168 protein-coding genes, 2 tRNA genes and 2 pseudogenes (1 of these 172 cut by a window edge) are annotated in these 230,686 nt (G+C 63.7%); 66 read left to right on the top strand and 106 right to left on the bottom strand.

The window, feature by feature from the left end:
- From AC3EC3_RS12890 to AC3EC3_RS12855, 8 genes are all read left to right on the top strand, one after another.
- Positions 1 to 559 carry the 3' portion of a nitrate/nitrite transporter gene (locus AC3EC3_RS12890; protein WP_488490016.1) on the top strand. It extends 698 nt beyond the left edge of the window, so 559 of the gene's 1,257 nt are visible here — the last part of the coding sequence; the start codon falls outside the window, past its left edge; the stop codon is at positions 557 to 559.
- Between the two features lie 264 nt (positions 560 to 823).
- Complete coding sequence (gene nirB / locus AC3EC3_RS12885) at positions 824 to 3,349, top strand: nitrite reductase large subunit NirB (protein WP_488490015.1); 2,526 nt, start codon at positions 824 to 826, stop codon at positions 3,347 to 3,349.
- Between the two features lie 5 nt (positions 3,350 to 3,354).
- Positions 3,355 to 3,705, top strand: a complete 351-nt coding sequence (nirD, locus tag AC3EC3_RS12880) for a nitrite reductase small subunit NirD (RefSeq protein WP_488490014.1) — start codon at positions 3,355 to 3,357, stop codon at positions 3,703 to 3,705.
- Positions 3,705 to 6,314, top strand: a complete 2,610-nt coding sequence (locus AC3EC3_RS12875) for a molybdopterin-dependent oxidoreductase (protein WP_488490013.1) — start codon at positions 3,705 to 3,707, stop codon at positions 6,312 to 6,314. Before nirD ends, AC3EC3_RS12875 begins: the two co-directional genes overlap by 1 nt.
- Positions 6,301 to 7,101, top strand: coding sequence for a uroporphyrinogen-III C-methyltransferase (gene cobA, locus AC3EC3_RS12870; protein ID WP_488490012.1), 801 nt, complete (start codon positions 6,301 to 6,303; stop codon positions 7,099 to 7,101). The genes AC3EC3_RS12875 and cobA overlap by 14 nt, the downstream gene beginning before the upstream one ends.
- 4 nt (positions 7,102 to 7,105) lie before the next feature.
- Positions 7,106 to 8,329, top strand: a complete 1,224-nt coding sequence (locus AC3EC3_RS12865; protein ID WP_488490011.1) for a molybdopterin molybdotransferase MoeA — start codon at positions 7,106 to 7,108, stop codon at positions 8,327 to 8,329.
- 70 nt (positions 8,330 to 8,399) lie between these two features.
- Entirely contained in the window at positions 8,400 to 8,540 is a 141-nt protein-coding gene (locus AC3EC3_RS12860) for a hypothetical protein (protein ID WP_488490073.1), read from the top strand.
- The gene (locus AC3EC3_RS12855; protein ID WP_488490010.1) at positions 8,537 to 9,091 is read left to right on the top strand and encodes a hypothetical protein; all 555 of its coding nucleotides are present in this window, start codon (positions 8,537 to 8,539) and stop codon (positions 9,089 to 9,091) included. Before AC3EC3_RS12860 ends, AC3EC3_RS12855 begins: the two co-directional genes overlap by 4 nt.
- Positions 9,092 to 9,327: 236 nt before the next feature.
- Here AC3EC3_RS12855 and AC3EC3_RS12850 read toward each other — a convergent pair whose 3' ends face one another.
- Entirely contained in the window at positions 9,328 to 9,603 is a 276-nt protein-coding gene (locus tag AC3EC3_RS12850; protein WP_488490071.1) for an Arm DNA-binding domain-containing protein, read from the bottom strand.
- A 369-nt stretch (positions 9,604 to 9,972) separates the two neighbouring features.
- On the opposite strand from AC3EC3_RS12850, the gene AC3EC3_RS12845 reads away from it, so the two are divergent.
- Positions 9,973 to 11,250: a tyrosine-type recombinase/integrase gene (locus tag AC3EC3_RS12845; protein WP_488490009.1), complete on the top strand. Its 1,278-nt coding sequence runs from the start codon at positions 9,973 to 9,975 to the stop codon at positions 11,248 to 11,250.
- Between the two features lie 583 nt (positions 11,251 to 11,833).
- Here the strand turns inward: AC3EC3_RS12845 and AC3EC3_RS12840 are convergent.
- The 19 genes from AC3EC3_RS12840 to AC3EC3_RS12750 all read right to left on the bottom strand — a co-directional run bounded on the left by AC3EC3_RS12840 (position 11,834) and on the right by AC3EC3_RS12750 (position 21,239).
- Positions 11,834 to 11,962, bottom strand: a tRNA-Thr gene (locus tag AC3EC3_RS12840).
- Positions 11,963 to 12,429: 467 nt separating this feature from the next.
- Positions 12,430 to 12,708, bottom strand: coding sequence for an HGGxSTG domain-containing protein (locus tag AC3EC3_RS12835; protein ID WP_488490008.1), 279 nt, complete (start codon positions 12,706 to 12,708; stop codon positions 12,430 to 12,432).
- Between the two features lie 239 nt (positions 12,709 to 12,947).
- Positions 12,948 to 13,208: a hypothetical protein gene (locus tag AC3EC3_RS12830; RefSeq protein ID WP_488490007.1), complete on the bottom strand. Its 261-nt coding sequence runs from the start codon at positions 13,206 to 13,208 to the stop codon at positions 12,948 to 12,950.
- Entirely contained in the window at positions 13,201 to 13,683 is a 483-nt protein-coding gene (locus tag AC3EC3_RS12825) for a hypothetical protein (protein ID WP_488490006.1), read from the bottom strand. Before AC3EC3_RS12825 ends, AC3EC3_RS12830 begins: the two co-directional genes overlap by 8 nt.
- Positions 13,680 to 15,245 (bottom strand): DUF3987 domain-containing protein, encoded by a 1,566-nt coding sequence (locus AC3EC3_RS12820; RefSeq protein ID WP_488490005.1) that lies wholly within the window; start codon positions 15,243 to 15,245, stop codon positions 13,680 to 13,682. Before AC3EC3_RS12820 ends, AC3EC3_RS12825 begins: the two co-directional genes overlap by 4 nt.
- Positions 15,242 to 16,072: a toprim domain-containing protein gene (locus AC3EC3_RS12815; RefSeq protein ID WP_488490004.1), complete on the bottom strand. Its 831-nt coding sequence runs from the start codon at positions 16,070 to 16,072 to the stop codon at positions 15,242 to 15,244. The genes AC3EC3_RS12820 and AC3EC3_RS12815 overlap by 4 nt, the downstream gene beginning before the upstream one ends.
- 226 nt (positions 16,073 to 16,298) lie before the next feature.
- The gene (locus tag AC3EC3_RS12810; RefSeq protein ID WP_488490003.1) at positions 16,299 to 16,652 is read right to left on the bottom strand and encodes a single-stranded DNA-binding protein; all 354 of its coding nucleotides are present in this window, start codon (positions 16,650 to 16,652) and stop codon (positions 16,299 to 16,301) included.
- Positions 16,649 to 16,951, bottom strand: coding sequence for a hypothetical protein (locus AC3EC3_RS12805; RefSeq protein ID WP_488490002.1), 303 nt, complete (start codon positions 16,949 to 16,951; stop codon positions 16,649 to 16,651). The genes AC3EC3_RS12810 and AC3EC3_RS12805 overlap by 4 nt, the downstream gene beginning before the upstream one ends.
- Positions 16,944 to 17,219 carry a hypothetical protein gene (locus AC3EC3_RS12800; RefSeq protein WP_488490001.1) on the bottom strand — a complete coding sequence of 92 codons (276 nt, stop codon included), beginning with the start codon at positions 17,217 to 17,219 and terminating at the stop codon, positions 16,944 to 16,946. Before AC3EC3_RS12800 ends, AC3EC3_RS12805 begins: the two co-directional genes overlap by 8 nt.
- Complete coding sequence (locus tag AC3EC3_RS12795) at positions 17,212 to 17,541, bottom strand: hypothetical protein (RefSeq protein ID WP_488490000.1); 330 nt, start codon at positions 17,539 to 17,541, stop codon at positions 17,212 to 17,214. The genes AC3EC3_RS12800 and AC3EC3_RS12795 overlap by 8 nt, the downstream gene beginning before the upstream one ends.
- Positions 17,538 to 17,732, bottom strand: a complete 195-nt coding sequence (locus AC3EC3_RS12790; RefSeq protein ID WP_488489999.1) for a helix-turn-helix domain-containing protein — start codon at positions 17,730 to 17,732, stop codon at positions 17,538 to 17,540. Before AC3EC3_RS12790 ends, AC3EC3_RS12795 begins: the two co-directional genes overlap by 4 nt.
- The gene (locus AC3EC3_RS12785; RefSeq protein ID WP_488489998.1) at positions 17,729 to 17,926 is read right to left on the bottom strand and encodes a helix-turn-helix domain-containing protein; all 198 of its coding nucleotides are present in this window, start codon (positions 17,924 to 17,926) and stop codon (positions 17,729 to 17,731) included. Before AC3EC3_RS12785 ends, AC3EC3_RS12790 begins: the two co-directional genes overlap by 4 nt.
- 133 nt (positions 17,927 to 18,059) lie before the next feature.
- Positions 18,060 to 18,869 carry a hypothetical protein gene (locus AC3EC3_RS12780; RefSeq protein WP_488489997.1) on the bottom strand — a complete coding sequence of 270 codons (810 nt, stop codon included), beginning with the start codon at positions 18,867 to 18,869 and terminating at the stop codon, positions 18,060 to 18,062.
- Between the two features lie 274 nt (positions 18,870 to 19,143).
- The gene (locus tag AC3EC3_RS12775) at positions 19,144 to 19,323 is read right to left on the bottom strand and encodes a hypothetical protein (RefSeq protein ID WP_488489996.1); all 180 of its coding nucleotides are present in this window, start codon (positions 19,321 to 19,323) and stop codon (positions 19,144 to 19,146) included.
- Positions 19,316 to 20,065 (bottom strand): hypothetical protein, encoded by a 750-nt coding sequence (locus tag AC3EC3_RS12770; RefSeq protein WP_488489995.1) that lies wholly within the window; start codon positions 20,063 to 20,065, stop codon positions 19,316 to 19,318. Before AC3EC3_RS12770 ends, AC3EC3_RS12775 begins: the two co-directional genes overlap by 8 nt.
- On the bottom strand, positions 20,058 to 20,327 hold the full coding sequence (locus tag AC3EC3_RS12765) for a hypothetical protein (protein WP_488489994.1): 270 nt from the start codon (positions 20,325 to 20,327) through the stop codon (positions 20,058 to 20,060). Before AC3EC3_RS12765 ends, AC3EC3_RS12770 begins: the two co-directional genes overlap by 8 nt.
- Positions 20,320 to 20,583 (bottom strand): hypothetical protein, encoded by a 264-nt coding sequence (locus AC3EC3_RS12760; RefSeq protein ID WP_488489993.1) that lies wholly within the window; start codon positions 20,581 to 20,583, stop codon positions 20,320 to 20,322. The genes AC3EC3_RS12765 and AC3EC3_RS12760 overlap by 8 nt, the downstream gene beginning before the upstream one ends.
- Positions 20,576 to 21,022, bottom strand: coding sequence for a hypothetical protein (locus AC3EC3_RS12755; protein WP_488489992.1), 447 nt, complete (start codon positions 21,020 to 21,022; stop codon positions 20,576 to 20,578). The genes AC3EC3_RS12760 and AC3EC3_RS12755 overlap by 8 nt, the downstream gene beginning before the upstream one ends.
- Before the next feature lies 1 nt (position 21,023).
- Positions 21,024 to 21,239, bottom strand: a complete 216-nt coding sequence (locus AC3EC3_RS12750) for a hypothetical protein (RefSeq protein WP_488489991.1) — start codon at positions 21,237 to 21,239, stop codon at positions 21,024 to 21,026.
- 567 nt (positions 21,240 to 21,806) lie between these two features.
- Here AC3EC3_RS12750 and AC3EC3_RS12745 point away from each other — a divergent pair.
- Positions 21,807 to 22,055 (top strand): hypothetical protein, encoded by a 249-nt coding sequence (locus AC3EC3_RS12745; RefSeq protein ID WP_488489990.1) that lies wholly within the window; start codon positions 21,807 to 21,809, stop codon positions 22,053 to 22,055.
- A 29-nt stretch (positions 22,056 to 22,084) separates the two neighbouring features.
- On the opposite strand, the gene AC3EC3_RS12740 is transcribed toward AC3EC3_RS12745, so the two are convergent.
- The 9 genes from AC3EC3_RS12740 to AC3EC3_RS12700 form a co-directional block, all read right to left on the bottom strand.
- Complete coding sequence (locus AC3EC3_RS12740; RefSeq protein WP_488489989.1) at positions 22,085 to 22,246, bottom strand: hypothetical protein; 162 nt, start codon at positions 22,244 to 22,246, stop codon at positions 22,085 to 22,087.
- Positions 22,246 to 23,103 carry a hypothetical protein gene (locus tag AC3EC3_RS12735; RefSeq protein ID WP_488489988.1) on the bottom strand — a complete coding sequence of 286 codons (858 nt, stop codon included), beginning with the start codon at positions 23,101 to 23,103 and terminating at the stop codon, positions 22,246 to 22,248. The genes AC3EC3_RS12740 and AC3EC3_RS12735 overlap by 1 nt, the downstream gene beginning before the upstream one ends.
- The gene (locus AC3EC3_RS12730; protein ID WP_488489987.1) at positions 23,100 to 25,667 is read right to left on the bottom strand and encodes a tape measure protein; all 2,568 of its coding nucleotides are present in this window, start codon (positions 25,665 to 25,667) and stop codon (positions 23,100 to 23,102) included. The genes AC3EC3_RS12735 and AC3EC3_RS12730 overlap by 4 nt, the downstream gene beginning before the upstream one ends.
- Before the next feature lie 3 nt (positions 25,668 to 25,670).
- The gene (locus tag AC3EC3_RS12725; RefSeq protein ID WP_488489986.1) at positions 25,671 to 26,069 is read right to left on the bottom strand and encodes an HK97-gp10 family putative phage morphogenesis protein; all 399 of its coding nucleotides are present in this window, start codon (positions 26,067 to 26,069) and stop codon (positions 25,671 to 25,673) included.
- Entirely contained in the window at positions 26,069 to 26,668 is a 600-nt protein-coding gene (locus AC3EC3_RS12720) for a hypothetical protein (protein ID WP_488489985.1), read from the bottom strand. Before AC3EC3_RS12720 ends, AC3EC3_RS12725 begins: the two co-directional genes overlap by 1 nt.
- The gene (locus AC3EC3_RS12715) at positions 26,665 to 26,877 is read right to left on the bottom strand and encodes a hypothetical protein (RefSeq protein WP_488489984.1); all 213 of its coding nucleotides are present in this window, start codon (positions 26,875 to 26,877) and stop codon (positions 26,665 to 26,667) included. The genes AC3EC3_RS12720 and AC3EC3_RS12715 overlap by 4 nt, the downstream gene beginning before the upstream one ends.
- Complete coding sequence (locus tag AC3EC3_RS12710) at positions 26,870 to 27,418, bottom strand: hypothetical protein (RefSeq protein WP_488489983.1); 549 nt, start codon at positions 27,416 to 27,418, stop codon at positions 26,870 to 26,872. Before AC3EC3_RS12710 ends, AC3EC3_RS12715 begins: the two co-directional genes overlap by 8 nt.
- A 1,093-nt stretch (positions 27,419 to 28,511) precedes the next feature.
- Positions 28,512 to 29,084 carry a hypothetical protein gene (locus AC3EC3_RS12705; protein WP_488489982.1) on the bottom strand — a complete coding sequence of 191 codons (573 nt, stop codon included), beginning with the start codon at positions 29,082 to 29,084 and terminating at the stop codon, positions 28,512 to 28,514.
- 178 nt (positions 29,085 to 29,262) lie between these two features.
- A tRNA-Ser gene (locus AC3EC3_RS12700) sits at positions 29,263 to 29,353 on the bottom strand.
- Between the two features lie 74 nt (positions 29,354 to 29,427).
- Between AC3EC3_RS12700 and AC3EC3_RS12695 the strand changes: the two genes are divergently transcribed.
- The gene (locus AC3EC3_RS12695) at positions 29,428 to 30,429 is read left to right on the top strand and encodes a peptidylprolyl isomerase (RefSeq protein ID WP_488489981.1); all 1,002 of its coding nucleotides are present in this window, start codon (positions 29,428 to 29,430) and stop codon (positions 30,427 to 30,429) included.
- Complete coding sequence (locus AC3EC3_RS12690) at positions 30,426 to 30,758, top strand: DUF1905 domain-containing protein (RefSeq protein ID WP_488489980.1); 333 nt, start codon at positions 30,426 to 30,428, stop codon at positions 30,756 to 30,758. Before AC3EC3_RS12695 ends, AC3EC3_RS12690 begins: the two co-directional genes overlap by 4 nt.
- A gap of 50 nt (positions 30,759 to 30,808) precedes the next feature.
- Here AC3EC3_RS12690 and AC3EC3_RS12685 read toward each other — a convergent pair whose 3' ends face one another.
- A complete protein-coding gene (locus AC3EC3_RS12685; protein WP_488489979.1) occupies positions 30,809 to 31,198 on the bottom strand; it encodes a hypothetical protein in 390 nt (129 codons plus the stop codon).
- A 318-nt stretch (positions 31,199 to 31,516) separates the two neighbouring features.
- Between AC3EC3_RS12685 and AC3EC3_RS12680 the strand changes: the two genes are divergently transcribed.
- The 4 genes from AC3EC3_RS12680 to AC3EC3_RS12665 all read left to right on the top strand — a co-directional run bounded on the left by AC3EC3_RS12680 (position 31,517) and on the right by AC3EC3_RS12665 (position 34,770).
- Entirely contained in the window at positions 31,517 to 32,074 is a 558-nt protein-coding gene (locus tag AC3EC3_RS12680) for a peroxiredoxin (protein ID WP_260928176.1), read from the top strand.
- A 171-nt stretch (positions 32,075 to 32,245) separates the two neighbouring features.
- Positions 32,246 to 33,514 (top strand): protein-disulfide reductase DsbD family protein, encoded by a 1,269-nt coding sequence (locus AC3EC3_RS12675; protein ID WP_488489978.1) that lies wholly within the window; start codon positions 32,246 to 32,248, stop codon positions 33,512 to 33,514.
- Positions 33,515 to 33,578: 64 nt separating this feature from the next.
- Positions 33,579 to 34,145, top strand: coding sequence for an RNA polymerase sigma factor (locus tag AC3EC3_RS12670; protein WP_488489977.1), 567 nt, complete (start codon positions 33,579 to 33,581; stop codon positions 34,143 to 34,145).
- Entirely contained in the window at positions 34,138 to 34,770 is a 633-nt protein-coding gene (locus AC3EC3_RS12665) for a DUF1109 domain-containing protein (protein WP_488489976.1), read from the top strand. The genes AC3EC3_RS12670 and AC3EC3_RS12665 overlap by 8 nt, the downstream gene beginning before the upstream one ends.
- A 174-nt stretch (positions 34,771 to 34,944) precedes the next feature.
- On the opposite strand, the pseudogene AC3EC3_RS12660 reads toward AC3EC3_RS12665, so the two are convergent.
- Positions 34,945 to 35,193 (bottom strand): annotated as a pseudogene (locus AC3EC3_RS12660) (response regulator transcription factor); the annotation flags it as partial.
- Between the two features lie 565 nt (positions 35,194 to 35,758).
- Between AC3EC3_RS12660 and AC3EC3_RS12655 the strand changes: the two are divergent.
- Positions 35,759 to 36,607: a hypothetical protein gene (locus AC3EC3_RS12655; RefSeq protein ID WP_488489975.1), complete on the top strand. Its 849-nt coding sequence runs from the start codon at positions 35,759 to 35,761 to the stop codon at positions 36,605 to 36,607.
- Between the two features lie 93 nt (positions 36,608 to 36,700).
- Entirely contained in the window at positions 36,701 to 37,090 is a 390-nt protein-coding gene (locus AC3EC3_RS12650) for a hypothetical protein (RefSeq protein ID WP_260928170.1), read from the top strand.
- 124 nt (positions 37,091 to 37,214) lie between these two features.
- On the opposite strand, the gene AC3EC3_RS12645 is transcribed toward AC3EC3_RS12650, so the two are convergent.
- Positions 37,215 to 37,415: a hypothetical protein gene (locus AC3EC3_RS12645; RefSeq protein ID WP_260928169.1), complete on the bottom strand. Its 201-nt coding sequence runs from the start codon at positions 37,413 to 37,415 to the stop codon at positions 37,215 to 37,217.
- A 171-nt stretch (positions 37,416 to 37,586) separates the two neighbouring features.
- On the opposite strand from AC3EC3_RS12645, the gene AC3EC3_RS12640 reads away from it, so the two are divergent.
- From AC3EC3_RS12640 to AC3EC3_RS12605, 8 genes are all read left to right on the top strand, one after another.
- Positions 37,587 to 38,852, top strand: a complete 1,266-nt coding sequence (locus AC3EC3_RS12640; RefSeq protein WP_488489974.1) for a YdcF family protein — start codon at positions 37,587 to 37,589, stop codon at positions 38,850 to 38,852.
- Between the two features lie 78 nt (positions 38,853 to 38,930).
- Positions 38,931 to 40,754 carry a diguanylate cyclase gene (locus AC3EC3_RS12635; RefSeq protein ID WP_488489973.1) on the top strand — a complete coding sequence of 608 codons (1,824 nt, stop codon included), beginning with the start codon at positions 38,931 to 38,933 and terminating at the stop codon, positions 40,752 to 40,754.
- Between the two features lie 562 nt (positions 40,755 to 41,316).
- Entirely contained in the window at positions 41,317 to 43,524 is a 2,208-nt protein-coding gene (locus AC3EC3_RS12630) for a TonB-dependent siderophore receptor (RefSeq protein ID WP_488489972.1), read from the top strand.
- 144 nt (positions 43,525 to 43,668) lie between these two features.
- Complete coding sequence (locus AC3EC3_RS12625) at positions 43,669 to 44,355, top strand: Fe2+-dependent dioxygenase (protein ID WP_488489971.1); 687 nt, start codon at positions 43,669 to 43,671, stop codon at positions 44,353 to 44,355.
- Between the two features lie 330 nt (positions 44,356 to 44,685).
- Positions 44,686 to 45,849 carry an efflux RND transporter periplasmic adaptor subunit gene (locus AC3EC3_RS12620; protein WP_488489970.1) on the top strand — a complete coding sequence of 388 codons (1,164 nt, stop codon included), beginning with the start codon at positions 44,686 to 44,688 and terminating at the stop codon, positions 45,847 to 45,849.
- A 4-nt stretch (positions 45,850 to 45,853) separates the two neighbouring features.
- Positions 45,854 to 49,018 carry an efflux RND transporter permease subunit gene (locus AC3EC3_RS12615; RefSeq protein WP_488489969.1) on the top strand — a complete coding sequence of 1,055 codons (3,165 nt, stop codon included), beginning with the start codon at positions 45,854 to 45,856 and terminating at the stop codon, positions 49,016 to 49,018.
- A 1-nt stretch (position 49,019) separates the two neighbouring features.
- Positions 49,020 to 50,471 carry an efflux transporter outer membrane subunit gene (locus tag AC3EC3_RS12610; RefSeq protein ID WP_488489968.1) on the top strand — a complete coding sequence of 484 codons (1,452 nt, stop codon included), beginning with the start codon at positions 49,020 to 49,022 and terminating at the stop codon, positions 50,469 to 50,471.
- 378 nt (positions 50,472 to 50,849) lie between these two features.
- Positions 50,850 to 52,976 carry a TonB-dependent receptor gene (locus AC3EC3_RS12605; protein WP_488489967.1) on the top strand — a complete coding sequence of 709 codons (2,127 nt, stop codon included), beginning with the start codon at positions 50,850 to 50,852 and terminating at the stop codon, positions 52,974 to 52,976.
- A gap of 450 nt (positions 52,977 to 53,426) precedes the next feature.
- Here the strand turns inward: AC3EC3_RS12605 and AC3EC3_RS12600 are convergent, their stop codons facing one another.
- The 5 genes from AC3EC3_RS12600 to AC3EC3_RS12580 all read right to left on the bottom strand — a co-directional run bounded on the left by AC3EC3_RS12600 (position 53,427) and on the right by AC3EC3_RS12580 (position 60,184).
- Positions 53,427 to 55,184, bottom strand: a complete 1,758-nt coding sequence (locus tag AC3EC3_RS12600) for a tannase/feruloyl esterase family alpha/beta hydrolase (RefSeq protein ID WP_488489966.1) — start codon at positions 55,182 to 55,184, stop codon at positions 53,427 to 53,429.
- A gap of 47 nt (positions 55,185 to 55,231) precedes the next feature.
- Entirely contained in the window at positions 55,232 to 56,398 is a 1,167-nt protein-coding gene (locus AC3EC3_RS12595) for a M20 aminoacylase family protein (RefSeq protein WP_488489965.1), read from the bottom strand.
- Positions 56,399 to 56,406: 8 nt separating this feature from the next.
- Complete coding sequence (locus AC3EC3_RS12590) at positions 56,407 to 57,687, bottom strand: DUF3100 domain-containing protein (RefSeq protein ID WP_488489964.1); 1,281 nt, start codon at positions 57,685 to 57,687, stop codon at positions 56,407 to 56,409.
- A gap of 83 nt (positions 57,688 to 57,770) precedes the next feature.
- Positions 57,771 to 59,321 carry an aldehyde dehydrogenase family protein gene (locus tag AC3EC3_RS12585; RefSeq protein ID WP_488489963.1) on the bottom strand — a complete coding sequence of 517 codons (1,551 nt, stop codon included), beginning with the start codon at positions 59,319 to 59,321 and terminating at the stop codon, positions 57,771 to 57,773.
- A gap of 5 nt (positions 59,322 to 59,326) precedes the next feature.
- A complete protein-coding gene (locus AC3EC3_RS12580; RefSeq protein ID WP_488489962.1) occupies positions 59,327 to 60,184 on the bottom strand; it encodes an NAD(P)-dependent oxidoreductase in 858 nt (285 codons plus the stop codon).
- A gap of 115 nt (positions 60,185 to 60,299) precedes the next feature.
- Here AC3EC3_RS12580 and AC3EC3_RS12575 point away from each other — a divergent pair, with 115 nt between their 5' ends.
- Entirely contained in the window at positions 60,300 to 61,211 is a 912-nt protein-coding gene (locus AC3EC3_RS12575) for a LysR family transcriptional regulator (protein WP_488489961.1), read from the top strand.
- Here AC3EC3_RS12575 and AC3EC3_RS12570 read toward each other — a convergent pair.
- Together AC3EC3_RS12570 and AC3EC3_RS12565 are read right to left on the bottom strand one after the other, a co-directional pair.
- Positions 61,187 to 62,554, bottom strand: coding sequence for a DUF5690 family protein (locus AC3EC3_RS12570; protein ID WP_488489960.1), 1,368 nt, complete (start codon positions 62,552 to 62,554; stop codon positions 61,187 to 61,189). The genes AC3EC3_RS12575 and AC3EC3_RS12570 overlap by 25 nt on opposite strands.
- Before the next feature lie 121 nt (positions 62,555 to 62,675).
- Positions 62,676 to 63,437: a DeoR/GlpR family DNA-binding transcription regulator gene (locus tag AC3EC3_RS12565; RefSeq protein WP_488489959.1), complete on the bottom strand. Its 762-nt coding sequence runs from the start codon at positions 63,435 to 63,437 to the stop codon at positions 62,676 to 62,678.
- A gap of 237 nt (positions 63,438 to 63,674) precedes the next feature.
- Between AC3EC3_RS12565 and AC3EC3_RS12560 the strand changes: the two genes are divergently transcribed.
- On the top strand, positions 63,675 to 66,056 hold the full coding sequence (locus tag AC3EC3_RS12560) for a TonB-dependent receptor domain-containing protein (protein ID WP_488489958.1): 2,382 nt from the start codon (positions 63,675 to 63,677) through the stop codon (positions 66,054 to 66,056).
- A gap of 80 nt (positions 66,057 to 66,136) precedes the next feature.
- Positions 66,137 to 68,221: a phosphocholine-specific phospholipase C gene (locus AC3EC3_RS12555; protein WP_488489957.1), complete on the top strand. Its 2,085-nt coding sequence runs from the start codon at positions 66,137 to 66,139 to the stop codon at positions 68,219 to 68,221.
- A 123-nt stretch (positions 68,222 to 68,344) separates the two neighbouring features.
- On the opposite strand, the gene AC3EC3_RS12550 is transcribed toward AC3EC3_RS12555, so the two are convergent.
- Positions 68,345 to 69,043 (bottom strand): pirin family protein, encoded by a 699-nt coding sequence (locus AC3EC3_RS12550; RefSeq protein ID WP_488489956.1) that lies wholly within the window; start codon positions 69,041 to 69,043, stop codon positions 68,345 to 68,347.
- Between the two features lie 122 nt (positions 69,044 to 69,165).
- Here AC3EC3_RS12550 and AC3EC3_RS12545 point away from each other — a divergent pair, with 122 nt between their 5' ends.
- Positions 69,166 to 70,095 carry a LysR family transcriptional regulator gene (locus tag AC3EC3_RS12545; RefSeq protein ID WP_488489955.1) on the top strand — a complete coding sequence of 310 codons (930 nt, stop codon included), beginning with the start codon at positions 69,166 to 69,168 and terminating at the stop codon, positions 70,093 to 70,095.
- A gap of 13 nt (positions 70,096 to 70,108) precedes the next feature.
- Here AC3EC3_RS12545 and AC3EC3_RS12540 read toward each other — a convergent pair whose 3' ends face one another.
- From AC3EC3_RS12540 to AC3EC3_RS12505, 8 genes are all read right to left on the bottom strand, one after another.
- Complete coding sequence (locus AC3EC3_RS12540; protein ID WP_488489954.1) at positions 70,109 to 70,804, bottom strand: YoaK family protein; 696 nt, start codon at positions 70,802 to 70,804, stop codon at positions 70,109 to 70,111.
- A gap of 105 nt (positions 70,805 to 70,909) precedes the next feature.
- On the bottom strand, positions 70,910 to 72,262 hold the full coding sequence (locus AC3EC3_RS12535; protein WP_488490070.1) for an alginate export family protein: 1,353 nt from the start codon (positions 72,260 to 72,262) through the stop codon (positions 70,910 to 70,912).
- Between the two features lies 1 nt (position 72,263).
- Complete coding sequence (locus tag AC3EC3_RS12530) at positions 72,264 to 72,701, bottom strand: DoxX family protein (protein ID WP_488489953.1); 438 nt, start codon at positions 72,699 to 72,701, stop codon at positions 72,264 to 72,266.
- A gap of 3 nt (positions 72,702 to 72,704) precedes the next feature.
- Positions 72,705 to 73,619, bottom strand: a complete 915-nt coding sequence (locus AC3EC3_RS12525; RefSeq protein WP_488489952.1) for a VOC family protein — start codon at positions 73,617 to 73,619, stop codon at positions 72,705 to 72,707.
- A 141-nt stretch (positions 73,620 to 73,760) separates the two neighbouring features.
- Positions 73,761 to 75,608 carry an amidohydrolase gene (locus AC3EC3_RS12520; RefSeq protein ID WP_488489951.1) on the bottom strand — a complete coding sequence of 616 codons (1,848 nt, stop codon included), beginning with the start codon at positions 75,606 to 75,608 and terminating at the stop codon, positions 73,761 to 73,763.
- A gap of 66 nt (positions 75,609 to 75,674) precedes the next feature.
- Positions 75,675 to 75,920 (bottom strand): DUF1427 family protein, encoded by a 246-nt coding sequence (locus AC3EC3_RS12515; protein ID WP_488489950.1) that lies wholly within the window; start codon positions 75,918 to 75,920, stop codon positions 75,675 to 75,677.
- A 26-nt stretch (positions 75,921 to 75,946) separates the two neighbouring features.
- Entirely contained in the window at positions 75,947 to 76,783 is an 837-nt protein-coding gene (locus tag AC3EC3_RS12510) for an alpha/beta fold hydrolase (protein ID WP_488489949.1), read from the bottom strand.
- A 138-nt stretch (positions 76,784 to 76,921) separates the two neighbouring features.
- Positions 76,922 to 77,581, bottom strand: a complete 660-nt coding sequence (locus tag AC3EC3_RS12505; RefSeq protein ID WP_488489948.1) for a hydrolase — start codon at positions 77,579 to 77,581, stop codon at positions 76,922 to 76,924.
- Between the two features lie 579 nt (positions 77,582 to 78,160).
- Between AC3EC3_RS12505 and AC3EC3_RS12500 the strand changes: the two genes are divergently transcribed.
- Positions 78,161 to 79,060: a LysR family transcriptional regulator gene (locus tag AC3EC3_RS12500; protein WP_488489947.1), complete on the top strand. Its 900-nt coding sequence runs from the start codon at positions 78,161 to 78,163 to the stop codon at positions 79,058 to 79,060.
- 77 nt (positions 79,061 to 79,137) lie between these two features.
- Here AC3EC3_RS12500 and AC3EC3_RS12495 read toward each other — a convergent pair whose 3' ends face one another.
- Positions 79,138 to 80,469, bottom strand: coding sequence for an aminomethyl transferase family protein (locus AC3EC3_RS12495; RefSeq protein ID WP_488489946.1), 1,332 nt, complete (start codon positions 80,467 to 80,469; stop codon positions 79,138 to 79,140).
- Positions 80,470 to 80,796: 327 nt separating this feature from the next.
- On the opposite strand from AC3EC3_RS12495, the gene AC3EC3_RS12490 reads away from it, so the two are divergent.
- From AC3EC3_RS12490 to AC3EC3_RS12480, 3 genes are read left to right on the top strand one after another with little or no spacing between them, the layout of a single operon-like run.
- Positions 80,797 to 81,684: a methylenetetrahydrofolate reductase gene (locus tag AC3EC3_RS12490; protein WP_488489945.1), complete on the top strand. Its 888-nt coding sequence runs from the start codon at positions 80,797 to 80,799 to the stop codon at positions 81,682 to 81,684.
- Positions 81,685 to 81,730: 46 nt separating this feature from the next.
- Positions 81,731 to 82,597, top strand: a complete 867-nt coding sequence (gene purU, locus AC3EC3_RS12485) for a formyltetrahydrofolate deformylase (RefSeq protein ID WP_488489944.1) — start codon at positions 81,731 to 81,733, stop codon at positions 82,595 to 82,597.
- A 12-nt stretch (positions 82,598 to 82,609) separates the two neighbouring features.
- On the top strand, positions 82,610 to 83,470 hold the full coding sequence (locus AC3EC3_RS12480; protein ID WP_488489943.1) for a bifunctional 5,10-methylenetetrahydrofolate dehydrogenase/5,10-methenyltetrahydrofolate cyclohydrolase: 861 nt from the start codon (positions 82,610 to 82,612) through the stop codon (positions 83,468 to 83,470).
- A 260-nt stretch (positions 83,471 to 83,730) separates the two neighbouring features.
- On the opposite strand, the gene AC3EC3_RS12475 is transcribed toward AC3EC3_RS12480, so the two are convergent.
- The 12 genes from AC3EC3_RS12475 to AC3EC3_RS12420 all read right to left on the bottom strand — a co-directional run bounded on the left by AC3EC3_RS12475 (position 83,731) and on the right by AC3EC3_RS12420 (position 106,145).
- On the bottom strand, positions 83,731 to 85,986 hold the full coding sequence (locus AC3EC3_RS12475) for a TonB-dependent receptor (RefSeq protein WP_488489942.1): 2,256 nt from the start codon (positions 85,984 to 85,986) through the stop codon (positions 83,731 to 83,733).
- A gap of 228 nt (positions 85,987 to 86,214) precedes the next feature.
- Positions 86,215 to 88,098, bottom strand: a complete 1,884-nt coding sequence (locus AC3EC3_RS12470) for a hypothetical protein (protein ID WP_488489941.1) — start codon at positions 88,096 to 88,098, stop codon at positions 86,215 to 86,217.
- Positions 88,099 to 88,168: 70 nt separating this feature from the next.
- Entirely contained in the window at positions 88,169 to 89,239 is a 1,071-nt protein-coding gene (locus AC3EC3_RS12465) for a lactonase family protein (RefSeq protein ID WP_488489940.1), read from the bottom strand.
- Positions 89,236 to 90,237 carry an MBL fold metallo-hydrolase gene (locus tag AC3EC3_RS12460; protein WP_488489939.1) on the bottom strand — a complete coding sequence of 334 codons (1,002 nt, stop codon included), beginning with the start codon at positions 90,235 to 90,237 and terminating at the stop codon, positions 89,236 to 89,238. The genes AC3EC3_RS12465 and AC3EC3_RS12460 overlap by 4 nt, the downstream gene beginning before the upstream one ends.
- Positions 90,227 to 92,347 (bottom strand): TonB-dependent receptor, encoded by a 2,121-nt coding sequence (locus AC3EC3_RS12455; protein ID WP_488489938.1) that lies wholly within the window; start codon positions 92,345 to 92,347, stop codon positions 90,227 to 90,229. Before AC3EC3_RS12455 ends, AC3EC3_RS12460 begins: the two co-directional genes overlap by 11 nt.
- Before the next feature lie 386 nt (positions 92,348 to 92,733).
- Complete coding sequence (locus tag AC3EC3_RS12450; RefSeq protein ID WP_488489937.1) at positions 92,734 to 93,798, bottom strand: aromatic ring-hydroxylating dioxygenase subunit alpha; 1,065 nt, start codon at positions 93,796 to 93,798, stop codon at positions 92,734 to 92,736.
- Positions 93,799 to 93,827: 29 nt separating this feature from the next.
- A complete protein-coding gene (locus AC3EC3_RS12445) occupies positions 93,828 to 95,030 on the bottom strand; it encodes an MFS transporter (RefSeq protein WP_488489936.1) in 1,203 nt (400 codons plus the stop codon).
- Between the two features lie 291 nt (positions 95,031 to 95,321).
- Positions 95,322 to 95,969, bottom strand: a complete 648-nt coding sequence (locus tag AC3EC3_RS12440; RefSeq protein WP_488489935.1) for a CHAP domain-containing protein — start codon at positions 95,967 to 95,969, stop codon at positions 95,322 to 95,324.
- 173 nt (positions 95,970 to 96,142) lie between these two features.
- Positions 96,143 to 98,872, bottom strand: a complete 2,730-nt coding sequence (locus AC3EC3_RS12435) for a M16 family metallopeptidase (protein WP_488489934.1) — start codon at positions 98,870 to 98,872, stop codon at positions 96,143 to 96,145.
- Between the two features lie 147 nt (positions 98,873 to 99,019).
- The gene (locus AC3EC3_RS12430; protein ID WP_488489933.1) at positions 99,020 to 101,089 is read right to left on the bottom strand and encodes an AsmA family protein; all 2,070 of its coding nucleotides are present in this window, start codon (positions 101,087 to 101,089) and stop codon (positions 99,020 to 99,022) included.
- Positions 101,090 to 101,213: 124 nt separating this feature from the next.
- Entirely contained in the window at positions 101,214 to 103,499 is a 2,286-nt protein-coding gene (locus tag AC3EC3_RS12425) for a beta-glucosidase family protein (RefSeq protein WP_488489932.1), read from the bottom strand.
- A 141-nt stretch (positions 103,500 to 103,640) separates the two neighbouring features.
- Positions 103,641 to 106,145 (bottom strand): TonB-dependent receptor, encoded by a 2,505-nt coding sequence (locus AC3EC3_RS12420; RefSeq protein WP_488489931.1) that lies wholly within the window; start codon positions 106,143 to 106,145, stop codon positions 103,641 to 103,643.
- A gap of 157 nt (positions 106,146 to 106,302) precedes the next feature.
- Here AC3EC3_RS12420 and AC3EC3_RS12415 point away from each other — a divergent pair, with 157 nt between their 5' ends.
- Together AC3EC3_RS12415 and AC3EC3_RS12410 are read left to right on the top strand one after the other, a co-directional pair.
- Positions 106,303 to 107,520, top strand: a complete 1,218-nt coding sequence (locus AC3EC3_RS12415) for an MFS transporter (RefSeq protein WP_488489930.1) — start codon at positions 106,303 to 106,305, stop codon at positions 107,518 to 107,520.
- A complete protein-coding gene (locus AC3EC3_RS12410) occupies positions 107,511 to 108,530 on the top strand; it encodes a LacI family DNA-binding transcriptional regulator (protein ID WP_488489929.1) in 1,020 nt (339 codons plus the stop codon). Before AC3EC3_RS12415 ends, AC3EC3_RS12410 begins: the two co-directional genes overlap by 10 nt.
- Positions 108,531 to 108,566: 36 nt before the next feature.
- Here the strand turns inward: AC3EC3_RS12410 and AC3EC3_RS12405 are convergent, their stop codons facing one another.
- From AC3EC3_RS12405 to AC3EC3_RS12380, 6 genes are all read right to left on the bottom strand, one after another.
- Positions 108,567 to 111,491 (bottom strand): TonB-dependent receptor, encoded by a 2,925-nt coding sequence (locus tag AC3EC3_RS12405; RefSeq protein ID WP_488489928.1) that lies wholly within the window; start codon positions 111,489 to 111,491, stop codon positions 108,567 to 108,569.
- Positions 111,492 to 111,610: 119 nt separating this feature from the next.
- The gene (locus AC3EC3_RS12400; RefSeq protein ID WP_488489927.1) at positions 111,611 to 113,128 is read right to left on the bottom strand and encodes a glycoside hydrolase family 27 protein; all 1,518 of its coding nucleotides are present in this window, start codon (positions 113,126 to 113,128) and stop codon (positions 111,611 to 111,613) included.
- Positions 113,129 to 113,234: 106 nt separating this feature from the next.
- Positions 113,235 to 114,659, bottom strand: coding sequence for an amino acid permease (locus AC3EC3_RS12395; protein ID WP_488489926.1), 1,425 nt, complete (start codon positions 114,657 to 114,659; stop codon positions 113,235 to 113,237).
- A 64-nt stretch (positions 114,660 to 114,723) separates the two neighbouring features.
- The gene (locus AC3EC3_RS12390; protein WP_488489925.1) at positions 114,724 to 115,380 is read right to left on the bottom strand and encodes a GntR family transcriptional regulator; all 657 of its coding nucleotides are present in this window, start codon (positions 115,378 to 115,380) and stop codon (positions 114,724 to 114,726) included.
- Between the two features lie 59 nt (positions 115,381 to 115,439).
- Positions 115,440 to 116,438, bottom strand: coding sequence for a 4-hydroxyproline epimerase (locus tag AC3EC3_RS12385; RefSeq protein ID WP_488489924.1), 999 nt, complete (start codon positions 116,436 to 116,438; stop codon positions 115,440 to 115,442).
- A 16-nt stretch (positions 116,439 to 116,454) separates the two neighbouring features.
- Positions 116,455 to 117,369: a dihydrodipicolinate synthase family protein gene (locus tag AC3EC3_RS12380; RefSeq protein ID WP_260928118.1), complete on the bottom strand. Its 915-nt coding sequence runs from the start codon at positions 117,367 to 117,369 to the stop codon at positions 116,455 to 116,457.
- 69 nt (positions 117,370 to 117,438) lie between these two features.
- On the opposite strand from AC3EC3_RS12380, the gene AC3EC3_RS12375 reads away from it, so the two are divergent.
- Positions 117,439 to 118,653: an NAD(P)/FAD-dependent oxidoreductase gene (locus AC3EC3_RS12375; RefSeq protein WP_488489923.1), complete on the top strand. Its 1,215-nt coding sequence runs from the start codon at positions 117,439 to 117,441 to the stop codon at positions 118,651 to 118,653.
- Between the two features lie 20 nt (positions 118,654 to 118,673).
- Here the strand turns inward: AC3EC3_RS12375 and AC3EC3_RS12370 are convergent, their stop codons facing one another.
- Genes AC3EC3_RS12370 through AC3EC3_RS12355 form a run of 4 tightly spaced genes read right to left on the bottom strand, consistent with a single transcriptional unit; the run spans position 118,674 to position 125,495 of the window.
- Positions 118,674 to 120,278, bottom strand: a complete 1,605-nt coding sequence (locus tag AC3EC3_RS12370; protein WP_488489922.1) for a family 43 glycosylhydrolase — start codon at positions 120,276 to 120,278, stop codon at positions 118,674 to 118,676.
- A complete protein-coding gene (locus AC3EC3_RS12365) occupies positions 120,275 to 122,068 on the bottom strand; it encodes a DUF885 domain-containing protein (RefSeq protein ID WP_488489921.1) in 1,794 nt (597 codons plus the stop codon). Before AC3EC3_RS12365 ends, AC3EC3_RS12370 begins: the two co-directional genes overlap by 4 nt.
- Positions 122,065 to 123,099, bottom strand: a complete 1,035-nt coding sequence (locus tag AC3EC3_RS12360; RefSeq protein WP_488489920.1) for an Ldh family oxidoreductase — start codon at positions 123,097 to 123,099, stop codon at positions 122,065 to 122,067. Before AC3EC3_RS12360 ends, AC3EC3_RS12365 begins: the two co-directional genes overlap by 4 nt.
- Positions 123,096 to 125,495: a beta-L-arabinofuranosidase domain-containing protein gene (locus AC3EC3_RS12355; RefSeq protein WP_488489919.1), complete on the bottom strand. Its 2,400-nt coding sequence runs from the start codon at positions 125,493 to 125,495 to the stop codon at positions 123,096 to 123,098. The genes AC3EC3_RS12360 and AC3EC3_RS12355 overlap by 4 nt, the downstream gene beginning before the upstream one ends.
- 327 nt (positions 125,496 to 125,822) lie before the next feature.
- Between AC3EC3_RS12355 and AC3EC3_RS12350 the strand changes: the two genes are divergently transcribed.
- The 3 genes from AC3EC3_RS12350 to AC3EC3_RS12340 all read left to right on the top strand — a co-directional run bounded on the left by AC3EC3_RS12350 (position 125,823) and on the right by AC3EC3_RS12340 (position 134,270).
- Positions 125,823 to 128,117 (top strand): S9 family peptidase, encoded by a 2,295-nt coding sequence (locus tag AC3EC3_RS12350; protein ID WP_488489918.1) that lies wholly within the window; start codon positions 125,823 to 125,825, stop codon positions 128,115 to 128,117.
- An 11-nt stretch (positions 128,118 to 128,128) separates the two neighbouring features.
- Positions 128,129 to 130,912, top strand: coding sequence for a DUF5695 domain-containing protein (locus AC3EC3_RS12345; RefSeq protein ID WP_488489917.1), 2,784 nt, complete (start codon positions 128,129 to 128,131; stop codon positions 130,910 to 130,912).
- 490 nt (positions 130,913 to 131,402) lie between these two features.
- A complete protein-coding gene (locus tag AC3EC3_RS12340; protein ID WP_488489916.1) occupies positions 131,403 to 134,270 on the top strand; it encodes a TonB-dependent receptor in 2,868 nt (955 codons plus the stop codon).
- A gap of 132 nt (positions 134,271 to 134,402) precedes the next feature.
- On the opposite strand, the gene AC3EC3_RS12335 is transcribed toward AC3EC3_RS12340, so the two are convergent.
- From AC3EC3_RS12335 to AC3EC3_RS12325, 3 genes are all read right to left on the bottom strand, one after another.
- Positions 134,403 to 136,730, bottom strand: coding sequence for a DPP IV N-terminal domain-containing protein (locus AC3EC3_RS12335; RefSeq protein ID WP_488489915.1), 2,328 nt, complete (start codon positions 136,728 to 136,730; stop codon positions 134,403 to 134,405).
- A 77-nt stretch (positions 136,731 to 136,807) separates the two neighbouring features.
- Entirely contained in the window at positions 136,808 to 139,264 is a 2,457-nt protein-coding gene (gene galA, locus AC3EC3_RS12330) for a beta-galactosidase GalA (RefSeq protein WP_488489914.1), read from the bottom strand.
- A gap of 88 nt (positions 139,265 to 139,352) precedes the next feature.
- The gene (locus AC3EC3_RS12325; protein WP_488489913.1) at positions 139,353 to 142,226 is read right to left on the bottom strand and encodes a TonB-dependent receptor; all 2,874 of its coding nucleotides are present in this window, start codon (positions 142,224 to 142,226) and stop codon (positions 139,353 to 139,355) included.
- Positions 142,227 to 142,468: 242 nt separating this feature from the next.
- Between AC3EC3_RS12325 and AC3EC3_RS12320 the strand changes: the two genes are divergently transcribed.
- Together AC3EC3_RS12320 and AC3EC3_RS12315 are read left to right on the top strand one after the other, a co-directional pair.
- On the top strand, positions 142,469 to 143,650 hold the full coding sequence (locus AC3EC3_RS12320) for a M24 family metallopeptidase (protein ID WP_488489912.1): 1,182 nt from the start codon (positions 142,469 to 142,471) through the stop codon (positions 143,648 to 143,650).
- A 154-nt stretch (positions 143,651 to 143,804) separates the two neighbouring features.
- On the top strand, positions 143,805 to 145,115 hold the full coding sequence (locus AC3EC3_RS12315) for a dicarboxylate/amino acid:cation symporter (protein WP_488490069.1): 1,311 nt from the start codon (positions 143,805 to 143,807) through the stop codon (positions 145,113 to 145,115).
- 58 nt (positions 145,116 to 145,173) lie between these two features.
- On the opposite strand, the gene ggt is transcribed toward AC3EC3_RS12315, so the two are convergent.
- Positions 145,174 to 146,976, bottom strand: coding sequence for a gamma-glutamyltransferase (ggt, locus tag AC3EC3_RS12310; RefSeq protein WP_488489911.1), 1,803 nt, complete (start codon positions 146,974 to 146,976; stop codon positions 145,174 to 145,176).
- Positions 146,977 to 147,248: 272 nt separating this feature from the next.
- On the opposite strand from ggt, the gene AC3EC3_RS12305 reads away from it, so the two are divergent.
- A complete protein-coding gene (locus AC3EC3_RS12305) occupies positions 147,249 to 148,955 on the top strand; it encodes a S10 family peptidase (RefSeq protein WP_488489910.1) in 1,707 nt (568 codons plus the stop codon).
- Between the two features lie 128 nt (positions 148,956 to 149,083).
- Here AC3EC3_RS12305 and AC3EC3_RS12300 read toward each other — a convergent pair whose 3' ends face one another.
- On the bottom strand, positions 149,084 to 149,587 hold the full coding sequence (locus tag AC3EC3_RS12300; protein WP_488489909.1) for a GNAT family N-acetyltransferase: 504 nt from the start codon (positions 149,585 to 149,587) through the stop codon (positions 149,084 to 149,086).
- 295 nt (positions 149,588 to 149,882) lie between these two features.
- Here AC3EC3_RS12300 and AC3EC3_RS12295 point away from each other — a divergent pair, with 295 nt between their 5' ends.
- Both AC3EC3_RS12295 and AC3EC3_RS12290 read left to right on the top strand, forming a co-directional pair.
- On the top strand, positions 149,883 to 152,306 hold the full coding sequence (locus AC3EC3_RS12295) for a membrane-bound PQQ-dependent dehydrogenase, glucose/quinate/shikimate family (RefSeq protein ID WP_488489908.1): 2,424 nt from the start codon (positions 149,883 to 149,885) through the stop codon (positions 152,304 to 152,306).
- Positions 152,307 to 152,409: 103 nt separating this feature from the next.
- Positions 152,410 to 153,855 carry a carbohydrate porin gene (locus AC3EC3_RS12290; protein ID WP_488489907.1) on the top strand — a complete coding sequence of 482 codons (1,446 nt, stop codon included), beginning with the start codon at positions 152,410 to 152,412 and terminating at the stop codon, positions 153,853 to 153,855.
- An 85-nt stretch (positions 153,856 to 153,940) separates the two neighbouring features.
- Here the strand turns inward: AC3EC3_RS12290 and AC3EC3_RS12285 are convergent, their stop codons facing one another.
- Positions 153,941 to 154,585, bottom strand: coding sequence for a TetR/AcrR family transcriptional regulator (locus tag AC3EC3_RS12285; protein WP_488489906.1), 645 nt, complete (start codon positions 154,583 to 154,585; stop codon positions 153,941 to 153,943).
- 268 nt (positions 154,586 to 154,853) lie between these two features.
- On the opposite strand from AC3EC3_RS12285, the gene AC3EC3_RS12280 reads away from it, so the two are divergent.
- Both AC3EC3_RS12280 and AC3EC3_RS12275 read left to right on the top strand, forming a co-directional pair.
- Positions 154,854 to 157,331, top strand: a complete 2,478-nt coding sequence (locus tag AC3EC3_RS12280; RefSeq protein ID WP_488489905.1) for a hypothetical protein — start codon at positions 154,854 to 154,856, stop codon at positions 157,329 to 157,331.
- A gap of 219 nt (positions 157,332 to 157,550) precedes the next feature.
- A complete protein-coding gene (locus AC3EC3_RS12275; protein ID WP_488489904.1) occupies positions 157,551 to 159,833 on the top strand; it encodes an NADP-dependent malic enzyme in 2,283 nt (760 codons plus the stop codon).
- Positions 159,834 to 160,039: 206 nt separating this feature from the next.
- Here AC3EC3_RS12275 and AC3EC3_RS12270 read toward each other — a convergent pair whose 3' ends face one another.
- The 3 genes from AC3EC3_RS12270 to AC3EC3_RS12260 all read right to left on the bottom strand — a co-directional run bounded on the left by AC3EC3_RS12270 (position 160,040) and on the right by AC3EC3_RS12260 (position 162,994).
- Positions 160,040 to 160,807, bottom strand: coding sequence for a class I SAM-dependent methyltransferase (locus AC3EC3_RS12270; RefSeq protein ID WP_488489903.1), 768 nt, complete (start codon positions 160,805 to 160,807; stop codon positions 160,040 to 160,042).
- Between the two features lie 77 nt (positions 160,808 to 160,884).
- The gene (gene proP / locus AC3EC3_RS12265; protein ID WP_488489902.1) at positions 160,885 to 162,381 is read right to left on the bottom strand and encodes a glycine betaine/L-proline transporter ProP; all 1,497 of its coding nucleotides are present in this window, start codon (positions 162,379 to 162,381) and stop codon (positions 160,885 to 160,887) included.
- 268 nt (positions 162,382 to 162,649) lie between these two features.
- Positions 162,650 to 162,994, bottom strand: a complete 345-nt coding sequence (locus AC3EC3_RS12260) for a hypothetical protein (RefSeq protein ID WP_488489901.1) — start codon at positions 162,992 to 162,994, stop codon at positions 162,650 to 162,652.
- Between the two features lie 204 nt (positions 162,995 to 163,198).
- Between AC3EC3_RS12260 and AC3EC3_RS12255 the strand changes: the two genes are divergently transcribed.
- The 4 genes from AC3EC3_RS12255 to AC3EC3_RS12240 all read left to right on the top strand — a co-directional run bounded on the left by AC3EC3_RS12255 (position 163,199) and on the right by AC3EC3_RS12240 (position 173,032).
- Positions 163,199 to 166,165, top strand: coding sequence for a TonB-dependent receptor (locus AC3EC3_RS12255; RefSeq protein WP_488489900.1), 2,967 nt, complete (start codon positions 163,199 to 163,201; stop codon positions 166,163 to 166,165).
- Positions 166,166 to 166,260: 95 nt separating this feature from the next.
- Positions 166,261 to 168,483, top strand: a complete 2,223-nt coding sequence (locus AC3EC3_RS12250; protein ID WP_488489899.1) for a GH92 family glycosyl hydrolase — start codon at positions 166,261 to 166,263, stop codon at positions 168,481 to 168,483.
- Positions 168,483 to 169,886: a family 43 glycosylhydrolase gene (locus tag AC3EC3_RS12245; protein ID WP_488489898.1), complete on the top strand. Its 1,404-nt coding sequence runs from the start codon at positions 168,483 to 168,485 to the stop codon at positions 169,884 to 169,886. The genes AC3EC3_RS12250 and AC3EC3_RS12245 overlap by 1 nt, the downstream gene beginning before the upstream one ends.
- Positions 169,883 to 173,032: a glycoside hydrolase family 2 TIM barrel-domain containing protein gene (locus AC3EC3_RS12240; RefSeq protein ID WP_488489897.1), complete on the top strand. Its 3,150-nt coding sequence runs from the start codon at positions 169,883 to 169,885 to the stop codon at positions 173,030 to 173,032. The genes AC3EC3_RS12245 and AC3EC3_RS12240 overlap by 4 nt, the downstream gene beginning before the upstream one ends.
- A 27-nt stretch (positions 173,033 to 173,059) precedes the next feature.
- Here the strand turns inward: AC3EC3_RS12240 and AC3EC3_RS12235 are convergent, their stop codons facing one another.
- Both AC3EC3_RS12235 and AC3EC3_RS12230 read right to left on the bottom strand, forming a co-directional pair.
- Positions 173,060 to 173,908: a shikimate 5-dehydrogenase gene (locus tag AC3EC3_RS12235; protein WP_488489896.1), complete on the bottom strand. Its 849-nt coding sequence runs from the start codon at positions 173,906 to 173,908 to the stop codon at positions 173,060 to 173,062.
- A gap of 6 nt (positions 173,909 to 173,914) precedes the next feature.
- Entirely contained in the window at positions 173,915 to 174,958 is a 1,044-nt protein-coding gene (locus AC3EC3_RS12230) for a LacI family DNA-binding transcriptional regulator (protein ID WP_488489895.1), read from the bottom strand.
- A gap of 144 nt (positions 174,959 to 175,102) precedes the next feature.
- Here AC3EC3_RS12230 and ptsP point away from each other — a divergent pair, with 144 nt between their 5' ends.
- The 4 genes from ptsP to AC3EC3_RS12210 are packed head-to-tail and all read left to right on the top strand — an operon-like array spanning position 175,103 to position 181,732.
- Positions 175,103 to 177,625, top strand: coding sequence for a phosphoenolpyruvate--protein phosphotransferase (ptsP, locus tag AC3EC3_RS12225; protein WP_488489894.1), 2,523 nt, complete (start codon positions 175,103 to 175,105; stop codon positions 177,623 to 177,625).
- Complete coding sequence (gene pfkB / locus AC3EC3_RS12220) at positions 177,625 to 178,593, top strand: 1-phosphofructokinase (protein ID WP_488489893.1); 969 nt, start codon at positions 177,625 to 177,627, stop codon at positions 178,591 to 178,593. Before ptsP ends, pfkB begins: the two co-directional genes overlap by 1 nt.
- Entirely contained in the window at positions 178,593 to 180,287 is a 1,695-nt protein-coding gene (locus AC3EC3_RS12215; RefSeq protein ID WP_488489892.1) for a PTS fructose transporter subunit IIC, read from the top strand. Before pfkB ends, AC3EC3_RS12215 begins: the two co-directional genes overlap by 1 nt.
- A 56-nt stretch (positions 180,288 to 180,343) precedes the next feature.
- On the top strand, positions 180,344 to 181,732 hold the full coding sequence (locus AC3EC3_RS12210; protein WP_488489891.1) for a carbohydrate porin: 1,389 nt from the start codon (positions 180,344 to 180,346) through the stop codon (positions 181,730 to 181,732).
- A gap of 29 nt (positions 181,733 to 181,761) precedes the next feature.
- On the opposite strand, the gene AC3EC3_RS12205 is transcribed toward AC3EC3_RS12210, so the two are convergent.
- The 4 genes from AC3EC3_RS12205 to AC3EC3_RS12190 form a co-directional block, all read right to left on the bottom strand.
- Positions 181,762 to 184,179, bottom strand: a complete 2,418-nt coding sequence (locus AC3EC3_RS12205; RefSeq protein ID WP_488489890.1) for a TonB-dependent receptor — start codon at positions 184,177 to 184,179, stop codon at positions 181,762 to 181,764.
- The gene (locus AC3EC3_RS12200; protein WP_488489889.1) at positions 184,157 to 185,122 is read right to left on the bottom strand and encodes a FecR family protein; all 966 of its coding nucleotides are present in this window, start codon (positions 185,120 to 185,122) and stop codon (positions 184,157 to 184,159) included. Before AC3EC3_RS12200 ends, AC3EC3_RS12205 begins: the two co-directional genes overlap by 23 nt.
- Positions 185,112 to 185,708, bottom strand: coding sequence for an RNA polymerase sigma factor (locus tag AC3EC3_RS12195; RefSeq protein WP_488489888.1), 597 nt, complete (start codon positions 185,706 to 185,708; stop codon positions 185,112 to 185,114). Before AC3EC3_RS12195 ends, AC3EC3_RS12200 begins: the two co-directional genes overlap by 11 nt.
- 226 nt (positions 185,709 to 185,934) lie before the next feature.
- Entirely contained in the window at positions 185,935 to 186,126 is a 192-nt protein-coding gene (locus AC3EC3_RS12190; RefSeq protein ID WP_488489887.1) for a hypothetical protein, read from the bottom strand.
- A 358-nt stretch (positions 186,127 to 186,484) separates the two neighbouring features.
- On the opposite strand from AC3EC3_RS12190, the gene AC3EC3_RS12185 reads away from it, so the two are divergent.
- Positions 186,485 to 187,303 carry a hypothetical protein gene (locus AC3EC3_RS12185; protein ID WP_488489886.1) on the top strand — a complete coding sequence of 273 codons (819 nt, stop codon included), beginning with the start codon at positions 186,485 to 186,487 and terminating at the stop codon, positions 187,301 to 187,303.
- An 8-nt stretch (positions 187,304 to 187,311) separates the two neighbouring features.
- Here AC3EC3_RS12185 and AC3EC3_RS12180 read toward each other — a convergent pair whose 3' ends face one another.
- Entirely contained in the window at positions 187,312 to 189,483 is a 2,172-nt protein-coding gene (locus tag AC3EC3_RS12180) for a TonB-dependent receptor (protein ID WP_488489885.1), read from the bottom strand.
- 239 nt (positions 189,484 to 189,722) lie between these two features.
- On the opposite strand from AC3EC3_RS12180, the gene pyrC reads away from it, so the two are divergent.
- Entirely contained in the window at positions 189,723 to 190,760 is a 1,038-nt protein-coding gene (pyrC, locus tag AC3EC3_RS12175; RefSeq protein WP_488489884.1) for a dihydroorotase, read from the top strand.
- 272 nt (positions 190,761 to 191,032) lie between these two features.
- Here pyrC and AC3EC3_RS12170 read toward each other — a convergent pair whose 3' ends face one another.
- A complete protein-coding gene (locus AC3EC3_RS12170) occupies positions 191,033 to 191,509 on the bottom strand; it encodes a hypothetical protein (RefSeq protein ID WP_488489883.1) in 477 nt (158 codons plus the stop codon).
- A gap of 601 nt (positions 191,510 to 192,110) precedes the next feature.
- Here AC3EC3_RS12170 and AC3EC3_RS12165 point away from each other — a divergent pair.
- The 4 genes from AC3EC3_RS12165 to AC3EC3_RS12150 all read left to right on the top strand — a co-directional run bounded on the left by AC3EC3_RS12165 (position 192,111) and on the right by AC3EC3_RS12150 (position 196,682).
- Positions 192,111 to 194,603, top strand: coding sequence for a putative bifunctional diguanylate cyclase/phosphodiesterase (locus tag AC3EC3_RS12165; RefSeq protein ID WP_488489882.1), 2,493 nt, complete (start codon positions 192,111 to 192,113; stop codon positions 194,601 to 194,603).
- A 96-nt stretch (positions 194,604 to 194,699) separates the two neighbouring features.
- A complete protein-coding gene (locus AC3EC3_RS12160) occupies positions 194,700 to 195,452 on the top strand; it encodes an acyl-CoA thioesterase (RefSeq protein WP_488489881.1) in 753 nt (250 codons plus the stop codon).
- Between the two features lie 87 nt (positions 195,453 to 195,539).
- A complete protein-coding gene (locus AC3EC3_RS12155) occupies positions 195,540 to 195,962 on the top strand; it encodes an MbcA/ParS/Xre antitoxin family protein (protein WP_488489880.1) in 423 nt (140 codons plus the stop codon).
- An 18-nt stretch (positions 195,963 to 195,980) separates the two neighbouring features.
- Entirely contained in the window at positions 195,981 to 196,682 is a 702-nt protein-coding gene (locus AC3EC3_RS12150) for an RES family NAD+ phosphorylase (RefSeq protein WP_488490068.1), read from the top strand.
- Positions 196,683 to 196,693: 11 nt separating this feature from the next.
- Here the strand turns inward: AC3EC3_RS12150 and AC3EC3_RS12145 are convergent, their stop codons facing one another.
- Positions 196,694 to 198,046 carry a voltage-gated chloride channel family protein gene (locus tag AC3EC3_RS12145; RefSeq protein ID WP_488489879.1) on the bottom strand — a complete coding sequence of 451 codons (1,353 nt, stop codon included), beginning with the start codon at positions 198,044 to 198,046 and terminating at the stop codon, positions 196,694 to 196,696.
- A gap of 219 nt (positions 198,047 to 198,265) precedes the next feature.
- On the opposite strand from AC3EC3_RS12145, the gene AC3EC3_RS12140 reads away from it, so the two are divergent.
- Positions 198,266 to 198,802, top strand: coding sequence for a hypothetical protein (locus tag AC3EC3_RS12140; protein ID WP_488489878.1), 537 nt, complete (start codon positions 198,266 to 198,268; stop codon positions 198,800 to 198,802).
- 38 nt (positions 198,803 to 198,840) lie between these two features.
- On the opposite strand, the gene AC3EC3_RS12135 is transcribed toward AC3EC3_RS12140, so the two are convergent.
- The 4 genes from AC3EC3_RS12135 to AC3EC3_RS12120 all read right to left on the bottom strand — a co-directional run bounded on the left by AC3EC3_RS12135 (position 198,841) and on the right by AC3EC3_RS12120 (position 203,772).
- Positions 198,841 to 199,896: a glycoside hydrolase family 43 protein gene (locus AC3EC3_RS12135; RefSeq protein ID WP_488489877.1), complete on the bottom strand. Its 1,056-nt coding sequence runs from the start codon at positions 199,894 to 199,896 to the stop codon at positions 198,841 to 198,843.
- On the bottom strand, positions 199,893 to 201,425 hold the full coding sequence (locus AC3EC3_RS12130) for a glycoside hydrolase (RefSeq protein WP_488489876.1): 1,533 nt from the start codon (positions 201,423 to 201,425) through the stop codon (positions 199,893 to 199,895). The genes AC3EC3_RS12135 and AC3EC3_RS12130 overlap by 4 nt, the downstream gene beginning before the upstream one ends.
- Before the next feature lie 11 nt (positions 201,426 to 201,436).
- Positions 201,437 to 202,864, bottom strand: a complete 1,428-nt coding sequence (locus AC3EC3_RS12125; RefSeq protein WP_488489875.1) for a glycoside hydrolase family 27 protein — start codon at positions 202,862 to 202,864, stop codon at positions 201,437 to 201,439.
- Between the two features lie 197 nt (positions 202,865 to 203,061).
- Complete coding sequence (locus AC3EC3_RS12120) at positions 203,062 to 203,772, bottom strand: FadR/GntR family transcriptional regulator (RefSeq protein ID WP_488489874.1); 711 nt, start codon at positions 203,770 to 203,772, stop codon at positions 203,062 to 203,064.
- A 178-nt stretch (positions 203,773 to 203,950) separates the two neighbouring features.
- Between AC3EC3_RS12120 and AC3EC3_RS12115 the strand changes: the two genes are divergently transcribed.
- A complete protein-coding gene (locus AC3EC3_RS12115) occupies positions 203,951 to 207,214 on the top strand; it encodes a glycoside hydrolase family 2 TIM barrel-domain containing protein (RefSeq protein ID WP_488489873.1) in 3,264 nt (1,087 codons plus the stop codon).
- A gap of 45 nt (positions 207,215 to 207,259) precedes the next feature.
- Here AC3EC3_RS12115 and AC3EC3_RS12110 read toward each other — a convergent pair whose 3' ends face one another.
- Positions 207,260 to 208,861 carry a DUF5597 domain-containing protein gene (locus tag AC3EC3_RS12110; protein ID WP_488489872.1) on the bottom strand — a complete coding sequence of 534 codons (1,602 nt, stop codon included), beginning with the start codon at positions 208,859 to 208,861 and terminating at the stop codon, positions 207,260 to 207,262.
- Between the two features lie 376 nt (positions 208,862 to 209,237).
- Between AC3EC3_RS12110 and AC3EC3_RS12105 the strand changes: the two genes are divergently transcribed.
- Positions 209,238 to 211,991, top strand: coding sequence for a TonB-dependent receptor (locus AC3EC3_RS12105; protein WP_488489871.1), 2,754 nt, complete (start codon positions 209,238 to 209,240; stop codon positions 211,989 to 211,991).
- 77 nt (positions 211,992 to 212,068) lie between these two features.
- Positions 212,069 to 212,761 (top strand): DUF6445 family protein, encoded by a 693-nt coding sequence (locus AC3EC3_RS12100; protein ID WP_488489870.1) that lies wholly within the window; start codon positions 212,069 to 212,071, stop codon positions 212,759 to 212,761.
- A 95-nt stretch (positions 212,762 to 212,856) separates the two neighbouring features.
- On the opposite strand, the gene AC3EC3_RS12095 is transcribed toward AC3EC3_RS12100, so the two are convergent.
- The 10 genes from AC3EC3_RS12095 to AC3EC3_RS12050 form a co-directional block, all read right to left on the bottom strand.
- Positions 212,857 to 213,807 carry a magnesium transporter CorA family protein gene (locus tag AC3EC3_RS12095; protein ID WP_488489869.1) on the bottom strand — a complete coding sequence of 317 codons (951 nt, stop codon included), beginning with the start codon at positions 213,805 to 213,807 and terminating at the stop codon, positions 212,857 to 212,859.
- A gap of 60 nt (positions 213,808 to 213,867) precedes the next feature.
- The gene (locus tag AC3EC3_RS12090) at positions 213,868 to 214,878 is read right to left on the bottom strand and encodes a FecR family protein (RefSeq protein WP_488489868.1); all 1,011 of its coding nucleotides are present in this window, start codon (positions 214,876 to 214,878) and stop codon (positions 213,868 to 213,870) included.
- Positions 214,871 to 215,422, bottom strand: coding sequence for an RNA polymerase sigma factor (locus tag AC3EC3_RS12085; RefSeq protein ID WP_488490067.1), 552 nt, complete (start codon positions 215,420 to 215,422; stop codon positions 214,871 to 214,873). The genes AC3EC3_RS12090 and AC3EC3_RS12085 overlap by 8 nt, the downstream gene beginning before the upstream one ends.
- Before the next feature lie 98 nt (positions 215,423 to 215,520).
- A complete protein-coding gene (locus AC3EC3_RS12080; protein ID WP_488489867.1) occupies positions 215,521 to 218,415 on the bottom strand; it encodes a TonB-dependent receptor in 2,895 nt (964 codons plus the stop codon).
- A gap of 221 nt (positions 218,416 to 218,636) precedes the next feature.
- Positions 218,637 to 221,444 (bottom strand): TonB-dependent receptor, encoded by a 2,808-nt coding sequence (locus AC3EC3_RS12075; RefSeq protein ID WP_488489866.1) that lies wholly within the window; start codon positions 221,442 to 221,444, stop codon positions 218,637 to 218,639.
- 209 nt (positions 221,445 to 221,653) lie between these two features.
- Entirely contained in the window at positions 221,654 to 223,285 is a 1,632-nt protein-coding gene (locus tag AC3EC3_RS12070; protein ID WP_488489865.1) for an alkaline phosphatase D family protein, read from the bottom strand.
- Between the two features lie 32 nt (positions 223,286 to 223,317).
- Positions 223,318 to 225,642 (bottom strand): TonB-dependent receptor, encoded by a 2,325-nt coding sequence (locus AC3EC3_RS12065; protein WP_488490066.1) that lies wholly within the window; start codon positions 225,640 to 225,642, stop codon positions 223,318 to 223,320.
- 147 nt (positions 225,643 to 225,789) lie between these two features.
- Positions 225,790 to 227,058 (bottom strand): phosphatidylinositol-specific phospholipase C1-like protein, encoded by a 1,269-nt coding sequence (locus tag AC3EC3_RS12060; RefSeq protein ID WP_488489864.1) that lies wholly within the window; start codon positions 227,056 to 227,058, stop codon positions 225,790 to 225,792.
- A 628-nt stretch (positions 227,059 to 227,686) separates the two neighbouring features.
- On the bottom strand, positions 227,687 to 228,598 hold the full coding sequence (locus AC3EC3_RS12055; RefSeq protein WP_488489863.1) for an SDR family oxidoreductase: 912 nt from the start codon (positions 228,596 to 228,598) through the stop codon (positions 227,687 to 227,689).
- Positions 228,599 to 228,694: 96 nt separating this feature from the next.
- Complete coding sequence (locus AC3EC3_RS12050) at positions 228,695 to 229,429, bottom strand: Coq4 family protein (RefSeq protein WP_488489862.1); 735 nt, start codon at positions 229,427 to 229,429, stop codon at positions 228,695 to 228,697.
- Positions 229,430 to 229,562: 133 nt separating this feature from the next.
- Here AC3EC3_RS12050 and AC3EC3_RS12045 point away from each other — a divergent pair, with 133 nt between their 5' ends.
- Positions 229,563 to 230,153 (top strand): TetR/AcrR family transcriptional regulator, encoded by a 591-nt coding sequence (locus AC3EC3_RS12045; protein WP_488489861.1) that lies wholly within the window; start codon positions 229,563 to 229,565, stop codon positions 230,151 to 230,153.
- A gap of 7 nt (positions 230,154 to 230,160) precedes the next feature.
- On the opposite strand, the gene AC3EC3_RS12040 is transcribed toward AC3EC3_RS12045, so the two are convergent.
- Positions 230,161 to 230,454, bottom strand: a complete 294-nt coding sequence (locus AC3EC3_RS12040; protein WP_488489860.1) for a plasmid stabilization protein — start codon at positions 230,452 to 230,454, stop codon at positions 230,161 to 230,163.
- A 113-nt stretch (positions 230,455 to 230,567) separates the two neighbouring features.
- Positions 230,568 to 230,686: pseudogene (locus AC3EC3_RS12035) on the bottom strand (IS630 family transposase); the annotation flags it as partial.

Below are 230,686 nucleotides of genomic sequence, written 5' to 3'. Positions count from 1 at the left end.
GCTGATGGCCTTCTATGCCGTGACGTTCGGTGGTTTCGTGGGCCTTGCCGCCTCATTGCCGATCTACTTCACCGACCAGTTCGGTCTCAGCACTGTTGTCGCCGGATATTGCACCGCAGGCTGCGTCTTCGCCGGATCGCTGGTCCGTCCGATGGGGGGGGCGCTGGCAGACAGGATCGGCGGCGTGAAGGCGCTGATGATGGTCTATGTCGTGGCGGCGATTGCCCTCGTCGGTGTGTCGCAGGCCCCGAGCCTCGTCGCGGCGCTCGGCCTGTTCGTGGTGGCAATGCTGGCGTTGGGCACCGGCAACGGCTCGGTGTTCCAGCTGGTTCCGCAGCGCTTTCGGGCCGAAATCGGGGTGATGACGGGTCTGGTCGGTATGGCAGGCGGCGTCGGCGGGTTCTACCTTGCCAGCTCGCTAGGCCTTGCCAGACAGCTCACCGGCAGCTTTGCGCCTGGCTTCCTGATCTTTGCCGGTCTCGCACTTGTGGCCCTTGCCTCGGTGGCGATGGTCAAGTCCCGCTGGCGCGCGACCTGGAACACCGGCGCGCGCATCTGAGTATTCGCGAGGTCGGATGGAGTACCCGACGATCTGACAGGCGCGTTACGGAATCGCTTGAGCGATCAGGCGATTCCCTTTATGTTGCAGTGCAAGGGACAGCGTTGTCCTTCACAATCGCCGAAACGCTCCACTGTCGGGGCGCGCAGGCACCGAATGATGGCAAGGCCGCCATCCTGACTTCCGGTTTCGTGCCGGGGGTCTGGATGGCGGCCTTTTCTCGTTTTCAACTCCCTTTCCCATGACATTGCCGGAGTTTCGAACATGGACTTTCAGGACGGGATCGAACCCAATTCCGACTATGATGACGCGCTGATCGTGCCGAGTGGCGGTGTGCGCGAGCATCTGGTCGTCGTCGGCAACGGCATGGCGGGCTGCCGTGCGGTCGAGGAACTGCTGGCCCGCGATGCGAGCCGCTATCGCGTGACGATCTTCGGCGCCGAGCCGCATGTGAATTACAACCGCATCATGCTCTCGCCGGTGTTGGCGGGCGAGAAGACCTTCGAGCAGATCGTCATCAACCCCCACGAGTGGTACGACCAGAATGGCATCGACCTCATCACCGCCGATCCCGTTACCGGGATCGACCGCGCCGCTAAGATCGTCACCTCGCGTTCGGGCCGCACGGTGCATTACGATCGCCTGCTGATCGCGACCGGCTCCGATCCCTTCATCATTCCGGTGCCCGGCAAGGACTTGCCCGGCGTCATCTCGTTCCGCGACATGAACGATGTCGACACGATGCTGGCGGCGGCGGAAGCGGGAAAATCAGCGGGCGGTGGCTCGGCGGTGGTCATCGGCGGTGGCCTGCTGGGCCTTGAGGCGGCGCATGGCCTGACCTTGCGCGGCATGAAAGTCACTGTCATCCACCTCATGCCCACGCTGATGGAGCGCCAGCTGGACGAGGCGGCGGGCTGGCTGCTCAAGTCGGCGCTGGAAGGGCGCGGCCAGACCATCCTCACCGGCGCCGACACCGCCGAGATCTATGGCGAAGGGAAAGTCGAGGGCGTGCGTCTCAAGGATGGGCGCGAAATCCCGGCGAGCCTCGTGGTCATGGCCGTGGGCATCCGCCCCGCCACGGCGCTGGCGCGAGAGGCGGGACTGGATGTGGGGCGGGGCATCAAGGTCGACGACCACATGGTGACGAGCGACCCTTGCATCCTCGCGGTCGGCGAATGCGTGGAGCATGACGGCAACGTCTACGGCCTCGTCGCGCCGCTGTGGGACATGTGCCGCAGCCTTGCCGACGGGCTCACCGACCGGCACACCGGCTATCGCGGTTCGGTGACTTCGACCAAGCTGAAGGTTGCGGGGCTCGACGTGTTCTCGGCCGGCGATTTCTCGGGCGGCGAAGGTTGCGAGGACATAGTGCTGCGCGATGCCGCGCGCGGGGTCTACAAGCGCGTGGTGGTGAAGGACGATCGCATCGTCGGCGCGGTACTTTACGGCGATACGGCGGATGGAGGCTGGTATTTCGACCTTCTGAAGAAGGGCGAGGACGTTTCCGAAGTCCGCGATTTGCTGATCTTTGGCCAGGCCTATGCCTCCGGAGGTGGGCTGGCGGACCCTAAGGCGGCCGTTGCGGCGCTCTCGGACGATGCCGAGATCTGCGGCTGCAACGGCGTCTCCAAGGGCCAGGTCGTCGGCTGCATCGAGGCGGGTGCTTGCAGCCTCGATGCGGTGCGCGCTACCTGCAAGGCTTCGGCCAGCTGCGGATCGTGTACCGGCCTTGTCGAGAACCTGCTGGCACTGACGCTGGGTGAGGATGTGCAGTCCGGTCCGAAGACCCTGTGCAAGTGCACCAGCTTCACCCACGACGACGTGCGCCGCGAGATCGTCGCGCAGGACATGCGCTCGATCCCCGAAGTGATGCACAAGCTGCACTGGGCGACGCCGGATGGCTGTTCGTCCTGCCGCCCGGCGCTCAACTACTACCTGCTCTGCGCGCTTCCCGGCGAATACGTGGACGACCAGCAGAGCCGCTTCGTCAACGAGCGCATGCACGCCAACATCCAGAAGGACGGCACCTATTCGGTCGTTCCGCGCATGTGGGGCGGTCTCACCAACCCGCGCGAGTTGCGGGCCATCGCCGACGTGGTGGAGAAGTACGATGCGCCGATGGTGAAGGTGACGGGAGGTCAGCGCCTCGACATCTTCGGTATCAGGAAGGAAGACCTGCCCGCCGTCTGGGCCGATCTCAACGCTGCAGGGATGGTCTCGGGCCATGCCTACGGCAAGAGCTTGCGCACGGTGAAGACCTGCGTGGGTTCGGAGTGGTGCCGCTTCGGCACGCAGGATTCGACCGGCCTCGGCGTCAAGACCGAGCGGATGACCTGGGGCTCCTGGATGCCGCACAAGTTCAAGATCGCCGTCTCGGGCTGCCCGCGCAACTGTGCCGAGGCGACGATCAAGGACTTCGGGATCGTCTGCGTGGACTCCGGCTACGAACTGAGTGTGGGCGGCAACGGCGGCATCAAGGTGCGCGCCACCGACTTCCTGTGTAAGGTCGCCACCGAGGAAGAGGCGCTCGAATACTGCGCCGCCTTCATCCAGGTCTACCGCGAGGAAGCGCGCTATCTGGAGCGCACCGCGCCGTGGATAGAGCGTGTCGGCATCGATTACGTGAAGTCCCGCGTGGTCGAGGACGAGGCGGGCCGCAAGGCACTCGCCGAACGGTTCCTCCATTCGCAGAGCTTCAGCCAGGACGATCCGTGGGCGACCCGCGCCTCGGGCGACCGCGCCGACCTGCACCATCACCTCCAGCCTCATGCTCTCGAAGCAGCGGAGTGAGCGCCATGACCGATTGGATCGATATCGGAACCCTCAGCGACATTCCCCAGCGCGGCGCGCGCACCGTGCGCCTTGAAGGGGAGCCGGAGATCGCCGTGTTCCGCACCGGGGACGACAAGGTCTTCGCGCTCGTCAACGAATGCCCGCACAAGAAGGGGCCGCTCAGCCAGGGCATCGTCCATGGGCACTCGGTTTCTTGCCCGCTGCATAACTGGAACATCGCGCTGGCCAGCGGCGAGGCGCAAGGCTCGGACAGAGGCTGCACCCCCACCATCGCCGTGCGCGAGGAGAACGGGCGCATCCTGCTGGCCCGACCTGAAGCCCAGAGTCCGGAAGCCCTGAAGGGCGCCGCCTGATGCGCGAGGCGGTCCGCACGACATGCGCCTATTGCGGCGTCGGTTGCGGCATCTCGGCCACTCCGACGGGGACGCGCGAGGTGACGATCCGGGGTGACGCGGCGCATCCGGCGAATGCGGGCCGTCTCTGCTCCAAGGGTACGCATCTGGGCGAGACGGTCGGGCTGACCGGCCGCCTGCTCCACCCGATGATCGGCGCACGGCGCGTGCGCTGGGACAAGGCGCTGGATCTCGTGGCGAAGCGCTTTCGCGATACCATCGCCCGCCATGGGCCGGACAGCGTGGCGTTCTACGTCTCGGGACAACTGCTGACCGAGGACTATTACGTCGCCAACAAGCTGATGAAGGGCTTTATCGGCTCGGCCAACATCGACACCAATTCGCGCCTGTGCATGTCGAGCGCGGTGGCTGGCCACAACCGCGCTTTCGGCGAGGACGTGGTGCCCGCCAGTTACGATGATCTCGACAAGGCCGATCTTGTCGTGCTGGTCGGCTCCAACACGGCATGGTGCCATCCGATCGTCTATCAGCGCATCCAGGCGGCGCGCGCCGAGCGGGGCACGAAGCTCGTCGTCATCGACCCGCGCCGCACCGAGACCTGCGAAGGCGCTGACCTTCACCTGCCGCTGCGCCCCGGCAGCGACGTGGCTTTGATGAACGGCCTGCTGGCGTGGCTCGCCGAGCATGGGTTCGTCGACAAGGCATTCATGGGCAGCCACGTCGATGTGCCCGAGGACTTATGGGAGCACCTTGCGAGCGGCCATGACGTGTGGAGCACGGCGAAGACCTGCGACCTCGATCCTGCGCTGCTGCTGAAGTTCTACGAACTGTTCGCCGCAAACCCGCGCACCGTCACGCTGTTCAGTCAGGGGATCAACCAGTCGATCCGCGGCACCGATCAGGTCAACGCGATCATCAACGTCCACCTCGCGACGGGGCGTATCGGCCAGCCGGGCGCGGCGCCGTTCTCGATCACCGGTCAGCCCAATGCGATGGGCGGGCGCGAGGTCGGCGGCCTTGCCTCGACGCTGGCGGCGCATATGGACTTCGCGCCCGAGAACATCGCGCGCGTCGGCCGTTTCTGGGCCGCGCCGACGATGGCGACCAAGCCGGGCCTCAAGGCGGTGGACCTGTTCCGCGCCATCGGCGAGGGACGGATCAAGGCGCTGTGGGTCATGGCGACCAATCCTGCCGTGTCGCTACCCGACGCCGGAAACGTGCGCGCAGCGCTGGAGAAGTGCCCTTTCGTCGTCGTCTCCGACGTCATCGCCAACACTGACACCACCGCCTATGCCGATGTGCGCCTGCCTGCCGCAGCATGGGGGGAGAAGGACGGCACCGTCACCAATTCGGAACGCACGATCAGCCGCCAGCGCCCGTTCATGGCCCTGCCGGGAGAGGCGAAGCCGGACTGGTGGATCATCAAGGAAGTAGGCCGCCGCATGGGCTGGTCGGGCGAGTTCACCTACGATACGCCTGCCGACATCTGGCGCGAACATGCCCGCCTGACGGCCTATCAGAATGACGGCGGACGCGTCCTGAACCTTGCCGCCCATGCGGCGATCGGCAACTTCGCCTACGATGCGATGGAGCCGTTTCGTTGGGGCGGCACCCCGTTTGCCGATGGCCGTTTTCCGACGCCAAGCGGACGCGCGCGCATGGTCAAGGTCGTGCAGATGGACCTGCAGTCCCCCCTCGCGGACTGGCCGCTAACGCTCAATACCGGACGTTACCGCGACCAGTGGCACACGATGACGCGCACCGGCCTCGCCCCCAAGCTGGCGCGCCACCGCGAGGAACCGCTGGTCGAAGTCCATCCCACCGACGCCGCCGCGCTGGAGTTGCGGGACGGCGATCTGGCCCGCGTCTCGACCCCACAGGGCCAGAGCACCTTCCGCGTGATGCTCAGCGATGGCCAGCGTCCGGGCGAGATCTTCACGCCGATCCACTGGACCGACCAGATTTCCATCGGCGGCCGCACCGGCCTGCTGCCGCGCCCGCTGGTCGATCCGCACTCGGGCCAGCCCGGCTTCAAGTCCACCCCGGCCGCGCTCGCCAAGGTCGAGACCGAGTGGAAGGGTTTCCTCATCCTGCGCGGAGACGAACCCGCGCGCATTCCGTGCCTGTGGGCGACCCGCGTGGCAGTGCCCGGGGGCGCGCTCTACGAGATCGCGGGCAATGGCGACGCCGCCCGCATCGACGCCTGCCTGCCCAAAGGCGAGCGGATCGAGGCGATCGACCATACCCGAGGTTCGCGCCGCATCGCGATTGTGGTCGAGGGCAGGCTGGCGGGCGTCCTTTTCATCACCCGTACCGGCCTGCTGCCTTCGCGCGACTGGCTGATCGGCCAGCTCGCGGTCGAGAACGTCGGTGCGACCGTGCTTGCCGCGCGCGGCCCTGGCAGCCAGCCCGAGAAAGGCGCGACAGTATGCGTGTGCTTCGACATCGGCCTCAACCAGATCGTCGCCGCCATCCGCGCGCAGGCGCTGGTGGACGTTCCCGCCATCGGCAAGGCGCTCGGCGCCGGAACCAATTGCGGCTCGTGCCGCCCCGCGCTCGCCAAGATACTCAGCCAGACCAGTGAGGAGGTCTTCGATGCAGCCGAATGAATTGATCGCCCCCGGTGAAGTCTGGCTGGTCGGCGCGGGGCCGGGGGATCCGGATCTTCTGACCCGCAAGGCGGAAAAGCTGATCGGAGCGGCGGGCATCGTCTTTTACGACGCCCTTGTCGGTGCGGGCGTGCTCGACCTGATCCCCGATAATACGGAAAGGGTGAGCGTCGGCAAGCGCTCGGGGCGCCATTCCAGGGATCAGCAGACCATCGACGAAATGCTTGTCGCTGCCGCGTTGTCCGGCAAGCGGGTGGTCCGTCTCAAGGGCGGTGACCCCGCCATGTTTGCCCGCGCGACCGAAGAAATGACAGCTTTGCGCAAGGCCGGGGTTCGGGTCCGCATCTGTCCGGGTATCACTGCCGCCAGCGCCGTCGCGGCGTCGGCCGGGATGTCGCTCTCGCTGCGCGGTATTGCGCGCCGGGTCCAGTTCGTCACCGCGCATAGCCGCAACGGTCAGGCGCTCGATCTGGACTGGCAGGCGCTCGCTGATCCCGCCTGCACACTGGCGGTCTACATGGGGCGGGAAGCTGCCCCCGAACTGAGCATGGCGCTGATCGCCGCCGGCCTGCCGGGATCGACGCCCGCCCTGATCGCCTGCGATGCATCACTGCCGCAGGAGCAGCAGTTGCGCACGCGGCTGGACCTGCTGCCGCTGGTCGCCCAGGCCTTTGCCAAGGATCGGCCCACGCTGATCCTGATCGGAGAGGCCGTGGCACAGGCCGACGGCACGGTGCCGATCGGTTCGGATGTGACGTTGCCCCTGCCGTTCCCGGCCCCGGAGTAAAGCCATGGCCACCGCACCGGAATTACCTTGCTACGCCGCCACGACGTTCGATGCCGCGCAGGCGATCGTCAGGCAAAGCTGCACGTCACTGGGCATGGAATGGGTTCCGCTGGCGAAGGCTGGCCGCCGGATTCTCGCTGGCAACATAGTCGCGCAAATCGATTCACCGCGTCGGGACAGCGCCGCGATGGACGGTTTCGCCGTTCGCTCCGCAGACCTGACCGGCGATTTTGCACGGCTCGTGTTGCAGGGGGAAAGCGCAGCCGGTGGCGGTCAGCCGCCTCCGCTGCGCCCCGGCGCCGCTATGCGCATCTCCACCGGCGCGCCGATGCCGGTCGGTGCGGACCGGGTCGTGATGGGCGAACACGCGCGTATCGATGGCAGGTTCGTGATCCTGCCGTACATTTCGGGCAAGCCGCATGTCCGGCCGCGCGCATCCGACTTTGCCAAAGGCACGAGGCTGTTGCCTGCGGGCACCCGTATCGATCCTCGCGCCATGATGGTTGCCGCCGCTGCTGACCTCGACGCGCTCCCGGTATGGCGGCAGCTGCGGCTGCGGGTGTTGACCAACGGCGATGAACTCGTTCCCCCCGGCAGTGCCGCACCGGATATCGATACGATACCTGACAGCCTGAGCGAAGCGCTGCTGTTGATGGCGCGCCAATGGGGTGCAAAGCCGATGGGCTGCCAGCGATCGCCGGACCGGACGGATGAATTTCATGCGAAGGCAATGACGGTTCTGGAAGAAACGGACCTGCTCGTCATCGCCGGTGGCGCTTCGCACGGGCACCGGGATCTGGCACGGGCAGCGCTTGCACCGCTCGGCTTGCGACTGGCCTTCGCCGGGGTCGCGATGAAGCCCGGCAAGCCGTTGTGGTATGGTAGGGTTGGGCGTACGCATGTGCTGGGTCTGCCGGGGAATCCCACGGCCGCACTGACTACGGCTCGTCTGTTCCTGGCACCGATGATCTGTGGGCTTTCCGGTGCGGGTTTCGACCATGCCCTGCAATGGAGCCCGCGCCGTTTGCTTCACGATGCACCATGCGGAAGCGATCGCGACCAGTTTCTGTGTGGGACCGGAGAAAGCGCAGGAAATGGTGTGAGTATCATCGAACGGCAGGAGGCATCGGCGCAGGAGATGTTGGTTCAGGCGGACCTGCTGGTGGAGCGTCCCGCACAATCTGCACCGATGGAGGCAGGCTCCGATGTACGCTGCCTGCGCTTTTGATATGTGGTGATCTGCCGCCTTCTGAGTGGTCCAAAATCTCTGCTATTTTGGACGACGAAGGAGTTTGGAAATGGGCAAGAAGCACAAGCCGGAGGAGATCATCGGCAAGATGCGTGAGGCCGAGATCGTGTTGGCGCAGGGGGGAGCGGTGCCGGATGCGTGCCGACAGCTGAGGTTTCGTGCAGGCAGTTCAATGAGACCGTCGCGTTGATCGACTGGGACCAGTTGGATCGGACCCTCGGCGAAAGCTGGGTCCGCATGAACCATGACACGGAGGCGCTCCTCCATATCTGCTTTTCCGCGCCCGCCGCCAAGGCGCCGATCCAGGCGATGATCCTGCGCAACCTCGACAAAACCGAGGCGCTTTCGGTGCGGCTCACCATGCTGGCGCTAGATGCCGCCGTTGCGCAACTCAAGGCGGGGCGTCAGGTTGCGCTGTCCAGCCAGGACCATTTCAACTGGCGGATGAGCGCCGCACTGCTCGCGCAATTGGCCGAGGCTCATGCCGACCTGCTTGATGCGATGATCGCGCCGCATGTCGCGGTCGCGGCCAAGCAATTGTCGCGCAAGACCCAACCGTTTTTCGGTGAACCGCTCCCGTTCCTTCGGATCGTCTGGCAGTTCGCGCCAATTTCTTTCGAAGGGATCTTGGCAGCAATGGACCCGGCAGGAGCCGAGGCTGGCTGGATAGCCGCGCTTCGTGGCGAGGACGCTGCCCAATATGCAGCAACTGGCGATCGCGAGCAGAAGGTCGCAGACTGACAGACGGCAGCCTGGCTGGTAGAACGTACCCTTGGGCGCAGCGACGCCATTGATGAGGTCGCGCGCCGGTTGCGCAGGCGTTTGCCGCGCAGGTCGATTCCGCTATCCACCTTATTGGAGGTCTTCAAGGCGAAAGAGAACTGACCAAAGCAAGGAAGCACGGGCAGGTGGGCATATTTGAGCGAGATCACCTTAGGCACGCGCCTCCGGGTCATGCGTCAGCGGAAGGGTATCAGCTAGGTAAGAGCCGCTTCGCGAAAGGTGACGCTCTGTGCCTTGGCCTTGCGCTTCTCGGCCACAAGGTCACGGCCATCTTCGCGAGTTGCCTTGCGGGCTTCTGCTGCCTTGGCTGGGGCCGCTGCCAGTGTAACCAGCTTGGCGCTGCCAAGGCCGATGTCACGGCGCTTACCGTCATGCTGGACACGCAGGAGCCAGCTTGCGCCGCCAGTTCGACTCACTTTCAGGAAGAGGCCATCGCCATCACCACCACCATAGGTGCCGGGCTTCTTCAGCGCGGCTTTGACTTAATTGGCGGTCAGCTTGCCCATGTCAGTTCCCCACACTATGGAGTTTCCCCACACCGTTCCCCACGTTTTAACGGGGCTGTGGGCGAACTTCAACGAACATCGGCGGTCTGAGAAAACCTTATTATCCGCAGAAATTTGCGCCTTTCGGCGGTTGTCTATGAACACTGACGGATGGGTGAATGGCGGAGCGGGAGTCCGCCTAACTCCCGACCGCGCGCGACCGCACACGCACAACCACCCCCAGAATACCGCCATTTCTTCGACTGCGCTTTCCGTTTGCGACCGTGCGCGTTCGCTTGCGTTCCCATAAAACCAGCGTATTGAATAGGGCACGGTTTAGGGAACGTCTTTGACATGCCACGCAAGCTCCACAACGCCCTCACCCCCCTTGCGGTGAAGAACGCCAAGCCAGGCCGCTACGCGGACGGCAATGGCCTCCAGTTACTGGTCAAGGACACTGGCGCCCGATCGTGGGTCTATCGCTTCATGCTCCGAGGTAAGTCGCGAGACATTGGCCTCGGGCCAGCCGCTGGAGCGGATGCGGTGTCGCTCGCCAATGCGCGGCTGGAAGCGGCTGCACTGCGCGTTAAGGTGAAGGCAGGTATCGACCCTGTTGAGGAACGCGAGCAGATTGCCGCTGAGGCAGCAGCAGCAGCACAGGCCGCCAAGGTCGCCGCCATCACCTTCAAGGAGGTCGCGGAGAACCATATCAAGGCCAATGAGGATAGCTGGCGCAATGCAAAGCACCGGCAGCAATGGCGCAACACGCTCGCTACCTATGCCTATCCGGTGATTGGCGACATGTCCGTGGCGACAATCGAGACGGCGCACGTCGTCCGCATTCTAGAGCCAATCTGGCGGGAGAAGCCCGAGACAGCCAGCCGCCTGCGTGGCCGTATTGAAACCATCCTCGATGCCGCCAAGACGCTAGGATACCGCAAGGGCGAGAACCCGGCCCTATGGCGCGGCCATCTCGCACAGATCTTTCCGGTCGTGTCGAAGGCCAAAGCGGCGCGCAACCGCAAGCTGGAGCGCACCGGCCACCATAAGGCCCTCCCCTACGTCGACATGCCCGGTTTCATGGCGGCGCTTGGAACGCGCTCGGCAGTGGCAGCCCGCGCCCTGGAGTTCCTTGTGCTTACCGCCGCGCGAACGTCGGAAGTGCTCGGGGCCACATGGTCAGAGATCGACTTGGACGAGGGTGTCTGGACGGTGCCGGCCGATCGTATGAAGGCCGGGAAGGAACACCGCGTCCCACTGTCTCCGGCCGCACTCGCAGCGCTACAGGCGGTCAAGGATCTAGATAGCCCCTATCTGTTCCCCGGCACCCGGGGCGGGCAGCTGTCCAGCATGGCCATGGCGATGCTGATGCGCAGGATGGAGGTGGACGCGACCCCCCACGGTTTCCGCTCATCGTTCCGCGATTGGGCGTCGGAGCGGACCAACTTCGCCCATGAGGTCTGCGAGATGGCCCTTGCCCACGCGATCCCCAACAAGAGTGAGGCGGCTTACCGGCGGGGCGACCTGTTCGTGAAGCGTCGCAAGCTCATGGAGGCATGGGCGAGCTACTGCGCGACCCCTGTTGCGGCTGGCGGGAGTGTCACCCCGATCCGGGGCGCTCAGGCGTCGTGAGAGACAAAGGCCCCTAAGGACAAAAAGGACAATAGGGACAAAACCCCTCTCAAGCGGCCCTTAGACGGTGTCGAGAGAGAAAGGGCCTCGGGGACGAAAAGGACAATAGGGACAAAACTCGATCCAGCCGCGTGCGCGTATGTAGGGCGTCGGTTCTGCCGACACCCTTCGGAGGCTAACAAAGGTCAACAGGCGGCGCTCGCGTGGTGACCCCAACTAAATCGGCGAACTCCGAAAAAGTGGGCGGGTCAGCCTCGCGATATGACCGAAGATAAATCGGTGCCGCCCCTTTTTACGGCTACCGAAAATTCACCTTCGCGGATGGCAGGGGAGGGCGATCTGTCATGCGTCGGTCAGGCACTGCGGGGGCCATCTGGGGCGGCTGGAACTCACTCCCGCCATCGGAGGGCGTCAACCAAGCGTATCCGATCGCATGTCAAGTTTTCCTACCCCCTCATGGGGTTCGCATCGACGGGCGCGACCTTAGGCGACAGGGGGGATACAGATCGGGGCCAGTTGTACGGCTATCCGTACGGCTGGCTGAATGTTCACGGCGATGATCGCCAGTCGCGGAGGGTGTCGATGCAGCTTGGTAGGGATTCGAACCCACGTTCCCCGCGCACTAGGCTATCTGGCGCCAGCGAAAGGATTTAGCCAGTCATGCCCTTACTTGTTCGGGATCAACCTTAAGCCAACTCAGCAACAAGACTGCATCGACCTCGGCCATATAAGATGGATGGCGGCGGCGGGGAAGCGGTTTGCCGTGCAAGCGGTGTCCAACCGTCCGAAATTCGGGCGCCTGGTTGTTGGGCGGCGGCGCGCGACACATGGGGCTGCCCTAGAAGATGAGAAGGGCGCCATGCAGCCGACCGTCAACCTGGGCACCTTAGGAAAACTAAACACCTCATGGGGTTCGCTTCATGCGGCGATGAGAGGTTGACCGGGGAGCGACGGATCTCGCCTTGCCGTGATCGTGCCGTTTGATGCGCTTAATCGGTCCAAAGCTGGATCGATCGACCTTACCCAAATCGCATCCCTCTCATGGGGCTCGAGACTCACCCTAAGTTTAACTGAGGGTGCCGGGCGATTCGTCCCGAGACGGGGAAAACCTTAGTGCGACCTTAGTGCGACCTTAGGGCGCTCATGGGGTTCGTGGGCTTACGGCTACTTTCGCCTACTTTAGCCGTTGCGCGCAGAGATGGCCTTGCCCTCGGGTGTGCGCGGGCCGGTGCTCATGCCGCCGTGCAGCTTGCACCGGCCGCTCCGGTATATGTCCTTGCGCTTGCAGGGCGTCCCGGTGCGGGTCTTTGCGCCGCACCGCAGATCCTCGCACTCGGCTGGCATCGGGATGCTCGGCGGAGGGGGATAGCGATAGCCACCAGCCGCCCAGGCGGCATGACGGGCCTCGCTCGCTTCGTTCCATTTCCGCCAGAGCTTCCGGCGCTGCTTGTCGTCCATGCTGGCCTCCCGGTCCTGTCCTGCGGCGCCGCACCGCGACGCGCCGTTGGCTTGATGGATTGCTTGACGCCCTCCCTGCGAAGCCCGTCCAGAGCACCACCCTAAAATGGCTGTTTCCTGCGTGTCTGCGCGCGGTTTTCAGCCGATACGGCACCGGCGATCTGTCAATGTCCCGTCAAGCATGGGTCAAGCCCCATCAAGCCGCCATCAAGCCGGGGGCGTCCGAAAAACGGACGCGCTTACCGGCAAGCACGCGGCTGGAATCCATAGCGCAATTCCAGATGGCCGGTGCGCTTCACCCAGGCATGCACCGCCGCCATGTGATGAGGTCCAAGGTCGACGAACATCTGGCGAAGCTGGCGCTCCTGATAGCTCTGGTGGTGGGCGGGAAACCAGATCGCGATTGGCGCGCGAATGCCGTCCCAATGGACATGCCCGCCCATGCCATACCATCGGCGCACCCACGGCTCTGGATCGAATAGGGGGACGACTTCACCCACGGCCTACCTCCCGCTCCCCATAGGCCCAGATCGGCGCGCGTACCGGTAGGGAGGCCCGCCATAGCCAGCCTTCGCACTCGTCGTTCTTCCACCGGGCCACGGTATCGCTCAGGATGATCCTGCGGGCGCCTTCCAGCCGATCGGCAAGGCCGCCCCATCCGTCCCGACCGTCAAAGCCGAATAGGTCACTGGCAGTCCATCCCAGCGCACTGGCGGCCATGCCATGCTTCGCAGCAAGCCAGCGGGCATCGGCAAGTGCCTGCGCCCATCTCTCCCGGCCATAGCCTGCGAGCGGCTGGCAGGCGTCCATGTCGCCCAGCAGATGGGGCCAGTCGCGCGCGGTGATGACCGGTTGCGGGCGAGTAGAGGGGACAGGTTCGGGGCTGTTTCGACGAATTTCGTCGGAACGCGCCTGGCTCTCTATGGGCGCGGCTTCCTGAGCCTTCAACTGTCGGGCTACGTCACGCCAGCTCACTGCGCACCTCCATGCACCGCCGGATGCACGATGAAGTCGCCGCTTGGCCTGCCGGGGCCGTTCTGATCGCCAGCCCCCTGAATCCACCCTGCATCACCGAGCACCTCCAGAGCGGCGTCCATGGCCTTGGCATCGCGCAGGGAAGGCAGAGCGGACTTGTGGGGGCTGCGCTTCAATTCGCGCTTGTTGAACCGCTGCAGGCCATTCTTGAGGATGTAGCGAGCCAGCACAGCGGCGTTACGATCGGGCGCGGGAAGTGCTGCGTCACCATAGACCCGCTCGGCCATCGGCTTGGCGTACTCGTCGATCCATTCGGCCGCCGCCTCGATCGTGGAAAGGGACACCTCCTTAGGCTCCGGGCCGCCTTTGAGCGCCCATGCGGCAAGTTCCGCGGTAAGGGCCAGCCGCAAGAGCGCACCGTCCATTTTGCCCACGAACGACTTGAGGAGCCCGCTAGCCTCGTCATCGATCCCGGCATTATCCGTCTGCCAAGCCTCGAAAAGGTCGGACGCGGCGCGCGACAGGGGAAGCGTGATATGGACCGGCTGGCCTTCGGCATCCCGGCCCCACTGCAGGCTTTCCAGCCGCCGGTATGCGTTCTCCAGCAAGCTTATGTCCGCACAGCGCGATGGGCGGGTGAAAGGCAGCTTGTCGGGCCATACCCAAAGGAATCGCGCCACAAGGCCGTCATCCGGCGAGCCCAGCAGGCAATCCGCCAGCTTCGCGGGCTGGATACCGCCCAAGACAGAAACCCCGTTGAACGGTACCGTGAGAGGAGCCTTTGCCCCCTTGCGATCGATCACGAATGAGCGGCCGCCATAGGCCTCCAGCCAGAACTCCCGCCCGCCGGGGCTGTACCGCTCGAAAGACTGGAGCCAGCCCGCCAGTTCGTCACGATAGTGGAGTGTGCCTTGATGGTTGCCAGCCAAGATCGCGCCCACGGCCTCGGGGGTGGCATCCATGACAAGCGTGCGCCGCCGGTGCGGCTCATCCGGCTCCATGGCGCCATCGGGCATCTTCGGGAGGTTGGCGTGCCCGTCCTTCACCGCCTTGGTCATGCTGCGCTGCCATTCGTCGCGCAGGGTCTTGGCCTTGGTGTCGGCCTCTCGCCATTCGCGCAGATCGGCCTTGTGCGCCTCTGCCCCGTCCCGCTCGATCGCGCGGAGCGGGTCCACGATGGCCTCGAGCGAGGGAGACTTGCGGCTGGACGGATCTCCGACGATGCCCATCCACAGGATCGGCGGCTCTGCCCAATTCGAGGTGTCATATGGGCGCACCCTGCGCTTGCCGCCTATCAGGCTCGCACAGGTCGAAAGATAACCCGCCGCCGGATAGTCCAGCGGTGTGGACGTGCCCGCAGCTATGGCCTGTAGGAGGGGCAGCGCGGGACCGAACAGCGCTGTAGGCATGACTACGGCCTTTCGGCGGCTGGCGTTCGCAATGGTCATGTCCGGCGCGCCCCATCCTGCAGAGGCGGGGCGTGGGTCGGCGAAGGCGCGGATAATGTCCCCGTCCTGCATGTCGGCAAAGTCGCGGCCCGAATAGGCGTGTTCAGCGTTCATTGTGTAGATGCTCCGGGGAGGACAAATTGAGCGCCGGTCTGGGATGCGGCCTGGCGCGCAGCGTCGATGCCTGCCGGATCGTCGTCGGCGGCAATGGTAAGGGACAGGTCGGGACGGCGCTGGTGAACCGCGCAGGCGATGGCAGCGAGGTTGCTGGCGGTCATGGCGGCGATGACAGGAAGGCCGGTGGCGCGGCGGATTGCCGCAACCGTAGCCATGCCCTCACCGATCACCAGCCGATCGACAGCCTTGCCCGCGAACCAGAACAGCCCCTTGGTGCGCGCGCCCTTGGCATAGAGCTTTTCCTTGGCTCGGCCGGGGACGATGCTCTGGACGTTCCAGATGGTGCCCTCAAAGTCCTGCATCGGGATAAGCAAGGCGCCATCGCCGCCATAAGCATCTCGGCCCTGCCAAAGGCGCTCAGGGGCGATACGCTTGCGCTGTAGGTATGGGTGCCTCGGATCGGCTGGATGAGCCCCAGCGAGGCAGCGGCGGGCTTTTTCGGCACCATGGGCTTGCTCTTGCGCCTTCTCCCGCTCGCGCTTGATCTCCGCCCGACGAATTTCCTCGCGCTCGGCGTCGGTCAATTCGCGCCGCGTTCCATCAAAGGCCGGAAGGACGCCAGCTGCTCGCAGCGCATCCTTGACCATCAGGGCCTCCGTCTGTCCGCCGTTGTAGCAGGCCACCAGAATGCCATCCGGGGCGCCGGGAGCCAGCCGAACGGCGGTGCCGCGATCGTTCCGGGAGTGACCTGGCGTCGGGGCCAGAACCTCACGGCCCGAAACCTGCCCGCCCAGTGCCTTAGCGATGGAATGAAGGCTCAGCATGGCGCTGGCACCGGTACACGCTGACCGGGGCGCTTGTGCTTCTGACAGCGGCGGTTCGGCTCAAACTTCTTCGAGGCGACTGGTGTGGTGAAGGTGAACGGCTCCCCGCAATCCGCGCAAGGCGACTGCCATATGAGGATCGTCGCAAACGTGCCGTCACGGCGAGGCCGCTGAAAGGCGTCCACAACAAGGTAGCGCTGGCCTTTGTGGTGCTGCTCTGCGCCGATCATTGCGTCCCATCCGCGCTGTTGCGGCGACGGCCCCCGCCGGGGCGGACAGAGCGGGCCGACACGATGCTGTCCCCGACGATCTGCAACTGTTCCCGGTCCACGCCCTCGCGATCGGTCCAGCGGTTAAGCTGGAGGCGGCCAGACACCGAAATGAGGTCACCCTTGCTCTGGCGCGCCAGCGTCTCGGCTGCCTTGCCGAATGCCACCAGAGAGAACCACTGGGCGGGCGCGCCTTCCTCGTCGGACAGGGACACGGCTATGGAGGCGGTTGCCCAGGTCTTGCCCGCCTGTGACTGGCGCTCGACCGGATCTCCCCCCAGCCGCCCATATGCGGCGATCTGCGCGCTCACAGAGCACCGCCTTTCGGTTCGGCACCGGTGGGCGGTACTATCCAGACGATTGCCTCCCGCCCACTCGGGTTTGTTCGGGTGCGCCCGGAATCGACCACGGCCTTGTCACCAACCAGTTCGCTGATGCGCGGCTGGATGCTCCAACGCTCCTCTTGCGATGCGTCCACCACCTCCAGCGCGGTCATGCCCCGAGGGCCAGCCGCATGGATGAGTTGGTAGGCAATGACGCGCAGGCGCCCGGTCATGGGGGAGATTGCCGAATAGGCGGCGCGGCTGGTGCGTTGGCGGCCCTTAGGCATGGCCACCCCCTTCGCCGCGCAGGAACGCCCCGGCCTCGGCAGATGCTTCGCGCTCTCGCGTCGCCATCTCGATCAGCATCCCGCCCAAGCCCACCAGCATCGCGGCATCGCTCAGCGGGAAGCGCCCCCGATTGTCTGCGATGAACTGGGCAAGCTGCTGTGCATGGGCGAGCCAGAAGCCTGACACATCCCAGTCGGGAGGAAGGCGGGTTTCGTCCGCCATGATCGAAAGGACCTCCGCCGCTTCGGGCGTCACCAGATCAGACATGCGCGCCTCCCAAGGTCGCGGCGCCCACCACAGAGGCAGGAATCGGCAAATCGCGATATTCCGCCTCGGCCTTCGCAGCCTGGGCGGCCTCAGCGCGGTGGGGCCAGGACGAAAGGTGTTTTGTGTCCCGACGATCGGCAGGCACCAGCACAACCTTCCACCAACCGTTCACCTCGCAGCGCTCCAGCTTGAGGTACGGCTTGGCGACGCGCACGGCACCTGCCCGTAGACCGTTGGCGATAGGGGTGATATTGGGGGGCCGAACAACCTTGCCGGGAGCGTTCAGAGCCTCGCCTTGTGCGGGGCTTTTTCGTGTGCTCATGCCGCCTCCCCCTCAATGAAGCTGCGCAGGGACGAAGCGCTGATGAGGGTGCGGGCGCCCACCTTGCGGGAGCGCAGCTTGCCCTCGTTGATGAGGTTGTAGACGCTGGTTTTGCCGATCGAGAGCGCCTTGCAGGCGTCCGCGACGGAATAGGCCATGCGCTCGGGCGGCGATGCTTCCCCGGCGCTCATGCGGCTTCACCGTTGATGAGGGCGTGGAGGGCGTCGGCGGGAATGACCTTCCGGCCGCCGATGGTGACGGACCGCAGGTTCCCCTTGGCCGCCATGGCGTATAGCGTGGGCTTGCTGATGCTGGTCGCGAAAGCCGCTTCCTTGAAGGAATAGGCCAGCTTGACGGGCTGGGCAGCCTGTTCGTTGAGAGACATTAAAACACCTCAAGGCAGATAAGACTGCCTTGGTGTTAGTCAGACGCGGCGCGCCCGTAAGAGGGCCAGTGTCTAGGACTTCCCCGGGGTTGTTCTCTAGCTGTTCCCCGGGGATTAACTCTAGGACTTCCCCCTAGTCGTCCAGATCGGGGAAGGCCTTGCCGCCATGGTCTGCCACGTACCGCTCAAATTCGTGGGATGCATATCCCAGCCGCTCCATCTCGGCTGCAATCTCGCTAGGCAACGGCGCAGCGACGGCAGCAGCGGCCCAATCTGGGGAACTGGCCTGGAGGAACAGGGACCGCGCCTCGGCGAAATAATCGTCCTCATTATGCGCGGCTGCCTCTGCGTCCTCCGTGTCGCTGTCATTCGCGGCTGGGGCGCGCTCGTAACTATGAACATCATTTGTTGGGCGATGGCCGAACACTTCATCGTCGGTGTAATGCTGCTCAAGCCAAGTCTGGAATTGCTTGTAGATCCGTTTCGCGCGCTTCTCATAATCTTCGGCGTCAGCGATACCGAACATCACGGGCAAGTCTTGGCGGACCTCCCCAGCGCTGCGCCCTTTGTTCCGCTCCCGTGCGATATGGCGGCCGGCGTTTAGCAGCTTCTCGCGGCCTTCAAAGGTGCCCACCATCTTGAAGAACGATCCGTCCGCCTCGATCCGTAAGCGGACTCCCTTTGCGCCCACCTGTCCTCGCTCCAAGGCGTCTGCCATCGCGTCGCGGAACTGCTGGTCTATCGGATCTCCAGACCGCAAAAGGCCGATCAAGTCGGCGTATGTGTTCGCTAAGCTGAATGAGGGATCGCCCCCAAGAGTCTGCGCTATGCGATGCGGTCGCGTGGCGCGCATGTCCGCTTCAAACTGGCGCTTCTCCTCCGCCCGCTCGGCCTCCTCTCGCGCAGCCTTTTCCCGGCGCGCCTTCTCAACTTCGTCTTCCATATCCGCCTCCGGTGCGGCTCCGAAAAGGTGCGACGGGAAGCGCGTCGGAGTGTCGCGCTTGTCGGCTGGCCTGCCTATCCCGTCGCCTCGCTCATGCCCCATGGATCACAGGGCTGTCACGATCATTCGTCCCGATCGATGGCCCAGCGCAGGGTTCGTCTCATGCGGGAAAGGTTTCCAGCCGCCCAATGATGTCGTGGCCGGTGCGCATAGCGGCGGGGCTTAGGGCGCCGCCGGAGCGCGGTCTTTGCAGTCGCCATGGCGCCCTCCCGGTTCATGCTGCCATGTTCAGGGCAACCCCGAACACCAGCAGCGCCGCAGCGGCGACAGCGCAGAGCGAGTAGACGGACGTGCGGAAGTTCTCGGCCTTCACCGCCTCCACGGCCTGCCGTCGCTCCAGCGCGGCCACGCGGCTGGCCAGGGCGTCTATGCGATCGTCGAGCCGGTCAATCATTGCTGGACACCAGCCGCAAGCGCGGTGCCAATACCGGCCTAAGGTTGCCGACAATCCCCGCAGCAGCCCTCGCATAGGCTGGCGGATCACCCCGCAACTGCGAGGGCACGTCCATGTAGGACTTCGCCCGGATGCGGTCGCGATGTTCCCGCATGATCCTGCGATCGGCGTCTAGGTCCGGCACGATGGGCGAGGTTTGATCCTCACCCCACGACAGCACGGGAAGAGGTCCTTCATCGGTGCCCCCATGCCCTTCGCCTTCATGGTCGGGGTCGCTAATTGGGCAACCCGCTGCATGCGCATAGGCCGCCTCATGAGACGTGTTGATACCGTCCTCGTCGCACTGCCCGCTCGGGTCGTCATCTTCCTCATCCTCATGCGCGGCCCGCCCTGAGGGATGGTGGCCGATAGGCTCGTAGAGGTAGGCCTTGGCGCTGCGCTTTGGGCGCCCGCTCCATTCGCTCCATGAGGCGTCCGTTTCATCCCCGGCGTACTCCCCACTATCGGATACGGCACACCCTGGCCCTTCGGCGAAGCGCACGGCATAGATAGGCGGCGCAAAGCTGTCCTCTGCGGCGGTTTCCTCCATGTCGGGATCGCCTGCGAGTATGTCGATCTGCGCAATCAGCGCCTCGACCATATCGCCCAGCTCGGTAAGCGCGCGCTCGGCCCCGAGGACGCGGACAAGATCGCCCGGGGCGACATAGCGTCTGCGGCTGGTCTGGATTTTGAGCTCAAGCATCGGCCGCGCCTCCCTTGGTCAGAGCGGCATAGCGAGCACGGCGCTCCGCCGATTCCTCGGACGACACGGGCGGCGGGGTGCGGCCCAACTCGATGGCGAAGTGGATACCCAGCCACTGGACCTCCAAGCGACGAACGTAGCCCACGGCCTCGTCGGTGAAGTGGCGGCACTGCGCATCCAGCCGCGAAACATCGCAGTCGCGCAGATCATACCAAGGCTCGATCGCCTTGAGGGCGCGGCGAAGGTGGGACAGGTCAAGCATGGGCCGCCTCCCAAAGGAGGGTGGCGCCGATGGTGCGAAAAGCGAGGTCTACCCGCTCCACCTCCTCGCTAGCCATCTCAGCCGCCTCCTGGACGACCTCAGCGCACACGCGCAACCGCCGGGGCTCGCTGTCGGGGGGAAGGTTCTCCGCTTCGTCCTGCACCAGCCGCGCCATCTCCACGATGCGCGTGAGGCGTGCCTGTAGCTCGAGGATGAGGCTCCGAGCCTCCACGATGCTCTTTGCGACCTCAGCCATGACGCGCCCCCATCTGTGCGAGGGATGCCAGCGCGGCGACCATGAGCTTGGGCGTCCAGTCCAACCCCCTGTCGGCGCGCAGTGCGGCAACATCCCGACCGGCGATCTTCGCGTCGTGGAAGCCGTCGTTCATCTCATGGTGCAGCGCGGTCCATATCTGGATCGCAACGCCCTCAGGGGTGCGCGCGGTGGCGTGCTGGATGACCTTTTCTGCCTCATCAACAATATCCCATGCTGCCGCCTCGCGACGGTCCATAGGCTCTGGATAGACATTCGTGCCTGCCACGACCTCCAGCACGCGATACGCGCCGCAGCGACGCTCCCAAGCCGCGAAAAGCGCCGCATCGGGATTAGGCGTGCCCAAGGCAGGCAGGGCGGGCAGAGCGAGGATGGGGGTGGCCGCGAGGATCGCGCGGCGGCTCATGCGTGTGCGGTCCATGTCAGGCTCCCCGATATGCAAGGCGGCGAGCATCTGCGGCGATCATCGCCAGCCGATCTTCGGCCCACGTCGAGCCATCATACTCGACAAGGTAGGCCTCCAACTTGGCGGCGAGGTCGGCCACATTCCGGGACGGGGCTTCAAGCATCCGCCGGAAAGCGTCATCGGAGGCGTGGAGGGCGGCAATCGAGGCCTTTTCCGGCAGATCGTCGCGCATGAACTCGGTGCGCGCGGTGCGGTATGTGGAGAAAGCCGCCTCAAAAAGGGAGCTGGAGCCACTGGAGGCTAAGCGAGCGCTGGTGATGAATGCGATTGCGACAGGTGCCGCGAGTAGGCCTGCGCAAAGCGCGCGTCGGCCCCGATGCAAAGCGGAGTGCTGCATGGTGGTGTCTTTCACTAAACGGCCTTCTACAGCCGTGGTCCCAGGTGACGGACCTGGTGCCGGGAGGGTAGAAGCCTGCTAGTGAGACAGGTGAGGCGTTTTCCCCCCGAAAGGGTATTGTATGTGCGCCCCACTCCCGACATAAGAAGTCGGTGAGCGGTGGACGCCAATCCACGCTCAGACGAACAGCCACCAAGCTGTTCTGGCAGATGCGGTTCCGACGCCAATCGGTCCACGACCTGCTTCACTAGTCCGGGCTTCTACACCCATCGGGCACAATGCCTCCGCAAAAACAAAAGCGCAAGCCTCCCTCGCCAAAGGGAGGCCTAAGCGCGTGTCCGGTAGCGTTCGCCCTTGACCATATGCGGCCACAAGGCTTGCCCCTCGGTCCTGCCAGCCGCTATGCTATACGTTCTGCGACTGGCACTGGAATATACCGGGAACGGCATCGCTCAAGGGGTTGGCTACATGCGATACATCGGTGCGGGCTTGATCGGTTTCGGAACGCTTTTTGCGATCAATGCCGCATTGACTGATAGCCCCTCTGCGGTGATCCCAAGCCTCTTGGCGGGCGGCTTCATGTTCTTATCTGGGACGGTGTGCGCCGCCAGCGTGGCCATTCAAGACACGATCAAGCAGCATTCACGCTGACGGTCTGTGCCCAACACAGGGCGCCTGGCCTACATCACCCCACAAGCCAGTAGCGTCGCCACAATGGCCGTGCCGGCAACTCCTTCGACCGCGACCGCGCGCCACTGAGGCATACCGATGGCCTTGGCGGCGATGGCCATGCAAGCCCAGATCGTCAGCAGCATGAAGGCCGCAAATCGGATAGCGCTCATCAAGCCGCGATCGATAGGGACGCTGAGCGGCTGGCCTGCTGGGTCGCCTCGATGCGCGCGGCTGCAAGTGCGTCGTTCGCCTCGGTAAGCGCCTGGTGGGCATCCATGACGGCCTGCAGTCGCTCGATCGGCGCACCGCCCTCCGGCGCGATCCTCTCCCCCACTGCGTCCGGGTACTCCCGCAGGATTCGGCGCTCTACCCCGTCTCGCCGCACGGTGGTCAACTCGGCAAAGCCGCCGATGAGGTAGGCAGCGCGCCCGCAATAGGTTCCCCCCGTGTTTCTCTGCGCCTCGTAAAGCGTAAGGCCGTCCAGAACGGGGTCTAGAGCGTCAATATCCTCTTGGAGGGCAAAGGTGCGCCCCAGCACGCCCGACCAGTCTAACGGGGGCTGGGAGTAGCCCTGCGGCGGAAGCCACGGCGTATAAGGCACGTACCCGTGCATATGGGATTGGCCGCAGGGGTCCAACGGGTCGCGCACAGCCCAGGTCGAAGCCGCCAGCGCCACCATTTGCCCCATGCGATCGGACCACCCGGCAAGCGTGATCTCGAAATGCCGATCGAAGGGGTCCACTTCGCGGCCCGCATCCGAGAGCGCATCATCGTACCCTGTGACTGCGAGGCGCATAATCATGGGCAAGCCCTCGGCCACGGCGTCGAAGCTGTCGTACAGGCGCAAAGCGGGTTCCATGAGGGGGGATGCATAGCCCGCGCCCCGCACGGCGAAGGCGCAATTCGACGGCTCCAAGTGCACCACCTTGGACCCGAACCCCATAATCACCCCATCGTGATCGTAACTGGCCCCATCGGTGATTAGGTGAACAGCGTCGGTCTGCTGGATGGCGATAACTGAACTCATACATCTGCTCCCCAAGGGCGGAAGGAACCCAAGACGGTCCCAGTTTCTGTTTCGGAGCCGGGTAGCGGCCCCATGATTGCACCAGCGCCACCCCCGCCCCCGAACAGGCTATTAGCGAGGGGCTTGATGACGGCCTGCTGGATAGCGATGCGCAGCAGGTCGGAAATGATCTGGTCCGCGACGTTCCCGAATGCCTCACCCAGCGACTTTGCGCCGGTGATCGCGTCGGTCAGGCCATCGTTGAGTGATTCCAGTCCGTTGGCGCTGACCGCCTCCAAGTCCTCGTCGATCTGCGCGCCGGTCTTGTTGATCTGGCGGAGGTAGCGCTGGCCGGGGCTTTCGTTCGCCCGGTTGACGCCCGCCGTTTCGACGCTGCGACGCTCCTCCATGTCTGCCAGCCGCTTGCGGGCGGCGGCGATGCGGTCGGTGTCCTTCGCAAGCTCGGCCTGCGCCAGTTCCTCGGCAATCGAGGCCGCTTCCAGCCGATAGGCAATGTCGAGACGGCGTAGCTCGATCTCGCGGCGTTCGCCCGCCGTGTCGGCAAGCTGGCTCTGCAACTGCAACAGGCGGTCCTCGTCGCGCAGAGCGGCGTTGGTGATCTCCAGCCGCTCCTGCCGTACGCGCGCAATCTCCTGCGCCTGCGCTTGCTCTGCGCGCAGCTGCGCCACCTGGTTATTGATCTCCAGCAGCCGGGCGCGCTGAGCGTCGTTCAGGTTGCGGTCGGCCTGAATGTCCTGCTCATTGGCTGCGCGCGTCGCCTCGATCACCTGCTGTTCAAGCGCGGCCCGATCGCTGGCGTTCTGAGTGGTCTGCGCCAGTTCCTGCAAGTAACCCAGTTGCGCACTGGTGATCTGCTGCGCGATCCGGTTCTGTTCGTCCTGGATCTGCTCGGCAGTCTTTCCGGCCTTGCCCTTCCGGCCCTTGCCGCTCCCGCTGGCGGCTGGCGCTGCGGGTGCGCCTCCGGTCTGCGCATAGTCCTCAAGTGGCTTGGCGCGCTCGCGTGCGATCTGCTTTTCCAGATCGGTGCTGACCACGTACTGACGTTGGTAGGCGGCAACAGCTTCGCGACCGCTACGCCCGCCAGTGAAGAAATTGCCAAGGCGGCCGGTTAGCTCGCGCGTAAGCGCGTTCCAGTTGTTCGCGTGGTCACCCGGCACAAAGTCGGAGCGTGTGTTGTTGAGGCCCGCTGGGGTACGCTTCGCCAGTTCGAGCTCGGCATTGCGCGAATCCTGCAGCTTGGTTTCCAGCGACTGCAGGCGCGCTTCCTTGGCGGCCTTGGCCTGGCGATACAGCTGGTCGGCAAGGTTGCCCACGGCGCCCGCGAAGCTGCGCACCTTCGGTTCTGCATTGGCTGCGCTGTCGCCTACGCCGCGCGTGCCGTCACCAGCCTGAGCCGCGCCCGCCTGCGCTGCCTCCAGCCGCTTGCGCATCTCGTCATACTGCGTGTTCGCATTGCGGATGAGCGCATCGGTAGTTGCCACCTCGGACGCCATGGCCCCCAGCGCCGCCGTGACGGCGAGGATAGCCCCGTTGATGGCGATTGCGCTGGCAAGGGAGGCAAAGGCATAGCCAGCCGCCTGGGCGCGCGTGGTGAGCCCGAGGAGCGCCGCATCAGCGCGAACGGACGCAGCAGTGGCAGCGGCGGCGCTGAGCACGTACTTCACACCCATGGCGCCTGCCACAACCGCCAGCGCGGGAATGAGGGTGTCGAGGTTATTGGCGATCTTCTCGATTGCCGCCGCGACCGCTGCCTGAGCGCCGCTGGAGGTCGCGGCCTCGCCCACGTAGACCGTGAGGGCGTTCGTCAACTGCGTCATCGCCCCGGAGAGCGAGAGCGTGGACATTTCCGCCCGTTTCATGACGCCTTCGGAGCCAGCAAGGATCGCGTCGAAGAACTCGCGGCTGGTGACCTTGCCGTCTTTCACCAGCTTCGTGAGGGTGCCAACCTTGCCGCCGAATCGATCGGACCCGGCCGCAGCGGCTTCCAGTAGAGGGAAAGCCCCATCAAGGAGGGAATTGAATTCCTCCGCCTGAATTTTGCCCCCCCGAAGCGCCTGGCTTAGCTGGAGGAGCGCGCCGCTGGCCTCCTGCGCAGACTGGCCCGATACCTTGAGGGAGGCGGACACCGTATCGGTAAGCTGGAATATCTGTTCCTGCGAGACGCCAAGTTCCTTGGAGGCGTTCGTCAGCGAGCCGTAGAGGCTTCCCAGCGTGCCGATCTCGACCCCATACTTCTGCGCCGATGCGAATAGGCGGTCCTGCACCTCGCCAAGGTCCGCAGACGCCACACCGGCCACGCGGAGGCTGTTCTGGAAGCGCGTATAGCTCTCAGTGAGGGCAACCACCTGCTGGCCAGAGAAATACGCTCCCAGCGCCCCGGAGAGCTTTTTGAACGTGTCGCCTATCGCGCCGTTGTTCGCCTCCATGCGGCGGCGCATCTCGTCGCTGGCGCGGCGCATGCGATCCGTCTCGGTGTCGAACTCCCGGCGGGCGCCGCGCAAGTCACGCTCCAGCCGATCGGTGCGGGCCAGGATCTCAACAATGACCTCTTCGTCTGCGCCCATGGGTTATCTCCTTGCTCGGCGGATGGCGCGGCCCACGGCCTTGCTCACGAGCTTCTGAATGTCGCGGCGCTTGGCGTTCGCGGCTGGCCTCATGAACGGCCTGGCAGCGACCTTGCTGTTGCCGTCCTCCAGCGCGCGGGATTGCGTAGCCGTGCTTATGACCGTCACCTTGAGCGGGTCCGTCTGGACGGTGACGATGCCGCCAGCCAAATGTCCGGTGTCATTGTTGGGGGGCTCTCCCGGCGATGACGGGACGTGCTGCTTGCCGCTCACCGCGCCGGCCGTGATCGAGATTTGCGCCTCGACCCGGACCAGATCGCCAGCCGCGTAGAGCGATCGGCTGACCTCGCCCACGATCTGCGGGCCAAGCTCATCGAGGAAGCGGGAGAACCCCCGCCCCATCAGGTTTCAACCTCGGTATCGTCCTCGTCGACCTCGACGGCGACGGCTTCGCCATCGGCTGGCGGAAATACCGCAGTCCTGAAGGAGTACCCCGCCTCGTAGGGCTTCTGCTCCCGGCCGCTGATGGCCGCGCTCAAAACGAGGAATGCGAGCGTCCAGCTGTCCTCGAGCGGGGCGGACACCAGGTATGTGTCAACAAGCTGCTTGGCGCGTTTCGCTCCGATCGTCACCTTCTCGCCATTCACCAGCGCGTTGCCGCCGCCGATGAGGGCCAGCCGCACTGTTTCGAGACAATCGTTCAGCGTCGCCGCGCCCTCGGCCGGGAAGCCTACCGACTTGCCCTCCAGTTCGTATCGCCCCTTGGACACACGGTCATAGACCTGGAAGATGCTCCCCCCACGCTCGTTGCCGTCCTTGTCGATGAACCCGGTGCGGCGCTCCAACTCGGTCAGATGCGGAATGTCGAGGAACAGGCGATAGGAGCCGTCGAAGGCGTCCACCCACACGTCCGTCCGCTTGGTGCTGTTCGCATCACCGAGGGGCACAACTTTGCCGCTGGGAAGGCGCATGTGGGTGTCGGGGTTGAAGTCTTCGGTCATGAAGCGTCTCCGGGCTGTCGCGCGCCCTGCTGTTCGAGATAAAGTTTGCGGGCGGTGTCCATGCGTTCGGCACCGATGACCTTGCGCCATGCCAGCACAGTGGAGCGCCCCCAGATGTTCTCGACGCGGCGCCAGCCGTGGAGCTTGAACTTCTCCAGGAACTCCGGCGGGATCGGCTTGGGCGCCGAGGTGGGCAACAGCTTACGCATGGGCGGGGGCGTCCTCGTCGATGATGCTGAGGCCATTGGCCGCCGCGATGCGGAATTGCTCAAAGGCCATCTCGCGGGCCTCGGGGGTGGCGCGGTTCCATGCGCGGATCGCCTGCGTGGCAAGAGTGCTGTCCACGTCCTCGTCCCGGAAATTCTGCCCGGTGGCGTAGCGGCGCTGGGTGACGTGCTCGCGAAGGTCTTTGACGGCGAGCCCTTCGGCCGCCGCGCGCTGGAGGAGTGGCTGGGCTTCATCCTGAGGCAGGCTGGCAATGGCCGCGTGGTGCTCGACGGAGAGCGACGTATTGCGCAGAGCCGGGGGAAACACGGTGGCGGCCTTGCAGGCCTCTTTCAGCCGAACGGGCAGCACGCCCAAGGCCTCGCCTAAGCTCTTGAACTTGATGTTGGTGGCGCGGCCAGCCGCTCGGCCTTCGCTCAGCCAATCCGCCATCAACCAATCTAGGGCGCGGCGCTGATCCGCGAGGGCGCGGCCTTGGGCGATCCAGTCTGCGGACGGGTCTAGCGGTGAAGCATCGTCGATCATGCCGACGAGACTAGGGTTATCGTGGTAACGCCTTTACCGCCCGTGGTCCGATGAGGATGGAACGCCGTACGGAGTTTTGTCCCTTTCGTCCCTTTTGTCCCGAGGGGCCTTTCTCTCTCGCACCTCTGATTTTGCCCCTCGCAGGGGGTTTTGTCCCTATTGTCCCTATTGTCCCCGCCCCTCTTTCTCTCTCCGACACGTCCAGCCGCCAAGAGCAAGGGGTGTCCAATCGGCCTGGGAGGTTCCCTGAGATTGGAGGGAAAGCCTTATTCCCCAGATCCGGGGAATATCCCTTCGTACGGTTTCCGTCCGATAGGGTGGGTGAATCGCCCGCCTAGTACTCGGCGGCACCTCCAGCCGTACGGATAGCCGTATGCCTGCGCGTTACGGTGCCGCGCCCTACGGCGGTGATGATCCAGATTTGGACCATCCCTTGAGCCGGTGTCATATGAACACGGCTAGCCCCATGCTCAGTAATGCTCAGGTAGCGAACCGTGGGCGAATGCCCTCACTTGTCGGGCGCACAGACAGTCGAAGCGGTATCGCTACAACTGGAGGGATGACGCAGATTTACGCCATCTACCTGTTGAAATTTGTTGAGATGCAGCGCGTTGCGATACCGCTACACACCCATCTGCGAATCGTACCTCTAGGTCGCGGTATTCCGGCGCTCTGGGGTTGTCCGAATCCACCCTCAGTCGTCACCATATCATGACAAGTGACGCTCCCGGCATAGGTAACCCTCATCGGTAATGAGGGTTCGCGCCACCGTGGAGCAAACCCCCTTGATCGGCTGGAGGTGAGGCCATCATGGCCATACCCGCTAGCGGAAATGATTATGCGGCACCGTGGCGCAAATTCCCCTCGGCGTCGGAAGGCCATATGCTGAGCATAGACCCCTTCGGGCTATCATCCGTGGTGATACCCCCTCAGTTGCCCATCACCATATGGTGACGCGCCAGCCGCACCCTCGCTTGAACCTATGGTGGCCAAGGTATCCCGGCGACACGAACGGCAGGGGGGCGCGTTTCACGCTCCCCGGTGGGGGCTATCCCTCAATCTGAGGAAAAGGGTCCGTGCTGAATACGCTGCCTCAATTCGCCGCCAAGGCGTCTAGCAGTTCGGTCATCGACCTCGCCAGATCCTCAAGCGTGTTCCCCCAAGTCCGCTCGTCTAGGGGGTCGAGATCATCGTGCACGCAGAAGCAATCCTGATAGAAACGATCGAAGGCGAGGATGCTGCCCTCCCCCTTGCGCACCTTCACCCTCTCCCGCAGGTCCAAGGTCGCCGCTTTCTCCAGCGCCTCCCGCAGCAGGGCGGGGACTTCCAGGCTCGCTATCCATAACTCGCGAAGGCCGTCCCGCCATTCCTGCGGCCATGGGCCATCATATGGGCACGACGCTTCTAGACGGTGCGCCTCGTCACGCAGAGGGCGGCATGCATCAGCGATGATACTGGTTTCGCGATGGTGCGCTCTGCCCGCCTGGCTCTCGGCAACCCAAAGCGCACCGGCCACCGTGACGGCCGCGCCGATCGCGGCACCGGCCAGCGCGAACACATCGCCGCTATCGAAGCCCGCTCGGAACATGGTGGCAACCACGGCGCCGGTACCGCCAGCAGCGACACCGAGCGTTCCCCATTCCACCGCACGATCGCGCATGCTCATAAGCGCCCCCTTACCGATGGCTCACTCTGGCAACGCAAGCCCCGACCGTCCAGCCGCTCCGTTTGTTCGTGTGCGCGCATGACCGCATGCGACCGCCGCCTAGCGCGATCGTTATTGGGGAGCCTTTATGGGAACAGGGGCACTTGCCTTGAAATAATCCAATGTTTTCAAGGGTGGCTGGCGGAGCGGGAGGGATTCGAACCCTCGATACGCTTTTGACGTATACTCACTTTCCAGGCGAGCGCCTTCGACCACTCGGCCACCGCTCCGCATGCACTGGAGGCGGCTCCCTATCGTGGTGTGGGGGGTTTCGCAAGCGCTTGTCGCGTGGCATCGTCGCTTCATGGCAAACTCTTGTTCTTATTCGGCCCTGAAGCTCGGTTCTGCTACGGTTTCGCTTGCCTTTCTGGCCCCGGTGCTGGCGCTGGCGGCACCGGTAGGGGGGCAACCTTCCACGCCGGTAACGCCCAGCGACGTGGTTGCTGCGGCGCCGGCAGCGGACTGGGTGCGAATCGCACCGTCGGACCTGATGGTCATGGATCTTGCTCCTGACGCTGCCGGGCACATGCGACAGGTGGTGATCCAGTTGATGCCCGCGCCGTTTTCGCAAGGGTGGGTAGGCAACATCCGCAAGCTGATTGCCGCGCACTGGTTCGATGGCATCGCGGTGGTGAGGGTGCAGGACAATTACGTCGTGCAGTGGGGCGATCCGGATGGTGAGACGCCGGGCAAGGCGAAGCCTCTGCCCAAAGGGCTGGTGAGCGTTCCGGAGGCGCAATACGAAGTTCCGGCGGTCACGCCCCAACCGATTCGCGACCCGGCTTGGGGGTGGGTCAATGCGCTTGAAGATCCCTATGGCCTCGCCCAGTTCTGGAAGGGGTGGCCGGTCGGACGCGATGTCCTTGCCAAGCCGGGCACACAGGAACACAACTGGCCTTTGCATTGCTATGGTATGGTCGGTGTAGGTCGCAACAATTCTCCGGATACCGGCACCGGGGCGGAACTCTACACCGTGATCGGACAGGCGCCGCGCCAACTGGACCGCAACATCGCGCTGGTCGGGCGGATCATTGCCGGAATGGAGAACCTTTCCTCGCTGCCGCGCGGGACAGGAGAGATGGGTTTTTACAAGACGGCGGCAGAGCGAACGCCGATCGTCTCGGTACGGCTCGGCAGCGAGGTACCGAATCTGCCGGGTTATGAATATCTCTCTACCGACAGCGGCAGCTTCGCGGCCTATCTCCATGCCCGCGCAAACCGCAGGGATGCGTTCTACATTCATCCGGCAGGAGGAGTGGATGCCTGCAACGTGCCCGTGCCGATCCGTCCGGTTCCGGCGGATTGAGCAATACTGTGGGCGAGACCGTGATGCACACAGGCGCCTTGTGGCGCTGGACCGGGAATTCGGGCAGCGGCACCTGGCATTTCCTGACGATTGACGGGGAGGGAGGCGAGGCGCTTTCTGCCACGGCACTGATGCGGCGACTGGAAGGTGTGTCGCGCGGGTTTGGTTCGCTCAAGGTCAAGGCGCGGATCGGCGAGACCGCGTTTGCGACCTCGGTGTTTCCGAGCAGCGAGGAGGGCGGCTGGCTGTTGCCCGTCAAGCGATCGGTGCGCGCCGCAGAGGATCTGGCGGAGGGAGACGAGGTGGTGGTGATATTGGAAGTGGTTTAGCCGGGGAGCGCGGGATCGTCGCTTCCGCCTCGAATTTTTCGCGCCAACCTCTAAATCGTCCAGTTATAGCGCATCAACGCCATCGCGAAGGCAAACAGGAACGCATAACCAAAGCGGTCGAGGCGGACGAGCGCCTGCCCCTTCTTCGCTCGAAAATGCCCCAGCACCATCATCATCCCTCCCGCCAGGGTTGGCGTCACGGCGAGATTGACCAGTCGCAGGACGGGTGCGTGAATGGCCGAATGCGGTAGGATCAGCAAGCTGATTCCCCCTGCAGCGACACCGCCCAATGTGATCCACGCGGCCGCAATCGGCGGCGTAGGAACCCATCGCAGAACCCGTGCCAGACCGCGCAGGCCCAGTTCGAAACACACGCCGACCAGAAACTGGAGCACAATTTCGCCGAGGAACTGGAAGAGGATTTCGAAAAGAAATTCCATCGCCTGTAAATCCGTTTGGGAGTGCATAGGGGGCCAGCGCGCCTTGTTTTGCAGGCGCTCTTACGATGGATTGTGTTGCTATCGCAAGGTTGGCGAAGGGCAAAAGGGGAGGGGCCACAAGCGGCTTCCATGCATCTGATGCAACTGGTCGCGGCTGTACTGGTGTTGGCCAAAGTTCATCCCCATCTTCGGCCTCAACCGAAAAAATCGCGCCCATAGCATTTTTCGCGAAACTTTTGACGCGGCTGGAGCGAATAGTCGGATAAGCGTGCCCCGCTGGGTGACGCTTCCCGACCTGTTTACGCTGGAGTATCGCAGATGACGTTTCGCAAGACCCTCGCCGCCTCGCTGGCATTCGGCCTCTCGCTGGCAGCCCTGCCTAGCCCCAGTTTCGCCGCGTTGCCGCAGGGTGCCAAGGCGCCCGATTTCACGCTCCACGCAGCGCTCGCAGGCAAGCCGTTCGACGTGACGCTCGACAAGGCGCTGAAGAAGGGGCCGGTCGTGCTCTATTTCTTCCCGGCAGCCTTCACGTCGGGCTGCACGATCGAGGCGCATCTGTTCGCCGAGGCGACCGACAAGTTCCACCAGATGGGGGCGAGCGTGATCGGCGTGACGGCGGGTAATGTCGAGCGTGTGGCCGAGTTCTCGAAGTCGGAATGTCGTAACAAGTTTGCGGTCGCCGCCGATCCGGGGGCGAAGATCGCCGCACGCTACGACGTGATGCTGCAGGGTGCGCCCAAGGCGATGTCCAACCGCACATCCTACGTGATCGCGCCCGACGGCAAGATCCTGCTCGCCTATACCGACATGAACCCGCAGGCGCATATCGAAAAGACGATGGCCGCCGTACAGGCATGGAAGGCGCACCACGGCTGAAACGAAATCCGGTGAGCATGTCTCACCGGGCTTTCGGCTGAGTTTTGCCCGGCTTTCCGGTTGGGTCAGGGCGTAACGTATCGGTTCACGACGTGCCTTTGCGTGCCCTGGCCAGACCGCTCCGAGCGTCTTCGCTTTCGACTTCACACCCGTTTTTCAGAGAGGCCCACCATGCTGGTAGCCCTGTTGTCCGCCTTTGTCGGCGGGATCATCCTGAACCTGATGCCCTGCGTCTTTCCCATCATTTCGCTCAAGGCGCTGGGCCTTGCCCGGCAGGGGGGGCATCCGGCGAAGATGCGGGCGGAAGGCGTCGCGTTCTTCGTCGGCAGTCTGTTGGCGATGCTGGCATTGGCTGGCGTGCTGATTGCGCTGCGGGCAGGCGGACAGGCGGTGGGCTGGGGCTTTCAACTCCAGTCGCCGGTGGTGGTCGCGCTACTGGTGCTGGTGCTGTTGGGCGCCGCGCTCAATCTCATGGGTCTGTTCGAGTTCGGCCTCGGAATCCAGCGCATGGGCCAGAGCGCGGACGGGCACGACGGCGTGCTGGGCGCGGCGCTGACCGGGGCGCTGGCGGTGGTCGTTTCCACCCCTTGCGCCGGGCCGTTCATGGCGGGAGCCATCGGTTATGCGCTGGTGCAGTCACCGCTGGTGGCGTTGGCGATTTTCGCGGCGCTGGGCGCAGGTGTTGCCACGCCGTTCACGCTGGTTTCGTTCAGCCCGGCATTGGCACGCCGTCTGCCGCGTCCCGGCGCGTGGATGACGACGCTGAAGCACGCGCTGGCGTTCCCGATGCTGGCCGCTGCCGCCTGGCTGGCATGGGTGCTCTCCGCGCAGACCGGGAGCGCCGGACTGGCGCTGATCCTGGGCTGCGCACTGCTGCTGGCATTCGTCGGCTGGGTCTACGGCATTGCACAAAGGCGCAGCATGATGGGACAACCGGCGCGCGTGCAGCAGGGGCTGGTGGTCATCGGCCTTGCCGGTATCGCGGCGCTGGTCGCCACGCCGGGCAGTGTGCTGCGGGCACCGCAAGCCCCGCAGGTATTGCAGGTGGCGGCCGCAACGCCGGGTTCAGGCCCCGCTGCAAGCAGTGCGCCGGTCCGCTGGTCTCCCGAGGCTGTCGCGAAGGCGCAGGCCGATGGTCGCCCGATCTTCGTCGATTTCTCTGCCGACTGGTGCCTGACCTGTAAGGTGAACGAGAAGGCCGTGCTGTCCACCGCCGCCTTCAAGGATGCCATCGCCCGTACCGGCACTACGTATATGGTCGCCGACTCGACCAACTACGATCCCCGGATCGAGACGGCGATGGCGAAGCTGAACCGGTCGGGCCTGCCGCTCTATCTGGTCTATTCGGCGAAGGGTGGCGATCCGGTGATCCTGCCGCAGGTGCTCGATACGAAGACGGCGGTTTCCGCACTGGAGGCCGCTTCCGGTCGAAAGGTTTGACAGGGGTAGGGCGACAAGCGCAGGCCGTCACGCAATGCAGCAAACGAGGTAACGTAACGAAGGCATGGCGCACGACCTGCCCCCCGAACAGGACTGGCCCGGCTTCATGCGCCGGGCTCAGGATGGAGATCAGCGTGCCTACCGGCTGGTGTTGCGGGCGCTCGTGCCGGTGGTGCGGATACGCGTGCGGCGGCGGGTCTTCGACGAGGCGCTGGCGGAGGACGTGGTGCAGGACGTGCTGATGACGGTTCATCGACTGCGGCATACCTATGATCCCGAACTGCCGCTGATGCCGTGGATTTCGGCTATCGTTTCTGCCCGCTCTGTCGATGCTCTGCGCAAGCAGGGGCGTTCTCGGGGGCGGGAAATGACGGCCGACGAAGATCTGGCCACAGCTGTCGATGACAGGGCTGAGCGTGCCTTCGAGGCGATCGACACGGTGCAGGCGGTGGAGGGCATGCTCAAGGTACTGCCCGCCGGCCAGCGCCGGATGGTCGAACTGGTGAAGTTGCAGGACATGACGCTGGACGAAGCGGCAGACGAAAGCCGGCTTTCGGTCCCTGCGGTCAAGTCGCTGTTGCATCGCGCGGTGGTGAAGCTGCGTGAACATGGGAAACGGACACATGGTTGATCACGATACCCTGATCGATGCGCTGAGCGCCGATGCCGGGCCGGTTCGCCGGATCGCGCCGGTCTGGCAGCGCCTGCTGTTGTGGGTTCCACTGGCGCTGGCGCTGGGCTTTGCCGGAAGCCGTCTGGCCTATCGCCCCGGTACCGACTGGACGAGTGCGCTGGCGTGGCTGGCTTTCGCGAACATCGCGCTGTCGCTGACGCTGGGCTTTGCCAGTTTCGCAGCGGGGCTTTCGGCCAGCGTCGCAGGGCGCGGCATTCGGCCGGGCGGTGCAGTGCTGGCGGGACTGGGCGCCGCCTGGCTAGGGCTTTCGGTGTTCACCATGAACCTGCCTGTCCCGCTGCGTGCAACGCCCGAACATGGTGCATCCTGCTTCCTGTTCGTGCTCTCGGCAGGCATCCCGATGATGGCCATCGCGATCCTCGCCCTGCGGCAGACTCGGGCACTGAAGCCTGCGCGGTCGCTGGCGCTTGCAGGGATAGCCATCGCCTTTCAATCCTTCGGGCTGCTGGGCTTCTGCCATCCGGTAGAGCTGTCGCCGATGGATTTCCTCACGCACCTTGCCGCAGGAATGCTGCTCGGCGCGTTTACGGTAGTCCTCGGGCGCAAGGTGATCGCGGCCTGAGGACAGTACGCTCGCAGGCACCGATGAGGAAAAGGGTTGGCCCGATACGCCCCGCCAGGCGTCGCCATGCCATGACCTTTTCCGCTTCCGATGCTGCAGGAGATATGGGCCGGTGGTCCGCGATGCGTCAGGAACCCCTACCTGACGATCGCTTGATCCCGGCGTTCCGGGATTTCAGACGTGCTGCGGCTGTACGTTCAGCAGGCCACGGCTGAGAAGATGCACGATCATGTGCGTGCGGTTTCGTGTTCGCGTCTTGAGACGCACGTGTTCGACATGCCGGGTGACGGTACACGCGGCGATGTCCAGTTCGCGGGCAATTTCCTTTGCCGACATGCCCGCGGCGACGAGTTGAAGCACTTCCACTTCGCGCGATGTCAAATGATCGCACTCCATTATCAGGTCTTCCATTGTCACACCCTCCTGCTTTTGACGACTCGACTGGTGTCATTTGCGGACTGTGGTTTAGCGCCGTTAGGCAAATTGCGTAAGTATCATCTGTGCCTGATTGCACTCGCTACAATAGCGTTCAACATCGGGACGGCGAGAAAATAAACAGAAAATGGTCTGTTTTCCGATACATCAAAACAGAGGTCGGCAAAGTCTGTCCTCAATTTGACCCATTTGACGATGGCCGGAATCGCGCTCAAGTTACATACATCGTTACCACGGTTAACCAGCAAATCAGGATTTTCCTGAATTATTAGTTTGCATGCGAAAGTATTGGCATGTGGGCGTTGCCGGGGTCGTGAAGCGATGGTCTCGGTTTTTCGTGTCCCCGGTTTTCGTGCCAGCCCGGTTTCGGGGCAACTCCGTTCTGGAGGTGAGCGCGGCTGGGCAAGGACATGCCGCTTGCCGGGTATCCGACATGCCACACCCGTGGGCACGCCGTTTTCGGGCGCTGCGTTCGGTTGGCCTGTCGATGCAGGGAAGCAGGACCGGGTGATCGTCCACTTGCCCGCAAGGGCAGACAATAGGGGTTACCGTCATGAAAGGATATCTGCGCCCGCCCTTCGCCGCCCTGTCGCTTTTGCTGGCGACTACCGTCTCCGGTGCGGCCCTTGCCCAGACGACGTCTGAAAGCGGCAGCAACGCTGCGGCCAACTCCGGCTCGCAATCGCAATCAGCCTCGTCCAGCAACCCAACCAACGTCAATGCCCCGGTCAACCAGCAGGGCAATCTGACCTCGACCAGCGCATCGGGATCGAATGCCTGGTCTGGCTCGACGTCCGGTTCCAATTCGGATCAGGGCCAGACCCAGGGCCAGGAGGCGAACAACGCGCAGACCCAGTCGCAGGGCCAACTCGCAACGAACGAGCAGGGCGTGGCGATCACGTTCAACTCGACGACGCCCCGAACCCAGAAGGTCTATACCAACAGCCCGGTGCCGCTGGCGGCATCCAGCAGCTTCAGTAGCGACTATTGCGGCGGCACCGCCAGCGGCGGCGCCAGCGTGGCCCCGATCGGCATCAGCTTTGGCGGCGCCGGGCCGGTGTTCGACAAGTCCTGCCAGTCGCTGCGCCGGGCAGAGAAGTTCGGCATGGCGGCGGCCAACGCGTCCAACCTCGGTCAGGCGGAGCTTGCCGGGCGGCTCATGTCGATGATGATCTGGTCGATCTGCACGGCGGACAGTTCGGGGCCAAAGGGCGACAAGGCCACCGCGCGCGCCTGCGATGCGCTGGGCCTGCTCGGCAGCATGGGCTCCAGCCAGCCTGCACCCGCGCCTGCGCCCGAACCTGCCGTGCGCAGCTCTGACGGGCATCCCACCGCAGAGGCCGCGACGCGCCAGCCGCCGATGGCCGCGCTCGATCCCAAGCTGGAGATGATCGCCAAGTAGGCGGTGCCTCCCAGTTACCGGTTTCGCGGGTCCGATCACGGGGCGACGGTCCGCGAACTCCCTCAAGCCCCCTGCATGTTAAGGAGAAGGATCATGATGAAGAAGGCACTTGTCATTCTCGCCGCCGGCATGACTCTGGCATCCCCCGCCATGGCCGCTCAGGCCGGGCTCGCCATCGGTGGCGCGTCCACCTCGTCGGGCAGCAGCGCCAGTGCGGCCAGCATGGGCAGCAGCGGCTCGGTGCTGTTCGGCTCGACGGTGCAGCAGTCGACTTCGGCCGCGAATTCCAACGGTTCGGGCGTGGCACTGATCAACGGCAACAACACCAGCAGCTCCACCAACCATACGTCGAGCACCGGCCAGCAGGGCTCGTCGGCCTCGATCGGCTTTGCCGGTTCGGGCAATGGCAACATGGCAGGCGCGACCGGCGGCTCGACGGCACAGACCGTGCTGGGCGGAGGCTGGGTCTTCCTTCTTCCCTGACGGGAAGGCGGGAGGTTCCCCCTCCCGATCCAGAGCCATCCCAAACCCCGGTTGGCTCGGAGGTGCAGCGGGCATTCGTGTCCGCTGCACTTTCGTTGTCTATTGGTATAGCGGCGATCGGGTTTCAGGCCTTGGGTGTTACCCAGACTTCGACCGGGGTGATGAATTTGCCGGGGGCCGGCTTGCCGACATGAACACGGTCAGCCGTGACCTGCTCGCCGGTTTCAAGGTGGAAAGTGACCCACGGCTTGGGCATCCGCTCGAACTTGAGCTTCTGGATGGCAAGGCCGGTGGTGGTGTTCATGATGGTGGCGATGATGCTCATCGCGGGCCCGTTGGCGAGCAGGTGGTGTCGGCGTCCAGCCCGCCTTGCGCGTTATCGGTGGATGATGGCTTCAGGGCAGTTCTACCCCCGCTGTGCGCGTATCAATGCGATTCAGTTGCCCAGCAGCGAAAGCGCCGTTCTGGTCGAGCGAATGGTAGGGGGCACGCCGCCTTGGGCGGCGAATTACCTGACCCGGAGTGCTTTTTCGTTATCTTGTCATACGTTTGCGGCTATGCAGTGGGCATGCGTAAAGTGGTTTCCCTCAGCATTTCGGCTGTTCTTCTCGCCTTGTCGCCGATCGCGACGAGCGCTGCCCCCGTGCCTGCATCTATGCCGGAAGCGGTGCATGACCGGACGATTGATATGCTGTCCCGCAAGCTTTTCCCTGTTCTCGACGGGATCGGCAAACATCGGGAATGGCGCGACGATTTTCTTCGGGCACCCGGTGTCGCGGGGATGCTAAAGGCACGCGCCGATCGGTTTGCCGATTGTAATACGGATCTTATCTGCCTGACGAAGGCCATGATCTGGTTGAGCGGTGAAGAAGATGTGCTGGCCGCCGCAGCTCCGGATGCGGCGAAGGGGGGCGATCCCGCGCAGGAAGCGCCATCGGCTGCCATTCACCGCGAGCTTGAGGGCGTCAATGTCATTTTGCGTACCTACGGGCTCGGGGCCGTTCCGGCGTATCCTCTGATCGATGGGCCGGGCACGATCGATCCGGCCGAGCAGCAGGCTCGCCTGAAAGCGGCGGCTTGGCTTGCCCAGACACCACGCGGCGGGTCGGCACAGGCGATCGATCCCTCTGTCGACTTCGCGCTGGCCCTGCTCGACGGCAGCGATCGGACGGATGCCATTAGTTTCGAGCCGCTGGATAGCGGTGAGAATGCCGCTGCGATAGCGCGTGCCCGGCATCTGGATTGGGGGCGCTGGCGTTACAGCGCGATGATCGTCACCGGTGTCGGCCCGGAAGTGGAGGGCATGCCGCTCAGCCCCATGGGCAAGTATCATCTGCGTCTGGCGGCGCAGCGCTTCGCGCAAGGCGGTGTGCCGTTCATCATCGTTTCTGGCGGCCATGCACATCCGCGTGGCACACTGTTCGCGGAGGCCGAGCAGATGCGCAAGGCGCTGATCGAGCGTTATGGCATCCCCGCCGATGCTATCGTGATCGAACCCTATGCCAGGCACACGACCACTAACTTGCGCGATGCGACGCGGGTGCTGCAACTCATGCATGCCCCGCTCGACAAGGAAGCGGTGGTCGTGTGCAACCCTGGGCAGAGCAGTTATATCGGAAGTCCGGCTTTCGTGGATCGTAACGAGAAGGAACTGGGCTATCAGCCGGGCAAGGTGGTTCGACGCATTTCGCCAACCGAAGTGGTGTTCGTGCCGTCAGCCGATTCCGCGCGAATCGACCCGCGTGACCCGCTGGATCCATGACGATAAAAAGGTTTGCAATCCCACGAATGGTTGGCCCGCATTAACGCCATGATAAGGCTATTCCTGTAGGCGCTTTTCATGTTTTCTTCGCTTTCCGCCCGGATCGCCGCCATCGGCGTGATCGTTATAGCCGCTCTGGGCTCTTTCGCGGTGATTCTCGCAGATGCCTCGCAACAGACGAGCGACAGCTTGCGCTGGATGTCTCATTCGGTGGAGATTATCGAACTCACGCAGCACACGCTGGGGGAAATGCGCGAGGCGGAATCAGGAGAGCGCGGCTTTGTCATCACCCGTGACGCACAGTTTGCAAAGGCGTTTGATAAGAGCCTTGGCGATATGAAGGCAAATGCTGCCCGTATTGTGGCGCTGACTGCTGACAATCCGCTCCAGCATGGGCGCGCCAAAGAACTGGCTACCCTTCTGGATGATCGTGCAACGCTTCTGCGCCGCCCGCTGGATCTGGCGCGAAAAGGCGATTTCGAAGGGGCAGAGGCCGCCGTGTCTACGGGCCAGGGGCGTGAACTGATGGATGCCATCGGTGTGCGCGCGCAAGTTTTCCTGGACGAGGAGCGTGCGTTGCAGGCCGCGCGCACGGGTTCGGTGGAGATGAGGCTGGGTAGCAACCAGCGGTTGGCCTTGATTGGTGCGTTACTGGTAGGCCTTCTGGTCGCGATCGGCTGCTTTGCCTTGATCCGTGGTATCCGTCGCCCCGTTGAAGCGATGCTGCGAGCAATGGCCGATCTTGGCGGCGGACAGCGCAAGGCGCGTATCGACACTGACATGGGTTCCCAGGAATTCAGCCGTCTGGCGAAGCGGTATAATGCAATGGCCGATCAGCTCGAATTTGCAGTGGCCGATCAGGTGGATAGCGAAGAGCGACTGCACGTTGCCAATGCCGAATTGCAGCGTAACAGTGAGGTGCTGCGCGAACGTGGCGACGTCATCGAGCTTCTTGGCGGCATGGCGCATCGCATGCAGGCGGCACGTACCGACGACGAGCTTGCGCAAATCATTCGTGTGTTCGTTCCGCGTGTGCTTCCCGGGATTCCGGGCGCGCTCTATGCACACAACAATTCTCGCAATCTGTTGATTCCGATTGCCGGTTGGGGTGGTATGGAAGTTGGACGAGAAGGCTTTTCCCCTGATCAATGCTGGGCGTTGCGCCGCGGGCAAAGCCATGGTGTTGTCGAACCGGGCAGCGATATCGTCTGTGGGCATGCCAGTGAGGACGAGATCTATCACTGCGAGCCCTTGCTCGCTGGCGGTGAAGTGATTGGCGATTTGTACTTGCGTGGAAAGGTAGATGTCGAAAATCGCTTCCGCCTCACGGTTCTGGCCGAAAACATCGCCTCTGCCCTGGTCAATCATCGCCTCCAGCGCTCTTTGCGTGAGCAGACCATTCGTGACCCGCTGACCGGGCTGTTCAACCGTCGTTACATGGAAGAGGCGCTGACACTGGAGATCGCACGCGCTGCGCGCTCCGGCGCGCCGCTCAGTCTTGTGATGTGTGACGTCGATCATTTCAAGCGGTTCAATGACGAGTTCGGGCACGATGCTGGTGACGCCGTGCTGCAGGCGGTGGCGGCCGAGATGAAATCCCTGTTCCGTAACGGCGATGTTGTGTGTCGTTTCGGCGGCGAGGAGTTCACGATCATTGCGCCCAGCTCGGCTGCAGACGCGTTGCTCGCCCGCGTTGAGGAGGTGCGTCAGGCGATCAGCGAGCTCAACGTCCGACAGAATGGGCAGACACTGGGCTCCACCAGCATGTCGTTCGGCGTGGCGGCGTGGAATCCGGGCATGGGGAACGATGGCACGCACCTTATCCAGGCCGCAGACGCGGCGCTGTATGAAGCCAAACGCGCGGGCCGTAATCGTGCAGTGCTCAGCCGGCTTGCTGCATAACTATGGCGAAGTGATTTTTTTCCGAACCGGATAAAGCCGCTAGAATCATATAGCGGCACACGACTTTGACGACCGTCGATCGCAGGGTGACTGGCGCAGGCGTTACCATATCGCCGATATCGGACACGGACACCGCGAACCTTCTCAAGGAAGTCGTGTTGCGCGACCGCCGCGTGGCAGCCTTTGTTGTCGGTGCGGCTTCAGATTTGGCCTGGCTCTGATACGGCCTTAGCGCTGTTCCCAATTGATTGTCTGGGACAGCTGCTGCTGCACCCTTCCGCTAAAATCGGCGTGATCGTGCCCCTTCTGAACCCGGCGGTTTATTCCAGCTGCAGGAAGCGGAGCTATGATCAGCGGTTGCTCGCAGGGTCAGAGGCTGCGCGCTGTCTCTCTCTTTCGAGCGTGTCGCAGCCGTTTTTGCAGGCATGCAGCAATCACAACGTTTCGGATACCACGTAAAATTTGCAACCAAATGAAACAATATCTCTATTGATTCTATTGATACGTATTAGCAATAGCGACGGACCTAAGGCTACAAACGTATCAACAGGGGTTCATCCAAATGAGTAGACATTCCTCCCGCTATGGGGCGGCCGTCGCTGCGCCTGCGTGTCTCGCGCTGGGCTTTGCGAGCTTTACGGCCGTGCCTGCCCTCGCGCAGGATAGTGCAGTCGGTGAATCAAATCCCACGCAGCTGCGCGGCGTGAACGTCACCGATACTGCGGTCGATGATCAGAGTTACAAGCCCAGGCTCGCCTCGCCCAAGTACACGGCGCCGCTGGCCGAAACGCCGCAGACCATCGAGGTCATCAACAAGCAGGTCATGAAGGATCAGGGTGCGACCACGCTGACCGAGGCGATGCGCAACGTGGCCGGTGTAGGCACGTTCAATGCTGGCGAAGGCAACGGTGGCCCGATCACGGGTGACTCGCTGTATATGCGTGGTTTCGATATGTCGAACAGCATCTATGTCGACGGTATCCGCGATCTGAGCGGCGTAACTCGCGATGTTTTCAACACCGAGCAGGTTGAAGTGACCAAGGGCGCATCCGGCTCGGACTACGGTCGCAGCTCGGCGGGTGGTTCGATCAATCTTGTGACCAAGCAGCCGACGCTGGAGAACAGCCTCGATGCCAGCGAAGGCGTTGGCATGGGCGATTACTACCGCGGAACGGTCGATCTCAATCGCAAGCTTTCGGACACGGCGGCGTTCCGTTTGAACGTCATGGGCCAGGATGCTGGTGTAGCCGGTCGCGATCATGTCAAGAACAACCGCTGGGGGCTTGCGCCGTCGGTCGCTGTTGGTCTGGGTACCGATACCCGCGTTTATGCCGATGTGATGTATGTCGAGCAGTACAACCGCCCCGACAGTGGCCTGTCGACGGTCGGCTGGCCCGGCTTCAGCGATAGCTCGTACAGTTCGGCTTCGAAGGTCAATCACAGCAACTATTACGGCGCCAGTGACTCGCACGACAATTCGAAGACGACTTCGGCCACGCTGAAGGCCGAGCACGATTTTGGCAGCAATTTCACCTTGCGCAACACGTTCCGCTGGAGCGATGTGTCGCAGGATTACCTCGCAGTGACAGAGGGCGTGGCGACGCTGGATGCGGACGATCCCAGCGCTTCGACCACCACTCGGCTTGGTGCAGCCAAGCAGCTCAAGAACACGGTTCTGGCGGACCAGATCAATCTGACGGGCAAGTTCGATACCGGCAGCATTCATCATAACATCAGTGTCGGCGCTGACCTTTCGCGTGAAAAGCAGACCAACTATGGGCTGACCAAGACCGGCACGCTGACCACCCTCAGCCTCTATGATCCCGAATACACCGCAAGCGGTGTGACGGTGGTGCGCAGCGGCGACAACAGCTACTGGCAGACTGATACAGTGGGCGTCTACGCCTTCGACACGGTGGATCTGACCAAGCGGCTCTCGCTGGATCTCGGTGGACGCTACGACCACTACAAGACCACCTATGACACCAGCACGTCGAACCTCACCGGCAAGGGCGATCTGTGGACCTACAAGATCGGTGCCGTCTACAAGCTGACCCATTCTGGCAACATCTACGCCAACTATGCGGTTTCGGCCCAGCCTCCGGGTGCCCAGGGCAGCTTCAATGCCTATTCGCTGTCCTCGGCGACCAGCAGCGCCAGCGATCCCGACCTCAAGCCGCAGAAGGCCCGGACGCTGGAAGCCGGCACCAAATGGAACCTGTTCCATGACTCCCTGCTGCTGACGGGGGCGGTGTTCCGCAGCTGGATCTACAACGAGGTCTATGCCGAGGATGATGGCACCTACTCGCAGATCGGCAAGAAGCGTGTTACCGGCGTCGAACTGAGCGCGACCGGCCAGATCACCCCGGACTGGAACGTGATCGGTTCCTACACGCACCAGAAGACCGATATTACCGTTGGTGCCGCGACGGCGCAGGACGGGTCTTCGACGCTGCCCTATGCACCGAAGGACGCGGCTTCGCTGTGGACGACTTATCGCACACCGATCGGCCTCACCGTGGGTGGCGGCGCGCGTTACACCAGCAGCATCCTGCGGCAGTCGAAGCTGGCCACGACGCCTTACGAAATGCCTTCGTACTGGGTGTTCGACGCATTGGCGACGTACAAGATCGACAGTCATGCCGATGTTCAGCTCAACGTCTATAACCTCTTCAACAAGAAGTACATGACATCGTTGAACTACCTTGGCTATCGCTATCAGCCGGGTCTTGAGCGTTCGGTGCGTGTGACGTTGAACGTACACATGTAATCGGTTCTGCGTCAGCTAGGCTGGCGGTCGTCGACCCAGGATCTGTCGCTGGCGCCAAGCGACATGCATCCTGCACACTCCCCGTCGTCTCCGGGCGACGGGGTATTTGCGAAAGCTGACTGGCGCGACAGGAACCATGAAGTCATGATGTTGCATATCCCCGGCGTCCTTACCCGTGAGCAGGTGAGGGCCATGCGTTCCGCGATCGATGCTGCAGATTGGATCGATGGGCGTGCGACGGTTGGCAGTCAGGGTGCTCAGGTGAAGCGTAACCGCCAGCTGGCTGAAGATTCAACAGTCGCACAGGAACAGGGAAAAATCGTTCTGCAGGCGCTGCAGGCGAACGCGACGTTTTTTCGTGCAGCCTTGCCGGCCAGTTATATGCCGCCGCTGTTCAATCGCTATGCGGGAGAGGCAGGGGAGGGCTATGGCCTGCATGTTGATGGATCGCTGCGCGGCGTGCCGGGGTCGCCAGTATGGCTGCGTACCGACGTTTCCAGCACATTGTTTCTGTCAGACCCCGATGAATACGATGGCGGCGATCTGGTGGTCGTCGATACCTATGGCGAACACAGGGTGAAGCTGCCGGCCGGAGATCTGATTCTTTATCCAGCGACCAGCCAGCATCGGGTGGACCCGGTAACGCGCGGCGAACGGATTTGCTCGTTCTTCTGGACGCAGAGTCTCATCCGCGACGATGCGCGCCGCACGCTGCTATTTGAAATGGATCGGGCGATCGACAGCCTGCGGCAGCGTTGCGGGGACAGTCCGGAGACGGTCGCCCTTGCAAGCCAGTATCATAATCTGTTGCGCATGTGGGGAGAGCCGTAGAACGCTGGCGGGCTCCGTAATCCTGAGATTTTGTCGGTTTCGTATGGGGTTATGAACGGTCATTCATAATTGTAATCGCAATCAAATGAATGACGCCTCGGTAGATTTACGCGTATTGCTGCTACGCAACAAAAACGATTCGCTGTCCATGTTCCGCCATTGGGCATGACGCTGGGATCGATCTGGGTAGGGTGGGTCGTCGTAAGTACCTTGCAGGGGTCCTCCGGGTTGGAGTGACCTCTCTTGTGTCGTGTGCGCGCCTGCCTTGCGCCTGAAGGAGTGTACGCAGTGGTACTTGCAAATGTCAGGCTTGCAGCTGTTTCGACGGCGGTGATTGCCATTCTTTCCCTTGCGGCCTGCGGACAGTCGAGTGCGCCGTCTGCGAAGGCGGAGGCACAGGTCGGCGTCGTGACGCTGCATGGGCAGGACACGACCGAGAATACATCGTTGCCGGGCCGTGTCTCTGCCGTGGAAAGCTCTGAAGTGCGCCCGCAGGTCGATGGCGTGATCACGCGTCGCCTGTTTGAGGAAGGCACGATGGTGCAGGCCGGGCAAGTGCTCTACCAGATCGAGGATGCGCCCTATCGTGCGGCGCTCGCCAGCGCGCAGGGACAGCTTGCCAATGCGCAGGCGACGATCCGCTCGACCCAGCTTCAGGCGGACCGCTACAAGAGCCTGCTGGCGATCAAGGGTGTTAGCCAGCAGGACTACGACAACGCCGTAGCTGCGGCGCAGGCGGCGCGGGCACAGGTGCAGACCGCCAAGGCGGCAGTCATGACGGCGCAGGTCAATCTGGGCTTCACACGCATCCGTGCACCGATCTCGGGCCGGATCGGTCGCTCGCTGGTGACGGTCGGCGGTCTTGCGCAGACCGGCCAGACGCAGGCACTGGCGCTGATCAGCAAGATCGGCGAGGTCTATGTCGACGTTAGCCAGCCCGCAAGCCGGATGCTCGATCTGCAGGCGGCTGCCCGTTCGGGTGGGCTATCGCGTGCGAGTGGCGCTGCTGCTCGGGTACAGTTGGTACTCCCCAATGGCGCGATCTATCCGGTCGAGGGCACGCTGGAATTCTCCGAAGCGACGGTCGATGACAGTTCCGGTTCGGTGACGATCCGGGCGCGCTTCCCCAATCCCGACGGCACGCTGCTGCCGGGCATGTATGTGCAGGCGCAGCTTGTTGACGGGGTGCGTCACAACGCGATCCTGGCGCCGCAAAAGGGCGTGACGCATGACGAGAAGGGTGACGCCGTTGCGATGGTGCTGGGTGCAGACGGCAAGGTAGAGCAGCGCAAGCTCGTGCTGGGCTCTGCTATCGGTCAGAACTGGGTGGTGACATCGGGGCTCAAGGCTGGTGATCGCCTGATCGTCGACGGCCTCCTCGGCGTGAAGCCGGGCGATAGTGCGATCGGTCAGGAAGAGGACACGCCGCCGACGAGCACCGCCACCGCGCCTGCCGATGCAGCCTCGGGTACTCCGGACGCAGCCAAGGACTGATCGGATGTCGCGTTTCTTCATTAACCGTCCCATCTTCGCATGGGTCATCGCGATAATCTTCATGCTCGCCGGCGTGCTCGCATTGCGGGTCATGGCCGTCGCGCAGTTCCCGGCCATCGCCCCGCCGATGGTGCAGATTTCCACGACGATCCCCGGTAACGATGCGAATACGCTGGAGCATACGGTTGCCCAGGTGATCGAGCAGCAACTCGATGCGCTGGATCACCTGGAATACTTCAGCACGTCGAGCGACAGCGCCGGCAACATGACAATTATCCTCACCTTCGCGCAGGGAACCAATCCTGATATCGCGCAGGTTCAGGTGCAAAATGCGCTGCAGTCGGCCATGCCTATGTTGCCGGAGGAAGTGCAGCGTCAGGGCTTGAATGTCACCAAGGCGGCCAAGAACTTCTTGATGTTTTTTGCGCTGACCTCCACGGACGGCAGTCATTCAGCAGAGGATCTGGGCGACATCCTGTCCTCGCAGCTGGAAGATCCCATCAGCCGTGTGACCGGCGTGGGCGATTATCAGTTGATCGGCTCCGAGTATGCGATGCGTGTATGGGTCGATCCCTACAAGCTGACCGGTTACGGCCTGACGATGGATGACGTGACCAACGCCATCGCTGCGCAGAACGCGCAGGTTTCGGCGGGGCAGGTCGGCTCGCTTCCGGCGCCGGACGATCAGGAGCTGAACGCGGTGATCACCGCGCAGACTCGCCTGACGACTGCGCAGGAATTCCGCGATATCATTCTGCACACGAACGCCGATGGTTCGCATGTTCTGATGTCGGATGTGGCACGTGTTGAACTGGGCGCTGCGGATTACAGCCTGCAGGCCAGCTATAATAACGAGCCGGCGGCGGCTCTGGCTATCAAGCTGGCTTCGGGCGCCAACGCTCTGGATACCGTGGCACGCGTAAAGGCCAAGCTGGCCGAATTGCAGCCGCAATTGCCACCCGACGTCAAGATCGTCTACCCGCTCGACAACTCGGAATTCGTCAAGCTCTCGATCCACGATGTGGTGGAGACGCTGCTCGAAGCGATCGTTCTCGTATTCCTGGTAATGTTCCTGTTCCTCCAGAACTGGCGCGCCACGCTGATCCCGACCATCGCCGTGCCGGTAGTGTTGCTGGGTGCTTTTGCGGTTCTCTTTGCAGCGGGCTACTCCCTCAATACCCTGACCTTGTTCGGTATGGTGCTGGCTATCGGCCTGCTGGTCGATGACGCTATCGTCGTCGTCGAGAACGTCGAGCGCCTGATCCACGAAGAGCATCTCTCGCCCAAAGCGGCGGCACTGCGCTCAATGGAAGAAATTTCCGGGGCGCTGGTGGGTATCGCCATGGTGCTCGCTGCGGTGTTCCTGCCGATGGCGTTCTTCGGCGGATCGACCGGTGTGATCTTCCGCCAGTTCTCGATGACCATCGTGATCTCGATGGCGCTGTCGGTACTGGTCGCGCTCGTGCTGACCCCGGCGCTTTGTGCGACGATCCTGAAGGCGAACGATCCGGTCGAGCAGCATCTGGTGGATACGGACCAGAAGGGTTTCCGAGGTGGATTGGCCCGCTTTTTCCGCTGGTTCAATCAGACGTTCGACAAGACCCGCGACGGCTATGTTCGCGGCGTCTGGAAGGCGGAACGTAACTGGAAGCGTACGTTGGTCGTCTATGCGCTTGTCGTGGCAGGGTTGGCGTTCATCTTCCTGCGTATTCCGACCGGATTTATGCCGTCCGAAGACCAGGGCTTCCTGTTTACACAGGTCTCGCTTCCTGCCGGTTCCTCGTTGAAGGAAACGCAGGCGGCTATGAAGAAGGTTACCGATTACTACCTCAAGAACGAGAGTGGTAATGTCGAAGGCGTATTCAACGCTTCGGGCTTTGGCTTCGTGGGTGAGGCGCAGAACGTGGGCCTCTCGTTCGTTCGTCTCAAGGACTGGTCGCAGCGCAAGGGCAACGCGAATACTGCCAACGCGATCGTGGCGCGGGCTAATGCTGCGCTTTCGAAGATGCGCAGTGGGCAGGTCATTACTTTCGCGCCGCCTGCAGTGTTCGAGCTGGGCAACGCTGATGGCTTCGATTTCGAACTTAAGGACAATGCCTATCTCGGCCACGACAAGCTGCTTGCCGCGCGCAATCAATTGCTTGCGATGGCCCAGAAGGATCCGCGTCTGGCGATGGTCCGTGCGAACGGACTGGAGGATGCTCCGCAGGTCAAACTCGATGTCGACAAAAACAAGGCTGGCGCGTTGGGGCTGGATCTCAACGACGTGAACGATACCCTTTCGACCGCGTTCGGTTCTGACTACGTCAACGACTTCCTGGATCGCGGCCGCGTTAAAAAGGTTTATGTCGAGGCGGACAAGGCGTTTCGCAATAAGCCGGACTCGATAGGTGATCTTTACGTTCGTGGTTCGGGCGGAACCATGACGCCGTTCTCGTCCTTCGCCAGCTGGCACTGGATCTTCGGGCCCAGCCGTCTGGAACGTTACAATGGCTTGTCGTCGATGGAAATTCTCGGCGCTCCTGCACCGGGTCACAGCAGTGGCGAGGCGATGCAGGCGATGGAGGAACTCGCCGCCAAGCTGCCCAAGGGCTTTGGCTATGAGTGGACTGGGCTCAGTTATGAGCAAGAGCAGAGTTCGGGACAGACTGGCGCCCTCTATTCGCTCTCGCTGCTGATCGTATTCCTGTGCCTTGCTGCGCTTTATGAAAGCTGGTCGGTGCCGCTGGCAGTGATCCTGGTGGTGCCTCTGGGCGTGTTCGGCGCGGTTCTGTTGTCCTGGATCACGGGGCAGTCGAACGACATCTATTTGCAGGTAGGTCTGATCACCACGGTGGGTGTCTCGGCGAAGAACGCGATCCTGATCATCGAGTTTGCCGAGGAGAAGATGCGCGACGGCATGGGCGCTGCGGAAGCGGCGGTGGAAGCAGCCAAGCTGCGCCTGCGTCCTATTCTGATGACCAGCTTTGCCTTTACGCTGGGCGTGCTGCCATTGGCACTCTCGCACGGCGCGGGGTCGGGTGGCCAGAACGCCATCGGTTGGGCGGTCGTGGGCGGCATGCTCTCCGCGACGGTGCTGGCGATCTTCTTCGTTCCCACCTTCTTCCGTCTGGTGAAGCAGCTGTTCAAGCAGGACAAGCCGACTGCCAAGATCGAACAGGAAGCCTGAGATGCGTACATCGACCAAGACGCTGGCCCTGCTGGCACCGGGCCTTTTGCTGGCGGGGTGCAACATGGCACCCAAATACGTGCGCCCTGACCTGCCGGTCCCGGCGACGCCGGCATCCGTTTCCGGCGTGCAGAGCACCGCTGAAACTGCTTCAGCGGCATCGGATCAGACCTTGCCGCTGGGGTGGGAGCGCTTCTTCACCGATGCGCGCCTGCGTCAGGTGCTCCAGCTCTCGCTGGCCAACAACCGCGACTTGCGCATCGCCATCGCCCATGTGGCTGAGGCGCGTGCACAGGCGAAGGTGCAGGGCGCAGACCTGTTCCCGACCATCGCTGCCGGGGGCACCGCCGAAATCGAACGCACGCCTCCAGGGCTGGGCGCAACGGGTGGGGACGCGACACGGTACAATCTCTACCAGGCACAGGTCGGCGTTTCGGCATGGGAGGTCGATCTCTTCGGCCGGGTACGCAACCTGACGCAGGCTGCGCAGGAGACCTATTTCGCCAGCGCCGAGACGCGGCGGGCCGCACAGATTACACTCGTTTCCGAAGTGGCCGACGCCTGGTTGCAGATCGGTGCCGACCGGCAGCAACTGGAGATCGCGAAGAACACCGCCGCCGCTTATGAGCAGACGCTGAAGATCACTCAGGGTCGCGCCGCGATGGGCGTCGCCTCCGACCTTGACGTGCATCAGGCCGAAACGAGCTATCAGCAGGCGCGCGCCGATATTGCCAGCCTGACGACAAGTGTTGCGCAGGATCGCAACGCGCTCAACCTGCTGGTCGGTGCGACGGTCGATGATGCCCTGCTGCCCAACGGCCAGAATGGTGACGATGCGACCATCGCGCAACTTCCTGCCGGCCTGGCCTCCAGCGTGCTACTCAAGCGCCCCGACGTGGTTTCGGCGGAGCACCAACTCAAGAGTGCCGATGCCAATATCGGTGCTGCGCGCGCGGCATTCTTCCCGCAGATATCGCTGACGGCGGCGTTCGGGACGCTGAGCCTGGGACTGTCCAACCTGTTTGGGCATAACAGCCAGAACTGGTCAGTGGAGCCGAGTGTGAGCCTGCCGATCTTCGATGCAGGGCGCAATCTTGGCAATCTGCGTTATGCCAAGGCCGAACGCGACGAGATGGTCGCGACCTATGAGAAAGCCGTGCAGACGGCGTTCCGCGAAGTTGCCGATGCACTTGCCCGCCGGGCGACGATCGGCGAGCAGCTTGATGCGGACACGAAGCAGGCGAGCGCCGCCAACAGCGCACTTACCATTGCGCAGGCCCGCTACGAGAAGGGCGTCGATACGTTCCTGACCACGCTCGACAGCCAGCGCACCCTTTACACCGCGCAGCAGGCGCTTGTCTCGACTCAGCTTGAGAAGCAAACCAACGCGGTCGAACTCTATCGAGCGCTCGGCGGTGGCCTTGATGCGCCAGAGGCTGCGTCCAGCCAATAAGGCTGCTGACTCAGGCTTTGCCGATTGCCCGACAACGCCCGGACCTAAGGATCCGGGCGTTGTCATGTCGGCGGTGTCGCTGATCGAGGCTCGGCGATATCATGTGCGCGCAAGACCTTAGATCACTCCCTATCCTGTGTTGAAGCGCTTCCTATACGAGATTCCTGCTTCAGGCTGCGTTGCCTGGCAGGCAACGCCAACATATTCGCGACGCCATTTCCACCGATTTCATCGCGAGAGATAGTTTCCCCAGAAGCACGGAGGTATTCACCAATCGTGCATGACCAGGGGGGTCGTCCATGTCCAAAGTTGCGTCTCGTCGTCTTTTCCAAGTCCTGTTGGCCACATCCACGGCGCTGTCCTTCGCGACCGCAGCCCATGCCCAAACGCAACCCGGTGGCGGATGATGTGCCCGGCGATATCGTCGTCACTGCCCAGAAGCGCGATGAGCGCTCGATCGACGTTCCGGCTTCGATCACCTCGATCGGCGGCGCGAAGCTGGAGGCCATGCAGGTCAAGCAACTGACCGATCTCGTCAGCACCGTTCCCGGCCTGTCGATCTCGAACTATGGCGGCCCCGGCATGAACTCGATCCAGCTACGCGGCCTGTCCGGTTCGTTCCTCGACGATTTCGCAGGGCCGCTGGTAGCCACCTATATCGACGATCTGCCGGTCGGCTCCTCCACCGCTGCCGGTCGCGGCAACCTGTTCACGCTTGACCTTCAGCCTTACGACATGGATGCGGTCGAAATCCTGCGCGGTCCGCAAGGAACGCTCTACGGCGCGAACTCGATGGGCGGCCTTATCAAGTACACGCTCAAGAAGCCCGACCTGACCAAGTTTGAAGGCCGCGCCGGTGCCACGGTGGGTTATACCAATGGGGCAGGCGGACTTTCGTGGTCGCCGCGCGCGGCGATCAACGCGCCGATCGTCGACGGCGTGCTCGCCGTTCGTGCCAGCGCCTTCTATTCCAAGACGCCCGGCTACATCGACAATGTCGGCACCGGCGTGAAGAACGCCAACTCCTCCAAGAGCTACGGCGGGCGTTTCGCATTGCTGTGGCAGGCGACCGACCGCCTGAAGCTGCACGGCGGCGTGCTCTACCAGAAGTCCGATGCCGACGACGTGGCGACCGTGCTCGTCACCGCCGATGGCCTGCACCCGGTCTATGGCCCGCAGAAGACCTATTCCGACATTCCCACCGCCATCAACCAGAAGACCGTCGATTACACCGCCGGTGCCGATTACGACCTCGACTTCGCCACGCTGACCACCTCGGCGGGCTGGGTGGCGATGGACACCCTGCTTAACCAGGATCTGACCGAGGCCTATGCAGCCTACAACCCGGCACCGAACGGCAAGACCCGCTTCGGTCTGGCCTCCACGGTGCGCAAGTTCACCTCCGAAACCCGCCTGACCTCCTCGGCCAAGGCGCGCCTCGAATATACGGTCGGCTTTTACTACACCAACGAACGCGCTGGCGAGGATACTGTCGATCAGGCACTCGACGCCAACCTCGTTCCCGTGCCCGATTTCACGCTGCTGCAGGGCCATTCGCGCTACAAGTACAAGGAAGTCGCCGGTTTCGCCAACGCCACCTACAAGTTCTCCGACAAGTTCGATCTGTCGGCGGGCGGACGCTACACCAACTACAGCCAGGTCGGCGCGGCCAGTTCCACCGGTCTGCTTGGCGCCCCGACCAATCCGGCGGACACCGGCCACGTCGGCGTGGGCATCTGGAGCGTCAACGGCCGCTACCACTTCAACCCGGACTTCCTGTTCTATGGCCGCTTCGCCACCGGCTATCGCCCCGGTGCGTTCAACAGCCCGAACTCGTCGTGCGACATTCCCGCCGCCAGCGATCCGGATCGCACCGACAACTACGAGGCGGGCATCAAGGGCCTGATCCTCGACCGCAAGGTGAACTTCGAGCTGACCGCCTACCACATCAAGTGGAAGAACATGCAGCTCAACGTCAGCCAGGTGCAGGGCGATTCGACCTGTATCTTCGTGACCAACGGCGGTTCGGCGACCAGCAACGGCGTCGAGTTCAGCGGCGGCTATCAGGCGACGCCGGACCTGCGCCTCTCGGCCACGGCCACCTATCAGGACGCCTACCTCGACGACGACCTGCCGCTGTCGGGCGGTATCAAGGGCGACACGCTGCCGCTGTCCTCGAAGTGGCAGTACTCGGTCGCGGCCGACTGGAAGCGCGAAGTCAAGGAGGGCACCAGCCTGCTCGCCGGGGCCAGCTTCTCGCACAAGGATCCGTATGTGAACTTCTTCGAAGGCACCGGCCATCCCTATCCGTTCAAGTCGATGAACCTTGCGAATGCCTATGTCGGCGCCGAGCTGGGTTCGCTCACTGCCCGCCTGACGGTGCAGAACCTGTTCGAGAACCGCTCGTATGTCGGCATGCAGTATCCCTTCCGCCCCGATTTCGGCCTGCGCGCCGTGCCGGTTCAGCCGCGCACCGTCACGCTGAGCCTCGACTACAAGTTCTAAAACAGGGGGCATAACAGCCCTTCGGCTCGCACATTTCCCTTACCCTGACTGCATCCCCCGGACCCACAAGGTCCGGGGGCTTTTTTGTGCGAAGTTGACACGGTTGACACGGTCCAGAGGGAAAGTGTCACCTTGGGGCGTTCAGTCGAATATATCCCTTCGAAAATCGATACTTAGCAATGTTGACAGCGTTATTTTACGGTGTCCGCGCCATGTCCAAGGTGACAGGCAAGGTGACACCTCGAAATTCGCTCCGAGGGTCGAGCGACCGGTCTGTCGGAGGCGGGGCGAAGGGAAGGGGGGCAGCGGCGGGCACATGCTTTCCGTTTATCGGAAGAGCGCTCCTGTAGGAAAGGGTAGCGCCGCGCGTGCGCCCCGCGCTTTTCAAACGACAAGGGCCGCCGGAGCGAACTTCGACGGCCCTGACAGCGCGGCAAATTCCGGAGCGGTTTACGGCGCGTTGAGATAGCGCGGCGCCGGGGTGGGCACGTCGCCGCGCGGATGGGGCACGCAGCGATAGCTCGTCGCCAGCGACGGATTGCCGCTCGTATATTCCGGGAACGCAGGATAGGCGCACAAGGGCCGCTCGGCGAGCGGCTTGCTGCCGCTGGCATCGAACTGGCGGGCGACCGGCGCAGGCGCGCGGTTCTTTTCCACCCAGCGCACCAGTTGCAGCAGCACATCGTTGTCGATCCGGCCCGGCACGCTCGCGCCCTGCCCGAAATCGCCAAAGCCCGCGCCGCCCTCACAGTGCCCCATGCCGGGCGCGAGGAAATAGCGCGCGAACTGCTGCGTCGCCGCCAGATCGCCACCGTTCGCGGCGACCACGCGCTCATAGAAATGCATGGTGTCGGGGTACGGAATGTGCGGGTCCGCCGTGCCGGTATAGAGGATCAGCTTGCCGCCATGGTTGCGGAACGCGGTCAGGTCCGCGCTGTTGGAATTGAGGTACGAGGCGCTGTTGGCGTCCACCTGATCGAGATCGCGGTCGAAGTCGAAGCGGCGATAATCGTAACCCGGCTTGAACGTCCAGTTCCAGGTGTAGGAATCGATGTTCTGCCACGCGGTGCTGCCGTGGGCGAGCACGCCGGACCAGTCGACGCCGAAGGGCACGCCTGCGAAGATCCGCTCCCCGGTGCGCGGATTGGTCGGCCCGGCATAGAGCTTGCGCAGCGCGGTGAACTCGGGCGGGGTCAGGCAACCGGGGCCGTCATCGTTGCCGCTGCACTTGGGCAGCGTCTCGATATCGAAGTGGCACTGGCGCGGGTCGGTCAGGAAATCGTCGGACGCGCGCCCGCCATCGTGGCCCGCACAGGCGGCCAGCACATGGCTGTGGACCATTTCCAGCTTGGCCGCGCTCAGCCGACCGCCCGCCGCCTGCTGGGCCATGAAGTTCCACAGGAAGTAGGCATGAAGGTGCGTGCGGTTGTTGGCTGGAGCGCCTGCAAGGATACCGTCGTAATCGGTCGGATAGCGCTGCGCGAGCGCGAGCGCTTCCTGCCCGCCGGTCGAGCAGCCGGAGAATACCGAGGTGATCGCATCGTGGCCGTAGAACGCGTGGATCAGCGTCTTGGCCGCCACGGTCATCTGGTGATCGGCGCGGTGGCCCAGATCGACGCCGCTTTCGGGCCGTGCGGTCGCCGGATAGATCGTCGCCTGCGTGGAGACCGGCGCGGTGCCGAGGTCGGTATTGGCCACGGCAAAGCCGCGCAACAGGCCCGAAACCATGCCGTAGTAGGCGATCGCACCGCCGGGGCCGCCGTTGCCCGTGCCAAGGTAACGCTGGTTCCATTTCGCACTCGCGGGCAGCCACACCTCGGCCTCGATGCTGCTGCCCGTCACCGGCGTCATGCGCACCGTCACCCGGCAGAAGTCGGGCAGTGTCATCGCGGCGGTCTGCGGCAGCGGGCGGTAGGAAACGTTCGGGATGAACGCGGCGCCCTTGGCCGTGCTCACCGGCTGCGCGGACAGCACGGTGCCGCCCGGTATCGCGGCCCTGGCAAGGGCGCGGCACGGCGCGGCGAAGGCGCTTTTGGTGCTCGTCAGGCTGGCGGGCAGGCTCGCGAAGACCGGCATCGTGCCGACCGGTTCTGGCGCGGTGGCCGATGCCGACGCGCCGCTGATCGCCCAGACCGACGCCAGCGCCGCCGAACTGACGACAGTGCCCGCCATCAGCGCGCCGAGATAGAGCGTGCGGTGCTTGCTCATCGTTCGTCTCCTCAGGGTACTGGCCGGTTGTCGGTATTTTCGGTGGTTCAGGCGCCCAGCATCCGCCGCGCCAGCGTGACCCAGTAGGCGGCACCGACGGACAGCACCTCGTCGGCGAAATCGTAGGCGGGATTGTGCAGCGGTGCGGCGCCTTCGCCGATGCCGAGCCAGGCATAGGCCCCCGGCACCGCCTGCAGCATGAAGGAGAAATCTTCCGAGGCCATCGACGGGCGGATCTCGCGGCGCACCTTGTCTTCGCCCACCAGCGCCTCGGCGGCCTGTGCCGCGCGACCCGCCTGCGGGGCGGCGTTGACCGTCGCGGGGTATCCGGCATCGAGCGCGAAAGTCATCTCGCAGCCGGTCGCCGCGCCGATCCCCGCACAGATTTCGCACACGCGTTCATGGGCGAAGGTGCGCACCTCGGCGGTGAAGCAGCGGATCGTGCCGCGCAGGATCATCTCGGGCGGGATCACGTTGTCGGCATCGCCCGCGTGCGCCTGCGTCACCGTCACCACCAGCGCGTCGAGCGGATCGACATTGCGGCTGACGATGGTCTGGAGCGCGAGGATCGCCTGCGCGCCCGCCACTACCGGATCGCGCGCAAGATGCGGCATCGCCGCGTGCGCGCCCTTGCCGGTGATGGTGATGCCGAAGGTATCGAGCGAGGCCATCATCGGTCCCGGCTGCACCGCGATATGGCCAGCGGGCAGCCCCGGCCAGTTGTGCAGGGCATAGATCTCGTCGCAGGGGAAACGCTCGAACAGGCCGTCCGCGATCATCGCCGCGCCGCCGCCGCCGCATTCCTCGGCGGGCTGGAAGATGAAGTGGATGGTGCCCTTGAGGTTCGCATCCCCCGCCAGCACCCGCGCGGCGCCGAGCAGCATGGCGACATGGCCGTCGTGCCCGCAGGCATGCATCACGCCGGGGCGCTGCGAGGCATGGCCGCGCTCTGCACCGCCGCATTCGTGGACCGGCAGTGCGTCCATGTCGGCACGCAGGCCCAGCGCCGGACCGTCTCCCCGGCGCAACGTGGCGACCACGCCGGTCCCGGCGATGCCGGTGTGGACTTCAAGACCCATCTCGGTAAGCGCGTCTGCCACCAGCGCGGCGGTCTCGTGCTCGTGATAGGCCAGTTCGGGCGCGGCGTGGAGGCGGTGCCGCCAGTCCAGCATCTGCGCGCCCACGGTGCTCTCGATCTCGGAAATCAGGGTCATGTGCAATCTCAGATCGGGTGATGTTCGAAGAACTGCGCGATCAGCGTCGCGCCGATGAAAGTGCCAGCATTGGCGCAGAGCGAGACGACGACGATGCGCCAGCCCAGCCGCCGGAACGCCGGGATGTCCTTGGCCAGCGACAGTCCCGCGAAAGCCAGGATCGGCGTGGAGAGCGCCATGAAGTTTAGCTTGCCCGTCACCGCTTCCAGCACCGGTGCCCACGGGAACGCCGGGTACGTCGCGGCCATGCCGAACAGCGAGCACCACAGGACGACCGGGATCTTCACCGGCAGCGCCCGCGCGATCAGCGTCGAGGCCAGCGCGATGACCACCGTGATCGCCGCAGCGGCGAACGTCGCGCCGTCGATCGCGCCCTTGTAGTTCAGCGCGTTGGCGATCACCGCCATGACCGCGCAGGCCAGCCAGCACAGGCCGATGGCCAGCGGGCCAAGATCGCTGCCCTGCTCGAAATCGGGCGCGTCGAGATCGTCGGGGGAGGTATCCGCGCTCGCCTTGGTGCGGCGACCGAGGATCGGTTCGAGCACGCGATAGGCGAACAGCGTCGCAGGCAGCGAGATGAACAGGGTGAACCACGTGCCGATCGTGGTGGTGATGATGTTGCTGGCGGCGGCGAAGGCGGCGATGTCCCTGGCCATTTCGGGCGGCTGTTGCGCGGCGATGGCGCCAGCGGCGGCGGCCATCATGCTGCCCGAACCGACGCCCGATCCCATCGCCATCGCCACCGGATCGAACACGTGCAGCGCGGTCAGCGCCGAGGCGAGCACGGCGATGAACACCGCGCCGAACACGGTGCCGGTCAGGTACTCGGCCAGCACGCCGCGCCCCTCGGGCGACTGCATCCCGAAGCGCTCGGCAATGATCGCGAGGCTGGGTTCGCGCCCGACCGAGAACGTCGCGCCGATCGCCTCGCGCTTAATCCCCAGCAAGAGCGCCACCGGCAGGCCGAAGACCATGGTGCCAAGGAAATGGCCGAACTCCTGGAAGACCAGCCCCGTGCCGCTCTCCAGCACGCGCGGGACAGAAGTGCCCACCATCAGCCCCAGCTTGACCACGAACAGCATCAGCGCGAACTGGAGCAGGTGGCCCGCGCGCGCCTGAATCGCAGGCGGCAGGGTGAGCGCGGCGGGCAGCCGGAGCGTGCCGGACGCGAGCCCCCAGCCCGCGCCCAGCAGCAGCGCCCAGAGCAGCGGCAGCAACGTGACCGCGCCCACCGGCAGCGGGATCGCCACCGGCCCGACCAGTTCGGCCACCAGCACGATCAGCGCCATGCCCGCCACGAGGCGAAGCCTGCCACCAGATTTCGCCTTAGGCGCTGTCGTCTCCGACGCAGTCTCCTGCCCCCCCGCCACGCTCAGGTTCCGAGGCCCGGCGCGTAGCCGAAGGCAGTGGTCGGCGTTGCGGCGGTTTCCACCCAGACGCTTTTCACCTGCGTATATTCGCGCAGCACATCGATCCCACTCGACCGGCCATAACCGCTTTCGCCATAGCCGCCGAAGGGCGAGGCGACGTTGATCGTCTTGTACGAATTGATCCAGAACGTGCCCGCGCGCACGGCCTGCGAAACGCGGTGCGCGCGGCCCACGTCGCCGGTCCATACGGCCCCGGCAAGGCCGAAGCGGCTGTCGTTGGCAAGCGCGATGGCCTCTTCCTCGGTATCGAAGGGGATCGCGGCGACGACCGGGCCGAAGACCTCTTCCTGCGCCACGGTCATCGCATTGCTGGCGCCCGCGATCACGGTGGGGGCGACAAAGAAGCCCTGATCCGGGATCGCGGCGAGCGCGCCGCCCAGCGCCGCGCCTTCGGCCAGAGCACCGCTCACCATGCCGGTGACGTGCTCGAACTGGCGGCGGTTGTTGATCGGGCCGACTTCGGTGAGGGGATCGGCGGGATCGCCGACGCGGATCTGCGAAGCGCCGCGCGCCACAAGGTCGACCAGTTCGTCATGCACCGAGCGATGCACGAGCAGACGCGATCCGGCAACGCAGCTTTGCCCCGCGCCTGCGAAGATCGCCGCCTGCGCACCCAATGCGGCAGCGCGAAGATCGGCATCGGGGAAGACGATGTTGGCGGACTTGCCGCCCAGTTCGAGTACCGAGGGCTTGAGCAGCCGGCCTGCCGCGGCCGCGATATGGCGGCCCACGGCGGGCGAGCCGACGAACACCACCTTGGCGACTTCCGGCGCGGCCAGCGCGGCCTGTCCTGTGGTGTGGCCGAAGCCGACCAGAACGTTGATGACGCCTGCGGGAACGCCCGCGTCCTCGGCAATTTTCGCCAGCGCCAGCGAGGTGAACGGCGTGCGTTCCGAAGGCTTGAGCACCACCGCATTGCCCATCGCGATGGCCGGTGCGATCTGCCAGCCGCCAGTGAACATCGGCGCGTTCCACGGGGTGATTTGCAGGATCACGCCGAACGGTTCGCGCAAGGTGTAGTTGAGGTGCGTCGTCGGCACCGGGATGACTTCGCCGTGCAGCTTGTCGGCCCAGCCGCCGTAATACTCGAACATCTCGGCGACCTTCATCGCCTCGCCCCGGCAATCGCGGATCGGCTTGCCCGCGACGAGCATCTCGATCACCGCCAGTTCCTCGGCGCGGGCGCGTACGGCGGCACCCACCGCCTGCATGATCCGGCCGCGCTGTGCAGCCGGGACCGCCGACCACACCGCCAGCCCGCGCTGCGCGGCCTGCGCCGCCTCGCGCGCCACGGCCTCGCCCGCATCGTTCAGAGTGACGAGCGGCTGGTCCGTCACCGGATCCTCGATGACGATGGCCTCGCCTTCGCCCGCCAGCGTTACGCCGGCGATATGCGAACCGCCTGCGCCGCCGTTGGGCCAGAAGGCTTTCAGCGCCTCTTCCAGCGCCTGGGTGCGGCTCTTGCCCGCGACAATGCTATCGATCACGCTCATCTCGATCAGTCTTCCAGAACCGTGGCAACAATGCGGTTGAAATCCTCGCCGTCGGCAAGGGCAGGCTCGCTGGCATCCCACGCGGCAACGGTCGCGCCCATCATGCCGAGCGAAAGACCCGCCTCGGCGATCAGGTCGCGCGCCAGACGCACGTCCTTGCGCATCAGCTTCATGGTGAAGCCGGAATCGAAATCGCCCGACAGGATCCAGCGCGGGAAGTTCACTTCGGTCACGCCGCTGCGACCCGAGCCCGAATTGACGCCGGTGATGACGTTCTGCGGATCGAGGCCATAGGCCTGCCCGAGCTTCACCGCCTCTGCACCGAGCACGAGGTTCGCGGCACACAGTGCGTTGTTGATGATCTTGAGCGCATGGCCCGCGCCTACACCGCCAACGTGCGTGCGGATGCGGGTGATCGCATCGAGCACCGGTGCAACGGCGGCAATGTCGTCCTCGCCGCCGCCCAGCACCATGCCGAGCGATCCGGTGGCCGCTGCCGAAGGCCCGCCGCTGACCGGTGCATCGATATAGGCAACACCACGTGCGGCCAGCAGGGCGGCAACTTTCACGCTGGTATCGGGGTGCGAGGTGGTGGTGTCGACGATGGTGACGCCGGACTTCGCGGCACCCAGCATGTCGCCGATCACCGCCTCGACCACGGCGGCGGTCGGCAGGCTCAGGATGATTGCCTCGCAGCCCGCCCACAGGCCGCAAGCGCTTGGGACAAGGGTGAAAGCATCGCCATGTTCGGGGAAGATCTCGCTGACGGCAGGATCGTGCCCCGCCACCTCGAAACCTGCCGCCAGCAGGCTCCCCGCCATCCCGCGCCCCATGGCGCCAAGACCGATAATTCCGACTTTCATTGTGTTCTCTCGTCTCCTGCGATGGAGACCAGAATAGGCAGGCGCCTCTACCCCGAAAGGAAGCCCTCCCGCACTTGGCGTTGCGTTCCGGTCAACGCGTGGCATGATGCGGTTCATGAACCTCGATGACCGCTGGATCGCCTATCTTCATGAATCGGTGCTCGCCGGGAGCGTGCGCGGCGCTGCCGACAAGCTCGACATCAACGCCTCGGCGGTGAGCCGTCAGATCGCGATGATGGAGCGGCAGCTGGGCGTGCAACTGCTCGAACGCCATAACAAGGGCGTGCGCGCGACCGAGGCGGGCGAGCTGCTGCTGAACTACCATCACCGGCGGCTGGCCGATCAGGAGGATACCGTCAGCCAGATCGCCGACTTGCGCAGCCTCAAGCGCGGCCATGTCACGCTGGCGCTGGGAGAGGGGTTCATCGGCCTCGTCACCTCCAGCAGCCTGCGCCGCTTTCATCGCGACTATCCGCAGATCAGCGTCTCGATCGAGACGGCGGGCACCAACGGCGTGGTACGCATGCTGTTCGAGGATACCGTACACATCGGCCTCGTCTACAGTCCGCCGCGCGATGCCCGGCTGCGCAGCCATGTCGCGGTGCGGCAGGCGGTCTGCGCCATCGTGTCGCCCGATCATTCGCTGGCGCGGCACGAAGGCGTGGCGACGATCCGCGACCTTGCCCCGCACAGTCTCGGCCAGCTCAACCAGAGCTTCGGCATCCGCCAGATCGTGGGCAACATGGAGCAGCAGGAAGGCGTGCGCCTCACGACGATGATGACCACCTCGTCCATCGCCGCGCTCAAGAACTATGCCGAGCACTGCGAGGGGGTTACGCTGCTACCCGCGTTCACGGCCGCGCAGGAGATCGCCGAGGGGCGGCTGGTTGCGGTGCCGGTGGAAGGGCAGGCACTGAACGGACACGCCCATGTCATCAGCCGGACGGGTCGCGAATTGCCTACGGCCAGCAAGAACCTGCTGCGCTACCTCATCAGCGACCTTCAGACGCTGGCGCGCGCCGGTTGAGCGGAAGACGGGGCCGATGACGGGGAGGAAGCATCGGCATTCCGGCCAGCAAGGTTTTGCTGACGGTTCGTGAACCACAGCGCGGAGGCGGCACTCGCGGCCATCAGCACCACGCTCGCAAACATGGCGCTGTCTACGTAGAAGCTGAGGAACGTGTGGTGCAGCCCCGGCCAGAAGCGCGACAGCAGCAACAGCACGATGCTGCCGCCGTACCCGAAGGCGTCGGCAATGTAGATCAGGAACCCGGCATTTCCGGTCGCGGCGCCGTCACCTTCTGCGGTGCTGCGGGTGACGGCGATCATGCGGTCGAACAGCACCACGCTGAAGGGCACGTAGGCAAGATAGAGCCCGCTTCCCGACAGCACCATCCAGTCGAGCGGGGTGATGAGCCCAAGCCGGAAGGCGATGGTCGAGAGCCCGAGCAGCGCGGCGCCTGTAAAGATCGCGGCGTGGATCGTCAGCAGCGCCTTCAGGTTGTCGCGCACCAGCATGATCGCGGCGAGGGCGATCAGCACGACGATCGTGACCGGCACTTCGCTTACCGCGAGAATGCCGGGGGAGTGCCCGTACCCGAACTGCGCCCATAATTCGGCGGAGAAATTGTCGCGAAAATCGCGCAGGCCGGTCAACAGCATATAGCCTGCCACCAATATGCCGAGCGGGAGCGCGAACTGGCGCAGCCAGGCATGGCGCTGGCCGGCGTTCATCGGTGTACGCGCGCCGCGTTCCGCGATGTCGGCAGCGTCGGGCGGCGGTGTGCGGGCAAGGACGGTCATGCCTACCAGCAGTAGTGGCGCGAACAGCAGGCCGGTTATCGCGGGCATCCAGGGCGTGGGAAGCCCGAGCAGCAGCAGCAGGCGACCAACCGACTTGGTGGTGCCCGACGAGAGGATGAAACTTGCCGTCAGGATCGCTGCCAGCAGTTCGGACGCGCGGCGGCCCTCCAGATAGCTGACGACCAGCCCCCAGATCATGCCCAGCGGCAGGCCGTTGAGAAACAGGCACAGCGGCCCCCAGCGCGAAGGAAGCAGCGCCAGCGCCAGCAGCGCAAGCCAGGATAGGCCGATCAGCGACAGGATCGCAGGCTGGCGATGATCGCGCCCATGCCCCGAAACCACGCGGATGCCGATCGCCTTGGAGCAGGCATAGCCCACGGTCTGGGCAAGGATCAGCGCGGTCTTGTAATCGAGTGCGCCAAAGCCGGGAACATGTGCGAACGTTGCCGCCGCGATCGGCTTGCGAAAGGCGTACATCGCGAAATAGACGCAGAACGCCGCAAGGCCTGCGCCGAGCAGTCGCCATTCCCCTCTTGAGGGAGATTCCCCCCTCGAAGGCAGCGGCAAGCGGCGCAGGCAAGACAGGATAAGCGACACGACAGGCGGTGCTTAACGCCTTTCGATGACGCTGCCATGATAGCGCGAGCCTGTCTGTGGCAGCGCAGCCCATATCCGGAAATGATCCGTATCAGGCGGCGACGTGAACCCGCATTCCTGCGGCCCGTGCGGCCTCGATAACCTCTGGCGAAGGGGGCTGGTCGGTCACGAGATCGTGCACATCGGCGAACGTGGCGACATGCATCGTGCCCTTGAGGCCGAATTTACCCGCATCCGCCACGACCACGACCCGCCGCGCGATATCGAGAACCGCCCGCTTGTAGGCGGCCTCACCCGGATCGAAATCGAGGAAGCCGCGCGCCGCATCCACCGCTCCCATCGACAGGATCGCGACATCGGGAACGAAGCGCCGGGTATAGGCGATGGCATCGGCATCGAAACCGGCACGGTAATCGACGTCCAGTCTCCCACCGGCGAAGAAGATGCGATGGTCGCCCAGCCCCAGCCCTTCGTGCGCCACCTCCAGATTGTTGGTGACGAGCGTCAGCGCCTTGCGGTGCAGGAACTCGCGGGCAACCCAGAAGGAGGTGGTTCCGGAATCGACGAGGACGGTCATGCCGTTCTCCACGAAATCGCCTGCCACCCGCGCAATGGCGCGCTTTGCATCCGCGCGTTCGCGCAGGCGCGTGCGATAGGGCGCTTCCAGCTGGCGTTCGGGCAGCGTCACGCCGCCATGCACTTTCAGGACGCGGCCGGTGCTTTCCAGTTGCCGCACATCGCGGCGAATGGTCTCTTCGGAAACACCGAAGGCCTGGGCGAGATCACCGATCCCGCAGGCGCCTTGCGTCTCCAGGGCGGAAAGAATGGCGGCAAACCGGTCAGCCTGAATCACGACAATTCTCGATCATGCCTGCCCTCGATCAAACCTGGTTGTGGGAATGGCTGTGCTTCTTCCGATAAACTGGCGTTCGGTCAAGCAGTATTCCGCACAATACCACATTATCGGTCATGATTCCTCGACATAGCCACAAAATGTAACATCGCTGTCATCGAATCGAGGTAGCTCGCAGCCAACGCCGAAACAGTCGGCACGAGTCCGGCAGCAGGGCCGGGCAACAGGAGACAGACCATGAAGACCTGGATGACCGGCGCTGCGATCCTTGCGATCGCGGCAGGGACCACACATGCCCATGCCCAGAGTGCGCCGGTGATTACGGCCGATGCGACCGCCGCCTCCAGCGCAACCGCCAATGTCGCTGCCGCAGCCGCGCCCGTCGCGACTTCGGACGACGGCGATCCGGGCACGCCGGACGACGGCAGCATCGTCGTGGTCGGTCAGGCGGTGTCGTTCGCCAACACCCGCGTTACCAAGGCGATGATCGAGCGCCAGTCCGCGCTGTCCAGCGTCAACGACGTGATCAACGAACTGCCCGGCGTATCGGTGCAGGAAGGCGACGCCTTCGGCTCGTCCGACTGGGCGACCTCGATCAGCATCCGTGGTTTCTCGCAGGTCGGCACCACTATCGACGGCGTGCCCAACGGCGGCTCGGGCTATGGCGGCGGTTCCAAGGCCAACCGCTATATCGACGTGATGGACCTCAAGACCGTGGAAGTCTCGCAAGGCACGGCGGACATCTCCTCGCGCTCGAACGAGGCGCTGGGCGGTACGCTGAACTACCTGACCTCCGATCCCGAGAACGACTTCCGCCTGCGCTTGTCGGGCGCGGCCGGCGATTTCGGCGCGCAGAAGTACTATGTCCGCGTCGATACCGGCGAGATCGCACCTGATACCCGCGCCTATGTCAGCGCCTCGCATTCCAAGGTGCATGACTGGATCGGCGGCGCGGGCAAGACCACGCGCGACCATATCGACGCCAAGATCGTCAGCCGCGTCTCGAACATCGATCTCACCGGCTTCCTGTCCTACGACGATGCGAACGAGTCCGAGTTCGGCTCGGTTTCGGTCGCCAGCTTCGAGGCGGACCCGAACCACGATGCCTATACCGACAACTGGACCGGCATTCCTTACATCGACCAGTCGTACCGCGCCGGTTCGCGCGCGCTGCGCAAGAATCTGCTCGGCTACCTGCGCGCCAAGACAGAACTGGGCGAGCTGAAGCTCTCGGCGACCGGCTATTACCACCGTATGCGTGGCCGGGGTGACTGGCTGCCGCCCTATCTGGTGGACGTGGGCAACAACGGCACCGGCTCCACGGTTGTCGGCGGCGATGCGCTGGGCGAGATCTACTTCGTCAATCCCGATGGTACGGCCGCGACGATGACGGCGGGCTGCACCGGCACCGCCAATGTCCCGGCGGAATATTCGCCCAGCTGCTATTCGTCGAACGCGACGGCGGTCATGTCGTACCGCCATACCCACTACAGGAACGACCGCTACGGCGCGACCGCCGATGCCGACTGGACGCATGACTTCGGCGTCGTCCAGAACAGTGTCCGTGCCGGTGCCTGGGTGGAACATGCCAAGCTCAACACCCTGCGTGACTGGCACAAGGTCGACAATGCCGCCGTCGGCATGGCCTATGACGATACGCCGTACTGGATCCAGTTCAGCACCGACTACGTGACCGACGAATTCGTCTATTACGCACAGGACGCGCTGACTTTCGGAAAGCTGACGGCCTCGTTCGGCGTGAAGCAGTACTTCCTCGACCAGACGCGTCAGGAACTGCTCGACGACCGCACCCGCACCTCGATCAATTCGCACTCCAAGCCGCTGATCTCGGCGGGCCTGACCTGGGAAAGCCCGGTCGAGGGCCTCGAACTCTTCGCAGGCTATGCGCAGAACTTCGCCGCGATCGACAACGGCGTGCTCGACAGCGATCAGGCGACCGTCAACAGCATCAAGCCGGAAACCGCGAACAGCTGGGAAGTGGGCGCGCGCTATTCCTCGTCGCATCTGCAGGCCTCGCTGACCGGCTACGACATCAAGTTCGACAACCACATCGTCTCGATCTCGTCGAACCTTGTCACCGGTATCGACTATCTGGAGCAGGAAGACAGCGTCTACCTGAACGTCGGCGGCGTGCGCAGCCGGGGCGTGGAAGCCGCCATCGCCTATCGCTTCGACATGGGCCTGACGCTTTCGGCGAACTACAGTTACAACCATGCCGTCTACATCGGCACCGGCGATGCCCAGCAGGACGCGGACGTGGGCATCACGCCGGGCGTGCAGGTCACGAACTCGCCGCGCCACATGTGGGTGCTCTCGGCCGACTACAAGCGCTCGATCTTCAAGGGCGGTGTCGCCGCCAAGTTCGTCGGCGATCGCTTTATCGATACCGAAGGCTCGCAGGTGGCGCCGGGCTACACCGTGCTGAACGGCTATGTCGGCGTCGATCTTGGCGGCATTTCCGATACGCTGAAGGGCGCCTCGTTCACGCTTCAGGCCACCAACCTCACCGACAAGCGCTACCTCGCAGGCGCCGATGGCGGCTCGGCGTTCCTCGGCGCGCCGCGCACTGTCACCGCCTCGCTGACGCTCGACTTCTGAGCCACCTGACCTGACAAGGGGGGCGCTGCGGCCTTATGGCGGCCAGCGCCCCTTCGTCCGTTTATACCAGGATGAACCCGATGACCGATCTTTCGCGCCGTTCGCTGCTTGCCGGCCTTGGCGCCGCCTCGCTGGCAGGGCTGCCGCCCGCAATTGCGCGGGCCGCCGCAATCGCGCCGGATGTGCGCAAGGGCACGATCGAGGACATCCAGCACGTGGTGATCCTGATGCAGGAGAACCGCAGCTTCGACCATTACTTCGGCGCCCTGCGCGGCGTGCGCGGCTTTGCAGACCGTCATCCGATCCCGCTCGCGCCGCTGCCGGGCGGCGACGCACCGCGCACCGTCTGGGAGCAGTACGACGGCAAGGCCGAAGGCGGGCCGCGTGCCATCGGACCGTTCCACCTTTCGACCAAGGCCGACTTCGACCTGATCCGCATGGCCGGCACGCCGCACACCTGGCCCGATGCGCAGGCCGCGTGGGACGAAGGGCGCCTGTCGCGCTGGCCCGAGGCAAAATCGCAGCGCGCGATGGGGCATTACCGGCGCGAGGACATTCCCTTTCAGTATGCGCTCGCCGAGACGTTCACGATCTGCGACGCCTATCACTGCTCGATCCAGACCGGCACCAATTCCAACCGCCTGTTCCTGTGGAGCGGCTCCAACGGGCCGGACGGCAAGACCGGCGGGCCGTCCATCGACAATTCGCACGACAGCTTCCCCGAGGATGGCGGCGCAGCGGATTCCTACAGCTGGACCACCGTGGTCGAGCGCCTGCAGGCCGCCGGGATCGACTGGCGCATCTATCAGGACATGGCGGACAACTTCACCGACAATCCGCTGGTCGGCTTCGCCTCGTTCCGCGCGAGCCACAAGGGGGACGGCGAGGGTGGGGGCGATCCCGAACTGAAAGCCCGCGCGATGAGCACGCAGGCGCTCGACGCGCTGCGCCGCGACGTGCTGGCTGGCACCTTGCCGCAGGTCAGTTACATCATCGGTACGGCATCGGGCAGCGAGCATCCGGCGCCGTCGAGCCCCGCACAGGGCGCGGCCTATACCGCCGATGTGCTCGACGCGCTGACCGCCGATCCGAAGGTCTGGGCGCGCACCGCGCTGTTCGTGATGTTCGACGAGAACGACGGCTTCTTCGATCACATGCCCCCGCCCGCACCGCCCTCGCACGGGGCGGATGGCGAGGCGCTCGGCGGCTCCACCGTCGATCTGGTGGGCGAGTATCACGTCCATCCCAGCACCGGCGATCCGGCGGGCGATCCTGCCGACTTGCGCGGGCGCCCTTATGGCCTCGGCCCGCGCGTGCCGATGTATGTGGTCTCGCCGTGGAGCCGGGGCGGCTGGGTCAATTCCGAGGTGTTCGACCATACCTCGGTCACGCGCTTTCTGGAGGCGCGCTTCGGCCTGCATGACAAGGAAATCTCGCCATGGCGCCGCGCGGTCTGCGGTGATCTGACCAGCACGTTCGACTTTACCGGGGCAGACCGCTCCCCCTTCGGCCCGCTGCCCGATCCGCGTCCCGAAGCGATGCGCGCCGCCGCCGTTCCGCATCAGGTCAAGCCGCTGGCGCCTGCGACGCGCGAGGCGCTGTGGCAGGAGCCGGGGCTGCGTCCTTCACGTCCGCTGGCCTACGATCTCGACGTGACCGACAGGCTATTGGATAACAGTATCGGGCTGAGGTTCATCGCGAAGGGAACGCGCGGCGCGGTATTCCACGTCTACGACCGTCACGATCTGGCTTCGCCACCGCGTCGCTATACGGTAGAGGCAGGCAAGGCGCTGGAGGGCGAATGGCCCTTCGTGCAGGCAGGCGGATACGATCTGGAAGTCTTCGGGCCCAACGGTTTCCACCGGCGCTTTGCCGGGACCGGAGCGAGTGCGCCTGCGACGGTGCGCTGGCAGCTGTCGCCCGAGACGGTTCATCTCGAAATCGTTGCGGGCAAGCCGGGTATAACGCTGGAGCGTGCATCACGCGCCGACAGGCCGCGTGAAGCGCCTGTCCGTTTCGAGACGGGGGCGCATCGCCTGTCGCTGCGCAGTGTGCAGGGGTGGTACGACTTTACGCTGGACGACGGCAAGGGATGGCATCGCCGGATCGCGGGGCGTCTCGACCGCCCCGGCGTACCAAGCACCAGCGATCCCTTCGCCGTATAATCGGGGCGGTGTAATCGAGGGGCGTAATCGGGGACGCCATCGAAACGATCCTGGATAGATGCCGGCGACAGGCTCCTCACCTGAGACGGGGCCTGTCGCCGGTATTGCTATCTCGTCTCGACGTTATGCCGCATCGACGAGAACGATCTCGCTGTCCTCGATGGCGGTGACGCGGATCGTATCGAGGTCGCGGATCGCGGCGCCGTCGCGGGCGTTGACGCGTACCTCGTCGATCTGCACCGCACCGGTGGCGGGGACGAGGTAGCCCTTGCGTTCGGCGCCGATGGCATATTCCGCCGTCTCGCCCGCTTTCAGCGTCGCCGCGACGATGCGGGCATCGGTGCGGATCGGCAGGGCATCGCCATCGCCTTCGTACCCCGAGGCCAGTGTCTCGAAGCGGCCTGCGCGCTCGCCTTTGGGGAAGGGGCGGGCGCCCCAGCTCGGAGCCTCGCCGTTGCGGGTGGGGATGATCCAGATCTGGAAGATCTTCGTGGTCACGTCTTCGAGATTGTACTCGGAGTGGCGGATACCGGTGCCCGCGCTCATCACCTGCACGTCACCCGCTTCGGTGCGGCCCTTGTTGCCCAGATTGTCCTCGTGCGTGATCGCGCCTTCGCGAACATAGGTGATGATTTCCATGTCGCGGTGCGGGTGCGGCGGAAAGCCGGTCTTGGGGGCGATGGTGTCATCGTTCCAGACCCTGAGGTTGCCCCAGTGTACGCGGGCCGGATCGTGATAATCGGCGAATGAGAAATGGTGTTTGGCATCGAGCCAGCCGTGGTTTGCGCCGCCGAGGCTCTCGAAAGGGCGAAGTTCGATCATCGTGATATCTCCTCAGAAAGCGGCGCTTCAGAGCGATCCGCTTCGTTGAGCCCTTTGTAGGGGTTGCGATCTTTTTCGTTCAGATGGATAAAATCCATCAGTCTATTCGAGGAAATGGAAAAGTGAATAACCCCGGCACGCCGACGCTCGACCAGTTGACGATCTTCCTGACCGTCGTGGAGACCGGCAGTTTCGCAGGTGCAGGCCGCAAGCTCAACCGCGCGGTCTCGGTCATCAGCTACGGTATCTCCAATCTGGAGATGCAGTTGGGCGTCATCCTGTTTGCGCGCGAAGGCACGCGGCGACCGCAGTTGACCGAACAGGGGCGTGCCGTTCTGGCCGAGGCCAAGACGATCGCGCAGGGGATCGACGGCCTGCGTGCCAAAGTGAAGGGCATGCTGGATGGGCTGGAGGCCGAGGTCAATCTGGCGCTGGACGTGATGCTGCCTGCCGAGCGGGTGGGGCAGGTGCTGCGCGATTTCGCGGCGAAATTCCCGACGGTGCAACTGCGGCTTCACGCCGAGGCGCTGGGCGCGATTACCGCGCTGGTGCTGGATCGCGAGGCGATCGTTGGTGTGTCCGGCCCGCTTTCGGCAGGGGTGGACGGGATCGACAGCCGCTCGGCAGGATCGGTCGCGATGGTGCCGGTGGCCGCGCCCGATCATCCGCTGGCACGCATGATGCCGATCGAGCCGGGCGCCGGGCGCGAGCATATCCAGCTGGTGCTGACGGATCGCTCGCGCTTCACCGCCGGACAGGATTATTCCGTGTTCAGCCCGCGCACCTGGCGTCTGGCCGATCTTGGCGCCAAGCACGCGTTGCTGCTGCAGGGTATCGGCTGGGGCAACATGCCGCTGGCGATGATCGAGGACGATCTGGTGACGGGCGCGCTGGTGCGTCTTGCCATGCCCGACCATGTAGGCGGTATGTACCGTTTCTCCGGTATCTGGCGGCGCGATACGCCGCCCGGTCCCGCCGCGACATGGCTGCTCGATCGCTTCGTTGCGCTGGGCGCAGGCGATGTCGAACTGGAAGGCCTGGGCGACGTGTGAGGTATGGCGCTGCTCAGGCGCGCGGCAGCGCCGAGGCCGGGTGCCGCACGAAGACCATCGTCGCGCCCAGCACGAGTGCTCCGGCGAGCGCCAGCGGGCAGGCAAGGCCGCCGAAGCGCAACAGCAGCGCACCCACGGTGGCCCCTGCGAAGATCGACAGCACCGCGCCGAAACGCCGCACGAAGTTGGGCGTGGTGCGGCCCGTCTGGTCGGCGGCAATGCCGGTGATGGTCAGTGTCAGAACCGTGGTGGTAAGATCGGGCACCTTGAGCTGGCGGATCGTGGCGTTGCGCAGGCCCATGGCAAGCCCGGTGAGCGCGATCACGCCGAGCACGGCGAACTCGGGCGCCTGCGCTGCCACATCCACACGCAGCGCCAGCGCGGCGGCCAGCCAGAGCAGCGCACCCTCGACCACCGCGGCCCAGGTCAGCCATTGCCGCAAGGGGCGCTGGGCATGGGCGCGACCGAGCCGTCCCGCGCCCCAGGCGCCGACCATGAATGTCGCCAGCGCCAGCAGCGCCGGGCCGGTCTTGAAGCCCGGCGTGCCTGCGGCGGCAAAGCCCAGGAACACCACGTTTCCGGTCATGTTGGCGGTGAAGACCTTGCCAAGGCCCAGCACGGATGCGGCATCGACAAGCCCGGTCGTCGCGGACAGGACCAGCAGCAGGCGGGGGAGCGCGGAAGACGGAGCAGCAGGGGCGGCGGGCATAAGTGTGATCTCCTGAACGATGGCGTTGCAGAGGGCCTAAAGGCAAACGATCCATATTCTCAGTCGAATAAGATCATCGTGATTGTTCGACTTTCTGGAAAAGCGTCAGAAGCGGAAATTGCTTTCGAGGCCCAGCATGTGGATCGCCCTGGCGCTGCCCGTCTCGCGGATGAAGGCGCCGGGCGCGAAAGTGGAAAGCGAGGCCGAAAGCTCCAGCTCCGCCGTCGCCTGCCAGGCCAGCGTTGCCTCCACTTCCTTGCCGATGAAGCGCGCCCGGGCATCGCCTGCGGCGCGCACGAGGTTGCCCGGAATGTCGTAGATCCCGTCTGCCCGCGAATAGCGCCAGTAGGCGGCGCCCGCGAGACTGGCCGAGATCTTGGGGCTCAACTGCACGCCGACGGAAGGGTGCAGATTGACGATGTTGTAAGGGCCGATGGGCGATAGTTCACCAAAGTATTTGCCCTTGGGAAACAGCGCATTGAACGTGCCAAGTCGATGATCCTTGGCATTGCCGTCACCACTGACGACATTCACGCGCAAGGTCAGGTCCGGGTGCAGCGGCACATCGGGAAAGGCGCGCCCCAGTTCGCTGCCCAGCGTCCAGGCGGAGATCGTCTCGTCTGAGAAGTGGCCGAACTGGTAGGCGCCTTCGATGTTCCAGTGCCAGTTGTCCCGCAGGCCATGCCAGCGTGCGCCGAGCGTGTGGCGCGTCTCGCCACCCGTCGTCCCACTCCATGTGGCGCGGTCGTTGCGGAAGCCGAGATAGTAGAGATCGAGATCCGGCAGCGTTGTATAGACGCCCCACAGCGACTTGTCGGACGAGGTACGGTCGTCGAAGCTCGCCGTGCCGGGCTGGACCGGGCGCATCGCCAGCAGGCTGACGGTCGCCTTGCCGAGCTTCACATCGCTGCGAACGCCGTCGAAGGCGAGCGGCACGTTCGGGCCGTAGCGCGTGCCGACCAGCCGCTCGGTGCCGAGCGACAGCATCTGGCGACCGGCGCGCAGTGTCACCTTGCCGAGATCGGCCTCGACGAAACCCTGCAACAGGTCCGCACCGGTTTCGTCGACGGGACTTGCCTGTGGCTTCACGCCGATCGAGGTGGCGATGATCGGCTGCACGAAAGCGCGCACCTTGCCGGCGTGAAAGTCGGCATAGGGCATCGCGCGGAGCCAGAGATAACTGTCGTTCGGGGCATCGCCGCCGCCCCACAGGTTGTTCTGATAGTTCTCGTTGCGGGCGCGCAGTTCGATCCCGGTCGAGACCCAGACGTCATCGGTAATGGGGATGTACTTGAACTGGCCGGTCCAGTGGTGCGCGCGCTTGTCGGCATCCTCAAGGTCGGACCAGTCCTCGTCGTAGCGGGTGATCGAAAGCGTTGGCGCCTGCCAGGCCTCGTGCGGATCGGCGTGGGCGATTTCGGGGGCGAGCAGTGCCGCGATGATCGCGACGAACGCCAGCCTAGGCACGGGCCAAAGCCTGAGCCTGAGCCTGAGCCTTGCGCGCCAGCATGGCGACCAGCACGAAGGCGCCGGTCAGGCCCATGTGCTCGAAGAAGGCATTGGTTGCGGCGAAGCGCTCAGGGCCGGCGGGCATCGTCCAGAAGGCGTTGGCGACGCAGGCCGCCAGCGCGGTGAACACCCCGAGCATCCCTGCGCCCAGCCAGACCAGACGGCCCGAGAGGATCAGCAGCGGCCCGATCAGTTCCACCGCGATGGTGATCCCGGCCCAGAGCGCTGGCGGGGTAAGGCCGAAGTGGGCCTGCTCGGCGAGTGCGGCGGGCCAGTCTCCCAGCTTCACCACACCACCCAGCAGGTAGGCGCTGACCAGCAACACGCGGGCCAGAAACCCCGTCGGCGCAAAGTCGAGCACGGTGTTTACGAACGACGGGGTGCGCATGGGTCAGGCTCCAGCGTGGGCGTCAGAATGAATTTCGGCGATGTAGCCGCCGGGGAACTCGACCACTGCCGACTGGCGCTTGCCGTAGGTGGCAGGCGCGACGAGCGTCTGGACACCGGCGGCCTTGGCCTTGGCAAGCGTTGCCGAAAGGTCGGGTACGGCATAGCCGGTCATGTCGCGGCCATAGGGCCAGGGCAGCAGGCCGTCCGAGACGAACACCACCATGTCGCCATAGCCGCTGTGGATCGAGACGCGGCGGATGGTCTTGCCGGGCTCGCCGATCTGGGCGCCGTCCGCGGCCTTGTCGTCCGCCGTGACCTTGGCGTGGGCATAGCCGGTCCAGCTCTTGATGAACGTGTCGGCAGCATCGGCGGTCAGGTAGATGCGGTTTTCAGGCACCGTGCCGAGCGGGGTGTAGCTGGGCTTCACCGTGTGCCAGTAGATCTGCATGTTCACGCCGCCCGGCCACTGGATCAGCGAATCCCGGCCGATCGGATCGGGGAACGTCGTCAGCAGACGGGTTGCGCCGTGCTTCACGGCGGCGGGAATCGCGGCGTCGATGTCGGTGACGAGATAGCCGGTGCGCTCGGCGCCGAAGGGATAGGGGATCGGCGTCTTGAAGCCGAACACCGAGACCGAACCGGCGGGCGTCAGCACCAGCTGCGACTTGGTCAGGCTCTTGGTCGGCGTGACCTGAAACTCGCCCTGCTTGCTGGTGGTGCCCCCGAAGGTGGCCGAGAAGCTGGACACGAACGTATCGAACTGGTCGGCGGGCACGTAGACATGGGTGGTGTCGTACTGCGGGCCGACCGCGAAGTCGGGGGTGGAGGCGACAGCGGCGGTCCGGGCCATGGCCGGAATGGCGGTGGGGACCGAGGCAATGACGGCGGCGGCGATCAACAGGGTAAAGCGCTTCATGGGGGGCTCCTTGGGGTGAGTTTCATCGTCCCGGGCCCGGTCTCTTCATGACCGGGCGCAGGTTTGATGTACGTCGCAATCGAACTGCTATCGATCCGAATAAAATCGTTCGATACGTTCTATTTTATAGAAAAGATGGTGTCAGACCGCCCAGCAGCCGCAGCCCAGCGATCCCCAGAAGCTCTGGACATCGGCGGCGGGGACATCGGCCCCCAGCGCGGCGGCATGGTCGTGCCCGTGAACACCGCAGGCCGAGTGGCAACCGCAGGCAGACGCCAGCTTCTGCTTGGTTTCCGGGGACTGGTAATAGCCGCCGAACGTCGCGACCGGCGACCAGTCGGGCATGGGCTTTGGCAGTTCCGGCGCGATCGGGCGATAGTCGCCCTCGCCGTGCACAACCTTGCCGCCGAGGAGCGTCAGCACTGAGCGGATGTGGACGATCTCGTTGTCGGGCACCGAGAAATAGTCGTCCGAAAGCAGCGCAAGATCGGCAAGCTGGCCTGCCTTGATGCGGCCCTTCTTGCCCTCCTCGTTCGAGAACCAGGTGTTCTCGTGCGTCCACATCCGCAGCGCCTTCTCGCGGCTCACGCGGTTGTCGCCGCGATAGAGCGAGAGGCCGCCCACAGTGCGTCCCGTGACCAGCCATGACAGCGAGACCCACGGGTTGTAGCTGGCGACGCGGGTGGCGTCGGTGCCCGCACCCACCGGGATACCGGCGGCGATCATGCGGGAGATCGGCGGGGTACGCTCGGCGGCCTTGGCGCCGTAGCGCTTGACGAAATCCTCGCCCTGATAGGCCATGCGGTGCTGCACGGCGATGCCGCCGCCGAGCGCAGCGATCCGGTCGATATTGCGGTCGCTGATCGTCTCGGCATGGTCGAAGAACCAGTTGATGCCTTCGAGCGGAATGTCGCGGTTGACCTTCTCGTAGACGTCGAGCGCGCGGCCGATGGTCTCGTCATAGGTCGCGTGCAGGCGCCAGGGCCAGCGATGTTCGGCCAGAAGACGGATGACGGGCTCGAGATCGCCTTCCATGCTGGGCGCCATGTCCGGGCGGGGCTGGCGGAAATCCTCGAAATCGGCGGCAGAGTAGACCAGCATCTCGCCAGCACCGTTGTGGCGATAGGTGTCGTCCCCCTGTCCCGGCGTCACCTGCTTCACCCAGCCCGAGAAGTCGGCCAGTTCCTCCTTGGGCTTCTGCGTGAACAGGTTGTAGCTGATGCGCACGGTCAGCTGGTCTTCGGCGTGAAGCTTCTCGATGATCTCGTAATCGTCGGGATAGTTCTGGAAGCCGCCGCCCGCATCGATCACGCCGGTAATGCCCAGCGCGTTGACTTCGCGCATGAAATGCCGGGTCGAGTTGACCTGATAGTCCTGCGGCAGTTTCGGCCCTTTGGCGAGCGTGGAATAGAGGATCGTCGCGTTGGGCTGGGCCAGCAGCAATCCGGTGGGATTGCCTGCCGCGTCACGCACGATCTCGCCGCCCGGCGGGTTGGGCGTGTCCTTGGTATAGCCCACCACCCGCAGCGCAGCGGCGTTGAGCAGCGCGCGATCGTAGAGGTGGAGGATGAACACCGGCGTGTCGGGCGCGACCGCGTTCAGTTCCTCGATGGTGGGCAGGCGCTTTTCGGCGAACTGGTGTTCGGTGAAGCCGCCGACCACGCGAACCCATTGCGGGGCGGGCGTGTTGTCGACCTGCCGCTTCAGCATCGCCATGGCATCGGCCAGCGTCGGCACGCCGTCCCAGCGCAGTTCCATGTTGAAGTTAAGGCCGCCGCGAATGATGTGCATGTGGCTGTCGATCAGGCCGGGGATCATCCGGCGGCCCTTGGCGTCGATCACGGTGGCGCCGGGGGCGGCGGCCTCGCGCGCTTCCTGTTCGCTGCCGACGGTCAGGAACTTGCCGTCCCGGATGACGACGGCCTCTGCCTGCGGATTTTCGCGGTCGAGGGTCGTGACCTTGGCGTTGATGATGATGGTATCGGTCATGAGCGTATCCTTCCGGCCCTGTTTTCAGGCCTTAGTTTTCAGGCCCCGGTTTTCAGGCCCCGGTTTTCAGGCGTTGTCTTTGTGGCCGGGCAGGCGCCCGAGGACGTGTTCGCGGCAGTCTGACAGTGCCACTGCTGCGAGGTGGTTCTTCGCCAGCACGCTGCCCGCAAGGGGGATGATCTGCTCTCCCAGCAGGATGCCCAGCAATCCGACCAGGGCGATCATTGGCGGCGCCGGTGAACGGACGCCGAGGAGAGAGTAGACGACACCCACCAGCAGTCCGGCGGCAAGCGAGAAAAGGTAGGCTTTCATCGGTTCGGTCTCCCCGGCGTTTCGCGTCAGGCCTGCACGAAGGCGAGCAGGTCGGGATTGATGGTGTCGGCATCGACGGTAAGCATGCCGTGCGAGAAGCCCGGATAGATCTTGAGCGTCGCATTCGGCAGGATCTCGGCCTGCAGCACACCGGCGTTCTTGTAGGGCACGACCTGATCGTCATCGCCGTGAAGGACGAGGGTGGGGACGGTGATCGCTTTCAGATCGTCGGTCTGGTCGGTCTCGGAGAAGGCCTTGATGCCTTCGTAATGGGCCTTGGCGCTGCCCATCATGCCCTGACGCCACCAGTTGTCGATGACCGCTTCCTTCACGTCGGCGCCCTCGCGGTTGAAACCGTAGAACGGTCCTGCGGCGACATCGCGGAAGAACTGCGCGCGGTTGGCGGCGAGGCCAGCGCGCAGGCCGTCGAACACCTCGATCGGCAGGCCGCCGGGATAGGCCTCGGTTTTCAGCATGATCGGCGGTACGGCGCTGACCAGCACGGCCTTGGCGACGCGGCCCTGCGGGATTCCGTAGCGGGCGACGTAGGCTGCGACTTCACCGCCGCCGGTCGAATGGCCGATATGGACGGCGTTCTTCAGGTCGAGGTGTTCCATCACCGCGGCGGCATCGGCGGCGTAGTGGTCCATGTCGTGCCCTTCGCTGACCTGTGCCGAGCGGCCATGGCCGCGGCGGTCATGGGCGACGACGCGGAAGCCCTTGCTCAGGAAATAGAGCATCTGGGTGTCCCAGTCGTCCGACGAGAGAGGCCAGCCGTGGTGGAAGACGATCGGCTGTGCGTCCTTCGGACCCCAGTCCTTGTAGAAGATTTCGACGCCATCGGCGGTGGTTATGGTGGCCATCAGAGTAATCCTTTTGAAACGGGTTGAAATGGACAGAAAAGGGGTAAAGCGGCAATTGAAAGTTACCAACAGGGTGGGGCCGGCCTCGCCGATGAGGAGGCGGGAGAAGAAGATCGGCGGCCGGTCCCGAGCAGTGTATCAGTGACCGCCTTCGGAGGCACCGAACATGGTCTTGGCGTACTTGATGCCCAGGCCGTAGGCGCCGCCCCACTTGGCAGCGATGCCGGTGGTGCTCTCGTAGGTCTCGGTGCGGGCCCAGTCGCGCTGGAGTTCGAGTAGGTACTGCAGCGAGGTCATCGGCACGGCGCCCAGCTGGACCATCCGCTCGACAGCGCGCTCATGGGCTTCGGGAGAAATGTCGCCGCAGGCATCGGTGATGACGTAAGCCTCGAAGCCCTGCTCGATGGCGGAAGCGACCGGGCCGACGATGCAGACCGAGGTCCACAGCCCGGCGAAGACGATGCGTGGCTTGCCGATGCGGTTGACTTCGGCGATCACCGCTTCGTCCTCCCAGGTGTTCATCGAGGTGCGGTCGAGCATTTTCTGACCGGGGAACGCCTCAGTGATCTCGTCGAACATCGGGCCGGAAAAGCTCTTTTCGGCAACCGTGGTCAGGATCGTCGGCACGTTGAACGACTTGGCGCCGCGCGAGATCAGGGCCGCATTGTTGCGCAGCAGCTCTGCCGGGATCGACTTGGTGGCAAAGGCCATCTGCGACTGGAAATCGATCAGGACGAGGGCGTGATTGTCGGGCGAGAGAAGCGAGTTGCCGGCGGTGGCAGTGGCAGTAAGCGTCATAGTCAGATCCTTTGGGTTCTAAGGTGGAAGCGCATTCTGAAAAACGGCGTGACCGCTTCGGAAGGCGCAGAAGGTCGCGTCCAAACTTTCGACCGGGTCGAAAAGTCGGATGGCGGGGCAGCTATTTTCGAGTTTGTGAGAGAGTTATGGGCCGCGCTGCATCTGCGCGAGATCAGCCCTTGGCATTACATATGATCGGAGAAGGGGTTGGGGATTCAGGCTTTGCGATCTGTGAAGTGTCGTGCCCTGGGAAAACCGATGCCGGGGCTGTGGAAAGAGGGAAGTTCGATCATCGTGGTGTCTCCTCAGGTGAGCGGTATTCGGAGCGATCCGCTTCGTTGAGCCCTTTGTAAGAGAAATAGACTTTTCCGATCAGACGGATAAAATCCGTAAGTCTATTCTATAAAATAGAAAAGCTGGCCGGGCAGTACGGAAGGATAAGGCATCGGCCTCAGCAGGCAGTGCAGGGTGCGCTCAGGTCCAGAATTTATCGCCGCCATGGTCGGTGAAATATCGCTTTGTTGCCCATTCGGCGTATTGTCGCGGAATTAGAAACAGAACACGATTGGGACGGGCGACATGGACCGGCTGACGACGATGACGACCTTCCTCAAGGTCGTGAAGTACGCCAATTTCACGATGGCGGCCGACGATCTGGCGATTTCGCGCACGCTGGTCTCGCGCCATGTCGCCGATCTGGAGGCGCATCTGGGCATCAAGCTGCTCAACCGGACGACCCGGCTGGTGACGCCGACCGAGGCGGGCTTACGGTACAGTGCCCTGTGCGAGCGCGTTCTGGGCGAGATCCGCAACGGCGAGGAGCAACTTGCCGCGATCCGCGATGAGATCGAGGGCGAAATCTCGATCCAGTGTCCGATCTGGATCGGCAGCTTCGGCATTTCGCTGGCGACCGCCGAGTTCGCGCAACTGCACCCCGGCGTCAATATCCGCATCTATTTCGAGGAACCCTCTGCCTCGCACCCGCACGAGTTTCTGGCACAGGGGTACGACTTGTGCATCCAGCCCAATATCCTGCGCGATTCCTCGATCATGGTGAAGAAGATCGGTGCGATCGAGCATGTGCTGGTGACGGCGCCGGGCTATTTCGACGAACACGAAAAGCCGGAAAGCGTATCGCAACTGGCTGGCCATTCGTGCCTTGCCAAGCTGGGGGAAGTGGCGTGGAGCTTCGAGAACGGCGAGCGTGTCACCCTGCCGCAGCCGCCGCGCTACACCTCGAACAGCGTCTTCGCCTTGCGCGAAGCGGCGACCAGCGGCCTTGGTATCGCCATGCTGCCCAAGGGGATCGTGCGGCAGGAGCTGGAGAAGGGCGGCCTGATCGAAGTCCTGCCCGAACTGCCGGTGGCGCGCAGGCCGCTCTACATCGCCTTTGCGCCGGGCGGGGATGCCCCGCGTAAGAGCCGGGCCCTGATCCATTTTCTGGCAGACTGGTTCAAGCACCGGCGCTTCCCGGTGTGATCGCGGTATTCCTTGCGAAGCCATAAAAAAAGCCCGCCTGATGAAGGCGGGCTTTTTCGTGAGAGGTCGGCGGCGGATCAGTCCTTGCGGTAATCCGTGCGCGCGTGATCGTTGTAGGGCGACGAGGCGACGGTGACTTTCAGCTTCTCGAAGCCGTAGTCGCCATCGACGGCGTTGCCCGGACCCGGATGTTCCCCCCACACGAAAGTCAGCTCGGTGCCCGGCGCGGCAACGGCATCGTTGACCAGCGCCAGCGAGAGGATCTTGCCAAGCGGGCCGATCAGGCCGGTCTGGAACGACATGCCCGCCAGCTGGCCATCGGCGGTTTCCAGACGGTAGCGGCCATAAGTGTTGAGATAGTCGGGATTGCCGAACACGCGGGCGCTGTCGGCCTCGTCGAAGACCAGTGTGCGCTTGCGGCGGGCGATAGCATCCTTGCTCTTCTCCAGCGCTTCACGCCCGCAATAGTCGTGCGTGAAGGCGATCGACTTGCCGTAGCCCAGTTCATAGGGCGAGACATAGTAATCGGCGATATCGTCCGAATAGAAGCTGCCGTGCAGCGGCTTCTGGCCTTCGTAGGAGAACACGCTCAGCCACTCGCGATAGCCGGCAAGCTCGGGATCGGTGAAGATCGCGGGCGTCGGCGTCGGAATCCAGCCGCTTTCGATGCCATTGGTATAGTAGGCCTTGCCGCCGACATGGACGATGCCGAATTCCTCGCCCGCTTTCAGGATCGCGTCCTTCACGAAAGCGGCATCGGTCCAGTCGCCGATGAACTCGTAGCCGGGCATCCCCGCCATGCCGTGGCGGAAGGCGCGGAACTTGCGGCCTTCCAGTTCGACCGGGGTGGAGTGGAAGAACCTGGTCTTCGGCAGCGGACCGCCGAACAGTTTTTCACTCAGCGCCATGGCCAGCGGGCCCTGGATCTGGAAGCGGAAGACGATCGGCTGGCCTTCCTTGCGCAGGCCCGAATCCGGATCGACCTTCAGTTCGACGTCGTACTTGCCGACTTCGGCCTGATAACGGATCCACGACTGCGAGGCCGGAACGCCCGACAGGTTGAAGCGCTCTTCGGCATCGCGCATCAGGATGCCGTCGGTGATCAGCAGGCCGCGCTCGGTGACGGGCACGAACTGCTTGGCCTGCCCCACGACGAAATTCTCGTAGTTGTTGGCCGAATAGTCCATCAGCAGGCGCTGGGCATCGGGGCCTTCGATCCACAGATCCCACATGTGATGCGACAGGTCGCTGAGCGCGACGCCATCGCGCCAGGCGGCCTGTTCCTCGCGCCAGCCGATATATTCGGGCTTGATGACGGGAACTTCCCAAGCCTTGGCGTTGGGCTTCCACACCACACCCATGGGCGAACCGGCATCGTCGATGGCCTGCTGCAGGCTCTTGGGTTTCATCTCTCAAATCCTTTCCGGGTGATCCTCGTGATGCCGTGTGTTCACGGCCTCGCCCTGTGACCTAGCAAGCAAGCGGCGGGGGGCGGAATGGCACGAATTGGCGCAACATTGTCGCGGGATCGGTAACAGCGGCGATGGACCACGCGACGCCCGGTGGGCGCGGGCGTTGCAAGCCCGCGCAGCGGTGCAGGCCGCCAATCCATACGTTTACCCGGCGGGCAAAGACGCCGCCGTCCGCACCACATTGTTGCGGGTTCGGCTCCTATTCCCGCAGGCCCGGCGATGGCAGGCACAGGTGCATAACCAGAATTCGAGGATGCACCCTGTATGGCTTCCGTCAAAGTACTGTTGGAAGGCTACAGTCTGGAGACGACTGTAGCCGATGCGGGCAAACTTGCCGATCTGCCGAGAGCGATGCCGCGCCCGCAGGAGGTCTATGTCCCCTATCTTGCCAACGAGGATGACGCGGCACGCCTGCGTGCCTGTCAGGCTGTGCGCGCGGCGGGTCTTGAACCCGTGCCGCATTTCAGCGCGCGCCGGATTGTTTCGCTCGATGCGCTCGACAGCCAGCTTGCCGCGATGGCGCTGTACGCGGGGGTGACGCGCGCCTTTGTGATCGCGGGCGACATTGCCCGGCCGGAGGGACCGTTCATGGATAGTCTGTCGCTGATCGAGAGCGGGCTGTTCGAGAAGCACGGCTTCACGCACATCGGCGTCGCGGGCCACCCCGATGGTCATCCCGATGTGGCGCAGGACGTGCTGTGGTCCGCGCTCGCTGCCAAGCTGCAGGCCCTGTCCGCGCGTGGTATCGAGGCGCAGATCGTCACCCAGTTCTCCTTCGATCCCGATCGCGTGGCGGACTGGATCGGCGAGGTGCGTGCGCGCGGCATTACTGCGCCGATCCGCATCGGTATTCCCGGCCCGACCAGCGTGCGCACCCTGCTGCGCTATGCTGCGCGCTGTGGTGTGACCGCCTCGGCCAGCGCCGTGGCGAAATACGGCTTTTCGCTCAGTCGTCTGCTGGGGCAGGCAGGCCCCGACGATTTCATCGCCAGGCTGGGCGCCCGGCTCGATCCCGCGAAGGATGGCCCCGCGAGCGATGGCCCCGTGAGCGATGGCATTGTCCGTCTGCATGTCTTCCCGTTCGGCGGCTTCGAGAAGGTGGGCGGCTGGATCGCGGGCGTGCTGGCCGACAGCGCGCCATGCACGGCCTGAACGCCGTACCGGATTTTTCAGAACATAAACTCAGGAGAAGATACCCGTGGCCCATTCCGATACGCCCCATTCCTACACTCTTGTCGTCAGTTGCCCGGATCGTACCGGGATCGTCCACGCGGTGAGCGGCGCGATCCTTGCCGACGAGGGCAATATCCTGGAATCGCGCCAGTTCGACGATCGCGAGACCGGCCGGTTCTTCCTGCGCGTGGTCTTCGAGACCGAGCGCGACGATGCGCTGGTGCGCGAGCGCATGGCGGGCATCGCGCAGGAGTTCGCGATGGACTGGCGGTTGGAAGTGACCGGGCGTCCGGTCCGCACGCTGATCCTCGTCTCCAGGTTCGACCATTGCCTTGGCTATCTGCTCTACAAGATGCGCATGGGCGAGTTGCCGATGGACGTGGTGGCCATCGCTTCCAACCATCCGGCATCGGCGATGACCGTCAGCACCATCGGCGACATTCCCTTCCATCACCTGCCGATCACGAAGGAGACCAAGGCCGAACAGGAGGCGCGGATCAAGGCGCTGGTGGACGAAACCGGGGCTGAACTGGTGATCCTGGCGCGCTACATGCAGATCCTTTCGGACGACATGGCGGCGTGGCTTTCGGGGCGGTGCATCAATATCCACCACTCGTTCCTGCCCAGCTTCAAGGGCGCCAAGCCCTATCATCAGGCGCATCGCCGGGGCGTGAAGATGATCGGGGCGACCGCGCACTACGTAACCGGCGATCTGGATGAAGGCCCGATCATCCATCAGGCCGCCGAAGTCGTCAGCCACGAGGACACGCCCGAGGATCTCGTGCGCAAGGGGCGCGAGATCGAGAGCCGGGTGCTGGGCAAGGCAGTGGGCTGGCACTTGACTCACCGGGTGTTCCTGAACGACGGGAAGACCGTCGTGTTCGGAAACTGAGCGGGCGGGTCCATGGCTGAAATCCTGCGCGGCGACGTGATCGCCGCCGAAATCGAAAGCGAACTGCGCGGGCGGATCGCGCAACTTGCTGTGCGCGGCGTCACGCCGGGGCTCGCCGTCGTGCTGGTGGGAGACGATCCTGCCAGCCACGTCTACGTCTCGCGCAAGCAGCGCGCGGCGGCGCGCGTGGGGATCGTCTCTGTCGAGCATCGTCTGCCGGGCGATACCGCGCAGGCCGAACTGCTCGGGCTGATCGCCGCGCTCAATGCCGATCCCGCGATCCACGGCATTCTGGTGCAGTTGCCGCTGCCCCCGCAGATCGCGGCGGACGAGGTGCTGGATGCGATCGTGCCGGCCAAGGATGTCGACGGTTTCCACCCGGTCAACGTCGGGCGTCTGTCCACCGGGGCGGGCAGCGGCCTGGTGCCGTGTACGCCGCTGGGCTGCATGATCCTGCTGGAGAAGGTCGTGCCCGATTTCCGGGGGCTGGACGCGGTGGTGATCGGCAAGTCGAACATCGTCGGCAAGCCGCTGGCACTGCTGCTGCTCGAACGCGAATGCACCGTCACGGTCACGCATATCCGCACGCGTGGGCTGCCGGAGATCGCGCGCCGTGCCGATATTCTGGTGGCCGCAGCGGGCAGCGCGGGGCTGGTGCGCGGGGACTGGGTGAAGCCCGGTGCGGTGGTGATCGATGTCGGCATCAACCGCATCGCCGGAGAAGACGGCAAGTCGCGCATCGTCGGCGATGTGGCGGCGGACGAGTGCGGCCATGCGGGTGTACTCACCCCGGTTCCGGGCGGCGTCGGCCCGATGACCATTGCTTGCTTGCTGCGCAACACGGTGGATGCGGCGGTCCGCAGCGCGGGCTGATCTTCTCCTTATCGAGAATGCGAAAAACGAGCGCGAGGAGCCATTCTCGCGCCCGTTTTCTATCCGATCGAAGTCTTGGAAAAAGGCCCCGTTCCCAAGCCGTGCGGGAACGGGGCAATCCCCGGGGAGACGGGGATTCCGGTTTTCGCCGAAGCCTTATACCAAAGCTCGATGAGCTTGACTCATCGGGCTTTGGTTAAGCCCGTGTGGCGCTTGAACATTTCCAAGGCGTGATGCGTCAGCATCTTAGCGCCTTGGTATTAGAAGTCGTAGCCCAGCGTCACGCCGTACGTGCGCGGGTTGGCCTGAACGCCGTTGTCGGCAAAGTTGCTGGCACCCAGCTGCTGGAAATAGAACTGGTTCGTCAGGTTCTTGCCCCAGACGGCAAGGCTGAGGCCCTTGTCTGATTTCCAGGTGATCGAGGCATCGACCAGATCGTAAGACGGCTGCCACACGCGGTTGTCGGGGTCCGCCGCCCAGCCATCGTTGTGGTAGTAGTTACCCGCGATCGTGATCTTTCCGATCTGGTAGCTGGCGCCCACCGAAAGCGTCCAGTCGGGCACGTTCTGCAGGCGGTTGCCGCTCGCATCACCACTCATCAGAGTATTGCCGCCGGTCGCGTTGGGAACGGTGATCTGTGCGTTGGTGAACCGGGTATAGCGTGCATGTGTCCAGTTGAAGCCACCGGTGAACAGCAGATGGTCGACAGGCTCGAACTGGAAATCTGCGTCGAGGCCATAGATATGTGCGCCATCGGCGTTGTAGATCGTCTGGATGCCGTTCTGGATCTGCATCACCTGCACGTTGGTCTGATCGTAGTAGTATGCGGCCAGATTGAAGCGCAGGCGCCGGTCGAAGAGGTCGGTCTTGAGGCCGACTTCGTAGGCGTCGATCACTTCGGGCTTGAGCACCTTGTTCGCCTCGCTGGTCGCCAGACCGAAGTTCGCGACGACATAGGCGGCGCTCCGGAAACCGCGGTTGTAGCTGGCATAGGCCATGACATTGGGCGAGAAGCGGTGGTCGAGTGACAGGCGCCATGTCACCTTGGGGAAGGTGTCCTTGTAGCTTTCGACAACGCCCTGGGGTGCGACCTGCGTGGTGAGCGGCTGGCCATCGGGGCCATACGTCAGGCGGATACCCTCGGCCTCGCGCCGGTCATGCGTGTAGCGGACACCGGCGGTGAAATTGGTGTCTTCGCCCAGTCGATAGGTGCCTTGTGCAAAGCCGGCCAGCGAGTTCAGTTTCTGCTGCGCATCGACATCGGTGTAGCGCCCCAGCGAGGTCAGGAAGGCGTTGGTGCTGCGGCCGGGCTGATAGAGGCCCTGGCTCCACATGTAGAAACCGCCAAGCACCCAGCTGAACGGGCCGCTGCCGTTGGAAAGCAGCTGGACTTCCTGGGTGAAGGACTTGTCGATCTGGGTGTTCTCGATCAGGTAGCCGTGCGCGAAGCCGAGGGCAGGGCCGTTGGCGCCCGGAATGAAGGACCATTCGTCCTCGGTGGTGCCGTCGGGATCGAAGGCGACGTAGAGGCGCATGTTGCGGTAGGCACTGATGCTCTTGATCGAGGCGCCCCCGAAGTCATGATCGATCGTCAGGCTGGCGCCGTACTGGCGCGACCGCATGACCGGATCGATGTCGGAATCGATGTCGCGTTTGCCGCCTCCGGCGTAGGCGCCCAGCACGTTCAGGCTGACGGGCCGGAAGGCGGGGTTGACGCCGCTGACCTTGGCATAGTCCGCCGAGATTTCCGCCGAAGTGTCGCCATCGTCGGAGTCCCAGCGCAGCTTGCCGCGGGTGGTGAAACTGCGCTGCGTCATGATCGGGTTGCCGGTGTGGACGTTCACCCCGAAGCCGTCGCCCCGGTTCTCGTACTGCGCGGCCAGACTGGCGGCGAGGCCATGGGCGATGCCTGAACTGATGTAGGTGGATGCAGTGACGGTATCGTAGTTGCCGTAGCCGACGCGGAAGCTCATCGTTGGCGTATCGGAAGGCTTGCGGGTGGTGATCTGGATCAGGCCGCCGGTGGCGTTGCGTCCGAACAGGGTGCCTTGCGGCCCCTTGAGCACGGCAACCTGCGCAATGTCGTTGAGGCCGGTGATCGCGCCGATGGGTGAACTGATATAGACCCCGTCGATATAGGTCGCGACCGGGTTCTCGATGCCGGGGCCGACACCGGTCGAACCGACGCCGCGGATGCGCGGCAGGCCGAACCCGCCGACCGCCGTGCTGAAGTTCAGGCTGGGCGCCACTGCCTTGAGGTCCGAAGTGTCGGTGATATGCGCGTTCTCCAGCGTGGCGGCGGAGACCGCCGTCACCGCGATGGGCACGTCCTGCTGGTTTTCGGCACGCTTCTGCGCGGTGACGATGATTTCCTGAAGGCCGCGTTCGGACGTGCCCGCCGTGTCCTGCGCCATGGCAGGAGCCGCCAGAGCGCCCGCGGCGAGGCAACTTGTCGTCAGGATGGCAGTGTGGATGCGGCGCAGGCGTGCGGACGCAGACGGTGAACTCGGTCCCATCGGTACTCTCCCCATTTTTCCGGCCTTTGTGGCCGGTTGTCTTGTGGAGCGATGGTAAATCGCAAGTGTTTCGCCTGGCTAGAGCGCGTTTGGGACAGGTGAATGTACAAAATGCGCAACAATGGCGGAATAAAGTGAAATATGATGCCGTCGATCATTGCTGACGCAACTGCGCACACGACGGCCGGTGCCATCGTGCGTGCATGTTTATTGCGATATTATTGAGGTTTAGAGGAACTCTGCCGGGATATAGCAGGGCATGGAATCCTCCCACAGGCTGTCCGTGACGAGCCGCTTGTTCGATCCGTCCGCGTCCATGATCATGATCTGGCCGTAAGGCTGGAACGTGAAGTCGTAGGAGGCTGCCTCGTCGCGGAAGCCGTACATGCCGGTGGAATAGGCGATCCGTCCATCCCAGGTGTAGACGGCGTGCCCGTCGTTGGCGCCGGTCTCGGTCAGGCACTGGAAGTCGCTGCCATCGGGGCGGATGGTGCAGACGTGATAGTTCGCCTTACCGTATTCGCGGGTGAAGACGATCTTCTCGCCATCGGGCGACCAGAACGGCAGGTTGTCCATCGCTGTGGTGAGCACGCGGACTTCCTTGGTCTCCACATCGACGATGCGCAGGCCCCAGTTGTCCATCTCCCACGCGCGGTAAACCACGAAGCGGCCATCGGCGGAGTAGCTGGGGAAGCCGACCTGCTCGGTGCCGTCGGTCAGGGGTTCATGGTACGAGCCGTCCGCGCGGGCGCGCAGGATCCGCGACTTGCCTTTGGAACGGGCATCGAACCACGCGCCGACGCCGAAGCAGATCCACTCGCCATCGGGCGACCAGCCCGGCTGGAAGGCACCGGCCAGCCCCTTCTTGTTCTGTACCGGATCAAGCCCGGCTTTCGAGGCGTCGAACACTGTGAACTTGTCGGTGCCATTGGTCTTGCAGGTGACGATCGAGGAGCAGCCCTGCTGCTTTTCGGTAATGCACACGCGGCCCTGTCGCGACAGCACGGGGAACACGTCGGTATGGCGATAGTCCCAGTCCGCATCCCACGAATAGAGTTCGTCACCCTGACCGCGAAACGCGAATCCGACCTTCTCGTAGATCACCTGCGTGCCGTCCGGCGACCAGCAGGGTGAGCGCATCTGGCGCAGCACCGGCGGGCGACCGTCGGTGTAGTAGAGACCGGTGGGAACGTCGGCCTGCACCCAGGCGGCATCGGTCGCGCGCATGTTCGGGCCGCCGCCGCCCGCCTTGATGTAGTAGGCGACGTTCACGCTGTCGGGCATGTACTGCGGCGCCAGCTTCAGGTGCGGACCGCTGGTGTGGTCGATGCGGTCCTGCCCGGTCGCGACATCCACCGAGACGATCTGCGAATGCACGCGTCCGATCCATTCCGGGCGACGCGCGCCCCAGGTCGCTTCGCGCTCCATTTCGTAGAACACCAGACGCGCACCGTCGGGCGACCACTTGGGCGCGCCATAGCACATGTCCTTGGCGCCGATGATCTTGCGCACCTCCGATCCGTCCTTGCGCATGACGTAGATCGAAAGTTCCTGCGTGTGCTCCCAGCCGTGCCCGTCGCCATGGCCGTACCATTCGGTGTCGCGGTCGGACGAGAAGGCGATCCATTCGCCATCGGGAGACCATGCCGGACGGAAGCTGCCTTCGGGGCTGTCTTTCGGATCGTCCTTCGTCTTCACCCGCCCGTGGGTGATGCGCGTGCGTTTGCCGCTGGCCAGATCGATGGTCCAGATATTGGCGGTGTAGCCATCCTCGGTCGAGACATAGGCGCCGGTTTTCCCGTCGGGCGAGAGTACCAGCACATCCTCGACATGGCTGGTCTCGACCACGCCGCGCACGTCGCTGCCATCGACATTGCACACGAAGACGTCGGCCTGCCCGTCGCCGTTGCGCTCGGAAGTGAACGTGATCGATCGGCCATCCGGCGAGAAGCTGGCGTGGAAGTCGAACGTGCCTTCGGGCAGCAGCGCGCGCTCGTCGCTGCCATCGGCCGAGGCGATATAGAGCGCGGACTTCGACGGGCCGATGCGGTTCATCAGCATCACGCCCTTCTTGCCTGTCGGCGCGCCGGTGGAGAGGATTTGCGTGGTCACGGTAGTCTCCCAAGACTCGATATAAGATATAACTTAGATATATCGTAAATGAAGAAGGTCAACAAGCCCACTAGGGCATGAAGAAGGCAAGCCCGGTGGGCGAAGGCACGGTCATGTCGCTGCACAGCGAGCCCAGTCGCCCCGATCCGGGATCGCGGCGAAACAGGGCGATGCGATCCGAGGCCTGATTGGCGGCGAGCAGCCACCCTCCGCACGGCGTGATCTCGATCGCCCAGGGCTTCTCACCGCCCGAAGGGACGGTTTGCAGGGGCTTGAGGCGTCCCGTTTCGCTGTCGATGGCAAAGGCATGGATCGCGTGGGTGCGGCGGTTGCTGGCGTAGAGGAACGCGCCATCGCCGGAGATGGCAAAGCCCGCCGCACTGGTGCCCTCTGTCACGTCCGCCGGATCGAGCGCGATGTCGTCGAGGGGGGACAGTGCGCCGGTTTCTGCGTGCCATGCGCAGGTGACGATATGGGCGGAAAGCTCGGTCAGCAGATAGGCGAACCGGCCATCCGCGCCGAACAGGATCAGGCGCGGTCCGGCACCGGGCGGAACCAGCGCGTCGGTCGGCAGCGCCGGTGCCAGCGTGAGGCCATCCGCTTCCACCGGATAGACGAACACCCTGTCGGCGCCCATGTCCGGCGCGAGAAGATGGCGCCCGTCTGGCGAGAGGGTGACGCCGTGGGCATGCGGGCCCTGCTGGCGCCGGTGCGGGCCGTTGCCGTGATTGATCCGCAGCGATGCGACCGGGCTCGGCGTTCCGGTGTCGTCCAGCGGCAGCGAAGCTACCTCGCCGCCGCCGAAGTTGGCGATGAACAACGCACGGCCATCGGCGCGCGCGCACAGGTGGGTGGGGCCGCCACCGCCGGAGGGCGTGTAGCCCAGCGGCGAGAGTCCACCGGTCGAACGATCCACGGCAAAGCTGTGCACAGATCCGATGCAGTCGCCGCGATTGCCCATCTCGCTCACGCAGTGGAGGACCGATCGCACCGGATCGGCAAGGGCGAAGGTCGGACGTTCGACGTCGGCCACCGGACCCAGTGGTTCCAGCACGCCGCTGCGGCGCGAGAGCAGGGCGGCGTGAAGGGCCTTGTCCTGCGTGCCGATGAAGACGAGCACCGGGCGATCCTGTTCGGTCATTTCGTCACCGTGATCTTTTGAAGGTCTTTACCCAGCACGATCCTGCCGACCGGATAGGCCTGCCGGATTTCCGCGATCATCCGCGTGGCATCGAAGCTCTTGCCGATCACGAAATGCGTCAGCACCACTTCGCGCACGCCTGCGGCCTGCGCCAGCTTGCCGACTTCGGTTGGCGTCAGGTGCTCGTGCTCCATGTGCTCCATGAGCGGGCCGATCTTGTCGGCGGGCATGGTTTCGAGCAGCGCGGCGCGGATACCGTCGACATCGCAGACCTCGCTGACGAGCACGTCGCTGCCTTTCGCAAGGTTCGCGACGGCGGGCGAGGGGCCGGTGTCGCCGGTGAACGTGACCGACCCTTTCGCGGTGTCGAAGCGGTAGGCATAGGACTTTTGCAGGCCGTAATCGCGCGTCGCGGTCTTGAGCGTACCATAGTGGGTGTTCGCCACTGCACTGACCGTGACATGCGCATCGCGGTAGATTTCGCGTGGGGCATCCACATCTACGTCATGCGCCGGGTAAAGCGAGGCCAGCGTCGGGCGGTTCGGCGTCTGGTCGCGGAAGATGTCCTCGCCGATCTTCAGGGCTGCCGTCTCGCGAGCGACATATGCGCTGGTGCCGGGCGGCCCCCAGATGGCCATCGGCGCATTGCGTCCCATCATCCAGCCGGTGGCCATCAGGTAGCCGAGGCCCAGCGTATGGTCCCAGTGCAGGTGGGTGATGAATGTCGTCGTCACGGCTTGCGGCGCCGATCCGGTGCGCTTGAGCTGCTGGCTGACGTTCTCGCCGGCATCGATCAGGTAGCTCACCCCGTCGATCTGCAACAATGTGGCAGGCTGCGAGCGATCGGCATGCGGGGGCGGACCTCCGGCCGTGCCGAGCAGGGTTATGGTCAATCCCGAGGACGGGGCTTGAGTGGCGGGCGCTTGTGCCTGTGATGGTGCGGCCAGAACGGTCGCGCTGATCAGCGCGAGCCCGAGGGATAGCCTGTTAACGGGCATTGTCGGTTCCTCCGAAATGATAGCCGATGGTCAGTCCGAACGTCCGCGGCGGCGCCGCGACCTGGTTGTCGCCCACGGGCAGCGCGGTGAGTTCGGCGACGTAGAACGTGTTGGTGATGTTGTTGGCCCACAACTGGGCGGAAAGCCGGTGGTCTTTCGAGGTCCACGTCAGCGAGGTGTCGAGTACATCGTAGCGCGGCTGACGCAGGCGGTTGTCCGGCTCGCTGGCATAGCCGCTGTTGTAGTAATTGGTCGCCCCCAGCGAGAATGTGCCCCAGCGTGTGGGCAGATCGTAGCGGGCGCCAAAGGTCATGGTGAAAGCAGGCACGTCCTGAATGTCGTTGCCGCTGGCATCGCCCGTCACCACGCTGTTGCCGCCGGCGGCCAGCGGGGTGGAGATCAGCGCTTCGGGAAAACGGGTGTAGCGCGCATGGGTCCATGTCAGGCCGCCGTTGACCGTCAGGCGGGGGGAGACCTTGGCGAACAGCGTGCCCTCAAGGCCATAGCTGCGCGCCTTGGGAGCGCTGAGGATATAGGTCAGCCCCTCGACACGCTGCATGGCCTGCATGTTGGTGTAGTCGTTGAGGAAGGCGGACAGGTTGGCGACGAAGGCCCCGCGTCCGGCGACGGCCTTCAACCCTGCGCGGAAGGCGTCGAGTGTTTCGGGCTTGATGGTCAGCGCGGGGAAAGTGTTGGGCAACAGCGTGCCGCTCTGCTGCGCGTGATCGTAAGTGGCATAGCCGCTAAGCACGGACGAGAGGCGCTGCTCCACGCCGATGTCTCCGGTCAGTCCATGAAACGTATGCGCTTCGGACTGCGGCGCATCGACGTAGCTGACCACATCGCCCACCGTCTCGGTCTGGCTCTGGGAAATGGCGCGACTGTCGATGGTATAGCGCAGGCCGGCGCGCGCCGTGGTGGTGGGCGACAGCGGGGCAGAGACGTGCCCATAGGCGGCGTAACTGTCCAGCTTGCTGGTCGCATAGAGCGTGTTCGGCCCGGCGAAGAAGGCGCCGCTGGCAATCACTGGATCGTAGCCGCTGGTGGAATGCAGGTAGGACAGGCCCAGCGCCCAGGAAACCGGCGCGCCTGCCTGAGAGGAGAGCTTCAGATCCTGCGATGCCTGCCGCAGCATCTGGTGCTGCTCGATGCTGAGAATGTCCTGCTCGGTCGTGTCGGCATCGATGGCGACGGCGAGGCGACCTTCGCGATAGGCGCTGGTGCTGGTCAGGTCCATGCTGCCCAGCGCCTGTTTGATGACAAGGCTGGCGCCGCCGTAGCGGCTCTGGATATCGGGCTGGATTTCGCTGTCGACATCGTAGGCACCGCCCGGCGCGGTCGTGCCCAGCAGCGACAGGCCGGTGTTGCGGATGGCTGGGTTGCCCGCCCGGAAGCGATAGTAGTCCGCTTCCAGATCGACCGTGGTGTCCGGCCCCGGCGTCCAGTGCAGTTTGCCGCGTGTCGCCACGTTCCAGCCGTCCTGCACGTCCTTGCCGTTGTAGAGGTTGGTGCCGAAGCCGTCGAACTGCTGGTGATACTGCCCGGCAAGGCTGGCTGTGAGGTTCGATGTCAGCGCGCCTGCGACATAGCCGGATGTCCCGACCGTTCCATAATTCCCATAGGTCGCAGAGACATCCGCCGTGAACGCACGCGGGGGCGTGCGCGTGACTACCTGAAGGGTGCCATCCGGGGCGCCGCGCATGTAATCGCTGCCCCCGGCCGCTTGCGTCATCGACACTTGCGCCACGTCAGGCAGGCTGAACAGCGGGCCGGGCGTCCACAGGTAGGGAACCGCGTCTACATAGTTCTGCACGGGCGGCTCGATCGAGGGCGAGACGTTGTTGGGCTGCGGGCCGTGGCTGGCCGGTTCGGCCAGCCCGCCGATGGGCGAGGGAATGACGACGATGGGCGAAGGGCGCTCATCCTGCGTCTGATGATGCTCAGCCTTCGAGCCTGCGGGACGACGATCACCCTTGCAGGATGCCGGGGGCGATGCCGGGGATGGGGCCGGGGATGGGGCCGCAGATGTGGTCGAGGATGTGGTGGAAGGTACATCGGCGCCGCACTGGACGACGGGCGCTTGGCTGATCTGCGCGGCGGGCACCATCATGCGATGTCTCCGCGAAGGGCGGAATGAAAAGCGGTCATGGGGGGCAACCTCTCGATTATGTATTCTTATGTCTTTCCGCCGCCCGTATCCTGCACCGATCTGGTCGGCGCAAAGAACGGTCGGCATCTTGACTCTTATGGTATTACAGCAGGATGGATATTGATCTGCGTGACCGGCAGTCTCAAAATCCATTCCAGACTGTTGCAGTTCGTGCCCCAAATGACTTCCTTGATTATGTGCTATTGCCGATAACTAATTGCCCTGTCCTGTCGCAGGCGCGTTTCATGCCCAGGCGCTGAGATGCTGACGCATCACGCCTTGGAAATGCTCGAACGCCACACGGGCTTGACCAAAACCCGATGAGCCACGCTCATCGATCTTTGGTTTCAGGCGGCTTCCTCCACGGTGTTTTCCGCCGCGATCAGGCGGTCGATCATGCGCAGCGCCATGATCGGCGCGCGGTCGATGGCAAGTGCGGTGCGCTGGCGCAGCCCGGTGGTCTCCTGTTCCTTCTGGATCGCCGCGACCATTTCGTTGTCTTCGGTGAAGGTCTTTTCCAGACTGGCGCGCAGCACGGCTTCGAAATCGCTGTCGCCCTGGCGGAAGCTGCGCAGATGCAGCCAGAAGAAGTGGGTTGAGCCTGCGGTTTCGGGCGTGAGGAACTTGTAGCTGAACGTCCTGAGGCCGCCGTGCATCAGGTTTTCCTCGCTGCGCTCCATGCCGCTCGGGATCACCGCGATGTCGACGAAGGAGGTCGCGGGCAGCTCGAAATTGAACGCGATGCGGCGATCGACCCTGGTGTCCCCGAAATCGCGACTCTTCTGGTCCAGCGGCGAGGGCGGCACATTCTCGATCCAGCGAAAGGCGGACAGGCCCTTGTCGTCCTGCGTGGTCTTGACCGGCACATCCTTGGCGGCGCGGTTGCCGATCGTTTCCTTGTGCAGGAACGTGGTGTGCGCCGGGTCCATCAGGTTTTCGATCTCGATGCGGTAGTTCCCGGCGTGGTGCTGGTATCCGCCATCGAGGATCGACCATCCCGCCTCGCCATAGCCGGGCACCTGGGGCAACTTGCCGTGGTCGGGGGCGCCAAGACCCGTCCAGACCCACGCGAGGCCGTACTTTTCCACGACCGGATAAGCGCGGACCTTGGCCGTTGGCGGGATGATGTCCTGCCCCGGAATGCCGATGCACTTGCCCGTCGCGTCGAACACCATGCCGTGATAGCCGCAGCGCAGGCCGCCGTCGGCGCATTCGCCCATCGACAGCGGCGCAAGGCGATGCGGGCAGCGATCTTCGAGCGCGCCGAGCGTGCCGTCCGGCTGGCGAAACAGGACGATGCGCTCTTCCAGAATGGTGCGCGGGAAAGGGTGCTGGCCAAGTTCTGCAACCCAGGCAGCGGCGTACCAGTGGTTGCGGACAAACCCTTGCGTGAAGTCGGCTTCGATGGACATGGGGCAGGTTCCTTCAGGAAGGCAGATGCTCAGTGCGCGACAAGCGGCGCAGACCGGGCAACGGGATGGGCGGAGCGCTGCCAGACCGGCAGGGCGATGAGGCTGATGACGACGCCGATCAGCAGATAGATCAGGGTGCCGTGCGCACCGAAGCTGCCTGCGGCGAAGGCGATAGGCGGTCCGAACAGCACGCCGAGGAGGGTGATCTGGGTAATGAGGCCGCTCGTCGCACCGATGCAGGCGGGCGAGGGCGCCACTTGCGGCATCAGCGCCCACATCCCCACCAGCAGGCCAAGTCCCGCCATCATCAGGCAATTGAGCAGCATCGCCAGCGCAGGCGTTCCCGGCGCGATCACCAGCAGCGCGCCGGGAAGGGCGCACAAGGCGACCGCCACAAAGCCCAGCGCCCTTGCGCTGATCCCGCGATTATAAAGCAGTCCGAACGAGAACGCGCCGATCACGTTGCACAGCATCGCGGCGGCGTTGAAGCTGTAGGCCAGATTCTTGCCCAGCCCGATGCTGGCGCCCAGCATGTGCGGCAGCGTGGCGACGAACCCGGTCTGCAGGAAAGCGGCAGCGGCGAACGAGATGCCCAGCAGATAGGGGAACGGCGTGCGTAATACGGCGCCCAGCCCCTTCAGGCGCGAGGGGCCCGCGACCTGCATTTCGCGGCTGGGCAGCAGGGTCAGCGCCAGCACGGCCAGGATCGCCACAAAGGCGGCATGCGCGCCGAAGATCCAGCGCCAGCCAAGCGTCTGTCCCGCTACGGCGCCGTAAATAGAGGCGACGATGAAGCTTGCCGGGATCACGGTGGACCACAGGCCCAGCGCGGCGGTACGCGTCCGACCGAAGGTCAGCCGGGTAATCATCGTGACGGCGGCGACGACCATGCAGACATAGCCGAGCCCCGCCAGCACGCGGCAGGCCAGCAGCAGTTCGATCGAGGGCGAGGCGATCACGCCGATGTCTCCGGCGAGTACCAGCAGGCACCCCAGCACCAGCACGGTGCGATCGCCGATCCGGTCCACCAGAGCGCCGATCAGCAGCGAGCAGGTCGCCGCCGCCAGTGCGGGCATCGACATGACGAGGCCGATCAGGGCCGGCGATTGCGGGTGAAATTCTGCCCCGATGCCGGGCAGCGCAGGCAGGGCCGCGCTGACGACCAGCATTCCGGCCAGACCGTTGATGTAAATCAGTACGATGAGGAACCACGACAGGTTCTTCTCGGCCACGCTTGTCAAAACTGCTCTCCCAGGCCTTTGTTCTTGAAAGGAACCTGCGGCGGGGAGGAGGGGAGAGCAAGATGGCCGGGTCGGACAACATTGGTGCGGTTACGGCACCAATCTGTGGGAACCGGCATAATGGCGAACGATATCAGGCCACCTGCCGCGTCGACAGGCAGGCGTGGAAAGCATTGTGCAAGAGCGTGGAATAGTCGACCGCACCTGCCGTCTTTCGAGGCCTGCGGTCAGGTGACGTGGATCAGTCTGTCGGGCAGCAGCGCTGGCGCTGCCGGATGTGCGTCACAGGTTGCGGTCGGTTGCCTGCATGAAGGCGTGGAGGGCATCTGTGCCCGGCGTGGCAGCCGCAATCTGGGTGGTGGGCGTGGTCAGCGTCGAGGATGGGTCTGCATCGGGCGTGCTGCCGTCTGCAGGTGCATAGATAAAGCCCGACACCGGGTTGAGGCGGGTGCCCATGGCGTTGGCAGGCGCATACCACACGCGCACTTCGCTCCAGTCGCCATCGGTGGAGGCATCTTCCACCAGCACGTCGTGCTCGATCACGCCGGGGCCGGCCCAGTTCGCCTGATCGATCAGGATGTGGCGCGCATCGACGATCTTGCTGACGACCGCGACATGGCCCAGCGGCATCGCGCTGGAAGCGGCCATCGCCATGACGGCGCCGACCTTTGGCGCCGCGCCGCGTGCGTAGCTGCCGTTGGCCTGATGCCACCAGGTACGTGCATCGCCGTGGATGTCGATACCCGAAGCGTCGCGAGCGTAGGGAACGCACTGCAGATGGGCCTGCGCGGGCTGGGCGGTCAGAATGCCCGCTACCGCCAACGACAGGACAAGGGCCTGACTGCGCCCGAACTTTCCGGCGGCGAACTTGCTGCAGGCGGCTTTTGCGCGCGCAGCGAAGGCGCTGGACAGGTTGTTTCGGGCGGTCATGAAAAATTCCCCACGTGCGATCCCTGGGGAATTGATATGAAATATCGTTCATCATGGGGAGCCCCGCGTTCCCCCGCCCGCCGCGTTGGCCGAACGGTTCGTCGCGGAGATTCCCTTAATGCTGTTAATGCTGTCGAGTCAGCATGCCGAGACCCGGACGTATCCTCGTGGTATCACTTCGGGGCCGGTCCCTTGATCGCGGTGACGAATCCATCGGGCTTGAGGTAGGTCGCGAAGGCGTTCTGGATCTGCTGCGGGGTCAGGGCCAGATACTGGCGGGCGGCGACGAGATCGGCATCAAGCGGTTTGTCCTCCAGCGAATAAGTCAGCAGTTGCGAGGCGATGCCGGAAAAGCTTGCTTGAGAAAGCGGCATCTGACGTACCAGCATGCCCTTGACCTGATGCAGTTCGGCGTCCGAAATCGGTGCCTGCTGCATCTGGCGGATGTCGCGCACGATCAGGTCGCGCGCCTTGTCTACGTTCTGCGGATCGCTGCCGAACTGGACGAGGAAGCGCCCGCGGTCGCGATCCAGATCGAGGCCGCTCTGCACGGTGTAGACAAGGCCGTTCTTCTCGCGCAGGTCGCGGGTCAGCCGGGCGGCGTAGAAGCCGCCGCTCAGCACGAAATTGCCGGCGTTGAGGGCAAAGCGATCGGCGCTGTCGCGGGTAAGGCCGACCTGCTGCGCCATCGTCACATCGTCCTGCACGGCGGTGGGCGTCGGCGTATTCACCGTGACCGAAGGCGCGCCGAGTGGAACGGCCGGGTAGTCGGTCTGCGGTTTCGCGCCGCTTGCCTGCCATCCGCCGAAAGTCTTTTCGACCACCGCGCGCGCAGCATCGGGGGTGACGTCGCCGATGACGACGATCGTGGTCATGTCGGGACGGAACGTGGCCTTGTAATAGGCCTGCACGTCCGCAGGTGTCAGGCTGCCGAGCGTTTCGGGGGTAGGGTGCCGCAGCGAGAGATCGCCATCGGGCAGCAGCGCCCGGTTAAGTGCCATGCTGTTGAGGAAGTCGGGGGATTGCAGCACCCCGGAAATGCCCTGCGCTTCGTTGTTGCGGGCAATGGTGAAGGGTTGCGAGGCGAAAGTCGGGTTCAACTCGTTCTGCGCGAGCAGTTCCATGCCGCGCTCGAAATGCTGCGAGGGCACCGCCAGAGAGAAGGATTCGCCCGCATCCTCGTGCGCACTGATGGCATCGAGCTGCGTCTGGAACGCGGTGCGGTCCATCCCGGCGGGGCCATAGTCGAACAGGTCGCCCAGCACGCTGTCGACGCCTTCCTTGCCGGCCGGGGCCTGAAGATCGGAATTGGTCTTTATCCGTCCGTAGACTTCGACCGTATGGCTGACGGTTTCGGGCTGCACGATCACGCGCAGGCCATTGGCAAGCGTGAACGACGTCGGCTTCATCGCGGTGCTGGGCGCAGGCAAGCGGGCGAAGGCATCCTTGGCCCAGTCGGGCAGTTCGACGGCATGATCGGGCGTGCCGCCGAAGCTCTCGGCGCCGCCGAAGCCTTTGCCGCTGACCGGCTTGCCGGAATCCGCCGGGGTCAGGATCGCGGTGATTGCCTGATCGGACGCGAAGACGCGGCGAGCCAGCGCATCGACGTCTGCGGGTGTGACCCGCGCAATGGCGGCCCTGATCTCGTCGGGTGACGTCGCTCCGGCGATGGCCAGCGCTTCGGACCAGGCATTGGCAAGGCCGGAGACCGAGTTCCTGCCATAGTCGAGATCGGCGATGGCACGATCCTTGGCCGCTGTCACCAGATCGGCGGGGATGCCCTTCGATCCGGCATCGGCCAGGATCTGGCGCATCGTTGCCAGCATATCGTCGGGCTTGGCGCCGCGCGGAAAGACGCCCTGCGCATAGGCGAGGCCGCCTTGCGGCAGGAACGTACCGGCAAATCCTCCGTAGAGCGCCTTGCCGTTCAGCCCCATTTCGAACAGCGGCGCACGCTTGGAGCCCATCGCCTGCGAGAGCACCAGCGCCGTCGCGTAGTCCTTCGAGCGATAGCCGGGCATCCGGTAGGAGATCAGCGCCACGCCATAGGGCAGGTCCGAGGGCAGATCGACGGTATGGGCGGCAACGGGCTGAAGTGAGAATGCCGGGCGAGCGGGCAGGGCCTTGCGCGGAATGTCGGAGAACAGTGAGCGCACCCTGGCCATCGTCGCCTCGGGATCGACATCGCCTGCGATCACCAGGATCGCGTTATTGGGCGCGTACCAGGTGCGATAGAATTTCGCGAGGTCTGCCCCGGTGGTCTTGTCGAACGAGGGCCGGGTGCCAAGCGGGGTATGGGCATAAGGCGTGTCTGCGAAGAGCCGCTCGCGAAGGTCGGTATAGAATTTGAAGGTGGGCGAGGAGAGATCGCGCGAGACTTCCTGCTCGATGGCGCCGCGTTCCTTGAGCCACTCGGCATCGCTCATGTCCGCGCCCTTCATCCGGATCGCATGGATATGCAGCGCGACGTCGAGATCCTGCTTGGGCACGGTGAAGAAGTAGTTGGTGACGCTTTCGGTCGTCGCCGCATTGAACGCGCCGCCCATGTTGGCGGCCAGTGCGGCGATCTGGTCTTTGTCCAGCCCCGGACTGCCCCGGAACATCATGTGCTCCACTGCATGCGCGGTGCCGGGGAAGCCTTCGGGCGCTTCGTCCGAGCCGACAAGGTAGTTCATCTGCGTCGTTACCACCGGCGCCAATGGGTTGCGCACGATCACCACGCGAAGACCGTTGGCGAGCGTGGCACGCAGCACGTCGCCTTGCGAAGCCTTTGCGTGCAGGGCATCGGCGCTGCCGGCACCCTGACCGGTCGGCGCTGCCAATGCGGGCATGCCCGTCCATGCAGCACCCATTCCAGCAGCCAGAGCGAGAACGGAAAGGTTGCGGCGGAGTGCGCGGCGCATCGGGTCATCCTTGTGCTTGAAGGGGCTGCAGGAGTGCGGCAGGTCGCAGGTGGTCGGTCGCACCTTAACCCGCGATGATCCTTGCACAAACGGAATTGCGCAAGCGCATCTGCGGGGGGATGGTCAGGATGGAGCGGCGCTGGCGCGTCAGGAAATCTTCTTCGTATGGCCGTTGCCGACATCGCTGCGGGGCTTGCCCTTGCTGGTTCGCTGGGCGGTGGCACGCGCTCCTGCAAGGACCGGGCCGCAGGCCGCCGATTTCGCATCGCCCACATCGACGAAAGCCAGCAGACCGGCCACCGGCGTCGCTGCCACCGCAAGACCAAGGCCCACACCCGCGCGGGTCAGCAATTGCGGACTGATGACCTGCAGTTTCGGGGACGCAAAGTGCCCCCCGATGCCGACCGGGGACTGGCCGGAAAAGAGGCTGAACTTCTTGCCGTCGGCCCGGAATGCCAGATCGACCGCTTCGCTGTCGAAGCTGAAGCCGCCGCGGCCCGTCACCACGTTCTTGCTGGTATCGATAAGGATCGGGTCGGCGGTGGCGGTTCCGCCGCGCACGGTGAAGGCCAGCAGCCCGCAGTTGACCTCGATCGGTTTCTTGAGCTTGCCCTGAAACATCTTGGAGACGAACGTGCCCAGATCCAGCTCGGCCAGCTGCGCGTTCTGCGTCCACAAGGTGCCGTGCGGCATGATGAAGGCGATACGGCCCGAGGCAGAAGCCAGCGAGTCATGGATGGTATCGCCGCGTCCGTCCAGCTGGATGCGCCCGTGGATCGTGCCGGTCGTCCCGGAATCGGCCACGCCATACCCGGCGAGCAGGCGGCCGAGCGGCGTCGTTTTGAGGCGTATGTCGTAGCCGATCGCCGAGGGGCGCTTGCGCGTGTCGAAGATGAGATCTGCGGCAACGTCGCCGCGCGCCATCGTGAAGGTCAGGGGCGAGAGCGCGAGCCGTCCCCGTTCCAGCGAAAGCGCCAGCGCGATGTTGGAAACCGGCACGTTCTTCGATTCCACCACGCCCACTTTCCAGTCGAGCGTGGCATCGAAGCGCTGCATCATCGCGACCGGCAGGCTGGCATCGGGCAGAACCCGGCTCGCGCCTGCGCCGGTCGCTGCGGCAGCGGCCACCGCGCCTTTGGTCGCCACTACGTCGGGATTGTAGCCGATGAACGGTGCTGCATCGACGATGTCGAGCCGCCGGGTGACGAGTGCGGCGTCGAGTTGTAGGCGCTTTCCGTTGGTCACGGTGAAACGACCAGAGAGGTCGGACTGGCCGAACGTGCCGGTCATGTCGGTGAAGCGATAGCTGTCGGTATGTTTTACCAGTGTGGCCTTCAGGGCGAAGCGGCGTGTCTGCGGGATCGCGACGTCGATGACCGCCAGCAGTTGCGACAGGTTGCGCCCGGTGGCGGCGACTTTAAGCGGCACATCCTCGACATCGGTCAGGCCGGGCAGCGTGCCGGATACGTCGATCACGCTTCCCGCCGCCCAGGCGCGTGCCTCCAGCCGGTTCTTCGTCCCGGCAATGGTGGCGTCGGGCGAAAGCAGCCGTGCGGACAGCTTGAATGGTGTGGTATGGAACGTTCCGGTGCCGGTTATGCCCACTGCCTTGCCGATGTGCGTATCCTTCGCAAGGATCGGCGCGATCGTCAGGTCGGCCAGCAGCGGCATTGCGGGATCGCTGTAGCGAAGATGCGTGTCGGTGACGCTCGCCGTATCGATCAGCGGCACCTCGAAGGGCTTGCCCTTGCTGTCGCCGCCGAAAGTCCAGGTGTTGCGTAAGTGCCGTGCGTCCCATTCGAGATCGCCGCGCCCACCGTCGAGCGCCAGCGAATAGACATGGCGTCGTCCGAATATCAGGGAGAGCGGGGCGATCTGCGCATCGATATGGCGGGCGGCGAAAAGCGTGTTGCTTTTCGCCCAGTCGGGATTGGATACCGAAAGACCGTCTGCCACGAACGTCAGCCTGAACGGCGCGAAATAGAGCTGAAAGTCGCCCTGAACCTGCACTTTGCGTGTCGTGAGCGAGCTGGTGATGCGCTCGAAGGGGTGCTTCAGGAAACGCCCTTTGGTGATGAACAGCACCAGCCAGACGGTGAAGAGAACAACGATCAGCGCCAGCGCGATATTGCGCGCGATACGCCACCACCTTGCCCGCTTATCGCGAAGCGATCCGGGCGCAGGAGGTTCGGGTTCGGTCGCGTCGAGCGTGTCCATGATGGTCAAATCGCCCGAACCGGGCATTTGGTTTCACGACCGGGTATCGGGTGGGGCGTCCCTGCCGCCTCAACGCCGATCGATCGGCGATCCCGCCCGAACCCGAAGACAGGCAGCGGCGCTGTTATGGCCTGAAGGTGACGGCCGGCAGGATCGCCTTGCCGGTCAAAACCGGATCGTCGGCTGCGCGGTTGACGGAGACCCGATAAGCGCCCGCAGCGCGCGACCACCGGCGTCGTGTCGTGTCCCACGAAGCCAGAATGCGCGGCTCGGCCTGGAGCGTGACATGGCGCGTCTCGCCCGGTGCGAGTTCTATCCGTGCAAATCCCGCCAGCCGGGCAGGAAAGCGAGTGCCCTGTCCTTTTGCCGCGGGCAGCGAGACGTATAGCTGCGGCACGACTGCACCTGCCCGCGATCCGGTATTGGTGACGTCGAAGCTCGCCGCGATCGTAGCCCCTCCCTTCACGCTAAGCCCGGCATAACGGAACTGCGTATAGGACAGCCCGAAGCCGAACGGGAACAGCGGTTTGATCGCTTTTTTCTCATACCAGCGGTAACCGACGTCGGCGCCTTCGGGATAGTCCACCGCGATGGCGAGGGCGGTGGTGCCGCCGCTACTGCCCGCGTTGGAGGCGGCATCGTGCTGGGCGACCTGGGCAAGCCCCACCGGCGCGGGGCGCGGGGCCTGATCGGCGGAGGCCGGGAACGTGATCGGCAGGCGGCCCGAGGGGTTCACTTTGCCGAAGATCACGTTGGCGATGGCTTCTGCCCCGCGCTGGCCCGGATACCACGCCGCGAGCACGGCCGGCACTTTGCCGAGCCATGGCATAAGGACCGGACCGCCGGTCTCCAGAATAACGGCCGTATGCGGATTGGCAGCGGCCACCGTCTCGATCAGCGCGTCCTGATGATCGGGCAGGGAGAGCGAGGTCACGTCCTCTGCTTCGGTGCGCCACTGGGTCGCGAAGACCAGCACGAGATCGGCGCCCTTGGCCGCGCGAGCGGCAGCTTCCGGGTCGCTGCCGTCGATATAGGCGACATCGGCCTGCGGGGCGAGGGCGCGGATGGCCCTGAGCGGCGAGGAGTTATGCCAGGTGATCCGTGCGAACGATGATGCCGGTCCCGACTTCAGCGGAATTTCCACCGGAACGCCTCCGGTTGAGCGGACCTGGCTCGATCCGCCGCCGGACAGCACCCCGACATCGGCATGACCGCCGATCAGCACGATGCGCCGCGCCGTGGCGGCAGCGGGCAGCAGCGCGCCCTCGTTGCGCAAGAGGACGATGCCCTGCTCCTCGGCCTTCTGCGCGACAAGCGCATGGGTGTCGGTGTCGATCGGCTGGACTGTCGAGGGCGAGGGATCGTCGTAGAGACCGCTGGCGATCACGCCGGTCAGGATGTGGCGCACCATCGCATCAAGGCGGGCCTGCGGCACTGTACCCGCAGCGACGGCAGCGCGCAGCTTGTCGCGAAACCAGTCCCCATCGTCGAGTTCGGCGCCGGAATCCTGATCGAGCCCAGCGTTTGCCGCCTTGGCGGTGGAGTGGACCGCACCCCAGTCCGACATGACCCAGCCCTTGTAGCCCCAGTCACCGCGCAGGACATCGGTCAGCAGTTCGTGGTTCTCGCAGGCATGATCGCCGTTGATCCTGTTATAGGCACACATGACCGAAGCAGGGTGCCCGGTCTCGATGCCGATCTCGAAGGCCAGAAGGTCGCTTTCGTGCAATGCGGCCTGGCCGATGCGGGCATCGTAGACCATGCGCCCGGTTTCCTGCGCGTTCAGGGCGAAGTGCTTGATCGTCGAGACGATGTGGTTGCTCTGGACGCCGCGGATCTGCGCGCCGACGAGCGTTCCGGCGAGCAGGGGATCCTCGCCCAGATATTCGAAGTCGCGTCCGCCCCAAGGGTCGCGGGTCAGATTTACGCCGCCCGCCAGCAGCACGTTGAAGCGCTTGGCGCGCGCTTCCGCACCGATCATCGCGCCGCCTTCCTCAGCGACCTGTGGGTTGAAGCTGGCAGCCGTGGCCAGGCTGGAGGGAAGGGCGGTCGCGGTATCGCCGGGGCGCTGGTTGACCTGATTGGCAACGCCAAGGCTGGCATCGCTTTCGCGCAACGTCGGGATGCCAAGACGCGGGATACCCACCATCTCGCCCGCCGAGGGGATGAGATCGTCCGGTGCGCCGGGCTTGCCCTTGGCAAGCGGGGGAAACCATGTGCGCACCATTTGCAGCTTCTCGTCCTGCGACATCGCCGAGACCAAGGCAGCGGCGCGCGCTTCGGGCGAGCGGGTACGGTCCTGCCAGATGGGTGCCGCCTTGGTAGCGGTCTGGGCATTCGCCGTGGCGGACGGCAGAACCTGTCCAAGCACGAGCGCAAGCAGGGGAAGAGCGACGGGAAGGGCACGCATGGAACAGCCTTTCAGGCCGGGCACACGGGGCAGGCTCGGCCGAAACGGGAGGACCGGCAGGCGATTTCTGCGGTCTCGATGGAGGAAGGGAATGCGGCCGCCCACGGGAGGAAAGGACGTGGACGGCCGCATCGGGCTCGCTCAGATCTTGGCGCGCAGACGCACACCCCAGGTCCTGGGCGGCTCGTAGTTGGACATGAACACCGGCGTCAGGCCGCTGGTGGCCCCGGCGACGCTTGCCCCGGTGCGGATACGCTTGTCGGTCAGGTTCTCGACGAAGACTTCCACGCCGTAGCGATCATCGGGTGAGGAGTAGGACAGCCCGAGATCGACCTTGGCAAAGGCCTTCTGTTGGTCGAACCCGGTGCCGAGCAGCCCCTTGCCGGCCTGATCGTCGGCATCGTAGCGCGAGGCGACATCGCCGTTGAAGTAGCTCAGCCAGCTGCGCGTCTCATAATGAACGGTGGCGCGCGGGGTCAGGCGGGCACCGCTGCCGAACAGGAAGTCATGCTCGTAGCTGCCGGTCATCGAGAAGTGCGGAGCGTGGGGCAGTTCGTTGCCCTTCAGGTTCTCGATGGTCGAGCCGTCCGCCTCGACGTTGTAGATCCGGTTGTCGACGGTGTAGAGCGTGTCGAACTCGGTATGCTGGTAGGTCGCGGCGAGGTTCAGACGATCGTTGTCGGTCAGGCGGGCTGCCAGCTCAGCCTCGATGCCCCAGGCCTTGGCGCCCTTGGCATTGGTGGTGATGATCTGGCTGGCGGTGACGTTGCCGGCATCGTCGCGGGTGGTGACGGCCTGGTTGACCTGATAGCCCTTGAAGTCCTCGTAATAGGCCGCAAGGTTCAACGTCGCACGACCGCCGAACAGGCGCGATTTCGAGCCGATTTCATAGTTCGTCAGGGTCTCCGGTCCGGCCAGCAGGCCACCGTCCTCGATATTGCCCGACTTGAAACCGGTGCTGACGCTGCCGTAGACCATCGTCGAAGGCGTTACCTGCATGTCCGCGCGGGCCAGCCAGGTCAGCTTGTGCCAGCTGCCCTTGGTGTCGTTGTTGGAAATGCCCCACAGATCGCCATAGCCCAGTGCCTCGCTTTCGGCATTGAGCGCATCGAGCACGTCGGTTGCGTTGCCCGCGCCGTTGTTGGCGATGTTGAACACGCCGGGAAGGTTCGGCGTCGCGTAGCAATTCGGATTGGCGTTGTTGGGGGCACCGCAATAGGTGATGTTGCGCCCGCCGATGTCCTGCTTGGTATCCTTGGTATAGCGCAGGCCACCGGTCAGGTTGATCCTGTCGGTCGCATGCCACACCGCCTGACCGAAGGCGGCGCGGGAATCGATCTTGCGGTCTGCCTGGATGAAGCTGCCGGCCCAGTTGAATGTGCCGTCGCGATAGCCGTTTCGCTGGTCGATATCGAAGCGGATCTTGTTGACTTCGTGGCTGTAGTAGCCACCCACGATCCAGTCGACGGCATTGGTGCCGGTGGACTTGAGCTGGACCTCGTGGCTCCAGAAGTCATAGCGCGAATAGGCGGTGCGGTTCTCGCCGAACTGGCCGCTGGGCAGGACCAGGCTGCCGGTATCGTCGAGGTAGGGCACATAGGCGCCGCCGTCGGAATCCGAATCCGCCGTGCCGCCCACGCGCGAGAAGCCCGCGATATAGACCGCCTCGATCTTGTCGGTGAGATCGTAGCTCATGTTCGAGCGGATCCCCCACGAATAGCGGTCGGTCTCGGGTGCGGTGTCGACCAGCGCGGACCAGAACTTCTCGCCTGCGCGCGGGGTCTGCATCAGTTGCAGGATCGGGGATCCGGTATCCTTGTACCATTCGCCCGAGAGGTTCCAGTGGAAGCGCCCCAGATCCCAGAGCGCCGAGAGGCGCGCCGAGGTCTGGTTGCCGGCGTCGTACTTCTTGCCGCTGGTGACATAGGCCGAACGGTTGATGCCGGGGACGTCCGGCGCATCCTGATAGTCGATGTAACCGTCGTGACGATCGGTGATGAAGGCAGCGCGCACTGCAAGGTTGTCGGTGACGGGGATGTTGACCATACCCTTCACACCCATGCGGTTGTACGATCCGGCAACCGCCTCGACACTGGCGTGGAAGGCATCGAGCTGGGGCTTGGCGGTAATCAGGCTGATCGCACCGACAGTGGCATTGCGGCCGAACAGCGTACCTTGCGGGCCGCGCAGAACTTCGACGCGCTCCATGTCGTACATCAGTACCGAAGCACCCTGCGCGCGCGGGCTGTAGATGCCATCGACATACATCGCGACTTCGGGATCGGCCACTTCGGTATAGGCGGAATCGTTGCCGATGCCGCGCATCGTCAACAGGATGCCGCCTTGATCGCCCTGCTGGGCGAAGTGCAGGCTGGGCACGAAATCGGCCAGGCCCTTCACGTCCTGCACTTGATTGCGATCCAGCGAATCCTGACTGAAGGCCGAAATCGCGATCGGCGTCTTTTCCAGACTGGTGGCGCGCTTGGTCGCCGTCACGATGATCTCGGCGATCTGGCCATTGTCGGCAGCGGGCGCGGCGGCATGCGGTGCGCCTTGCGGGGCTGCCGTGTCCTGAGCCTGTGCGACGGTGGCGAAAAGCAGGCCGGAGGCAAGCGCCGTGCCTGCGGCAAGTACATGCCGTTTCATTCATCTCTCCCCTGTATGCGCCCGCTTCGGCGGGCTTGGCGGCGTCATGACCCGAATCTGACATCGATGTCAAAATATTTCTGACATCGATGTCGTAAATTTGCACATTGCCGCAACATCGCCTTGCATGGCGCCGTTTGCCGGCTAGGGTCGAACCATGGAGAGCATAGCGGCGACAAGGCAGGAAAACCGGCTGTTCGGGTTGCTTGTGGGCGTCTATCTTGGCGGCGGGGCGATCAACTCCATGGTCAACCTTCTGGTGCCGCGGCTGGCGCTGACCCTCCATCTGAACCATGCCGAAGCGTTGCTGGTCCATTTCGCGTTCTATTCCAGCTATCTGCTTTTCGCGTTTCCGGTGACGCTGCGTTCCATCCCGATGGGCTACATGCGCTCCATTGCGACAGGGCTTGGCATCATGGCGGGGGGCTGCCTCGTTTTCGCGCTGGCCCATGTCAGCCGCAGCTTCGCTGCCGTGCTGGGTTCCTTGCTGGTCATTTCGCTGGGCGTGACGTTCCTGCAGATTTCCGGCAACGCGGTGACGACCGTGTTCCGGCGGGCCGGGGGCATGGCGCCCCGCTATACGCTGCTACAGGCTTTCAATGCGCTGGGAACGGTGCTCGGACCGTTGATCGGCGCACGGTTCATCCTGACCGTGGACGGAGACGTGCTTGGCCCCACGCTGCCGTTTCTTGCAGGTGCAGCCTTGTTTGTCGTGCTTGCCGTACTGTTCAGGCGCAACGCCGCATTGGCGCCGTCGTTGCAGCGCGGCGATGCGCCCACCCCTGCCTTGAGTCGTCTGGCCGCACTGGCGCACAGCTCCTGGATGGGCGCAGGCGTGCTGGCGATCTTCTGCTATGTCGGCGCGGAAGTGACGATCGCGACACTGGCGGTCGAATACCTGATGCGTGCGGATATCGTGAACGCCGCGCCGGTGATGGCCGGGAGCATGGTCAGCCTGTATTGGGGCGCTGCGATGCTGGGACGGTTTGCGGGGGCCTGGCTGGTCCGGTTCGCAGGTGCCGCGCGCCTGCTGGCGAGTGCGGCGCTGGGCGCGGGGGTGCTTGCGCTGTTGGCAGCAGGGCTGACGGGCTGGGCAGGCGCGGTTGCCTTGCTGGGGATCGGCCTGTTCAATTCGGTGATGTTCCCGCTGGCCTATACGCTGGCGCTCCCGGCGGACGAGGGCGATGTGCCGCTCGCCTCGATGCTGTTGTGCATGGCCTGTGTCGGCGGTGCGGTTATTCCGCTGTCGAGCGGTATTATCGCCGATTACGCGGATCTGCGTATCGCGTTGCTGCTTCCGGCCCTATGCTACGGGGTCGTTCTCTGCTTCGCTCTCGCGCACCTGTCGCGCATTCGGAAAATCGCATGGCCGTAACCATCAAGGATGTCGCCGCTCGCGCCGGGGTGTCCGCCAAGACCGTCTCGCGCGTGCTGAATGGCGAGGCCTATGTGCGCGAACCCGTGCGTGAGGCCGTGCTTGGCGCGATCGAGGCGCTTTCCTACCGTCCCAACGTCTTCGCGCGTGGACTGTCGAGCGCGCGGTCCTATCTGATCGGGCTGTTTCTCGACGATCCAACGTGGTCGGGTTACGCCGCCGGTCTGCAACGCGGCGCGCTTCATCGGTGCCGCGCGCGGCATTATCACCTGCTGGTCGAACTGGTCGACATGGAAAAGCCGGGTTTCGAGGCAGAGATGCTGGCGAGCATATCGGCCTTGCGTCTCGATGGCGTGATCCTGACCCCACCGGTCTGCACTCACGAAGGGCTGCTGGCACGGCTGGAGGCGGCAGGCCTGCCATACGTGCGTGTTTCTCCGGGCCAGACGCCGCAGCGCTCGGGCTCGGTGGACATCGACGACGTTGCGGCAGCAGCGGAGATGACCGCCCATCTGATCGCGCTGGGCCATCGCGACATTGCTTTCATCGAGGGTATTCCGGACCATGCCGCCACACCCAAGCGTCGCGCCGGATTCGAGCAGGCGATGCAAGCGGCAGGCCTTGGTGTGCGCGACGATTTCATCGCTACGGGCGATTTCACCGTCAATGGCGGCCGTCTGGCCGGTGAAAGGCTGCTCGCGCTCGATACACGGCCCACGGCGATCTTCGCGAGCAACGACGACATGGCGCTGGGTGTCATGGCGGCGGCGGCCCGGCGCGGGATCGCAGTGCCGCACCAGTTGTCCGTCGCCGGTTTCGACGACAGCTATTCGGCGCAGATCGCCTGGCCGACGATCACCACGATCCGGCAGCCGATCATGGACATGGCCGGGGCGGCAGTCGACATGCTGATCGACCGCCAGTACCGCGACGAGCCGCACGGGCCTCAGTGGAACCGGGTACTCGCTTATGAACTGATCGTAAGGGACAGTACCGCGCCGCCCGCCTGACCGGCAAGGCGGCGCAATCCTGTCAGAGCGGCTGCGTCAGAATATCCGGCGCAGCGACAGCAGCACCGTCCGGCCCATCGGGTCGAGGTAGTCGCTCTGATAGGCGTAGGGCGTCGCGCCGGTTCCGTCGGTAACGTGCTGGCGCTGGTTGAAGATGTTCGTGACCGACAGGCTGACGCGTGTTCCCTTGGCCCATGCCTTGCCGGGGAAGCGGTTCTGCAGGTTCGCGAACAGCCGGTAGTCCAGCTTGAACAGCGAGGAGAAGTGCAGGTCGCCACTACCGGTGGAGGTAGTGTCGCCCACGACCTTGGTCGCGCTCTGCCATGTGCCTTCGAAGCGCATGCCCAGGCCATTGTCGATCACGCCGATCTGGCCCGTCACCTTGTGCTGCGGTGTAGCGCTGCCGGTGATCGTACCGCCGTTGAGCAGGTCGATGGTCTCTCCGTCCTGCGTCAACTGTACATCGTCGCGCAGGATCCACGTGTGATAGAGCGAGGCGAGCAGGCGCATGCCGTTGTCGCTGCCGCCGGAAAACCCGCGTCCACGGAAGCCGCCGGGGCCACCCGGACCGCCGAAACCACCGGGACCGCCCGGCCCACCCGGCCCGCCGGGACCACCGCCCGGCGGAGGGCCGAAGCCGTCTGGCGGAGGACCGTGATCGCCATCGGGCCCACCCGGTCCGCCAAAGCCGTCCGGCGGCGGTCCGCCGGGAGGTCCGCCGAAGTTGTCTCCGCCTTCACCGGGGCGCTGCCCGGTGACAGTGATGTCTCCATCGGGCGGTGACTGGTGATCGTCGTCCGAGGTCGATGCCGCCCTGTCATCTGCGGATTTGCCATCTGCGGATTTCTGGGCGGTGCCGCTGCCGTTCTGCCGCTCTTCCCAGCGTCTGCGCCATTCGCCCGGCCCGCCTGCGCCGGCCCATGGCGGGCGTGCAGGGCGCTTGGGCTTGCGCAGTTCGGCGGAGAGATTGAAGCCCCAGCGCAACTGCTTCACCCGCTCTTCGTAGACATTGATCGGGCGCGCATCGACTTCGGTGAGGTTGCCGTCGGAATCGCGCGTGAAGCGGTCGGGGAAGGCATCTTCGAGCGCTTCGGTGACACCGCCCGGCGAAATGATCGCGTTACGATCGCGGCTGTCGGCGTAGTTGACGATGAAATTGAGCTTGGGCGTGCTCATGATCTGCGCCGTCAGCCCGACCTTGAAGGTGTGACGATCGTCGGCCTTAAGACCGGCATTGCCGCCGGTCACGCTCGTTACCAGCACCGATTGGCCGGTAACGTAATCGTAGACGCGCACGTTGCTGGTGGTGAGGGTAGGATCCGAAAGGTTGGCGACGGTCGGGGCCTGTCGATCCTCGTTCATCGCGGCCACCAGCGAGATCGTCGAGGTCGGCTTCCAGGTCAGGCCGTAACCGAACGTGCCCATGCTGCCGAAGTTCGAAACCTGCGTGACGCCCCCGTTGAAGTTGGCGCTCAGCGTGCCAAGGAAGCCGAGCACGCCGTTCTTCTTGCTGGCGATGGGCAGGTCGACGCTCAGCTTCGCGATGCCGTCGGTGCGGTTGCTGTCCGAACTGCTGATATCGCCATTGCGTACCGAGGTGGAGGACTGCTGGGTGAAATCGCCGCCCATCCGCAGCGAGACGCCCATGTCGCCCGCCGGAAGGCGCAGCAGCTTGCCGAACAGCAGCACGCTGGCACTGCCGGTGTCGTTGTTGGACTTGGCGCGGTTGGTCAGTACCGAACCCAGAAGATCGTTGGGCAGCGTGCCATAGGGATCGACCGAAGTATCGCCTGCGGTGATGTCGTCCTGCAGCGTATCGGTATCGAACCCGGTGCCCGAATGGGTGTCGGTCTCGGTGTGGGTATAGCTCGCGATGGTCGAGAGCTTCCAGCGCGTGTTGAGATCGTAGTTCAGCGTGCCGCCTGCCGAAACCGTCCCGGTGTCGGTGGTCTGACGCAGCGCCTGATTGTTCAGATAGCGGGTGATCGTCGATTCGCTGCCGGTCGTATTGTACGGATTGTCGGCGGGGATCGTCAGATCGCCGGTCGCATAGCCGTCCAGCGCATTGCTGGTCTCGTACGAACCGCGCAGGTTGATCGAGCCGTTCAGCGATCCGCCGAAATCGTGGGCAATGCTGCTGTTGAGCGTGTAGGTGCGGGTCGAGGGTTGCAGCGTGCGACCGGCGCGATCGTCGGCAATGCCGCCGGCCTCGGTCACACCGCTGGTGGAATCGGGCGTGATGCTGCGATCGCTTTCGAGGATTGCGGCCTGCGTCTGAACCCGGCCGACGATGTTCACGCGGTCGTTATCGTGGATCCGCGTATACGTGAATGCGCCCGAGGTCTCGCCCCCGCCGCCCTGCGCGGACATGCCGCCCGACAGGTTGACCGACTTCGAGAGGAAGTGGCGCTTCAGGATGATGTTCACGACTTTCTGCTGCGCGTCGTAGCCATACTTGATGGCCACTTCCTCGGGCAGGATGTCGACGCGCAGGACCGACTCGACCGGCAGGTCGCCGATTTCATTGACGCCCGAAATGCGCTTGCCGTTGACCAGGATGACCGGGCCGCTGGAACTGTCGCGGCCCTGGATCGAGGTGGTCTGGTCGGCGATCTCGTCGAGCAGGTCGTTGATGGAATCGACGCCGTAGCTGGCGATGTCCGCCTGATTGATCTGGTTTTCCGGCGCGATGTCGCCGATCACCGATCCGGGCATTGCCTGACCGGTGACGACGATCTCGTCGGTATCGCCCGGATTGGTCGAAGCAGGCGCGGCTTTCGCCTCCGAAGCCGCCGGGGCCGCAGGCGCATCGGCAGCGTGGGCCGCACTTGCGAAACCACCCGTCAGTCCCAGCGTGCTGGTGCCCAGCAGCAGGCAGAGGCCCAGCGATGGCCGGTTGAACAGGGTGGGGCGGGGCTGCGCGGGCGTTGTCGCTCCTGGCGCGGTGGGCGGGGTCCTCATGAATCGCAGCGCTAAGCCCTGGTGCGAACCCCGCCTATCCTCACTTGGTAAGAAATTGTAATGAACGCGACAGAATTGCGAAATGGCGAGATCCGGCAATTACTTGCCGCCTCCTTCGATCAACGCACCTTCAGCAGTATCGAACCGTGCGCAGGAACCATAAAGCCGGTCGTAGACGGGAGCAGGCTCCTGCCATTCCACAGATCGCGGATCGCGGTGAGTCGGCTCCGTCCGCTATCCATGGCGGCAAGCGTGATCCGGGCGGGCTTGTCGCTACGGTTGAACAGCGCGACCGCGGTCGACCCGTCGGCGAGCGGTTTGCTCCAGATCTCGCTGGCGCCGTCCTTGCGCACGGCATGCCCCTGAATGCCGAGGCGGTCCTGATCTACGGCGATCACCGCACGGTTGGAGAGGATCGCCAAGGCCTCAGGCGTCGTCTTGCGCAGATCCTGTCCCATGAGCAGAGGGGCGGCAGACATCGCCCAGAGCGTCATGTGGGTGCGATACTCGGTCGCATTCATGCCGCCATTGCCGATTTCGAGCATGTCGGGATCGTTCCAGTGCCCCGGCCCTGCCCATTCCGGTTTTCCGTTATGGTCGAAACCGATACGCGCCATATCGGCCCAGGTGTCGGTAATGTCTCCGGTCGTGCGCCACAGGTTGCCGCCGACCGAAACGCCCCACTCGCCCACATCGAAGCGCCCGTATTCACAAAGGCTGTAGAGAATGTCGCGGCCGGTTGCGCGAAGGGCCGCGCCCATCTCGTAGTAGCTGCGCAGGACGCTGTTGCGGTCGTTATAGAACCATTCGCCCGAACACAGGTCGTACTTGAGATAATCCACGCCCCAGGCGGCGAAGGTCTTCGCGTCCTGTGCAACGTGGCCGTAGCTGCCGGGATAGCCTGCGCAGGTCTTTGGACCCTGCGACGAATAGATTCCCAGCTTCAACCCGCGTGCGTGAACGTAGTCTGCCAGCGCCTTCATGTCGGGAAAGCGGCTGTTGGGCTGGAGAACGCCGGATGCATCGCGCTCACCCTGCCAGCCGTCGTCGATATTGACGTAGCGATAGCCTGCATCGCGCAGACCGCTGGAAACAAGATAGTCCGCCATCGCCCGCACCGTGGCGTCGTCGATATGGTCGGCAAAGGCATTCCAGCTGCTCCAGCCCATCGGCGGCGTTCTGGCCAGACCATTGGGCGCAAGCACATGCGCCTGCGGCAGTTCGGTCGCATGGAAGGTGCGCGCGGCAGCCTCCCCGGTTGTGCCGCGACGGCCGTCTTCTTCATGATCGGCGTACCAGATCTTGCCCTTCAGATGGACCCCGCCACCGGCAAGCCTTGCCGTCCACACCTGCGTCGGCGCCTTGGCATCGTTGATGTTGCGCATGGTGAAGCTGAGCATGTCGCCCTCGCGATGCACCTCGGACATCGGCATGGCACCATACCAGGCGGTGGTGACGGTACCGGAGAGGTGTCCGCCATCGTCTGACACCTGCATCATCGTCACACCGGGATAAGACGGCGCGCCGTCAAATATCCAGGTGCCCGCAAAGGCATCGGGCGTGGCCTGTGCCTGCACGGCGGCAGGGGTGAAAGCTGCGCCGATCAGCGCGAAGAAGGCAAGCAAGGTCGATCGCACAAGCATGGTCCTTGTGTTCGGGATGGTGTTCTCGATGCCGCCTTGGCAGCGGCGAACTTGGAAGGAAGTCTGCACCGGAGAGTAACTGCGCTCCGGCGCAGGAAGCTTACTCGGCTGGAACGGGCGCTGCCCCGGTGCGCAGCAGGCTGTTGCGACGGCCATAGAGGAGGTAGACCGCCAGCCCGATTGCGTTCCAGATCACAAACCGCTCTATCGTTGCCTGGCCGAGGCTCACCAGCAGGTAAAGGCAGCCCAGGATCGTCGCGGTGCCGACCACGTAAGGGGCGGGGCAACGGAACAGGCGGGCGACATCGGGGGCGCGGCGGCGCAGGATCATCATGCTGGCGCCGACCGATACGAAAGCGATCAGCGTCCCGGCATTGGCCATCTCGGCGATCTCGTCGAGGCGGAAGAACCCGGCAACGAGAGCAACGGTGATACCGGTGATCGCGGTGATCAGGGTGGGGGCGCCGGTGCGTGGGCTGACGCGCGCAAGTGCGCGGGGCAACAGGCCATCGCGCGCCATGACGAAGAAGACGCGGCTCTGGCCGTACATCATCACCAGAATGACCGAGGGCAGGGCGATCACTGCCGCCAGTGCGATCAGGTGTGCGGCCATCGGCTGGCCGAGCGTGCGCAGGACAAGGGCGAGCGGCTCGGGCGAATTGCCGAGCGTGACATAAGATATCGCGCCGACGGCGGCGATGGCGACCAGCATGTAGATGCCGGTGCAGACCACCATCGAACCGACGATGCCGATGGTCAGATCGCGCCCCGGATTCTTCGCTTCCTCGGCAGAGGTCGCCACGGCGTCGAAGCCGTAGAAAGCAAAAAACACGATGGCGGCGGCGGCCATCACGCCGCGCTTCTCGCCCAGCATCTCGGTGGACGAAAAGCCATAGGGCATGAACGGATGGAAGTTCGCAGCCTTGAAGGCCGGAAACGCCATCGCCACGAAGATCGCCAGAGCCACCAGCTTGATGACGACGAGGATGATGTTGAGCGTCGCACTTTCGCGGGTTCCGGCGATCAGCAGGCCCATGACGGCCAGCGCAACGAGCACGGCAGGCAGGTTGATGATACCACCCGAATGGGGGCCGACCAGCAGTGCGTGCGGCAGTGTGACGCCTGCAGACTGGATCCAGCCCACCAGATAGCCCGACCAGCCAACGGCCACGGTGGAGCAGGCCAGCGAGTATTCGAGGACGAGGCTCCAGCCCACGATCCAGGCGATGCTCTCGCCCATCGCGGTGTAGCTGAAGGTATAGGCGCTGCCTGCCTGCGGGATCATCGTCGCCATTTCGGCATAGGCGAGCGCGGCACAGGCACAGACGGCTCCGGCGACGGCAAAGGCCAGGATCACGGCGGGACCGGCCCGTTCCGCGCCCACGCCGGTCAAGGTGTAGATGCCGGTGCCGACGATCGCCCCGACGCCAAGGGCGATAAGGTGCGGCCAGCTCAGGGTTTTCTTCAGCGTGTGTCCGCTACCCGGCGCACCGGGTATGGCAATGGCTTTGCGTGGTCCGAGCAAGACTAAATCCCCTGTTGTTATGCGCCCCCGGTCCTTTTGGACTTCCCCCTCAGGCAGCCTTGTTTCAGGCGGGCGTCGATGTTCCCAGTTCCGCCCGCAGATCGTCGAGCGTGTCGTGAATGTGGCCGCTCAGAAGAGTGGCGGTGCGCTTCTCGTCGCGGGCGAGCCAGGCGTCGAGCATTTCGCGGTGTTCGAGATGCGCGCGGTCCTCGCGACCGGCAGGCTGAAGGTGCGCCACGACGTAGCGCTCGGCCTGATAGGCCAGCTGCTCGATCAGTCGCAGTGTCAGCGGGCGGTGCGAAGGGCGCACCAGCGCCATGTGAAAATCGCGGTTACAGCGCGCGATGTCATCGCCATCGCCCTGCGTCGCCTTGTCGAGCGCCTCGAAGGCGGCGACCGCCTCGGCCTGTTCCGCCTCGTTGGCGAGCAGTGCGCCGCGTCCGGCAGCGCGCGGCTCCATGTCGAGGCGCAGTTCGTAGATTTCCTCTGCCGCTTCGAACGACATCGGGCGGATCGAATAGCCGCGATTGGCCTGGCTGGTGAGCAGGCCTTCCTGTTCCAGCCGCGCGAGGGCCTCGCGCAGCGGGATCTTGCTGACCCCCAGTTCACCTGCCAGCGCGTCCTGACGGATCACGCTGTCGGTCGGCAATTCACCCGAGACGATGCGGTTGCGGACGATCTCGAGCACCTGGTCGGACAGAGTGCGAACGACGATGCTCATGGGGCTGCTCCTGAAAAGTGCGCCCTCCGCCGGTTTCTCCGCATCGGTTAGGCGTCGTGTCACGTAACCTGAAACCCCTTCCAGAAAGGTTCGTCCCGATCAATCCAAATGGTGTTGAACCCGGTTGAGAATGCCGATCCTTCCACAGATGGGACGATTGCAGGCAGGTCGGCCAGCTGGGTTTCCTCTTCCACGCGTCCGATGAAGCGGCTGCGGATGAAGCTTTCATGCACGAACGTATCGCCCGCCTTGAGTCGCCCCGTACCGTGCAGGTGCGCCATGCGCGCCGAGGTGCCGGTGCCGCAGGGGCTGCGGTCGATCGCCTTGTCGCCGTAGAATACGGCATTGCGACCGTGCGCGTCTTCGGCAGAAGGTGCATCGGCCCACAGCACATGGCTGACCCCGCGAATGGTCTCGTCGAGCGGGTGGACCGGCTCGTAGACCGCGCGGACGGCTTCGCGGACCAGCGGGCTGAGCGCGAGGATGCGTGCCGCGCCAAGGTCATCGAGGCCGGTGTAGCCACCCTGCGGTTCGACGATGGCGTAATAGTTGCCGCCATAGGAGACATCGACGGTCAGCGGCCCGAAGCCGGGTACGTCGATCTCGATGCCGGTTTTCGCGAGGTAGGCAGGCACATTGCGGATACGCACCGATGTGACCTTGTTGCCTTCGCTCGTATAGGCAAGGTCGATCACGCCTGCGGGCACTTCGGCGCGGACCCGGCCCGGCGTGGCAGGCTGGATAAGCCCGTGCTCCAGCCCGAAGGTGATGAGGCCGATCGTCCCGTGCCCGCACATCGGCAGACAGCCCGATGTCTCGATAAACAGGATGCCGAGGTCGCAGTCGTCACGGGTGGGCGGGTAAAGAAACCCGCCCGACATCATGTCATGTCCGCGTGGCTCGAAACAAAGCCCCGTGCGGATCCAGTCGAAACGGGCCAGGAAATCCTGGCGCCGCTCCGACATGGTCGCGCCCTTCAGCAGCGGCGCGCCTCCTGCAACCAGGCGGACCGGGTTGCCGGCAGTGTGACCGTCGATGCAGAAGAAAGTGTGGCGCATCCGCATTATTCCTCGATCAGGCCGGTTCGCGAACGGGCAGGACCGGACGGGTCGCTGCGGCCTGTTCGACCATCGCGATCACTTCGGCGCGGCGTGCGCCTTCCAGCGGCAGGCGCGGCGGAAGCACGCGCTCCGAACCACGGCCCATGACCTGCTCGGCCAGCTTGATCGACTGAACCAGATCGTGCTCGGCATCGAGGTGAAGCAGCGGCATGAACCAGCGGTAGATCGCCATGGCCGTTGCCACATCGCCGCGCGCGAAGGCTTCGTACAGCTCCACCGATTCGCGCGGGAAGGCGTTGGTGAGGCCGGAAACCCAGCCCACGGCGCCGAGGAACAGGCCTTCCAGCGCCACGTCGTCCAGACCGGCCATCAGCGTGAAGCGATCGCCGAACTCGTTACGGAAGTCGGTGAAGCGACGGGTGTCGGGCGCCGATTCCTTGACAGCGACGATGTTCGGTACGTCGACCAGTTGCGAGAGCACTTCGGCGTCGATCACCGTGCGGTAGGCCGGCGGGTTGTTGTAGAGCATGATCGGCAGGCCGACCGAAGCGGCCACGGTGCGGAAGTGGTGCACCAGTTCCTTCGCCTTGGGCACGTAGACCATCGGCGGCAGCAGCATGAGGCCGTCTGCACCTGCCTTTTCGGCGGCCTGAGCATAAGCAACCGCGCGGTTGCAATCGTACTCGGAAACGCCGGTGACGACCGGCACGCGCTTGTCGGCGGCCTCGACGATGGCGGTCAGAACCTTGACCTTATCATCCATTTCGATCGAGTTGTTCTCACCCACGGTGCCCAGCGCGATCACGCCATGGATGCCGTCCTTGATGAGATTGTCCACCATGCCTTGCGTTGCCGCGAGATCAATCGAGAGATCCTCACGCAGCTGCGTGGTCACTGCGGGAAATACACCCTTCCAATTTACCGTCATGAACCCCAGCCTTATGCTTGATACTTATACCGTATACGATATTAGAAATGTCCTGACAAGGGGACTCTCATGAAAACTGCAATCGTCATCGGTGGCGGAATCGTTGGACTTGCAAGCGGTCTGGCGCTTTTGGAAGCCGGGTTCCAAGTGAAAATTCTGGAAGCGGATGCAAAGCGTGGCGCTGCATCGTGGGGCAATGCCGGACACATCGCGACCGAGCAGGTCGAGCCGCTGGCCTCACCGGAATCGCTGCGCACGTTTCCCCGGCGGCTGTTCCTGGCAGGCGGGCCGCTGGCAATGCCGCCGCGCGAGATTGCGACATGGCTGCCGTTCGCACTGCGCTTCGTTGCGGCAGCCCGCGCGTCCCGTTTCCGTGAAGGCACCGAGGCACTGCGTCCGCTGATGGCAGCAGCGCTTCCGGCATGGCGCGAACTCGCCAGCGGGCTGGGCGATTCGGGCCTCCTGCGCGAGACGGGACATTTCGTCAGCTGGCAGGACGATGGTCGTGCGGCGAGCGGCATTGCCGGGTGGCAAGCGGCGGATACCGGCACCGCGTGCGTTCTTGGTGCGCGGCCGGAGGATCTGGGCCGCCTCGCAATGCTTGCACCGGGCACGCGCGGCGCGGTGCGCTTCGAAGGCAGTGCGAGCATTGCCGACCTTGACGATCTGCGCCGCGCACTCGAAGCGCGGCTGATGGCTGCGGGCGGTACGCTGGAGTTCACGCGCGCAACACTGTCGGAACGCCACGGCTCGGCGCTGGCCAACGACGAACGTGCCGATCTTGTCCTGGTGGCGGGCGGCGTCGGTTCCGGGGTATTGTTGCGAGGGCTTGGGCACAAAGTGCCGATCCTTGCCGAGCGCGGCTATCATGTCCGCGCCGATGCGCCGGACTGGCCGGCAGATATGCCCCCGGTCGTCTATGAGGATCGCAACATGATCGTCACACGCTATCGTTCGTGCGTTCAGGCCGCCAGCTTCGTCGAGTTCGCGCGCGAAAATGCCCCTGCCGACCCGCGCAAGTGGGAGCGGCTCGAACGTCATGTTGCAGCGCTGAATCTGCCGATTACCGGGCCTTTCCAGCGCTGGATGGGCGCGCGTCCCACGCTGCCGGATTACCTGCCTGCGATCGGACGTTCGGAGAAGGTGGACAACCTTGTCTATGCGTTCGGCCATCAGCATCTCGGCCTGACGCTGGCGCCGATCACGGCGCGGATCGTCGCCGATCTGGCGTGCGGGCGCGAGAGTGCCATTCCCCTCGCGCCCTTCGATCTTTCGCGCTTCTGATGCTTCGCTGGGCCCGCCGCTCAATCGCAGGCGGCGGGCATGTCCCTTGGAGCAGATGTCGGGAGTGCGGCTTTCGGGCTCAGCACTTCCCATTCCTGCACACCGAACGCGGCGTTGCTCTTGCCATCACTGGAGGCGGTGAGCACCGCGCGCAGGCAGCGTGTGGTGACAGCCGGGAAGGCGACGCTGTCGAACCCGTCCACGCCGGTCGGATATTGCCCTGGTGTCAGGATCGGTTTCCACGCGCCCTTCTGCCAATAGAACAGCTGCCATGCGGCGGGCGGGGCCACGCCTTCGCCCGAGCCTGCGGGATGATCGGCGAAGAAGTGCATCCGTGCGTCGTTGACCGTCACCGGCTTGGCCCAGCGATATTCGAGCCATTGTGTCCTGGGATTGTTTGGGGACCAGCTTCCCCACATATCCGGCGGCAAGGGGTTGTCGCGCACGATCCCGTCGTTCAGCGCCTTGATCCAGTACTGCAACGGCACCGGACTGTTCGAGGCGGTGGCGACCGCTGCGCCTGCGATATTGCGCGTAGGGCTCGGCGGCGGGCCGGGGCGGCGCGTCGGGATGACGGTCTCGATCCGGGCAGGGGTCACGCTGTCGTCGAAGTGCATCTCGTCGATCGCGACCGAGCGGCGGAAGTGGTCGCCGCCCTTCGCATCGGCGGTGTGGTAGACGAGATACCACTTGCCCTTGAACTCGACCGCGCCGGGATGCGAGGTGGTCGACGAAACCGGCCCCAGCGCGATCCCGCGATAGGTCCATGGCCCCATCGGTGAAGGCGCGGTGCCATAGGCGATGCAGGCATGATAGACCGCAGGCGTGCAGGGCGAGGTCGGCCCGGCATTGTTCGCGGCATAGAGCATGTAATAAGCGCTGCGCCGCTTCATCAGCCAGGGCGCCTCGAAGAAACCGGTGAGCCCGGAGCGCCCGGTCGGAACTTCGACTTCCGGCCCCTTGGGCGTCACCATGTCCTTGTCCAGCTCCATCCCGCGAAGCTGGCCGAAGGTGCCCCAGTAGATATAGACCCGGCCATCATCGTCGACGAAGGGGGTCGGGTCGATGTTCTGGATCGCGTTCGCCACCGGCACGCGCTGCGAGATGATCGGGCCGGAAGGGTGGGCATCCTTCCAAGGACCGGTCGGGCTGTCCGCCACCGCGACGCCGATCGCGAACTGGTCCTTCGCGTCGGAATTGGCCTCGATCACCGGGGCATACAGGTAGAGCTTCCCATCGGTGCCTTTGATGATCTGTCCGGCATAGGCGCGATCGGGGGCGGCCCATTTGAACACGTTGTGCGGGGTGGCGATGCGCGGATAATGCATCCAGTTGCCGCTCGCCGGATCGCTGGTGGCGAGCAACTGCCACTCGTTCATGATGAAGTCGTTGACGCCCGCGGGTGCCTGATCGCGCCCGGCGAGAATCCACAACTTGTCATCGACCACCACCGGCGCCGGATCGGCGGAGTAATAGTCTCCATCGGCCATGATCGGGTTGCCGGGGGCGTGGATCGGAATGCCTGATGGCGTATCCGCGTGGAGAGGCGTCAGCCCCGCGCCTGCCAACAGTGTGGCGAGCGCGAGGAGCGGCCTGGTGGTGTTCCGACGGGCGATCACGCTCATTCCTCGTCCGGATAGGGGCCCTTGCCCCCGTCGGCGATGAACTCGTCGGTGCGCGCGGTCAGGACTTCGAGCGGGACCGAGCCGAGCTGGAGCATGGCATCGTGCCAGGCGCGGATGTTGAACTTCTCGCCCAGCGCCTTTTCGGCCCGCGCGCGCTCGTGCTCGAACGCCAGCTGGCCCATGTAATAGCTCAGCGCCTGACCCGGCCAGGCGATGTAGCGGTCCACCTCGGTCTCGATCTCGTGGCTCGAAAGCGCGGTGTTCTCGGTGAGGTACTGCTGCGCCTGCTCGCGCGTCCAGCCCTGCGTGTGGATGCCGGTATCGACGACGAGACGCGCCGCGCGCCACATCTGGTACGAGAGCATGCCGAAGCGATCGTAGGGATCCTTGTACATGCCCATCTCGATGCCGAGGTGCTCGCAATAGAGCGCCCAGCCTTCGCCATAGGCCGAGATGTACAGATCGCGCCGGAACTGCGGCAGATCGGTGTTCTCCGCCGCCAGCGGCATCTGGAAGGCGTGCCCCGGCGCGCTTTCGTGCAGGGTCAGCGCGACCATCTGGTAGTAGGGGCGCGAGGGCAGGTTGTAGGTGTTGACCAGATAGATGCCGGGGCCACCGCGCCCGCCGGTGTAGAACGGCGCAAGATCGTCCGGCACCGGCTTGATTGCGAAGCGGCTGCGCGGCAGACGCCCGAAGTACTGGCTGGCCACGCCGTCGAAGCTCTTGGCAATCCACGCGGCGCGGTTGAGCAGGTCCTGCGGGGTCTTGGGATAGAACTGCGGATCGGTGCGCAGGAAGTGCAGGAAGGCGGGTAGATCGCCCTTGAACCCGGTCTCCTTCATCACGTCGAGCATCTGCGCGTGGATCTTGGCCACTTCGTCGAGCCCGATCTGGTGGATCTGCTCGGGGCTCATGTCGAGCGTCACGAACTCGCGGATCTTCGAGCGATAATAGGCCTTGCCGTCGGGCATGTCATAGGCGGCCAGCGTCTTGCGGGCACCGGGGATATACTCGTTGCGCAGGAAGTCGCGCAGCCTGACGTGGGCGGGGATCACCTGTTCGGCAATGATCCTGGCGGCTTCTGCGCGCAGCGCTGCCTGCTTTTCGGCAGGGATCGTGGCGGGCATCTTGGCGAAGGGCGCGAAGAACATGTTCTTCTGCGGATCGCTGGCGTCGATCACCTGTTGCACGCCCACGTCGCGGCCCTGCAAGGTGATCTGCGGCATCGTGAACCCGCGCTTGAGGCCTGCACGCATGTTGGCGATGTTCTGATCGAAATAGCGCGGGATCTCGCGCATCATCTCCAGATAGTCGGCATACTGCTGCTCGGTCTTGAAGCTGCCGTTGACGGTGTAGCTGAGGTCGCTCCAGAAGCTGGTGTCCGACGTCAGCGGCTTCTCGAACTCGCGATACTTCTGCGCTTCCAGCAGCACGCCGATCTGCTGCTTGTAGACGAGGTAGTTCAGCTGGTTCGCGCGGCTGAGCGTCTTGGGATCGATCGCGGCGAGCTGGCGCTCGGTATCGGTCCAGCGGGCGAGCTTCTCGGCCTGTGCCTTGGGGCCCACGTCGGGCAACTGGAGCTTGGCGCCCGGCGTGTCCTCATCGGGTGCGCTCATCGTCTGGCGCCAGGCGTATTCGGCCTTGTAGAGCGCTTCGAAGCGCTGATCGGCGGTCTGCGGCTTCGTGGCGGTTGTCTTGTGGGCAGGGGCGGCGATGGCTGGGGCTCCGATCGAGAGTGTCGCGGCAAGAGCCATGGCGAGAGCGAAAGTCGAGGCGGGTGTAAAGGTCATGCCTGCTCCAGAAGGGCTTGAATGTCGTCGAGAAGGGCCTGCGGGATATCTACCCCTTCGGCCAGGCTGCGCGCCCGCGCTGCGTGGCGGCGCGAGGAGGGGAGGCGGGCGCCCTGTCCCTCGATGGCGGCGAACATGGCTTCTGCCGCTGCGAAACGGTCGGCCATCAGTTCGCCCATGAAGCCCTGCGGATCGATGGCGATGATCAGTTCGCCGCCGATGGGAGAGCCCTTGCGCCCGTTGTCGAGCGCGAGCGATTCCAGGCTGGTCATGTCGCCGATCAGCGGCCCGCCCAGCAGTTCGACCATGGCCGAAAGTGCCGAGCCCTTGTGACCGCCGAATGTGCGCATCGCCCCTTCCAGAACGGCGGCGGCATCCGTGGTGACGTTGCCGTCTGCATCATAGCCCCAGTGATCGGGCACCGGCTTGCCCGCGCGGCGATGCAGTTCGATGTCGCCGCGCGCGATGGCGCTGGTGGCAAGGTCGAAGACGAACGGCGCCTTGCCGGGGCGCGGCCAGCCGAAGGCGATGGGATTTGTGCCGAACACCGGCCTCGTTCCGCCTTCGGGCGCGACCCAGGCATGGCTGGGCGTCATCGCCAGCACCGCGAGGCCTTCCTCGGCCAGCGCTTCGACTTCGGGCCACAGCGCGGCGAAGTGGACCACGTTGGTCAGCGCCATCGCGGCGATGCCGCAGCGTTTCGCCTTGTGGACCAGCAGTGTGCGACCTGTCTCGAACGGCAACTGGGCAAAGCCGCCCCGTCCGTCCACGCGCACCAGCGCGGTCGCCGGTTCCTCGACCAGCGGCACCGCGTCGGGCACGGCGATGCCCATCGCGACGCTGCGCGCGGCCACCAGCAGGCGGTAGAGCCCGTGCGAGGTACAGCCATCGCGCTCACCCGCGACCATCGTCTGGGCAACGGCGGTGGCGTGATCGGGCGCCAGACCGACGGCGGAGAGCACCCGCAGCGCCAGCGCCCGCACCTCGTCGAGCGGCATCCGCACGGTGGCAGGTGTCATGGTTTCACTCATACCGCCTGTCCTGGCTTTGCCGTGAACAGCACCACGCCGAACACCGGACCGGCACTCTGGCCGTCATGCGGCACGAACTTCACCTTCACCGAGGACTTGCCCTTCACCATCGCCGCCGGGATCGGATAGTCGACGGTGAAGAAGGTGCCGCCCTTGTCGCCCTTCAGCGTTTCGGTGGCGAGCTTCACGCCATCGAGCAGGATGTCGAACGTGCGGTTGCGCTCCTCGCCCCAATAGGTGGCTTCGAGCACCAGCGGCGCCTCGCGGGTCTTCATCGTGAATTCGAAGAAGCCGCCGCTGCGCGCATCGCGCCCGTTGCGACCGCGATAGGTGACGGGATAGGAGATATCCGAGGTCAGGTTGTGATCGCGCTCGGCCTGCATTTCGCCCAGATGCATGACGTCGACCGAACGGGCGGCAACATCGCGCAGGCGGGCCTGCTCGGCGAGGAAACCCGCTTCCTCGGTCTTCCATTCGGCTTCGGTGAAGCGCTTGAAGTAGACCGCGCTGCGCCGGTCGTACTGGCTGTAGAACGGCACGAAGCGCAAGTTGCCGGGGCGGATCACGCCCTGCGTGTCATAGACCGCCCACTGCGGCGAGGCGGCATTGAACCCGGCAACCGGATCGGTACCGACCAGCGCGGGCTCGACCCCGCTGTAGGGTGCCGCGTCCGGCCCGACGTCTCCCAGATCGCCTGCCAGCACCAGCGGGCCGCGCAGGACGGCAACGGTGCGGTCATCGCCCGGCGTCGCTTCCAGTCGCAGGTCGAGCGGGAGGTCGATGGCGATCTCGTCGCCCTGCTTCCACGCGCGGTCGAGGATCGCATAGCCTGCCGTCACCGTGACCGGATAGATCGTGCCGTTGACGCTGACCGCAGCCTTGCCGTTCGCATAGGCGGGCACGCGCAGGGCAATCGCGAAGCGTCCCGGCTTGGCCAGATTGACCAGCCTGATCGTGCTGCGCCCCTCGAACGGATAGCGGGTATCGAGCACCACATCGGCGCCGCGCTGTGCCCAGTGTGCCTGCGCGGGGATGTAGAGATTGACCATCAGCATCGGCCCGCTGGGTGCGTTGCCCTGCCAGAAGATGGAGTCGCCGTGCTTGGCGTGGCTTTCCATGCCTGAGCCGACGCAGCACCAGAACGCTTCCTCGCCCGGCTGCGAGTACCCGCGCGGCGCGCCGGTCATCAGTGGGGTCATATACGTGAAGCCGCCCCAGTCCGGGTGCTGCTGCGCCAGAATATGGTTGAGGTGCGTGCGCTCGTAATAATCGAACAGCGAGGCTTCCGGGCGCCACTGGAACAGGTGCCGCGTCAGCTTCAGCATGTTGTAGCTGTTGCAGTGCTCGCAGGTCTGTTCGGTGATGTGGTGGCTGATCGTGTCGGGTTCGCTGAAGTATTCGCGATCGGCATTGCCGCCGATGACATAGCTGTGATGCCCCGTCACCGTCTCCCAGAAGAACCGCGCGGCGACGGCATCGGCGGGCGTGCCGGAAACCTCGTTCAGGCGCGCAAGACCGATGATCTTGGGGATCTGCGTATTGGCGTGGAAGTTCGCCAGCTTATCTTCCTGAGCCTTCAACGGATCGAGCACGCGGTGATCGTAGATGCGGTTTGCCAGCTTCAGCCAGCGGGCATCGTTGGTGCGCGCATAAAGCTCGGCGATGCTCTCGTTCAGGCCGCCGTATTCGCACGAGAGCATCTTTTCGACCTGCTCGTCGTTCAGCGCGGCGAAGACCTTGTCGATATAGCCAGCCAGACCGATAGCGATCGGCATCACATTGTCGAACCCGCAGTAGGTCTGCGCGTCGAACAGGCCGTTGAACAGCTTGTGCCAGTTGTAATAGGGCACCCAGCAGCCGTTGAGATCGAACCCGCCCGAACGGATATCTCCGGCCATGATCTCCGGGAAGATCTCCTTGCCGTCGACGACGGTGCCGTCCTTGCGCTTGCGGGTGAAGCCCGCGACGTAGCCATCGCCTTCGGCCTTCTGGCATTCGGCCAGTTCGGCGATGATGTAGGCGACGCGGGTGCGGCACTCCGCGTCGCCCGTCTGCGCGTGCGTCAGTGCCAGCGCAGACAAATAATGGCCCAGCGAGTGCCCGGCGATGGTATCGCTTTCCCAACCGCCATAGACCTTGCCCTTGGCTTCCAGCCCGGCATTGGTACGGTAGTTGTGAAGCAACCGGTCCGGCTCCAGCGAGAGCAGGTACTTGAGGTTGGTTTCCACCGCCGTCGCGAAGGGTGAGGGGCGCAGGCGCACGGCATCGAGCGGCAGCGGCTCGGCCTTGGCGGGCAGGCGGGAAAGAGCCTCAAGTGCGAAGGCATCGCCAGCATGGATAAGCAGCGCCATCGTGGCGGCTCCGCCGAGAAGCTGCCTGCGACTGGTGGAAAGCATAACCGTCTCCAGAAATAGATACGGTATACGATCTAGCGCAAATCTCTTGGGCGTCAACGCTGTGGGCCGGTGTTTTTTCGCGGCGAACGCGAACTTGCGGTTGCATCGCGGCCCATCCGCAGGAATGCTGGATGCCTGGCTCGGGTGCCACATCTACGCACGGCAACTCAATATCTTGTCGTACATTATACTGTATAATATATTTGACCGGCGAGGTTCGGGCTGCTCTAATGCTGCTCCGAAAGGGGATCGGACATGCTGGCGTGCAAACACATCGATGGGGCTCGGAGGAGGCGAATCCTGGCCGGAGCGGTGGGCGGAGTTGCGATGCTCGCCTTCGTATCTCCTGCACTGGCGGGTAGCGCGCCTTCCACCGTTGCGGGTCGCTATGCGCTGGCGGACTGGTACATGAGTGCCAGGATGAAGGCGCTGGTCTCCGACGCCAATATGCGCGCGTCGTTTACGACCGACGGTTCCTCGGTGATCTACCGCAAGGGACCAGCCGGCCAGCGGCAAGTCGAGCGGTTGGACCTGAAGTCCGGTCAGAGTGCTGTCCTGATCCCCGAAGCCGCGCTGGCGGAGCAGGTGTCACAAGTCATCGGCCATCCCGTGCCCGGCGAAGCGCTCGACTTGTCCGATGCCGCATTTGACGGCACTTCCGGCGCGCTGACGTTCATGGCGGCGGACCGCAAGTGGCAGCTCGAACGCGGCGGCAAGCTGACCGCGCTGCCAATGCCTGCCGATGCGCCGGTGGCCGAAGGCTCGATGTCGCCGAACGGACGCTTCCGGGTGGTCGCGCGCAATTATAATCTGGTCGCGGTCGATGTCGCGAGCGGGCGCGAAGTGCCGCTGACCACGGACGGCACGCGTGAACAGCCCTACGGTCGCGGTATTGCCGTGCTGCCGGAAATCCTGAAGCAGGGCACCGAGGAACCGACGATGCCGGTCTCGGTGCGCTGGTCGCCCGATGGCACGAAGATCATGACCTGGCGGCTCGACACGCGCGGCGTCCAGCACCTGACGATGACGCAGGAGAACGTGCAGGGCAGCCTCTATCCGCGCAGCTTCAGCTACATCTATCCGCTCGCGGGCGCCAAGGTGCTGCCCAAGGCCGACCGTCTGGTGATCGACGTTGCTGCCGCGCTGAAGGATGGCGCGGCGCATGTGGTGCCGGTACAGGTGCCGACCGAGCAGATTCTTTACCCCGCCGACCCCGACATGGGCTGGAATCCGGACGGTAGCGGTCGGGTGCAGTGGATCCAGCGCGGCTATGGCAAGCTGGTGGTCTACCGTGTCGATCCTGCCAATGGCGCCGCGAAAGAAGTCGCGGTCGAGGCGGTGAAGCCTATCGTCACCGTGACCTCCAGCATGATCATGCCCGCACCGCAGCTTCACGGCGAACTGGATATCTCCGAGCGCAGCGGGTGGGCGCAACTCTATCTCGTCCGCCCGGACAAGCCGACCGGCGGCACCGCGCTGACTACCGGGCAATGGGAAGTGACGAGCGTCGATCGCGTGTCGGACGATGGCAGGACCATCCTGCTCTCCGGTGTCGGGCGCGAGAAGGATCGCAATCCCTACTGGATGCAGTTCTATCGCCTCGCGACGGGTAACAAGGCGCCGGTCCTGCTGACGCCCGAGCCGCTCGATCATGAGGTGACGGTATCGGACAACGGTGAGTGGTTCATCGATGTGATGTCCAGCCCCACCGCGCCGCCGCGCACCGTGGTCCGCTCGGCTCGCGACGGCAGGATTCTCGCCGAACTCGGCAAGGCCGACACGTCGGCGCTGATGGCGACCGGCTTCACCCCGCCCGAACCGTTCAAGGGCGTTGCGGCAGACGGCAAGACGCCGCTCTACGGGATGATCTATCGTCCGGCGAATTACGATCCGCACAAGCGCTATCCGGTGATCGATAACGTCTACACCGGCCCCACGACGACGGACGTGCCCACGACGTGGGCGATGGCGAACATGACCAGTGTGGAGAGCGTCGCGCAACTGGGCGCGATCGTCGTCCAGATCGATGGCATGGGGACTTCGCGGCGCGGGCAGGCCTTCCGTCTTCCTGCCTACCAGAACCTTGGCGAAGTGGGGCTCGACGATCATATCGGGATGATCCGCCAGATGGCGCAGGCGTGCGGCTGCATGGATCTGGACCGGGTAGGCGTCTATGGTGGTTCCGCAGGCGGTTATGACGCGGCGCGCTTCATCCTGCGGCGGCCCGATTTCTTCAAGGTGTCGGTTGCCTCCTCCGGCAATCACGACCTGCGGCTCGACAAGGCGTGGTGGCCGGAAGTCTCGATGGGCCTTGCCAGCGAGGCGCAGTGGGAGGCCAACTCCAACATGTCGGTGGCCAGGAACCTCAAGGGCCACCTGCTGCTGATCCACGGCGACATCGATGACAACGTACCTGTCACCGAAAGCTTCCATCTGGCGAACGCACTGCTGAAGGCGGGGCGCAATGTCGATATGGTGATCCTGCCCAATACCACCCACGCGGTCTATCAGCCGTTCTTCTGGCGCAAGTTCCGCGATTACTTCACCCAGTACCTCATCGGCGACATGCCGCCCGCCCAGCCTCTCGAACTCGATAGCGCTGCGGCCACCGACGACAAGTGAGCCCTTACCCCATGCGACATTCCTTCCGCCCTTCGCGCAAGTCCGCTCTGGCCGCGTTGCTGCTCGCCTCGGTGGCGACGACGACGCTGACCCTGCCCGTCGATCCCGCGCCCGCGCAGGAGCCGGCCGAGCGTCCCAAGCCGGTCTATCCGCCGATCCGCACCGCGCCGTACAGCGCCGGGCCTTTCGCGATCGCACTTCGCGCCGATACCGGCACGCTCGCCAAACTCTCGCCGCAGAGCGATCCGGGGTTCGACTTCACGCCATCGGGGCGTAATGCCGAGCGTCAGTACGACGGCTATGTCCAACTGGGGGACATCAATCTGCGCCTGCGCGTGCCCGGTGGCGAGTGGCAGGACTTCTCCTCTTCGCACAAGCGCCGCCAGATCGCGTCGCTACCCGCGAAGGGCGAGGTGATCGCAGCTTACGATGTGACGCCCTCGATGACGTCCGGCGCTGTCGGTGCAACGATCCCGCTCAGCGTCCATCGCGAATGGCTGCGCACGGCGAACGGTCTGGCCTTGCGCTTTGTGCTCACGAACACCTCGGCGCAGGCCGTCGAGATCGGTGGGCTCGGGATGCCGATGGTGTTCGACAACATCATCAACGACCGCACGCTTGATCAGGCCCATGCCGAGGCGAGCTTCGTCGATCCCTATATCGGGCGCGATGCAGGCTATCTTCAGGTGACGCGCCTCAACGGCCAAGGCCCGGCACTGCTGGTGATCCCCGAGAAGGGCACACCGCTGGAGGCCTATCGCCCGATCCAGATGCCGCGTCAGGACGACAACATCTTCACCGACAGGACGCAGCGCGGCCAGACCTTCGAAGGCTTCTACGACTGGACCGTCGCCTCGAAGGGCTTTGCCGAGAAGGAATGGAAGAACGCCGGGCAGCAGTGGAACACGCCGACCAGCATCACCCTCAAGCCGGGCGAAAGCCGCACGTTCGGGGTGCGCTTCGTCGAATCCCCCGGCATCGAGGCGATTGAGGATACGCTTCGGGCCAACCATCGCCCGGTTGCCATCGGCGTTCCGGGCTATGTCGTGCCCAGGGATCTTCCGGCCACGCTGTTCCTCGATGCCGCGCGCAAGGTGACGTCCATCGACAGTTTCCCCGAAGGTGCCTTGCAAGCCACCAGGGCCGAGGGCGTCAAGGGCTGGAACCGCTACGAGATCACCGGCAAGACGTGGGGGCAGGCGCGCCTTAACGTCACCTATGCCGATGGCGAAGTGCAGACGGTCAGCTATTTCGTCACCAAGCCGCTGGAGCAGGTGAATGCGGATCTGGGGCATTTCACCACGACGCAGCAATGGTTCGAAGGCGCGGGCGATCCGTTTCATCGTACTCCGGCAATCCTCACCTACGATCGCGAGAAGAACGCCATTGTCACGCAGGAGCCGCGCGTCTGGATCTCCGGCATGAGCGACGAGGGCGGCGCGGGCAGCTGGGTCGCGGCGATGATGAAGCAGCTCGACAATCCCGATCCGGTCGAGGTGAAGAAGCTGGAAACGCTCGTCGACAAGACCGTCGAGGGCGTGTTGCAGGTGCCCGACGGCCCGCAGGCGGGGGCGGTGAAGAAGAGCATTTTCTACTACGATCCCAAGGAGCTGCCCGACTATTACGACAAGGACGCCGACTGGCGTTCGTGGACCTCATGGTCGAAGAAGGACGCGGGCGACCTCGGTCGGGCCTACAACTATCCGCATGTCGCGATCGGGCACTGGGTGCTCTATCGTCTGGCGCGCGATCATACCGGGCTCGTCACCGCGCATGACTGGCGCTGGTATCTGGAGCACGCTTATATCACCACCACGGCGATGATGCGCGATGCGCCGTATTATGCGCAGTTCGGCCTGATGGAAGGCAATGTCTTCGTCTCGATCCTCGACGATCTCAAGCGCGAGGGCATGACCGAGGAGGCCGCCAACATGGGGCGCCTCATGAAGGAGCGTGCCGATCAGTGGGCCAAGGAGAAGTATCCCTTTGGCTCCGAAATGGCTTGGGATTCCACCGGCCAGCCCGAAGTCTATGCGTGGATGCGCTACTTCGATCATATCCCGCAGGCCGACGAGACGCGCGATGTGATCCTGGCCTACGATCCGACGATCCCGAGCTGGGGCTATAACGGTAATGCCCGCCGCTACTGGGACTTCCTCTATGGCGGCAAGGTCGCGCGGATCGAGCGGCAGATCCACCATTACGGCTCGGCACTGAACGCGGTGCCGCTGTTCGAGGCCTATCGGGCCAAGCCCACCGATCTGCACCTTCTGCGCGCCGCCTATGGCGGGTTCATGGGCGGCATCACCAACATCGATCAGCAGGGCTTCGGTTCGGCCGCGTTCCATTCCTGGCCGGACATGATGAAGTGGGACGCCTATACCGGCGATTACGGCATGGGCTACTACGGCCACGCCTATGCGGCGGCGACCTATCTGGTGGACGATCCGCGCTTTGGCTGGCTCGGCTTCGGCGGCATCGTCTCGCCGCAGGGCAAGGTTATCCATATCGAGCCGCACGACGGCGCGCGCAGCCGTCTGTTCGTGGCCCCGGCTGGCCTGTGGATCACGCTGGATGCGGGCAAGATCAAGAGCGCGGATTACGACAGCACGACAGGCGCCGTGACGCTGACACTCGATCCTGCCGATACCGATACGCCAAGCGCCCTGTTCCGGCTTGAACAGACGGTCACAGGGGGCAAGGCCTATAGTCCGTCAAGTGGTGCAGCGCAGCGCGGAGGATGGGTGCTATCCTTGTCCTCTGTACCGACAAGAGTGTTGCTGTCTCCGAAGTGACGGGGCGGCAGGAATTCATAGCCGCCATCTGTAAGAAGAATTTATATTCGCGTTACCAACGGGATGCGCTGCTCAACGAGGCGCATCCCGCCGGTTCAAGAATTGTTGGCCCAGGCCAAACACATAATCGGGAATACTCCGTCAACCGCAGTGACCTGACGTTCGACCCGCTCAGGCAGCCAAATAAGGGAGCAGCCGGAGGGCGCTGTCCCGAAGATACGTCTCAAGATCCGGTGGATCGGACCGGAGCATTTCTGCGGTTTCGATAGCGTCTAGCAGCACAACTATCGGGTAAAACTCAGAAAATCCCGCTTATGCTGTTTTAGCACAGGCCTCCATACAGTCGTTACTGCGCTTGTTGCGATGTAGCAATAAATGCCGCTTGTCCGACAAAGCAGAATCGTATACCTTATTTCGTGTTCGAAATGGACTCCGCCCGTACATGAGGGGCTCTCAAAAAATCACAAAGGGGATATCAATGCACATAAAGATGCGTTTGATGGTGGGGGTGACACTTTCTGCACTGATGGCGATGCCCGTCGCCGCGCAGGCCGCTGATGTCACGGGAACGGTAGCTTCTGACGCGAGTGCCACGAAGGCATCTGCGGCCGAACGGCGCAAGGCGCGTAAGCGGGCAAAAGAAGACAGGCGTGCGCACAAAGATGGAAAGACCGCCGGGCCGGAGAAGAATGACATCGTTGTTCTTGGTCTGAGGGGCAGCCTCGCAACCTCGCGCAACAAAAAGAAGAACGCCAAGCAGATCGTCGATTCAGTCACCGCCGAAGATGCGGGCAAGCTGCCGGATAACAATGTTCCGGAAGCGCTGGCGCGTGTCACTGGCGTAGCGATCGATCGTGTTCATGGTGAGGGTCAGAACATCACGATCCGCGGCCTGTCAGACATTCAGACGACGATCAACGGCAATGACATCGGCGGCGTCGCACGCACCGGCACCGGCGTCGAGGCGGGGATTTCGCCCAGCCGCTCGGTGACGCTGGCGGATATTCCTGCCGAGTTGCTCAAGTCCGTCGACGTCTACAAGACGCGTACTGCAGACCAGATCGAAGGCGGCATTGCCGGTACGGTCAACGTTGAACTGCGCCGTCCGCTCGATCTGAAGAAGGGCTGGACGGTCGCCGGCAGCTACCGCAACGTCAACAGCGACATCGGCAATACCTGGAGCCCTTATGCGAGCCTGCTGGCCGGTTATCGCTTCGATACCGGCATCGGCGAGATGGGTTTCCTCATCAACGCGTCCTACGAGAAGAACAATTACGAAGAAGATTACATCTTCGACGAATCCCCGCAATTGGTGCCGGCCGGTTCAAAGTCGGCGACATCACTAGGTTCTCTGGCAAGCACATTGGCGATTCCATACCGTGTAACTTACGGGGTCGACTCAGGCGATGTAGTGAAGCCTGCGGTAAACCTCGCCTATCAGTGGAAGCCATCTGACCAGCTCGAGTTCGTTCTGGAAGGCTCGTGGTTCGGCACGCGTGAGAACGCAAGCTCCGACATGCTGAGGTTGACCACGAACGACGGGAGCGAAGATTACTCTAACGTCGTGCTGTCCCCATCGGGCGGGATCAAGTCGCTGACCATGACCAATGTCAATGGTTTTACCGGCGGCCCCGAATCTGAATATAGTCGCATCATTTCGAACACCTTCAACGCGAACTTCGAGACCAAATGGCATTCGGACAAGGTGCAGATCAGCGCCAAGGTCCAGTATAACCAGACCAAGGCACATTACCGGCGAACTGATATCCAAGGCCGCTTTGCCGGTGCGACGGTTGCCGATGTCGATTTCGATTCAGATCAGATCCCGGGGGGAGGTCCGTTCATCCAGTTCGATGGCGTCGATTATTCCAATCCCGACGAATACACGATCGGCCAGATTCACGACGAATATGGCAACAGTGGTAACAAGGCCTGGACTGGCCAACTCGATTTCACCGTCGACAGCAGCGACACAGGCTTCTTCCGTTCACTCCAGTTCGGCGGCCGCTTCAGCGCGACGAAGGATTACTATTTCACCGGATATCGTGACGGCGCTTGGCCACTCATGGCCGATCAGCCGCTCATGAGTTCGCTTCCCGGCGCGGTCATGGAGACCACGACGCCGGATATTCCCGGTGTCAGCAGTCCGACATGGTATCATATCGACGCAAAGGCCGTGCAGCAGAACTGGGCCGCCACCCGTGCCTATCTGATGACCTTAAACCCGACGATGTATGACGGCGGGACATATGCCACCGATCTGCCTGCGGCAGATAACTACAACGATTCAAGCAGCAACGAATATACATGGGCGGCCTATGCCCAGTTCAACTATGGCTTCAAGGCTGTCTTCCCGATCGATGGTGTAATTGGTGGCCGTGTCACGAACACCTGGGGCAACAGCGCTGGCACGAATTCTCATACTGTTGAGGATGCGAATGGCGTTTACTCGACAGAGTATACACCATCATACGCCAAGGCCAATTATCTTGACTTCCTGCCCAATGCCAATGCGAACATCCACTTTACGGACAAACTGCAGTTGCGGTTGGGCTATGCATGGAACGTTCAGCGTCCGTCGTTTGCCAATCTAAGCCCGCAGATTACGTATGATGCGACTCAGATCAATAACCCCACGTCCTATGTTTATTCGGGAAATCCGGACCTCAAACCGACGCGTGAACGCAATTATGATGCATCGCTCGAGTATTACTTCGGTCGCGCCGGGCAGCTCTCGATTGATGCTTTCCTGAAGACCCAGAAGGGATTCATCTATTACCAGCTTGGCACTGATCCAGTTGCAGTCGCGGCGTTGGGTGGTAGCGTCCATTATCTTGGTCGTCCCGAGAATGCCGGCCCCGGCAAGACCCAGGGCTTCGAACTCTCCGGGCAATCGTTCTTCGACTTCCTTCCCGGAATCTGGAAGAATTTTGGCATCAATGCCAACTTGACGTTCATTCCTACTGCCACGCTGCATTTGCTTGATTACGGCGTGAACACGTCAGGAGTGTCGATCAAGGATCAGTATCTGGCGCCATACACTTCGAAATATACTTACAATATTGCTCTTTACTACGATACTCCTAAGCTTAGCGCGCGCGTCGCCTGGAACTATCGTTCGCATTACAAGAATGACATTAACCCCTACAGCGCACTATGGCAGGTATACACCAAGCCTACATCGCGCCTTGATGCGGCAATCAACTATACACCGGTAAAGTTCTTCACCTTCACGGTGGAAGGTACAAACTTGCTTCGTAATTATCAGAACCAGTATTACGGTGCGCTCGAAGGCTTGCCTGTCGGTGCGCGTGTTCAGGCCCGCACCATCCAGTTGGGCGCGCGCTTCCGCTTCTGACCCTTTCCGACCGGTTGGCGCGCAGCATCTTCCCTCCCGCTGCGCGCTGGCCAGCCCGACTGAAAAGGCCGCGAACACCCCCGTGTTCGCGGCCTTCTTTTTTGCCTGCCGTGCGGAAGGGTATTGCCGGGGTCAGTGTCCCGGCGCGGTTTCGGTGTTGAAGTTCGGCGTCGCCTCGCCTGCCAGATTGCGCAGGAAGAAGGTGAACTGGCGCCGCGCGACATAGTCGATCGGGCCGGTTGAGCGCCCGACGGAATGCTCGGCGCCGGGCACGTCGAGCAGCTCGAAATCCTTGTTCGCCTTGATGAGAGCATTGACGACCTGCAGCGAGGAGGACGGATCGACGTTGCTGTCCTGCTCGCCGAAGATCATCAGCAGCTTGCCGCTCAGGCGCCAGGCGTTGTCTACGCCCGAGGCTGCCGAGTAGCTGGCATCGACCGGCCAGCCGAGCCACTGCTCGTTCCAGCTGATCTTGTCCATGCGGTTGTCGTAGCAGCCCGCATAGGCGACGCCGACCTTGTAGAAATCGCCATGGAACAGCAGCGCGTTGAGCGTGCTCTGACCGCCAGCCGATGCACCGTAGATGCCGACGCGGGTGATGTCGTAGGCCGGGTTCGCCTTGGCCATGGCCTTGTGCCAGAGGATGCGGTCGGGGAAGCCGGAATCCGCGAGGTTCTTCCACGCCACATCCTGGAATGCCTTGGAGCGGTTGGCGGTGCCCATGCCGTCGATCTGCACGACGATGAAGCCAAGGTCCGCCTGCTCCTGCATGCCGATCACCTTGTCGCCACCCGAATGGTAGCCGAACGGCCAGAAGTCCTTGGGCACGAAGCTGTCGTGCGGTCCGGCATAGATGTTCTCGATCACCGGATACTTCTTGGTCGGGTCATAGTCGCGCGGATAGACGGCAAGCCCCCAGATATCGGTCTTGCCGTCGCGCCCCTTGGCGACGAAGACCTGCGGTGCCTTGAACCCGGCGGCGTAGAGCGCGCTCGCATCGCCCTTGGTGATCGTGGCGATCAGCTTGCCGGTGGCGGCATCGTGAAGCTCGGACACGTTGGGCAGGTCGACGCGCGAATAGTTGTCGACGAACCAGCGCATGTCCGGTGAGAAGCTGACGGCGTGATCCGCTTTGGCAGAGGTCAGTTCGACAAGGTGCGAGCCGTCGAAGTCGATGCGATAGTAATGCTTGAAATAAGGGTCTTCGCCCGCGTTCACACCGCTTGCCGCGAACCAGATCTGGCGCTTGGCATCGTCGATATGGACGATATCACGCACCACCCAGTTGCCGGTGGTGATGCGGGTCTTCACTTTTCCGGTGGCGCCGTCGATCAGGTAGAGGTGGTTCCAGCCATCGCGCTCGGAGGCCCAGATCAGCTCCTTGCCGAGCCCGTTCACATCGTGGACGAAGCGGCGATCGGCATAGACGAAGGTCTTGGCGTTCTCGGTCACGGCAGCGTGGGCCGCGCCGGTTTCGCCATCGACGGCGATGACCTTCGCCTGCTGGAAGCCGCGCTTCACATAGTCGAACTCGGCGCTCTTGCCGTCGCTACGCCAGCGCGGGGCGGAGAGCTGATAGGGATTGGGGAACAGCGCCGGATCGATGTCCGTCTGCTTCTTTGCCGTTACATCGAACAGCACCGGCTGCTCCTGATCGACCGCATCGCCGGGCTTGGGATAGAGCTGGCTACGCAGTTCTGGCTGGCGCTGGTCGTCGGGCGAGGACAGCACGCGCAGGACATGGCGCGCATAGCCGGGACGCACGCGATAGATCATCAGGTGGCGGCTGTCCGGCGACCAGGCGATGGTTTCGGGATCGTAGAAATTGCCGGGCGAACCATCGGTGCTGAGCGTCGTCAACTCGGGCGAGCCTGCCGCGCGCACGACGAGGTTGTCGCCCTGCACGAAGGCTTCCCACTTGCCGTCGGGCGAGAGGCGAGGGTGGTTATCTGCCGGAACCGAGAGATCGCGCACTACGTCGAAACCGCGCGGGCGACCGGGCCATGTCAGCTTTTCACAGGTGTAGTCGGCAAGGTCGCAGCGATAGGCAGTCTCGTCGACCTCGAAAGTGATCGCATTCGCGCCGTCGTAGTCGAACTCCTCGAACGGCAGACGCAGCGGGGCAATCGTTTCGCCCAATGTCTTGCCGAGCGCGATGGCGAGGCGGGCGTGATCGAAGGCGGGCGTCTTGGCGAGGGTCGCCACGTCCACCGTTTCGAACGCGAAACCGCCCGCAACGGTCTTGCGATAAGAGAAGTGCGTGCCGTCCGGGCTCCAGTGCGCGGGCCATGCCACTTCGCGCGTCAGGTACTCCCAGTTTTCGCGCAAGTGGACCGAGCGCTCGATGGCGGCGCGCCCAGTGGTATCGTTGGTGTCCTGTGCCAGCGCGGGTTGCGTCAGCGAGGCGGCGGCCATGGCGAGCACGGCGCCGGTGGCGAGAAGCGGGATGCGAAGGGTCATGGGTCCGATCGGATGGCTACGGAAAAGATGAAAAATACCGTATACCAAATGATCGTGCACGCAACCCTGCGCAACCTTCAGGCCCGCACGAAAGCCAGTGCGCCGCCTGTTAAACCTTCAGCCGTGGCCCGAATGCGCAGCGGACCGCTTCCCGGCCCGGCCTGCACCACCGCCGCGCACAGGCCGTTGAAGGCGCTGCGCGTATCGGCATGATCCGGCTCCAGACAGCGCGGGTCGCCGTTGCCGACGCCAAGCAGCGCGAGGTCGCCCTCCAGCGTGAAATGCACGCGGTTGCTGGCATCAGGCACTTCGCGGCCCCTGGCATCGAGGATGGCCGCGCGCACGAGGCCGACGTCGCCCGCCGCCAGCGCCTTGCGATCACATGTCAGCGCAACGCGGGACGGGGTGCCGGTGGTCTCGCGACGCTGGACCATGACCTGCCTGCCGCCGCTGAAGCCGCGCGCCTCGATATGGCCGGGGGCGTAGGCGACCTGCCATTCGAGGTGCCGGCCATGCTCCACGCTCTTGCGACCGAGGCTGCGCCCGTTGCACAGCAGTTCGACCTCCTCGCAATTGGCGTGGACCCAGACGGCGACATTCTGGCCCTCGCGCCCGGTCCAGTTCCAGTGCGGGAACAGGTGCAGCACCGGCTTGCCGCTCCACCAGGCGCGGTAATACCAGTAATTGTCCTTGGGGAAGCCGCATAGGTCCATCTGGCCGAAGTTGCTGCTGTTCTCGGGCCAGCGCTCGTAAGGCGTGGGTTCGCCGCGATAATCGAAGCCGGTCCACACGAACCCGCCCGCCAGAAACGGGCGTGCATCGTAGAATGTCCACCAGCGCTCGGCAGTGGTGGCCCAGCGAGGGTATTCGCTGTCATAGGCGGGAACGAGCCCGGCCTTGTCGTCGCGCGCATAGACGCCACGCGCCATCACCGTGCTGCCCGTCTCGGTGCCGATCATCGGCTTGTCGGGATGGGCGGCGTGATAGGGATCGATGGCGTCGAGGAAGTAGTTGCAGCCCATCACGTCGAGCACCGGGGAGGCGCCTTCGCCGAACTTGCCGTTGAACGCCTCGGTAACGGGGCGGGTGCCATCGAGTTCGTAGACGCGGCGCTTCATCGTGGTGGCGATGCGCAGGCCGGTGGCGGTGCCGCGATGGATTTCCTCGTTGCCGATGCTCCAGATGAACACGCAAGGGTGATTGCGGCCCTGCCGCACCACGCGCTCCAGCTGGCTCATGCCTTCGGCATTGCTCGACATCTGGCGTGTCTCGTCCATCACCAGAATGCCCATCTCGTCGCAGGCGTCGAGGATCGCGGGCGCGGGGGAGTGGTGCGTCGAGCGATAGGCGTTGGCGCCCATCTCGCGCAGCTTTTCCAAGCGCCAGCGGTGGAGGCTGTCCGGCACGGCAAAACCGACGCCTGCGTGATCCTGATGGTTGCAGGTGCCCTTGATCTTGACCGGGCGACCGTTGAGGAAGAAGCCCTTGTCGGCATCGAAGTGGATCGTGCGCAGGCCGAAGCGGCAGGTGTCGCGGTCGAGCAGCGTGTCGCCATCGAGGATGTCCGACACCAGCGTGTAGAGATGCGGCGTGTCCAGATCCCACAGCTTCGCCTCGGCGATCGCGGCGGTCTGGTTGACGGTCCGGCTGCTCCATGCGGCGAGTTCGACAGGTTCGGACAGAACCTCTGCGGCGACTGTTCCGTCAGGCCCCAGCGCGCGTGAGCGCAGGCGGATCGTGCGCGCCTCGCCCTGATTGTCGATCTCGGTATCGAGGGTGAGCCGCGCTGCGGTGCCCTGAATGTCGCTGCGCACGCGGGCGCCCCACTGGCGGACATGGGCGGGCGCGGCCTTCACCAGCCGCACCGCGCGATAGAGCCCCGCGCCTTCGTAGGACCATGCCTCGCCAAGGCTCACGTCGCAGCGGATCACCAGCACGTTGGTCTCTCCGGGGCGGGCGAAGTCGGTCACGTCGAGGCGGAACGGCGCATAGGCGCTTTCGTTGGTGCCGACGATGAAGCCGTTGAGAATGACGATGCAGTCGCGCGAGACGCCATCGAATTCCAGTGCGATCCGGCGACCGGCGTCGCCGGCAGCAATCGGGATCTCGCAGCGATACCAGCCCACGCTGGTTGCGGGCCACAGACGGCCCAGCGGCTTGAAGCCCTGATAGGCACCGGTCTTGTCTGCATCGGAGCCTGCGGGGCCGAACTGCTCGAAGGGCAGGTCGACAGCCCAGTCGTGCGGCAGGCGCACGGATTGCCAGCCACTCGCATCGAAGTCCGCATTGGCGACGGGCGTCCCGACATCGCCGGACTTGCCGTACGTGTCATGGCTGGCGCCGACGCCGAAGTCCTTTGCCGGGTCGGACGCGTGGCCGAGGTGAAAGCGCCAGTCGCCGAGCGCGGTGATCTCGCGTGGTCCCGTGTCGGGCCTGACAGTTGCAGCAGCGCGGGCGATGGTGCCGGGGGCGAGAGCGGCCAATCCGGCAGCCCCGGTGGAGCCCAGCAAAGTACGACGGGAAACGACGGTCATCGGCAGGGCCTCTCCAGGCGATTTCTTGAATCAAAAAAAACGGTGTGTCTCCTGCATGATAGCAGGAGACACACCGTCAGGGCAGGGTTCAGAACTGGACCGAGGCGCCGACGAAGATCGAACGACCAAGCGCGTCGTAGACACCGGGGTAGGTGTTGCCGTTGCCGAAGCTGCTCAGCACGCCCTCGACGACCGCCGGCGGGTCCTTGTCGAACAGGTTGTTGACGCCCGCACGCAGGGTCAGCTTGTTGTCGAAGGTGATCGTACCGGCCAGATCGAAGTAGTTGTAGGCCTTGATCTTGGCGTCGTAGGCATTCGCCGCCCCGGTGTCCGAGAGCTTGACGGAGCCAAAGTAGCGCCATGCCAGCGAGAGCGAGGCCTTGTTCGGCCCTGCGAAGTTGAGCGTGGTGCGCAGCTGATGGCGCCACTTGGGCGAAGGTTCGCCGCAGGTATAGCCGTAAAGCCCCTTGCAGGTATACGTGCCCAGGCCCGGCAGCGGCTCGGTGGTCAGCGACGTCAGGTACGAGCCGACCAGATCGAAGTCGAGCGAGCCCAGCTTGCCCAGCGGCAGGTTGTAGTTGCTGGTCACGTCGATGCCCGAGGTCATCAGGTAGCCGGTGTTGAGCGTGGTGGCCACGACATAGCCCTGATCGCCGAAGATCACGCCGCTGCGCGGATCGCGGTGGAACAGCCCGCAATAGTACGGATCGCCGGTGGTCGCGCACTGGTTGATGGTGAGCGAGGGGTCGATGGTCGAGATGTAGTCGTTGACCTTGATATGATAGTAATCGACCGAGAGGCTGAAGCGACGCAGGGCACGCGGTGTCAGCACCAGGCCGATGGTGTAGGTGTTGGCCTTCTCCGGCTTCACGTCGCGGTTACCGCCGTATTGCTCCACGCAAAGCCCCGCCGGACACTGGATGATCGAACCGTATTGCGACGCGGTGACGCCGGTACGCTCGCATGCCTCCAGCGAAAGCGTCGGGCTGGCTCCGGCGCACGGGTCCACGCCCGTCACGTTGCCAAGGCTGACGGCGCCGAACAGTTCCGAGATGTTGGGCGCACGTATCGCGCGGTTGAAGCTGGCACGCAGGCGCAGGTCCGGCGTCGGTGCGTAGGACAGCTCTCCCTTGAAGGTCCAGGCCTCGAAGTGCGACTTGAAGCCGGTGGACTGCTGCGAGTTGTCGTACGACGAATAGCGCAGGCCGCCGTTCAGCGTCAGATCGTGGATGAACGGCCGGTCCGAAACCAGCGGCACTTCGATTTCGCCGTAAGCCTCGTTCACCGCGATCACGCCGTCGGAATTGGTCGTGCCGGCCTGCTGCGCGATCTCGTCGGCGGTGAACACCAGCGTTTCGCGGCGATGTTCGAGGCCGAGAGACAGGCCGATGCCCCGGTTCGCGAACGGCGACTGGATGCCGTAGCTGGTCAGGTCCGCGCTGAGGTTGCCCGACCATACGGTCTGCGTGTTGCGGCTCTTCGTCGAACTGGGCGAGAAGATGTACTGCAGGTTGGTCGGGTCGATCGACGAGGACGAGAAGATGTCGAGCGGCAGACAGCTCGGGTCGGTGCCGTCGACCACCGACTGGCAGGTCGGCACGCCGTTCACGTTCACGACGTCGATGGCGCGTTGCGCCTTCACGTTGTCGACGTTGTTGAGGTAGGTTTCGTTGTAATAGACTTCCGAACGCAGGAAGTTGACATCATACTTGATGCCGGTCGCGATTTCGCCGCGCACGCCTGCCGAATAGCGATAGTCCTCATGCCGCAGGTCGTCGCGGCGCGGCGTGGTCAGGCGATAGCCTATGAAGGCGTCCTCGGTCTGCGAGGTGCCCGCAGCCGATCCGCACAGGGTCTGCGCCTGTCCTGCGCCGAGATAGGGGTTGTCGCAGTTGATCGAGAAGGTCGTGCCCTGGAAGAAGGCCGAAGGCGCCACCTGCGAGAAGGTGTGGTCGCGCATGTACATGAAGTCGCCATAGACTTCCGCCGCCGGGCTGATCTCGAAGTGGCCCATGGCGCCTGCGGTATAGCGCTTGTCCGAACGCTGGAAATAGTTCGAGGGCGAGTAGTTGTAGAGGTAGCTGGAATCGTAAGGCGCCCAGGTATGCGCGCCGTCCTTGGTGTTGTTGTAGGTCTTGCCCTGGTTCGGGCCGCTCAGCGGCGTGAACAGGCCCCATGTGTTGTTGCTGGAGCCGCCGCACAGCAGGCCGGTGCCGGCATCGTCAGTGGGATCGAGCGCGCAGGCCGAAATGTCGCGGCTGTCCTGCGTGATTGGATTGGTCTGGCGATAGCCGCCATAGACGGTGATGTTGCCGCGCCCGTCTGCGAAGTTCTTGCCGAACGAGGCGTTGACGTCGAGCTTGCCGCCATCGACCACCGAGGAGGGCGCCGTCGCATAGCCCTGTCCCGCCACGATACCGCGCAGATAGCTGTTGTTGTTATTGTGCTGGAACAGGCTGTTCTGGAAATCCATGCGGAAGCCGTCGAGGTCTTTCTTCAGCACGAAGTTGACCACGCCCGAAACGGCGTCCGAACCATAGACCGCCGAGGCGCCACCGGTGACGACATCGATCCGGTCGATCAGCGAGGAGGGCACGAAGTTGGTGTCCACAGCCTGCTGCGGCAGCATGCGGCGCCCGTCGATCAGCAGGAGCACGCGGCTTGAGCCCAGATGGCGCAAGTTGACGTTCGAGGTGCCGTCCGACCCGTTCGAGACGTTCTCGTTCGCATCGGCGGTGAACTGCGGCATCCGGTTCAGCACGCTTTCCACGCTCGTCGCGCCCTGCAGGCTGATCTCGTTGCTGCTGACGGTCGAGAGCGGGCTGTTGCTGGTCTGGTCGGGACGCTGGATGCGCGTACCGGTCACGACGATCGCGTTTGAGGCAGGGTCGCTGGCGGTGTCTGCCCCCGCACCGTCCGTCGTCTGCGCATGGGCGGCGCCACATGCAAGGCCAACAGCCATGGCGCCCGCGGCCGCCGAAAGTCGCATTATTGCATGAAGGTGTCGCATTGCATTTCCATTCCCGTCCCTGTGATCAGGCGTATGCAACATAAATGACACGGTATGTCAAATATCGTATACGGTATCTTGAGTGTTGCGGTTTCGCCGCTGGGAACGACGCTCTTCCCGCAACGGTGTGAATCGTATACGAAACTGCGATGATTGCGCTTTGCCGCGCCGACCTACTTTTCTGGAGATTTTTTATGAGCATCGGCGGATCGAGCGCTGACCGCGAACTCGCCACCCTCTCGCCCCCGGTAGATCGCGCGCCTGCGATCTCCGTGGCTGAACGGAAAGATCGAATCGCACAGGCGCAGGCGCACCTTGAAACATTGGGCGCCGATGCCTTGCTGGTGAATGCAGGCGCTTCGCTGCGCTACTTCACCGGCATTCCCTGGGGTGCAAGCGAGCGTCTTGTGGCGATGCTGCTGCCGGTATCGGGCGACCCGATTCTGGTGTGCCCGCATTTCGAACGCGGCTCGCTGGAAGCGGAACTCGCATTCCCCATCGATATGCGGCTGTGGCAGGAGGATGAGGACCCTTACGCACTGGTGGCCGATGCGTTTGCCGGTTCCGTCATCGCGCTCGATCCCGCACTGCATTTTCAGGGCTCCGAGCGTCTGCGCAAGGCTGCCCCCCACGCGACGCTGGTCGATGGCTCCCCGGTGATTGACGGCTGCCGCATGCGCAAGTCCGCGCAGGAACTGGCGTTGATGCAGCAGGCCAAGAACATGACGCTGGAAGTCCATCGCCGCACTGCCGCGATCCTGCGCCCCGGTATTTCGACCGCCGAAGTTCGCGCCTTCATCAACGATGCCCACAAGGCGATGGGGGCAGCGGGCTACAGCTTCTGCATCGTCCAGTTCGGGCGCGGGACGGCATTCCCGCATGGTCTCCCCGGCGAGCAGTATCTGGCCGAGGACGACCTCGTGCTGGTCGACACCGGCTGCACGGTCGAGGGCTATCATTCCGACATCACCCGCACATATGCCTTCGGCAACGTCTCGGACGAGGTGCGCTCGATCTGGAATCTGGAGAAGGAAGCGCAGGCCGCCGCTTTCGAGGCTGCGCGTCCGGGCGAGCCATGCGAGGCGGTCGATGCCGCCGCGCGCCGGGTGCTGGAGCGGGCAGGGCTGGGCCCGGACTACCGTTTGCCGGGTCTGCCGCACCGCACCGGCCATGGGATCGGCCTGTCGATCCATGAGCCTGCCTATCTGGTGCGCGGGGACAGGACGCCGCTCGACACCGGCATGTGCTTCTCGAACGAGCCGATGATCGTCGTCCCCGACCGCTTCGGGGTGCGATTGGAAGATCACTTCTACATGACCGAGAGCGGGCCGCGCTGGTTCACCCAGCCGCAGGCGGCGATCGACCGGATCGGTTGATCCCGGTTTCCTGACCGGCAGACATGGGGCAGACCGCGCGTAAAAACCGTGCGGTTTTGCTTTGCCCGAAGGGCGCACGGGTGGCATGGGTCAGGCCATAACGCCGCCTGTGCCACGCGTGCAGGACGTGACGCCGGACGGGATGAAGTTTGCCATGAAGATCGATACTGCCGCCGCGCCTGCCAGCGCCGTTCCGCGCCTCTGGTACAAACACCTTTATACCTGGGTGCTCGTCGCCATCGCGCTGGGCGTGCTGGTCGGCCACTTTGCCCCGGCGACCGGAGAGGCATTGAAGCCGCTGGGCGACATGTTCATCAAGGCGGTGAAGATGGTCATCCCACCGGTGATCTTCCTGACCATCGTTACCGGCATCGCCGGGATGCGCGACCTCGCAACGGTGGGAAGAGTCGCCGGTAAGGCCTTTATATATTTCCTGTTCTTCTCGTTTCTCGCACTGCTCGTGGGCATGTTGGTGGCCAATGTCACACGGCCCGGCCATGGCCTGAACATCGATCCGGCCAGCCTCGATGCCTCGAAGGTGGCGGACTATGCCACCAAGGCGCACGAGACCTCGTTCATCGGCTTCCTCAACGGCATGATCCCGGACACCTTCGTTTCCGGCCTGACCAGCGGGAACATCCTGCAGGTGCTGATGATATCGATCCTGTTCGGCGTCGCGCTGGCGCTGATCGGCGAGCGCGGGGACAAGGTTCTGGGCCTGCTGGAAGACGTGTCCGCCGCGTTCTTCAAGCTCGTCTCGATCGTGATGAAGGCCGCGCCCGTCGGCGCCTTCGGAGCGATGGCGTTCACCGTCGGCAAGTACGGCATCGGCAGCCTTGCCAACCTCGCCGAACTGGTGGCGACGGTCTATCTGACCTCGATCCTGTTCGTGCTGGTTATTCTGGGCGCGGTCGCGCGGGTCTGCGGGTTCTCGATCCTGCGCCTGCTGGCGTACCTCAAAGGAGAACTGCTGCTGGTGCTGGGCACCTCGTCTTCGGAAAGCGCGCTGCCTGCGCTGATCGAGAAGATGGAAGCTGCCGGTTGCCCCAAGGCGGTCGTCGGTCTGGTGGTGCCCACGGGGTACAGCTTCAACCTCGACGGCACCAATATCTACATGACGCTGGCTGCGCTGTTCATCGCGCAGGCCTGCAATGTCGAGCTGAGCTTCGGCCAGCAACTGCTGCTGCTGGGCATCGCCATGCTGTCGTCCAAGGGTGCGGCGGGCGTGACCGGCGCGGGTTTCATCACGCTGGCGGCGACGCTTTCGATCGTGCCTTCGGTGCCGGTCGCAGGGATGGCGCTGATCCTTGGTGTGGACCGCTTCATGTCGGAGTGCCGCAGCCTGACCAACTTCGTCGGCAATGCTGTGGCGACGGTCGTGGTCTCGCGCTGGGAAGGCTCGCTGGATCTGGTGCGCCTGAACGAAACGCTGCGCGGCAAGCGGGCCATTGCCGCTGGAGGCTGACACAAAAAAGGCGGCCATCCAGAAGGAAAGCCGCCTTTCTTAATCTCTTTTCGAGGTATCAGTATCCGGCGGCGAGCCCCGCCGGACGGCGCATGTCGTTCGCGCCCTGAATATCGCCGGTAGCCGGATCGACGAAGATCGCCTCATCGGCACCCCATCCCGGAACCATCTGGAAGCTGTAGCCCATCGCCTCCAGTTCCTGCTGCGCGGCAGGGGTGAGATAGCCCGGCTGCATCATCACCTTGTCCGGCAGCCACTGGTGGTGGATGCGCGGCGCATCGACCGCCTGCTTCATGTTCATTCCGAAGTCGACGACGTTGAGGATGCTCTGGAGCACGGTGGTGATGATCGTCGAGCCGCCGGGGCTGCCCGTGACCATCGCGACCTTGCCGTCCTTGAGCAGAATGGTCGGCGTCATCGAGGAGAGGGGGCGCTTGCCGGGCGCGACCGCGTTGGCCGATCCCTGCACCAGCCCAAAGGCGTTGGGCACGCCGGGCTTGGAGGTGAAATCGTCCATCTCGTTGTTGAGGAAGAAGCCGGTGTCCCCGGCGATCTTGCCGACGCCGAACAGGTAGTTCAGCGTATAGGTCACGCTCACCGCGTTGCCCTTGGCATCGAGCACCGAGAAATGCGTGGTGTTGGTGCCTTCCTGCGCACCGGGGATGCCCTTGATGTCGGTCGAAGGCGTCGCCTTGTCAGGCTGGATACGGGTGCGGATCTCGGCGGCGTGCTCGGGTGAGATCAGCTTCTGCACCGGATTGTCGATGAAGGCGGGGTCGCCAAGGTCGGTGTTGCGATCGGCGAAGGCATTGCGCTCGGCCTCCAGCATATAATGCACCGCCTTGGGCGAGCCATAGCCCCAGTCCTGCAGCGGATAGGGCTTCAGCACCTCAAGAATCTCGCACAGCGTGGTGCCGCCCGAACTGGGCGGGGGCGGCGCGACGATGTGGTAGCCGCGATAGTCGCACTCGACCGTCTTGTCCCACTTCACGGTATATTCGGCGAAGTCCTTCATCGTCAGCAGGCCGCCGTTGGCCTGACTGGCGGCGACGATCTTCTGCGCGATCGAGCCCTGATAATAGGCCCTGGTGCCGCCCTTCGCGATCAGCTTGAGGCTGGCGGCGAGCTGGGGCTGGATCAGGCGATCGCCCACCTGCCAGGGCTGGCCGTGGTTGGTGAAGGTCGGCGCGACATTGGCTTCCTTGTTGAAGTCGTCGATCCGACCGTTCAGGATCTTCACGTCGCCCGCCTGCAGGATGTAGCCCTTTTCGGCCAGCGCGATGGCAGGCGCCATTACCTTGCCCAGCTTCATCGTGCCGTACTTCGCCAGCGCCTCGTTCAGCCCCATGACCGTGCCCGGCGTGCCGATACCCAGCCAGGTGCCGGTGCTGCGCCCCTTGACGACGTTGCCGTCCGCATCCTGAAAGATCGTGGCTGTGGCCTTCAGCGGCGCGCGCTCACGGAAATCGAGGAACAGGTTCCGGCCATCGGCAAGATGTACGGTCATGAAGCCGCCGCCGCCGATATTGCCGCAGCACGGATGGACCACGGCCTCGGCATAACCGACCGCAACTGCCGCATCGACCGCATTGCCGCCCTGCCTGAGGATCGAGAGGCCGACTTCGGTAGCATAGTGCTCGGCAGAGACGACCATCGCATGTTTGGCGATTACCGGCTGCGCCGAATGCCACGCCGCGCCTGCATCGCCCGAACTCGCATCAAGCGCAGCGGCGGAAATGCCCTGTCCCGGCTTCGCTGCTGCGGCGGCAGGTGCTGGCGTCTGGGAGGTCTGGGCGAGGGCAGGGGTGAGGGAGGTCGTCGTCAGAGCGATCAGGGACAGGCCGGCGGCTAGTCGGTTCATGGGCGGTCCTCTTGTGGAAATCGGGAGATCCCGCTTTTCATGCGCCTGCAATCATTTGTTGGCAACCCTCGGGCCGATTTCCGCCTTCGCCCAATGGAGCCTCTTGCGCGACGAAATGCTTGCATTCGCGCGCAGAGCAGCGCAGATGATACAGCGTATCATGATGGCGATGCGCTGGTTCGGGGTGCCCTGTTTCACAAACGGGCAATCCAGCGCATCCGATCCGGGGGCGGCATGATGCGTGAATTCCAATGTTTCGGGAACATGCCTCTATGAAGAAACTGATGGTGCTTGTGGGATGCAGTCTGCTCGGCCTTGCCGGAGCGCAGGCCATGGCCAAGGCCGCACCCCACCACGATGACAAGCCGAAGGCCGAACAGGGCAAGAGCGATCAGGACGACAGCGCTGCTGACAGCAACCCCGATGCCCTGTTCCAGCCCACCAGCAGCGAAAGCGAAGGCACTGTTTCGGTGGAAGGCAAGTCAATAAATTACAAGGCTATAGCCGGAACTCTTGTTGTTCATCCTCAGGATTGGGACGATGCGGCCTGGCGGACCAAGGCCCATTCGGGCGGCGATGACAGCAAGAGCGATGACCAGCCCGATCCCGAAGCGGCCATGTTCTACGCCGCCTACTTCAAGAAGGGCGCGCCTTCGGCAGATCGCCCGATCACGTTCGTGTTCAACGGCGGCCCCGGCTCGTCCTCGGTATGGCTGCACATCGGCGCCTTCGGTCCTCGCCGCGTGCTGACGCGCGATGACAGCCACACGCCTGCCGCGCCCTATCAGCTGGTCAACAACGACTACAGCCTTCTCGACGCCACCGACCTGGTCTTCGTCGACGCGCCGGGAACCGGGTTCGGCCGCATCGCCGGCAAGGACAAGGACAAGGCTTTCTACGGCGTCGATGCGGACGGGCATGCCTTCAGCAGCTTCATCCGCCAGTTCCTTTCCAAGTACGATCGCTGGAACAGTCCCAAGTTCCTGTTCGGGGAAAGCTACGGCACCCCGCGCTCGGCGGTGGTCGCCAACGATCTGGAAACGGGCAACGACACTGACATCAACGGTGTGATCCTGCTCTCGCAGATCCTGAACTTCGGGCTTTCGGCGGACAACCCCAGTGCCAATCCCGGCAGCGACGAGGCCTATGTCGATGCCCTGCCGACCTATGCGGCAACGGCCTGGTATCACAACCGTCTGCCCGGCACGCGTCCGGCGAACCTTCAGGAATACCTGAAGCAGGTCGAGCATTTCGCGACGACCGATTACCTCTTGGCGCTCCAGCAGGGGGCAGAACTTTCGCCTGCCGACAAGCAGCGGGTGGCAGAGCAGATGTCGCAATATATCGGCATTCCGGCGAGCTACATCGTCAAGGCCGACCTGCGCCTTGAAGGCGGCCAGTTCACCAAGGAACTGCTGGCCGATCAGGGGCTGCTGACCGGCCGCTTCGATACCCGCTTCACCGGCCCTGCGCTCGATCCGCTGTCCAAGGAGGCGGAATACGATCCGCAGTCGGCGGCGATCAGTTCGGCCTATGTCAGCGCGTTCAACGATTATGTTCGCCGCGACATGCATTACGGGCAGGGGCAGACCTACAAGCCGGAAATGAACATCGACGATTGGGACTTCTCGCACCAGCAGCCGGGACAAGGCGGGGCACCGAGCGGGGCGACCACCAACGTGATGCCGGATCTCGCGACGGCGATGAAGTACAATCCGCAGCTCAAGGTCATGCTGAACGGCGGCTACTTCGATCTGGCGACGCCGTTCTACGAGGGCTGGTACGAGATGCACCATCTGCCGATCCCGGCGAGCCTGCAGAACAACATCGAATACAAGTATTATGAGTCCGGCCACATGGTCTACGCGCATGAGGCTTCGCTCAAGCAGATGCACGACAACGTTGCGGCCTTCATCGCGAAGACCGACGCGATGAGCGCGCCTGCCGCGGGTTCGTCCAGCCCACGAACAAAGGGCTGATTGGCCGGGTTATGCTGTTGGGGCCGGGTGCGTTCCCGGTCTCGACAGCACAACGTATAAGGCCACCTGGACCCCGGAGAACGTTTGATAATATATCTTATGTTAAATATATCCCGACAACGCGAGGGTCAATCAAGGGACAGCGCGTAGAACCGGGTATCCACGGCCATTCGCGGAAACGCTGCAGGAAGATCAGCGCTGTCGATCTGAAGGAAGCCGTGCCTCTCGTAAAACCGGTGTGCGGCAAGGAAACGGTCGGTCGTTCCCAGACAGATACTGCGAAGATGCTGCTTTCGCGCATGATCGATCAAGGCTGCGAGCAGTCCGGCGGCAACCCCATGGCCGCGACCACGATATGGCGCGGCCACGAACATTTTGCGCAGCGCGCCTTCATCATTGCCGATGTCCTTGATCGAGATCGTGCCGATGATCTGCGGCCTTCCATCTAAGATGGTCTCGGCGACGAAAAACGCGCCCTTTCCGGCAAGGTAGAAACCAGCGATGTCGGCAAGATCGGGTTGATCCTCCCGTGTGATCGCAATGCCGAACTCTTCCTGCTGGATCGGCAATATGAGATCCAGAATGCCCTGCTCATCCCCATGATTATAGGGTCGTATCTGAACTTCATCCATAAGCGCGGCCTATTGTGCAATGCCGCGTAAAGCAAGCGCGCGCGGCTCATGCCCGCCTTGCGGGAATCGAAAGTCGGATTGCATTCAAGTTGCGCGTGCATGCATTTACATGTCGCTTAGCGAAAACTTATAGACGCCCATTCAGTGAACGTTCTAGTTAGTTTTTGATCCGAGTCGCGTATCAGCGATGGACCGTGCGCGTCACGCGCCTGCCTGAAACTCTTCAGGCACCATCGCCGTTCCCTGTCGGGGCCGCGCGCAGGGCAGGAACAGAAGAGAAAAAAGGACCAGAGAAGTGACAGGCACATCAAGTGGGGCAGGCATATTGGCGAGAGGATGGCTCGTCCTTCTCGGCCTGGTGATAACATTGGCGGGCCTGTTCTTCGTGGTAGGCGGCGCCAAGCTCGTCACAGAAGGCGGCAGCTGGTACTTCCTGCTCGCCGGCATTGCACTGGTCGTCTCGGGTGGCCTGATCATCGCTCGCCGCCCCGCAGGTGCTCTCGTGTTCCTCGCCACGTTCCTGGCGACCGTCCTGTGGGCGGTCTGGGAAGTCGGCTTCACCTTCTGGCCGCTGATTTCGCGCCTGCTCGCCATGGGCGTGGGTGCGACGATCGTCGCCCTGTCCTGGCCGCTGATGCAGCGTGCGCGCGGCCTTGCGCCGACCTGGCGCCCGGCGCTGGGTATCGCGCTCGTGCTCGGTATCGGCAGCGTCGCAGGGTTCGCAGGCATGTTCAAGCCGCATGATCCCGTCTCGTTCTCGGGCACGCCCGATGCGCTGATTCCGGCGGTCGCAGGCGCGCAGCAGAACTGGTCGAACTACGGCAACGGCTACAAGAACGACCGCTTTGCCGCGCTCGACGAGATCAACCGCTCGAACGTCCAGAACCTGAAGGTCGCCTGGACCTACCACACCGGCGACGTCGCGATCAGCGACGGCAACGGTGCGGAAGATCAGGATACCCCGCTGCAGATCGGCGATACCGTCTACGTCTGTACGCCGCACAACGACGTGATCGCTCTGGATGCCGACACCGGCAAGCAGAAGTGGAAGGCGATGATCAACGCACAGGCCAAGGTCTGGCAGCGTTGCCGCGGCGTCGCCTACTTCGACGTGCATGCCCCGCTTCAGCAGCCGAACCTGCCGGGCTCGACCCCGGTCATCCCGGCTACCCTGCCCGCAGGTGCACCGTGTGAGCGTCGTATCCTTATCAACACCATCGACGCGCGCCTGATCGCCATCGATGCCGACACCGGCAAGTTCTGCCCGGGCTTCGGCAACAATGGCCAGGTCGACCTGAAGGCAGGCCTCGGCGCCGCGCCCGATCCGCAGTACCAGCTGACCTCGGCCCCGACGATGGCGGGCACCACCGTGGTCGTCGGCGGTCGCGTGGCCGACAACGTCCAGACCGACATGCCGGGCGGCGTTCTGCGCGGCTTCGACGTGATCACCGGCAAGCTGCGCTGGGCTTTCGATCCGGGCAACCCGACCGATCGCAACGCACCGGCTGCCGGCAAGACCTATGCCCGTTCGACCCCCAACAACTGGGCCGGCTCGACCTGGGATCCGGCGTCGAACACCGTGTTCCTCCCGATGGGCAGCCCGTCGGTTGACATCTATGGCGTTCCGCGCACCGCGCTGGAGCACAAGTACGGCGCCTCGATGCTGGCGCTCGATGCCACCACCGGCAACGAGAAGTGGCACTTCCAGACCGTCCACAACGATCTGTGGGACTTCGACCTGCCGATGGCGCCGTCGCTCATCGACTTCCCGGTGAACGGCAAGAAGGTTCCGGCGCTCGTCTTCGCCACAAAGGCGGGCCAGATCTACGTGCTGGATCGCGCTACCGGCAAGCCGCTGACCAAGGTCGTCGAAACCCCCGTCCACGCAGCCAACATCCCAGGCGAGCCTTACTCGCTCACGCAGCCCAAGTCTGTCGGCATGCCGCAGATCGGCGCGCAGAAGCTGACCGAAGCCGACATGTGGGGCGCAACCCCGTTCGACCAGCTGCTGTGCCGCATCGCCTTCAAGGGCATGCGCTATGACGGCCTCTACACGGCGCCCGGCAGCGATCTCTCGCTCAGCTTCCCCGGTTCGCTGGGTGGCATGAACTGGGGTGGTCTCTCGGTCGATCCGAACAGCCAGACGCTTTACATCAACGACATGCGTCTGGGCCTGTGGTCGCAGATGATCCGCCAGAAGGTCGATCCCAACGCCAAGGCCGGTAACGGCGGCGAAGCAGTGAACACCGGCATGGGCGCCGTCCCGATGAAGGGCACGCCTTATGCGGTGAACAAGAACCGCTTCCTCTCGGCGCTGGGCATCCCCTGCCAGGCACCGCCTTATGGCACGCTGACTGCCGTCGACCTCAAGACCCGCCAGATCAAGTGGCAGGTTCCGGTCGGCACCGTGGAAGACACCGGCCCGATGGGTCTGAAGGTTGGCCTCCCCATCCCGATCGGCATGCCGACGCTGGGCGGTACGCTGACCACGCAGGGCGGTCTCGTGTTCATCGCGGGCACCCAGGACTTCTACCTGCGCGCCTTCGACTCCGCGACCGGCAAGGTGCTGTGGAAGGGCCGTCTGCCCGTCGGCAGCCAGGGTGGTCCGATGACGTTCCGCTCGCCCAAGACCGGCAAGCAGTTCATCGTCGTTACCGCTGGTGGCGCACGTCAGTCGCCCACACGCGGCGACTATGTGATTGCTTATACGCTTCCCTGAGACCTGCGAGATCTGACGCTTTCGCCTGATCGCGAAGGCGCGGATTTCCAACCGCCGCCCGGATGCAGACCCTGTATCCGGGCGGTAAATGGATATAAGAACAATGAAGTATTTGGGAAAAAGACCTCTTGCCCTTGTCGCCGGTCTGTCGGCGCTGGGACTGGCGGCGCCGGCCTATGCCGATGATGCCGCCGTTAATGACGATCAGGCCAGCGAGCCTGCCCCGACCCGAACTGAAGCGCGTCGCGAAGACGAATCTGGCGAGCGCAAGGCCAGCTCTCAATCGCAGGAAGAACGCGGCAAGGCTCTGGCCGGACCTTCGCCGGGTGCGGCATCGCAGCCGCTTCCCGCGACCGTCGATCACGAACGCCAGACGCTGACCGGTGACTGGTGGGGCCTTCGTCCCAAGCTGGTCGAGGATGGCATCACCTTCCGTGCCGACTATGTTTCGGAAACGCTGGGTGTGGTCTCCGGCGGTTTGCGCAAGGGCACGGCCTATGCCCAGCAGCTGCGCGGCGGCTTCGATCTGGACATGGACAAGATCGCAGGCTGGAAGGGCGGCAAGCTGCACTTCACCATCAACGACCGCAAAGGCGTGGGCACGTCCAGCGATTACGTGGGCAACCGTCTGCCGATCCAGGAAGTCTATGGCGGCCTCTATACCAAGCTGACCGAACTGACCGTCGAGCAGGACTTCGACGGCGGCAAGCTGAACGTGCGCGCGGGCTACTTCGCGATGGGCAACGACATGGGCGGCATCGCGGCGGGCTGCAACTTCGTCAACGCAGCGTTCTGCGCCCATCCGCTGTCGATGTCGGGCAATACCGGGTGGTACAACTATCCCAACGCGCGCTGGGGCATCGCGTTTCGCGCCAAGCTTCGCAACGATCTGACGCTGCGTGTCGGTGTCGATCAGGTCAACGCGCAACTCAGCGTCCAACGCAACGCCTTCCGTATCTTCGCAGGCGGTACGACCGGCGTGCTGCTTCCAGTTGAGCTGGAGTATACGCCCGGCCACAACCCCGGCGACCACTGGCTGCCGGGCAGCTACAAGCTGGGCTTCATCTACGACACCTCGAACGTTGCGCGTACCGGACGTTCGGGCAAGGTCGGCAGCCGTCAGGGCTATTACCTTCTGGTCAACCAGCAGGTGCTGCGCGAGCGGGGCAACAAGCGCAGCCTTGGCGTGATCGCCGCTTACACGCTCAACCCGCGCGCTGCCGCGCAGATCACGCGCTGGTACACGCTCGGTCTGGTCCAGACCGGCACCTTCAAGGGCCGCGATCAGGACACGTTCAACGTCGGCGTCGTCAAGGCGGTGGTGAACCCGCGCCTGCGCGAACAGTATGCCGAAGAGAACGACCTGTCCGGCGGGATGGACTCGCTGCCACAGGGCGAAACGGCGATCGAGGTCAGCTATGGCATCCAGGTCAACCACTGGATGATCCTGCGCCCCGACGTGCAGTACATCGCCGATCCGGGCGCGTTCAGCTATGCCAATCGCAAGGATGCGATCGCGGCAGGCGCGCAGGTCAAGATCCAGTTCTGACCGGAGTATCTCCGGCCTGAATTTTTCCGGCCTGAACTTTTCCGGGCGTCGCCATTGTGCGATCGCCCGGAACTTCACACCGACATTACGCGGCGCAGTAACGCCGCACCGCATCCTCGGCGGTCTGGCGATGACGGGCATGGCGCGCCTCGCGCTTGGTGCCCTGCTCGAACAGGAACGAGAAACTCGCATCGTTGGCAACGTTGAAGACCGCAAAGCTGCTGATCAGCCAGTGCAGGTCCACAGGGTCCAGGCCTGTGCGAAACACGCCTTGCCCGACGCCGCGCGCGATCAGCGCGGAGAGCACGTCGATGATCGGCCGGTTGTGTTCGCGAATGCCCTCGATCTGGGTCAGGAACCGGGCGCGCTGGATGTTCTCTACCGCCACGAGCCGCGCGAAACCGGGGTTCTGCGCCTGATAGTCGATAGTGCCGCGCACGACATGCAGCAGCGCTTCCATGGGCTCCATGTCATCGAGGTCCGCCTCGCTTTCCACCCGGCGAATACCGGCATAGGACGACGCGAGAACCGCCTGATAGAGCCCTTCCTTGCTGCCGAAGTAGTAGTAGATCATCCGCTTGGAAGTATGCGTTGCCTCGGCGATCTCGTCGACGCGAGCGCCGTTCAGACCTTTTTCGGCAAAAATTTCCCGCGCGACGGAGAGAATCTCCTCGCGGGTACGCTCGGCATCGTGGCCGCGACGCTGCGGCGTGGCGGTTTCTCGGATCATTTCGTCCTGTCCCATATGTCCCGCGTTTGCGCCACGTCGCGTGCAGAAACAAGCGATAAGCGGCGCCGGAAACAAAAATATACGAAACGGTGCGTTCAGGAAGCCGCTCGCTTGTTGAGAGGCAATCTCGGCGCTTTCGGGAACATTGTCCCGCCTTCCTGCGTCCTCGCTTCATCGCAGCGCAAGGCTGGTCCTGCCACTGGGGAACACCATGCTGCAACGCACATGGGAAAATGAGCCCTCAGCGAAGGACAGGGAACCGCAACGCTTGCCGTACGAGACGATCCGCCAATGCCCCGCCCTTACCCGCAAGCGCCTGACAAGGGCAAGCGCGGTCGCCGGCCTTTCGCTTGTTGCCGCGTTGGCGGTGAGTTCCAGCGCCGCGGCTGCCGATCCTGCGCCGTTCGAGCTGGATGGCCCGCGCATCGACATCGAAGTGACGCGCGGCAAGCAGACGCTGCCGATCGCGCAAGTGCCCAGCCTGTCCGAAGGGGACAAGCTGGTCATCCGCTCCGCCGTGGGGCCGGATCAGGGCGCGCATTTCATCCTCGTCTCGGCCTTCCTGCGCGGCGCCACCAACCCGCCACCCAAGGACTGGGTGCAGTTCACCGAGACCTGGCAGAAGAAGGACAAGAAGCACACGCTCGATGTCACCGTGCCCAAGGGCGCGCGGCAGATGGTGCTGCTGATGGTGCCCGATACCGGCGGCGCCGAAGGCGTGCTGCGCGATTCCGTGCGCGGCAAGCCGGGTGAGTTCGTCCGCGTCGGGCAGGAACTGAACCAGGCCTCGCTAGACCATTCGCGGCTCGAAGCGTTCATGGCGGCGATCCGCGCGCAGGGCGATTACCAGCCCGAAGCCTTGCAGAAGATCGCCCCGGTGCTCGCCTCCAGCCTGTCGATCAAGCTCAATGCCGATTGCCTCTCCAAGGTCGCGCAGGAGCAGGCTTCGTGTCTGCTGCAAAGCCCCGATACGCTGGTTCTGAGCGACGTGCATTCCAGTTCGCTCGCCGATACGCTGACCGACACGCCCACCGATCTCGCCCTGCAACTGAGCGCCACGCCCGAAGGCGGGGCCGGGTATTACAGCGCCTATATCGGCGTGGCGCGCGATCTTGTGCGCATGCTCGGCGCGTTCTCGAACCCCTCGTTCGGCTATCTGCCCGCCTTGACCCAGCGCGACGGCAGCACGCTGTCGCTGCTGCTCAACGCCGCGCCCTCGTTCAACAAGCCCAAGTCGGTGATGGTGGCCGGGATGCCCGCCGTCGAGGCCGATGTGCCGCCGCAGCTGCGCTCGACCGCGAAGGGGCCGATCTGCGTGGCGACGGGTGACGCGGTGCTGCCCGTTGAAGGTGCTCCGCTGGTGTTCTCCACCCGCTTTGCGCACAACGTGTCGCTGCGCGTGACCGGCCCCGATGGCAAGATCATCGAGATCCCGGTCGAGGCGCGCGCCAATCGCGGCGGCTATGTGATTCCCGCCAGTGCCCTTCCCGCCGGTGCGACCGGCACCCTGCGCGGGCACCTGCATGGACGTTGGGGCTTCGAGAGCTTCGATGGCCCGGATTTCCAGCTTCAGCGCCCCGGCACCGGCGCGTGGAAGGTCGTTGCCGATACCAGCGATCTGGTGGTTGGCCGCGACAACACGGTCGAGATCAGCGGCGGCGCTGCGGGCTGCGTATCCGACGTGACGATGCAGCGCGGCAACGGCGCACCGCAGCCGGTGAAGTGGACCGCTTCGGCCAGCGACGGTCTCTCCGTCACCGTGCCGCTGACGGGTGCCGCGCCGGGGCCGGTGCATCTCTCGGTGCGCTATCGCGGCGATGACAAGCCGGGCGACAAGCCGGGCGATCTGCCGCTGACCGCCCGCGCCGAAAGTAGCCGGATCGATACGATCACCGCCTATGGCAACGACGGGCATATCCTGATGACCGGGCAGCGGCTCGAACAGGTGAAGGACGTGGCGCTGGGCAGTCTGACCTTCACGCCCGACGGCCTTACCCGCAACGACAATCTTGACCGGCTTTCACTGACCGCGCAGGCCGGAGCCCACGTTCCGGCGGCAGGCACCAGTGTCGATGCGCAAGTTCACCTGACTGGCGGCCGCAGCCAGACGATATCGGTCAAGGTCGCCGCCCCGCGCCCGCAGGCGACCATCATCGGCCGCACGATCCGCCCCGCCCCGCAACCTGCCGGAACGCTGCCGCTGGAGATCACCGGCGATGACATCCTGCCCGACGCCGCCTCGCTGGTGTTCTCGCTGCAGGCGCCCGAGGGGATGGCCTTCACTTCCGCCGATACGCTGGAGATCGCCGGCACTTCGGATGACGTGCTGGCCCGCCTGTCGATGGGCAAGGGGCTCACCATGGCCAGCGCGCAAGTGCTGGTGGGCACGCTGTCGCCCGACGATCTTCCCCCCTCCACTTTCGGGCCGTTGCGCTTCCGGGTGGTGCAGGCGGGCATCGCCGGGGACTGGCAGCCGCTGGCAACGCTCGCCCGCCTGCCGCGCATCGTTTCGGCGAGCTGCGATGCCAAGGCCGCGAAGCCTGCCTGCACGATCACCGGACAGTCTCTCTATCTCGTCGATGCGGTCAGCACCGATGCCGCCTTCGTCTCGGCCTCGGCGGTTCCGGTCGGGTACACGGGTACCGCGCTGCAAACCGGCATCCCTGCCGATGGCGTGCTGCACTTGCGTCTGCGGGATGCCCCCAAGGCCCAGGTGAACGTCAAGGTCGACACGGCCAAGCCCTGACAGACTGCGCCTGTGCCGTGTCGCCGCGCAAATGCTGCGTTGCGAGAGGGCGCAGGCGCACTTGCAACGGCCCTTCATGAACTTGCAGTTTGCGCAAGTCGGGAAGGCCAAAACACCCCCTGCCTTGCTTGACCCGGCCCCCGGCAGACCTATAGCTGCCACCAACACCGGTTAAAGCCGGACCGACCAGACAGATGCGTAACGAGGGCTGAGAACACCATGGACGATACACTGCGGCGCGCGGCTCTCGATTATCACCTCTATCCGCGCCCCGGTAAGTTGACCATCGAGCCGACCAAACGCATGGTCAACCAGCGCGATCTGGCGCTGGCCTATTCGCCCGGCGTCGCCGCCCCCTGCATGGAAATCGCCGAAGATCCGGCCAAGGCGCTGGACTACACCGCGCGCGGTAACCTCGTCGCGGTGATCTCGAACGGCACCGCCGTGCTTGGCCTTGGCGCGATCGGCGCCCTCGCCTCGAAGCCGGTGATGGAAGGCAAGGCGGTCCTCTTCAAGAAGTTCGCCGATATCGATGTGTTCGACATCGAGGTGGACACCACCGATCCCGAAAAGTTCATCGAGGCGGTCGCCCTGCTCGAACCCACCTTCGGCGGCATCAACCTCGAAGACATCAAGGCGCCCGAGTGCTTCCATATCGAGGCTGCGCTGAAAGAGCGGATGAACATTCCGGTCTTCCATGACGACCAGCACGGCACCGCTATCGTCGTCGCCGCCGCCGTCAAGAACGCGCTGGTGCTGCAGGGCAAGTCGCTGACCGAGGCCAAGCTCGTCACGTCCGGTGCGGGCGCTGCGGCGCTGGCCTGCGTCGATCTGCTGGTGTCGATGGGTCTGCCGGTCGAGAACGTGACGCTGACCGACAAGGACGGCGTGATCCATTCGGGCCGCGAGGGCATGCTGCCGAATATGGCGCGCTATGCCCGCCAGACCGATGCGCGCACCCTGCCCGAAGTGCTGCCCGGTGCGAACGTGTTCCTTGGCCTCTCGGCGCCCGGCGTGCTCAAGCCCGAGTGGCTGCCCTCGATGGCGGACCGCCCGCTGATCTTCGCGCTCGCCAATCCCGAGCCGGAAATCCGCCCCGAGGTCGCGCGCGAGGTACGCCCCGACGCGATCATCGCCACCGGGCGTTCGGACTATCCGAACCAGGTCAACAACGTCCTGTGTTTCCCCTACATCTTCCGCGGCGCGCTCGATGTCGGCGCGACCGCGATCAACGAGGCGATGAAGGCCGCTGCCGCCGAAGCCATCGCCGGTCTCGCGCGTCTGCCCGCCCACGCCAGCGTCGCGCAGGCCTATGGCGGTCGCAAGCTGGTGTTCGGCCCGGAATACATCATCCCGACGCCGTTCGATCCGCGCCTGATCGGCGAAATCGCCACCGCCGTCGCCAAGGCCGCGATCGAGAGCGGCGTTGCCACCAAGACGATCGATCTCGACGAATACAAGCGCACGCTCGCCCGCCAGAACACCCGTTCGGGCCAGCTCATGCTGCCGGTGTTCGAGGCCGCGCGCCGTACCGGTCGCAAGATCGCCTACGGTGAGGGCGAGGACGAGCGCGTGCTGCGCGCGATCCAGGACGCGCTCGACGAAGGCATCGTGCGCCCCACCATCGTCGCGCGCCGCCGTATTCTGGAGCAGCGCCTGCCCGGCCTCGGCCTCTCGTTCGAACTCGACAAGGATGTCGAGGTGATCGACCCGGAGACCGACAAGGAGGTCATGGCCGATCTGGTCGAGGCCTATCGCGCGGTCGCCACCCGCAAGGGCGTTCCCGGTGACGAGATCCTGCGCCACGTCTATCGCCGCCCCACCGTCACCGCCGCGCTGCTGCTGCGCACGGGCCGGGTCGAGGCGGCCATCGTCGGCGGACGGTCGGAATACTGGAAGCAGATCGAGCATGTTCTGCGCGTCATCGGTCGCCGCCCGGACGTCAGCCGTGCCTATGCGCTGTCCGGCCTGATCCTCGACGCCGGTGCGCTGTTCATCACCGACACGCACATGGTGCCCGATCCCACGCCCGAGCAGGTCGCGGAAATGACGCTGCTGAGCGCGACGCAGCTCAAGCACTTCGGCCTGACCCCGCGCGTGGCGCTGGTCTCGCACTCGAACTTTGGCTCGTCGCACAGCCCGAGCGCCCGCAAGATGCGCGCGGCGCTGGAGATCATCCGCAAGGCCGCGCCGGAACTGAAGGTCGATGGCGAAATGCACGCCGACGTGGCGCTCAGCCAGGCCCTGCGTGATCGCATCGTGCCCGACGGTCGCTTCGAAGGCCCGGCGAACCTGCTGGTGATGCCCACGCTCGATGCCGCGAACATCACGCTGACGGCGCTTTCGGCTTCGTCCAGCTCGCCCACGGTCGGCCCGATCCTGATGGGTCTGGCGCAGCCGATCCACGTCCTGCAGCCCGGCGTCACCGCGCGCGGCATCCTCAACCTCACGGCCATCGCCGCTGCGGAACTCGATCGCCCGACCCCCGCCCTGCCGGGCTGACCTCAGCCGCGATAGACACGAAATAACAAAGGGCCCCGGTTCGATTTTTCCGAACCGGGGCCCTTTGTCTTGGCAGATTGCGGTTCCGGGATGTTCAAACGCATTCAAGGCGGCTTTAGCCCCCTTCTACCCTACCTTTACCCTGTCTTTAGCCCGGCTTTGCCCATTTCGAAAAAAGCGCCGAAAAGCCTTTATCTTCCAATGGCTTAGCGCGACTTTCGGAATTTCAGCACGAACTGGTCGGTTTCGCCACGGATCGAGGGATCGAACACCGTTTTGGTATGATCATCGTTCGGATTGGTCAGGACAGTCGATTCCCCGGCGAGCTTGAACCCGGCCGCCGTGACTTCGCGGATCACTGTCGCCTTGTCGATACGATGCTTGGTCGACGTGCCCGAAAGCCCTGAACCCGGCGTGTCGGCATGGTCGATGATCATGTAGATACCGCCGGGTTTCAAGGCCTTGAAGACCGCCGCGTTGAACGCGTTCAGGGCCGTTTCGCCACGGTTGTTGTTGATGTCGTGATAGTTCTGGACCGTCCAGAACAGATCGACGGGACGCGTAACGCTCGGCAGGTCGCTGGACTGTACCTCGGCCGTCACGTTCGCCATCTTGCGCGCTTCCAGCGCGGGAAGCGCCTTGGTCGCATACTTCGCACCCCACGCGGGCCAGATCGCAAAGACATGCCCCTTCGGTCCAACGACATTGGTGAAGATCCGCGTCCAGTAGCCAGAGCCCGGCAGGAAATCGATCACGCTCTGTCCGGGCTTTACACCCGCAAAATCAAGCACCTGCTCTGTCTTGCGGCGGGTATCGTCGCCCTGCTGGTCTGCCCGTGAAGGCGATGCCAGCGCGGCTTTTACGGCAGCCTGGCCCGATGAAGTCAAAGACGGCGAGGCGAATGACGGCGATGCAAGGCCAGCAACGACAAGAGCGGCGAACGGCAACGAAAGCGTCCGGAGGGGGAAAGACATCGGTTTTCCTTTGCAGCGAGGGCGCTGCCCAGAATGCCGCGTCCATCCCCCTTATCAAGCCCCTAAGTCACTTTCTGTCAGGCTGCAGACATCGCCGGTGCAGGCAGTTCGGAGCGTGCGGTAGCGAGTTCGGGCAGTGCAGGGTCGACGGTTACCGGCTCGTCCCCGCGAACCAGTGCCACGGCCTCGGCGCGAGTCTCGACAGCCGGAGGGGAGCCGCGCAAGGGCAGCCCTGCGGTCTCGCGCACGGTCATCATCGTGACCAGACCGATCGTCGCGGCGGCCATGAGGTAGTAGGCGGGGACAAGGGGATCGCCGGTTTTCTCGACCAGCCATGCCGTCACCAGCGGCGTCGTACCACCGAACAGCGATGTCGAGACATTGAAAGCGATCGACAGGGCGCTGTAGCGGACCGGGGTGTAGAACAGCGCCGGCAAAGTCGCAGGCATCGAACTGGTAAAGCACACCAGAGCAATCCCCAGCAGCATAAGTCCCAGGAAAATCAAGGCATCGCTGCCCGTTCCGATCAGCAGCAGGCAGGGCACCGACAGCAGGATCAGCGCTATGCAGGCCCCCATGATCATCGGCTTGCGACCAAGGCGGTCGCTGAACATGCCGCCCATCACGTTGAGCGGCATCATCACCACCATCACCAGAATGATCAGCAGCAACCCCTTGCTCTGCGCATAGCCCATGGTGACAGTGAGATAGTTGGGCATGTAGGTCAGCAACATGTAATCGGTGACGTTGAAGACCAGCACCAGCCCCATGCACTTCGCCAGTTGCGGTGCGTGCAGCCGGAACAGGTCGGCAAGGCGCGGACGATCGCTTTCGCGGGCGTCGATTTCAGCCGAGTAGGCCTGAAAGGCGGGCGTTTCCTCCAGCTTGAGGCGCATATAGAGGCCCAGCAGGCCGAGGGGGCCCGCGATCAGGAAAGGAATACGCCAGCCCCATGCGAGCATCTCGCTGTCGCTGAGTGCGAACTGCAGGGCGGTGACGGTTCCCGCTCCCGCGATATAGCCGCCCAGTGTCCCGAACTCCAGCCAACTGCCAACCATGCCGCGCCGTCGGTCGGTCGAATATTCGGCCAGGAATGTTGCCGCACCGCCATATTCCCCACCGGTCGAAAAACCCTGAACCAGACGCGCGACAAGCAGCAGGACCGGCGCGGCGATACCGATCTGGGCATAGCCGGGAATGAACCCGATGGCGAACGTCCCCAGTGCCATCATGATCATCGTGAGTGCCAAAATCTTGTGCCGCCCGTAGCGGTCGCCAAGCGGGCCGAACACGAGCCCGCCCAATGGTCTGACCAAGAACGCTGCGGTAAACGTCGCCAGCGTCGCGATCAGTTGAACGGTGGGGCTTCCGGCGGGAAAGAAAACGTGGCCGAGCGTGATGGCAATATAGCCGTAGACGCCAAAATCGAACCATTCCATGGCATTACCGAGTGCAGCAGCGGCGGCGGCACGGTTGAGTGTCTGGCGGTTGACGAGGGTTACATCGTCGAGGGTCAGTTCGTCGCTGGCCTTGAACCAGCCAAATTGGGCGCTGAGCGCCTGTCCTGCGGACATCTATGTCTCCGGTTCCGCCGAAAGCCCGCACGAGTGGCGCGGCGCACATGGCGAATAGCGGCTGCGTGGCAGCCTGGAAGGAAAGCGACGCCAGTGTGCGGCATCAAGCGAATGCGGGCCTTACAGCAAATCGATGCGTTTTGGGGCCAGCATGGATGAAGCGTGGTCTCGGCGCGATGAGTCGAGCAATGGCGAGGCGTTCGGGCTGCCGAGGAATTGAAAAGTATTGTTTATTTTCAATATATTATGAATGACTTCATGATGGATGTCATGTTTCTTCGGTTTTCGCAGCCAGTTTGATTGCCTGGTATGCACCCTCACGCTCCTCTTCCGGCAGGGAGAGAATATGGGCGCTGGCCTGACGGAACGTCAGAAGCGCGACCTCATTGACATGGATTGGCGTCGTACGGCCATTGAAAAGGCGGCGCAGCAAGCGCCGCTGCGGGCGTTCGAGGGAAATGTCTTCGTCCATCGCAAGGCTGATAGAGTGTGCATAGGGCGCCCTGCAAGCCGCATCTTGGCGTGATTGGCGCAGTTCCACCGCCAACAGGATTTGTTTGACCAAAATCCCTCCAAGGCGATCGCGAAAAATATTTTTGTTATTATGGTCCATCGTATCAGTTTGATCGACAAAGACATTATTGCGAATGATTGCCTCCAGATAACGCTATCATTGCAATTTTGGCCGTCGATCTAGTCTGACAAGATTGACAGCCTCCCACCTAATGGTATGACCACTTTGCCGGCGAGACACACCCGCACGGCGCATCGGAAAGGCGGGAAAACCCGCCTCCGACGAAAAGGGGGAGGATTTTATATGTTTTCACGTGGCGTGACGTATCGCGGTCTGGTCTTCACGATGCTGGCCGGCACCATGCTCAGCTCGACGAATGTCTGGGCGCAATCCACTGCTGGTGCTCAAAGCGGCGCGGCAGAGCCAACAGCCGTTGCCGACAACTCTTCGCAAGCCTCGGAGCCGGGCAAGGACGAGATCGTCGTTACCAGCTTTCGCCAGGCCTACGCCAACGCCATCGCCTCCAAACGCAAGGAAGTGAGCATTACCGACGGCATTTCGTCGGATGGTCTTGGCCGCTTCCCCGATCTCAACGTTGGCGAGGCCTTGCAGCGCGTTCCCGGCGTCCAGATCAACCGCGAGGCGGAGGGCCGCAATGCGACGATCAACCTGCGCGGCCTGCCCGGTGAATATGCGCGCCTGACGATGAACGGCGTGGCGTTTGCCGAGCCGATCCTGTCTGAGGCAGCGCCGCTGGGGGCCTTCAATGCCGACATTTTCAGCGCGATCGTCGTCGACAAATCGCCGCTGGCCAATGCCCAGAGCGGCGGCCTTTCGGGCAACGTCGACTTGCAGATCGCCCCGGCGCTGGGTCGCAAGGACGGTGGTTTTGCCAAGCTGGCCTATGAGTACAATGAACTGGGCAGCACCGGCGGCCCCGAAGCGACGGTTGGCTACAACCATCACTTCAGCGACAATTTCGCGGTCTTCGGCGTCTTTGCCTACAAGCGCGAGAGCTTCCGTCGCGATTCCATCCTGTTCAACAGCTACACGCCGATGTCCGCTGCGCAGGCACAAGCCAATTCGGACCTGGTGGGCGCCTATTATGCGCCGTCGGCAGCCTGTCCATCCTGCACCGGAACGACATCGACTGCCGGAGTGCTCTACAACTCGCAGATCCGCCAGTATTCGCGCCTGAACAAGGGCAACCTGTTCTCGGCGGCGGGCGGCGCGGAATACCAGATCGACGATAACGCCAAGATCGGTGTGACCGGCTTCCTGACCGATCGCAAGCAGCCCAAGACCATCCAGTACATCATGGTCAATTCGCTGAACGATGCGAGTTCCCTGACCGCGTTGAGTGCTCCTGTGGCGCTGGCGGACGGGCGCTACGTGGTCAACGACTTCGACTATTCCAATCCCGTCGCGGTCTCCTCCACCCGCCTTTATGGCCAGCATCAGAAAACCTGGGGCATCGATGCCACGGGCGAATGGAAGAACGACGACTGGCGCGTGAGCGCGGTCGGTACGCTTTCGCAGGCCTCGAACAGCTCGACCGAAACCGAAGTCGATTTCGAGACGATGCAACGCACGGGCGGCAATGGGCTGAGCGGCACGATGCATACCGGTGGCGGCAATCTCGACGACTTCTCCTACACGATCAATCCGGACCCGGCGAACACCGTGGCCGGGATTTCTACCGGCGTGTGGGGCGGCGTCGCCGATCCGACGTATTACTACAACTCGGCGACGACATCGGCGCAGACCAACCGCATGCAGTTCACCGGCACGCAGAGCTATGCCACCAACAAGCTGGCGGCTGCGCAGGTCGATCTTGAGCGCACGTTCCACGGTGGCGCCCTCACCGGAATTCAGGTCGGCGGACGTTATGAGCACAACCTGTTTATTTCTCAGGGCTTCCGCACCAGCGCCTATGGCTTGCAGATCCAGAACCTGACCGGCGACGTGCTGGGCCAGAGCCCGACATCCAGCGATTTCTTCGGCGGAAACGGCGGCAGCCCGACCAGCAACTGGTACGTGACGGACATCAGCAAGTTCCTGTCCGAAGTCACCCCCGTCACGGCCTATCCGGGCGGTGAACTGTCGCCGCTGGGCTATAACATCCGGTATAACGACAACAGCTACTCGCTCTACAACTTCAGCAACGAGAACAACATCGCAGCCGTTTACGGGCAGCTCAAGTACGAATTCGAGGTCGGTGGCATCACCATTCGCGGCAATGGCGGCCTGCGCTTCGAGCATACCGACAACATCATCAATGCGCTCAACCGCGTGACGCTGACGAACTCGATCGGCTCGCCCAGTGACTTCGCGAACACCACGTACAAGCAGAGCTACAACAAGCTGCTGCCCTCGTTCATCGCGATCGCTGACATTTCCGACAAGCTGTTGATGCGTGCCGCCGCGTATCGGACGTATGTGCGCCCGCAGCCGCGCGCCTTTACGCCGGTCACGGTCGTCAGCGCACCTTCGAACGGGGTCTATTCGGTAACGCTCGGCAATCCCGATCTCAAGCCCTATAACTCGACCTCGCTCGACCTCTCGCTGGAATGGTACAACCGGCCCAACGGGATCATCTCGCTCGCCGCATTCCAGAAGCGGATCACCGGGCTGATCGCGCAGATCACCGACCCCGAACAGCTGTGCCCCGCGGACGCCAGCGCACTGGGGCTCGGTACGCTGACGATCAACGGCGACCGTTGCGAAAGCAGCCTCACCTACACGCAGGGCGGCGTCACCCAGCCCTATCTGGTCTCGGCTTCGGGCTACATGAACCAGAGCAACCCGATCACCGTGCGCGGCCTGGAGTTCAACTTCCAGCAGACGCTGGACTTCCTGCCGGGTGTGCTCAAGAACCTGGGAGGCGGCTTCAACTACGCCTACACCACCATCAGCGGCAAGACCGCGACCGGCGCGAAGGCAACGTTGCCGGGCGTTTCGAAGCATAACCTGAACGTCATCGCCTACTACGAAACGCCCAAGTACGGCGTGCGTCTGGTCTACAACCTGCGCAGCAAGTACGATCTGGCTTCGGCCGGAACGTTCACCGGCGCCGCGCGTCAGGTCCGTGCACGCGGGCAGCTGGACGCTTCGGCCTCGTACAACATCACCGATTTCCTGTCGGTTTCGGTCGATGCCTACAACCTGACCAACGCGATCCGGTACGAATACGAGAACCAGCCCGATCTGCCGCGTCGCTACGACTATGACGGTCGCACCTTTACGCTGACGCTGCGCGGCACGTTCTAAGGTGTTGCACGGGCGTCGCGGGGCTTGAGCCTGCGGCGCCTGCATCGCATACCGTTCTGCAAGTATAGTGAAAAACAGTCATGAAGGGGGAGACGATGGGGAACCGCAAACGCCTTATGCTGGGCGCAGCGATTGCGATGGTTCTTCCGTCCGGCGAGGTGATGGCCGCGGGTGATGCCGCACCGTCGGCATCGCTGGTCTCTTATGTGGACCCTCGCGTAGGCTTGGGTAACGACAATGAAGGCGATACGGTCCCTGGCCCTTCCCTGCCCGCAGGCTCGATCCATCCCAGCCCGGAAACGCTGACGGGCAGCAACGCGGGGTATGACATCACCGCACCGATCAGCGGTTTTGCGCAACTGCACACGCAAGGCTCGGGCGGGCGAACGACTTACGGCACGTTCCTGATCTCGCCGCAGACCGGCGCGCTGGCTTTCGATGAACCGGACCATCTCTCGCCGAAATCGCACGAAGAGTTCGCCGCTGACCACTATGCGGTCACGCTGGACCGCTATGGTGTGCGGGCGGAGGTGACGCCGGGGCACTATGCCGCGCTCTATCGTTTCACCTATCCTGCGGGCAAACCCGGCACGCTGGTGTTCGATATCACGCGCAAGATCGGCGGAGTACTGGCAAGCGACGGTGCAGATGTGACGCTGGACCCGCAAAGCGGTCGCCTGGTCGGTCGGGTACGCAGCAAGACCTACTGGTCTCCGGCCAATGTCGATATCTGGTTCGTCGCGCAGCTCGATCGCAAGCCGACCTCGTGGGGGGTGCGCAGTGGCGGCAAGGTGATGCCCGATGCGACGCGTGCGCAGGTGCCTGCCGATACCAAACTTGCCGCGTGGTGGCAGTTCGACACCGATCGCCCGGTCGAACTCAAAGTGGCGGTCTCCTTCACCAGCGCAGAGCGAGCCGGTGAACTGCTCGATGCCGAACTGAGCGGCAAACACTTCGCCGATGTGGAAGCAGGCGCACGGGCAGTGTGGGAGAAGGAACTGTCCCGCGCGACCATCGAAGGTGTTGGCTTTGCGGACAAGCGCCGGTTCTATACCGCGCTCTACCACTCGGTGATCCAGCCTCGCGATCGGACGCTGGATCAGCCCATTGCGGATCGCACCACGCCGCATTGGGACGACTACTACACCCTTTGGGACACCTACCGGACTGCTTTTCCGTTGATGTCGCTGCTTCGCCCCAGTGTGTACGCGGGCAACATCGCCTCGATCGTCGCCACGTACCGGCGATACGGCGCGGCACACACGGCCTTCATTTCGGGTCGCAATTACCACGTTGGCCAGGGCGGCGATGAAGTTGACAATGTGCTGGGCGAAGGGCTGATCCGCCATGTGCCGGGCGTCGACTGGAATGCGGCGGCCGAAGTCGCGCTGCACGATGCTTTCGAGGAGCGGCGACCGCGCTACCTGATAGATGGCTGGTTCGCAGTCGGGGATCGCAGCCCGGAGACCGACAATCCGCGCGCGCGTTCGGGATCGTCAACGATCGCCTATGCTCTCAACGATTTCTACGCGGCGAAGCTGGCCGAGGCGACCGGGCAGAAGGATGCAGGCGTCACCCTGCTCACGCGCTCGGGCAACTGGCGCAAGGTGTGGGATAAGGATGCGACCAGTGACGGTTACACCGGCTTTGTCTCGCCCCGCTATCCGGACGGACGCTTCCAGCCCGTCGATCCCAAGCTGGGCTGGGACGGCAAGACTTATGAGAACGTTGGTTTCTATGAAGGCACCGGCTGGATCTACTCCTACGACATGCTTCACGATGTGCCCGGCATGGTCGCCGCCATGGGCGGGCGGACAAAGTTCATCGAAAGACTGCGCCACGCGCTCGACAGCGGGCTGATCGACATCACCAACGAACCCAGCTTCGCAACGCCATGGCTGTTCAGCGAAGTGGGGCGGCCCGACCTTTCCAGCTATTGGGCAAATCGCATCTTCGCGCGCTTCACTGCCAATGCCTATCCGGGAGACGAGGACAACGGCGCGATGAGTTCGCACTATGTCTTCAACCGTCTGGGCCTGTTTCCGCGCCTCACCACCGACACGTTCTATCTCCATGCTCCACATCAGCCCAAGTCCGTGCTACGACTGGAGAACGGCAGGACGTTCACGATCCTCGCGCCCAACTGGAAACCGGGGCGTATCTATATCACCTCCGCCACGCTCAACGGCAAACCGCTGGATACAGCTTTCGTACGACAGGGTGACATCATGGCAGGCGGCACGCTGGAATTGCGGCTGGCCTCCCGCCCTAATGAATGGGGACAGACGAACCCTGATGGCGGGAAGGGACAGCGCTGATGCTACGTCACATCATCCCGCTTGGCCTTGCTGCAATGGCGCTGGCAGGTGCTGCCGGTAATCTGTTGGCATCCCCGCCAACGCCAACGTCGACGTCAGCGGGCAACAATCCCTATGCGGCCCATGCCCGCAATCCGCTGCTTCCGGGCTATTTCGCTGACCCCTCGATCGTGCACTACAAGGGTGAGTGGTTCATCTTTGCGACGATGGACCCGTGGGGCGGCGAGAAACTGGGACTGTGGCGCTCTCGCGACTTTCGCAACTGGACCTTTTCGACGCCGAACTGGCCGACCAAGGCCGCTGCGCACAGCGCGACCTCGGGTTCCGCCAACGTCTGGGCGCCTTCCGTCGTCCAAGGACGCGATGGCAGGTTCTGGATGTATGTCTCGGTCGGCAACGAGGTGTGGGTCGGTACGGCCACACATCCCGCCGGGCCATGGAAAGACGCCAACCATGGCAAGCCGCTGATCCCGCGCAACTTCCGCCCCGGCTTCCACATGATCGACGCCGAAGCCTTCATCGACGACGACGGCCAAGCCTACCTCTACTGGGGATCGGGCCTCAACTGGGTCAACGGGCACTGCTTCGTCGTGAAGCTGAAGCCCGATATGGTCACGTTCGACGGAGAAGTGCGCGATGTGACGCCGCCGCACTACTTCGAAGGCCCGTTCATGCTCAAGCGCAACGGGCACTACTTCCTGATGTCCTCCTATGGCAACACGACCAAGGACACCTATCAGGTCCGCTATGCCGTGGGCGATACGCCGTTCGGCCCCTTCCGCGAACCCGATGACAAGCCCCTGCTGGCGACAGACGCGGCGGCGCAGATCATCAGCCCCGGCCATCACGCGGTATTCCGCGTGAAAGGGCAGGACTATATCCTTTATCACCGCCAGGCGCTGCCCTTCCCCCGTGCGGGCGACGAGGTGCTGCGGCAGGTCGCGGTGGACAGGCTTGATGTGTCGGGAGAACGACTCCTCCCGGTTCGACCGACACATCAAGGCCCGGATATTCCGGGCACCGCTGCGCATCGTCAGGCAGGCCGCAGCGTGGCACTGAGCGCCTCCGCCGCAAGCGATGTGCGGCACACCGCCGAAAAGGCGGGGGACGACAACTACGCCACCGGATGGCAGGCGCCACCGGGCTCGGCAACCTCCTGGCTTCAGGCGGACCTTAGGGCAATCGGCCCGATACCTGCCAGCTATCTGCGCCCCGCAGATCTCCTGCATCCGTTGCGCTTCACCGTCGAAATCTCGCGTGACGGACGCACATGGGAACGGCGCGGAGAGTCGATCCCGGCCCAGGGCTCGCCCGTCCGCCTGCCAGCGCTTGGCGGCACGGCGCGTTACGTGCGGCTTGTGTTCGAAGGCACTCCCGATATTCTCGAATGGACTTTCCCATGAAACGCGCCGCCCTTCTTCTTGCGCTGATCGCGGGCACGGCGCTCGCCTCGGAACCGGTGCCGCCGATCCAGCCCCAGATCGATCCGCAGCGTCCGGACTGGGAGAACCCTGCCGTCTTCGCCATCGGCAAGCTGCCGGCCCGCGCCACGGGTTTTCCTTTCGAGACGGCAGCCAAGGCGATCGATGGGGACATGGCATCCTCGGCACGCTATCTGTCGCTGGACGGGTTGTGGAAGTTCGCCTTCTCTCCTTCGGTCGACGGGGCGCCCAAGGACTTCTTCCGGCGAGATTACGATGTCTCGCGCTGGAAAGAGATCAGGGTTCCGGCAGACTGGCAGGCCGAAGGGTACGATCAGGCCCGCTACAACAACATCACCTATCCCTTCCCCGCCAACCGTCCGCTGATCCCCCACGCCACCAATCCCGTGGGATCGTATCGCCGCGACTTCACGCTGGCGGCAAGGTCGGGCGAGGATACCATCCTGCACATCGGCGCGGCGGGCTCTGCCTACTACGTCTGGGTCAACGGGCAGAAGGTGGGATACAGCGAGGACAGCAAGCTGCCGTCCGAGTTCGACATCACCCGTTTCGTGAAGCCGGGTCGCAACAGCGTGTCCATCCAGGTCTACCGCTGGTCGGACGGCAGCTACATGGAGGATCAGGACTTCTGGCGTGTCTCCGGCATAGAGCGCTCGGTCTATCTCATCACCGCGCCGCGCGCGCGGGTGGATGACTTCTTTGCGAAGACCGGGCTGGCGAGCGGCTATCGCGACGGCACGCTGGATCTGAGCCTTCACGGGACCGCAGCCGCCGAGGGGCTGACGGTTCGGGCAACGCTGAAGGATGGCAGCACCACTCTCCTGACCCGCACGACGAGCCTTCGCGGGCAATCTGCCCGGATCGAGGCCTCGCTCCCGAACGTGCGTGCCTGGACCGCCGAAACGCCGAACCTCTACACGCTGCTGATCGAACTCGTCGATGCCAAGGGACATGTCGTGCAGGCAACGGCACAGCGCATCGGCTTTCGCACCGTGGCGATCCGTAATGGGCTGGTCACTGTCAACGGACGCCCGATCACCATTCGCGGCGTCAACCGGCACGAGCACGATCCCGAGACGTTCCATGTGATCTCGGAACAATCCATGCGGCATGATCTGGAGCTGATGAAGCTCAACAACATCAACGCCGTGCGAACATCGCACTATCCCAATGACGAGAGGCTCTATGCGCTTGCCGATGAGCTTGGCCTCTATGTCATGGACGAGGCCAATATCGAAAGCCACGCCTACATGGGCGCGGCCAAGGGGCATCCGGGGGAAGAGGCGCGTTACCTGCTGGGCTACGATCCGGCCTGGGAGGCCGCGCATATCTCGCGCGTCACCAACATGGTCGCGCGTGACCGGAACCACCCTTCGATCATCTTCTGGTCGCTCGGCAACGAGAGCGGCGTCGGTCCGACTTTCGAGAAGGCCGCGGCAGCAGCACGGGCGATGGACCCCACCCGGCTGATCTCGTTCCTGGGGTGGAGTGCGACCGCCGATCATCGGGTGCCGTCCTATTCCGACATCTTCGCGCCGATGTATCACAGCATCGCGCAGATGCTCGATTATGCGCAGCACACCGAGTTCAAACAGCCCCTGATCCAGTGCGAATATGCCCATATGCAGGGCAATTCCGGCGGTGGCTTTGCCGATGACTGGCAGGCGATCTACGCCCACCCCGATCGCCTGCAGGGCGGCTTCATCTGGGACTGGGTCGAGCAGTCGATGTATCGCTATACCAAGGATGGCCGGCGATACTGGGGCGATGGCGGTGAATATGGCCCCAATCCCGGCGGCGATATCGAGTTCGGCGACGGGCTGCTCCAGTCCGACCGCACGCCGAACCCGCAGTTGTACGAGGTCCGCAAGGTCTACTCCCCCGTACAGTTTTCTGCGGTCGATGCGCGAGCCGGTTTATTCCGCGTGACGAACCACAACGATTTTCGCGACCTTTCAGGCTATCGTGTCCACTGGGAACTGACGGCGGACGGCGTGCCGATCGCCCAGGGTGTCGCGCCTGCCTTGCATACAGCCCCGCATGCATCGCAGGACTTCACGCTGTCGCTGCCCGCTGTCAAACGCAAGCCCGGAACCGAATATCTTGTTACCTTGCGCGCCTACGATGCGACGCACGACATGCCATATGCCCCTGCCGACCATGCCATCGGCTGGGACCAGTTCGCCTATGGCACGGTGATCCCGGCCCCTGCCGCTCGCATAAGCGGGCAAGTTACGGTGAACGATGGCCCGGACAGCGTTACCCTCAGTGCTGGTGGTGCGACGCTGGTGATCGACCGGCATAGCGGGCTTCTCACCCGCTACACGACAAAGGATGGTGAGCTTCTGTCCGGGGGCAATCCCAATTTCTTCCGGATGCCGACTGACAACGATCTGGGCACGGGCACGGCAGACATCGCCGCGCCATGGGCGACGATGTCGCGACAACGCACGGTCGAAAAGGTCGAGATCCAGCGCGATCCCGCCGGGGCCAGGAGCATCGCCGTACGCTACGGACTGGGCGCCGGCGCCGCCGTGTTCGACAGCCGCTATACCATGCGCGGAGATGGTTCGGTGGCGGTCGAAGGGCATTTCCTGCCCCTGCGCAAGGACTTGCCCGAGCCCATGCGCATCGGGCTGGAATTCTCGTTCCCGATGCGGCTTACCCAGCTGGAATGGTACGGACGCGGGCCCTGGGAGAACTATGCCGACCGCAAGACAGGGGCGATTGTCGGCCTCTGGAAGGCGGCCCTTGCCGACCAGTATCATGACTTCATCCGGCCGCAGGATACCGGGACAAAATCCGATGTGCGCTGGCTGGCGCTTTCTGGCGGAAAGGCACCGGGCCTCTCCGTGACCGGCGACACCCCGCTGACGATGAATGCACTGGCCTTCCCTTATGAAGACTTGCGCCGACGCCCACCCGGAACCGCAAAAAGCACGGACATCGTGCCCCACGATCACGGCACCTTGCTGATCGATGCCGTTCAGGCGGGTCTTGGCGGGGACACCACTTGGAATGCCGAGGGGCGCCCGCTGCCCGACTATCGCGTCCAGCCAGTCGAGCGCCGATTCAGCTTCGTTCTGAGGCCGGTTGCGGCGCGCTGATCTTGACGGCGCGCCGCGTCGCTTGCGTCACGCCTTGCGCAGCCTCGCCGCGACCGCCTCGCCGTGCGCGAAAGCCGCTGCCTCGACCACCACATCGGGTTCGGGGCGAATGCCGGTATAAAGCACGAATTGCTCGATGGCCTGAAGCACGATCACTTCGGCGCCCGAGATGATCCGTTTGCCCGCCTCCTGCGCGGCAAGGATGAACGGCGTCGCCGCGGGTTGCGCCACCACATCGAAGGCGAGTTCGCATGCGGCGATCTGTTCGGGCGAGAAGGCCAGAGCATCGGCCTGTCCGCCTTCCATGCCCAGCGGCGTTACGTTGATCAGGACGGCGGCGCCCTCCTCCGGCATGTCGGCCAGCCAGTCATAGCCGTATTGCGCGGCCAGTGCCGGGCCGCTTTCGGGATTGCGGGCGACGATGGTGCCTTTGGTGAAGCCGGTATCGCGCAGCGCGGCGACCACGGCCTTGGCCATGCCGCCGCTGCCGCGCAGCAGAAACGGCAGGGCCGGATCGACACGGTTGCTTTCCAGAAGATCGCGTACCGCGCTGTAATCGGTGTTGAACCCGGTCAGCGCGCCATCGTCGTTGACGATCGTGTTGACGCTGTCGATCGCGGTGGCGGACGGATCGAGCCCGTCGAGCATCGGGATCACCGCTTCCTTGAACGGCATCGAGATCGCGCAGCCGCGAATGCCCAGCGCGCGAATGCCGCCGACCGCCGCGCCAAGATCTGTAGTGCTGAACGACTTATAGAGATAGTCCAGACCGTAATGATCGTAGAGCCAGTTGTGCAGGCGCGAGCCCGCATTGCCCGGCCGTGCCGACAGCGACATGCACACCCGCGTGTCGCGGCCGATGGTGGTACGTTCCATGTGTCTTCAGTCTCCGGATGCGGGGGATAAGGGAAGGCCTTGGTCGCTGGCCGGGGAGATGACGGCGGCAGGCGACATGCTCGACCCGCGTGCGATCAGCCGCCCCGGCAGGACGACCTTGCGCGGCGGCACCTCCGGATGGTCGAGCCGGTCGAGCAGCATCGTCATGGCGGTGCGTCCGATCTCGTCGACGGGCTGCTCGATCACCGTCAGGCCGCCCCCGACGAACTCCATCCACGCGTTGTTGTCGAAGCCCGCCAGCGCCATGTCCGCCGGAACATCGAGCCCCGCCTCGCGCAGGCAGCGCAGCACATTCAGCAGCATCACGCCGTTACTGGCGACAATGGCGTCGGGACGGTCAGGCCTGGCGAGAAGCGCGGTGATCACCGCCTCGGCACCATCCGCGTTATGCGGTATGGCCAGCGCCTCTGCGGACAGGCCCAGTCGCTGTGCAGCGCGCAGGAACCCTTCGCGACGCTCGACACCGGTGCTGCTGTCGGCGCCGAACAGGCCTGCGATCCGCCGGTTGCCCTGTGCGTGGAGGTGCTCGACCAGCATTTCGGCCATGCGCGCATTGTCGAGCACCACGCAGTCGAAGGTGCCTTCGGGCACGGTGCGATCGATCAGGACCACGGGATAATCCAGATCCAGACGTTCCGCCGTGGCGACACGCTGGCGCGATGGCGCAAGGATCACGCCGGTCACGCGTTCCTCATGCAGGTGTTCGAGATACGTCGCTTCGCGGGTGGGGTCTTCGTCGGTGTTGCACAGGATCACCCGCAGGCCACGGGCGGCCGCCAGCGATTCGACGGCGCGCGAGACGGCAGTGAAGAACGGGTTGCGAATATCGGCGACAACCAGACCGATGGTGTTTGTGTGGCGCGAGCGCAGGCGCCGTGCCGCCAGATTTGGCCGATAGCCGGTTGCCTTCACCGCAGCCAGAACCCGGTCTGCCATGGCCGGATCGACGGGCTTGCCTGCCAGCACACGCGAAACGGTTGCCGGTGAAACCCCGGCAACGGCTGCCACATCCTTGATTCCTGTCGCCATCTGGAAATCGTTCTCTTATCCGATCGGCAATAGCCCTCTCTTGCCGTCACTTATGACCACTTTTGGTACGGTTTAACAACCCCACTTGACTTTTTCCGTGAGAAAACGTTTTCTCACATCAAGAGCAAATGGAGAGGAACTACGATGCTCGCAGACGCCACCCCTGCGTCCCGCGCCACTGATCTCGTTCGGATCGCTGCCACCGCAACCGACAAGACCGATGCCATTCGGCAGGTCGGGCAACTGCTGGTCGCTGCCGGATGCGCGCAGCCCGGATACGAAGAAAGCATGGTCCGCCGCGAAGCCGTGGCGAACACGTTCCTGGGCTCGGGTCTCGCGATCCCGCACGGCCTTGGCGAAGACAAGCACATGGTGCGCCGCGACGGCGTGGCCATTCTCCAGCTGCGTGACGGGGTGGAATGGAACCCCGGCCAGCGCGCGCATATCGTGGTGGGTATCGCTGCCAATTCGGACAGTCACCTGTCGATCCTGCGCCGCCTGACGCGCCTGATTCAGGACGAGCCACGCCTTCAGGCGCTTGTCCGGACGGAGGATGCGGCAGACTTTGCCCGTGCGTTGGGCGAGGACTCATCCCCGGGCACCATTGCCGCACCGCTGGGGGACTTTGCACATGTCGCGACCTGGACGGTCGACTATCCCGCTGGGCTTCACGCCCGCCCCGCCTCTGTCTGGGTCGAGGCGGCTCGCGCTGCTGCCACGCCGCTGCGCGTGCGCCACGGAGACGAAACCGCAGATCCCCGCAATCTCGTCGCGCTGCTGCAACTGGGCCTGCGTCAGGGCGACGAGGTTTCGATCTCCTCCGAAGGCGCAGGTGCAGAAGCCACGCTGACGGCGTTTCTGGCCGCAGTGCGGCGTCTGACTTCCCGAGAGAAGGAAGACGCGGCCCGCGCCGCGCAGAAGCGCGAAGCGCCCGTGCGCGCATGGACTCCTGTCGGCGAGCCGCGTCTGATCGCCGGTGTCGCGGCCAGCCCCGGCCTTGCCATCGGCCCGATCCACGTTCTGAAATCCGCCGAGCTGGCCGTGCCGGACAGTCCTGTCGATCTCGCATCCGGCGGCGCCCTGCTCAACGATGCGCTGGTGCGCACCCGCGCGCAGATGACCGCGCTGATCGACGACACCACGCGACGCCTCGGCGCTTCGGAAGCGGCGATCTTCAAGGCGCAGGCGGACCTTCTCGACGATACCGATCTGATCACCCTCACCTGCCAGAACATGGTCGAAGGGCACGGCGTCGCCTGGTCGTGGCATCAGGCGGTGGGGCGCATAGCGGCGCGCCTCTCGGCACTCGGCAATCCGGTGCTGGCTGCCCGCGCCGCCGATCTGGAAGACGTCGGCCGCCGGGTTCTGGCCGAGATCGATCCTTCGCTGACAGCCGGAACCCTGGCCGATCTTCCCGGAGTGCCGTGCATTCTCGTGGCGGAAGACCTCTCGCCCTCGGATACCGCCACGCTCGACATCGCGCGGGTGGCAGGCATTGCGACCGCCCTTGGCGGCCCGACCTCGCACAGCGCCATTCTGGCCCGAACGCTCGGCCTGCCATCGGTTGTTGCCGGGGGCAACGATTTGCTGGCCAGCGCTGCGGGCACACTGGCGATTGTCGATGGGGACAGTGGCCGCGTGTGGCTCGACCCCGGCGAGGACGATCTCGCCTCCGCGCATCGGTGGATCGCCGACCTCGCCGCCAAGCGTGCGGCTGAAGAGGAGGAGCGCAGCCAGCCTGCCGTCACGCAGGACGGGCACAAGGTGGAAATCGCCGCTAACGTCAACCGTCCGGATCAGGTGCCGATGGCACTGGCGCAAGGCGGCGAAAGCGTGGGTCTGATGCGCACCGAGTTCCTGTTTCTCGAACGCGGCGACAGCCCGAGCGAGGACGAGCAGGCCGCCACCTACCGTGCGATGATCGAGGCGCTGGCACATGACGGCACCGAACGGGCGCTGATCGTGCGTGCGCTCGACATCGGTGGCGACAAGCAGGTCCCGCATCTTGATCTTCCGAAAGAAGAGAACCCGTTCCTCGGCGTGCGCGGTGCGCGCCTGCTGCTGCGCCGACCGGACCTGCTCGAACCGCAGCTTCGCGCGCTTTACCGGGCAGCGAAGGAAGGCGGCGCGCTGTCGATCATGTTCCCGATGATCACCTCCACGCACGAGCTGGTCGCACTGCGTGCCAAGTGCGAGGCGATCCGTCAGGAACTGGACGCGCCCGAGGTGCCCATCGGCATCATGATCGAGGTGCCTGCCGCTGCCGTGCAGGCGCGCGCACTGGCGGCGCATGCGGATTTCTTCTCGATCGGCACCAACGATCTTACGCAGTACACGCTGGCAATCGACCGCCAGAACCCCGAACTCGCCAGCGAGGCGGACAGCCTGCACCCCGCCGTGCTCGGCATGATCGCGATGACGGTGGAAGGCGCGCGCGCACATGGTCGCTGGGTCGGCGTATGCGGCGGGTTGGCCGGTGATTCCTTCGGTGCCGGTCTGCTCGTCGGCCTTGGTGTCGACGAACTCTCGATGACCCCGCGCGACATTCCCGCCGTAAAGGCCCGCCTTCGGGCCGCGAAGCACAGCGATCTGGTGGAACTCGCCCAGCGCGCTCTGGCGATGGCGGGGCCAGCAGATGTCCGTGCGCTGGATGCAGGAGCGAACTGATGCGCGTGCTTACAGTCACTTTCAATCCGGCCATCGACCAGACCGTCACGCTTGACCGGCTTGAGCCCGGCGAGGTCCATCGCGCCCATGCGGTGCGCCAGAACGCCGGTGGCAAGGGTGTCAACGTCGCCAGCTGCCTCGCAGACTGGGGCGTTACCGTCAGCGCCTACGGCCTGCTGGGCAGCGACAATGCGGCGCCGTTCGATGCGCTGTTCGCTGCCAAGGGCATCGAGGATCGCTTCATCCGCATTCCCGGCGCCACCCGCGTCAACCTCAAGCTGGTGGACCCGCGCGGGACCACCGACATCAATCTGGATGGCATCGCGATCGACGCCGGGCGAGCAGAAATGGTCACCGCGACGATCTGCGATGCGGCACGCGAGGGTGACCTCGTCGTGCTGGCGGGCAGTCTTCCTCCGGGCTGCCCGCCCGATACCTACGCCCTGCTGATCGCGCGGCTGCGCTCGATCGGTTGCCGGGTGATCCTCGATGCCAGCGGACTGCCGCTGAAATGCGCGCTGTCGGCGGATGTGCTGCCCGATGTGGTGAAGCCCAACCGCGAAGAACTCGCGCAGGCGCTCGGCACGCCCCTGCCCGAGATCCACGATGTGCTGCGTGCGGCCACCACCTTGCGCGCCCGCGGAGTCGCGCTGGTGGCGATCTCGATGGGAGAGCAAGGCGCGCTGTTCGTCTCGGATCAGGGGGCGGTGACGGCGAAACTCGCGGTGGGAGACCTTGCCAGCACCGTTGGTGCCGGTGATGCGATGGTCGCGGGAATTGCGGCTTCGCTGGCGGACGATGGGGCCGACCTCGAACAGATCGCGCGCCTCGCCACGGCTTTTGCCGTGGGCAAGCTGGGGATGGCCGGGCCAAACCTTCCGGCGCTGGCCAGCGTGAAGGCGCTCGCCGCCGATGTCGCGATAAACCGAATTGATACGACCGCTGCAACGGCGGCGGGAGAGGTCTGATGAATACGATATTTGCCATCATCGAGGCAGGTGACGGTGCGGTGCAGGGCGTGCTGGCGGGCGAGGCCCTGCGTCGTGCGGCCAAGGCCGCTGGCCAGTCCATCGACATCGAGGTCCGCACCGAACAGGGCGTGCTCAACCCGCTGACGGATCGCGCAACGGCGAAGGGCGAGTTGCTCCTGCTGGTGACGGACACGGCAGGGGACGATGCCCTTGCCGCACGGGCGGACCGCCGGGTAACGCTGGCCGAAGTGCTCGCCGCTCCCGACAAGGCGCTGGCGTTCGACCGTCCCGCAGTCGTGGAGAGCGGCACCCCGCACATCGTTGCAGTCACGTCCTGCCCCACCGGTATCGCGCATACCTTCATGGCCGCAGAAGGTCTTGCCGAAGGGGCGCGTCAGCTTGGCTATCCGATCCGTGTCGAGACGCAAGGGTCGGTCGGGGCCGGCACGCCGCTGACCGAGCGCGAGATCGCCGAGGCTGATGTCGTCATCATCGCCGCCGATCGCGAGGTGGACCGCGCGCGCTTTAGCGGCAAACGCGTGTTCTCGTCGAGTACCAAGCCCGCGATTTCCGGCGGTGCCGCGCTGATCGAGCGCGCGCTGACCGAGGCCAAGCGGCAGGGCGCCGATAGCGCTGTCGGTGTTGAAGCCGCGCCTGCCAAGGCCGAGCGCGTCGGGCCGTACAAGCACCTGATGACCGGCGTTTCCTTCATGTTGCCTTTCGTGGTGGCAGGCGGTCTGCTGATCGCGCTGGCTTTCGCGCTGGGCGGCATTGGCGCCAATGCCGATGCGGCCAAGGGCACTCTCGCTCATGCCCTCTTCCAGATCGGCGCGCAGGGTGCCTTCGCGCTGATCGTGCCCGCGCTTGCTGGCTACATTGCCTATTCCATTGCCGACCGCCCCGGCATCGCGCCGGGCATGGTCGGCGGCATGATCGCCGCGCAACTGGGGGCGGGCTTCCTGGGGGGCATCGCCGCAGGCTTTATCGCGGGATACGGCGTCGAGGCGCTGAACAAGGTGATAAAGCTGCCGAAAAACCTGCAAGGCCTTAAACCCGTCCTCATCCTGCCACTGCTGGGGACGCTGCTGACCGGATTGCTGATGGTCTATGCGGTGGGCACGCCGGTTGCGGCCGCCCTTGCCTTCCTCACTGAATGGCTGCGCGCCATGCAGGGTTCGAGCGCCTTGGTGCTGGGCCTGATCCTGGGTGCGATGTCAGCCTTCGACATGGGCGGCCCGGTGAACAAGGCGGGCTATGCGTTCTCGGTCGGGTTGATCGCCAGCAACGTGTGTACGCCGATGGCCGCGACGATGGCGGCAGGGATGACGCCGCCGCTCGCGGTTGCCCTTGCCACCCGCCTGTTCCGCGACCGTTTCACGCTGGAAGAGCGCGAGGCTGGCGGCGCTGCAGCGGTTCTGGGGCTCGCTTTCATCACCGAAGGCGCGATCCCGTTCGCAGCGCGCGACCCGTTTCGGGTAATCCCCTCCCTGATGGCGGGATCCGCGCTGGCGGGCGCGATCTCGATGGTGTCGGGCGTCGAGCTGAAAGTGCCGCACGGCGGAATCTTCGTGCTGCCGATCCCCGGCGCAGTCACGCATCTTGGTGCCTATGCCATTGCGATCGTTGCCGGAACTTTGCTCAGCGCAGTGCTCGTCGGGCTGCTGAAGCGTCGCCCCGCCAGCACGGGCTGAAACACACACAAACCATATCAAGACGGCACAGAGAAAAACACAAGAGAGGATTGCCCATGCCGACTGCGAGTTTGAAAGGCGCCTGCACCGCAGGCGTCGCCGCCCCCGCCTTGTCTGCCTGCCTTGCCCTGTCGATCGCCTTTGCACCGAGCCCGTCGATGGCGCGAGCGGATGACGATCCCGCGCCTGTCGAGGAGACGAGAACGGACCCGGCGCCCAGGAAATCGGACTCCTTCCAGCCTCTGGCCGATCAGGGCATCCAGCTGACGCTGAGCTATACCGGCGAGGCCGCGGGCAATGTCACCGGAGGGCTCAAGCGCGAAGCCGCATTCGCCGGGCAAGTTTACATCGGCGCCGATTTCGACATGGATCATATCGCCGGGATCGAGGGCGGCGCGCTTCACATTGCCGTGACCGACCGTCATGGCGACAGCCTTTCGAGCCTCGCGCTGGGCAACAACACCTCGGTGCAGGAAATCTGGGGCACGCAGAACACGCATCTGGCGATCTTCACCTGGGAGCAGCACCTGGGCGGCGACCGGCTGATGATCGAGGCCGGGCGCAGCCAGGCGAACATCCATTTCCTCAATTCGCCGCTCTACTGCCAGTTTCAAGGCAATTCGGGCTGCGGAAATCCGACTTTCGTGTTCAAGAACAGCAACTTCACATACTTCCCGGCGTCCAGCTGGATGATCCGCGCCAAGGCGAAACTGCTGCCCCACGTCTACCTGCACGCAGGCGCCTACGAAGTGAACCCCGACCGCAAGCGCGCGAACGATCACGGCATCGGGCTGGGCGTGGGCAATGCCACCGGCGTTATCGTGCCGTGGGAACTGAGCTACGAGACCGGCGATGCCGTGCGCCTGCCCGCGCGCTATATTCTGGGCGGATGGGTCGACAAGGGCGACTACGCCGATCCCTTGCGCGATGCCACCGGCGGGATCGCCGCGCTGAGCGGACAGGCGGCGCAGACGCACAATGGTCGCAGCGGGCTCTATGTCCGCTTCGAGCAGCAGTTGACGCGGCCCGACCCTGCCAGCAAGCGCGGGCTCAGCGTCTACGGCGCGGCAATGACCAACCTGTCCGGCCGGGTCGAGGAAAGCCGCTTCTGGGATCTGGGCCTTGTCCAGACCGGCACTTTCGCCGGGCGCGACGAGGACAGCGTGGGCTTCATGGTGTCCGACCAGCGCTTCAGCGATCTGGCGATGACTCGCATGCGCGCGCTCGACCGCGCCGCAGGAGGCGCCGGGCAGGCATGGCGCCACGAGGTGATGATGGAACTGTCCTACAGCGCACAGGTCGGCCCCGCCATGCGCCTTTCGCCCAACGTCCAGTACATCCACCACCCCGACCGCACCGGTGCGACCGACCGTTCGACCCCGACCAAGGACGCGCTGATCCTGGGGTTCAAGTTCACCGTGGATGCGCTGAAGCTGGGCCGGTGATCGATCAATGATCGATCACCGGCCTCCCCTCAGAACGCAGCGTCCACGCCGATGCGGATCAAGCGGGGGCGGATCGGGGTTTCCTGCTCTCCCTCGGCCGCCGAGAACGGGTTGCCGTAGGCGAACGTGTTGCCGCGCGAATCCAGCAGGTTCATCACGTCGAGCGAAAGGCCCCAGCGCCCCAGGCCGAGGCGTGCGCCTGCCGAAACGTCGAAGTAGTCGCCCTGCTCCAGCGCGAAAGGCTCGCTGACCGCCAGCTTGGAGCGGCCGACATGCCGCACCGCCCCATCCAACGTCAGGGGCGCGCCGCGCAGTGTGGTCTTCCATTTGCCTGCAAGGCGCCAGCCCTCGTCCGCGATATTGGGGAGATCGCGGTCCGACAGCGCGCCGAAACCGGGCGCCGGGTCGGTAAGGTCGCTGGAGTTGAGATAGCCTGCGGCCTCCAGCGACAGCGCCTTTGTCGGTTGCCAGCGCAGCGTCGCGGCAAGGTTAAGCACGCGCCCGGCACCGATATTGGCGACATAAGGCAAGCCATCGGTGTCGATCAGATCGGCCTGGATGTCGCGCCAGCGCGTGGCGGAGGCCGCCAGACTGCCCGAAAGGCGCGCGCCCGGCGTCATGCCGAACCGCATACCCAGTTCGAAGCTGTGCAGCCGGTCCGAGGCGAAGCGCTGCGCCGTCTGCATCGCTGTATCGCCGTCGAGCCCGGACCCGGTAACTTCCAGACCGCCGGGCCGATAGCCGTCCTGAAACCGTCCATAGAACAGCAGGCCTTCCTGCGGCGTCCATGACAGGGCGGCGGTGGGCAGCAGGCGCACTTGCTGGCGCTCCGGTCCATCGCGCCGCTCGCTGCGGATCGCGGCGTAGGCGCTGGTCTGGCGGACGTAGCTGAGCCGGCCGCCGAGCGTCAGGATCACATGGCGCAGCACCGGTACGCCCGCCTCGCCGAACACGGCACTGTCGAGCGTGGTGTTGAGAACGTCTGTGATGACCGGCGGATCATCGAGCGGACCAAGGCGACGCACCACGTGGTCGCTGCTGTCCACCACGCCGATGCCAAGCAGCCAGCTGCCCTGACTGCCGAGCGAGCCGCTTGCGCGAGTTTCGTGCGAGAACAGGTGCACCGTCTGGTTCTCGCGGAACACTTCCAGTGCGGCGCCATCGGCAAGGGCGTCCTCGTCCGCCGTGGCATCGTAAACGGAATCGATATGCTGGCCGGAATAGCCCGTCGCAGAAACCAGCTTCACATCGCCCCACTGGTGCGTGAGAGTAAGGCCGATCAGGCGATAGTCGTTGTCGAAAGGCTGGGCGATGGCGGAACGGCGCGTGAGATCGGTCTCGTCTTTCAGCGTATATTGCCCGTCGCGCGAATGGATGTTCTGCCCGACCAGCGAGAGATCGACCGTCCAGTCGCTGCGGGGTTGCCAGCGCAGTTGCACGCGGGCACCGGCGCGGGTGTTACGGTTGATGTTCTTCAGATCGCGTTCGAGATCGTCGATGTAGCCGCCCTCGATGCTGCCGTAGGCAAGCGCGCGCAAGGCCAGACTACCCCGGACGATCGGCGCATTCACCACCAGCGCCCCGTCGGTTCCGGGCGAACCGCTGCGGGTGAACGTCGCCCCGGCGCTGGCATCGACTTCGCGGTGTTCAAGATTGGGGGCGACCGGCTCGATCCGGATGATGCCGCCCAGCGTTCCGGCGCCATAGAGCGTACCTTGAGGCCCTTCGAGCACCTCGACGCGGGAGACGTCGTAAAGCGGCAGGTCGGGGTCGGGCGCGGAATAGATCGTGCGGAAATCGCCGAGGTACTGACCGATGGTCGACTGGCTGGCGCCGTTAAAGCTGCTGTCGGCGATCCCGCGAATGAAGATCTTGTTGCGGCCGGGGCCTAGGTTGGTCGCGGTCAGTTGCGGCAGGTGGCCAAGAATGAAGCCGGTGCCCCGCCCGCCCCCGCGCGCAAGTTCGCTGCGTTCGGGCTCGATTACGGCAACGCTTGCCGGATACTCGTCCAGCCCGAGGTTCTGCTTGGTCGCCGTAACGAGAATGTCGGAACCGGTCGTGATAGGGATCGGCGTGGCGGATATGGGCCGGGATTCGGGCTCTGCCGGTGTTGCCCTGTGCGTGCGGAACAGCTGGACGGTATGCGCATCGACGAAACGCGCCTGATAGCCACTGCCTTTGAGCAGGCGGTCCAACGCATCGCGCAGGGTATAGCGCCCGTGCAGGCCGCTGGTCCGGAGCTTGGCAAGCGCGGGATCGCTCGCGGCAATAGACAGCCCGGTCTGCTCTGCAAGGCTGACCAGAGCATTCGACAGTGTTCCGCGCGGAACCGAGATTGCCGCTTTCGCTTCGGTGGCGCGCGCCTGCGTGGCAGGCGCGATCAGGCTGGAAACGCTGCCTGCAAGGACACAGAACGCCGCCCAGTCATTTCGCGATCGTCCAGCCATCCGCAGTCGAAGTCACTTTCAGTCCCAGCAGCGATTCGAGGCGCTTCTGCAATGCCGCATCGTCGCCATCAAGCTGAATCACGCCGGTGAACGATTGCGCAGCAAGATCGGGTGCCAGTTCGATCGCCATGCCGCGCGAGCGGGTGATGTCAGCAGCAACGTCGATCAGTGGACGGTCGTGATAGACCAGCCTGCCGCGGGTCCAGCCTCCGATCTCCGCAACGGCACGATGCCCGGTGACGATGCCGTCATCCTTCGCCGAAAGCGTGTCTCCCGCATCGAGCCGCACGCGGGTCTCGCCCGCCTCGTAGCGCACGGCGCCCTGTGCGACTTCGACCTGCATCGCCGAACCCGAAGTGCGCACGTTGAATACCGTGCCGACGTCCTCCAGCGTGCGATCGCCGACGGTCAGCGTGAAGGGATGCACCGGATCGTGATGGACCGTGAACTGCGCCTCGCCCGAAAGCAACTGTGCCTGACGCGGATCGCCGCGGTTGAGGGCGATCTCGGTCGAGCCGTTGAGCACGATGCGGGTGCCGTCGCCAAGCGCGAAGGACCGGCTCTCGCCCGCTGCGGTGTGGATGGTGTAGTCTCCGGCCGAGCGGCTCTGGAACACCCAGCTACCGGCCAGCGCCAGCGCTATCGAAGCGGCAAGCGCGGGCATGGCCCAGCGTCGCCGCGGCGCGGCAACGAAAGGTTGCTCCTCGGCTGCCTGTTCTTCTGGCGCCTGCGCTTCACTTCCCCCCTCGCGTGCCACCAACATGGCAGGTTCCAGCGCGAGATCGGCATCGGAGACCGCTTCATACGCGGGGTTATGACGCGGATCGGCCTCCAGCCACGCCGTAAATTCGTCCCAGGTTTCAGGCGCAGTTTTAGGCCCCGCCTCCTGCAACCGCAAGTGCCAGACAATGGCCTCGTCGTACATGCGATCCTCAGCCTGCATGGCCAAACTCCCCTGCTGTCCGCTGCCCACGGTCTTCGTCCAGTCTGCCGCGAATGGCGAGCACCGCACGATAGGCGGACTGGAGATGCTTCTCCACCGCACTCAGGCTGATGCCCAGATCGCGGGCGATGATTTTCTGCGCCACACCTTCGATGCGGTACTGGCGAAAGATGTACGCCGTTCGCTCCGGCAATTGCGCCAGTTCATGTTCCACCCTTGCGAGATGATCGCGGGCCAGTGCGGCGGCCTCCGGGTCGGGCGCAAGGTCGGCGCGATCGGGCTCGGCGCCTGGTGGCGAGGCGGTGCGGTGATCGAGCCAGCGCGCATCGCGGGCTTGCCTCCGTACATCCACGCGACGACAGCTGTGCGCCATGTTGTTGGCCATCTGGTAGAGGTAAGCCCGTGGCGATCGCACCGGTCCGGTCTCCACCTTGCCCAGTGCGATGAACATGTCCTGCAACAGATCCTCGGCATCGCTCGCGGTCATGCCGCGCGCGAGAAGGAAGCGCCGCAGATCGGGACGCATTTCGAGGCTGAGTTGCTGGAGACCACCCATGGCGGCATTGCCGGAACCGTCAGAACCCATCGTGTGCCATGCATCAGTTTCATGATCCGCCCCAACCGGACGGATTTGCTTCCTTAGCCTGCCATCAACAGAAGTCAGCGACATTTCATACAGGGTAAGGCCATAGCCTGTCCTGCCTCCTGTCGTTTCCTCAAGTTCATGTCTGCGGCGCCTTTTCCCTGAAACAGCGTGTTTCCAGGGATCAGACGCCGCAGACTATCGAAATCCGCAACCGAAATCTTGCCGGTCAGTCCTTCTTGCCGATGGCAACGCCGGTCAGGCCGGTCAGGCCGGTCTGCCCCGGCTGGCCGAGCGTAGTGCCGGTATTCCACAAGCCCGCGACACGGCCATCGGGGAGACGGCGTTGAAGGTGGCCCCGTCTCCTCGCCGTAAGGGCCGAAAAGCTTGCCCTGCGTATTGCCCGGGAACATATCGGCATCGGAACAGGTGTAAGTGCCGGTAAACCCGTTGTCGGCCGCCAAGGTGGTCGTTCGTCAATCCGGAAAGGAGACCAAGGACAATAAAGCATGTCGACTTGAAATTCTGTCTTACCTGCGAAGCTGCCGATCATTCTGCAATATGCGGAAGTGCGGGCCTCATACTGATTGGTATTTCAAATAAACAGTCCGAGCACTTTGTAACCCCACGAAAAATCTGGTCGTTAGACAGCTGCCATACAGGATCGAGAGACTAAGCGGCCGCCTTGCAGCGATCTTTCCGCGCCTGAAACCGCGGCGGGCGCTGGTCTAAGTCCTGAAGGTCCATCGGATGTCACATTCCCCAGAGCTGGCCACGCGATGACCCGCTACTCCGCCCAGATTATCGACGCCCTGTTCGAGGCTGTCGAGAACGACGACGTGGTCGACCCTGTCGTCAGCCTGCCGGATACCATGCCGGTGAACTGTAGTCGCCAACAGATGCGGGCCTGCCTGGACCTGTGCATTCAGTTCTGGACCGAAGGTACGCAACGGGCAAGCCTGCTGGCGTTGACCGGTGCCTTAATTCGGACCGGTACGCTGACGCCCGAGGCGCGCCGCACCTTCAAGCTGATCCGCGCGCGCTACAAGCACCTGCGCTTTGCGCTGGTGCTTTATGGCGCCCGCCACAAGGCCCCGCTGATGTTCCGCACCACAGTCGTGGTGATGGGGCTGCTGCAGGACGCCTTCAAGCTGGAGCGCCGGGCCGCCACGATCTGGTATGCGTTGCTGCTGCGGGTGCTCGCATCGTGGCCGGTGTGGATCGGCGTCCGGCGCGAGGTCGCCGATGTACCACTGGACAGTGCCGAGGGTTTTCGACGTTTCCGCAAGGAAGAAATCGACCGCTTGCGGCTATGGCTGGAAACGCCCGACCTCAACGCGCACCGCTTTCACGCGATGCGCAAGGTCGCCAGTCGGCTGGTCTCGTTCTACGATACCGCGCGAATTCTCGAACCCGATGAGGATGCCTATCGCCTTTCCCGCTACCTCAGCGCAATCAACGGCCTGATGGGCAGCCTGCACGATGTGCTGGTCGCCGAAGCGGCGGCAGGCGAGCGGGACTATGACAACGATCCCGTGGAATTGCCGGCGGACATCCGCCAGCGCCTGACGGCGCTGGCCGAAGCCTATCCGGACTGAGTTTTGGCTTACAGGTCCACCTCGATGCTGGCCATGACCGTGCGCGGTGCGCCGAGGTAGGCGGTGTTCGCACCCGGACTGCCAACGATGTTGCCGTCCGCGATCGACGAGTAATAGCGCTTGTCACCCACGTTGATGACGTTCAGGCGCGCCACTTCGTCATGCCCGAACCAGTGAGCGGCGTAGCGCGCGCCAAGGTCCACCGTAGCGAAGGCCGGGGCATAGCTGTTGCCGATGTTGGTCGCCGCACGGTTGCTTTCGTAATGCAGCGTGCCGGTAACGGCAAAGCCCTTGGCGAAGGCCGGGTGATAATCCGCTGTCAGGTCCGATTTCCAGTGCGGCACGCCCACCACGCGGCCATTGTCGGTGCCCGGCACGATGGCATCGACAAGACGCGCATCGAGATAGGTCACGCCGCCCAGCAGACTGAGCGCGGGCGTCACCTCGCCCTGCCCGAACAGTTCCGCACCCCAGTTGCGCTGCGTGCCGACGACCGCGAAGACATTGGAGGTCGCATCCGTCTGCGCCAGCGGACGGGTCATGCGGAAGCCCGTCGCGGTGATCAGGAACCCAGGCAGCGGCGCATACTTCGCGCCGATCTCCACCTGCCGGTCGCGGTAGGGGCTGAGAATCTCGTTCGCGTTCGCAGTGCCGGAAGGCGCCGTCTCGCCCTGCTCCACGTCGCTGGCATATGTCGCATAGAGCGTGACATTGTTCAGCGGCTTGTAGAGCAGGCTGACGGTGGGGCTCAGCACGCCGCTTTCGCTGTCGTGGCTGGTGCGCGTGCCCGCCGCGTTATAGCTGCTGGAGGTCAGGAACGAGGTGCTCATCACCGCCTGGAGCGAGATCTGGTCGGTGAAGTGCACGGTATCGGCCGTCACGATCGACTGCACGAACATCCTGCCGCTCTTGTAACGCCCGCCGGTCGCCGGGGTGGGCTTGTCGGGCAGGATCGCGGGATCGGAGAGGTTCGATGTGCCCAGCGTCACCGCGATCGAGTTGCGGTTGTTGTATTGCCCCAGCACGAAGCCGTTGGTGCCCAGCGACAGGTCGTTCTTGAGGCCCAGCAGCGTCACGCTGCCGGTCAGCGAGGCGGTATTGCTGACGATGTTGAAGCGCGAGACGGCGGTGAAGTTCTTGGTGACGGTATAGTCGCCGTTGTTGTCGGTCAGCGTATTGGTGATGCCGTAAAGGCCGCGATCAGCATTCTGATAGAGCCCGCCGATTTCGAACTTCCAGCCATTGCCGAAGTCGTGGCGCAGCTTGGCAAGGCCGGTCGCGGTCTTGAGGTCGGTCCCGGCCCCCGGCTGGCCATAACCCTTGCGCGTCGCATCCATGGCGGCAGGCAGGAGCACGGACTGCGGGTTGAAGTAGACGATGCTGCCCGGAAGGCCATAGGCCTGCGTGCGGTAATAGCTGCCGTCGAGTTCCAGTACGGTGCGGCTGTCGATGTGAACGTCGCTGTCGAGCGCGACCAGCGTGCGGTTGGCATGGCTGCCGTCCACCCAGCTTTCGCCCTCGCCGTGCAGCGCGTTGAAGCGCACGCCCACGACATCGGAATGGTTCGATGCATCGACCGCACCGGTCCACAGGCCCTGCTGGTCGAAGCTGCCGATCACGCGCAGCATCGGGGCCGCTGTGGGGCGCTTGAGCTGGTAATCGAACACACCGGCGGGCGACTGCGGGCCGTAGAGTGCGCCCGAGAGGCCGTTCAGCACCTGGATGCCGCCCAGGTTTTCCGCAGCGATGGCAGTCGTGCCGATCACGTTGAGGCCGTCAAGTCGGGTATCCTGCGCAATGCTGCTCTGGAACCCGCGCGACTGCGGGCGCGAGACTTCCAGCCCCTGTTGGTCGCGGATCTGCACCGAGGGCAGATAGCGCAGCGTGTCGTTGACGGTGCGTGCCTGCATGTTGACGATCAGGCTTTCGGGAACGGTTGTGACCGAGGCAGGCGTATCGAGAACATCCTTCTCGCCCAGCGGGCCGAGATCGGCCTTCGGCGCCGACCAGACGGGGATTGCACCATAGGCGCCCTGCCCGGTCACGATGATTTCCGAACCGTGCGGCGTTGCCGAGGTCGCCTCGTTCGACTGCGCGAATGCCAGCGAAGGCAGGGCGAGTATTCCTGCCAGCGTACCGCCCAGAATGGCGGCTTTTCGGGACGTCAAATTCGGGATCATGGCAACTCTCGCTGTATATGTTCTGATATATTTCGAGGGCGCATAGAGCGTGTGTCTGCAATATGTAAATGGTTGCATCTGCTACTTGCGGCATTTTTCGGCGCCCCGTCGCAGGAATGTCACGCCCTTTGCAGCCCCATCCCGTGCCCATCCCATGCCCTGATCCACGTCCGATCAGGACGCCCTATTCCCACGGTCCATCTCGACGCTGAGCGTGCGAGCGTCTAAGGGGGCGTTCCATGACCACTACGCTCACGATCCGCCGCCCCGACGACTGGCATGTTCACCTGCGCGACGGCGAAATGCTGCGCGCGGTCGCCAACCACACCGCACGCCAGTTCGCCCGTGCGATCGTGATGCCGAACCTCTCGCCGCCAGTCACGACAGTGGATGCAGCCGCCTCCTATCGCGACCGTATCCTCGCAGCGCTGCCGCAAGGTGCCGCCTTCACGCCGCTGATGACCTGCTATCTGACGGATAGCGCGGACGCCGCCGAAATCGCGCGCGGTTACGAAGCCGGGGTGTTCACCGCCTGCAAGCTTTACCCGGCCCACGCCACCACCAATTCTGCCCATGGCGTCACCGACATTCGCGCACTGACGGACGTGCTGGAAACCATGCAACGCATCGGCATGCCGCTGCTGATCCATGGCGAAGTCACCGATCGCGAAGTCGATATCTTCGACCGCGAGGCCGTGTTCATCGAACGCATTCTGACGCCGCTGGTACGTGATTATCCGGCACTGAAGATCGTGCTGGAGCATATCACTACCGCCGATGCCGTGGATTTCGTGAACGCATCGGGCGCGCAGATCGCCGCCACCGTCACGCCGCAGCACGCGATCATCAACCGCAACGCGATCTTCGATGGCGGCATCCGTCCGCACGCCTACTGCCTGCCGGTCGCCAAGCGCGAGCAGCACCGTCTGGCCGTGCGCAAGGCGGTGGTATCGGGTTCGCCCAAGTTCTTCCTCGGCACCGACAGCGCTCCGCATTCCATCGACCGCAAGGAATCGGCCTGCGGTTGCGCGGGCATCTTCAATGCCCCTTATGCGCTGGAAAGCTACGCGCAGGTGTTCGAGGACGAAGGCGTACTTGACCGTCTGGAAGGCTTTGCTTCCGAGCACGGCCCGCGCTTCTACGGCCTGCCGTTGAACGAGGGCACGGTCACGCTGGAGCGCGTCGAGGTGGCCGTACCGGAAAAGATCGTCGAAGGGGCGATCGACCTTGTGCCGTTCCATGCTGGCGAGACGCTGCGTTGGCGCATGGTCGACTGATCCTGAGGCCATTTGAGCAGCAAGCGCATGAAAAGTAAGCGCGCGAGAGGGAAACCGGCAATCCTTGCCCTCTCGCGAAGCTAATCGCCCCTGCCGAAGAGTTTTTCCGGAATACGCCGGCAGGAGCGAAGCCTGACCAATCCCCGCAGATACGGAGAAACAGGTGCCCCTCGTTCGCACAGGATGCATCTGCACTCAAGGGAATAGACAGCGGCCTGCACATAAAGCGCGCAGGTGGTCGATGAGCCAGTTCCGCTCTGGCTGGCTCAGACCTAGCCGGCGCGCATCGCCCCGCGAACCTCTTCGCTTACCGTGTAGACCGCCTGCCGCTGGGCGCCGCGATTGGCATGATCCACACGATAGCCCTGATAATGCCGGCGCACGAGCCCGGCGCGCACAAGCTGCGAGACGGCACGGCTGACATTCGTTCGCCCCGACAGTCGAATGCGCTCCGCAACGCCTTCCTCGATGGCACGATCCGCCGCCTCCGGATCACCGGGCATTTCTCCCTTTGCTTCCAGTTCGGCGCGAACCCTGCCCGAAATCGCCAATCGGCGCGGATCGCGCTGGGCGACCGGGGCGAGCGCTTCGCACAGCCAGTCACGCACCGGGACATTGCGCTCGCCGTCTCGTACCCACGGGCCTGCGGAACCGGTACGGGCCGCCGCTTGCACGATCAGGTTCAGCACCATGAAGCAATAGCGTGGACGCTCGCAGTCCCGGCTCAATCGTTCGAGAATGCCCGGCATGTCGAGCCGACGTTCCGCGGAGGAGTTGCTTGTCCGGTCGGATCTGCCGTGCGTGGCACTTTGCCGGGGAAGCCCTGGCCCCGGAGCACCACTTTTGGGTGAAGGCGCCGGAACCGTGCCCGAGGGCAGCGGTGAAAAGAGGTCAGGCTGGATCATCCTGCGGATTCAAGCACACCGCGAATCCGATGTGAATCCCCAAAATCTGCCGAGTCGCCCACATTGACGCATTAACCAGCCGTGGCACTTCACCAATGCCGCTGCGGTAAAGTGCCATAGATGTGCCTCAAGGCCGGAGAGCCCTTTGACCGCAGCTGCCGATGCGCCGCCACTCGGAACAAGTGCAAACCGGCGCTTCTCGAGCACCGGGAAAGTTTCCCTCTGGCGGGCGATGGTTCCAGCTTTCGCCCCCTCGGCGAAGGCCGTCCTTGATACTCTTTCGATATCGGCGGGCGATATGCAGTCTGCTTCCGGGCCTTGCTTCGGTAACAACCTGCAGGCTTTCGGGGGCGGTCCGGCTCCATGGCGCACTCACCACCGGTTTCATTAACCTTTTATACCGGGATTTTGGCTAGGGTTTGATCGACTTTGGGGGTCGGTCTTGATGCGTTGGGTCTTGTTCGTACTGTCGGTGCTGGCAACGGCGTTCGCGTGGCTTACGCCCGCGCAGGCTGGTATCGTGCGTCTGCGGCAGGACGTTTGCTATGCAACGGCGCCGCTCGATATGCAGGTGAGCGCGGTTGCCGTATCCGCGCTTGGGTACGACTGCTCCAGGGTGCCTGCACACGACAGCTACGCCAACGGCTGGGTCTGGCTGAAGCTGCGCGATCCGCAGGCCTTGCGCGCGATGCCGCAAAACTGGCAACTGTTGCTGGATCAGACCCGCCATTCCCGCTTGACCGTCATGGCTGTTCTGGTTTCCGGAAAAACCACCAGCGAGACGATCGTGCCCGGCCAGACCGGCTCGCGCTGGATGCTGGGCGGCACGATGCGCATCGCCATGGCGCATCCGGGCCGCGATGTCAGAGCGCTCTACGTCGGTTACCAGCGGCTCGACGATCTCTCGCTGATGCGCAAGATTTCCGCCGCCAGCCCGGCCTCCGCCTTACGGCTGAACGGCTTGTGGCTGTGCTTGATGGGAATGTTTATCGGCGCCATCCTTTCGGCTTTTGCCTACAATCTGCTGATCTATCTCGGGCAGCGCGCGGCGTTCCAGCGCTGGTATCTGGTGTGGTGCATATGTGCGCTGGGATATGGCCTGATCTGGACCAACATGGCCGCATTCGTCCTGCCCGGTCTGGTCGGACCGCCAGCCGTGCGGATGGATTACCTGTTCGTCTCTGCCCTGATCGCCTGCGGCAACATGTTCTTCCTGACCGTGATCGAAGCGGGAATCCTGCCGCGAGGATTGATCCGGGCCGGACGCTGGCTGGCGCTCATCAATTTTGCTTTGGGGACCATCACCGCGATCGGGGTCGCGCCGAACGCGCTGACGATGGATCGCTGGCTCAACATCGTTTTCGTGGCGAGCGCTGTGTGTCTGGGCAGCGGCGTGATCATCGCCATCCGGCGCCGCAGTCGCGTGGTGTGGTTCTATCTGATCGGATGGACCCCGGTGCTGGCGGTGTTCATCCTGCGCGTGGCACGCAATTTTGGCATCGCGCTGCAGGACGACACGATCGACATGGGCACTTTCGTCGCTCTGGGCTTCGAGTGCGTGGCGCTTTCGCTGGCGATCGCCGACCGCTTCCGACTGCTTGGGCGAGAGCGTGACCGCGCCGAGCATGAGCGCCATGCCGCAGAAATCGAACGCGAATCCTACCGCCGCGCCGCACAGACCGATTTTCTCACCGGCCTTGGCAATCGGGCTGCCTTTCATGCCGAACTGCGCGCGCTGGGTGAAACCGGTAACGGCGCGCCCTTCAGTCTGATGCTGATCGACGTCGATCATCTCAAGGAGGCGAACGACCGGCTTGGCCATGACGGCGGTGACATGCTGCTGGAGAATGTTGCCCGCGGCCTCATTTCCGCAGCCGGAAACGGCGCGCTTGTGGCACGGACCGGGGGGGATGAGTTTGCCATCCTCGTTCCCGGCACCAGAGCCCGTGCGGATCTGGTCGAACAGGCGCTCGAAGCCTTGCAGGGCACCGCGCTGGTTCACAATGGACGAGCCTGGACGCTGTCGCTGAGCATCGGTCGTGCCTGCTGCCCTGCAGATGGCACCGACGGCGAACTGCTGGTCAAGAACGCTGACCTCGCGCTCTATGCCGCCAAGCAGCACGGGCGTCGCAGACTGGTGGGCTATCAGCCGGAATTACGCGCCGCACTCGACCAGCGACTGAGCTTCGGGCAGGAGGCCGCGCAAGGCATCGCGCGCGGCGAGTTCTCGCTCCACTTTCAGCCCATCGTCGATATGACCTCCGGCCTTGTGACCAGTCACGAAGCGCTGCTGCGCTGGCAACACCCGGAACATGGGCTGATGACGCCCGCCACCTTTGGAGAAATGCTCGACGACCGCACGGTAGGCGTCGAAGTGCAGAAGCACGTCATCGACCTCGCAATGGCGGCCATGCGCGATCATCCCGAACGGATCGGGCGGCTTTGCGTCAATCTCAACGCGGCGCAGCTCGACGGCCCGCACGCCGCCAACCGGCTGCTGGCGCGCCTGCGCGAGAACGGCATCGCCCCGCAGCGGCTCTGCGTGGAAGTAACCGAGCAGGTCGTGCTGGACCAGACGATGAGCCAGACCGTGGAAGCGCTGAACGTGCTTCACAGCGCTGGCGTGCATCTGGCGCTGGACGATTTCGGCACCGGCTATGCCTCGCTGATCCACTTGAAGACGCTGCCGTTCGATGTGCTCAAGATCGACCGTTCGTTCACCTTCGGGCTGTTCGAGGACGATGGCCAGAGCGAGGCGATCGTGCGCGCGATCATTGGCCTCGGCAAGGCACTGGGCAAGCCGGTTGTCGCAGAAGGGATCGAAACCGAGGCCCAGCGCGCCCGCCTTTCCGAAATGGGCTGCGAGTACGGGCAGGGCTATCTCTTCGCCCGGCCCATGCCGATTGCCGAGATCATGCCCGCCGCCTGCGCGGCCTGAACCGCGCCATCCCGCCCGTTCCGCCTGATGGAGACACATCGGCAACTGCGCAATCCGCACTTGCAATCGATGCCTATCCATGGCCTTGCGCGCTCCATGACCGAGAGCCCCTCCCCCATCGTCATCGACCGCCCGGTGCGTCTGATCGACACGATCTTTCCCGGCGAGACCAACCACCACGGCACGCTGTTCGGCGGCGTCGCGCTGGCGCATATGGACAAGGTGGCCTTCTTTGCCGCCACGCGCCATGGCCGCGCGCCCTTCGTCACTGCGCGTTCTGAGCGGATCGATTTCGAGGCGCCGGGCCGCATCGGCGATCTGATCGAGGTGACGGGCCGCGTCGTGCGTGTGGGCAACAGTTCGCTCGACGTCGAAGTGGAAGTCTTCGCCGAGGAGCCCCTCACCGCCGAACGCCGCCGCTGCACGCGCGGGCTGTTCACGATGGTCGCGGTGAAAGGCCCCGATACCCGCCTTCCGCTGCCCCCGCTGGTCGAGGAGCCCGATGTCGAGGAAGCCCCCGGCAACCTGCACATGGTCGAGATGGTGTTTCCCCAATCAACCAATCACTACAACACGCTGTTCGGCGGCGAGGCGCTGAAGATGATGGGCAAGGCGGCTTTCGTCGCCTCCACCCGCGCCACGCGTCAGCCGATGATCATGGCCGCGTCCGACCGTATCGACTTTCGCGAGCCGATCCGCGCGGGCGAGATGGTAGAGCTTGTCACCCGCATCCAGTCCGCCTCGGACACCGGCGCAGTAGTCATGGTCGAACTGTGGGCAGAGGAACTGCTGACCGGCGCACGCCGCCATTCGGCCACAGCCCGCTTCACCATGGCACGCTACGGATGATCGCATTTCGGGTATGATCTGGCCGGGCATGATCTTGACGGATGTTCAGATAATGAACATATTAGGCGTTGGAAGGATAATCCGATCATGGCCAGTCGTGCCCGTCCCCATGCCGCTGCCCCTGTCGCCGATGCCGCTCCGGCAAAGGCGTTCTCGCGCAAGGATCTGACCGGCCCGGCGCTGCGCACCTTCTTCAGGATTGCCGAAGCCTGGGGCCTGAAGGAGGCCGAGCAGATGCGCCTGCTCGGGCTCGACAGCCGCTCGACCCTGCAATCGTGGAAGCGCGGCGCGGTCTCGGCGCTGTCGAAAGATGCGCTGGAGCGGATTTCCTACGTCATGGGCATCTACAAGGGGCTGCACGTCCTGCTGCCGCAGACCGCCGACGAATGGGTGCGCAAACCCAACAGCGCCCCGCCGTTCGGCGGGCGCTCGGCTTTGGAGCGCATGCTTTCGGGACAGGTCGCCGACCTCTACGTGGTGCGCCAGTACGTCGATGCCCAGCGCGGCTAAACCGGGCCTGCGATGACCATGCCTGAGGACATACCCGTCACGCCGGTCCGCTGGATGCCGTGCTATCGTATCATTCCCAGCCGGTTCCCGCCGATCTCGCTGTTCGAGGCGGTCACCGATCCGGCCGACCTCGAAGCCGTCTACGCCATCGAGGCGTTGACCAACGACCGGTTGCGCGAAGAGGCGGGCGACCTGTCGCAAGTGCCGCCCGAAGATCGCGTGTCCGGCCCCGGTTCGTCCGCGATCATGGCCGCCTTCACCCACATCAACCGGCAGGGCGACCGCTTTGCCGACGGCACTTATGGCGTGTTCTATGCGGCCCGCTCGGTGGAGACCGCCATCGCCGAGACGCGCTTTCACCGCGCCGCGTTCCTCGCCGCCACGGCCGAGCCCGCACAGGAGATCGACATGCGCGTCTACGCCGTCGATCTCGCCGCCGACCTGCACGACATCCGCGCGCTGAAGGAGCCACAGCCCCGGCTCTATGCGAAGGACGACTATGCCGCCTCGCAAGCCTTCGCGCGGGGGCTACGCGATGCAGGGGCCGACGGCATCGTCTACCGCTCGGTCCGCGACGAGAGTCGCGAAGACGGGGCCGGCGAATGCGCCGCCGTCTTCCGCCCGCGCCTGCTCGCCGCCTGCCGACAGGAGCGGCACTTGTGCTACGTCTGGGACGGCCAGAGCATCGCCACGATCTATGAAAAACGGGCGCTGGATTGAGGCCCGGTTCCTCACTCCTCCCTCACCCGCGCCTCGCGCAAGGTGACGGCGGGCGCCAGTGCGCGGCGGCGGGACTTGGGGACGGCGACGCGCTGCGAGAGGTAGATGCCGTTGTGCCCCGAGCACAGGTAGGCGGTGAAGCAGGCCACGGTGATCGGCACGGCCTGGGCGGCACCGAACAGTTCGATGCCCATCAGCACGCAGGCCATCGGTGTATTGGCGGCCCCGGCGAAGACGGCGACGAAGCCGAGCCCCGCCAACAGGTCCACCGGCACGCCCATCGCCTGCCCCAGCGCATTGCCGAGCGCGGCGCCGATGAAGAACAGCGGCGTCACCTCGCCACCCTTGTACCCGGCGCTCAGCGTGACGACGGTGAACAGCAGCTTCATCGCCCAGTCGAACTGTCCCTGCGGCCCCGCAAAGAAGCTGGAGATGGAGAGGCCGCCCGGCGTTGCGCTCATGACACCAAGGCCCAGATAATCGCGCGTCCCGAAGACGAAGGTGAGCGCGATCACGGCAAGGCCGCCGATCGCCGCGCGGAGCATCGGATTAGGGACGCGACGTTTGAGGAACCCGCCGAGCACATGGTTCGCCTCGGCAAACAGCAGCCCGGCGAGGCCGAATGCCACGCCTGCCACCACGCACTTGGCAAGCAGCAGCGGCTCCACCTCGAAACCGCCGGAGATGACGGGTGTAAGGATATGATAGGGCGTATGGTCTATGCCCCAGGCGCGGCAGCTCCAGTCCCCCACCAGTGCGGCGAACAGGCAGGGGCCAAGCGCGGCGTATTCCACGCGGCCCACCATCAGCACTTCGAGTGCGAAGACTGCGCCAGCCAGCGGGGTGCCGAACACCGCGCCGAACCCGGCGGCGACCCCGCCCATCAGCAGGAGGCGCGTGGCGGGCGCATCGAGCTTCAGCCAGCGGCAGAGCGTTCCGGCAAGGCTCCCGCCCAGTTGCACCGCGGTCCCCTCGCGCCCCGCCGAACCGCCCAGCAAATGCGTGACAATCGTGCCGAGGAACACCAGCGGCGCCATGCGCAAGGGCACGCCGCCGCCCGGCTCGTGGATCTGCTCGACGATCAGGTTATTGCCGCCCTCGGCCCGCCCACCCCAGAAGCGATAGAGCCCGGCGACCAGCGCGCCGCCCAGCGGCAGCAGGTAGAGCAGCCAGGGATGTTCGAAACGCAGGCGGGTCACCGCTTCGAGGCTCCACAGGAACGCCGCGCAGAGCGTGCCGACCGCCGCGGCCATCGGCCCCAGCAACAGCGCCCAGCGCAAGGCGCGCACGACATGGCGGCCATTGTCGGCCAGCGACAGCGCGGCTTGCAGAGACTGGATCAGGTTGGCAAACGAAGCACGCACGATTCCTCCTTCCCGCCGGATGGCGACAGTCAGGAATCATCGTCCCTTGCAAGGGCGGTTCGGCACGGCTTTCCTTGTGAAAGCGCGGATGCCCGGCAGAAATCCATTACCGTTGCTGCGGCAATTGCCCCGCGGCGGAGACACTGTCAACAAGAGAGCACAGAAATGCACGCAAAGGCATCTGTGCGGGTTTGCGACAATCAGTTACAGATGACCATCATGCGCCATTCGATTCCGACTTGCCTGCTGTCCTGCCTCGCGATCGTGGCGGCTATTCCTATCGTCGCTATGGCGCAGATCCCGGCTCAGGCTCCCGCTCAATCATCGACAGGCGCGCCTGTAAGCGCCCTTCACCGCCCCGCGCCGGAAGCGACCCGCGTGCTCGATCAGGCCAGCGCGGAAAAGCTGCTGCGCAACACCGGGCTGACGCTTCAGTGGATCGACTGGAACACGCGCGGCAGTGCCGTGATCACACGCATGGGCACCCCGAAAGGCGACGAGTGGCGGTTGCGCGGCGCACAGGCGCAGGCAGGCGGACCGGGGCGCCTGTTCCTCGACGGCACGATCACCGAGATCGGCAAGGACTACTTCACCTTCAAGGGCCTGATCTCGATCGACAGCACGCCTGACAAAGGCCGCCGCTGCACCAGGGACAAGACCTGGCGCTTCGCCATCACCCAGAACCGCCCCTACTACCGCCTTCGCGAGTTCGAATGGTGCGACGACCTGACGGACTATATCGACATTCACGTGTAATCAGGCCCGTCTGATCGGGCACGCTTGGGGGAAGCCTCTCACCCCCCGTCCCAGTCGGTCCGCTCACGCACGACCTCGACCCGGTCGCCCGCATCGCGCATCTCATAGAGCTTGCCGCGCGCGTTCCTGAAAGGTCGATGGACCACCATCATCAGCGTGCCGTCGAAGCGGCGGAACAGCATGCCGTGGCCGCTGTCCTGCCGCACCAGCGGGGGAAGCTGCTCCCACGGCCCCTCGATCTGGCCGGTCGTCGAGCGCGCAAGGCCCTGCACGTAGCCGTTCGGATCGTAGCTCGACCATAGCATCAGCAGCGTGCCGGTACGGGTCCGGAACAGTTCCGGACCATCGGTGACATAGACGCCGGGCTGCCCGGCATCCGGGCGCTTCACCCAGGGGCCGGACGAGGCATGGAACAGCACGCGCGAAGGCCCGGCCGAGGTCAGCCGGTCACTCAGCGGCATCGCCTCGATAGTCCCGTCGCCCACCTGCACCCACTCATGCGCATAGACCAGCCACGGCTTGCCCTTCGGATCGACATAAAGCGTGCCGTCGAGCGTCATCGTGGATGGATCGACCAGCGGCGCGCCATCGTTGCGCAGGGTGAACGGGCCGGAGAGGCTGTCCGCCGAGGCCAGCAGTGTCGAGCGCCGCACCGGGTGTCGCTCCACGCCGCTGCTGTCCCGCGTCACCGGCAAAGTCTTGGCATCGTTGTAGAACGTGGCGAAGAGATACCAGCGGCCCTTCCAGCGATGCACTTCGGGTGCCCAGGCGCCTTCGTTGGCCCAGCTATCCTTCGGCAGCGCAAAGACCACGCGCGGACGCGTCCAGTGCGCCAGATCGCGACTGGTATAGACCATGATGCCCAGACGCGGATCGCCGCTCATCTTCGCGATATTGCTGGTGTAGAGGTAGTATGTTCCGCTCGCCTTGTCGGCGACGATCCAGGGATCGTGCAGCGGCATGTCGGGCAGGCGAAGCGGCGCGGCCTGCGCGTCGGTGGTCGCGCGAGGCGGAGCGGCCCCCGCCGCCAGCGAAGCTCCACCCCCCACCAGTGCCAGCGCAATCGGGGCCAGCGCGATGAGCGCCCGCCTCATGCGCAAGGCCCCTTCTCGCTGCCCTTCGTCAGCACCAGCGTCGCGATCGCGCGCGAGGGCACGGTGGTCCCTGTCATGCACGCCGCCTGATGCGTGGCATCGGTAACGACCATGCTCACGCGCCAGCCCTTGGGCACTTCAAGCCTTCGGGGTGACAAGCCTGCATTGACATGGACCATCACCAGTCGCCTGCCATTGGGAGAAAGCGCGCCTGCGGTGTCCATGTCATCCACCGGAATCAGCCGGTCGCCGGGCCGGATATAGCGGCTGAACTGCGCCATCGCCCAGTATTTACCGGTCACATGGATCTGGTGCGGCCCGCTGGCAGGAGAGGCCATGTCCGCCTTCACCAGCCCCCAGTTCGAGCTGGGCTTGCCGTTGCCCCCGCTGATATTCTCCACCGCCTGCCAGAACACCCAGGCAGACGGTTCCAGCCGCTTGAGGTCGAGCACCACATGCTCGGCGAAAGCGAGCGGCGAGGCCATGCCGGTGTAGGTCTCGGGATCGCCCGAAAGCGGGGTGTCGTTCTCGCTCATCCACAGGCGGATGCCGCTGGCGGTGGCAATGTCGCGAACGGCGGTCTGGTGAACGGTGCCATAGGAATGGACGTTGAGCTGGCCCACTTTCGCACGGGCAGCGGGGCTCCAGCCCGCCCAGTCGCGCAGGAAGGTGTGCGAATTGGTCTCATCGCTGGCAGCGATAACGGTCGCGAGGCCATGGCGGCGCAGCGCGGCATCGCTTGCCTCTATCATCATCGATTGGCGCTGCGGACTCCAGTGCGCGCCCTCCTGCGTATTCGCCGCGTACCAGTAATCGGTATTGGGCTCGTTCACGGGCGAGAGTGTGCGGAACACGATGTGATGGCGCTTCTGCAATTCGTCGATCACGCGCGCGAGATACTCGGCGAAGGCACCCTCCTTGCCCGGTTGCAGGTTGTCATCGGTGGCCTTGTCGGCGCCGGAGACGCGGCCCGAAACGGTCATGAACCACGGCGGCGAGTTCGAGAACGCCTCGAAGATGGGCGCCTTCACCCGCTCGCGGATCGCATCGAGCCACCAGCGCTGGTTGGCATCGGCCTGCCAGTTCCACTGCGCCGGATCGTCCGGGTTCCACCAGTCGCGCCCGGTCGCGCCTTCGGGCTTCTTCCAGAAACCGGGCACCGCCGCGCCGGTGCGCAAGTAGGGCTCGATGTCCTGCGCATTGCCGCCGCCGATATTGTAGCGCGCGATGGTCCAGCCCAGACCATCCTTGCCATAGAACAGATCGGCCAGACGATTGCGCTCGGCATCGGGCCAGCTGCCGGTGACATTGGCGAACCACGCGAGCGCCGTGCCCCAGCCCTCGAAGGCACCACGGCGATTGCCCGCCTCCTTCGCCAGATCGGGGCGCAGCGTGATTGTGAGCGGCGGATCGGCCGGGAAGTGCTCGTCGGGTGAAGCATCCTGCGCCAGCGCGGGCGTGATCAGCGCCGTGCCCAGCAGCAGCGTTGCCAGCGTGCGGGTGATCGTGCGGGAGTTCGTTCGTGCCATCCTCGTGCCCCTCATGCGCCTGCGAGCCGGTAAAGCGCCGCGCCATGCGCTGCGATCCTGTGTTCCACACGTCCCCTCGCCGAGCCGACATCGGCGCGCGCCCACAGGTCGCGCTGCCGCACGGTGCCCGAAAGGCCGAGCATTGTCAGCGAGATGCCGACAGTGCGGGCCTCATCGGCGGGATTGAACAGCGCCAGATAGGTATCGCCGTTTTCCGCCCGCGCAGACCAGATCCGCGCACTGTCATCGACGAAGTGTGGACGGTTGCCGGACGAGCGCTGGTTGACCGCCAGCACCTCCGGATTGGTCAGCAGCGCCAGCGTCGGCGCATCGAGATGGCGCAGATCGCCGCCCATGATCAGCGGGGAGCGGGCGATGGACCACAGCGTCATCAGCGTGCGCTGTTCGTCGGGCGTGAACAGGGTATCGCGCGCACCCAGCGCCAGACGGCCCAGCGGCAGCATGTCGGCATCGGGCCAGGCACCCTCGCCGTCCGGGCCGACACCCATGTAGGGGTTCCAGTTCTCCAAACGGGTGAACTGTGCCTCCAGCAGCGGCCACTTGTCCCAGAAATCGTCGGAAATACGCCACATCCGCGCGTGCTTGCGGGCATGGTCGCCCCGGATCACCGGTGTTTCGCCGGGCGACATCGAGAGGATCATTGGCCGTCCGGTCTTGGCAATCGCGCGGTCGATCGCCTCGATCTCGGCGGCATGGGCATCGTAGGGCCGCGACAGGTCATCGACCTTGACGAAATCGACGCCCCACGAGGCGAGCAGCGCGAACACGCTGTCGTAATAGGCCTGCGCGCCGGGCTTCGTCATGTCGACGCCGTACATGTCCGGGTTCCACGAACAGGTGCTCGTCGTATCGGCGATGGCGCGGGCCGTTGTCGATGTGCCCAGCACCGGCAGGTCTCGCTCGACGGCAAGGCGCGGGATGCCGCGCATCAGGTGGACGCCGAAGCGCAGGCCCAGCTTGTGTACCTTCTCGGCCAACGGCGCAAAACCGCGCCCGTTCGCGGCCGTGGGGAAGCGGTTCGGTGCAGGCAGAAGACGGCCATGGTCATCGAGCGTCGGCACCGGCTTTGCTGCATATTCATAGCTGGAGGCGTGGGGTTCGTACCACTGGATATCGACGGTCAGGATATCGTAGCCGAACGGCAGCAGGCGTTGCGCCATGATGTCCGCCTGCTCCAGCGTTTGCGCCTCGGTGATCGTGGTGGCGAAGCTGTTCCACGAATTCCAGCCCATCGGGGGACGCGGCGCGAGCGGCTTGCGCCTAGCGGTACCTACGCCTGTCGCGGCCTGTGTCAGCGAAGGTGCCAGCGCACCGGCAAGTCCCGGCACCAGTGCAGCCCCTGCCGATACGCCCAGCATCGCGCGACGCGACCATGCGCCTGAAGCCCGGTCCTGCGACCGGGTATTGTCGTTTGCCATAACGGCTCCCTTCCCGAAATTGCCCTCTTATTTGTAGGACAATATCGCGATCGCACGGGAGATCAAGCGGGGAGTTCGCAGGCGGGATTTCCAGGGAAGCGATAGGACGATTCTCCGGGGGCAGACCGGCCTCGATCCAGCCTCCACCCCCTCTCTACCCCCCTTCTAGCCTGCCTTTGCCCCACTCTAGACCAGCTCTAGCCCTGCAAAACCGCCTCGGTATCGCGCTCTGCTAGCTGAATCAGCTCAACCGTGGCGGCCCGGGCCCTCGCGCCGTCGCCTTCAACAATGGCTTCGAACAGACGGCGGTGCTCCTCGATCGGATCGCGCGGACGCCCCGTCTTGCGGATCTTGAAGTGCGTGGTCCAGCGCACTGCCGCGCCGATGATCGCAGCCAGATTGATGATAAGATCGTTGTCGGTCGCTTCCAGAATCGCAGCGTGAAACTGCTGGTCCGCCATCTGCCCTTCGGCGCTCTGAAGCGAATGCGCAGCCATCGTTTCAAGCGCATGGCCCATTACAGAAACTTGCGCCGCCGTCCGCTTCTGCGCGGCCAATTCGGCGGCGGCAGGCTCTACCATCAACCTGAGCTCAAACAGGTTTTTCACGAAGCCGGGGGACGGTTCCCCCTCGAACATCCACTCCAGAACGTCCGGGTCCAGGGTGTTCCATTCACGCCGGTCACGCACGCGGGTGCCCAGCTTCGGCTTGCTTTCGACCAGACCCTTCGCCGCCAGCATCCGCAGCGCCTCGCGCACCACCGAGCGCGATACGCCCTGCTGCTCGACGATCTCGAACTCACCGGGCAGCACGCTGCCGGGAGGATAGACCCCGGTGACGATCGCCACCCCGAGCTTTCGCGATATCGTCGTATGCGCCGGCTGCCGCCGCTCCCGCGCTCCGCTCACATTCTTATTCCCTGCAAATTGATCATTTGTATTTGTCAGCCAAGTAGAGGCCAGTTTTTTAACGCAGGCAACGGATTTCTGCGAATCCTCCCGGTTGATTTATCCCCTCTCCTATATAATGTCCGACAAGAAATGCATCGTCGACAGGGCGATCACACAACAATCGGGGGAGAATATCATGCGGATCCGCACAGCCGCCATATCCATCATAGCACTTTCCGGCGCGCTCGCCAGCGCGTCGAGCGCAGCCCCACAGGAAGGTCCTCGGGTCGAACCCGTCCAGATCGATCCTGCACGTCCTGACTGGGAAAACCCGGCGATCCAGTCTCGCGGCAAGCTGCCCGCTACAAGCACCGGGTTTCCGTTCGAAAACCGCGAATTGGCGATTGCCGGAGATATGAGCGCCTCGAAGCGTTACCTTTCGCTGGACGGCACCTGGAAGTTTCATCTCTCGTTCGCCGATCGCTTGCCGCAGGGCTTCGAGGTGCCTGCATTTGACACTTCCAGCTGGAAAGACATTCCGGTTCCCGCAGACTGGCAGGCGCAAGGTTTCGATCAGCCACGCTATAACAACATCACCTATCCTTTCCCCGCCGACCGTCCCCTGATCCCGCACGCGACCGACCCGGTTGGTTCCTATCGCCGCGAGGTGCAGGTTCCGGCCGACTGGCAGGGCCAGAATCTGGTCCTCCACATCGGCGCGGCAGGCTCGGCCTATTACGTATGGGTAAACGGAGAAAAGGTTGGATTCTCCAAGGATTCCAAACTCCCGAGCGAATTCGATGTCACACGTTTCCTGAAACCCGGCGCCGGCAATACCATCGCCGTGCAGGTGTTCCGCTGGTCGGACGGCAGCTATCTGGAAGATCAGGATTTCTGGCGCGTCTCCGGCATCGAGCGTTCGGTGTACCTCTTTGCCCGTCCGCAGACCCGGATCGACGACGTGTTCGTCCATGCAGGACTCGATGAGAGCTACCGCAATGGCAGGCTCTCCGCCGATTTCACCATCAGCCCCGGTACGGCAGCAACCGCCCGGATGGTGCTGCTCGATGCCGACAAGCCCGTATTAACCCGGCAGACTGCGATCAAGGCCTCGGGCACGTCCCGAGCGCTGTCGCTGAGCGCGGAGGTCCCCGGCGTGCGCGCGTGGTCGGCCGAGACGCCCAACCTTTACACGCTCGTCACCGAACTGGTGGATGCCAAAGGACAGGTGCTTCAATCTACCTCGCGCGATGTGGGCTTCCGCAAGGTCGAAATCCTCAACGGCTTGGTCAGCGTGAACGGCAAGCCGATCACCATTCGCGGCGTCAACCGGCACGAGCATGATCCGGAGACCTTCCACGTCATCTCGCACGCATCGATGGAGCGCGATATCCGCTTGATGAAGCGTAACAATATCAATGCGATCCGCACATCGCACTATCCCAACGATCCGTACCTCTACACGCTGGCGGATCGGTACGGGCTCTACGTCATGGACGAGGCGAACATCGAGAGCCACGCCTACATGGACTATGCCAACAAACACCCGGAAGATCGCGCGAAGTATCAGGTCGGCTTCGATCCCGCCTGGCGCGAAGCACACGTCAGCCGGGTTTCCAACATGATCGAGCGCGACAAGAACCACCCTTCGGTCATTTTCTGGTCGCTGGGGAACGAGGCCGGCATCGGCCCCAATTTCGAGGCGGCCGCCAAAGCGGCGAAGGCGCGCGATCCGGACCGTCTCGTCAGCTATCTGGGCTGGGGCACATGGGACGGGATCGGCGATCATCGCCCCAACTGGTATGCCGACATCTATGCGCCGATGTACGATCCGGCGGTGAAGATGGCCGACTACGCCACCAACTGGAACTTCAAGCAGCCGATGATCCAGTGCGAATACGCGCACATGATGGGCAATTCCGGCGGCGACCTGCAGGAATACTGGGATACCGTCCACGCGCACCCGGACAAACTGCAAGGCGGCTTTGTATGGGACTGGGTGGACCAGTCGATGTATCGCTATACCAAGGACGGGCGGCGCTACTGGGGCGATGGCGGGGAATATGGCCCCAATCCCGGCGGCGATATCGAGTTCGGGGACGGCCTGCTCCAGTCCGACCGCACGCCGAACCCCGCTCTCTATGAATTGCGCAAGGTCTATGCCCCGGTCACCTTCGCCGGTTTCGATCCGGCTACCGGCAAAGCGAGCCTCACCAACCGACAGGATTTCCTCGACACCTCGGACTTCGATTTCGAATGGCAGCTTGACGAGGATGGTGTGCGGATCGCCGGGGGGACACTCAATGTTGCGCAAGTAGCGGCGCATGCCACCGGCGCGCTTTCGCTCCCGCTGGCGGGGATCGCACGACGCGAAGGGCACGAGTATTTCGTCACGGTTCGCGCAAAGGCGAAAGCGGGCGCCATTCCGCTGGTGAAAGCCGGAAGCGTAGTGGGCTGGGAGCAGTTCGCGCTGGCCCCGCCCGCAGACCGTCTTGCTACGCCGGCAGCGGGTTCGGTCACGTTGGCGAGCGCAAGCGGCGACCTCACGCTGTCGGCGCGGGGAACGACGCTTTCCATCGACCGCGCGACCGGCTTGGTCGAGAATTACGCGGCCAATGGCGCGGCGCTGCTTTCCGGCGGCGCTCCCAACTTCTGGCGCGCGGTTACGGACAACGACATCGGCATCGGCACAGACAAGCAACTCGCCGTCTGGAAGACGCTGAGCATCCAGCGCAAGGTGCGCAGCGTCACCAGCCGAAGGCTTGCCGACGGTCGCGGCGAGATCGCCGTCGCCTACGATCTGGGGGCAGGTGAAGCACGCTTCACCACAATCTATACGATGGACGGCGATGGTTCGGTGGACGTGGCGGGCAAGCTAGAGCCGATCGCCAAGAATCTGCCACCGCCGTTCCGCGTTGGCCTCTGGTTCGATATGCCTCAGGACTACCGCAACCTCGAATGGTACGGACGCGGGCCGCATGAGAGCTATGTCGACCGCAAGACATCGGCCCCGATTGGCCTGTGGCGCGGAGCACTCGCGGACCAGGCCCACGACTATATCCGTCCGCAGGAAACCGGCAACAAGGTCGATGTGCGCTGGATGGAAGTCGGCACAGCGCCGGGATCAAACGTGAGAGGCGTGCGGATCGAGGGCGATCATCCGCTGATGATGAACGCCCTCGCCTTCCCCTATTCCGACCTGTTTCGCCGCACGCCCGGCACCTGGAAGTCGACCGATATCGTGCCGCACGGCAATGGCTCGCTGCTGATCGACAGCGCGCAATGGGGCGTGGGCGGCGACACGCAGTGGAGCGAATTCGGCAAGCCGCTGGAGAAGTATCGCACCAAGGCCGAGCCGACCGAAGTGCGTTTCCGCCTGACGCCGTATCACGGCGCGGGCACGACGCCCGACAAGGCTCTCGACGCCCGCGAAACCGGCGCAGAAAGCGAGAACGACTGAACGAAAAGGAGCGCCGCAGGTTGCCCTGCGGCACTCCTTTCTCGGTCACTTGACGATCTGTACCGTCACCATCAAGGATCCACCTTCGGGCGGCAGGATCAGGCCGAACGCGGTTTCATCACCATTCAGCGTGCGCTCGACGATCCACTGGCCATCCTTGAAATTCCCCTGCTCGACGCGAACGAGTTCGACGTGACCGGCAGTGCCCAGCTTGGGTGCAAACAGCAGGTTTGCAGAAGCGCCTGTCAGCAAGAACCTGTCCGGCCCGGCCTGCGCAACGATGACCCGCCCGGAAAGATCGGCATTGCCTTGCCCGCGCGGACCACCATAGCCATCGCGCACCGGCCCGAAACGGGCTACGGCATCGAAGCCATCGAAATCCATTGGCACATTGGCCATGCCGTCTTCCTCGATAGCTGCGCGCACATGTCCGGCATCGCGCAGTGGCAGCAGGAACGGAGCCGCCTCACGCAGCAGGCCATAGTCTAGAGCGATGGGCTCGACTTTCGGGTTGTTTCCATCAAGTCCGAAACTCTCGTCGATCCCGAACTTGGAAATGCCCACCGCATACGGGCGTGAAAGCGTCCAGAAAGCATGCCGCGCATGCGCCATCGTCGCGCCGGTTTCCGGGACATAGAGCGGATTGCCGGGAATGTCGTAAGCCTCGGCGATTTCAGTGTAGGGGGCTACGTTGGTGTCATAGTTGTCGACGCCGACCACATCGATGGCGGGGGCGAGCGCCTTCCATTGCGGCAGGAGCCAGGACACCGCGCCGCCACTGGGACTGCTGTCTCCGGGGTGCAGCAGGCCGGGCTGCTGGCGTGGCCAGACATTGACGTAAAGCGGCAGGTCGTACGCCTTGCGTCCTGCGGCTGCGACGGCACCGATATAGCGCGCGGTGTAATAGGCCATGAAGGCTTCCGGCGCCCGCTCGGCATAGACGCTGCTCCACGAGCCTCGGGATGGCTGCTTCGACGCCGATGCCATCGCATCGGGCACCGTGCCATCGAACAGCGCCTGTGCGGCAGGGGAATGATCCCGATCGGCGCCCAGCGTGCCTGCCTCGTTCTCCACCTGCACCATCACCACAGTCCGCTGGCGCGCATCCACCGCCTTGAGGTGCCCCATCAATGCCGTGAACGCCTTTGCATCGGCCTGTTCGCTCGCTTCGCTGATCGGAGAAAGCGCATCGATGGCGTGTCCGTCGGCATCGACTACACGGGGGAAGCGAACGGTGTCGCGCTTCACCCAGGCCGGGACATAGGACATCTTGGCGTTCTTCCACGTGCCGAACCACAGGAACGCCACGCGGACTTTCTGGGCGCGGGCCTCCGCTATCATCGCATCGACTACCGAGAAGTCTAAATGCCCCTCTTCAGGCTCGATGGTGTCCCAACCGATAGGCACCATAACGGTATTCGCGCCACTACGCGCAATGGCAGGTGCAAGCGTATGGAACTGCGCGGGAAATCCGCTGGAGTTATTGAGCTGGATGCCAAGGACCAGGAATGGCTTGCCATCCACGGTAAAGCGCGGCTTTCCCGAAGGTGTAGCAACGAACCTGCTATCGGGCTGCGCTACCTGTGCCTGTGCAGCTTCCAACGACAAACTGGCTGCGGCGAGCAGCAAGGCGATGCGAGTACGCAATATAGACATAGATCCGGACCTCTCCCGATAGCCGCAAACATTGGCGGCCTTTGATTTGTCTTACTAGTTGCAGCCGGATGTACGATTCGCAAGATGGTTTGCGTTGCAAGAGCAATGTTGCATTGTAACATAATCACAACAAAACGCTCAAAATTCGTGATTTAACGCTGCTGCGCCGATGTATCTGCACACATAAGCAACGATTTGGAAATATCATACTTGTCTGACAAGATAAGCACCACTAATCTCGACGACAACGAATCAGGCCGGCAAATTCGGTCGTACGGGAGAGAGGTCTATGGTAAGGCGCTGCAATCGCTTTCTTTTTGGTGTGTCCACCCTCGCAGCTAGTGCGGCGGCGTTCGGTGTCCCTGTCATGGCGCAGGCACCGAGCACTACATCCCCGGCTGTAACCGGTGCAGCCACCACACAGGCACCAGATACGTCGGCGCCGTCGTCCGCAGACGAAATCATCGTTACCGGCGTTCGCGCCAGTCTGCAGAGCGCACAATCGAACAAGCGCAATTCGCAGCAGATCGTGGACTCTGTCGAGGCGCAGGACATCGGCAAGCTGCCTGATGCCAATACCGTCGAAGCGCTTCAACGCATCCCGGGTGTACAGATCCAGCGACGCTACGGTGAAGGCGGCACGGATTTCGACCATCGCACTGAGCCTGCGATTACCGTGCGCGGCCTGACCGAAGTCAGCAACTTCATCGATGGTCGCTCGGCGATTTCGGCTTCGGGCGGACGCACGCTCGATCTCGAAGCCCTGCCACCGACCATGCTGTCCGGCATCGATGTCTTCAAGAACCCTCCGGCGGACACCATCGAAGGCGATATCGCGGGCGTGGCGAACGTGCGCACGCGCCTGCCGTTCGACTCTCCCGGCCAGGTCATCAGCACGACCTTCAAGGGCGATTACTATGACCGCGCGGACAAGTTCGGCGGCTCGGCATCCGGCCTCTACAGCAACCGCTTCGATACCAATATCGGTGAAATCGGTATCCTGCTGAACGCCAGCTACTCCAAGAGTTCCTACCGGCAGGACGCCATCCTCATTGGGCAGTATGCGCCGATCCCGGCAGGCGTCACGATCCCCGGCGCTCCGGCGAATGCGCAGGTCCCGGTGGGTGAGCAGATCTATGACGACGGCGGCAACCGAAAGCGTCTGGGTGTGGCCGGTGCGCTGCAGTGGCAGGCAACACCAGACCTGCTGTTTACCGCGCAGGCGCTATATTCGCGTTATAACTTCTACCGTCAGGGCAAGTACTACTACTTCAACAACAACGGCAATGTCGATGCGGACGGCAATCCGATTTCCACCCCGCTGGACGGCGCGGATTTCACATTCGACAAGAATGGCTATGCAACCTCCGGCACACTCGCCAATCAAGTTTTCGAATCCGCGCGCTACGATCAGGATTTGACCGACACTACCGGCAATTACACTTTCAATGTGCAGTGGAAGGTCAGCGACAAGCTGAAGATGACCTTCGATGCCCAGTACCTGAAGTCGAGCTACGATGCCGATCGCAACGGCTTCGTGATCTCCGAGTACGACAAGAAGGGCGAGACCCCTTACGATGCGCTGCACCAGAATACGGTGACGTTCGACCTGCGCGGGAAATATCCGACCTGGAATGTCGCCGATCCGGCGGCACTGGCCGATCCGTCCAACTACGCCTTCACCTATATGGCCGACGCGCTTCAGCGCAACGATGCCGACCAGCTCGCGCTGCGTTATGACCTTGAATACGATGCCGATGGTGGCTTCCTGCAAAAGCTGCGCGGCGGCGTGCGCTATTCGGACAGCACAATCGACCTGCGCGGTACCTGGAATGCCTTCTGCCTCATTCCCACCGGTGCCGACCCGTCCTGCGCAGCCCCCAATGGCACCACCTTCATTCCGGTGTCAGAACACCCCGAACTGGTCATGTCTGGCCCGTCGAGCAATTTCTTCGACGGCAACACGTTGGCAGGTGGGATCCTCTATCCCAACTTTGAATCCGGCTCCAGCCTGTGGGACAGCATCACCAAGACCGAAGCCCTGTTCAATACCAGCCCAAAGAACTATTTCGCGCCGTCCGATCTCAACCACCAGTCTGAACGGACATGGGCCGGCTACGTCATGGCCGATTATGGCTCGACGCTGTTTGGTCTCGATTTCGACGGTACGGCGGGGCTACGCCTCGTGAACACCAGCACCGGATCGGCGGGCACGATCTTCAACTCCGACGGCACGACCGAGCCGCTGACCGTTGATCGCAGTTACACGAAGCTGTTGCCCAGCTTCAACCTGCGCGCCCACCTGACCAATCAGTTGCAGGCCCGCTTCGCCTTCTCCAAATCGTTCGCCCGTCCGAATTTCGATGTCATGTCGACCAACGTAACACTCAACCCCAATACCGAATCCCAGCTGGATGCCGATGGTCGCCCCACCGGTTCTTCGGGCAATCCCTATCTCCATCCAATCACCTCGACCAACTTCGATGCGACCGTGGAGTGGTATTTCGCGCGCACGGGCTCGTTGACCGGCGGTCTGTTCTACAAGCGGGTAGACGGCTTCCTTGCCAGTGGCACGGTTCAGCGTGACTATGGCGGGGTAACATATGACATCGCCACCACGGAGAACTCCGGCAAGGGAACGATCAAGGGCTTCGAAGTCGCCTATCAGCAGTTCTTCGACTTCCTGCCGGGCCTGTTCAGCGGCCTTGGCGTGCAGGCTAACTATACCTTCGTGGACAGCAACGTCACCAATCCCTTCGCCACGGTGGGCAGTGACATTCCCGAGCAGGTGCCGCTCGAAAAGCTCTCCAAGCATAGCTACAACCTTGTCGGCCTGTACGAGAAGGGACCCGTCACGGCACGTGTCGCCTGGAGCTGGCGTGGGAAGTATCTCGATACGACCTATGGCAGCGGCGCCAACGGTATCCCCCAGTACCAGGCACCCTACGCTTCGCTGGATGCCTCGGTCAGTTTCGATGTGACCAAGCAGGTCTCGATTTCGTTCGATGCGGTCAACCTCCTGAACCGTATGAACATGACCTACATCGGCACGCCGAGCCAACCGCTGCAATATACCCTGAACGATCGCCGTTTCGGTTTCTCGATCCGCGCGACATACTGAACCCTCCCTGCGCCGGGGCATGTCTGATACATGCTCCGGCGTCCTTTTGAGGCAGGGCTGAAGGTGCAGGAAGTCACATGGTTGGATGGGATGAAAGGATTGTGGCTTTTCAGGATGAGATCCCGGTAGTGATCTTCGATCGGGCTACCGGCCAGTCTGACGGACTAATCGAACATGCCATACGCAGCCGGTTCGAGAGCGCTGCCAGTCTCGGCAGCGGCTATCCCGGACACTTTGCACCACTTCCCATGGATTATATCACGTCGATGGTGGAACGGCTGATCCCGGTCATCTCGGAGCGTTTCCGCACAGGGCCGATACGACCCGGACGGGTAAGGGGAAACTTCTCGCTCCTGACGACATCATGTTCCGAACTCAATGTCTTGCAGCGGCTTCCTCACGTCGATTCCGCCGATTCCATGCAGTTCGCCGTCGTGCATTACCTGTGCGGCAGTGAGCATGGCGGCACCGGTTTTTTCCGCCATCGCTCGACGGGGTACGAAATTCTGACCCCCGAACGTGTGCCGCACTACAACGCCGTGCTCGACAACGAGATGACAAAAAACGCTATCTCCGCTGCCTATGCCGCTGCGGATGACCCGCTGTTTGCACTGACGACCTCCTGCGAGGCGATGATGGATCGTTTGATAGTGTACCGCTCAGCCAGGCTTCATGGCGCACTGGCACAGGCGCCGCGCCAGGATGCTCTCAATCCGAGGAAAGGCCGCCTGACCGCCAATCTTTTCCTGCATTGTGTTAAGCGAGATTAAATCATGATTTATTCGAGTTATGGGTGCTTTTTCTAAAGTTACTTCTCAGATTTCACTTGAAGTGCCTGCCCCTCGAAACGATCTCAATTCGCAACTCAAATCCAGCGCCGCCATTTGAACCACAGCCATGGCAGAACCCCGGACAGCACGCATAGCGCAAGCGCAAAAGGATAGCCCCACGGCCATGCCAGTTCGGGCATAACCTTGAAATTCATGCCGTATATGCCTACCACCAAGACCGGGGGCACGCCGATCACCGAGGCGACCGTCAGCACTTTAACGACACTGTTTTGCTCGATCCCGATCAGGCTGGTTGCGGCGTCGAGCAGAAATTGAACGCGCCCCGAGAGACTGGTCTCGAACTCATCGAGAGAAGCGATATCGTGGGCAATCGAGCGGAAACGGGCCTGTGTGCGATCATCGCCATGTGCCTTGCAATGCTCCTCCACGAAACTTGCCATTCGTCCGACGGAAAGGAACATGTAGCGCACCCGTGACGAACGATCTGCGGCCCGACCCAGCTTGATAATGGTGCGCCGCAGGATCGCCGTTTCAGGGTCCAGCCCCCGGTGCTCCAGATCGGTATAGAAGATCGTACGCGAAATCGACGCTGCCATTTCCGACACGTTCTCGATCTGGTCCGCCGCGCGATCGACAATCTCTTCGAGCAACAGCACCAGAACCATTCGCGGCGTGAGATCCTGTTCGTCCTGCATCCGTTTTACCGCCGCATCGAAAGTGTCCAAACGGGTATAGCGCACTGTCACCAACACTTCAGGCGTCAGGATGAAACCGGCAGGAGCGGTCTCCCAGTGCTCGCTCTTTCCCACATCGGCCCCTCGGGCAAAGATCGGCGCGGTCATCGTCACGGTCTCACCGTCCGAATGCAAACGGCTCGAGGATTCGATCTCCCGCAGGGCCGACAGCGCCGGAATGGTGATGCCGTAACGCGCTTCGACGCGGCGCACTTCCACGTCGTCGGGTTCGCACAGGTCGATCCACAGTCCTCCGAAATCGGTGCCGGGCAGGAGCATGGAGGTCAGCATGATGAAGCGCTCTCGAAAGTTGCAAGGCAATGGAAACGCGCGAGACTTCTTCCGGCTGCGCTATGCCTTCCCGAGATGGATCACGCCATCGCGATGGACCGCTTCGAGACCGAACAGAGCGCCTATCAAGGTCAAAGTACCTTGGGGATCATCAAGCCGGAAGCGCCCGCTGAACCGGGCATCTGCGAGTTCCGGTGTATCGAGACGGATCGGCGTCCGGCTATATCGGTTAAGCCGTTGCAGCGCGAAACCCAGCGGCATCTGCTGGGCATCAAGCCAATCATCCTGCCAGTCCGCCCGAGCCCCCACGCCCTTCCCCACCGTCAGCTTTTCGTCCGCGAGGAGGGCCCATTGCCCCGCATGGACAGTCATAGCGGGCGCGTGCTCGGGATCGAACCGCACCGCCCCCTCGAAAACCCTGAGTTCGGCAGCATGAGCCAGCCGCTCCACGCTGAAGCGCGTCCCCAGCACAGTTATACGTGCATTGGGGACGTGTACCTCAAAAGGACGTGAAGGATCGTGGTAGACATCGAAGCGCGCAGCACCTTCATCAAGTGCAATCCGGCGCGTAAGGCCTGAGAAATCGACCGTTGCTTCAGATCCTGCATCGAGCAGCAGCATCGAACCATCCGGCAGGCTGACCTTCCGATGCTGACCGATGGCCGATGCAAAGCGCAGCCGCGCGGCAGGCGATGGATCTGCATTGTCTATGGACCTGTCCCGCAGCGCTGCCCATCCGACCGGCACTGCCAACACGGCTCCCAGCCCCGCCGCGAGCGCCTGGCGGCGCGACAGCCCCTTTCGCGCCGATGGCGTGCCGAGCCGCCGTGGCGAGCTTTCCCGCATGGGTGCAAGCGTCGCGCTTGGCGCAGGCTGATATACGCCCAGGGCCTCTATCAGCGCCGGATCACCCAATAAGCGCAGCATCTTGTCGAGGGCAGGCCCGCATCGCGGATCGCCCGCCAACCAGGTCGCCAGTTCGCCATGCTCGGTGCCATCGAGTTCGTGCATGCGATCCGCCCAGTCAGCCGCCTCATCGATGATCCGATCGTGATCCATCCGTTCATCCATGAGACGATTCTCCCCTCACCTCATCACGCCTGCCGCTTATGATCTGCTCCCTGGTATAGTCTTCGAGATCATCGCCCAGCGCCCGTGTCATATCCGCCATGGCGCGCACGAGGTGCTTCTTGACCGCTTCGAGGGATATTCCCATCGTCTCGGCGATTTCCTGCCGTGATCGCCCTTCCAGATGGCGTTGACGGAACACCGCACGACGCTGCTCCGTCAATGTTGAAAGAGCGGCCTCGAAACGAACCAGCCGCTCTCGATAATCCAGCACTTCGTCGGCCAGGGGCAGCGTGCAGGGAATATCGAGCGGCGCGAAATCGGTATGATCGTCCATCTCGCGGTGTCGGATACGTGATCGTTCGCGGGCTTGCGCGATCATGACCGAATCCGCCACACGAAAGGCATATGCCAGCGGTTGTTCGATAACTTGCCGTTCTTCCTGCGCGATCACTCTGGCAAGTGTCTCCTGCACAATGTCCTCCGCCTCCTGTACATCCCGTGATCGGCGACGGACATAACCCCGCAGCCGACCAAGGGATGCCACGATCTGAACCGCTGCGCGACCTGCCCCAACCGGAGAGGAAACGGTAAAGGTTTCGGGGACAGCAGGCCGGTATTTGGGAAAAGAAAAGCCCATAGCGATCAGAACCTGTACCGCAGGCCTGCCGCAACGGTGCGTCCGCTACGCGTATCGACCAGCAGCCGTTTCGCGTAACGGTCGGTGTACTGAACGACGGGGGTATCGGTGATGTTGCGTAGTTCGACCATCATCTGAAGGCCGGGGCCGACGCTGGCATGCGCCGCGAAATCAAGCGTCACGCTGGCCTTGATCCAGTCACCGATATTGCCGTTGTCGCCAACGTCGACACGGTAGACCCCGCGATATGCGGCTGCCAGCCGCGCATCCCAGCGCTGAGCGCTGTAGTAGAGCGTCGCATTGCCCGACCAACGCGAAAGATCGACCAGCGGCAACTCGATCGCTTTGCTATCATAAATGACATCGGTGGAACCATCAGCGTAAGTCAGGTTTGCCTGCACGCCGAACCGATCCAGCGGCGCAGGGAGAAAGTGCAGATCATGCTGGAAGGCGGCCTCAACGCCGACAATCGTCGCGCCCGACCCATTGATTGGGCGGACAACGTTATAGATCGTGCTGCCAGTGAGGCCAGCATAGAGAAACGCCAGCGGATACCCGGTATCGTCATAGCGCATCACTTGCGTTTCTGAAGTAATGAAGGAATCTAGCCGCTTGAAGAACACACCCAGCGATATGTAACCGTCGCGCCCGAAATAGCGCTCGACCGCCAGATCCAGCGCATCCGAGGTAAATGGCCGAAGTTTGGGATTGCCCGTGGTAATCGTGCCGCCGAACGGTGTGGAATCGATCGTTGCGGCAGCCCGAAGATCGCCGACATCGGGCATGTTCACGTTCCGGCTCGCGGCAAGGCGCAAGACGAGATCATGCCACATGTCCCATCGTCCATCGAACGAGGGCAACCATGTCGCATGCCGGGTGTGATTGGAAACGTCGAACAGACTGAGGGAATCGCTCGCAGTGCCCGTCGAGACGATGGCGGTGCGCTGATACTGAAGGCCCAGCCGCACGGTCAAAGGGCGATCGCCCAGAGCACCAGTCCAGCCTAACAGCGCAAAACCGACATAGGTATTTTCGCGAATGCGATAGTCGGTTCCGGGCATGTCGTCGGCTGATGTCAAATCCCGGTTCTGGCTGGTGGCAGCGAATGTGGCATCGACGTCGCCTACGACATAAGGTGTGTAAGTCCGTCCCGAGAACACATCTGCAATGCCCAGCGATGCCTTATCGGTATCTGCGTAATCGATCTGGACCCGGCGTTCCCAGCCATCGTTGGCAAAGCGGCGATAGATTGCGCCAGCGCGCAGCGTCAATTGCTTCCCCAGATCGCGGACCAGTTCGACCTTTGCGGTCAAATTGCGGTTAACGATGGAATCCTCGCGCGTATCGGCCCGCATGAGAGCCCAGTTCGACGGATCAGCCGTGTCAAAGCCGTAGCTGTTGCGAGGCGCCGAACCCGTTGCGGAATAACTCATTTCCTGTCCAACGGATTCAAGGAACACTTTATCGGCGACAGGCTCCTCGAAGTCCGAGATCGAATAGCCGGCCCGCGCCACGATCCGGGCTCGCGCCCCTAGTGGCAGCGTCATTGCCGCAACCACTTCGTTGTAGTTCGTATGGTCGCGCGTAACCTTGTGCTCGGTCCGCATATCGACGCCAGACATGCGGGCACCGGTGATCGTATTTCCGGAAACGGTCAGCGCCTCGATCACTTGCGTGCCGGTGACGTCGCCCGTCAGGCCGTTCGTACCGGCAGCAGCCAGCGAATATTCGTTACGGGCGTTGGAAAGTCGCGCATGCACACCATCGAGCGTAAAGGCGAACCCGTTGTCCGCCTTGTGCTCGACTGAGGCGACAATATTCAGGCGCTCGAACCGGTTGGTCCAGGTGGAGTATGTCTGCGCCCGCGCCATATACAGAGGATCGCCGGAAGCCCCGGTTAACCGCCCGCGCAGGTCGTCAGAGACATCGGCACCGATGTTGGCCGCACCAAAAGTCACCGGCATCCAGTCCCAGTTACGATAGCCGTATTCTGTCACCCGGTTGCGGCTCCAGGAACCTGCAAGCAGCACGCCCCATTCGGCACTGCGCCGCGAGATTTCCGCCGTCACCTGTGGCAAAGCGCCCAGCGAGTTGGCGCCTGCCCGCTCCTGCAACGAAACCAGTGTGACATTCCCCGGCTGATCGAACGGACGCAGCGTTTGCAGCGCCACCGTTCCGCCGACACCGCCCGCGTCCCGGTTCGCCTCCCAGGTCTTTACGACGTCCACCTGCGAAAACAGCCCGGCATCGAAAATCGAATAGTCGAAGCGGCGCTGTCGGCTCGCGGAACCACGGCTGTCAAAACCCGAGGCCGTCGTCGCCAGAGTTTCGATTCCGTTGAGTGTGGTACGCGTAAACAGCGGGCCAAGACCGCGCAGCGAAACCTGCCGTCCTTCGCCATTGTCGCGACTGATCGCTACGCCCGGCAAGCGCTGCAGTGCATCGGCAGCGTTGCGATCGGGAAACTCCGCGATGTCCTCAGCCCGCGTCACATCGCGAATGCCTGAAGCGGAGCGCTTGCGGGCCAGTGCCTCGCGCAGGCTCTGCCGATAGCCGGTGACGACGATGGGGCCCTCCAGCACTTCGGTAGGCATCGGCTCCCGCGCTGCCGTCGGTACATATGCCTGTGGAGCGCTCGCCTGGGTCACAACGAAGCCGCTGTCGAGCCGCACAACGCGTATCGGCAGTCCGCGTGATATCCGTCTCAGCGCCGTTTCTGCGTCGGCACGGCCGCGCAGGCGCACGCGGGTTCGCAACTGCGGGCTTACGGAGGTCACGATCTGTACACCGGTCTGATGAGAAATGACGCGCACCACATCTACCAGCGGCCCTGGATCGATCTCTAGTTCCGCGCCTTTTCGCGCCTCGGCCAGAGCCGGGCTCGCCGTGGCAAAACCCACACAGGCACACCCGATCCACAGCCCCACAGGAGCGTTGGCGACCGATCGGACAAGATGGAACCCTGGCACCTGAACGCCCCCTTGGCGGGCGCGCTATCAAGAGCATGTGACGATTGCGTGACTGCCATGAAATCGCGGTGCAGCCCCTGTTCCAACGTCGCACGGGAGGAGAGCGTACATCGCTCTCCTCCCCTTCGCCTCCAGGCAGAAGGCAGCCGCTATCAGAACTCGAAGCGCACGCCGCCCATGACGGTTCGACCACTGCGCGTAATGACGTAGAGACGCTTGGTGCTGTCCGAGTACTGCTTTTCTGCCTGATTGGTCAGGTTCACACCGTCGAGCGTAACCGTGACATGCGGCAGGATCTTGTAATGTGCCGACATGTCGACATAGACGGTCGCTGCATACCCCGACAGATCCTGATCAAGACCCAACGTGCTGGTGACCGGCGAAGCGCTGTAGACGTAGCTGGAACGGTAGTTCGCCGAAACGCGCGCATCGAACTTCGCGTCCTGATAGTACAGGGTCGCGTTGGCGTTGATGTGGCTCAGGCCTTCCAGCGTGGTGTTCGCACCGCCTGTGTAGACGGTCGAGTAATCGTACTTCGAATCCACATACGTGAAGTTCACGATGCCGCCGAAGTGATCGAACGGCGCCGGCAGGAACGTGAAATCGCTCTGCGCGGCGAACTCCAGACCCCACAGGTCGGTCTTGCCCAGATTGATCGGGCGCGAGAAGCTGGTGACTGTGGTGTCCGCCGTCACGCCCGAGAGCAGCGAGGTGGACAGGCCGGTCTCGCTCCACGCCACGTTATTGACGGTCTTCGTGGCGATGAAACCGTCCAGTGTCTTGTAGAACAGACCACCGGTGATCGAGCCGACCTTACCGAAGTAATATTCGACCGAAAGGTCGAGGTCGGTCGACTTGTAGGGCTTCAGGTCCGGGTTTCCGACCGAGACCGAAATCTCGTTGTTGTCGCCTACCGAAACCGTGCCATTCACCGCCAGCGCCGAAAGCGAGGGACGGTTGATGTTGCGGGCGGCGGCCGCGCGAACCTGCAGGTTCGGCGTCAGTTCAAAAATAAGGTTGGCTGCGGGCAAGAAGCCCGAATAGCTCGACGAAACCGAGATCGCCGTGTCGGCACCGGATACCGTGCCGAAACCGGTGGAGCCGATGCTGGTATGGTAATAACGACCACCGACATTGCCACGGAAACCTATACCCCCCAATTGGTGGTTCCATTCATACTGGACCCAGCCCGCCGCCGTGCGCTCTTCCACCGCATAGATGCTGTTTTCGGTGCCGGCGAGGTAGCTTTCGCGATCGACGCCCAGATCCTTCAGCGCCTTGCCATAGTCCACGATCACCCAGTCCTGACCGGAATAGCCGGTATAGGTCTGCGCGTAATCGCTGATGTCGGAGCTAACGGTGCCGGCCTTGAACTGGCTGAGCAGCGCATCGTTGTACGTGCGCTTGTAGCCCGAGTTTTCGAAACGGCGCCATTCCGCACCGGCGCTCAGGTGGTCGTCCGGCGAAAGATCGTACTTCAGCGAGCCCTGGATATTGTCAAACGCGGTATCCTGATAGGTCTCGTTCAGATCGATCTCGTGGGCATGCCAGTTTGCCGGATCGCCGGTATCCCACTTGTAGGTGTTGACGAGCGAATACGTGCCGCCGGTGTAATCGGAAACGACATCGCCGTATCCTTCTAGGTAGAAATGGTCGTCCATCGGCATGTCGTAGCTGGAGCGCTCGATGCCGCCGAGGAAAGTGGCAGTCAGGCCCGGCAGGATATCCGCATCGCCACTCAGCACGAGCTGCTTGAAGGTGTTCTTGGTGTGCTGGATGCGCGTTTCGGTGGCCGTCTGCGCGCCCGACATGTCGAGGTACGTCACCTCGTTGTTGTCGTTCCACTGGATCGCGTTGATCGTCGAGTTCGGATAGGTCACGCCCGCAAAAGTCTGGCCACCGCCCAGCCATGTCGAACCGCCGCCGCCGCGCGAGGCGAGGTGTGTTTCGAAACGGTCGTTCTTGAAGGTGCCGTACAGGCCATCAAGGGTCAGGTGCACGCTGTCGGACGGGTTCCACTGTACCGAGGACGTCAGGCCGAAACGGTCCTGCGTGCTGTCCCATACCGATTCACGGTTGCCGCGAGCGAACAGCAGCGTGCCGGAATTGATCTTGTCCTGCTCTTCCTGCGTCAGGCTGGAAATGTCCGAGCCGGTGGCATTGTTGGTGCGCCAGCGATAGGTATCCACGCCCGTTTCGCGGGTCTTACGATGGCTGTAGGCTGCCGAGACAAGGAACCCGAAATTGCCCCAGTTCTTCGAGAACAGCGCCGTCACGCGCGGCTGCGCATCCTTGGTAAGGCTATTGGTACCAAGCTGTCCGGACAGTGCGATCTTGGTGCCCGCATAGTCGAACGGACGCGCCGTATAGAGCCCAACCGTACCGGCAAGACCGCCTTCGGACTGGTCCGCCGAGTAGGACTTCTTCACATCCACCCGGTTGAACAGTTCAGCCGCGAAGATGTTGAAATCGAAGGCGCGATCGCGCGAGGCCTGTCCGCGGCTGTCCTGCGGACTGTCGACGTTGCCCAGCACTTCCATGCCGTTCAACTGCACGCGGGTGAAGTCGGGACCAAGCCCGCGCAGGCTGATGCGGCGCCCCTCGCCCGCTTCACGATTGATCGCGATACCCGGCAGGCGCTGGAGCGCTTCGGCCAGATTGAGCGAAGGGAACGCGGCGATATCGCTGGCAACGATCGAATCCTGGATGATCGTGGCATTGCGCTTGACGTCACGCGCAAGCTTCAGGCTGCTGCGAAAACCGGTAACGACAATGGCCGATCCGTCGTTGCCTGTCGCAGCGATGCCGTCTGCCTGCGGTGCAGGCGCACTAGCGCTGTCTGCCGAAACATCGGGCGTGGCACCGGCGCCGCTATCGTCTGAAGCACTCTGTGCGAAAGCCGGCTGCGCACCCATCGCGAGCGCGGTCGAAATCAGCCAAAGGCTGCGCTTGGTCAACATTGTGAAAAAGTCCCCGATCCTGTTTGCGAACCGGACGGCGCAGATCACGTTGGCCGTCCCATCGCGAGGGGAGAGACGATCGCAACGTGATCGGGGACAGAACTTTTTTATGAAAATTCCGAGAATTATTTATTACATTTTGATTACATAAATACATTACTGAATGAATATCAGTTAAATTAAATAAATACCTCACACTATTCCCACAATCAGGCCGACATCAGAACCCTCGCATCGTGTTTTACGGTAAACGCGCTAGTATCCACCCCGGCCAGAGTGCGCGCGGAGATGGTCGACATGAAATGGAAGCGACCGGTCACCGCTTCGGGTGCCAGATCCAATGAGACATAACCGCGACGGCTAGTATCACTGAAAATCAGCCCCGGATTGGCGCGGCGGAGCGAGGCCGCCATGGTCTTGGGCGGCACTACGCTCAGGTAATCCTCGAAGCCCGGCGACGTCACAGAATGCCCCGCGAACTCGACGCCAACAGGGCGGCCATCGACACTCAAATTCTGGCCCCAGGCATTGTGGCTATCACCAGAGAGTACAATAAGGTTGGTCTCGGCTTCACGCGCGGCGCGTAACAGACGGTCTCGTGCTGCGGGGTAGCCATCCCAGGAATCCATGTTGAACGGCAGGCCGACCTTGGCCGCTGCAGCGACAACGGCCAGTTGTTGCGCAACCTTGGGATCGCTCACCATACTCCCCAGCCCGGCCAGTTCACCTGGCGCCTTGACCGACCCCATCACTACCTGCTGCGCCAGAACCTGCCAGCGCGTGCCCTGCTTCACCGAATCTGCAAAGCCCTTGTAGAGCCAGGCTTCCTGCCGGGCGCCCATCAGCGTGCGCGAGGGATCCGACCATGCCCCGTCACGAAAGGCGATCAGCGCCTTGCCGATCTCTTCCGGACTAGACATATGCCCAGCCAGTGCCGATCCAAAATCGAGCTGCTTCATGCGCGAGGATACCCGCGTTTCCGGCCGGAAGATCGTCGCCAGCGAACCGATCTGAAAGCTGTCATAAAGCGCATCGGACACCGGCATCCATTCGCGATAGACCCGCTCGGCTGCGGCCTTGCGCACGCTCCAGGTGCCTTCCCTCTCGCTCTGGTGGTTCTCTGCCCCGTTTGCCCAGGCATCGTTGGCGAACTCGTGATCGTCCCACTGGGCGATCATCGGGAAGCGGGCATGCAGCTTGCGAAGATCAGGATCGAGACGGTAACTGGCATAACGCAAACGATAATCCGCCAGCGTTACGGTTTCATTGGCTGGCTCTGGAAGGCGCTTCGCCAGGGGGTGCTCGGGATATTCACCGATCTTGTACTCGTAGAAATAGTCTCCAACGTGGATGATGAGATCAAGGTCGTCGCGCGCCGCAGCATGGCCATAGGCGTTGAACCAGCCGAACGGCATATTCGCGCAAGAGAACAGCCCAAGCCCGAAACGCTCTACATCGCCGATCGGCAAGGTGCGCGCGCGCCCGACTTCGCTCTTCGCGCCATTTGGGGCGACAAAACGATAGAAATACCACGCATTCGGCGCCAGGCCATCGACCGTCACCTTGGCGCAGTTATCATGCTCTGGCGATGCCACGGCGATGCCGCCCCCTACGATTTGCGTGAACGTCTCGTCGCGCGCGACCTCGCAATGCAGTCTCGTCTCCCCCGAGCCCACATAACGGGTCCACAACAACACCGACGATCCCGTTGGCTCACCGCTGGCGATACCATGCGTAAAGCCGCGCGCGGTCATCGCCTGTGCGATACCCGGCAACGACATCGCGGCCAGGCCGAAGGTTCCAGCCTGCAACAGCAGACGGCGGTCCAAAGCGATCGTCATGAGCCTGTCGTCCTGAATTATAGTATCGGGAATCAATAGCGTGCGGTAAATTCGATCCCATAGGTGCGCGGCTCAGCCGGGATGAAGGTGGGATATCCGAACGAACCGCCGGTATTGCCTGCATCAAGGAGGTACCGTTTATCGGTAAGGTTCTTGGCCCATCCTGCAACTTCGAAACGACCGCCGCCAAAACGAAGACCAGCGCGTAAGTTGATCAAAGTTACAGGATCCTGACTGATTGCCGCACTATTGGGCATCTCGAAGTAGATCTTGGAGCGATATGTAATTGTCGGGGTGATAAACAGATTTACCTGCTGGTTGAGCGGCGCATCGAGCAGCAAGCCTGCCGACCATTGCCATTTGGGCTGCAGCCGGAAGCGGTCGCCTGCATAGACCCCGTTACTCGCATCATTGTCGATCCCGCCCGAGATGTAGCCGAAGTTGCCAAAGGCTTTCAGCCACGGCTTGATCTGCGCTTCCAATTCGCCTTCGACACCCAGGTTTTTTGCTGAACCCGCGCTTTTCGTAACGGTTGCGCCACTTTCAGCATCGAAAATACTGACCTGAAAGTTGCTGTAATCATCATAATACAGCCCCAGCGAACCAGAGAATATGCCCGCGCGTGCCTTGATTCCGACTTCATAATTCCACACCTTTTCGGCAGGAACGATCGAAAGCACAGGGATGCTGGAGGTGCCATCGGTTCCTGCGGTCAGATCGACGACAGGCGAGCGACGGCCCTCCGAAATCGTCGCGTAGAGGTTTACATCGTCGCTCAGGCGATACAGTGCATTGAAACGCGGAAGCGCAGCCCAATAGGAGCGCTGAGCATAATACGTCTCGCCATCGGTGTCGTAGAGGCCTGGTATCAACGGAGCCTCGATGCCCTGCAGAAGATAAAGGGTCGAATTCGGGATGTCGGCAATATAGCCGGAGCGGCGCTTTTCGTAGAGCACGCGAACGCCTGCAATCAGTTCCAGCTTAGGCGTGGCGATCCAGGTCGCGTCCCCGAACACGGAGAAGCTCTGATTGCGTCCCTTGTTCTCGTAATAACCGGCGTATGGCAGAGATGTCAGCAATCCACCTGTCAGTGCTGCGGTATAGGCCGTGCCGATCACCGTATTGTCCGGCGCGACGCAAGCGGAAGCACCAATTACGCTGCAGGCATAGAAAGTGCCTTCTTCTGTCGAAAACGGCACCTTCTGGTAACTGTCATCGATAAAATAATTCCAACCCAGCGAGGCCCGCAAATGCGCACTGGAATAGGAAAAACGTCCCTCATGACTGGCTTCCCAACCCTTCGCGTGCTCGGCGAATTCCAGATAGGGCGCGGCAGAGCCATCGGCGTCGAAAACCTCAAGCGCATTGAAGCGGCGATAGCCATTGACCGTAGTAAAGGTCCATCCGCCGCCGAGGCTCCAGTTCAACGTCAGGTTGCCATCCCATACGTGTCGGTGCAGCCCCAGCTTGTTCAGCCCGAGATCCTCGGCCGATGTCGGTGAGCCACCCAGATCAGCCGCTCCATAGATGCCGTCGATGGAAGTGGAGCCAAGCGATTTGCTGAGGAATGGTGTGCCGCTGTTTCGCTGGCGATCATACGTCAAAACCAGATCGACGGTCAGGTCACTGCTGGGCGTGTATCGCAAAGAACCGCGCAGGCCGAACTGGTTCTGGCCGTAAAGGTCGTCCTGATCCGGAGCCAGATTCTTCACATAGCCATCGCGCTTGAGCCACTGCCCGGCCAGGCGCGCAGCGATCACATCGTTGCCGGCATTCACATAGCCCTGCACTTTCCACGCGTTGTAGTTGCCGTAACCGGCGGTCATTTCCGCAGATGTTCCGGGCTTAGGCTTGGCAGAAACCAGGCTGATGGCACCGATAGTCGAGGCCGTGCCGAACAGGGTCGCCTGCGGCCCTTTCACCACTTCCACGCGATCCATATCGTAAAGCCCCTGATAGGCGCCGCGCGAACGGGAGATATCTACGCCGTTGTAGTATACGGTAACTCGCGGAGACTCTTGTGACGAACCACTGTCAGAGGTGATGCCGCGGATCACGAAACCCGGATTGTTCGCGCTCTGGATCTGTACGTTGAGGCCCGGGACAAACGCCGAAAGCTGGCCAATATCGGTAATGCCAAGCGCCTGCATTCGCTCGCCATTTTCCACCGAAAGAGTCAGCGGAACATCGATGGCTCGCTGGGCGATTTTCTGGGTAGTGACGACGATCGTATTCGCATCCTGATCGGCCGTTTTGCCCGGATCAGTCGACGCATCGTCCACATCGCCTGTCACAGCTGTTCTGCCGACCTCGGCCTGCGCCACGTCAGGCAACCCAGCCAAGGCTGTACAACTCATCAAGGCAACGATGTAGAACTCTGATTTCACGATCTTTCCCCCATACCCATGGCCCACTCCGGGCTTACGAGCCGGGGATGAAATTTCCATTGCGCGCCCGAGGCAATGATCTTTCCTTGCCGTGACGATAGCACGACAATCCATCTTTCAACGTGGAGATGGTGAAATCAGAGGTGCCAATTCGGCGGCAGCGGCATCCGCAACGCTCACCGTTTCCACCGGCAGGCCGGCACAACGATTGCCCGTGCGCAGGCGATTGCACAGCGCCGCGGCATGGTCTGCCAAGCGCACAGAATACCTGCCGGCAAAACGCGGGTCCGGCCACATATAGTCGGTCGACACCGCTTGCGCGCCGCTGGCCAGCGATATCGAGCGGCGCACCACATCATCGCTGCGGGCCTCCCAGGTGCTGTCATCGGCACGCGTCCGGACAATGAAACCCATCTTGACGTCGGCAACGATACGAGCGGCATCGGTGATCGGATTATTGAGAGTCAGATATGCGGCAGCAGAAGAAGTCTCGTCGGTATTGACGAAGGCCACCCGGCCTTCCAGCGACTTTCTATCCCCCCGATACATCGCGACCTTGGCTTCGTGTTCATCCAGCACGAAATAAAAACGGCCTCGCGCCTTGCCGAGTGTCGGCCAATTGTCTGCCATGACGGCGGCCCGCAATGTGGGGTATCGCCCCTGCACATCATCAGGCGTAACGAGCATCGAGGCTGGCAGTTCGCTGCGGATCTCGGCGTCGAAGGCATCGAATGCCTTTGCATCGAAGGGAAGCAACGACACCCCGCCAGGCACCGCGGCCCCATCCTTTGCATTGACTAGGATCATAACGGGAGCATGGTCCGGATGCGCCTTCGACCACACCTTGAGCTCGCCAAGGCAGCGCTTGAAGGTCATACAGCTGGAACGGAAGTCGAGATCCGGGACATGGAGCACCTTGAACCCCGGCTGGGTCATCAGTCTTGTCCACTCCGGATCGAGGGACGTGCCGGTGCGCTGCGCGATCATCGGGTGGGCATAGCGTCCGCCTTGGGGATCATAGACCACATCGATCTCTAACTGGCGGGCTCCGGCATTCAACTGAGCGGTCAGCGACTTGTGAGCATAATCCAGTTCCTGTGCGGTTTTGGGGGCGAGTTTGGCGAAAATCGCATAGTCGGCAGACGGGATCGCCTGCTTGTAGCTGTTGTGCGTACCGACGGTCATCACGTCGTTCATCTTCAGATTATGGTCCATCCACAGCCGGCCACACCCTTCGCCTGCAGCGGTGGCATCCTGCGCTACAAGATCACATGACGATGTGCCTTGCGGTTCCCCTGCCCTGGCGGGCTCTGTCGAGCCCACGCCACCCAGCAGTAGCGCAGCGAGCGCGCCGCGCCAAAGCAACGTGCAAGGGATGTTCGACATGACGATACTCCTGAAGCGGCGGGCAAGAGGTCTGGATCTGCTTCCGAAGAGCACACGCATGACGCAGGTATGACGCATGGGAAAACCGCCCCATTTTTCCGCATCACCTGCCAATTCACGCCAGAGCCACGGAGCCGCAACGCTCGCAATTTAGCGGCCAGCATCGATCCTTGAACAACCGGGCCGCACCGTGTCCCTCATTCGTCCGATAGATCGCCGGTTCGCGGAAGAAATCTTACTGAATGAGGTCTGCTTCCGCGCTGCTGCGCGTCTGTGTGCCGATCGCGCGAAGAAGCAGAAGATCTTCTGCAAGAAACCCTCACGCGACTACACGACCCGCGCCTCACTTGCGCGATCACTTCATTTCGCCTGCGTGGCAAGATCTCGATTGCCGACAGGCAGGCACTCGCAAAGCAATCGCTCGACCGCTTCGGCATCTTCACGGTCCATCGCGATGGGTGGCCAACGGCGCCTGCGTGCGCGTTACCCCCGCCGTGTTCACACGGATCGGGGAAATCGATCACCTCGTCGCCGCACTGCACACGATTACGGCCTGAAACAGCTCAAAACCCCCGGCACACGGCCCTCGACCTCGCGGTCGCGGGCTGTGCAACCGTCTTTCCAGCGGTCAGACGCGTGCCGCCTCCCGCCAGCGGACATAGTCCATCGCGCGAAGATCGGTGAGCAGATCGGGGCCGGAAGGCCGCCAGCCCAGCACATCGCGAGTCCAGACACTGGAGGCCGGCATGTCGAGGCCCGCAAACATGCCCATCCATCCAAAGTGTGCCGGGGCGTCCTCGGCGGCGATCGAAACGGCAGGAATTTCCAGCCCCTCGGCCAGCACTTCGGCGATGGCTTTGGCGCTGACACCCTCCTCTGCAACGGCGTGCCAGCGCGCGCCTGCCTGATGATGTTCCAGCGCAAGGCGATAGAGCTTGGCCACATCAGCGACAGGCGCGGCTGGCCAGCGGTTCGCCCCCTCACCGACGTAACCGGACACGCCCTTGTCGACGGCGATCGCCAGCAGCGGCGAGATCAGCCCCTGTCTCTCGGTATCGTGGACTTGCGGCAAGCGCACGACTGCCACCGAAACGCCCTTGTCGGCCAGTTCCATTCCGGCCCGCTCCGAGGCAGAGCGCGGATTGGGATGGTCCCAGTCCACCACGTCCTCGCGTGAGGGTTGGCCCGGTTTTGTCCCCCCCATGCCGGTGCCCGAGGTGATAATAAGCGGCTTGTCCGTTCCTGCCAGCACATTGCCCATGGCATGGATGACGGCTGCGTCCTTCTGGCAGTTCTCGACAAACCGGGAAAAGTCATGATCGAAGGCAGTGTGGATGACGGCATCGGCCATGGCGGCCCCGGCTGCAACGGTTTCGGGTTGTTCCAGCGTACCGCGATGGGGAGTGGCCCCGGCTTCGCGCAGTTGCACCTCGCCGGTGTCGGAACGCGTCAGGCCAATCACCTCGTGCCCTGCAGCAATCAGTTCGGGAACGATGCGCGAACCGATGAAGCCGGTCGCGCCGGTCAGAAAGACACGCATGGATAACTCCTTTCAAGAGAGGACGAAATTATTGCCCTCTCGAAATGCCCTGTGTCTTTATCCATTTAAATGCGTGAGATTATCCCGGTAAACAGTTCAACAGGCTAATGTCGGGCCTGCTCTGAAAGCTTTATAGGCGTTCGCGGGCCGGATGCCGAGGCGATCACGCACTGCCTCCAGCGGCTCGGCAAGCAGCGCCTCGTAATCTTCGCCCAGCAGCCAGACGGCTCGTTTGCCATGGCGATAGCCTTCCCAGATCGCGCGAACCGCAGGCCTACCGCCGGGCGTGCGGGCAGCCTTGAGCGCGCTGGCAAGCGCGATCACGGCCCAGCCCAGCCCGCCGGTCTGGGCGTAGGAGAAGGCAACGAGGCAGGCTTCTCCGGCGGGTTCATCGGCTCGATAACCAGTCAGGATGTGCCAGATATCATGGACATCACGGGTTCGTCTGCCGAACCAGGCGTAGGGATGCATGGCGTCGCGTCCAGCATCGTCCTGTCTGCTGATATCGGCCAGCCCTTGCGCGGAATAGCCGGTTTCCCGCAGAAAGTCGGCATAGGCCGCGCCCAAACTTCCCGGCACGAAGCTGGTCCGGAAGGCCGGATCGGCGAAGCGCTCGGCCAGTTCTACACGCTGATAAGCAATGATGCCCCCATTTTCGGTTTGCAACAGTCGCTCGTACCCTTTCTTCGCCGTCCCGGCGTTGAGCGCACGCATGATGCGGAAAACCTGCGCGGTATCGTTGGCATCGCGCATGAGCTTGCGAACGGCGGCAAAAGCACTTCCCCAGTCCTTGCGGGGGCGCAAATCGAACGATGACGCTGCCGTTGTCATGACCATGCTCAAATCCTTTCCGTCCGTGCCGTCCCATGCGCTCCCGATCCGGTCGCGCTCGACAGATGCAAATATATGAGTAATACTCACATTATGAAACTCGCGTTCGAAGAGAGCAATGCAACTGGGGAAAATGCCGATTAATCAGCATGGTAAAAAGCGCGTCCCAAAGCAGGAACGTGCCCGCAGCAAGGTCGAACTCATATTGGAGGCCGCGATGCTCCTGCTCGACGACGGGGGTACGGGAACGCTGACCACCAATGCCATCGCGCGCAAGGCGGGGGTGAGCATCGGTACGCTCTACCAGTATTTTCCGGACAAGGGCGCGGTGCTCGATGCCCTGGCCGAACGCGAGCGGGAAGCACTGGGTAAGCGGGTCATGGGCGCGCTGTCCGACCCGGCGCCGCAGCAACCGGAAGCAAGAGCGCTACGGATCATCCGCGCCGTGACAGCCAGCTACGGTGAGCGTCGCCGCGTTCATAAAATCATTATAGAACATTCCCTTGCATCGAAAACATCAGGCGCTTCGCCGCTGGTCGAGCAGGTAATCGCGATGCTCGCGCACCCCGATCTGCCGGTTCCGCAGATCAGCGAGGCTGAGGCTTTCGTCCGGGCCCATGCCTTTGCCGGAGTGATGCGCGCCATACTGTTGCGCGATCCCGAAAATGCCCTTCCCCAGAGCGAGATCGAGGCTGTGCTGGCCCGCCTTATGACCACCCTTTAACCGCTTATCAGTTTGCGTGCTTTCGACGCGTTTCCCAGCCTTTTTTCGCGGCTTGCGAACGACTTGCATGGCTCTGGGTGGCGCCGCTGCGCTGACCGCCACGCCGGGCGGAGGCATGACTTTCGGGATGGCCGCGCCCTGAGCCGGATTTGTTGCCGCCGCCTGAATCCTTGTTCACGGTCGCCCAGGCTCGCGCTTCTGCCTCTTCGTGCGCAACGCCGTGCGCTTCATAGCTGTCCGCGATATGCGCCGCCTTGCGCTTCTGCTTGTCGGTATAGCTCGACTTGTCTCCGCGTGGCATGAGAACCCTCCGTTTTCTGCGGGTTTTCAACGGAAACGTCGGACTGCGAGCCCCGTTCCGCGAGTTCGAGGCTGAAACAGGATAGAAAGGGGCAAAGAGAGGCTAAAGACAGGCTAGTGGATTGACTCCAACGTTTGGAACCCGCGATTTCGAGCGGCGATAATGTCGTCCGGATTAGCCTTCCAGATGAAAGGCTTGGGGTTGTCGGCGTTGTATTCGCGGATGAACCGGT

It is taken from the genome of Novosphingobium sp. BAM6, assembly GCF_057784955.1.
Note: the sequence above shows the minus strand (reverse complement) of the source record. Positions and strands in the feature narration are given on the sequence as shown.

What these genes read in the sequence shown, in the direction of transcription:
- nirB (WP_488490015.1), top strand. Translation starts at nt 824, where the DNA reads ATGGACTTTCAGGACGGGATCGAACCCAATTCCGACTATGATGACGCG.
- nirD (WP_488490014.1), top strand. Translation starts at nt 3,355, where the DNA reads ATGACCGATTGGATCGATATCGGAACCCTCAGCGACATTCCCCAGCGC.
- AC3EC3_RS12875 (WP_488490013.1), top strand. Translation starts at nt 3,705, where the DNA reads ATGCGCGAGGCGGTCCGCACGACATGCGCCTATTGCGGCGTCGGTTGC.
- cobA (WP_488490012.1), top strand. Translation starts at nt 6,301, where the DNA reads ATGCAGCCGAATGAATTGATCGCCCCCGGTGAAGTCTGGCTGGTCGGC.
- AC3EC3_RS12865 (WP_488490011.1), top strand. Translation starts at nt 7,106, where the DNA reads ATGGCCACCGCACCGGAATTACCTTGCTACGCCGCCACGACGTTCGAT.
- AC3EC3_RS12860 (WP_488490073.1), top strand. Translation starts at nt 8,400, where the DNA reads ATGGGCAAGAAGCACAAGCCGGAGGAGATCATCGGCAAGATGCGTGAG.
- AC3EC3_RS12845 (WP_488490009.1), top strand. Translation starts at nt 9,973, where the DNA reads ATGCCACGCAAGCTCCACAACGCCCTCACCCCCCTTGCGGTGAAGAAC.
- AC3EC3_RS12835 (WP_488490008.1), bottom strand. Translation starts at nt 12,708, where the DNA reads ATGGACGACAAGCAGCGCCGGAAGCTCTGGCGGAAATGGAACGAAGCG.
- AC3EC3_RS12820 (WP_488490005.1), bottom strand. Translation starts at nt 15,245, where the DNA reads ATGAACGCTGAACACGCCTATTCGGGCCGCGACTTTGCCGACATGCAG.
- AC3EC3_RS12815 (WP_488490004.1), bottom strand. Translation starts at nt 16,072, where the DNA reads ATGCTGAGCCTTCATTCCATCGCTAAGGCACTGGGCGGGCAGGTTTCG.
- AC3EC3_RS12805 (WP_488490002.1), bottom strand. Translation starts at nt 16,951, where the DNA reads ATGCCTAAGGGCCGCCAACGCACCAGCCGCGCCGCCTATTCGGCAATC.
- AC3EC3_RS12800 (WP_488490001.1), bottom strand. Translation starts at nt 17,219, where the DNA reads ATGTCTGATCTGGTGACGCCCGAAGCGGCGGAGGTCCTTTCGATCATG.
- AC3EC3_RS12795 (WP_488490000.1), bottom strand. Translation starts at nt 17,541, where the DNA reads ATGAGCACACGAAAAAGCCCCGCACAAGGCGAGGCTCTGAACGCTCCC.
- AC3EC3_RS12790 (WP_488489999.1), bottom strand. Translation starts at nt 17,732, where the DNA reads ATGAGCGCCGGGGAAGCATCGCCGCCCGAGCGCATGGCCTATTCCGTC.
- AC3EC3_RS12785 (WP_488489998.1), bottom strand. Translation starts at nt 17,926, where the DNA reads ATGTCTCTCAACGAACAGGCTGCCCAGCCCGTCAAGCTGGCCTATTCC.
- AC3EC3_RS12780 (WP_488489997.1), bottom strand. Translation starts at nt 18,869, where the DNA reads ATGGAAGACGAAGTTGAGAAGGCGCGCCGGGAAAAGGCTGCGCGAGAG.
- AC3EC3_RS12775 (WP_488489996.1), bottom strand. Translation starts at nt 19,323, where the DNA reads ATGATTGACCGGCTCGACGATCGCATAGACGCCCTGGCCAGCCGCGTG.
- AC3EC3_RS12770 (WP_488489995.1), bottom strand. Translation starts at nt 20,065, where the DNA reads ATGCTTGAGCTCAAAATCCAGACCAGCCGCAGACGCTATGTCGCCCCG.
- AC3EC3_RS12765 (WP_488489994.1), bottom strand. Translation starts at nt 20,327, where the DNA reads ATGCTTGACCTGTCCCACCTTCGCCGCGCCCTCAAGGCGATCGAGCCT.
- AC3EC3_RS12760 (WP_488489993.1), bottom strand. Translation starts at nt 20,583, where the DNA reads ATGGCTGAGGTCGCAAAGAGCATCGTGGAGGCTCGGAGCCTCATCCTC.
- AC3EC3_RS12755 (WP_488489992.1), bottom strand. Translation starts at nt 21,022, where the DNA reads ATGGACCGCACACGCATGAGCCGCCGCGCGATCCTCGCGGCCACCCCC.
- AC3EC3_RS12750 (WP_488489991.1), bottom strand. Translation starts at nt 21,239, where the DNA reads ATGCGCGACGATCTGCCGGAAAAGGCCTCGATTGCCGCCCTCCACGCC.
- AC3EC3_RS12745 (WP_488489990.1), top strand. Translation starts at nt 21,807, where the DNA reads ATGCTATACGTTCTGCGACTGGCACTGGAATATACCGGGAACGGCATC.
- AC3EC3_RS12740 (WP_488489989.1), bottom strand. Translation starts at nt 22,246, where the DNA reads ATGAGCGCTATCCGATTTGCGGCCTTCATGCTGCTGACGATCTGGGCT.
- AC3EC3_RS12735 (WP_488489988.1), bottom strand. Translation starts at nt 23,103, where the DNA reads ATGAGTTCAGTTATCGCCATCCAGCAGACCGACGCTGTTCACCTAATC.
- AC3EC3_RS12730 (WP_488489987.1), bottom strand. Translation starts at nt 25,667, where the DNA reads ATGGGCGCAGACGAAGAGGTCATTGTTGAGATCCTGGCCCGCACCGAT.
- AC3EC3_RS12725 (WP_488489986.1), bottom strand. Translation starts at nt 26,069, where the DNA reads ATGGGGCGGGGGTTCTCCCGCTTCCTCGATGAGCTTGGCCCGCAGATC.
- AC3EC3_RS12720 (WP_488489985.1), bottom strand. Translation starts at nt 26,668, where the DNA reads ATGACCGAAGACTTCAACCCCGACACCCACATGCGCCTTCCCAGCGGC.
- AC3EC3_RS12715 (WP_488489984.1), bottom strand. Translation starts at nt 26,877, where the DNA reads ATGCGTAAGCTGTTGCCCACCTCGGCGCCCAAGCCGATCCCGCCGGAG.
- AC3EC3_RS12710 (WP_488489983.1), bottom strand. Translation starts at nt 27,418, where the DNA reads ATGATCGACGATGCTTCACCGCTAGACCCGTCCGCAGACTGGATCGCC.
- AC3EC3_RS12705 (WP_488489982.1), bottom strand. Translation starts at nt 29,084, where the DNA reads ATGAGCATGCGCGATCGTGCGGTGGAATGGGGAACGCTCGGTGTCGCT.
- AC3EC3_RS12695 (WP_488489981.1), top strand. Translation starts at nt 29,428, where the DNA reads ATGGCAAACTCTTGTTCTTATTCGGCCCTGAAGCTCGGTTCTGCTACG.
- AC3EC3_RS12685 (WP_488489979.1), bottom strand. Translation starts at nt 31,198, where the DNA reads ATGGAATTTCTTTTCGAAATCCTCTTCCAGTTCCTCGGCGAAATTGTG.
- AC3EC3_RS12680 (WP_260928176.1), top strand. Translation starts at nt 31,517, where the DNA reads ATGACGTTTCGCAAGACCCTCGCCGCCTCGCTGGCATTCGGCCTCTCG.
- AC3EC3_RS12675 (WP_488489978.1), top strand. Translation starts at nt 32,246, where the DNA reads ATGCTGGTAGCCCTGTTGTCCGCCTTTGTCGGCGGGATCATCCTGAAC.
- AC3EC3_RS12670 (WP_488489977.1), top strand. Translation starts at nt 33,579, where the DNA reads ATGGCGCACGACCTGCCCCCCGAACAGGACTGGCCCGGCTTCATGCGC.
- AC3EC3_RS12665 (WP_488489976.1), top strand. Translation starts at nt 34,138, where the DNA reads ATGGTTGATCACGATACCCTGATCGATGCGCTGAGCGCCGATGCCGGG.
- AC3EC3_RS12655 (WP_488489975.1), top strand. Translation starts at nt 35,759, where the DNA reads ATGAAAGGATATCTGCGCCCGCCCTTCGCCGCCCTGTCGCTTTTGCTG.
- AC3EC3_RS12650 (WP_260928170.1), top strand. Translation starts at nt 36,701, where the DNA reads ATGATGAAGAAGGCACTTGTCATTCTCGCCGCCGGCATGACTCTGGCA.
- AC3EC3_RS12645 (WP_260928169.1), bottom strand. Translation starts at nt 37,415, where the DNA reads ATGAGCATCATCGCCACCATCATGAACACCACCACCGGCCTTGCCATC.
- AC3EC3_RS12635 (WP_488489973.1), top strand. Translation starts at nt 38,931, where the DNA reads ATGTTTTCTTCGCTTTCCGCCCGGATCGCCGCCATCGGCGTGATCGTT.
- AC3EC3_RS12630 (WP_488489972.1), top strand. Translation starts at nt 41,317, where the DNA reads ATGAGTAGACATTCCTCCCGCTATGGGGCGGCCGTCGCTGCGCCTGCG.
- AC3EC3_RS12625 (WP_488489971.1), top strand. Translation starts at nt 43,669, where the DNA reads ATGATGTTGCATATCCCCGGCGTCCTTACCCGTGAGCAGGTGAGGGCC.
- AC3EC3_RS12615 (WP_488489969.1), top strand. Translation starts at nt 45,854, where the DNA reads ATGTCGCGTTTCTTCATTAACCGTCCCATCTTCGCATGGGTCATCGCG.
- AC3EC3_RS12610 (WP_488489968.1), top strand. Translation starts at nt 49,020, where the DNA reads ATGCGTACATCGACCAAGACGCTGGCCCTGCTGGCACCGGGCCTTTTG.
- AC3EC3_RS12605 (WP_488489967.1), top strand. Translation starts at nt 50,850, where the DNA reads ATGCCCAAACGCAACCCGGTGGCGGATGATGTGCCCGGCGATATCGTC.
- AC3EC3_RS12600 (WP_488489966.1), bottom strand. Translation starts at nt 55,184, where the DNA reads ATGAGCAAGCACCGCACGCTCTATCTCGGCGCGCTGATGGCGGGCACT.
- AC3EC3_RS12595 (WP_488489965.1), bottom strand. Translation starts at nt 56,398, where the DNA reads ATGACCCTGATTTCCGAGATCGAGAGCACCGTGGGCGCGCAGATGCTG.
- AC3EC3_RS12590 (WP_488489964.1), bottom strand. Translation starts at nt 57,687, where the DNA reads ATGGCGCTGATCGTGCTGGTGGCCGAACTGGTCGGGCCGGTGGCGATC.
- AC3EC3_RS12585 (WP_488489963.1), bottom strand. Translation starts at nt 59,321, where the DNA reads ATGAGCGTGATCGATAGCATTGTCGCGGGCAAGAGCCGCACCCAGGCG.
- AC3EC3_RS12580 (WP_488489962.1), bottom strand. Translation starts at nt 60,184, where the DNA reads ATGAAAGTCGGAATTATCGGTCTTGGCGCCATGGGGCGCGGGATGGCG.
- AC3EC3_RS12575 (WP_488489961.1), top strand. Translation starts at nt 60,300, where the DNA reads ATGAACCTCGATGACCGCTGGATCGCCTATCTTCATGAATCGGTGCTC.
- AC3EC3_RS12560 (WP_488489958.1), top strand. Translation starts at nt 63,675, where the DNA reads ATGAAGACCTGGATGACCGGCGCTGCGATCCTTGCGATCGCGGCAGGG.
- AC3EC3_RS12555 (WP_488489957.1), top strand. Translation starts at nt 66,137, where the DNA reads ATGACCGATCTTTCGCGCCGTTCGCTGCTTGCCGGCCTTGGCGCCGCC.
- AC3EC3_RS12550 (WP_488489956.1), bottom strand. Translation starts at nt 69,043, where the DNA reads ATGATCGAACTTCGCCCTTTCGAGAGCCTCGGCGGCGCAAACCACGGC.
- AC3EC3_RS12540 (WP_488489954.1), bottom strand. Translation starts at nt 70,804, where the DNA reads ATGCCCGCCGCCCCTGCTGCTCCGTCTTCCGCGCTCCCCCGCCTGCTG.
- AC3EC3_RS12530 (WP_488489953.1), bottom strand. Translation starts at nt 72,701, where the DNA reads ATGCGCACCCCGTCGTTCGTAAACACCGTGCTCGACTTTGCGCCGACG.
- AC3EC3_RS12525 (WP_488489952.1), bottom strand. Translation starts at nt 73,619, where the DNA reads ATGAAGCGCTTTACCCTGTTGATCGCCGCCGCCGTCATTGCCTCGGTC.
- AC3EC3_RS12520 (WP_488489951.1), bottom strand. Translation starts at nt 75,608, where the DNA reads ATGACCGATACCATCATCATCAACGCCAAGGTCACGACCCTCGACCGC.
- AC3EC3_RS12515 (WP_488489950.1), bottom strand. Translation starts at nt 75,920, where the DNA reads ATGAAAGCCTACCTTTTCTCGCTTGCCGCCGGACTGCTGGTGGGTGTC.
- AC3EC3_RS12510 (WP_488489949.1), bottom strand. Translation starts at nt 76,783, where the DNA reads ATGGCCACCATAACCACCGCCGATGGCGTCGAAATCTTCTACAAGGAC.
- AC3EC3_RS12505 (WP_488489948.1), bottom strand. Translation starts at nt 77,581, where the DNA reads ATGACGCTTACTGCCACTGCCACCGCCGGCAACTCGCTTCTCTCGCCC.
- AC3EC3_RS12500 (WP_488489947.1), top strand. Translation starts at nt 78,161, where the DNA reads ATGGACCGGCTGACGACGATGACGACCTTCCTCAAGGTCGTGAAGTAC.
- AC3EC3_RS12495 (WP_488489946.1), bottom strand. Translation starts at nt 80,469, where the DNA reads ATGAAACCCAAGAGCCTGCAGCAGGCCATCGACGATGCCGGTTCGCCC.
- AC3EC3_RS12490 (WP_488489945.1), top strand. Translation starts at nt 80,797, where the DNA reads ATGGCTTCCGTCAAAGTACTGTTGGAAGGCTACAGTCTGGAGACGACT.
- AC3EC3_RS12480 (WP_488489943.1), top strand. Translation starts at nt 82,610, where the DNA reads ATGGCTGAAATCCTGCGCGGCGACGTGATCGCCGCCGAAATCGAAAGC.
- AC3EC3_RS12475 (WP_488489942.1), bottom strand. Translation starts at nt 85,986, where the DNA reads ATGGGACCGAGTTCACCGTCTGCGTCCGCACGCCTGCGCCGCATCCAC.
- AC3EC3_RS12465 (WP_488489940.1), bottom strand. Translation starts at nt 89,239, where the DNA reads ATGACCGAACAGGATCGCCCGGTGCTCGTCTTCATCGGCACGCAGGAC.
- AC3EC3_RS12460 (WP_488489939.1), bottom strand. Translation starts at nt 90,237, where the DNA reads ATGCCCGTTAACAGGCTATCCCTCGGGCTCGCGCTGATCAGCGCGACC.
- AC3EC3_RS12455 (WP_488489938.1), bottom strand. Translation starts at nt 92,347, where the DNA reads ATGATGGTGCCCGCCGCGCAGATCAGCCAAGCGCCCGTCGTCCAGTGC.
- AC3EC3_RS12450 (WP_488489937.1), bottom strand. Translation starts at nt 93,798, where the DNA reads ATGTCCATCGAAGCCGACTTCACGCAAGGGTTTGTCCGCAACCACTGG.
- AC3EC3_RS12440 (WP_488489935.1), bottom strand. Translation starts at nt 95,969, where the DNA reads ATGACCGCCCGAAACAACCTGTCCAGCGCCTTCGCTGCGCGCGCAAAA.
- AC3EC3_RS12435 (WP_488489934.1), bottom strand. Translation starts at nt 98,872, where the DNA reads ATGCGCCGCGCACTCCGCCGCAACCTTTCCGTTCTCGCTCTGGCTGCT.
- AC3EC3_RS12430 (WP_488489933.1), bottom strand. Translation starts at nt 101,089, where the DNA reads ATGGACACGCTCGACGCGACCGAACCCGAACCTCCTGCGCCCGGATCG.
- AC3EC3_RS12425 (WP_488489932.1), bottom strand. Translation starts at nt 103,499, where the DNA reads ATGCGTGCCCTTCCCGTCGCTCTTCCCCTGCTTGCGCTCGTGCTTGGA.
- AC3EC3_RS12420 (WP_488489931.1), bottom strand. Translation starts at nt 106,145, where the DNA reads ATGAAACGGCATGTACTTGCCGCAGGCACGGCGCTTGCCTCCGGCCTG.
- AC3EC3_RS12415 (WP_488489930.1), top strand. Translation starts at nt 106,303, where the DNA reads ATGGAGAGCATAGCGGCGACAAGGCAGGAAAACCGGCTGTTCGGGTTG.
- AC3EC3_RS12410 (WP_488489929.1), top strand. Translation starts at nt 107,511, where the DNA reads ATGGCCGTAACCATCAAGGATGTCGCCGCTCGCGCCGGGGTGTCCGCC.
- AC3EC3_RS12405 (WP_488489928.1), bottom strand. Translation starts at nt 111,491, where the DNA reads ATGAGGACCCCGCCCACCGCGCCAGGAGCGACAACGCCCGCGCAGCCC.
- AC3EC3_RS12390 (WP_488489925.1), bottom strand. Translation starts at nt 115,380, where the DNA reads ATGAGCATCGTCGTTCGCACTCTGTCCGACCAGGTGCTCGAGATCGTC.
- AC3EC3_RS12385 (WP_488489924.1), bottom strand. Translation starts at nt 116,438, where the DNA reads ATGCGCCACACTTTCTTCTGCATCGACGGTCACACTGCCGGCAACCCG.
- AC3EC3_RS12380 (WP_260928118.1), bottom strand. Translation starts at nt 117,369, where the DNA reads ATGACGGTAAATTGGAAGGGTGTATTTCCCGCAGTGACCACGCAGCTG.
- AC3EC3_RS12375 (WP_488489923.1), top strand. Translation starts at nt 117,439, where the DNA reads ATGAAAACTGCAATCGTCATCGGTGGCGGAATCGTTGGACTTGCAAGC.
- AC3EC3_RS12370 (WP_488489922.1), bottom strand. Translation starts at nt 120,278, where the DNA reads ATGAGCGTGATCGCCCGTCGGAACACCACCAGGCCGCTCCTCGCGCTC.
- AC3EC3_RS12365 (WP_488489921.1), bottom strand. Translation starts at nt 122,068, where the DNA reads ATGACCTTTACACCCGCCTCGACTTTCGCTCTCGCCATGGCTCTTGCC.
- AC3EC3_RS12360 (WP_488489920.1), bottom strand. Translation starts at nt 123,099, where the DNA reads ATGAGTGAAACCATGACACCTGCCACCGTGCGGATGCCGCTCGACGAG.
- AC3EC3_RS12355 (WP_488489919.1), bottom strand. Translation starts at nt 125,495, where the DNA reads ATGCTTTCCACCAGTCGCAGGCAGCTTCTCGGCGGAGCCGCCACGATG.
- AC3EC3_RS12350 (WP_488489918.1), top strand. Translation starts at nt 125,823, where the DNA reads ATGCTCGCCTTCGTATCTCCTGCACTGGCGGGTAGCGCGCCTTCCACC.
- AC3EC3_RS12345 (WP_488489917.1), top strand. Translation starts at nt 128,129, where the DNA reads ATGCGACATTCCTTCCGCCCTTCGCGCAAGTCCGCTCTGGCCGCGTTG.
- AC3EC3_RS12340 (WP_488489916.1), top strand. Translation starts at nt 131,403, where the DNA reads ATGCGTTTGATGGTGGGGGTGACACTTTCTGCACTGATGGCGATGCCC.
- AC3EC3_RS12335 (WP_488489915.1), bottom strand. Translation starts at nt 136,730, where the DNA reads ATGACCCTTCGCATCCCGCTTCTCGCCACCGGCGCCGTGCTCGCCATG.
- galA (WP_488489914.1), bottom strand. Translation starts at nt 139,264, where the DNA reads ATGACCGTCGTTTCCCGTCGTACTTTGCTGGGCTCCACCGGGGCTGCC.
- AC3EC3_RS12325 (WP_488489913.1), bottom strand. Translation starts at nt 142,226, where the DNA reads ATGGCTGTTGGCCTTGCATGTGGCGCCGCCCATGCGCAGACGACGGAC.
- AC3EC3_RS12320 (WP_488489912.1), top strand. Translation starts at nt 142,469, where the DNA reads ATGAGCATCGGCGGATCGAGCGCTGACCGCGAACTCGCCACCCTCTCG.
- AC3EC3_RS12315 (WP_488490069.1), top strand. Translation starts at nt 143,805, where the DNA reads ATGAAGATCGATACTGCCGCCGCGCCTGCCAGCGCCGTTCCGCGCCTC.
- ggt (WP_488489911.1), bottom strand. Translation starts at nt 146,976, where the DNA reads ATGAACCGACTAGCCGCCGGCCTGTCCCTGATCGCTCTGACGACGACC.
- AC3EC3_RS12305 (WP_488489910.1), top strand. Translation starts at nt 147,249, where the DNA reads ATGAAGAAACTGATGGTGCTTGTGGGATGCAGTCTGCTCGGCCTTGCC.
- AC3EC3_RS12300 (WP_488489909.1), bottom strand. Translation starts at nt 149,587, where the DNA reads ATGGATGAAGTTCAGATACGACCCTATAATCATGGGGATGAGCAGGGC.
- AC3EC3_RS12290 (WP_488489907.1), top strand. Translation starts at nt 152,410, where the DNA reads ATGAAGTATTTGGGAAAAAGACCTCTTGCCCTTGTCGCCGGTCTGTCG.
- AC3EC3_RS12285 (WP_488489906.1), bottom strand. Translation starts at nt 154,585, where the DNA reads ATGATCCGAGAAACCGCCACGCCGCAGCGTCGCGGCCACGATGCCGAG.
- AC3EC3_RS12275 (WP_488489904.1), top strand. Translation starts at nt 157,551, where the DNA reads ATGGACGATACACTGCGGCGCGCGGCTCTCGATTATCACCTCTATCCG.
- AC3EC3_RS12270 (WP_488489903.1), bottom strand. Translation starts at nt 160,807, where the DNA reads ATGTCTTTCCCCCTCCGGACGCTTTCGTTGCCGTTCGCCGCTCTTGTC.
- proP (WP_488489902.1), bottom strand. Translation starts at nt 162,381, where the DNA reads ATGTCCGCAGGACAGGCGCTCAGCGCCCAATTTGGCTGGTTCAAGGCC.
- AC3EC3_RS12260 (WP_488489901.1), bottom strand. Translation starts at nt 162,994, where the DNA reads ATGGACCATAATAACAAAAATATTTTTCGCGATCGCCTTGGAGGGATT.
- AC3EC3_RS12255 (WP_488489900.1), top strand. Translation starts at nt 163,199, where the DNA reads ATGTTTTCACGTGGCGTGACGTATCGCGGTCTGGTCTTCACGATGCTG.
- AC3EC3_RS12250 (WP_488489899.1), top strand. Translation starts at nt 166,261, where the DNA reads ATGGGGAACCGCAAACGCCTTATGCTGGGCGCAGCGATTGCGATGGTT.
- AC3EC3_RS12245 (WP_488489898.1), top strand. Translation starts at nt 168,483, where the DNA reads ATGCTACGTCACATCATCCCGCTTGGCCTTGCTGCAATGGCGCTGGCA.
- AC3EC3_RS12240 (WP_488489897.1), top strand. Translation starts at nt 169,883, where the DNA reads ATGAAACGCGCCGCCCTTCTTCTTGCGCTGATCGCGGGCACGGCGCTC.
- AC3EC3_RS12235 (WP_488489896.1), bottom strand. Translation starts at nt 173,908, where the DNA reads ATGGAACGTACCACCATCGGCCGCGACACGCGGGTGTGCATGTCGCTG.
- AC3EC3_RS12230 (WP_488489895.1), bottom strand. Translation starts at nt 174,958, where the DNA reads ATGGCGACAGGAATCAAGGATGTGGCAGCCGTTGCCGGGGTTTCACCG.
- ptsP (WP_488489894.1), top strand. Translation starts at nt 175,103, where the DNA reads ATGCTCGCAGACGCCACCCCTGCGTCCCGCGCCACTGATCTCGTTCGG.
- pfkB (WP_488489893.1), top strand. Translation starts at nt 177,625, where the DNA reads ATGCGCGTGCTTACAGTCACTTTCAATCCGGCCATCGACCAGACCGTC.
- AC3EC3_RS12215 (WP_488489892.1), top strand. Translation starts at nt 178,593, where the DNA reads ATGAATACGATATTTGCCATCATCGAGGCAGGTGACGGTGCGGTGCAG.
- AC3EC3_RS12210 (WP_488489891.1), top strand. Translation starts at nt 180,344, where the DNA reads ATGCCGACTGCGAGTTTGAAAGGCGCCTGCACCGCAGGCGTCGCCGCC.
- AC3EC3_RS12205 (WP_488489890.1), bottom strand. Translation starts at nt 184,179, where the DNA reads ATGGCTGGACGATCGCGAAATGACTGGGCGGCGTTCTGTGTCCTTGCA.
- AC3EC3_RS12200 (WP_488489889.1), bottom strand. Translation starts at nt 185,122, where the DNA reads ATGCAGGCTGAGGATCGCATGTACGACGAGGCCATTGTCTGGCACTTG.
- AC3EC3_RS12195 (WP_488489888.1), bottom strand. Translation starts at nt 185,708, where the DNA reads ATGGGTTCTGACGGTTCCGGCAATGCCGCCATGGGTGGTCTCCAGCAA.
- AC3EC3_RS12190 (WP_488489887.1), bottom strand. Translation starts at nt 186,126, where the DNA reads ATGCCGATATGTTCCCGGGCAATACGCAGGGCAAGCTTTTCGGCCCTT.
- AC3EC3_RS12185 (WP_488489886.1), top strand. Translation starts at nt 186,485, where the DNA reads ATGACCCGCTACTCCGCCCAGATTATCGACGCCCTGTTCGAGGCTGTC.
- AC3EC3_RS12180 (WP_488489885.1), bottom strand. Translation starts at nt 189,483, where the DNA reads ATGATCCCGAATTTGACGTCCCGAAAAGCCGCCATTCTGGGCGGTACG.
- pyrC (WP_488489884.1), top strand. Translation starts at nt 189,723, where the DNA reads ATGACCACTACGCTCACGATCCGCCGCCCCGACGACTGGCATGTTCAC.
- AC3EC3_RS12170 (WP_488489883.1), bottom strand. Translation starts at nt 191,509, where the DNA reads ATGCCGGGCATTCTCGAACGATTGAGCCGGGACTGCGAGCGTCCACGC.
- AC3EC3_RS12165 (WP_488489882.1), top strand. Translation starts at nt 192,111, where the DNA reads ATGCGTTGGGTCTTGTTCGTACTGTCGGTGCTGGCAACGGCGTTCGCG.
- AC3EC3_RS12160 (WP_488489881.1), top strand. Translation starts at nt 194,700, where the DNA reads ATGACCGAGAGCCCCTCCCCCATCGTCATCGACCGCCCGGTGCGTCTG.
- AC3EC3_RS12155 (WP_488489880.1), top strand. Translation starts at nt 195,540, where the DNA reads ATGGCCAGTCGTGCCCGTCCCCATGCCGCTGCCCCTGTCGCCGATGCC.
- AC3EC3_RS12150 (WP_488490068.1), top strand. Translation starts at nt 195,981, where the DNA reads ATGCCTGAGGACATACCCGTCACGCCGGTCCGCTGGATGCCGTGCTAT.
- AC3EC3_RS12140 (WP_488489878.1), top strand. Translation starts at nt 198,266, where the DNA reads ATGCGCCATTCGATTCCGACTTGCCTGCTGTCCTGCCTCGCGATCGTG.
- AC3EC3_RS12135 (WP_488489877.1), bottom strand. Translation starts at nt 199,896, where the DNA reads ATGAGGCGGGCGCTCATCGCGCTGGCCCCGATTGCGCTGGCACTGGTG.
- AC3EC3_RS12130 (WP_488489876.1), bottom strand. Translation starts at nt 201,425, where the DNA reads ATGGCACGAACGAACTCCCGCACGATCACCCGCACGCTGGCAACGCTG.
- AC3EC3_RS12125 (WP_488489875.1), bottom strand. Translation starts at nt 202,864, where the DNA reads ATGGCAAACGACAATACCCGGTCGCAGGACCGGGCTTCAGGCGCATGG.
- AC3EC3_RS12115 (WP_488489873.1), top strand. Translation starts at nt 203,951, where the DNA reads ATGCGGATCCGCACAGCCGCCATATCCATCATAGCACTTTCCGGCGCG.
- AC3EC3_RS12105 (WP_488489871.1), top strand. Translation starts at nt 209,238, where the DNA reads ATGGCGCAGGCACCGAGCACTACATCCCCGGCTGTAACCGGTGCAGCC.
- AC3EC3_RS12100 (WP_488489870.1), top strand. Translation starts at nt 212,069, where the DNA reads ATGGTTGGATGGGATGAAAGGATTGTGGCTTTTCAGGATGAGATCCCG.
- AC3EC3_RS12095 (WP_488489869.1), bottom strand. Translation starts at nt 213,807, where the DNA reads ATGCTGACCTCCATGCTCCTGCCCGGCACCGATTTCGGAGGACTGTGG.
- AC3EC3_RS12090 (WP_488489868.1), bottom strand. Translation starts at nt 214,878, where the DNA reads ATGGATGAACGGATGGATCACGATCGGATCATCGATGAGGCGGCTGAC.
- AC3EC3_RS12075 (WP_488489866.1), bottom strand. Translation starts at nt 221,444, where the DNA reads ATGTTGACCAAGCGCAGCCTTTGGCTGATTTCGACCGCGCTCGCGATG.
- AC3EC3_RS12070 (WP_488489865.1), bottom strand. Translation starts at nt 223,285, where the DNA reads ATGACGATCGCTTTGGACCGCCGTCTGCTGTTGCAGGCTGGAACCTTC.
- AC3EC3_RS12065 (WP_488490066.1), bottom strand. Translation starts at nt 225,642, where the DNA reads ATGAGTTGTACAGCCTTGGCTGGGTTGCCTGACGTGGCGCAGGCCGAG.
- AC3EC3_RS12060 (WP_488489864.1), bottom strand. Translation starts at nt 227,058, where the DNA reads ATGTCGAACATCCCTTGCACGTTGCTTTGGCGCGGCGCGCTCGCTGCG.
- AC3EC3_RS12055 (WP_488489863.1), bottom strand. Translation starts at nt 228,598, where the DNA reads ATGCGTGTCTTTCTGACCGGCGCGACCGGCTTCATCGGTTCGCGCATC.
- AC3EC3_RS12050 (WP_488489862.1), bottom strand. Translation starts at nt 229,429, where the DNA reads ATGACAACGGCAGCGTCATCGTTCGATTTGCGCCCCCGCAAGGACTGG.
- AC3EC3_RS12045 (WP_488489861.1), top strand. Translation starts at nt 229,563, where the DNA reads ATGCCGATTAATCAGCATGGTAAAAAGCGCGTCCCAAAGCAGGAACGT.
- AC3EC3_RS12040 (WP_488489860.1), bottom strand. Translation starts at nt 230,454, where the DNA reads ATGCCACGCGGAGACAAGTCGAGCTATACCGACAAGCAGAAGCGCAAG.